Annotated in this window: 216 protein-coding genes and 1 pseudogene (1 of these 217 only partly in view); 105 read left to right on the forward strand and 112 right to left on the reverse strand. The window is 62.5% G+C overall.

Features of this window, described 5'->3' with window-relative positions:
- Positions 1-5 precede the first annotated feature (5 nt).
- From pcaD to DFO46_RS01365, 5 genes are read left to right on the forward strand one after another with little or no spacing between them, the layout of a single operon-like run.
- On the forward strand, positions 6-815 hold the full coding sequence (gene pcaD / locus DFO46_RS01345) for a 3-oxoadipate enol-lactonase (RefSeq protein ID WP_120278097.1): 810 nt from the start codon (positions 6-8) through the stop codon (positions 813-815).
- On the forward strand, positions 808-1,227 hold the full coding sequence (pcaC, locus tag DFO46_RS01350; protein WP_110792533.1) for a 4-carboxymuconolactone decarboxylase: 420 nt from the start codon (positions 808-810) through the stop codon (positions 1,225-1,227). The genes pcaD and pcaC overlap by 8 nt, the downstream gene beginning before the upstream one ends.
- Positions 1,220-1,969 (forward strand): protocatechuate 3,4-dioxygenase subunit beta, encoded by a 750-nt coding sequence (gene pcaH, locus DFO46_RS01355; protein WP_110792534.1) that lies wholly within the window; start codon positions 1,220-1,222, stop codon positions 1,967-1,969. The genes pcaC and pcaH overlap by 8 nt, the downstream gene beginning before the upstream one ends.
- Positions 1,969-2,583, forward strand: coding sequence for a protocatechuate 3,4-dioxygenase subunit alpha (gene pcaG / locus DFO46_RS01360; RefSeq protein ID WP_120276073.1), 615 nt, complete (start codon positions 1,969-1,971; stop codon positions 2,581-2,583). The genes pcaH and pcaG overlap by 1 nt, the downstream gene beginning before the upstream one ends.
- A gap of 19 nt (positions 2,584-2,602) precedes the next feature.
- Positions 2,603-3,652 carry a 3-carboxy-cis,cis-muconate cycloisomerase gene (locus DFO46_RS01365; protein ID WP_120276074.1) on the forward strand — a complete coding sequence of 350 codons (1,050 nt, stop codon included), beginning with the start codon at positions 2,603-2,605 and terminating at the stop codon, positions 3,650-3,652.
- On the opposite strand, the gene DFO46_RS01370 is transcribed toward DFO46_RS01365, so the two are convergent.
- From DFO46_RS01370 to DFO46_RS01390, 5 genes are all read right to left on the reverse strand, one after another.
- The gene (locus DFO46_RS01370) at positions 3,653-3,850 is read right to left on the reverse strand and encodes a zf-HC2 domain-containing protein (RefSeq protein WP_120276075.1); all 198 of its coding nucleotides are present in this window, start codon (positions 3,848-3,850) and stop codon (positions 3,653-3,655) included. It lies immediately after the preceding gene.
- A complete protein-coding gene (locus tag DFO46_RS01375; RefSeq protein WP_120276076.1) occupies positions 3,847-4,473 on the reverse strand; it encodes a sigma-70 family RNA polymerase sigma factor in 627 nt (208 codons plus the stop codon). Before DFO46_RS01375 ends, DFO46_RS01370 begins: the two co-directional genes overlap by 4 nt.
- Positions 4,474-4,562: 89 nt before the next feature.
- Positions 4,563-4,994 (reverse strand): DUF3429 domain-containing protein, encoded by a 432-nt coding sequence (locus DFO46_RS01380; protein WP_120276077.1) that lies wholly within the window; start codon positions 4,992-4,994, stop codon positions 4,563-4,565.
- A 14-nt stretch (positions 4,995-5,008) separates the two neighbouring features.
- Positions 5,009-5,995: an FAD-dependent oxidoreductase gene (locus DFO46_RS01385; RefSeq protein ID WP_147412727.1), complete on the reverse strand. Its 987-nt coding sequence runs from the start codon at positions 5,993-5,995 to the stop codon at positions 5,009-5,011.
- Between the two features lie 38 nt (positions 5,996-6,033).
- Positions 6,034-6,930 (reverse strand): LysR family transcriptional regulator, encoded by an 897-nt coding sequence (locus DFO46_RS01390; RefSeq protein ID WP_120276079.1) that lies wholly within the window; start codon positions 6,928-6,930, stop codon positions 6,034-6,036.
- A gap of 120 nt (positions 6,931-7,050) precedes the next feature.
- Here DFO46_RS01390 and DFO46_RS01395 point away from each other — a divergent pair, with 120 nt between their 5' ends.
- From DFO46_RS01395 to DFO46_RS01405, 3 genes are all read left to right on the forward strand, one after another.
- Positions 7,051-8,655 carry a proton-conducting transporter membrane subunit gene (locus DFO46_RS01395; RefSeq protein ID WP_120276080.1) on the forward strand — a complete coding sequence of 535 codons (1,605 nt, stop codon included), beginning with the start codon at positions 7,051-7,053 and terminating at the stop codon, positions 8,653-8,655.
- A gap of 4 nt (positions 8,656-8,659) precedes the next feature.
- Positions 8,660-11,071 carry a DUF2309 domain-containing protein gene (locus DFO46_RS01400; RefSeq protein WP_120276081.1) on the forward strand — a complete coding sequence of 804 codons (2,412 nt, stop codon included), beginning with the start codon at positions 8,660-8,662 and terminating at the stop codon, positions 11,069-11,071.
- Positions 11,072-11,289: 218 nt separating this feature from the next.
- Complete coding sequence (locus DFO46_RS01405) at positions 11,290-13,830, forward strand: HAMP domain-containing methyl-accepting chemotaxis protein (RefSeq protein WP_120276082.1); 2,541 nt, start codon at positions 11,290-11,292, stop codon at positions 13,828-13,830.
- 67 nt (positions 13,831-13,897) lie between these two features.
- On the opposite strand, the gene DFO46_RS01410 is transcribed toward DFO46_RS01405, so the two are convergent.
- From DFO46_RS01410 to DFO46_RS01420, 3 genes are read right to left on the reverse strand one after another with little or no spacing between them, the layout of a single operon-like run.
- Complete coding sequence (locus tag DFO46_RS01410) at positions 13,898-14,998, reverse strand: ABC transporter substrate-binding protein (RefSeq protein ID WP_120276083.1); 1,101 nt, start codon at positions 14,996-14,998, stop codon at positions 13,898-13,900.
- Positions 14,995-16,386, reverse strand: a complete 1,392-nt coding sequence (locus DFO46_RS01415; RefSeq protein WP_110792546.1) for a sensor histidine kinase — start codon at positions 16,384-16,386, stop codon at positions 14,995-14,997. The genes DFO46_RS01410 and DFO46_RS01415 overlap by 4 nt, the downstream gene beginning before the upstream one ends.
- Complete coding sequence (locus tag DFO46_RS01420; RefSeq protein WP_120276084.1) at positions 16,373-17,050, reverse strand: response regulator transcription factor; 678 nt, start codon at positions 17,048-17,050, stop codon at positions 16,373-16,375. Before DFO46_RS01420 ends, DFO46_RS01415 begins: the two co-directional genes overlap by 14 nt.
- Positions 17,051-17,309: 259 nt before the next feature.
- Here DFO46_RS01420 and DFO46_RS01425 point away from each other — a divergent pair, with 259 nt between their 5' ends.
- From DFO46_RS01425 to DFO46_RS01435, 3 genes are all read left to right on the forward strand, one after another.
- Positions 17,310-18,284 (forward strand): tripartite tricarboxylate transporter substrate-binding protein, encoded by a 975-nt coding sequence (locus DFO46_RS01425; protein WP_245422490.1) that lies wholly within the window; start codon positions 17,310-17,312, stop codon positions 18,282-18,284.
- Positions 18,285-18,452: 168 nt separating this feature from the next.
- Positions 18,453-18,911, forward strand: a complete 459-nt coding sequence (locus DFO46_RS01430; protein WP_205908174.1) for a tripartite tricarboxylate transporter TctB family protein — start codon at positions 18,453-18,455, stop codon at positions 18,909-18,911.
- 29 nt (positions 18,912-18,940) lie between these two features.
- Entirely contained in the window at positions 18,941-20,461 is a 1,521-nt protein-coding gene (locus DFO46_RS01435) for a tripartite tricarboxylate transporter permease (RefSeq protein ID WP_120276085.1), read from the forward strand.
- A 103-nt stretch (positions 20,462-20,564) separates the two neighbouring features.
- Here the strand turns inward: DFO46_RS01435 and DFO46_RS01440 are convergent, their stop codons facing one another.
- Complete coding sequence (locus tag DFO46_RS01440; RefSeq protein ID WP_110792549.1) at positions 20,565-20,783, reverse strand: hypothetical protein; 219 nt, start codon at positions 20,781-20,783, stop codon at positions 20,565-20,567.
- A 311-nt stretch (positions 20,784-21,094) separates the two neighbouring features.
- Here DFO46_RS01440 and treY point away from each other — a divergent pair, with 311 nt between their 5' ends.
- Complete coding sequence (treY, locus tag DFO46_RS01445; protein WP_120276086.1) at positions 21,095-23,752, forward strand: malto-oligosyltrehalose synthase; 2,658 nt, start codon at positions 21,095-21,097, stop codon at positions 23,750-23,752.
- Between the two features lie 21 nt (positions 23,753-23,773).
- Here treY and DFO46_RS01450 read toward each other — a convergent pair whose 3' ends face one another.
- The 3 genes from DFO46_RS01450 to DFO46_RS01460 form a co-directional block, all read right to left on the reverse strand.
- On the reverse strand, positions 23,774-24,076 hold the full coding sequence (locus tag DFO46_RS01450) for a DUF982 domain-containing protein (RefSeq protein WP_110792551.1): 303 nt from the start codon (positions 24,074-24,076) through the stop codon (positions 23,774-23,776).
- Positions 24,077-24,150: 74 nt separating this feature from the next.
- The gene (locus DFO46_RS01455) at positions 24,151-25,008 is read right to left on the reverse strand and encodes a PfkB family carbohydrate kinase (protein ID WP_120276087.1); all 858 of its coding nucleotides are present in this window, start codon (positions 25,006-25,008) and stop codon (positions 24,151-24,153) included.
- On the reverse strand, positions 25,005-26,033 hold the full coding sequence (locus tag DFO46_RS01460) for a substrate-binding domain-containing protein (RefSeq protein ID WP_120276088.1): 1,029 nt from the start codon (positions 26,031-26,033) through the stop codon (positions 25,005-25,007). Before DFO46_RS01460 ends, DFO46_RS01455 begins: the two co-directional genes overlap by 4 nt.
- Positions 26,034-26,379: 346 nt before the next feature.
- Here DFO46_RS01460 and DFO46_RS01465 point away from each other — a divergent pair, with 346 nt between their 5' ends.
- The 6 genes from DFO46_RS01465 (at position 26,380) to DFO46_RS01490 (ending at position 32,460) form a co-directional block, all read left to right on the forward strand.
- Complete coding sequence (locus tag DFO46_RS01465; protein ID WP_110792554.1) at positions 26,380-27,639, forward strand: ABC transporter substrate-binding protein; 1,260 nt, start codon at positions 26,380-26,382, stop codon at positions 27,637-27,639.
- A gap of 71 nt (positions 27,640-27,710) precedes the next feature.
- On the forward strand, positions 27,711-28,697 hold the full coding sequence (locus DFO46_RS01470) for a sugar ABC transporter permease (RefSeq protein WP_110792555.1): 987 nt from the start codon (positions 27,711-27,713) through the stop codon (positions 28,695-28,697).
- The gene (locus DFO46_RS01475) at positions 28,697-29,524 is read left to right on the forward strand and encodes a carbohydrate ABC transporter permease (protein ID WP_183041820.1); all 828 of its coding nucleotides are present in this window, start codon (positions 28,697-28,699) and stop codon (positions 29,522-29,524) included. Before DFO46_RS01470 ends, DFO46_RS01475 begins: the two co-directional genes overlap by 1 nt.
- A gap of 11 nt (positions 29,525-29,535) precedes the next feature.
- Positions 29,536-30,561, forward strand: a complete 1,026-nt coding sequence (locus tag DFO46_RS01480; protein WP_120276089.1) for an ABC transporter ATP-binding protein — start codon at positions 29,536-29,538, stop codon at positions 30,559-30,561.
- A 58-nt stretch (positions 30,562-30,619) separates the two neighbouring features.
- Positions 30,620-31,405: a ThuA domain-containing protein gene (locus DFO46_RS01485; RefSeq protein WP_120276090.1), complete on the forward strand. Its 786-nt coding sequence runs from the start codon at positions 30,620-30,622 to the stop codon at positions 31,403-31,405.
- Positions 31,402-32,460, forward strand: a complete 1,059-nt coding sequence (locus DFO46_RS01490; RefSeq protein ID WP_120276091.1) for a Gfo/Idh/MocA family oxidoreductase — start codon at positions 31,402-31,404, stop codon at positions 32,458-32,460. The genes DFO46_RS01485 and DFO46_RS01490 overlap by 4 nt, the downstream gene beginning before the upstream one ends.
- A gap of 96 nt (positions 32,461-32,556) precedes the next feature.
- Here the strand turns inward: DFO46_RS01490 and iolG are convergent, their stop codons facing one another.
- Positions 32,557-33,552, reverse strand: a complete 996-nt coding sequence (iolG, locus tag DFO46_RS01495; RefSeq protein WP_120278099.1) for an inositol 2-dehydrogenase — start codon at positions 33,550-33,552, stop codon at positions 32,557-32,559.
- Positions 33,553-33,739: 187 nt separating this feature from the next.
- Between iolG and DFO46_RS01500 the strand changes: the two genes are divergently transcribed.
- The 7 genes from DFO46_RS01500 (at position 33,740) to DFO46_RS01530 (ending at position 41,170) form a co-directional block, all read left to right on the forward strand.
- The gene (locus DFO46_RS01500; protein ID WP_120276092.1) at positions 33,740-34,558 is read left to right on the forward strand and encodes a MurR/RpiR family transcriptional regulator; all 819 of its coding nucleotides are present in this window, start codon (positions 33,740-33,742) and stop codon (positions 34,556-34,558) included.
- Positions 34,559-34,678: 120 nt separating this feature from the next.
- The gene (gene iolC / locus DFO46_RS01505; RefSeq protein ID WP_120278100.1) at positions 34,679-36,607 is read left to right on the forward strand and encodes a 5-dehydro-2-deoxygluconokinase; all 1,929 of its coding nucleotides are present in this window, start codon (positions 34,679-34,681) and stop codon (positions 36,605-36,607) included.
- Entirely contained in the window at positions 36,604-38,424 is a 1,821-nt protein-coding gene (iolD, locus tag DFO46_RS01510) for a 3D-(3,5/4)-trihydroxycyclohexane-1,2-dione acylhydrolase (decyclizing) (RefSeq protein WP_120276093.1), read from the forward strand. The genes iolC and iolD overlap by 4 nt, the downstream gene beginning before the upstream one ends.
- A gap of 2 nt (positions 38,425-38,426) precedes the next feature.
- Positions 38,427-39,320 carry a myo-inosose-2 dehydratase gene (gene iolE / locus DFO46_RS01515; protein ID WP_120276094.1) on the forward strand — a complete coding sequence of 298 codons (894 nt, stop codon included), beginning with the start codon at positions 38,427-38,429 and terminating at the stop codon, positions 39,318-39,320.
- Between the two features lie 105 nt (positions 39,321-39,425).
- Positions 39,426-39,692: a hypothetical protein gene (locus tag DFO46_RS01520; RefSeq protein ID WP_120278101.1), complete on the forward strand. Its 267-nt coding sequence runs from the start codon at positions 39,426-39,428 to the stop codon at positions 39,690-39,692.
- A gap of 23 nt (positions 39,693-39,715) precedes the next feature.
- Positions 39,716-40,525 carry a 5-deoxy-glucuronate isomerase gene (gene iolB / locus DFO46_RS01525; protein ID WP_120276095.1) on the forward strand — a complete coding sequence of 270 codons (810 nt, stop codon included), beginning with the start codon at positions 39,716-39,718 and terminating at the stop codon, positions 40,523-40,525.
- 114 nt (positions 40,526-40,639) lie between these two features.
- Positions 40,640-41,170 carry a DUF3833 family protein gene (locus DFO46_RS01530; protein WP_120276096.1) on the forward strand — a complete coding sequence of 177 codons (531 nt, stop codon included), beginning with the start codon at positions 40,640-40,642 and terminating at the stop codon, positions 41,168-41,170.
- A gap of 3 nt (positions 41,171-41,173) precedes the next feature.
- Here DFO46_RS01530 and DFO46_RS01535 read toward each other — a convergent pair whose 3' ends face one another.
- The 4 genes from DFO46_RS01535 to scpA all read right to left on the reverse strand — a co-directional run bounded on the left by DFO46_RS01535 (position 41,174) and on the right by scpA (position 47,456).
- Positions 41,174-42,388 carry a TIGR03862 family flavoprotein gene (locus DFO46_RS01535; RefSeq protein ID WP_120276097.1) on the reverse strand — a complete coding sequence of 405 codons (1,215 nt, stop codon included), beginning with the start codon at positions 42,386-42,388 and terminating at the stop codon, positions 41,174-41,176.
- A 6-nt stretch (positions 42,389-42,394) separates the two neighbouring features.
- Positions 42,395-43,570, reverse strand: coding sequence for an aminotransferase (locus tag DFO46_RS01540; RefSeq protein WP_120276098.1), 1,176 nt, complete (start codon positions 43,568-43,570; stop codon positions 42,395-42,397).
- Positions 43,571-43,698: 128 nt separating this feature from the next.
- Positions 43,699-45,294, reverse strand: coding sequence for a GMC family oxidoreductase N-terminal domain-containing protein (locus DFO46_RS01545; RefSeq protein ID WP_120276099.1), 1,596 nt, complete (start codon positions 45,292-45,294; stop codon positions 43,699-43,701).
- Between the two features lie 26 nt (positions 45,295-45,320).
- Positions 45,321-47,456 carry a methylmalonyl-CoA mutase gene (gene scpA, locus DFO46_RS01550; protein ID WP_120276100.1) on the reverse strand — a complete coding sequence of 712 codons (2,136 nt, stop codon included), beginning with the start codon at positions 47,454-47,456 and terminating at the stop codon, positions 45,321-45,323.
- A gap of 112 nt (positions 47,457-47,568) precedes the next feature.
- On the opposite strand from scpA, the gene DFO46_RS01555 reads away from it, so the two are divergent.
- Together DFO46_RS01555 and DFO46_RS01560 are read left to right on the forward strand one after the other, a co-directional pair.
- Complete coding sequence (locus DFO46_RS01555; protein ID WP_110792570.1) at positions 47,569-47,838, forward strand: type II toxin-antitoxin system ParD family antitoxin; 270 nt, start codon at positions 47,569-47,571, stop codon at positions 47,836-47,838.
- Positions 47,828-48,169 carry a type II toxin-antitoxin system RelE/ParE family toxin gene (locus DFO46_RS01560; RefSeq protein WP_120276101.1) on the forward strand — a complete coding sequence of 114 codons (342 nt, stop codon included), beginning with the start codon at positions 47,828-47,830 and terminating at the stop codon, positions 48,167-48,169. The genes DFO46_RS01555 and DFO46_RS01560 overlap by 11 nt, the downstream gene beginning before the upstream one ends.
- A gap of 215 nt (positions 48,170-48,384) precedes the next feature.
- Here the strand turns inward: DFO46_RS01560 and DFO46_RS01565 are convergent, their stop codons facing one another.
- The 8 genes from DFO46_RS01565 to DFO46_RS01600 form a co-directional block, all read right to left on the reverse strand.
- The gene (locus DFO46_RS01565) at positions 48,385-50,394 is read right to left on the reverse strand and encodes an acetyl/propionyl/methylcrotonyl-CoA carboxylase subunit alpha (protein WP_120276102.1); all 2,010 of its coding nucleotides are present in this window, start codon (positions 50,392-50,394) and stop codon (positions 48,385-48,387) included.
- Positions 50,391-50,969, reverse strand: a complete 579-nt coding sequence (locus tag DFO46_RS01570) for a tetratricopeptide repeat protein (RefSeq protein ID WP_120276103.1) — start codon at positions 50,967-50,969, stop codon at positions 50,391-50,393. Before DFO46_RS01570 ends, DFO46_RS01565 begins: the two co-directional genes overlap by 4 nt.
- 88 nt (positions 50,970-51,057) lie before the next feature.
- Positions 51,058-51,471, reverse strand: coding sequence for a hypothetical protein (locus DFO46_RS01575; protein ID WP_120276104.1), 414 nt, complete (start codon positions 51,469-51,471; stop codon positions 51,058-51,060).
- A 4-nt stretch (positions 51,472-51,475) separates the two neighbouring features.
- Positions 51,476-51,853 (reverse strand): hypothetical protein, encoded by a 378-nt coding sequence (locus tag DFO46_RS01580; protein ID WP_110792576.1) that lies wholly within the window; start codon positions 51,851-51,853, stop codon positions 51,476-51,478.
- Between the two features lie 10 nt (positions 51,854-51,863).
- A complete protein-coding gene (gene yghU / locus DFO46_RS01585) occupies positions 51,864-52,775 on the reverse strand; it encodes a glutathione-dependent disulfide-bond oxidoreductase (protein WP_120276105.1) in 912 nt (303 codons plus the stop codon).
- A 109-nt stretch (positions 52,776-52,884) separates the two neighbouring features.
- On the reverse strand, positions 52,885-53,172 hold the full coding sequence (locus tag DFO46_RS01590) for a DUF2442 domain-containing protein (RefSeq protein ID WP_120276106.1): 288 nt from the start codon (positions 53,170-53,172) through the stop codon (positions 52,885-52,887).
- Complete coding sequence (locus DFO46_RS01595; protein WP_120276107.1) at positions 53,147-53,380, reverse strand: DUF4160 domain-containing protein; 234 nt, start codon at positions 53,378-53,380, stop codon at positions 53,147-53,149. The genes DFO46_RS01590 and DFO46_RS01595 overlap by 26 nt, the downstream gene beginning before the upstream one ends.
- A gap of 58 nt (positions 53,381-53,438) precedes the next feature.
- Positions 53,439-54,971, reverse strand: coding sequence for an acyl-CoA carboxylase subunit beta (locus DFO46_RS01600; RefSeq protein ID WP_120276108.1), 1,533 nt, complete (start codon positions 54,969-54,971; stop codon positions 53,439-53,441).
- Between the two features lie 133 nt (positions 54,972-55,104).
- On the opposite strand from DFO46_RS01600, the gene DFO46_RS01605 reads away from it, so the two are divergent.
- From DFO46_RS01605 to DFO46_RS01620, 4 genes and pseudogenes are all read left to right on the forward strand, one after another.
- Positions 55,105-56,514: a helix-turn-helix transcriptional regulator gene (locus DFO46_RS01605; protein WP_120276109.1), complete on the forward strand. Its 1,410-nt coding sequence runs from the start codon at positions 55,105-55,107 to the stop codon at positions 56,512-56,514.
- Positions 56,515-56,790: 276 nt separating this feature from the next.
- A complete protein-coding gene (locus DFO46_RS01610) occupies positions 56,791-57,690 on the forward strand; it encodes a LysR substrate-binding domain-containing protein (protein ID WP_120276110.1) in 900 nt (299 codons plus the stop codon).
- Positions 57,691-57,695: 5 nt separating this feature from the next.
- Positions 57,696-57,995, forward strand: a pseudogene (locus DFO46_RS01615) (short-chain fatty acyl-CoA regulator family protein); the annotation flags it as partial.
- Between the two features lie 209 nt (positions 57,996-58,204).
- Positions 58,205-59,809, forward strand: a complete 1,605-nt coding sequence (locus DFO46_RS01620) for a hypothetical protein (protein ID WP_147412728.1) — start codon at positions 58,205-58,207, stop codon at positions 59,807-59,809.
- A 350-nt stretch (positions 59,810-60,159) separates the two neighbouring features.
- Here the strand turns inward: DFO46_RS01620 and DFO46_RS01625 are convergent, their stop codons facing one another.
- From DFO46_RS01625 to DFO46_RS01645, 5 genes are all read right to left on the reverse strand, one after another.
- Complete coding sequence (locus tag DFO46_RS01625; RefSeq protein ID WP_120276112.1) at positions 60,160-61,218, reverse strand: enoyl-CoA hydratase/isomerase family protein; 1,059 nt, start codon at positions 61,216-61,218, stop codon at positions 60,160-60,162.
- Between the two features lie 277 nt (positions 61,219-61,495).
- Complete coding sequence (locus DFO46_RS01630) at positions 61,496-62,452, reverse strand: D-2-hydroxyacid dehydrogenase (RefSeq protein ID WP_120276113.1); 957 nt, start codon at positions 62,450-62,452, stop codon at positions 61,496-61,498.
- Positions 62,453-62,511: 59 nt separating this feature from the next.
- A complete protein-coding gene (locus DFO46_RS01635; RefSeq protein WP_120276114.1) occupies positions 62,512-63,138 on the reverse strand; it encodes a glutathione S-transferase family protein in 627 nt (208 codons plus the stop codon).
- A complete protein-coding gene (locus tag DFO46_RS01640) occupies positions 63,138-63,809 on the reverse strand; it encodes a Rieske (2Fe-2S) protein (protein ID WP_120276115.1) in 672 nt (223 codons plus the stop codon). The genes DFO46_RS01635 and DFO46_RS01640 overlap by 1 nt, the downstream gene beginning before the upstream one ends.
- Positions 63,806-64,114: a hypothetical protein gene (locus DFO46_RS01645; protein ID WP_245422491.1), complete on the reverse strand. Its 309-nt coding sequence runs from the start codon at positions 64,112-64,114 to the stop codon at positions 63,806-63,808. The genes DFO46_RS01640 and DFO46_RS01645 overlap by 4 nt, the downstream gene beginning before the upstream one ends.
- Positions 64,115-64,204: 90 nt before the next feature.
- Between DFO46_RS01645 and DFO46_RS01650 the strand changes: the two genes are divergently transcribed.
- Positions 64,205-65,062 (forward strand): aromatic ring-hydroxylating dioxygenase subunit alpha, encoded by an 858-nt coding sequence (locus DFO46_RS01650; protein WP_120276116.1) that lies wholly within the window; start codon positions 64,205-64,207, stop codon positions 65,060-65,062.
- Positions 65,063-65,123: 61 nt separating this feature from the next.
- On the opposite strand, the gene DFO46_RS01655 is transcribed toward DFO46_RS01650, so the two are convergent.
- Positions 65,124-65,321, reverse strand: a complete 198-nt coding sequence (locus tag DFO46_RS01655; RefSeq protein WP_110794054.1) for a CsbD family protein — start codon at positions 65,319-65,321, stop codon at positions 65,124-65,126.
- 180 nt (positions 65,322-65,501) lie between these two features.
- Here DFO46_RS01655 and DFO46_RS01660 point away from each other — a divergent pair, with 180 nt between their 5' ends.
- Positions 65,502-65,855 carry a hypothetical protein gene (locus DFO46_RS01660; protein ID WP_245422492.1) on the forward strand — a complete coding sequence of 118 codons (354 nt, stop codon included), beginning with the start codon at positions 65,502-65,504 and terminating at the stop codon, positions 65,853-65,855.
- A 2-nt stretch (positions 65,856-65,857) separates the two neighbouring features.
- Entirely contained in the window at positions 65,858-66,298 is a 441-nt protein-coding gene (locus tag DFO46_RS01665; RefSeq protein ID WP_120276117.1) for a hypothetical protein, read from the forward strand.
- A gap of 32 nt (positions 66,299-66,330) precedes the next feature.
- On the opposite strand, the gene DFO46_RS24080 is transcribed toward DFO46_RS01665, so the two are convergent.
- A complete protein-coding gene (locus tag DFO46_RS24080; protein WP_245422493.1) occupies positions 66,331-66,684 on the reverse strand; it encodes a NepR family anti-sigma factor in 354 nt (117 codons plus the stop codon).
- Between DFO46_RS24080 and DFO46_RS01675 the strand changes: the two genes are divergently transcribed.
- From DFO46_RS01675 to DFO46_RS01695, 5 genes are all read left to right on the forward strand, one after another.
- A complete protein-coding gene (locus DFO46_RS01675; RefSeq protein ID WP_110794057.1) occupies positions 66,683-67,477 on the forward strand; it encodes a response regulator in 795 nt (264 codons plus the stop codon). The genes DFO46_RS24080 and DFO46_RS01675 overlap by 2 nt on opposite strands.
- A gap of 99 nt (positions 67,478-67,576) precedes the next feature.
- A complete protein-coding gene (locus tag DFO46_RS01680) occupies positions 67,577-68,557 on the forward strand; it encodes a sensor histidine kinase (protein WP_245422494.1) in 981 nt (326 codons plus the stop codon).
- A gap of 49 nt (positions 68,558-68,606) precedes the next feature.
- Positions 68,607-69,692, forward strand: coding sequence for a putative zinc-binding metallopeptidase (locus tag DFO46_RS01685; protein WP_120276119.1), 1,086 nt, complete (start codon positions 68,607-68,609; stop codon positions 69,690-69,692).
- 76 nt (positions 69,693-69,768) lie between these two features.
- Complete coding sequence (locus DFO46_RS01690) at positions 69,769-70,122, forward strand: hypothetical protein (RefSeq protein WP_245409032.1); 354 nt, start codon at positions 69,769-69,771, stop codon at positions 70,120-70,122.
- Complete coding sequence (locus tag DFO46_RS01695; RefSeq protein ID WP_120276120.1) at positions 70,119-70,343, forward strand: hypothetical protein; 225 nt, start codon at positions 70,119-70,121, stop codon at positions 70,341-70,343. Before DFO46_RS01690 ends, DFO46_RS01695 begins: the two co-directional genes overlap by 4 nt.
- A gap of 104 nt (positions 70,344-70,447) precedes the next feature.
- Here the strand turns inward: DFO46_RS01695 and DFO46_RS01700 are convergent, their stop codons facing one another.
- Complete coding sequence (locus tag DFO46_RS01700; protein WP_082511077.1) at positions 70,448-70,612, reverse strand: DUF1328 domain-containing protein; 165 nt, start codon at positions 70,610-70,612, stop codon at positions 70,448-70,450.
- Positions 70,613-70,831: 219 nt separating this feature from the next.
- On the opposite strand from DFO46_RS01700, the gene DFO46_RS01705 reads away from it, so the two are divergent.
- The gene (locus DFO46_RS01705; protein ID WP_245409033.1) at positions 70,832-70,993 is read left to right on the forward strand and encodes a NepR family anti-sigma factor; all 162 of its coding nucleotides are present in this window, start codon (positions 70,832-70,834) and stop codon (positions 70,991-70,993) included.
- Complete coding sequence (locus DFO46_RS01710; RefSeq protein ID WP_062280489.1) at positions 70,990-71,556, forward strand: RNA polymerase sigma factor; 567 nt, start codon at positions 70,990-70,992, stop codon at positions 71,554-71,556. The genes DFO46_RS01705 and DFO46_RS01710 overlap by 4 nt, the downstream gene beginning before the upstream one ends.
- On the opposite strand, the gene DFO46_RS01715 is transcribed toward DFO46_RS01710, so the two are convergent.
- Entirely contained in the window at positions 71,524-72,054 is a 531-nt protein-coding gene (locus DFO46_RS01715; protein WP_183041821.1) for a hypothetical protein, read from the reverse strand. The two genes, DFO46_RS01710 and DFO46_RS01715, sit on opposite strands and share 33 nt — an antisense overlap.
- Between DFO46_RS01715 and DFO46_RS01720 the strand changes: the two genes are divergently transcribed.
- The gene (locus DFO46_RS01720) at positions 72,039-72,794 is read left to right on the forward strand and encodes a Crp/Fnr family transcriptional regulator (RefSeq protein ID WP_110794063.1); all 756 of its coding nucleotides are present in this window, start codon (positions 72,039-72,041) and stop codon (positions 72,792-72,794) included. The genes DFO46_RS01715 and DFO46_RS01720 overlap by 16 nt on opposite strands.
- A gap of 72 nt (positions 72,795-72,866) precedes the next feature.
- Here DFO46_RS01720 and DFO46_RS01725 read toward each other — a convergent pair whose 3' ends face one another.
- Positions 72,867-73,031 carry a DUF1328 domain-containing protein gene (locus DFO46_RS01725; protein WP_099058977.1) on the reverse strand — a complete coding sequence of 55 codons (165 nt, stop codon included), beginning with the start codon at positions 73,029-73,031 and terminating at the stop codon, positions 72,867-72,869.
- Positions 73,032-73,286: 255 nt separating this feature from the next.
- On the opposite strand from DFO46_RS01725, the gene DFO46_RS01730 reads away from it, so the two are divergent.
- Positions 73,287-74,858: a Re/Si-specific NAD(P)(+) transhydrogenase subunit alpha gene (locus DFO46_RS01730; protein ID WP_110794064.1), complete on the forward strand. Its 1,572-nt coding sequence runs from the start codon at positions 73,287-73,289 to the stop codon at positions 74,856-74,858.
- 21 nt (positions 74,859-74,879) lie between these two features.
- Positions 74,880-76,313: an NAD(P)(+) transhydrogenase (Re/Si-specific) subunit beta gene (locus tag DFO46_RS01735; protein WP_120276122.1), complete on the forward strand. Its 1,434-nt coding sequence runs from the start codon at positions 74,880-74,882 to the stop codon at positions 76,311-76,313.
- Positions 76,314-76,403: 90 nt separating this feature from the next.
- On the opposite strand, the gene DFO46_RS01740 is transcribed toward DFO46_RS01735, so the two are convergent.
- The 4 genes from DFO46_RS01740 to DFO46_RS01755 form a co-directional block, all read right to left on the reverse strand.
- Positions 76,404-76,697 (reverse strand): type II toxin-antitoxin system RelE/ParE family toxin, encoded by a 294-nt coding sequence (locus tag DFO46_RS01740; protein WP_120276123.1) that lies wholly within the window; start codon positions 76,695-76,697, stop codon positions 76,404-76,406.
- Positions 76,685-76,957, reverse strand: coding sequence for a CopG family ribbon-helix-helix protein (locus tag DFO46_RS01745; RefSeq protein WP_120276124.1), 273 nt, complete (start codon positions 76,955-76,957; stop codon positions 76,685-76,687). The genes DFO46_RS01740 and DFO46_RS01745 overlap by 13 nt, the downstream gene beginning before the upstream one ends.
- A 161-nt stretch (positions 76,958-77,118) precedes the next feature.
- The gene (locus tag DFO46_RS01750) at positions 77,119-77,961 is read right to left on the reverse strand and encodes a fumarylacetoacetate hydrolase family protein (protein WP_120276125.1); all 843 of its coding nucleotides are present in this window, start codon (positions 77,959-77,961) and stop codon (positions 77,119-77,121) included.
- Between the two features lie 98 nt (positions 77,962-78,059).
- Positions 78,060-78,794 (reverse strand): SDR family oxidoreductase, encoded by a 735-nt coding sequence (locus DFO46_RS01755; protein WP_120276126.1) that lies wholly within the window; start codon positions 78,792-78,794, stop codon positions 78,060-78,062.
- A gap of 186 nt (positions 78,795-78,980) precedes the next feature.
- Here DFO46_RS01755 and DFO46_RS01760 point away from each other — a divergent pair, with 186 nt between their 5' ends.
- On the forward strand, positions 78,981-79,784 hold the full coding sequence (locus DFO46_RS01760; protein ID WP_120276127.1) for an IclR family transcriptional regulator: 804 nt from the start codon (positions 78,981-78,983) through the stop codon (positions 79,782-79,784).
- 28 nt (positions 79,785-79,812) lie between these two features.
- Positions 79,813-80,652 carry an amidohydrolase gene (locus DFO46_RS01765; RefSeq protein WP_120276128.1) on the forward strand — a complete coding sequence of 280 codons (840 nt, stop codon included), beginning with the start codon at positions 79,813-79,815 and terminating at the stop codon, positions 80,650-80,652.
- On the opposite strand, the gene DFO46_RS01770 is transcribed toward DFO46_RS01765, so the two are convergent.
- The 8 genes from DFO46_RS01770 to DFO46_RS01805 all read right to left on the reverse strand — a co-directional run bounded on the left by DFO46_RS01770 (position 80,649) and on the right by DFO46_RS01805 (position 89,859).
- Complete coding sequence (locus DFO46_RS01770) at positions 80,649-81,329, reverse strand: TetR/AcrR family transcriptional regulator (protein WP_120276129.1); 681 nt, start codon at positions 81,327-81,329, stop codon at positions 80,649-80,651. The genes DFO46_RS01765 and DFO46_RS01770 overlap by 4 nt on opposite strands.
- Positions 81,326-83,002 carry an amidohydrolase gene (locus DFO46_RS01775; RefSeq protein ID WP_120276130.1) on the reverse strand — a complete coding sequence of 559 codons (1,677 nt, stop codon included), beginning with the start codon at positions 83,000-83,002 and terminating at the stop codon, positions 81,326-81,328. The genes DFO46_RS01770 and DFO46_RS01775 overlap by 4 nt, the downstream gene beginning before the upstream one ends.
- 12 nt (positions 83,003-83,014) lie before the next feature.
- Positions 83,015-84,685 carry an amidohydrolase gene (locus DFO46_RS01780; RefSeq protein ID WP_120276131.1) on the reverse strand — a complete coding sequence of 557 codons (1,671 nt, stop codon included), beginning with the start codon at positions 84,683-84,685 and terminating at the stop codon, positions 83,015-83,017.
- Between the two features lie 17 nt (positions 84,686-84,702).
- On the reverse strand, positions 84,703-85,884 hold the full coding sequence (locus DFO46_RS01785) for a serine hydrolase (RefSeq protein ID WP_120276132.1): 1,182 nt from the start codon (positions 85,882-85,884) through the stop codon (positions 84,703-84,705).
- Between the two features lie 75 nt (positions 85,885-85,959).
- Entirely contained in the window at positions 85,960-86,994 is a 1,035-nt protein-coding gene (locus DFO46_RS01790; RefSeq protein WP_120276133.1) for an extracellular solute-binding protein, read from the reverse strand.
- Positions 86,995-87,036: 42 nt separating this feature from the next.
- Complete coding sequence (locus DFO46_RS01795) at positions 87,037-87,840, reverse strand: ABC transporter permease (RefSeq protein WP_120276134.1); 804 nt, start codon at positions 87,838-87,840, stop codon at positions 87,037-87,039.
- Positions 87,833-88,756 carry an ABC transporter permease gene (locus tag DFO46_RS01800; protein ID WP_110794077.1) on the reverse strand — a complete coding sequence of 308 codons (924 nt, stop codon included), beginning with the start codon at positions 88,754-88,756 and terminating at the stop codon, positions 87,833-87,835. The genes DFO46_RS01795 and DFO46_RS01800 overlap by 8 nt, the downstream gene beginning before the upstream one ends.
- A gap of 2 nt (positions 88,757-88,758) precedes the next feature.
- On the reverse strand, positions 88,759-89,859 hold the full coding sequence (locus tag DFO46_RS01805) for an ABC transporter ATP-binding protein (protein ID WP_120276135.1): 1,101 nt from the start codon (positions 89,857-89,859) through the stop codon (positions 88,759-88,761).
- 444 nt (positions 89,860-90,303) lie between these two features.
- Between DFO46_RS01805 and DFO46_RS01810 the strand changes: the two genes are divergently transcribed.
- The 7 genes from DFO46_RS01810 to DFO46_RS01840 all read left to right on the forward strand — a co-directional run bounded on the left by DFO46_RS01810 (position 90,304) and on the right by DFO46_RS01840 (position 98,199).
- Positions 90,304-91,743: an amidase gene (locus DFO46_RS01810; protein WP_120276136.1), complete on the forward strand. Its 1,440-nt coding sequence runs from the start codon at positions 90,304-90,306 to the stop codon at positions 91,741-91,743.
- Between the two features lie 141 nt (positions 91,744-91,884).
- Positions 91,885-92,937, forward strand: coding sequence for a dipeptidase (locus DFO46_RS01815; protein WP_110794080.1), 1,053 nt, complete (start codon positions 91,885-91,887; stop codon positions 92,935-92,937).
- A 45-nt stretch (positions 92,938-92,982) separates the two neighbouring features.
- Positions 92,983-94,620 carry an ABC transporter substrate-binding protein gene (locus DFO46_RS01820; protein ID WP_120276137.1) on the forward strand — a complete coding sequence of 546 codons (1,638 nt, stop codon included), beginning with the start codon at positions 92,983-92,985 and terminating at the stop codon, positions 94,618-94,620.
- 6 nt (positions 94,621-94,626) lie between these two features.
- Positions 94,627-95,694 carry an ABC transporter permease gene (locus DFO46_RS01825; protein ID WP_110794082.1) on the forward strand — a complete coding sequence of 356 codons (1,068 nt, stop codon included), beginning with the start codon at positions 94,627-94,629 and terminating at the stop codon, positions 95,692-95,694.
- Positions 95,691-96,623, forward strand: coding sequence for an ABC transporter permease (locus DFO46_RS01830; RefSeq protein WP_120276138.1), 933 nt, complete (start codon positions 95,691-95,693; stop codon positions 96,621-96,623). Before DFO46_RS01825 ends, DFO46_RS01830 begins: the two co-directional genes overlap by 4 nt.
- The gene (locus tag DFO46_RS01835; protein WP_120276139.1) at positions 96,620-97,453 is read left to right on the forward strand and encodes an ABC transporter ATP-binding protein; all 834 of its coding nucleotides are present in this window, start codon (positions 96,620-96,622) and stop codon (positions 97,451-97,453) included. Before DFO46_RS01830 ends, DFO46_RS01835 begins: the two co-directional genes overlap by 4 nt.
- Positions 97,450-98,199, forward strand: a complete 750-nt coding sequence (locus DFO46_RS01840) for an ABC transporter ATP-binding protein (protein ID WP_120276140.1) — start codon at positions 97,450-97,452, stop codon at positions 98,197-98,199. Before DFO46_RS01835 ends, DFO46_RS01840 begins: the two co-directional genes overlap by 4 nt.
- A gap of 21 nt (positions 98,200-98,220) precedes the next feature.
- Here DFO46_RS01840 and DFO46_RS01845 read toward each other — a convergent pair whose 3' ends face one another.
- The 4 genes from DFO46_RS01845 to DFO46_RS01865 form a co-directional block, all read right to left on the reverse strand.
- Positions 98,221-99,414: an alpha-D-ribose 1-methylphosphonate 5-triphosphate diphosphatase gene (locus DFO46_RS01845; protein WP_120276141.1), complete on the reverse strand. Its 1,194-nt coding sequence runs from the start codon at positions 99,412-99,414 to the stop codon at positions 98,221-98,223.
- Between the two features lie 61 nt (positions 99,415-99,475).
- Positions 99,476-100,681, reverse strand: coding sequence for an acetate/propionate family kinase (locus DFO46_RS01850; RefSeq protein ID WP_120276142.1), 1,206 nt, complete (start codon positions 100,679-100,681; stop codon positions 99,476-99,478).
- On the reverse strand, positions 100,678-102,048 hold the full coding sequence (locus DFO46_RS01855) for a bifunctional enoyl-CoA hydratase/phosphate acetyltransferase (protein ID WP_183041918.1): 1,371 nt from the start codon (positions 102,046-102,048) through the stop codon (positions 100,678-100,680). The genes DFO46_RS01850 and DFO46_RS01855 overlap by 4 nt, the downstream gene beginning before the upstream one ends.
- Positions 102,049-102,501: 453 nt before the next feature.
- On the reverse strand, positions 102,502-103,512 hold the full coding sequence (locus DFO46_RS01865; protein ID WP_120276144.1) for a P1 family peptidase: 1,011 nt from the start codon (positions 103,510-103,512) through the stop codon (positions 102,502-102,504).
- Positions 103,513-103,746: 234 nt separating this feature from the next.
- Here DFO46_RS01865 and DFO46_RS01870 point away from each other — a divergent pair, with 234 nt between their 5' ends.
- A complete protein-coding gene (locus DFO46_RS01870; protein WP_120276145.1) occupies positions 103,747-104,439 on the forward strand; it encodes a phosphatase PAP2 family protein in 693 nt (230 codons plus the stop codon).
- Positions 104,440-104,592: 153 nt separating this feature from the next.
- On the forward strand, positions 104,593-105,756 hold the full coding sequence (locus DFO46_RS01875; protein ID WP_120276146.1) for a M20 aminoacylase family protein: 1,164 nt from the start codon (positions 104,593-104,595) through the stop codon (positions 105,754-105,756).
- Positions 105,757-105,825: 69 nt separating this feature from the next.
- Here DFO46_RS01875 and DFO46_RS01880 read toward each other — a convergent pair whose 3' ends face one another.
- Positions 105,826-106,308, reverse strand: a complete 483-nt coding sequence (locus tag DFO46_RS01880; protein WP_120276147.1) for a hypothetical protein — start codon at positions 106,306-106,308, stop codon at positions 105,826-105,828.
- 118 nt (positions 106,309-106,426) lie between these two features.
- Positions 106,427-108,376, reverse strand: a complete 1,950-nt coding sequence (locus DFO46_RS01885; protein ID WP_120276148.1) for an AI-2E family transporter — start codon at positions 108,374-108,376, stop codon at positions 106,427-106,429.
- Between the two features lie 216 nt (positions 108,377-108,592).
- Between DFO46_RS01885 and DFO46_RS01890 the strand changes: the two genes are divergently transcribed.
- A complete protein-coding gene (locus DFO46_RS01890) occupies positions 108,593-109,381 on the forward strand; it encodes a carbon-nitrogen hydrolase family protein (protein WP_120276149.1) in 789 nt (262 codons plus the stop codon).
- Between the two features lie 75 nt (positions 109,382-109,456).
- On the forward strand, positions 109,457-110,170 hold the full coding sequence (locus DFO46_RS01895; RefSeq protein WP_110794096.1) for a sulfate transporter family protein: 714 nt from the start codon (positions 109,457-109,459) through the stop codon (positions 110,168-110,170).
- Positions 110,171-110,173: 3 nt separating this feature from the next.
- Here DFO46_RS01895 and nth read toward each other — a convergent pair whose 3' ends face one another.
- Complete coding sequence (gene nth, locus DFO46_RS01900; RefSeq protein WP_120276150.1) at positions 110,174-110,953, reverse strand: endonuclease III; 780 nt, start codon at positions 110,951-110,953, stop codon at positions 110,174-110,176.
- A gap of 22 nt (positions 110,954-110,975) precedes the next feature.
- On the opposite strand from nth, the gene DFO46_RS01905 reads away from it, so the two are divergent.
- Positions 110,976-111,473, forward strand: a complete 498-nt coding sequence (locus tag DFO46_RS01905; protein WP_165826445.1) for a DUF2244 domain-containing protein — start codon at positions 110,976-110,978, stop codon at positions 111,471-111,473.
- An 81-nt stretch (positions 111,474-111,554) separates the two neighbouring features.
- Positions 111,555-112,439, forward strand: a complete 885-nt coding sequence (locus tag DFO46_RS01910; protein WP_120278103.1) for a bifunctional helix-turn-helix domain-containing protein/methylated-DNA--[protein]-cysteine S-methyltransferase — start codon at positions 111,555-111,557, stop codon at positions 112,437-112,439.
- 17 nt (positions 112,440-112,456) lie between these two features.
- Here DFO46_RS01910 and DFO46_RS01915 read toward each other — a convergent pair whose 3' ends face one another.
- Both DFO46_RS01915 and DFO46_RS01920 read right to left on the reverse strand, forming a co-directional pair.
- Positions 112,457-113,410, reverse strand: a complete 954-nt coding sequence (locus tag DFO46_RS01915) for a class I SAM-dependent methyltransferase (protein WP_183041822.1) — start codon at positions 113,408-113,410, stop codon at positions 112,457-112,459.
- A gap of 67 nt (positions 113,411-113,477) precedes the next feature.
- A complete protein-coding gene (locus tag DFO46_RS01920) occupies positions 113,478-114,455 on the reverse strand; it encodes a sugar-binding transcriptional regulator (protein ID WP_120276152.1) in 978 nt (325 codons plus the stop codon).
- A 175-nt stretch (positions 114,456-114,630) separates the two neighbouring features.
- Here DFO46_RS01920 and tal point away from each other — a divergent pair, with 175 nt between their 5' ends.
- The 3 genes from tal (at position 114,631) to DFO46_RS01935 (ending at position 117,462) form a co-directional block, all read left to right on the forward strand.
- Positions 114,631-115,587 carry a transaldolase gene (tal, locus tag DFO46_RS01925; RefSeq protein WP_110794101.1) on the forward strand — a complete coding sequence of 319 codons (957 nt, stop codon included), beginning with the start codon at positions 114,631-114,633 and terminating at the stop codon, positions 115,585-115,587.
- A 105-nt stretch (positions 115,588-115,692) separates the two neighbouring features.
- A complete protein-coding gene (locus DFO46_RS01930) occupies positions 115,693-116,082 on the forward strand; it encodes a GFA family protein (protein ID WP_120276153.1) in 390 nt (129 codons plus the stop codon).
- Positions 116,083-117,177: 1,095 nt separating this feature from the next.
- The gene (locus DFO46_RS01935) at positions 117,178-117,462 is read left to right on the forward strand and encodes a GIY-YIG nuclease family protein (protein ID WP_120276154.1); all 285 of its coding nucleotides are present in this window, start codon (positions 117,178-117,180) and stop codon (positions 117,460-117,462) included.
- Between the two features lie 116 nt (positions 117,463-117,578).
- On the opposite strand, the gene DFO46_RS01940 is transcribed toward DFO46_RS01935, so the two are convergent.
- Positions 117,579-118,049 (reverse strand): SH3 domain-containing protein, encoded by a 471-nt coding sequence (locus tag DFO46_RS01940; protein WP_110791484.1) that lies wholly within the window; start codon positions 118,047-118,049, stop codon positions 117,579-117,581.
- Between the two features lie 228 nt (positions 118,050-118,277).
- On the opposite strand from DFO46_RS01940, the gene DFO46_RS01945 reads away from it, so the two are divergent.
- A complete protein-coding gene (locus DFO46_RS01945) occupies positions 118,278-118,748 on the forward strand; it encodes a YccF family protein (RefSeq protein ID WP_110791485.1) in 471 nt (156 codons plus the stop codon).
- A 43-nt stretch (positions 118,749-118,791) separates the two neighbouring features.
- On the opposite strand, the gene DFO46_RS01950 is transcribed toward DFO46_RS01945, so the two are convergent.
- The 5 genes from DFO46_RS01950 to DFO46_RS01970 form a co-directional block, all read right to left on the reverse strand.
- Positions 118,792-120,216 (reverse strand): gamma-aminobutyraldehyde dehydrogenase, encoded by a 1,425-nt coding sequence (locus DFO46_RS01950; protein WP_110791486.1) that lies wholly within the window; start codon positions 120,214-120,216, stop codon positions 118,792-118,794.
- A 68-nt stretch (positions 120,217-120,284) separates the two neighbouring features.
- On the reverse strand, positions 120,285-121,100 hold the full coding sequence (locus DFO46_RS01955; RefSeq protein WP_110791487.1) for an ABC transporter permease: 816 nt from the start codon (positions 121,098-121,100) through the stop codon (positions 120,285-120,287).
- Entirely contained in the window at positions 121,090-122,040 is a 951-nt protein-coding gene (locus DFO46_RS01960; RefSeq protein ID WP_110791488.1) for an ABC transporter permease, read from the reverse strand. The genes DFO46_RS01955 and DFO46_RS01960 overlap by 11 nt, the downstream gene beginning before the upstream one ends.
- Entirely contained in the window at positions 122,037-123,026 is a 990-nt protein-coding gene (locus DFO46_RS01965; RefSeq protein WP_110791489.1) for an ABC transporter ATP-binding protein, read from the reverse strand. Before DFO46_RS01965 ends, DFO46_RS01960 begins: the two co-directional genes overlap by 4 nt.
- A 196-nt stretch (positions 123,027-123,222) precedes the next feature.
- Entirely contained in the window at positions 123,223-124,380 is a 1,158-nt protein-coding gene (locus tag DFO46_RS01970; RefSeq protein WP_110791490.1) for an ABC transporter substrate-binding protein, read from the reverse strand.
- Positions 124,381-124,595: 215 nt separating this feature from the next.
- Here DFO46_RS01970 and DFO46_RS01975 point away from each other — a divergent pair, with 215 nt between their 5' ends.
- Both DFO46_RS01975 and DFO46_RS23730 read left to right on the forward strand, forming a co-directional pair.
- A complete protein-coding gene (locus DFO46_RS01975) occupies positions 124,596-125,306 on the forward strand; it encodes an FRG domain-containing protein (protein WP_120276155.1) in 711 nt (236 codons plus the stop codon).
- A 1-nt stretch (position 125,307) separates the two neighbouring features.
- Positions 125,308-125,820, forward strand: coding sequence for a hypothetical protein (locus tag DFO46_RS23730; RefSeq protein ID WP_147412730.1), 513 nt, complete (start codon positions 125,308-125,310; stop codon positions 125,818-125,820).
- A gap of 9 nt (positions 125,821-125,829) precedes the next feature.
- Here DFO46_RS23730 and DFO46_RS01985 read toward each other — a convergent pair whose 3' ends face one another.
- On the reverse strand, positions 125,830-126,738 hold the full coding sequence (locus tag DFO46_RS01985; RefSeq protein WP_110791491.1) for a LysR family transcriptional regulator: 909 nt from the start codon (positions 126,736-126,738) through the stop codon (positions 125,830-125,832).
- 187 nt (positions 126,739-126,925) lie between these two features.
- On the opposite strand from DFO46_RS01985, the gene DFO46_RS01990 reads away from it, so the two are divergent.
- Positions 126,926-127,822: a DMT family transporter gene (locus DFO46_RS01990; protein ID WP_120276157.1), complete on the forward strand. Its 897-nt coding sequence runs from the start codon at positions 126,926-126,928 to the stop codon at positions 127,820-127,822.
- A 14-nt stretch (positions 127,823-127,836) separates the two neighbouring features.
- Here DFO46_RS01990 and arsA read toward each other — a convergent pair whose 3' ends face one another.
- The 5 genes from arsA to DFO46_RS02015 all read right to left on the reverse strand — a co-directional run bounded on the left by arsA (position 127,837) and on the right by DFO46_RS02015 (position 133,201).
- A complete protein-coding gene (gene arsA / locus DFO46_RS01995; protein ID WP_120278104.1) occupies positions 127,837-129,606 on the reverse strand; it encodes an arsenical pump-driving ATPase in 1,770 nt (589 codons plus the stop codon).
- Between the two features lie 80 nt (positions 129,607-129,686).
- Positions 129,687-130,544 (reverse strand): metal ABC transporter permease, encoded by an 858-nt coding sequence (locus tag DFO46_RS02000; RefSeq protein ID WP_120276158.1) that lies wholly within the window; start codon positions 130,542-130,544, stop codon positions 129,687-129,689.
- Positions 130,541-131,449 (reverse strand): metal ABC transporter permease, encoded by a 909-nt coding sequence (locus DFO46_RS02005; protein WP_120276159.1) that lies wholly within the window; start codon positions 131,447-131,449, stop codon positions 130,541-130,543. Before DFO46_RS02005 ends, DFO46_RS02000 begins: the two co-directional genes overlap by 4 nt.
- On the reverse strand, positions 131,430-132,317 hold the full coding sequence (locus DFO46_RS02010) for a manganese/iron ABC transporter ATP-binding protein (protein ID WP_280953045.1): 888 nt from the start codon (positions 132,315-132,317) through the stop codon (positions 131,430-131,432). Before DFO46_RS02010 ends, DFO46_RS02005 begins: the two co-directional genes overlap by 20 nt.
- The gene (locus DFO46_RS02015) at positions 132,314-133,201 is read right to left on the reverse strand and encodes a metal ABC transporter substrate-binding protein (RefSeq protein WP_120278105.1); all 888 of its coding nucleotides are present in this window, start codon (positions 133,199-133,201) and stop codon (positions 132,314-132,316) included. Before DFO46_RS02015 ends, DFO46_RS02010 begins: the two co-directional genes overlap by 4 nt.
- Positions 133,202-133,435: 234 nt before the next feature.
- Here DFO46_RS02015 and DFO46_RS02020 point away from each other — a divergent pair, with 234 nt between their 5' ends.
- Positions 133,436-135,133: a hypothetical protein gene (locus tag DFO46_RS02020; protein ID WP_120276160.1), complete on the forward strand. Its 1,698-nt coding sequence runs from the start codon at positions 133,436-133,438 to the stop codon at positions 135,131-135,133.
- A gap of 40 nt (positions 135,134-135,173) precedes the next feature.
- Here the strand turns inward: DFO46_RS02020 and DFO46_RS02025 are convergent, their stop codons facing one another.
- Complete coding sequence (locus DFO46_RS02025) at positions 135,174-136,085, reverse strand: LysR substrate-binding domain-containing protein (RefSeq protein ID WP_147412731.1); 912 nt, start codon at positions 136,083-136,085, stop codon at positions 135,174-135,176.
- Between the two features lie 86 nt (positions 136,086-136,171).
- Between DFO46_RS02025 and DFO46_RS02030 the strand changes: the two genes are divergently transcribed.
- Positions 136,172-136,579, forward strand: coding sequence for a tautomerase family protein (locus tag DFO46_RS02030; RefSeq protein ID WP_120276162.1), 408 nt, complete (start codon positions 136,172-136,174; stop codon positions 136,577-136,579).
- Between the two features lie 111 nt (positions 136,580-136,690).
- Here DFO46_RS02030 and lysS read toward each other — a convergent pair whose 3' ends face one another.
- The 5 genes from lysS to DFO46_RS02055 form a co-directional block, all read right to left on the reverse strand.
- A complete protein-coding gene (gene lysS, locus DFO46_RS02035) occupies positions 136,691-138,235 on the reverse strand; it encodes a lysine--tRNA ligase (protein WP_245422496.1) in 1,545 nt (514 codons plus the stop codon).
- Positions 138,236-138,424: 189 nt separating this feature from the next.
- Positions 138,425-139,882, reverse strand: coding sequence for a glutamate--tRNA ligase (gltX, locus tag DFO46_RS02040; RefSeq protein WP_120276163.1), 1,458 nt, complete (start codon positions 139,880-139,882; stop codon positions 138,425-138,427).
- Between the two features lie 466 nt (positions 139,883-140,348).
- Positions 140,349-142,115, reverse strand: a complete 1,767-nt coding sequence (locus DFO46_RS02045) for an SLC13 family permease (protein ID WP_120276164.1) — start codon at positions 142,113-142,115, stop codon at positions 140,349-140,351.
- 139 nt (positions 142,116-142,254) lie between these two features.
- Positions 142,255-143,013 (reverse strand): TerC family protein, encoded by a 759-nt coding sequence (locus DFO46_RS02050; protein WP_110791503.1) that lies wholly within the window; start codon positions 143,011-143,013, stop codon positions 142,255-142,257.
- Positions 143,014-143,100: 87 nt separating this feature from the next.
- Positions 143,101-143,769, reverse strand: a complete 669-nt coding sequence (locus DFO46_RS02055; protein ID WP_110792149.1) for a TetR/AcrR family transcriptional regulator — start codon at positions 143,767-143,769, stop codon at positions 143,101-143,103.
- A gap of 171 nt (positions 143,770-143,940) precedes the next feature.
- Here DFO46_RS02055 and DFO46_RS02060 point away from each other — a divergent pair, with 171 nt between their 5' ends.
- The 6 genes from DFO46_RS02060 to xylA all read left to right on the forward strand — a co-directional run bounded on the left by DFO46_RS02060 (position 143,941) and on the right by xylA (position 151,632).
- The gene (locus tag DFO46_RS02060; RefSeq protein ID WP_120276165.1) at positions 143,941-145,164 is read left to right on the forward strand and encodes an HlyD family secretion protein; all 1,224 of its coding nucleotides are present in this window, start codon (positions 143,941-143,943) and stop codon (positions 145,162-145,164) included.
- A gap of 108 nt (positions 145,165-145,272) precedes the next feature.
- A complete protein-coding gene (locus tag DFO46_RS02065; RefSeq protein ID WP_120276166.1) occupies positions 145,273-146,802 on the forward strand; it encodes a DHA2 family efflux MFS transporter permease subunit in 1,530 nt (509 codons plus the stop codon).
- Between the two features lie 92 nt (positions 146,803-146,894).
- Positions 146,895-147,542: a hypothetical protein gene (locus DFO46_RS02070; RefSeq protein ID WP_120276167.1), complete on the forward strand. Its 648-nt coding sequence runs from the start codon at positions 146,895-146,897 to the stop codon at positions 147,540-147,542.
- A gap of 117 nt (positions 147,543-147,659) precedes the next feature.
- Positions 147,660-148,685 carry a LacI family DNA-binding transcriptional regulator gene (locus DFO46_RS02075; RefSeq protein ID WP_120276168.1) on the forward strand — a complete coding sequence of 342 codons (1,026 nt, stop codon included), beginning with the start codon at positions 147,660-147,662 and terminating at the stop codon, positions 148,683-148,685.
- Between the two features lie 23 nt (positions 148,686-148,708).
- The gene (gene xylB, locus DFO46_RS02080) at positions 148,709-150,157 is read left to right on the forward strand and encodes a xylulokinase (protein ID WP_120276169.1); all 1,449 of its coding nucleotides are present in this window, start codon (positions 148,709-148,711) and stop codon (positions 150,155-150,157) included.
- A gap of 164 nt (positions 150,158-150,321) precedes the next feature.
- Positions 150,322-151,632 carry a xylose isomerase gene (xylA, locus tag DFO46_RS02085; RefSeq protein ID WP_110791513.1) on the forward strand — a complete coding sequence of 437 codons (1,311 nt, stop codon included), beginning with the start codon at positions 150,322-150,324 and terminating at the stop codon, positions 151,630-151,632.
- A 240-nt stretch (positions 151,633-151,872) separates the two neighbouring features.
- Here the strand turns inward: xylA and greA are convergent, their stop codons facing one another.
- Both greA and DFO46_RS02095 read right to left on the reverse strand, forming a co-directional pair.
- Positions 151,873-152,355 carry a transcription elongation factor GreA gene (gene greA / locus DFO46_RS02090; protein ID WP_120276170.1) on the reverse strand — a complete coding sequence of 161 codons (483 nt, stop codon included), beginning with the start codon at positions 152,353-152,355 and terminating at the stop codon, positions 151,873-151,875.
- Positions 152,356-152,484: 129 nt separating this feature from the next.
- Positions 152,485-153,513: a LacI family DNA-binding transcriptional regulator gene (locus DFO46_RS02095; RefSeq protein WP_110791517.1), complete on the reverse strand. Its 1,029-nt coding sequence runs from the start codon at positions 153,511-153,513 to the stop codon at positions 152,485-152,487.
- A gap of 165 nt (positions 153,514-153,678) precedes the next feature.
- On the opposite strand from DFO46_RS02095, the gene DFO46_RS02100 reads away from it, so the two are divergent.
- From DFO46_RS02100 to DFO46_RS02115, 4 genes are all read left to right on the forward strand, one after another.
- Positions 153,679-155,205, forward strand: coding sequence for a sugar ABC transporter ATP-binding protein (locus tag DFO46_RS02100; protein WP_110791518.1), 1,527 nt, complete (start codon positions 153,679-153,681; stop codon positions 155,203-155,205).
- A 97-nt stretch (positions 155,206-155,302) separates the two neighbouring features.
- Positions 155,303-156,313, forward strand: a complete 1,011-nt coding sequence (locus DFO46_RS02105) for an ABC transporter permease (protein ID WP_120276171.1) — start codon at positions 155,303-155,305, stop codon at positions 156,311-156,313.
- Positions 156,314-156,381: 68 nt separating this feature from the next.
- The gene (locus DFO46_RS02110; protein ID WP_120276172.1) at positions 156,382-157,335 is read left to right on the forward strand and encodes a substrate-binding domain-containing protein; all 954 of its coding nucleotides are present in this window, start codon (positions 156,382-156,384) and stop codon (positions 157,333-157,335) included.
- 140 nt (positions 157,336-157,475) lie between these two features.
- Positions 157,476-158,528 carry a sugar phosphate isomerase/epimerase gene (locus DFO46_RS02115; protein WP_120276173.1) on the forward strand — a complete coding sequence of 351 codons (1,053 nt, stop codon included), beginning with the start codon at positions 157,476-157,478 and terminating at the stop codon, positions 158,526-158,528.
- Positions 158,529-158,530: 2 nt separating this feature from the next.
- Here DFO46_RS02115 and DFO46_RS02120 read toward each other — a convergent pair whose 3' ends face one another.
- On the reverse strand, positions 158,531-159,166 hold the full coding sequence (locus DFO46_RS02120; RefSeq protein WP_120276174.1) for a CatB-related O-acetyltransferase: 636 nt from the start codon (positions 159,164-159,166) through the stop codon (positions 158,531-158,533).
- A gap of 182 nt (positions 159,167-159,348) precedes the next feature.
- Between DFO46_RS02120 and DFO46_RS02125 the strand changes: the two genes are divergently transcribed.
- Together DFO46_RS02125 and DFO46_RS02130 are read left to right on the forward strand one after the other, a co-directional pair.
- Positions 159,349-160,521, forward strand: coding sequence for a Gfo/Idh/MocA family oxidoreductase (locus DFO46_RS02125; protein WP_120276175.1), 1,173 nt, complete (start codon positions 159,349-159,351; stop codon positions 160,519-160,521).
- Between the two features lie 397 nt (positions 160,522-160,918).
- On the forward strand, positions 160,919-162,292 hold the full coding sequence (locus DFO46_RS02130) for a GH1 family beta-glucosidase (RefSeq protein ID WP_120276176.1): 1,374 nt from the start codon (positions 160,919-160,921) through the stop codon (positions 162,290-162,292).
- Between the two features lie 36 nt (positions 162,293-162,328).
- Here the strand turns inward: DFO46_RS02130 and DFO46_RS02135 are convergent, their stop codons facing one another.
- Positions 162,329-162,724, reverse strand: coding sequence for a helix-turn-helix domain-containing protein (locus DFO46_RS02135; RefSeq protein ID WP_120276177.1), 396 nt, complete (start codon positions 162,722-162,724; stop codon positions 162,329-162,331).
- Positions 162,725-162,884: 160 nt separating this feature from the next.
- Here DFO46_RS02135 and DFO46_RS02140 point away from each other — a divergent pair, with 160 nt between their 5' ends.
- Together DFO46_RS02140 and DFO46_RS02145 are read left to right on the forward strand one after the other, a co-directional pair.
- Complete coding sequence (locus tag DFO46_RS02140; RefSeq protein WP_110791532.1) at positions 162,885-163,523, forward strand: NAD(P)H-dependent oxidoreductase; 639 nt, start codon at positions 162,885-162,887, stop codon at positions 163,521-163,523.
- Positions 163,524-163,785: 262 nt separating this feature from the next.
- Positions 163,786-165,957, forward strand: coding sequence for an EAL domain-containing protein (locus tag DFO46_RS02145; RefSeq protein WP_120278107.1), 2,172 nt, complete (start codon positions 163,786-163,788; stop codon positions 165,955-165,957).
- Positions 165,958-166,055: 98 nt separating this feature from the next.
- Here DFO46_RS02145 and DFO46_RS02150 read toward each other — a convergent pair whose 3' ends face one another.
- The 5 genes from DFO46_RS02150 to DFO46_RS02170 all read right to left on the reverse strand — a co-directional run bounded on the left by DFO46_RS02150 (position 166,056) and on the right by DFO46_RS02170 (position 169,640).
- Positions 166,056-167,000, reverse strand: a complete 945-nt coding sequence (locus DFO46_RS02150) for a rhodanese-related sulfurtransferase (protein ID WP_120278108.1) — start codon at positions 166,998-167,000, stop codon at positions 166,056-166,058.
- A gap of 104 nt (positions 167,001-167,104) precedes the next feature.
- Complete coding sequence (locus tag DFO46_RS02155; protein ID WP_120276178.1) at positions 167,105-167,470, reverse strand: VOC family protein; 366 nt, start codon at positions 167,468-167,470, stop codon at positions 167,105-167,107.
- 63 nt (positions 167,471-167,533) lie between these two features.
- Positions 167,534-168,232 carry a YafY family protein gene (locus tag DFO46_RS02160; protein WP_120276179.1) on the reverse strand — a complete coding sequence of 233 codons (699 nt, stop codon included), beginning with the start codon at positions 168,230-168,232 and terminating at the stop codon, positions 167,534-167,536.
- Positions 168,233-168,238: 6 nt separating this feature from the next.
- Complete coding sequence (locus DFO46_RS02165; RefSeq protein ID WP_120276180.1) at positions 168,239-169,168, reverse strand: CHAD domain-containing protein; 930 nt, start codon at positions 169,166-169,168, stop codon at positions 168,239-168,241.
- Positions 169,152-169,640: a CYTH domain-containing protein gene (locus DFO46_RS02170; protein WP_110791538.1), complete on the reverse strand. Its 489-nt coding sequence runs from the start codon at positions 169,638-169,640 to the stop codon at positions 169,152-169,154. Before DFO46_RS02170 ends, DFO46_RS02165 begins: the two co-directional genes overlap by 17 nt.
- 154 nt (positions 169,641-169,794) lie before the next feature.
- Between DFO46_RS02170 and DFO46_RS02175 the strand changes: the two genes are divergently transcribed.
- From DFO46_RS02175 to DFO46_RS24085, 4 genes are all read left to right on the forward strand, one after another.
- On the forward strand, positions 169,795-170,433 hold the full coding sequence (locus DFO46_RS02175; protein ID WP_110791540.1) for a 2-dehydro-3-deoxy-phosphogluconate aldolase: 639 nt from the start codon (positions 169,795-169,797) through the stop codon (positions 170,431-170,433).
- 86 nt (positions 170,434-170,519) lie between these two features.
- Positions 170,520-171,218 (forward strand): tellurite resistance TerB family protein, encoded by a 699-nt coding sequence (locus DFO46_RS02180; RefSeq protein ID WP_120276181.1) that lies wholly within the window; start codon positions 170,520-170,522, stop codon positions 171,216-171,218.
- Between the two features lie 99 nt (positions 171,219-171,317).
- Positions 171,318-172,022, forward strand: coding sequence for a GNAT family protein (locus DFO46_RS02185; RefSeq protein ID WP_120276182.1), 705 nt, complete (start codon positions 171,318-171,320; stop codon positions 172,020-172,022).
- A 19-nt stretch (positions 172,023-172,041) separates the two neighbouring features.
- Positions 172,042-172,443, forward strand: coding sequence for a hypothetical protein (locus DFO46_RS24085; RefSeq protein WP_245422497.1), 402 nt, complete (start codon positions 172,042-172,044; stop codon positions 172,441-172,443).
- Positions 172,444-172,456: 13 nt separating this feature from the next.
- Here the strand turns inward: DFO46_RS24085 and DFO46_RS02195 are convergent, their stop codons facing one another.
- From DFO46_RS02195 to DFO46_RS02205, 3 genes are all read right to left on the reverse strand, one after another.
- The gene (locus DFO46_RS02195; protein ID WP_120276183.1) at positions 172,457-173,590 is read right to left on the reverse strand and encodes a nickel/cobalt transporter; all 1,134 of its coding nucleotides are present in this window, start codon (positions 173,588-173,590) and stop codon (positions 172,457-172,459) included.
- Positions 173,584-174,228, reverse strand: coding sequence for a DUF1007 family protein (locus DFO46_RS02200; RefSeq protein WP_120276184.1), 645 nt, complete (start codon positions 174,226-174,228; stop codon positions 173,584-173,586). The genes DFO46_RS02195 and DFO46_RS02200 overlap by 7 nt, the downstream gene beginning before the upstream one ends.
- An 87-nt stretch (positions 174,229-174,315) precedes the next feature.
- Positions 174,316-175,212 (reverse strand): LysR family transcriptional regulator, encoded by an 897-nt coding sequence (locus DFO46_RS02205; protein WP_110791548.1) that lies wholly within the window; start codon positions 175,210-175,212, stop codon positions 174,316-174,318.
- Between the two features lie 572 nt (positions 175,213-175,784).
- Between DFO46_RS02205 and odc2 the strand changes: the two genes are divergently transcribed.
- The 5 genes from odc2 to DFO46_RS02230 all read left to right on the forward strand — a co-directional run bounded on the left by odc2 (position 175,785) and on the right by DFO46_RS02230 (position 180,270).
- Positions 175,785-176,918 (forward strand): ornithine/lysine decarboxylase, encoded by a 1,134-nt coding sequence (gene odc2, locus DFO46_RS02210; protein WP_110791550.1) that lies wholly within the window; start codon positions 175,785-175,787, stop codon positions 176,916-176,918.
- Positions 176,919-176,987: 69 nt separating this feature from the next.
- Entirely contained in the window at positions 176,988-177,584 is a 597-nt protein-coding gene (locus DFO46_RS02215; RefSeq protein WP_110791552.1) for an N-acetyltransferase, read from the forward strand.
- Positions 177,585-177,737: 153 nt separating this feature from the next.
- The gene (locus DFO46_RS02220) at positions 177,738-178,373 is read left to right on the forward strand and encodes an outer membrane beta-barrel protein (protein ID WP_120276185.1); all 636 of its coding nucleotides are present in this window, start codon (positions 177,738-177,740) and stop codon (positions 178,371-178,373) included.
- 270 nt (positions 178,374-178,643) lie between these two features.
- Positions 178,644-179,342, forward strand: a complete 699-nt coding sequence (locus tag DFO46_RS02225; protein ID WP_120276186.1) for an OmpW family protein — start codon at positions 178,644-178,646, stop codon at positions 179,340-179,342.
- A 295-nt stretch (positions 179,343-179,637) separates the two neighbouring features.
- The gene (locus DFO46_RS02230; protein ID WP_120276187.1) at positions 179,638-180,270 is read left to right on the forward strand and encodes an outer membrane protein; all 633 of its coding nucleotides are present in this window, start codon (positions 179,638-179,640) and stop codon (positions 180,268-180,270) included.
- Between the two features lie 77 nt (positions 180,271-180,347).
- Here the strand turns inward: DFO46_RS02230 and DFO46_RS02235 are convergent, their stop codons facing one another.
- From DFO46_RS02235 to DFO46_RS02260, 6 genes are all read right to left on the reverse strand, one after another.
- Complete coding sequence (locus tag DFO46_RS02235; RefSeq protein ID WP_120278109.1) at positions 180,348-182,195, reverse strand: methyl-accepting chemotaxis protein; 1,848 nt, start codon at positions 182,193-182,195, stop codon at positions 180,348-180,350.
- A 305-nt stretch (positions 182,196-182,500) separates the two neighbouring features.
- Positions 182,501-183,487, reverse strand: a complete 987-nt coding sequence (locus DFO46_RS02240) for a WD40 repeat domain-containing protein (protein ID WP_110791559.1) — start codon at positions 183,485-183,487, stop codon at positions 182,501-182,503.
- Between the two features lie 68 nt (positions 183,488-183,555).
- Complete coding sequence (locus DFO46_RS02245; protein ID WP_120276188.1) at positions 183,556-184,662, reverse strand: GTP-binding protein; 1,107 nt, start codon at positions 184,660-184,662, stop codon at positions 183,556-183,558.
- Between the two features lie 80 nt (positions 184,663-184,742).
- Positions 184,743-185,156, reverse strand: coding sequence for a type II toxin-antitoxin system VapC family toxin (locus DFO46_RS02250; protein ID WP_120276189.1), 414 nt, complete (start codon positions 185,154-185,156; stop codon positions 184,743-184,745).
- A complete protein-coding gene (locus DFO46_RS02255; protein WP_120276190.1) occupies positions 185,153-185,425 on the reverse strand; it encodes a type II toxin-antitoxin system prevent-host-death family antitoxin in 273 nt (90 codons plus the stop codon). Before DFO46_RS02255 ends, DFO46_RS02250 begins: the two co-directional genes overlap by 4 nt.
- Positions 185,426-185,483: 58 nt before the next feature.
- On the reverse strand, positions 185,484-186,275 hold the full coding sequence (locus DFO46_RS02260) for a creatininase family protein (protein ID WP_120276191.1): 792 nt from the start codon (positions 186,273-186,275) through the stop codon (positions 185,484-185,486).
- 102 nt (positions 186,276-186,377) lie between these two features.
- Between DFO46_RS02260 and DFO46_RS02265 the strand changes: the two genes are divergently transcribed.
- From DFO46_RS02265 to DFO46_RS02280, 4 genes are all read left to right on the forward strand, one after another.
- Positions 186,378-186,935, forward strand: a complete 558-nt coding sequence (locus DFO46_RS02265; RefSeq protein ID WP_110791567.1) for a MarR family winged helix-turn-helix transcriptional regulator — start codon at positions 186,378-186,380, stop codon at positions 186,933-186,935.
- Between the two features lie 77 nt (positions 186,936-187,012).
- On the forward strand, positions 187,013-188,029 hold the full coding sequence (locus tag DFO46_RS02270; RefSeq protein WP_110791569.1) for a LacI family DNA-binding transcriptional regulator: 1,017 nt from the start codon (positions 187,013-187,015) through the stop codon (positions 188,027-188,029).
- 19 nt (positions 188,030-188,048) lie between these two features.
- Complete coding sequence (locus DFO46_RS02275; protein ID WP_120276192.1) at positions 188,049-189,014, forward strand: 2-hydroxyacid dehydrogenase; 966 nt, start codon at positions 188,049-188,051, stop codon at positions 189,012-189,014.
- Positions 189,015-189,102: 88 nt separating this feature from the next.
- Positions 189,103-189,567, forward strand: a complete 465-nt coding sequence (locus DFO46_RS02280) for a hypothetical protein (protein ID WP_120276193.1) — start codon at positions 189,103-189,105, stop codon at positions 189,565-189,567.
- 10 nt (positions 189,568-189,577) lie between these two features.
- Here DFO46_RS02280 and DFO46_RS02285 read toward each other — a convergent pair whose 3' ends face one another.
- The gene (locus DFO46_RS02285) at positions 189,578-190,330 is read right to left on the reverse strand and encodes a gamma-glutamyl-gamma-aminobutyrate hydrolase family protein (RefSeq protein ID WP_120276194.1); all 753 of its coding nucleotides are present in this window, start codon (positions 190,328-190,330) and stop codon (positions 189,578-189,580) included.
- A gap of 261 nt (positions 190,331-190,591) precedes the next feature.
- Between DFO46_RS02285 and DFO46_RS02290 the strand changes: the two genes are divergently transcribed.
- A complete protein-coding gene (locus tag DFO46_RS02290) occupies positions 190,592-191,698 on the forward strand; it encodes a TRAP transporter substrate-binding protein (RefSeq protein ID WP_120276195.1) in 1,107 nt (368 codons plus the stop codon).
- Between the two features lie 112 nt (positions 191,699-191,810).
- Here the strand turns inward: DFO46_RS02290 and DFO46_RS02295 are convergent, their stop codons facing one another.
- Positions 191,811-193,697 (reverse strand): TRAP transporter large permease subunit, encoded by a 1,887-nt coding sequence (locus DFO46_RS02295; protein ID WP_120276196.1) that lies wholly within the window; start codon positions 193,695-193,697, stop codon positions 191,811-191,813.
- 1 nt (position 193,698) lies between these two features.
- Positions 193,699-194,250: a TRAP transporter small permease subunit gene (locus tag DFO46_RS02300; protein WP_120276197.1), complete on the reverse strand. Its 552-nt coding sequence runs from the start codon at positions 194,248-194,250 to the stop codon at positions 193,699-193,701.
- A 362-nt stretch (positions 194,251-194,612) separates the two neighbouring features.
- On the opposite strand from DFO46_RS02300, the gene DFO46_RS02305 reads away from it, so the two are divergent.
- The 3 genes from DFO46_RS02305 to DFO46_RS02315 all read left to right on the forward strand — a co-directional run bounded on the left by DFO46_RS02305 (position 194,613) and on the right by DFO46_RS02315 (position 198,188).
- Complete coding sequence (locus DFO46_RS02305; protein ID WP_120276198.1) at positions 194,613-196,922, forward strand: EAL domain-containing protein; 2,310 nt, start codon at positions 194,613-194,615, stop codon at positions 196,920-196,922.
- A gap of 161 nt (positions 196,923-197,083) precedes the next feature.
- Entirely contained in the window at positions 197,084-197,833 is a 750-nt protein-coding gene (locus DFO46_RS02310) for a hypothetical protein (RefSeq protein WP_120276199.1), read from the forward strand.
- A 130-nt stretch (positions 197,834-197,963) separates the two neighbouring features.
- Entirely contained in the window at positions 197,964-198,188 is a 225-nt protein-coding gene (locus DFO46_RS02315) for an aa3-type cytochrome c oxidase subunit IV (protein ID WP_062280190.1), read from the forward strand.
- Between the two features lie 157 nt (positions 198,189-198,345).
- Here DFO46_RS02315 and DFO46_RS02320 read toward each other — a convergent pair whose 3' ends face one another.
- Complete coding sequence (locus tag DFO46_RS02320) at positions 198,346-199,209, reverse strand: tetratricopeptide repeat protein (RefSeq protein ID WP_120276200.1); 864 nt, start codon at positions 199,207-199,209, stop codon at positions 198,346-198,348.
- Between the two features lie 138 nt (positions 199,210-199,347).
- Positions 199,348-199,572: a 30S ribosomal protein S21 gene (rpsU, locus tag DFO46_RS02325; RefSeq protein ID WP_062280187.1), complete on the reverse strand. Its 225-nt coding sequence runs from the start codon at positions 199,570-199,572 to the stop codon at positions 199,348-199,350.
- Positions 199,573-199,876: 304 nt separating this feature from the next.
- Between rpsU and DFO46_RS02330 the strand changes: the two genes are divergently transcribed.
- From DFO46_RS02330 to DFO46_RS02355, 6 genes are all read left to right on the forward strand, one after another.
- Positions 199,877-201,130 (forward strand): sarcosine oxidase subunit beta family protein, encoded by a 1,254-nt coding sequence (locus DFO46_RS02330; protein ID WP_120276201.1) that lies wholly within the window; start codon positions 199,877-199,879, stop codon positions 201,128-201,130.
- A gap of 17 nt (positions 201,131-201,147) precedes the next feature.
- A complete protein-coding gene (locus tag DFO46_RS02335) occupies positions 201,148-201,468 on the forward strand; it encodes a sarcosine oxidase subunit delta (protein ID WP_054148190.1) in 321 nt (106 codons plus the stop codon).
- Positions 201,465-204,458, forward strand: coding sequence for a sarcosine oxidase subunit alpha (locus DFO46_RS02340; RefSeq protein WP_120276202.1), 2,994 nt, complete (start codon positions 201,465-201,467; stop codon positions 204,456-204,458). The genes DFO46_RS02335 and DFO46_RS02340 overlap by 4 nt, the downstream gene beginning before the upstream one ends.
- Positions 204,451-205,005 (forward strand): sarcosine oxidase subunit gamma, encoded by a 555-nt coding sequence (locus DFO46_RS02345; RefSeq protein ID WP_120276203.1) that lies wholly within the window; start codon positions 204,451-204,453, stop codon positions 205,003-205,005. The genes DFO46_RS02340 and DFO46_RS02345 overlap by 8 nt, the downstream gene beginning before the upstream one ends.
- A gap of 114 nt (positions 205,006-205,119) precedes the next feature.
- Entirely contained in the window at positions 205,120-205,299 is a 180-nt protein-coding gene (locus tag DFO46_RS02350) for a hypothetical protein (RefSeq protein ID WP_120276204.1), read from the forward strand.
- A 4-nt stretch (positions 205,300-205,303) separates the two neighbouring features.
- Entirely contained in the window at positions 205,304-205,729 is a 426-nt protein-coding gene (locus tag DFO46_RS02355; RefSeq protein ID WP_120276205.1) for a type II toxin-antitoxin system VapC family toxin, read from the forward strand.
- 4 nt (positions 205,730-205,733) lie between these two features.
- Here DFO46_RS02355 and DFO46_RS02360 read toward each other — a convergent pair whose 3' ends face one another.
- The 15 genes from DFO46_RS02360 to DFO46_RS02430 form a co-directional block, all read right to left on the reverse strand.
- Complete coding sequence (locus DFO46_RS02360; protein ID WP_120276206.1) at positions 205,734-206,792, reverse strand: DUF2332 family protein; 1,059 nt, start codon at positions 206,790-206,792, stop codon at positions 205,734-205,736.
- 20 nt (positions 206,793-206,812) lie between these two features.
- Positions 206,813-207,301 (reverse strand): MaoC family dehydratase, encoded by a 489-nt coding sequence (locus DFO46_RS02365; RefSeq protein ID WP_120278110.1) that lies wholly within the window; start codon positions 207,299-207,301, stop codon positions 206,813-206,815.
- 88 nt (positions 207,302-207,389) lie between these two features.
- Complete coding sequence (glgX, locus tag DFO46_RS02370; RefSeq protein WP_120276207.1) at positions 207,390-209,348, reverse strand: glycogen debranching protein GlgX; 1,959 nt, start codon at positions 209,346-209,348, stop codon at positions 207,390-207,392.
- 79 nt (positions 209,349-209,427) lie between these two features.
- On the reverse strand, positions 209,428-210,156 hold the full coding sequence (gene arsH, locus DFO46_RS02375; protein ID WP_120276208.1) for an arsenical resistance protein ArsH: 729 nt from the start codon (positions 210,154-210,156) through the stop codon (positions 209,428-209,430).
- Complete coding sequence (gene arsC / locus DFO46_RS02380; RefSeq protein WP_120276209.1) at positions 210,131-210,556, reverse strand: arsenate reductase (glutaredoxin); 426 nt, start codon at positions 210,554-210,556, stop codon at positions 210,131-210,133. Before arsC ends, arsH begins: the two co-directional genes overlap by 26 nt.
- Complete coding sequence (locus DFO46_RS02385) at positions 210,553-211,254, reverse strand: MIP/aquaporin family protein (protein WP_120276210.1); 702 nt, start codon at positions 211,252-211,254, stop codon at positions 210,553-210,555. The genes arsC and DFO46_RS02385 overlap by 4 nt, the downstream gene beginning before the upstream one ends.
- Positions 211,251-211,610, reverse strand: coding sequence for a metalloregulator ArsR/SmtB family transcription factor (locus DFO46_RS02390; RefSeq protein ID WP_120276211.1), 360 nt, complete (start codon positions 211,608-211,610; stop codon positions 211,251-211,253). Before DFO46_RS02390 ends, DFO46_RS02385 begins: the two co-directional genes overlap by 4 nt.
- Positions 211,611-211,728: 118 nt before the next feature.
- Complete coding sequence (locus DFO46_RS02395; RefSeq protein ID WP_120276212.1) at positions 211,729-213,357, reverse strand: alpha-D-glucose phosphate-specific phosphoglucomutase; 1,629 nt, start codon at positions 213,355-213,357, stop codon at positions 211,729-211,731.
- Between the two features lie 3 nt (positions 213,358-213,360).
- Complete coding sequence (gene glgA, locus DFO46_RS02400) at positions 213,361-214,800, reverse strand: glycogen synthase GlgA (RefSeq protein WP_120276213.1); 1,440 nt, start codon at positions 214,798-214,800, stop codon at positions 213,361-213,363.
- A gap of 8 nt (positions 214,801-214,808) precedes the next feature.
- Positions 214,809-216,068 carry a glucose-1-phosphate adenylyltransferase gene (gene glgC, locus DFO46_RS02405; protein ID WP_110791610.1) on the reverse strand — a complete coding sequence of 420 codons (1,260 nt, stop codon included), beginning with the start codon at positions 216,066-216,068 and terminating at the stop codon, positions 214,809-214,811.
- 13 nt (positions 216,069-216,081) lie between these two features.
- Complete coding sequence (gene glgB, locus DFO46_RS02410) at positions 216,082-218,295, reverse strand: 1,4-alpha-glucan branching protein GlgB (protein WP_120276214.1); 2,214 nt, start codon at positions 218,293-218,295, stop codon at positions 216,082-216,084.
- Positions 218,295-220,757, reverse strand: a complete 2,463-nt coding sequence (locus DFO46_RS02415) for a glycogen/starch/alpha-glucan phosphorylase (RefSeq protein ID WP_120276215.1) — start codon at positions 220,755-220,757, stop codon at positions 218,295-218,297. The genes glgB and DFO46_RS02415 overlap by 1 nt, the downstream gene beginning before the upstream one ends.
- Positions 220,758-221,022: 265 nt before the next feature.
- The gene (locus DFO46_RS02420) at positions 221,023-222,252 is read right to left on the reverse strand and encodes a pilus assembly protein (protein ID WP_120278111.1); all 1,230 of its coding nucleotides are present in this window, start codon (positions 222,250-222,252) and stop codon (positions 221,023-221,025) included.
- 112 nt (positions 222,253-222,364) lie between these two features.
- On the reverse strand, positions 222,365-223,246 hold the full coding sequence (locus DFO46_RS02425) for a transglutaminase family protein (protein ID WP_110791614.1): 882 nt from the start codon (positions 223,244-223,246) through the stop codon (positions 222,365-222,367).
- Positions 223,247-223,250: 4 nt separating this feature from the next.
- Positions 223,251-223,385, reverse strand: partial view of a circularly permuted type 2 ATP-grasp protein gene (locus DFO46_RS02430; protein WP_342588657.1) — the 3' portion only. The gene runs 2,220 nt beyond the window's last position; only the last 135 of its 2,355 coding nucleotides appear in the window; the start codon falls outside the window, past its right edge — the gene reads right to left on this strand; the stop codon is at positions 223,251-223,253.

The raw sequence follows: 223,385 nt of genomic DNA on the forward strand, positions 1-223,385 counted from the left end.
AACCCGTGCAGTTCGTTCAGGTCAACGGCGTCAGCCTGCATCACCAGATCATCGGTGGGCCGGGCAACAAGCCGGTCATCGTCTTCATCAATTCGCTCGGCACCGATTTCCGTATCTGGCGCGATGTGATCGTCCGGCTCGCCGGCAGCTATCCGCTGCTGACCTATGACAAGCGTGGTCACGGGCTCTCTGATGTCGGACAGGCGCCCTATTCGATCGAGGACCATGTCGACGATCTGATCGGCGTGCTCGAGCATCTCAAGGTTCGTGATGCCGTGATCTGCGGACTGTCCGTCGGCGGGCTGATCGCGCAAGGTCTCTATGCCCGGCGTCCGGATCTTGTGAAGGCGATGATCCTTTGCGACACGGCCCACAAGATCGGAACGGCTGACATGTGGGCCGCCCGGATTTCGGCGATCGAACAAACGGGACTCTCGGGCATCGTCGATGGTGTCATGGAGCGCTGGTTTACCCCGTCCTTTCGCGAAAACGATCCCGCGTTCCCGGGCTATCGCAACATGATGCTGCGCCAGCCGGTCGAGGGCTATACCGGCACCTGTGCCGCGATCCGCGATGCCGATTTCACCGAGGCTGCCAAGCGCATCGCTGTCCCGACGCTTTGCGTCGTTGGTGATCAGGATGGGGCAACGCCGCCCGAACTCGTGCTGTCGCTCGCCAAGCTCGTGCCCGGCGCGCGCTACGAGGTCATCCAGGGCGCCGGCCACATTCCCTGCGTCGAGCAGCCGGAAATTCTCACCACCCTCATCGAGGCCTTCCTCGCGCCCATCATTTCAGGAGAGCCAGCCCATGGCTGACGCCCGCAGTCCATCAGACCGTTATCGACAGGGCATGGCGACACGCCGCCGGGTGCTGGGCGACGCCCATGTCGATCGCGCCTCGTCGTCCGCGACGCCGTTCGATCAGCCCTTCCAGGAGATGATCACCGAAGGCGCCTGGGGCACTGTCTGGTCGCGTCCCGGCATCAGTTCGCGCGAACGGTCAATGATCACCATCGCGCTGCTGGCCGCGCTCGGGCATGACGAAGAAGTTGCCATGCATGTGCGCGCCACTGCCAATACCGGGGCGAGCCGCGAAGATATCACCGAAGCGCTGATGCATGTCGCCATCTATGCCGGTGTTCCCGCAGCCAACAGGGCTTTCAAGATCGCCAAGCACGTGTTTGATAAGATGGATGCCGGCGAGATCGGGGGAGGGGATCATGACTGATTTGTCCAACAAGAAGCCGGAGACGGGCGCCTTCTTCCCGCGCGACCGAAATTTGCATCCGCCGGCTTTTACCCCGACCTACAAGACCTCGGTCCTGCGCTCGCCGCAAAAGGCACTGCTGTCTCTCGATGGCACCAAGTCCGAGATCACAGGCCCGGTCTTCGGTCATTCAATCCTCGGCGAACTCGACAACGACCTGATCCACAATTTCGCCAAGCCCGGCGAGAGCGCCATCGGTGAGCGGATCATCGTGCATGGCCGCGTGCTCGACGAGCGCGGGCGCCCCGTTCCCGGCGCTCTCGTCGAGTTCTGGCAGGCCAATGCCGGCGGGCGTTACCGCCACAAGAAGGAAAGCTATCTGGCGGCCCTCGATCCGAATTTCGGCGGCTGCGGCCGCACGATCACCGACGAGAACGGCTATTATGCCTTCCGCACCATCAAGCCGGGTCCTTATCCCTGGCCGAACGGCGTCAACGACTGGCGTCCGGCGCATATCCATTTCTCGATCTTCGGCCATGGTTTCTCGCAGCGCCTGATCACCCAGATGTATTTCGAGGGCGATCCGATGATCTGGAAATGTCCGATCGTGCTGACCATCCCGGATCGCAAGGCGATCGAACAGCTTGTCGCCGTCCTCGACTGGTCCGCGACCATTCCGATGGACGCCCGCGCCTACAAGTTCGACATCGTGCTCCGTGGCCGGCGCTCGACCCTGTTTGAAAACCGGATGGAGGGGAATTGATGGTCCAGGATCTCGGTTACCTCAAGGAAAGCGCCTCGCAGACGGCCGGTCCCTATGTCCATATCGGCCTCACGCCGAACTTCGCCGACATCAAGGGTGTCTATCCCGTCGATCTCGGCACGAGCATGGTCAACGACAAGACGCGCGGCGAGCGGATCACGCTCACCGGTCGCGTCATCGACGGCTCCGGCACGCCGCTCAAGGATGCGCTGATCGAAATCTGGCAGGCGGATGCCGACGGGCTGTACAACAGTCCTTCGGAGACGCGCGGCAGTGCGGATCCCCACTTTACCGGCTGGGGACGCTGCCCCTGCGATCTCGTCAGCGGCGAGTATCGGTTCGAAACGATCAAGCCGGGCCGGGTGCCCTTCCGGGACGGACGCCTGATGGCGCCGCATATCTCGTTCTGGATCGTCGCGCGCGGCATCAATCTCGGCCTCAACACGCGCCTCTATTTCGGTGACGAAGAGGCGGCGAATGCCGAAGATCCGATCCTGGCGCGCATCGAGCACCGGGTGCGTGTGCCCACCCTGATTGCGCAGCGGGACGGTTCGACCTATCACTTCGACATTCACCTGCAGGGGGAAAAGGAGACGGTCTTCTTCGACCTTTGAGAAGGACGCCATAAAAAGCATGACCGCATCCGTCTTCGATCATCCCCTCCTCTCCGGTCTTCTCGGCGATACAGAGGTGGCGGCGCAATTCTCCACTGCCACCGAACTCCAGGCGATGCTTTCCTTCGAGGTGGCGCTGGCCAAGGCCGAGGCGGAGGAGGGACTGATCCCGGTCTCCGCCGCAGAGGCGATTGCCGGTCTTGCAGAAGACTTCGTTGCCGATCTCGATGCGTTGAACCAGGCAACCGCGCGCGATGGCGTGGTGATCCCGGATCTGGTGCGCCAATGGCGTGCGGCGCTTGGCGAGCACGCATCGCATCTGCATTTCGGGGCGACCAGTCAGGACGCCATCGACAGCGGTATGATGCTGCGACTGAGCGAGGTGCTCCGGATTTTATCGCAACGGCTTGCTGCCATCATCGCCGCGCTCGACGGCTTGGAAACCCGCTTCGGCCACCAGCCTCTGATGGGCAGGACGCGCATGCAGGCGGCGATCGAGATCACGGTTGCCGACCGCCTCAAGTCTTGGCGCCTGCCACTCGTGGAACTGCGTGATGCGGTGGCGGCGCTCTCCGGTGCGGGGCTACCGGTTCAGTTCGGTGGTGCGGCCGGCACGCTGGAAAAGCTCGGAACATCGGCCGTTCCGGTCCGGGCGCGGCTTGCCTCAGACCTCCGCCTTTCCGACAGGTCGCAGTGGCACAGCCAGCGCAGCATCATCACCGAACTCGGCGGTCTTTTTGCCCGCATCACGGGCAGTCTCGGCAAGACGGGGCAGGATCTGGCGCTGATGGCCGATGCCGGAACGGCGCTCCTCGGCGGCGGCGGTGCATCCTCGGCCATGCCGCACAAGCGCAATCCGGTCAAGGCCGAGGTCCTGGTGACGCTCGCCCGTTTCAACGCCGTCCAGATATCCGGTTTGCACCAGGCGATGGTGCATGAGCAGGAGCGGTCGGGGGCGGCCTGGACGCTCGAATGGATGCTGCTGCCGCAGATGGCCGTCGCAGCGGGCGCATCGACGCGGATCGCGGCAGACCTGCTCGGCTCCGTCGAGCGGTTGGGCGACGCCTGATCAGGTCTCGCCGCGCCCGGCGCCGTCAGTTTTAATGTAACGCCGGCTGATGCTGCGGATGGTCTGCACCTGACGGACGAACTGGCTGCACTTGTCACAGCCGAACAAATGCAGGCGCAGGCCCAGGCCTTCGCGCACCGTGAGGCCGCGATCCAGCCGGTCGGATGCCAATCTCGTCGCCTCGTCGCATTTGATCATGCCATCGTCTCCTTCGGTGCGAACCAGTGTCCCTCGAGGCAGTTGCGCAGCCGCAGGCGCGCCCGGTGCATCAGCACATGAAGATTGGTCACGGTGATATCGAGTTCGGCGCAGATTTCGTGTGTCTCCAGCTCGACGAATTCCCGCATCATGAAGACGCGGCCCTGATCCGGTGGCAGATGATCAAGGCAGGTCTCGAAGATCCGCCAGAAATCCTTGCCGAGCAGGTCGACTTCCGGATTGCCCCAATGGCTCGGCTGATGCTCGACCGACCAGTGGCCGCGTGCATCGAAATAACCTGGCTCATCATCGTCGCCGGTGCCGAGCGGAATGGAAATCAGGTTTGCCGTCCGCTTCTTGTGGCGCAGCTGGTCGGCGATCTTGTTGCGCAGGATGGCGAAGACCCAGGTGCGAAAGGCGGAGCGGCCGGCAAAGGCGCCGGCGTTGCGGAGCGCGCCTGCCAAGGCTTCCTGGACCGCGTCTTCGGCCATCTGAGGATCGGAAAGCTGCAGCATGGCGAATTTCAGCATGCGTTCGCGCAGTTCTCCCACATAGACACCATCCGACAGAAAGGCGGACGCCCGATCATCGGCCCCCGCAATCTCTTCACGCCGTTTCTGCATGCCTTGCCCTCACGCCCCTGCCGGCAAAAAGACCAGCAGAGGTATAGTCGCAGAAGCGGAGGGCTTCTTACAGGCGGGGCTCAGAAAATTTACGCGCCCATGATCGCGAGGCCATAGGCGAGCAAGACGAGGGCCGTCACATTGCGCCTGAGGGCGAAATACCAGGCCGGCTGGTCGCCTTTGCGGAACATCCGATGGTCGGCCAAAAGCAACAGCAGAAAAGTGCCGGCCTGAAGCAGAAGGGCAGGCACGAGCAAAGCGTGATGCAACAGCAGAGCTGCGATCGCAATCAGCGCCGCCGCATTGCTGAAGAGCAGAAGGCCGCTCGATTTCGCCGGACTGATCTGCGCCTGGCTCCAGATCGTGCCAGCCATGAAGCAGGCGATACCGGTCCCGTAGGCGATGAAAGCGCTTTGCGCCATGGCAGCATCAATCCCGGCAAAAGGGGCGATGGCGATGGCCCAGAAGGGGAGGGCGCCGAGGTAAGCGAGGAGGCTGGAGAGTGGCTTTTCTCGATACATGAGGTCACCTCTGATCAACGAAGGAGGCCATGCAGGGCATCGGCAAGCGCCGCTGCACTTTCGAAGGCGGCTTCGACCCGGTTGCCGATGCACCAGTCGCCACAGGCGCCAAGGCCGAGATCGGGATCGAAAAGGAAAGGCTCACTCGCCGGTTGGTCGACAGCCGCATAGCGCCAGCGATGGAGGTCGATCCAGCGGGCGGAGCGGAAATTGCGGCCGGTGCATCGGGCCAATGCGGCCAACAGCTGCTCCTGCACTTGGGTCCGGTCGGTCTCCAGATGGGCTTCGGCCCAGTCGTTGCGGCTGTGAACGACAAGAGCGGGTTTTCCGGCGCGCCCCGGCTTGCTGCTGTCGATGGCAATGAAGCTCAGGATCTCGTCCTCGAGGCGGGCAGCGTCGAACCCCAGGTCTGGCGGCTCATCAAGGCCGATCATCAGGGTGAAGCAGCCGCTCATGCGGGCGCGGGCAAGAGCCTCGTGACCGGTGAATGCAGCCGGCATCAGTGTGGCGGTCTGTGGAGCCGGCGCAGTGGAGATGACGATGTCGAAGAGGCCCAGATCGCTCTGGTCCGCATCGCGCAGGCGCCAGCGCCTGTCTTCCCTGCCGAGTGCGGCAACCGTGGTTTCCTTGCGGATGTCCAGGTTTTTGGCCAGATGGTTGGCAAGGCCGGTCATGCCGGGCGTGCCGACATAACGGGTTTCGCCGACGCGCGGGTCGGGGGCGATGTCGCCGGATGTGCTGAGCGTCGGAACGGCTTGAGGCCAGATCGCAAGGCTATCGGCTGCCAATGCCCCTGCCACCACCGCCTGGAAGCCAGCCGATCGCGCGGTGAAATACTGGGCGCCGTGGTCGAAGGCATAGTCGCCGCGCCGGCGATTGGCCATGCGCCCGCCGAGCCCTCGGCTTTTTTCAAACAGCGTGACGGTCGCAAGCGGCGTCAGTCTCTGGGCGAGCGTCAAGCCGGCGAGGCCCGCCCCGATGATGGCGATGGATGTTGGCACGCTGTTTCCTCTGCAATTTACCAGATCCAATACGCGTTTCAGGTGCGATCGGATCGAGTGTTCTGACTGGCTTCCAGCAGGGGGCGGATCAGCGGATTGGGGAAGCGGCGCCTGGTGGTGACGGCATAGAAATTCTCGATCATGCCGGGCAGGGCGTCGAATTCGATGAGACTGCCGGCCTCCAACTCGCCCTTGACGACGATCGGCGGGAGCACGGCGAGGCCCGCACCTTCGCGCGCCAGAAGGCGCATCATCGCCATGTCGTCCACTTCGGCTGCGACCTGCGGCACGATGCCGAGCCGTTCGACCAGGGCCTCGAATTGCGAGCGCACGCCGCTTTCGAGCGTCGGAAGGATGACGGGGTGGCGGGTCAGCAACCCGGCCAGATCCGTGCCGGCCTCGCCATAATCAGGCTTGCCGATGAGGCTCACCCGTTGCTGGTAGACATGCTGGGCGACGAAGGGCGTCACACTGTCGGCCATCGGTGCCTGGTTGAGCAGGACGACATCCAGATTGAGGCTTTCCAGCGCGCCCAAGAGTTCGCTGGTGCTGCCGGAGCGCAGGATCATGTCGACATCGGAACGGCCGAGGATTGGCCGCAGAAACTCCATCTGGAAGTTGCGCGACAGGGTGGCGAGCGCGCCGATGCGGATGGCCCGGCGGGTGCGGCCGGTTTCCTTCAGCGTTTCGACCAGTTCTTCGCCAGCGGAGAAGATCGTGTCGGCATGGTCGAGCGCGATGCGGCCGGCTTCGGTCAGATAAAGTTGACGGCCACGGCGCTCGAACAAGGCGTGGCCCAGCCGCTCTTCCAGGTTCTTGATCTGGATCGACAAAGCTGATTGCGACAGGTTCAGCCGCTCGGCTGTACGCGTGAGGTTGCCGTCATGGGCAACGGCGCGGAAATAACGCAGATGGTGATAGTTCAGCTCCGACATGGTTCTATTTAATAGAACGAATTTCTCGAAACAATGAATTTTTATTGCACATCACCGGCTGGTAACTGGTCCGTGAAGTTTCCAGCCGGCCGATCAGGGCCGCCAGACCGGAGATGCCCCGTGATCCATGCCTTGCCGCTTCTCGCCCCGCTGCTGCTGCTCATCGCCTCTGCCATCAGCTTTCTCAGTCCGGGTCTTCGACCTCGCTTTGCGCTGAAGGTGGCGCAGGCGGCGGCCCTTGGCAGCATCGCGGTTGCGGTGGGCTCGGGTGTCGTTCTCTGGCAGTTCGGCGCCGGCAGCAGCCCCGCGATTGGCCTGGCGCCGTTCTCCTTCGCCTCACGGCTGGATCTCGTCAGCCTCATCATGCTGGGGCTGGTCTCCTTCATCGGCTGGGTGGTGCTGCGCTATGCCGGCACTTTTCTGGATGGCGAGCCTCGGCAAGGTGCCTTCACCGGCTGGATGACGGCGACGCTGGCGGCCGTTCTCCTGCTTGTCCAGTCCGGCACTCTGGCTCAGCTCGTCACCGGCTGGATCGCGACAAGCCTGCTGCTGCATCAATTGCTGCTCTTCTATCCCGAGCGGATCGCGGCGCAACGGGCGGCGCGCAAGAAGTTCATCGTTTCGCGCACCGGTGATCTCGCGCTCGTCGGGGCTGCTGTGCTGCTCTGGCTTGTCTTTGGCACCGGTGACATAACCTCAATCCTGGCGGAAGCCCGCGAAGGTGCTGTCCAACCCCTCACGATTGCGGCTGCCGCCCTGCTGGCGCTGGCCGCGCTGCTCAAGTCGGCGCAGTTCCCCACCCATGGCTGGCTCACCGAAGTGATGGAGACTCCGACGCCGGTGTCAGCCTTGTTGCATGCCGGCGTGGTCAATGCAGGCGGCTTTCTGCTGATCCGTTTTGCCGATGTCATGCTGCAGGCGCCGGGGGTGCTTGCGGTATTGGTGATGATCGGCGGGTTCACGGCGCTTTTCGGCAGCCTCGTCATGCTGACGCAATCGGCGGTGAAGACTTCGCTTGCCTGGTCGACGGTGGCGCAGATGGGGTTCATGATCCTGCAATGCGGCCTGGCGCTCTTCCCGATCGCGCTGCTGCATATCGTTGCCCATTCGCTCTACAAGGCGCATGCCTTCCTTGCCTCCGGCTCGGCCATCGAAACGGTCGCTGCGGCCCGTCGGCCGGGTCCAGTCACCATTCCCGATGCACGGGCGGTCGGTCGTGCCTTCCTGCTGGCGCTTGCCATCTATGCGGTGATCGGCGTGCTGTTCGGCTTTGCCGACAAGCCGCCCCAGGCCTTGGCGCTGGGCGCGATCCTGATCTTCGGCACGGCCTATCTGATAGCGCAAGGGCTCGCCGATGCGGCGCCGTGGGCGCTGACCTGGCGCACCTCGCTCTATTCCGTCTCGGCAGCGACCGCCTATTTCGCCCTGCAGCGCGGCGCCGACAAGCTCTTGATCGGCACGCTGCCGGCCGCCCCGCAGCCGGGACCGCTCGAATGGACGCTGATGGTGCTTGCCGTTGTCACCTTCGGCGCCGTTGCCGTCGCCCAGGCGCTCTTCCCGCTCTGGGCCTATCATCCGGCCGCTGCCGGTCTCCGGGTGCATCTCTCCAACGGTCTTTATGTGAATGCGCTGTTCGACCGATTGCTTGGCGGCTGGAGACTGCCGCGACCGCGCACAGACGCCCGCTCATTTCCCACCCCTTCCACCGCCCATGTCCAGGAGTGAACCGATGACCGATCTCACCACCGTCGATACCCTGCATGGCGAAGCGCTTGCCTTGGCGGCCGATCAGGCCGTTCGCGCAATTGCGCCAGCCTGGCCGCTCACCGCGACCGTTGCCGTCAATCCCTTCCTCGGCCAGGTCGGCGAGCGCCTCGAAACGACCGCGACCCGACTGGCCCGGATCGGGGGCGTCCGGTTGGCCCTGTCCCGTCCGCATTATCGCCAGAAGATTGTCGCCGGCGAAATCACCGATGAGGATCTGTCGTCGGCGCTGGCTGCCGGCACATCTGGCCTCGATCTCGATGCGCTGAAGGCTGCCGTGGCCGAGGATGTGGCATTGCCGGCGGCTTTGCCGACTGTGGCTGACCTTGCTGCACGGCATTCCGGTCAGGACTGGCCAGCCCTGATTACGGATCGGATCGGCAGTTTTGCCGCCGGTTTCTTCGATGAGGGGCAGGCGCTCTGGGCGGCATCAACCCGCAATGGGCTCTACGCCGCCTGGCGGGCCTTTGCGACGCATGACCTGACGCCGGAAATCCTCGGGCTCACGGGTTTCGGCGCCCATGTCGCGGAAACGCCGGAAACGGCGCAAGGGGCAATCGAGCGCGCAGCTGTCCGGCTCGGTCTCGGGCGGGACCCCGGCACCTATTTCCACCAATTGCTGCTTGGCCTCGGCGGCTGGGCGCAGCATGCGCGCCATCTGCAATGGAAGGCCGAACTGGAGGGGCGGACCGATACGGCCGCGCTCGAACTGCTCGCTGTCCGCCTGGTCTTCGAGGAGGCGCTTTATCTGCGTCATCAGCCTCTCATCGAGGACGGCTGGCGCAGCATTCGGAGGGCGCATGGTGAGCCTCTGGTCGCAGATCAGGAAATATCGACCGACGCGGTCCTGCAACTTGCAGCCGAGCGGGCCGGCCAGCGGCGTCTCGGCCGGATGCTGTCGCGCCCGTCCCCTTTCCAGGCTTTGCCGGAAACACGGCCCTTCCTGCAGGCGGCCTTCTGCATCGACGTGCGTTCCGAGGTCTTTCGCCGGGCGCTCGAAAGCGTCGATCCCGGCATCCGCACCCTCGGTTTTGCCGGGTTCTTCGGTCTTGGCGCCAGCCATCGCGGCTTTGCCTCCGACGTTTCCGAGCACCGGCTGCCCGTGCTGCTCAAGCCGTCGGTCTTCAGTTGCGCGGCGGTTGAGGATGACGACTCCGACAGGCAGGCCCGTTTCAGCGCCCGCGCGATCCGCGCCTGGGGACGGTTCAAGCTCGCGGCCGTCTCGTCCTTCGCCTTCGTCGAGGCCATGGGGCCGGTTTACGCCGGAAAGCTGCTGCGTGACGGCCTGGGTTTCGGCATGGGGCACGGAGCGGAAAGGGCCAAGCCACACTTCTCCCCCGGGCTCGATCTTTCAACGCGCGCGACCATCGCCGAAACCGTCCTGCGCGCCATGTCCTTGACCGATACCTTCGGCCGCTTCGTCCTGCTCTGCGGTCATGGTGCCAATGTCGTCAACAATCCCTATGCCAGCGCTTTGCATTGCGGCGCCTGCGGCGGCCATGCGGGCGATGTGAATGCCCGGCTGCTGGCTTCGCTTTTGAACGACGGTGCCGTGCGGCAACGACTGGCACAGAGGGGCATCGCCGTGCCTGCCGATACCGTGTTCCTCGCCGGTCTCCATGATACAACGACCGATGCCGTGACCCTCTTCGTCGATGACCTGCAGACGGCGGCGGACGCGGACGGCGTGAACACGATCCGGCAGTGGCTGCAGCAGTCCGGTGCCCTTGCACGGGCCGAGCGGGCAACTCGGATGGAGGGCGCGTCCGCGCAATCGATCGCCGGGCGCAGCCGTGACTGGTCGCAGGTTCGGCCTGAACTTGGCCTTGCGGGCTGCAGCGCCTTCATCGCCGCTCCACGGAGCCGGACGCAGGGGCGGGCGCTCGAAGGCCGGGCTTTCCTGCACGACTATCTCTGGCAGAAGGATGATGGGTTCAAGATCCTGGAGCTGATCCTGACTGCGCCGGTGGTCGTGGCAAGCTGGATCAGTTTGCAGTATTTCGGGTCGACCGTTGCCCCCTCCCTGTTCGGCGCCGGCAACAAGCTGCTGCACAATGTCGTTGCGGGCATCGGCGTCGTCGAGGGCAATGGCGGCACTCTCAGAGCCGGTCTGCCCTTTCAATCCGTGCATGACGGTTCGGCCTACCTGCATGAGCCCGTCCGGCTGACGGTCGCGATCGAAGCTCCGAAAGAGGCGATCACGGCTATCCTCTTGCGGCACGAGACCGTGCGCGCGCTGTTCGACAATGGCTGGCTGCATCTGTTTGCGCTGGACGAAGAGGGGCGCTTGGCCTGGCGTTACGAGGGGCAGGGGCGCTGGGTGGCGTCGGAGGATGGAACGGACCGTCCCACGGAGAGCCTGAGCCAGGCGTCCTGAAAACATAAGTACTTGAAAAAAATGTATAAAATTTATGGGCGCGGCGGCTGAAACGGCCGCCGGCCGCCGGGTTTGTCGCCGGCTCGACTTACCGTAAACATGCGAATTCGCAGGCTTCTAATTAAGCCGTTATTAGTTTTCCCCATCCATTCTTAGTGGATTGATTAAGGCGCTTCACCGCATTCTTTGCCGTGCCTGCGTCGGAGGAGAATTCAATCGTGTTCATCGACCGTATCCTGTCCCGTTTTAATATTCAGACCAAGGTGCTGATTTTCATTCTGCCCTTTGTGATCAGTATATCGGCTGTCGGATTTACCGGCCTTTACGCATCCGGATTGCTGCAGGGCCGGATCGAGATCTCCAACAGCGTGTTGCAGTCGCTGAGCGGTTTCCGCGATGTCTCGGCTTCGATGACGGATTTCCTCGAGAATACCACGGCCCAGTCGCGCGACGACGTGACGACGCGCCTGAAGCAGCAGCAGCAGGATCTGCAGACAACCTTGTCGCAGCTGACTGCGGATGCCGATGGTCGCGCCGAACTGGAACAGGCCCGCACGCTTGTCGATACGGTCGTTGCGCGCACCGACGAGCTGTGGAAGCTGCATGAATCGGAAGCGGCCGTTGTCGCGACGCTCCAGCAGGGCACCGCCCAGGTGGTCACCGCGCAGGACAAAATCATGGCGGCCATGACCGACATGGAAAAGGCCGTTCAGGCGGATGATGCCTCGGCGAAGTCGATGCTGCGTGATGCCGAAAGCATTCGCAGCTCCGGCACCTTCCTGATGGAAATGAATTCGGCCTTTACCAAGGCCAAGACCCCGGACGAGAAGTTCGCCGCCATCAGCGCGCGTCATGCCGAGCTGGTGTCGCGCCAGCAACTGCTGGCTTCCGTTCTGCCAAAGGCGAACAAGTCGGCGGCCAACACGCTGGAAAAGATCGCCGGCCAGCTGAAGACCATTCTGGAAACGAACGATCGCTCCGATACCGTGATCACCGACATGCAGGGCATGCTGCGCAACTTCACCCAGCTGAACTCCTATCTCGGGCTGGCAGCCCAGCAGAAGATGAAGGATGCGACAATCAAGTTCGGTGAACTCGACGCGCCGCTCGCCAAGGCGCAGGCCGTCATCAATGATGGTCGCCAGCTGATGTCCGCCGGCTACGGCCTGCAGATCATGATGGCCCGTTTCCTGCTCGAGCCGACGGACGAAAACCGCGCACTGCTCGACAAGCAGTTTTCTGCCCTCAAGACCTCGCTTGAGACCCTTGGCACCAGTGCCGCCGACCAGCCGGTCCTGATGCAGGTCAAGGCCGAGCTTGCCCCGGCAATCGATACTATGGCCGCTGCCAGCGTCGACCTCGTCAAGGTCAGCCAGGCGCGCAAGGCGAGCTACGACCAGGCGGGTGCCGATCTCAATGTCATCTGGAAGCAGCTGACGACCTTTGCCGAAATGCAGAAGGTGTCTGCGGGTGAAGAGCGCCGCGATGCGAACTCCATCTCGATCGGCGCCACCGGCCTCGGCATCCTGATCTCGATCTTCGCCGGCATTGGACTCGTGCTCACCTTCAAGGGCCCGATCGGCCAGATCACCGGCGCCATGCGCCGTCTGGCGGAAGGTGTGCTCGACACCAAGATCAACGGCGAGACCCGCGTCGACGAAATCGGCGAGATGGCGCGCGCGCTCGGCGTCTTCAAGCAGAATGCCTTGTCGAAGATCGAAATCGAAAGCCGCAGCGAGGCAGAGCGGGCGCAAGCGGAAGAAGAGCGCCGCCGCAACGATCTGGAAAAGCAGGAAATCGACCGGCAGATCAATTTTGCCGTCAATGCGCTTGCTTCCGGTCTCGGTCGCCTGGCAAAGGGCGACATCTCCGAGACGATCGACACCCCGTTCCACGGCCGTCTTGAGCAGTTGCGCAACGACTTCAACCAGTCGCTTGAGCATCTGCAGGATACGATGACGCAGATCCGCTCGAACACCTACATGATCCAGCGCAATGCTGCCGAAATGAGCAGTGCTGCCGACCAGCTCGCCAAGCGCACGGAGCAGCAGGCGGCGTCGCTGGAGGAGACGGCGGCTGCCGTCGATGAGATCACGGTCACCGTGAAGCAGTCGGCCGAGCAGGCGGAACAGGCCAACACCATCGTGGCCGATACCAAGGGCCGTGCCGACACCTCGTCGGTCGTTGTCGCGAGCGCCATCGATGCCATGGGCCGGATCGAGGATGCCTCGGGTCAGATTGTGCAGATCATCGACGTCATCGACGAGATCGCCTTCCAGACCAATCTTCTGGCGCTCAATGCCGGCATCGAGGCCGCACGTGCCGGCGAAGCGGGCAAGGGCTTTGCCGTCGTTGCCCAGGAGGTTCGTGAGCTTGCGCAGCGCTCTGCCGGGGCGGCGCAGCAGATCAAGGACCTGATCCACAAGTCGAGCACGGAAGTGTCGGCGGGGTCGAAGCTGGTCCAGCAGACGGGGGCGGTTCTTGCCGAAATCTCGACCAATATCATCACGGTCGCAGAGCGTGTCTCGGTCATCGCCATGGCCAGCCGCGACCAGTCCAATGCGCTCGGCGAGGTCAATTCCTCGGTCAACGAGATGGACCAGATGACCCAGCGCAATGCTGCCATGGTCGAGGAAACCAATGCTGCGACGCGTCAGCTGGCCGACGAGGCCGATGCACTGATGCAGTTGATCAACCAGTTCAAGCTCGCACCCGAAGGACGCGCCCAGGCAAATACCGCCCATCATCGCGCCGCCTGACGAAGGCTGCAGGGACCGGATCAGGCCGCCGGCGGGACACTGCCGGCGGCTTTTGTGTTCGCGACGATCACGGCTTGTTGGGTGAAAACAACGAGGACCAGTTGGCGATGAAGCGGTCACGCGTTGCCTGATCCTGGGCGGCAAGCAGGGCCGGCCCAATGCGGATCGGTCTGCCTATACCGGATTCGATCAGTGACATCGGCCCGTCGACATCGGGCGGCAAAGGCGTGCCTTCGGAGAAGAAGAAGGCCTTCTCCCGCGCCACCTTCTGCCCGCGCTGCGACAGAAGATAATCGAGGAAGCGTTTGGCGAGGTCCGGATTTGGCGCAAGTTCCGGAATCAGTGCGCCGCGCGACAGGATCAGGGCATAATCCCGCGGGATCACCACCCGCAGGTCCGCATTGCGGCGCGATGCGGCATAGGCATAGGAGCCAAGCACGTTGTAGGCGATGCGCAGCCGGCCATTGGCGATCTCGCCCAGCACCTCGCTGTTACAGCAGCGGGTGACGACGTCGGCGCGGCTGAAGCTTTCGAGCAGCCGGCCATAGGTCGTGGGCGCCTGGAGCGCATCGTGAAAGGCCAGCAGATATCCGATCCCGGAGGCCCGCACGTCATACGTGCCGATCCGGTTTCGATAGACATCCGGCTTGGCGCGCAGGAGCTCGGCGATCTCGACATGCGAACGCGGCACGTCTTCCGGCGGCACGCGCTTGCCGTCATAGACGATCACGGCGGGTTCGAAGGTGAAGCCGAACACCTCGTCGCGCCAGTTGGCCCAGTCGGCTACGCGCTCGGTCTCCGGCGAGCGATGGTCCTGCGCACAGCCGTCATTGGCAAGCTTCACGAGCTGGTCAACCGACGACGAGAGCAAAAGGTCGCCATAGGGTGTGCGGCTGAGGCAGGCATTCTCCGCCTCGCGGAAGAGGTCATTGGTGACATAATCGTTGAACTCGACGCTCACTTCCGGCGCGATCTGCTGGAAATCCAGGATCAGCGGCTTCATCGCATCGACATCGGTCGCACCATTGATCACAAGGCGCACCTGCTCCGTGGCAATCGCTGGAAAGACCGTCTGTTCTCCCTCCAGGGCGAAAGCCGGCAATGCCCGAGCGGCAAGCAGGCTTGCGCCGAGCAGCAGCACAGATCTGAGTGCGTAACGGGCGATCATGCCCCCTCCTTCCGCATCAACGGCAGTTCGAGCACGACGGTAAAGCCGCGTTGCGGGGTTTTCTCGCGGAAGGAGAGGGCGCCCTTCAGTGCGCCGGCGACCTCCGAAGCGATGGCGAAACCGAGGCCGGAACTGCCTTCGCCCGATTTCGACGAGACGAAGCGCTGCGTGACATGTGACCAATCGGCCTGCGGGATGCCGGGGCCGTCGTCCTCGACCTCGACCAGGCCGAAGTCGCCGCGTCTGACCACCCGGACTTCCAGCTTCGACAGCGTACCGTGCCGCAACGAATTGTCGATGATGTTGACGATGGCCTCGCGCAGGCTCAAGCCATCGCCGAGAATGGTCAGCGTCTCGTCGGGCGCCTCGAAGGAGACAACCGTATCCGGATCGATGGTGATCGGCACTGCTGCGCGAAACGCCTTGCGGGCGACATCGGTCAGGTCGAGCGGGGATAGCTGGGCGGAATCGAAGCGGTGGATGACCATGGCATGGTTGAGCAGCTGCGTGGTGAACCGCGCGAGCTCGTTGGTGCGGTCGCGCACGCGGCTTAAGTGACGGCGGTTGCTTTCCGACAGGGCGTCCTCGTCAATCAGGCTCACCTGCGCCGAGAGTGCCGTCAAAGGCGTGCGGATCTGGTGAGCGCTGTCGGCGATGAAGCGCTGCAGCAGCTTCAGCCGCTCGTCGAGGCGGCGCATGAAGTGGTTGATGGAATCGACGAAAGGCACGAGTTCGCGGGGTACATCGACGGCAAGCGGCGTGAGATCCTGGGAGTCCCGCCGACGCAAGGTGTCGCCCAGCGCATCGAGCGGCCGCAGAGAGTAACGAACCGCGAGCACCGTCCCGGCAAGCGCCAGCAGGCTCATGATCGTCACGAGGATCAGGGCGCGAGAGGTGAGTTCCGTCGTCAGGGCCTGGCGCGCTTCCGTGGTCTGGGCGATCAGCACATGGACCCAGCCTCCGACACTCGGGTCGGAGATCGCCCGGCTGGTCTGAACGAGGCGGACCGGCTGGTTGCGGTAGCTCCCCGTCTCGAACAACGGGCTGTTGAGCGCATGGTCCTTGTCGGTGCTCGCGGAAAGATCGTCGTAGCCCGTCAGGGTGCTGCCGTCGGGCGCGATCACCCGGTAGAAGATGCGATCGCGCGGGGCAAGGCCCAGCAGTTCGAAGGCGCTGGGGGGCAGGTTGACGGCAATCTTCCCGTCCTCGACCACAAGGCTGTCCAGGATCTGGATCGCCGCCCCTTGCAGCAACCGGTCATAGGCTTCGTCGGCGGCGGCCCTGGCGTAAAACCATGCGGCCGTCATCAGCACCGCCGCTCCACCGGCGAGGACCACCGCAACGCGCAGAACGAGGCGGGAGAAGAGGGACGGCTTAGTCCTCTGCATCGGACACCAACTGATAGCCCAAACCCCGGACGGTCACGATCCGGGCCTTGGCCCCTTCGAGTTTCTTGCGCAGGCGGCCGACATAAAGTTCTATGGCGTTGGGGCCAGCCGCTTCCTCGAAACCGAACAACTGGTCGAGAAGCTGCTCTTTGCTGAAAACGCGTCCCGGCCGGCTTGCAAGGATTTCGAGCAGGGTCATTTCGCGGCGTTTCAATTGCACTTCGCGCTTGCCGACGCGGACCGAGCGCTGCGAGCGGTCTAGCAGCACATCGCCGCAGGCAATGACATTGGTCGCCTCTCCGCCGCTGCTGCGGCGCATCAACACGCGTGCGCGCGCCTCCAGTTCGCGGAAGTCGAAGGGTTTGACGAGGTAATCGTCGGCGCCGAGATCAAGCGCACCGACCCGGTCGTCGATTTCCGAACGCGCAGTTAGAACAAGCACGGGCACCGGGTTCTTGTTCTGCCGAAGTCCCTTCAGGATCGAGAAACCGTCGAGCCCCGGCAGCATGACGTCGAGAATGACGAGATCGTATTCGGTGAAATCGAGGATTTCCGCGGCGGCATGGCCGTCCGTCTGCCAGTCGACCGTGTGACCGATGGTTTCAAAGCGGCGGCTGATTGCCTCGCCGACGTCGAGCGTGTCTTCCACGAGCAGGATGCGCATGGGCGGACGGTCGCATGTCTGCGGGCATCGATCAAGCGGTGGTCGGGGTGATCTTGCCGTTAACGGGTTTGACAGGATCGTGACAGGATTGAGGCCTATCAATGTCCGGCCGGCATAGGGAGAGAGCTTACGCCGGCATTTGGGGAGGATCCCAACGCCATCGCCATCAGCAACACGCGGACGCACGTCCTGCGTGAACGCTATTTTCGTGGCCTGCGCTGGGATTGTCCGGGAACGCTGAGATATTCGGGAGAGAATGATGATCCGCAACACGATGAAATTTCTGGCCGGTGCTGCCCTGATCGGCCTTGCTGCCGCGACCTCCGCCATGGCCGAGCCGAGCAAGCCGGAATGCCTGGCGGGTGCCAAGCCCGGCGGCGGTTTCGACCTGACCTGCCGTCTGGCTGCCAATGCCCTGCTCGAAACCAAGCAGATCAAGCAGCCCATGGCCGTCACCTACATGGAAGGTGGTGTCGGCGCCGTGGCCTATAACCACGTCATCTCCAAGCGTGCCAGCGATCCGAACCTGATCACCGCCGCATCCTCGGGCTCGGCACTGCTGCTCGCTCAGGGCAAGTTCGGCCAGTATGACGAGAGTGCCGTGCGCTGGCTCGGTGCACTCGGTGCAGACTTCGGCGTGATCGTGGTCAATGCCGAATCGCCCTACAAGACGATGGCCGATCTCGTTGCCGCCTACAAAGCCGACCCGACGACCTTTGCGATCGCAGGCGGCGGTGCCGTCGGTTCGCAGGACTGGATGAAGGGCTCGCTGATCGCCAAGGCTGCGGAGCAGGATCCAAAGTCGATGCGTTACGTCGCGCTTGAAGGTGGTGGCGCCGTGTTGACCGCGCTCGAAGGCGGCCATGTGCAGGTCGGCTCCGGTGACGCTGCCGAAATGGGCAAGCATCACCTCGCAGGCAAGGTCCGCATCCTCGCCGTCATGTCGCCTGAGCGCCTGCCGGGCGAACTCAAGGACATTCCGACCGCCAAGGAACAGGGCTTTGACCTCGAATGGCCCGTCTGGCGCGGCTTCTATGTCGGCAAGGACGTGTCCGACGCCGATTACGACTGGTGGGTCAAGGCGTTCGACGCCATGAGCAAGACGCCGGAATTCGCGAAAGAACGCGAGTCGCGTGGCCTTTTCGAATTCACCTTGCTCGGCAAGGACTTCGATGATCGCGTCAAGAGCGACGTCGCCAAGTTCAAGATCCTGGCCAAAGAAGCCGGCTTCTGATCCGGCTGGCGATGCGGCCCCTGATGGTCGCATCGCCTCATCCGCGCGGAGCGTGTCCGCGGAACTGCACCATCAACACACGCCACGGCCGCGGCTGAAGGCGTCATGACCTTGGGTGATCGCGGCGCTTCGATGTGGCCGCCGATCCGAATGCGGGGAAACACTAAAATGTCGGAAAACACGAGAACCCACCAGCTCATCGGCCGCATCAGCGCGCTGGTCCTGCTTTTGCTCGCCATTGCCTATGGCATCGGCGGCAGCATGATCGAATATGCCTTTTCGTCGGATCCGCTCGGGCCACGTTTCGTGCCTGTCATGCTGGCCATTCTGCTCGGCCTGTTCACCTTGTTCTACCTCAAGTTTCCTGGATCGGCGGAAGACTTCCCGACCGGAAACGCGCTGGTTCGGGTGCTGGCCGTGCCGGCCACGCTCATCGTCTGCGTGGCGCTCATGGAGCCGCTCGGCTTCGCCATCTCGATCTTCCTTCTGACGACCGTGACCGGCTGGATCTTCGGCGCTTCACCCAAGCTGTCGCTGATCGGTGGTGTCGTTCATGCCGCCCTCTGGTGGTTCATCTTCTCCTTCTTGCTTGAGGTCTACCTGCCGACCGGCGCCATCTTCGGCTGACCGTCGCCAGGACCTGAAAGGATAGTTTCATGAGCTTCGAATATCTCTGGCACGGCTTCGGCGTTGCGCTCACGGGGCAGAACCTGCTGATCGGCTTCATCGGCTGTTTCATCGGCACGCTGGTCGGCGCCCTTCCTGCCATCGGCCCGATCAACGGCATCGCCCTCCTGATGCCCATCGCCTATTCCATGGGGCTTCCCGCCGAAAGCACGATGATCCTGCTCGCCTCGGTCTATTGCGGGGCGGAATATGGGGGTCGTATCTCCTCCATCCTGCTCAACGTGCCCGGTGATGCCGGTGCCGTCATGACGGCGATGGACGGTTATCCCATGGCCAAGCAGGGTCGCGCCGGCGAAGCACTCGCCTTGTCGGGCATCGCCTCCTTCATCGGGGGGATCATCGGCGTCATCGGTCTTGCCTTCTTCGCGCCGCTGCTCTCGGGCCTTGCCATCGGTTTCGGCCCCGCCGAATACTTCGTGCTGATGGTGTTTGCCTTCGCCACCCTCGGCTCGATGGTCGGTTCGCAGCCCACCAAGACGTTGATCGGCTGCGTGCTCGGCCTGATGCTGGCGACCGTCGGACTGGATGCCACTTCGGGTGCCTATCGCTTCACCTTCAATGAGCCGGAACTCGGCGACGGCATCGAGTTCGTGACGCTGGTCATCGGTCTCTTCTCGATCTCCGAAGCCATGCTGATCCTTGAGCATCAGACCAAGGGCGTCACCGTGATCCGCGAACTTGGTCGCATGACCGCTCGGATGTCGGACGTCGTAAAGAGCATGGGCGCCACCCTGCGCGGCTCGCTCATCGGCTTCATCGTCGGCGTTCTGCCGGGTACCGGTGCCTCGGTCTCCAGTGCCGTCTCCTACACGACTGAAAAGCGGATTTCCGACACCGAAGGCACCTTCGGCCACGGCGACGTGCGTGGTCTGGCAGCACCGGAAGCCGCCAACAATGCGACCGCAGCCGGCGCCTTCGTGCCCATGCTGACGCTCGGCGTGCCCGGTTCCGGCACCACGGCGGTCATGCTCGGTGCGCTGATGCTCTACAACATTCAGCCCGGCCCGATGCTGCTCGTCGAGCGCCCGGAAATCGTCGGCGGTCTCGTCGCCTCGCTGTTCGTCGGCAACTTCATCCTGCTCGCGCTCAACCTGCCGCTGGTCAACATCTTTGCCCGCGTGCTGACCATGCCGAACTGGATCCTCGTGCCCGGCATCCTCGTGCTCTCGGTCATCGGTGTCTATTCCACCCATGCCTCGATCTTCGCCATCTATCTGATGCTGGCGATCGGCATTGCCGGCTGGCTCTTGCGCAAGGCCGGCTTCGACATGGCGCCGATTATTCTCGGCTTCGTTCTGGGCAAGGTGATGGAAGTGAACCTGCGCAATGCACTGGCGATCAGCGGTGGAGACATCTCCATCCTGTTCCAGAGCAAGATCTCGCTCATTCTGTGGGTGCTGGCCATTGCCGTTGCGGTTCTGCCAGTTCTCCTCGGCTGGCGGGCAAAGCGTCGCCGCGCACTGGCTGCTGCCGAAGCGTCGACCCAGTAAACACTCCAGCCGGCAGCGACTGCCGGCCTCCTGCCGATCCTCCCAAGGGAAAACGCCGTGTTCTGCTTTGCAGACGCGGCGTTCATCGTTTCAAGTGGGCTGCTTATTCTCCGGCCTGCATTTGTCCGGCCATCTTTGCCGGAGGGGCCGACATGGCTTCCATCAGCGATTTCACGATCGCCGCCCGCAGGGCATAGGTGTTTGCCGTGGTCTTCTTGTGGTCCAGGCGCTGCGCCGCAACCACCAGATTGGCGCCTTGCTGCATGACGATCTCTTGCGCCCGCACCATGGCCCAGGTCTCGATTTCCATTTGGTCAGTCATGTCCGCACCCCAGCTAAGTCATTTAGCCCCGCTGCCGTCTCGAATCGGCTGCTAAATCAAGCATATTTGAATGAAATGGATTATTGAAGCGAAGCCCAAAAAAGATCAGGCACAACATGTCGGCGAGGGTTGCAAATTCCAGATCTGCTTATGTAGCAATTTCGCCTTTTGGGTGAAGTGTCATTTTCTCTGCACTCTACCTCTGGTCCGGTCAGCGAGACGCGCGGGCGCTTGGATGCGTTCTTTGCGGAACAACCCGGGGATGCTGGCGTTACGCAGCGTCAATCAAAATTTCTCCTGAGGATGCCAGCATGCCCATTCCCGTTTCGACCTACCGCTTGCAGTTTCGAAACGGGATGGATTTCGAACGTGCCGTCGACCTGGTGCCCTATCTGAAGCGTCTCGGCATCAGCCATCTCTATGCCTCACCCATCTTTGCCGCGACCAAGGGCTCTACCCATGGCTACGACGTCACCGATCCCAATGTCATCGATCCCGTCCTTGGCGGGAGGGAAGGGCTGGAGAGCCTGTCGAACGCTCTCAAGTCCGAAGGGCTTGGCCTTATCCTCGACATCGTGCCCAACCACATGGCGGCGAGTCTCGAAAATCCGTGGTGGCGCAGCGTGGTCACCTGGGGAGAGGTGAGCCCTTTCGCGCGCCATTTCGACATCGACTGGAGCCACAAGTTGACGCTGCCCTTTCTCGGATCGAGCTTCGAGCAGGCGGTGATGGAACGCGCCTTCTCGCTGGTGCTGGATCGCAGGCAAGGTGGTCTCGCACTCAAGTATTTCGACAGCCTTTATCCGCTCGATCCCGCGACCTATCCGGCTGTTCTCAGCGAATCCACCGACCCGATGGCGGCTCGTCTGGCAGATCTCGGACGCCAGGCAAAGTCCGGGAATGCTGCGCAATTTCACCGTGCTGTCCTCGACCTCTGTCATGGCGGCGACTGCGAGGGCCTGCTGCGCGACCTTGATGCCCGTGCCCGCGATGCCGACTTTCTCGTTTTCCTGCACAGCCTGCAGCCCTGGCGTCTGATGCATTTTGCCGAAGCAGCGCAGGGCCTGAACTACCGCCGCTTCTTCGAAATTGCCGGGCTTGTCGGCCTGCGCGTAGAAGACCAGTCGGTGTTCGACGACGTGCACGAAACGGTTCTCGACCTGGTCCGCAAGGATCTCGTTCAAGGGCTGCGGATCGATCATGTCGACGGATTGGCCGATCCGGCCGCCTATCTTGCGAAGCTGCGCGGGGCAATCGGCGACGATGTCTATCTGGTTGTCGAGAAGATCCTCGCGCCAGGGGAAAGCCTGCCCGAGGATTGGCCCGTCGATGGAACGACAGGCTACGAGTTCATCGCCGCCCAGGTGCCGGTGCTTCTGGATGAGAACAGCTTCTTTGCCGTTCGCGCGGCCTATGAGCAGGTGAGTGGCGGTCCCTCCGACATTCCCCTCGAAATGCGCGCCGCCAAGCGGCAGATGATCCGCGTCAATTTTGCGGGCGAGGTCCGCGCCCTGTTGCGGGAGGCAGGCCAGCTCACCGGTCTCGACAAGCCGGTTCTGCGAAATGCTCTTGAGGAAATCCTGCTCGCCTTTCCGCGCTACCGGACCTATGGCCGCGACGACGGCGTCGCGGACGGGGATCGCGCTTTGCTCGATGATGTCCTTCGTGATGCCGGTCGCAGTTTAACGGACCAGGAGGCGCAGGCGGCCCACAGGCTCGTGGCGCTTCTGAAGGGCGAGAATGCGGGAGCGGCAGACCACGAGGACGCCGCGATCCTGCGCCGGCGCTTCCAGCAGTTGACGGGACCGTTGATGGCGAAATCGCTGGAGGACACGCTGTTCTTCCGCCACGGCGAATTCCTGGCCCTCAACGAAGTGGGGGGCGAACTGGAATTGCCTGAAGGCGGTCTCGAACATTTCCACCAGGAGATGGCGCGGCGCGCAAAGGAACAGCCGCATGGATTGTCGGCGTCCTCGACACATGACACGAAGCGTGGGGAAGATGCGCGTGCGAGGCTGTTCGCCTTTGCCGAAGATGCCTCTGCCATGGCGGAGCGGATCGCCGGCTGGCGGCAGATCGCCCAACCCCACGTCAAGCGCTTGAGCGACGGACCTGCGCCCGAACCGGAGATCGAGTGGATGATCTTCCAGGCACTGGTCGGGCATTGGCCGATCGACCTGCTGGCCGAGGATCGGGAAGGACTTGCCGAATTCGCCGATCGGGTTGCGGCTTTCGTTGAAAAGTCGCTGCGCGAGGCAAAGCTTCGCAGCGACTGGAATGCCGTGGACGAGGACTACGAGAAGGCCGTGACCGGCTATGTCCGCAGTCTGCTGCTCGATCACCCCGACTTTGTCGCTGATTTCGTCGACCAGATCCAGCAACTGATCCCGGCTGGTCTTGTCAACGGACTGACCCAGACCGTCATCAAGCTGACGGCGCCCGGTATTCCCGACATTTACCAGGGCGGCGAGGGGATCGACCTCAGTTTCGTCGACCCCGACAACCGTCGTCTGCCGGTCTTCGCGACGCTCTCTGCATTTGATCCGGATGATCCGATCGCGTTTGCCGATCCGCAGGCGCTGGCCGCCGGGCGGGTCAAGCAGGCGGTGGTCGGACGGGGGCTTCGTCTGCGCAACCAGCACCCTGAGCTCTTCGCCCGAGGGGACTATGTGCCGCTGGTGGCAGAGGGAGAGAAAAGCCGCCACATCCTGGCGTTTGCGCGAGTGCGGGGCGACGAGGCCACGATCACCATTGCTTGCCGACTACCTCTGTCGATGCTGGTCGAAGCCGACAAGGGGAGCGATGCGGATTTCTGGGGCGAGACGTCGGTCGCGTTGCCGGATACTTCGGCGGTCATGTCCTGGCGGGATGTGCTGGCGGATCGTGCGATCCCTTCCGCGCCGAGGCTTCTGATGCGCGATGTGCTAAAGGGGCAAACCGTTGCGCTGCTCGTGGCCGCCAAGATGTGACGGCCTCGAACAGCTTTCGTCTCAAGCGACCGCCTTGCGACGCTGCGGCAGGAAGCTCACCAGCCGGTCGGGGTCGGTTGCCAGGCGCATGCCGGCTTCTTCGGCTGCCGCGATGAAGGCGGCGCGGGCGAGTTCGGCGGCGTGCAGATCGCGCAGGGCGTTCCGGCACAGGCGGATTGCCTGCTCATAGGCAGGGCCGCGACGGGTCGGCCATTCAGCGTCAAGAAAATCCAGGGCATCATAGGCGTTCTGAAACCGTCGTGTCAGCCCGCAGGGCAGTTCCAGTTCGACGGGTCGGTTCCAGGTGAAATCGTATTCGGTCATGCCTTCCTCCGTATTGCACCCACAAACTCGTCAGGCGTGGGGTGGGTTCCGGAGCGGAGATCAAATAAAATTGGCTAGAGCGTTGATTTTTCAGTTGTCATTTGGGCGGTTTGCTGCTCACGCCCCACCAGCCATCGGGCGGTCAAATCGGCGGCAATCCGCGCCGCTTCGACGATATCGGCCCCGGAAAGCAGGGCGTGAATCAGCCCGCCGCTGAAGCTGTCGCCGGCGCCGATCGTGTCGCGCACGCTGACCCGCTGCGCTATCGCAACCGTGATTTCCCGTGTGCCATCGTAGATCGAGATGGCATCGGGCCCGTCGGTCATCACCAGATGGCGGAGCCGGCTGCCGCTTAGCTCTGCCGCAAGCGACCAGACATCGGCGATGCTCCTGTCGGGCATATCCGCCTTGGAGCCGATCATGATATCCGCCGGGCGCGGGGCCGCGCGGCGCAGCGGCAGTTGCGAGACGACCAGCCGCGCCTGAGCCAGGGAGGCGAGGATCGTGTCGGGCAGGAGTGGTGCGTTGACGTAGAAGACGCCATCCGAAAGGGCCTCGTCCAGAACGAATGCGCGCGACAGGCGGCGTTCGTTCGACAGGATGGTGCGTTCCCCCTCGGGGTCAAGCAGGATGTCGGCGAAATCCGTGCCGCCCGGCACCCGTGTGATGAGCGAGATGTCGAAGCCCAGCCCGGCAAGATCCGCCATCGCCGTATCGCCGTGTTCATCCGTCATCAGGTTCGACAGGATCGCGACCGAATGACCGAGATCCCGCAACCGCCTCGCGGTAAAGTATCCGCCGCCGCCCAGCCGCGTATTGCGGCTGCTCCACAGGATGCGGCCACCGGCCCGCAAGGGTTCGGTCAGCCGCCAGATGCGATCGTGGTTCACGTGGCCGACGACGACGATGCGGTCTGCTGTTGGCGTGCTCATTCCCCGGCATCCTTGTGAACGGGGCGGCTGGATTCCCGCAGGATCAGCTCCACCGGCCACAGTTCGGCGATATCGGTCGCCGGGCGGCCGCTCAGCATCTGCAAGAGGAGGTCGGCGATCCGGCTTCCCGCCGCGCGGATCGAGGAGCGGGTCGTCGACAGCGACGGCACCATGTTGTCGGCCGTCAGATAGGGGAAAACGTCATCATGGGCGATGACCGAAATATCCTGGCCGACGACGAGGTTCATCGAGCGGGCCGCGCGGTAGACGCCGAGCGCACTCATCATCGAGCCGGCGACAAAGGCGGTCGGGCGCTGCCCTTGCTCCAGCACTGCGCGCGCCACGCGAAAACCGATCTCGTCGGTGAAATTGCCATGGGTCACGAGCTTCGCATCATAGGTCACGTCACGTTCCGCCAGCGCTTCCCTATACCCCTTGTCGCGGTGCTGGGTAAATGTCAGTCCCTCGCGACCGTTGATCATGGCGATGCGACGATGGCCGAGATCGAGCAGGTGCTGGGTCGCCCGGCATATGGCGCCTTCGTTGTCGATGTCCAGCCAGGCATACGGCGCGTCGGTGGCGGAGCGTCCATGCACGATGAAGGGCAGCTTCAATTCGTTGAGCAGGGCAATGCGCGGGTCGTTGGGGCGCGGCGCAGTGATGACAACGGCGTCGACACGGCGGCTTTCTGCGAGACGGCGATAGAGTTGCAACTCGTCGCGGCTGTCCTGCTCCGCCATGGGGGTGATCAGGATGTCGATATCCTCGGCGCTCAGGCGTTCGGAAATGCCGCCCATGAATTCGGCAAACTGGTATTCGCCGGCCCGGCTGGTCACGACGCCGATCGCGCCGACACGGCCGGTGGCGAGCCTCACGGCGTTGATGTTGGGGCGATAGCCGAGCTTGGTCGCCTCTTCCATCACGCGTTTCCGCGTTGCTTCACTCACTTCCGGATAGCCGCTCAGGGCACGGCTGACGGTCGTCGGCGAAAGACCGATCTGCTGGGCAAATTCCTTGAGCTTCATCCCGTGCCCTACTTCCTCCTGTCAGGCTGCCCTGCCAGGCTCCCCGTGGTGCTTATCCCATGGCTGCAGCGCCTCTGGCAAGATTCCTCCCTCGTGATTTAAAGCGATTACAAATCTCAGTGTCCTTGGTTTGATGGATGATGGATGGCAGGATCGCGGAATAGGCTTGGATTTTCGTTTATTCAAAAAAGATAATGAAATATCATGTGTTTGTGTTTTTCTTATGCGCGAGCGCTGGAACAAGGTTTGACTCGTTTTCTGTTTTTTGCCAGTCTCCACCAACCAAAGCGTTTTCAAATTTGTTGTGGAGGTTGCAACGGCTTTGGTTTCTCGGGAGGAGATATTGATGAAGACACTGTTGAGCGCCGCCCTGATCGCGGCCACTGCGTTGTGCGGATCCGTCCAGGCGGCCGAGATTGCGGTCGCGGCGAATTCCACCGGCAAGAACCTGGATTTTCTGCGCAAGCTGTTCGTCGAGTTCGAAGAAAAGAGCGGGCACAAGGTGTCACTCGTCACCATGCCGCCCTCCAGTTCCGAGCAGTTCGCTCAGTACCGGCTGTGGCTTGCCGCCGGCAACAAAGACGTCGACGTCTACCAGACGGATGTGATCTGGGCGCCGCAGCTGGCCGACCAGTTCGTCGATCTGAAGGCTGCCGCAGGTGATGGGATCACCGATTTCTTTCCCTCGATCATCGAGTCGCAGACGGTGAACGGCCGTCTCGTGGCGATGCCGCTCTACACCGACGCGCCGGCGCTGTTCTACCGCAAGGACCTGCTGGAGAAATACGGCAAGGAGGTCCCGAAGACCTGGGCCGACATGGCGGCCGTCGCCAAGGACATCCAGGACAAGGAGCGCGAGGCCGGCCAGAAGGATCTCTGGGGTTATGTCTTCCAGGCCAATGCCTATGAGGGGCTGACCTGCAATGCGCTTGAATGGATCAAGTCGTCCGGCGGCGGGCAGATCGTCGAGCCGGATGGCACGATCTCGGTGAACAACGAAAAGGCCGCGGCCGCCCTCGATCAGGCGAAGTCCTGGATCGGTACGATCACACCGCCCGGCGTTCTCGCCTATCAGGAAGAGGAATCGCGCGGCGTCTGGCAGACCGGCAATGCCGTCTTCATGCGCAACTGGCCGTATGCCTATGCGCTTGGCAATGGTGACGACAGTGCGGTCAAGGGCAAGTTCGATGTGGCGACGCTTCCGGTGGCTGCCACCGGCGACAAGCCGTCCTCGACACTGGGCGGCTGGAACCTCGCCGTGTCGAAATATTCCGAAGAACAGGAAGCCTCGATCGACCTCGTCAAGTTCCTGACCTCGGCCGAGGTGCAGAAGCGCCGCGCCATCGAATTGTCGAACCTGCCGACGCGCTCGGCGCTCTATGACGACGCGGATGTCGCGGCGGCCCAGCCCTTCATGCCGCAGTGGAAGCCGATCTTCCAGGATGCCGTGCCGCGTCCGTCTGCCACGACCAAGGTCAAGTATAACGAGGTTTCCTCGCGCTTCTGGAGTGCCGTGCACAACACGCTGTCCGGCTCGGGCACTTCGGCAGAAAATCTCGAACTGCTCGAAATCGAGCTGAACGAACTCATGGGCAATGGCTGGTAATCCAGCCGCCGGGCGACCTCCTCGTCGCCCGGCTCCCGTCAGCCCCCCGTCACCCCAAGGGAGGACCGCCCATGTCAGACATCAGCATGAACCCTGCCGTGCGCCCACCGCCGGCCAAAGCCACAGCCGGCTCGGATCTCAGCGCCCAGCGCACCCGCTCCGCCTGGATCTTTCTCGCGCCGACCCTGATCGTGCTTGCCATGGTCGCCGGATGGCCGCTCATCCGGACCATCTATTTCAGTTTCACCAATGCGACCCTGAACAACCTCGCCGGTGCCGAATTCATCGGTTTCGGCAATTATCTGACCTGGATCACGCTGCAGAGCGGCCGCACGGTCTATCGCGGCTTGCTTGTGGATCCGGCCTGGTGGGGGGCGGTGGCGAATACGTTGCGCTTCACCCTGCTGTCGGTCTCGATCGAGACGGTGCTCGGTCTTGTCGTCGCTCTGGTGCTGAACGCCAGGTTTCCCGGACGCGGCATCGTGCGTGCCGCGATCCTCATCCCCTGGGCCATCCCGACGATCGTCTCGGCCAAGATGTGGGCCTGGATGCTCAACGACCAGTTCGGCATCCTCAACGACATCTTCCTCAATCTCGGCCTGATCAGCCAGAAGATCGCCTGGACGGCCAATCCGGAGACGGCGATGGTGGCCGTGCTGATCGTCGACGTGTGGAAAACCACGCCCTTCATGGCGCTGCTCATTCTCGCCGGCCTGCAGATGGTGCCGCAGGATATCTATGAAGCGGCGAAGATCGATGGGGTTCATCCGGTCAAAGTGTTTTTCAGGCTCACGCTGCCGCTCATCCGCCCGGCACTGATGGTGGCGGTGATCTTCCGCATGCTTGATGCGCTGCGCATCTTCGATCTCATCTATGTGCTGACGCCGAACAATTCGCAGACCAAGACCATGTCGGTCATGGCGCGGGAAAACCTCTTCGAGTTCGACAAGTTCGCCTATGGGGCAGCAGCATCCACCATGCTCTTCCTGATCATCGCCTCGATCACGGTCATTTACATCGTCTTCGGCCGCGTCAATCTTTCCGGAGGAGAGCGCTGATGCCGACCGTGGTCAAACAATCCGCCTTCTATCTGCTCGTTGCGATCATCGTCGTCATTGCGGTCTTCCCGTTCTACTACGCTGTTATCACCAGCCTCAAACCCGGTAGTGCGCTCTTCGACATCAGCTACTGGCCCAACACCGTGACATTCGGGAACTACGAAAGCGTGCTGTCGCGCGGCAGCTTCGTGCGCAGTCTCGGCAATTCGCTGCTGGTGGCAACCGTCGTGGTGGTGTTGTCGCTGTTTCTGGCGGTAACGGCATCCTATGCGCTGGCCCGTATCCGGTTTCGCGGGCGGGGGCTTTTGCTGCTCACCATCCTTGCGGTCTCGATGTTCCCGCAGATCGCCGTGCTTGCCGGCCTGTTCGAACTGATCCGCTGGATGGGGATCTTCAACACGCCGATCGCGCTGATCTTCTCCTACATGATCTTTACGCTGCCGTTCACCGTCTGGGTGCTCACCACCTTCATGCGGGACCTGCCGATCGAGATCGAGGAGGCGGCGATCGTTGACGGAGCCTCGTCCTGGGTGATCATCACGCAGGTTTTCATGCCGCTGATGTGGCCGGCGCTGGTGACGACCGGGCTTCTCGCTTTCATCACCGCCTGGAACGAGTTCCTCTTTGCGCTCACCTTCACCTCGTCGAACACGCAGCGCACCGTGCCGGTCGCCATCGCGCTGCTCTCTGGCGACAGCCAGTTCGAAATCCCCTGGGGCAGCATCATGGCCGCCTCGGTCATCGTCACCATTCCGTTGGTCGTACTCGTTCTGATCTTCCAGCGGCGCATCATTTCCGGCCTCACCGCCGGCGGCGTCAAGGGATAGGAGGATAACCCATGGCCCATATCCAACTCACGGACATCCGCAAATCGTTCGGAGCGCTTGAGGTCATCAAGGGCGTCGACATGGAAATCCGCTCCGGTGAATTCATGGTCTTTGTCGGCCCGTCCGGCTGCGGCAAGTCCACGCTTTTGCGCCTGATCGCTGGCCTCGAAGACATCTCGTCCGGCACACTCGCCTTCGACGGCGAGGTGATGAACCAGCTGCCGCCCGCGAAACGTGGCATCGCGATGGTCTTCCAATCCTATGCGCTTTATCCGCATATGACCGTGTTCAACAACATGGCCTTCGGCATGAAGCTTGCCGGTCACGACAAGGCGGAGCGCGACCGAAGGGTGCGGGAGGCGGCCGAGATGCTGCAGCTCACGCCCTATCTGGAACGGCTGCCCCGGCAGCTTTCGGGCGGTCAGCGCCAGCGTGTGGCGATCGGTCGCGCCATCGTTCGCGATCCTCGCGTGTTCCTCTTCGATGAACCGCTCTCCAACCTCGATGCCGCGCTGCGCGTCGCCACCCGTCTCGAAATCGCCAAGCTTCATCGCAGCATGCACAACACCACGATGATCTATGTGACCCATGACCAGGTGGAAGCCATGACGCTCGCCGACCGGATCTGCGTGCTGCGGGACGGCGTGGTCGAGCAGGTGGGCACGCCGCTCGAACTCTATGAGAGCCCGAATTCGCTCTTCGTCGCCGGCTTCATCGGGTCGCCGAAGATGAATTTCCTCGACGGGCGCTTTTCGGACGAAATGGGCGCCCATACCATCGGCATCCGCGCCGAGCATCTTTCGATTGAACAAGATGGCCGCTGGCGGGGTTCTGTCGTGCATTCCGAAATGCTGGGATCGGACAGCTATGTCTATGTCGACATCGGCACGTCCGAGCCGGTCGTCGTGCGGCAGGAAGGGACGGCGACGCTGAAGCCCGGCGAAACCGTCGCTCTCTCGCCTGTTGAACATGAACTGCACCGTTTCGACCGCGATGGCCGCGCCATCGGCCGCGGCCTGATGAAAGGCGCTGCCTGAGCGCCAAAATGAAATACGGTCCTCCATGGCGGGGGACCGATACCGAAGGAGAATTCAGATGACGATCAGAACAGTTGTCTGGGGCGAAAACGTCCACGAACGGGAAAATGCCATCGTCCGCGGGATCTATCCCGATGGCATGCATTCGACGATTGCGGCTGCCCTCAATACCGACAGCGAGATCGAGGCGACCACCGCAACCCTGCAGGAGCCGGAACACGGCCTGTCGGTCGAGCGGCTGGCAGAGACGGACGTGCTCGTCTGGTGGGGCCACAAGGCGCATGGCGAAGTCTCCGATGAGATCGTCGAGCGGGTTGCACGCCGGGTCTGGGAAGGCATGGGGCTGCTGGTCCTGCATTCCGGCCACTTTTCCAAGCCGTTCAAGCGGCTGATGGGCACGCCCTGTGCGCTGAAATGGCGCGAGGCGGGTGAACGCGAGCGGATATGGACGGTCAATCCGGGCCATCCGATCGCAGCGGGAATCCCGGAAAACTTCGTGCTGGAAAACGAGGAAATGTACGGCGAGTTCTTCTCGGTTCCCGAGCCGCTCGAAACCGTGTTCATCTCCTGGTTTGCCGGCGGGGAGATCTTCCGTTCGGGCCTGACCTGGAAGCGCGGGGCTGGCAATATCTTCTACTTCCGCCCCGGCCACGAGACCTATCCGACCTATCACGACGCAACCGTGCAGCAGGTCATCCGCAATGGCGTGAAATGGGCGTACAATTCGATGCCGCGATACGGCGCCGTGCATGACGCACCGAACGTTCCGGTCGAAAAGGCGCTTGAGCCGATCACCGAGCGCGGCCCCCGTCTCCATCAGGCCGGCGAGGAAGGCTACAAATGAGCACTGCCCCCATACGCCTGTTGATCCTCGGCACGGGTGGCATGGCCAATACCCATGCCATGAATTTTTCCACGATTACCGACGTGCAGCTTGTGGCGGCCGTCGATCTGGACATGGCGACGGTGCGGGCCTTTGCCGCCCGTCACAACATCCCCAACACCTTCACCTCGCTCGACGAGGCGATTGCCTGGGGCGAGTTCGATGCGGTCACCAATGTCACGCCTGACAAGGTCCATTATCCGACCACGCTCAAGCTCCTGGCGGCCGGCAAACATGTGATGTGCGAGAAGCCGCTCGCCGAGAACTATGCCAAGGCCGATGAAATGGCGACGGCGGCGGAAACCTCCGGCCTCGTCAACATGGTCAACCTCACCTATCGCAACGTGGCGCAGGTGCAGAAGGCAAGGCAGATGGTCTTGGCCGGCGAGATCGGCAAGGTGCGCCATATCGAGGCCTCCTACCTGCAGAGCTGGCTCGTCTCCAAGGCCTGGGGTGACTGGTCGACGGAGAGCCAGTGGCTCTGGCGGCTGTCGACGAAACACGGCTCGAACGGCGTGCTCGGCGATGTCGGCATCCATATCCTCGACTTCGTCGGTTATGGCGCGGCGACGGATATCGACCATGTCTTTGCCCGGCTGAAGGCATTCGATAAGGCGCCTGGCAACAAGATCGGCGAATATGATCTTGATGCCAATGACAGCTTCACCATGACGGCGGAGTTCACCAACGGGGCCATGGGCGTCATCCATGCCAGCCGCTGGGCGACGGGGCATCTGAACGAGCTTCGTCTCCGGGTGCATGGCGACAAGGGCGCGCTGGAGGTCATTCACCGGCTCGATGGATCGAGCCTCCGGGCCTGCCTGCAGGAAGACGTCGAAAAGGCGGTCTGGCGCGAGATCGAGGTCGATCCGGTGCAGACGAACTATCAGAAGTTCATTGCGGCCATCCAGTCCGGCTATACCCAGGAGCCGAACTTCCGCCATGCGGCGAACCTGCAGAAGATCCTCGATCTCGCCATGCTGACGGAAGTCGAGCGGCGCGAACTTGCCATCTGAGGGTTTTCTCATTCACACACACGAAAACGCCGCCCGAGGAGGTTCGGGCGGCGTTTCCATTCTGCGCAACTTTATGGCGGCGCGGGAGCTTGTGGCTCAGTAGCTGACGGTCACAGCCGACTTGTCCTTGGCAGACTTGACGGCCGCGTCAGCAAGCGCCAGCGCGATCAGGCCGTCTTCGGCCGAGGGGGCCATCGGCGTGCCGTTGTCGAGCGCGTCGATGAAGGCGGAGATTTCAGCGGCATAGGCTGCCGTGTAGCGGGTCATGAAGAAGTCGTGCAGCGGCGGGCGGGTATAGCCGTCCTTGTTGGCGACTTCGATCGAGACCGGGCGCTGGTTTTCGGCCGAAACCGAGCCGAGCGAACCATGCACTTCGATGCGCTGGTCGTAGCCGTAAGACGCGCGGCGCGAGTTGGAGATGATCGCCTGGCGGCCGCTCTTCGTCGTCAGGATCAGTGAGGCGCTGTCGTAGTCGCCGAGTTCGCCGATCTTGGGGTCAACCAGGACGGAGGCCGAGGCCTGGACCGTTTCGATCTCTTCGCCGAGCAGGAATCGGGCCATGTCGAAGTCATGGATGGTCATGTCGCGGAAGATGCCGCCGGAGACCTTGATGTATTCGGCCGGCGGTGCGCCCGGATCGCGGCTGGTGATCGTGACCATTTCGACTTTGCCGATCGAGCCCTTGTCGATTTCCTTGCGCACGGCCTGGAAATGCGGGTCGAAGCGGCGGTTGAAGCCGAGCATGACCTTGCCGCCGACGGCGCGCACGGTCTCAAGGCATGCCTTGGCGCGGGCAACGTCGAGATCAATCGGCTTTTCGCAGAAGATCGCCTTGCCGGCCTTGGCGAAACGCTCGATCAGGTCGGCATGGGTGTTGGTCGGCGTGCAGATGATGACGGCGTCGATGTCCTTATCGGCCTCGATCTCCTCGATCGTCTTCACCGCGCAGCCGGTCTGGGACGCAATGGCGTTCGCGGCGTCTGCGAATGCGTCCGCAACGGCGACCAGCTTGGCACGCTTGTCTTCGGCAATCGCTTTTGCATGTACCTTGCCGATACGGCCGGCGCCCAGAAGGGCCAGTCTCGTGACCATGATCATTCCTCCCTGTGCCCGGTCTTCTCGCAGACAAGGCGATTGTTGTGTTGTCAGGCGCTCGCGGGGAGCACCTTGTCCCTGTTCCATTTCGCGCTGGCAAATGTGACGATTTGGAATATATGTTCTATTTTGCTAGATCGTGACACTGTTCATGTCAAGCGAAGTTCAGGCAAACGGGGGCAGGATGAACGAGAGTGTCGGGCCGCAGACGATCAAGGCCTTCGAGGACCGGCTGCTGGAGGTGTCGAGCACGCTGCCGAAGCGCCTGAAGCAGTGCGCCGACTATGTCGCGGCCAACAAGGACCGCATCGCGGTGTCGACCGTGGCGGAGATGGCGGAAGGAGCCGGCGTGCAGCCGTCCGCCTTCATGCGCTTCTGCCAGATCATGGGCTTTTCCGGCTTTTCCGAGATGCAGAAGCTGTTTCGCGAGAGCTTTGTCGGCGGCTGGCCGGATTATTCGACGCGGCTTCAGCACCTGCGGGAGATGCAGGAAGGCACGCCGTCTGCGCTTCTCGCCGAATTCGTCGAAGCCGGCCGCATGTCGCTGGAAAATCTCGTCAAAACCGTTGATCCCCAGGCGCTTGAGACGGCGGTTGGGCTGCTTTCAAAAGCGCGGATGATCCATATCATCGGCCTGCGGCGCTCCTTTCCCGTAGCGAGTTACATGGCCTATGCCTTCGAGAAGATGGGCGTGCCGGCCATGCTGCACAGCGTGGTCGGGCGGCTCGACAATCACCATGCCATCCGCGAGGGTGATGCCCTGCTCGCCGTCACCTTCTCCCCCTATTCTTCGGAGACGCTGGATCTCGTCGAAGATGTCGCGGGCAGGGGCATTCCCGTGGTTGCCGTCACTGATACGGTCGTCAGCCCGCTCCGGCGGATGAATGCCACCTTGCTCTCGGTCTCGGAAGTGGATTTCGGCGCCTTCCGGTCGCTTTCCGCGACCCTTTGTCTCGCCATCACTCTATCCGTTGCCGTTGGAACGGCCCGGCAGGAAGATTGAACGTCCGTATTGAAATTCTGAAAAATAGAATTTATGGTCCATTTTGAAGAATGGCCGTTCCATTCGATGGAATGGCCGGTGGAGAGCGGGGCAGGTAGATCCCGCAGCAGGGAGGACAATTTGGCTTCGCTCGATCTGATCACGATCGGCCGCTCGTCCGTGGACCTTTACGGGGCCCAGGTCGGCGGGCGGCTGGAGGATATGGCCTCCTTCAACAAATACATTGGTGGCTCCCCGACCAATATCGCAGCCGGCACCGCACGGCTTGGGCTGAAATCGGCGCTGATCACCCGTGTCGGCGACGAGCATATGGGGCGCTTCATCCGCGAGCAGCTGGTGCGCGAGGGCGTCGATGTGCGTGGCGTGAAGACCGACAAGGAGCGGCTCACCGCACTGGTGCTGCTCGGCATCCGGGACGAACACCAGTTTCCGCTGATCTTCTACCGCGAGAACTGCGCCGACATGGCGTTGTCGGAAGACGATATCGATCCGGATTTCGTTGCCGAGGCACGTTGCGTCTGCGTCACCGGCACGCATCTCTCCAACCCGCGCACGGAACAGGCGGTGCTGAAGGCGCTGGCGATTGCGCGCGAATATGGCGGGCTGACGGCCCTCGACATCGATTACCGCCCGAACCTCTGGGGCCTGGCCGGCCACGGCGATGGCGAGAGCCGCTTCGTCGAATCCGAAAAGGTGACGCGGAAACTGCAGTCGACGCTGCATCTGTTCAACCTGATCGTCGGCACGGAAGAGGAATTCCATATTGCCGGTGGCTCGACCGATACGATCGAGGCTCTGCGTGCCGTGCGCCAGGTCTCGCCGGCGACGCTGGTCTGCAAGCGCGGGCCGATGGGCGCTGTTGTTTTTGAAGATGCCATTCCCGACAGTCTCGACGAGGGGCAGACCGGCGAGGGTTTCCCGATCGAAGTCTTCAACGTTCTCGGCGCCGGCGACGGCTTCATGTCTGGGCTGCTCAAGGGTTGGCTGACCGGGGAAGACTGGCCGACCTCGCTGAAATTTGCCAATGCCTGCGGCGCCTTTGCCGTCTCGCGCCACGGCTGCACGCCGGCCTATCCGAGCTGGGAAGAGCTGCAGTATTTCTTCCGCACCGGCATAAAGAACAAGGCGCTGCGCAAGGATGCAGCGCTTGAGCAGGTGCATTGGTCGACCAACCGCAAGGGCGACTGGTCGACCATGCGGGTCTTTGCCTTCGATCACCGCATGCAGCTCGAAGCCATGGCCAAGGAGGCGGGCGTTTCTGAACATCGGATCGGTGCCTTCAAGAACCTCTGCCTCGATGCCGCCCTCAAGGTTTCCGATGGCAAGCCAGGTTATGGCTTGCTCTGCGACAGCCGACTGGGTCGCGATGCGCTCTACCGCGCCGCCGGCACGGGGTTGTGGATCGGTCGTCCGGTCGAATGGCCGGGGTCGCGGCCGCTGACGCTGGAGCCGGAAATCGGCCCCGATTTCGGCGGTCTGGTCGAATGGCCTGTCGATCATGTGGTGAAGGTGCTCACCTTCTATCATCCTGACGATACGCCGGAGATGAAGGCGGAGCAGGAACAGACGGTGCTCAGGCTCTTCCATGCAGCCCGTCGCAATCGCCTGGAATTCCTGCTGGAGGTCATCCCCTCCAAGGTCGGGGGCTGCGACGACGAGACGGTGGCCAAGATCATCGAGCGCTTCTACGAGATCGGCGTCTATCCCGACTGGTGGAAGCTGGAGCCGATGAAGACGGTGGCGTCCTGGGCCAATGCCTGCAATGCGATCGAGCGCAATGATCCCTATACGCGCGGCATCGTCGTGCTCGGGCTTGATGCGCCGCAGGCGGAACTGGAGGCGAGCTTCCAGCTTGCCGCCGGCTTCGATCTAGTCAAGGGTTTCGCCGTCGGTCGCACCATCTTCGGCGACGCTGCGCGCAAGTGGCTCGCCGGCAACTTAAATGACGCCCAGGCCGTGGAGGATATGGCGGCCCGTTACCAGAGCCTCTGCGCAATCTGGGATGCGGCACGCCAAAAGGCGGTTTCCGCCAAGGGAGGAAAAGCATGAAGACGATCCGGCTGACCGCCGCACAGGCGATGGTGCGTTACCTCGCCAACCAGATGAACGAGGACGGCGTGCCCTACATCGCCGGCATGTGGGCGATCTTCGGTCACGGCAATGTCGCCGGTATCGGCGAAGCGCTTTACGGCATCCGCGACGAGCTGCCGACCTATCGCGGCCAGAACGAACAGTCGATGGCGCATGCGGCAATCGCCTATGCCAAGCAGCTCGGCCGTCGCCGCGCCATGGCCGTGACGTCCTCGATCGGGCCCGGTGCGCTCAATATGGTGACGGCGGCAGCGCTCGCGCATGTCAACCGTCTGCCGGTGCTCTTCATCCCCGGCGACGTCTTCGCCAATCGTGGCCCTGATCCGGTTTTGCAGCAGATCGAGGATTTCGGCGACGGCACGATGTCGGCGAATGATTGCTTCCGACCCGTCAGCCGCTACTTCGACCGCATCATGCGGCCGGAACACCTCCTGACCGCGTTGCCGCGCGCCATGCGGACGCTGACCGATCCCGCCGATTGCGGCCCTGTCACACTCGCTTTCTGCCAGGACGTCCAGGCCGAGGCCTATGATTATCCCGAAAGCTTCTTTGCCAAAAAGACCTGGCGCTTCCGTCGTCCGGAGCCGGATGTCGTGGAGTTCGAGGCGGCAGTTGCGGCGCTGAAGGCAGCGAAACACCCTGTGATCGTCGCCGGTGGCGGCGTGCATTTTTCCGGCGCCACGGAGACGCTGAAGGCTTTTGTCGAGAAGCACCAGATCCCTGTTGTCGAGACGCAGGCCGGCAAGTCGGCGCTTGCCTGGGACCATGGCCTCAATTTCGGTCCTGTCGGCGTGACCGGTGCCGAAAGCGCCAATGTGGTTTCCGAAAAAGCCGACCTCGTCATAGGTGTCGGCACGCGTTTCCAGGATTTCACCACCGGCTCCTGGGCGCTGTTCAAGAACCCTGATCGCAAGATCCTGGCGCTCAACGTGCAGCCTTACGACAGCGCCAAGCATGATGCGATCCCGCTGGTGGCGGATGCCAAGATCGGCCTCGAAAAGCTCTCGGCAGCACTCGGCGATCACACGTATGCCGCACCCGATGCCGGTCTCAAGGCCTCCTGGTTCGCCAAGGCGGATGCCGTGACGGCAGCGCCTGTCGACAGCAATGCGCTGCCGACCGACATGCAGGTGATCGGCGCCGTGCAGCGCGCCTCGCGCGACAATACGGTGGTCATGTGCGCCGCCGGCACCATGCCGGGCGAGCTGCATCAGCTGTGGAAGTCAAAGCTGCCGCTCTCCTATCACATGGAATACGGCTTCTCCTGCATGGGTTACGAGATTGCCGGCGGTCTCGGCATCAAGATGGCCGAGCCCGATCGCGACGTCATCGTCATGGTCGGCGACGGCTCCTACATGATGATGAATTCGGAGCTGGCAACCGCTGTCGGCATGGGCGTGAAGATCACGCTGGTGATCACCGACAACAGGGGATACGGCTGCATCAACCGGTTGCAGATGGGCACCGGCGGCGCGCAGTTCAACAATCTCTACGCCCATACCAATGTCAGCCCGATGGCGATCGATTTCGCGGCACATGCGGCGTCGATGGGGGCACGCTCCCACAAGGTGTCGTCCATTGCGGAGCTGGAAACGGCGCTCGACGCCGCCCGCGAGGCGACCGAGACCACCGCCATCGTCATCGATACCGATCCTTATCCGACCACCGGAGCCGGCGGTTCCTGGTGGGATGTCGCGGTGCCGGAAGTCTCGGCCCGCGCCGAAGTCAATCAAGCCCGCATTGCCTATGAAGCGGCTCTGAAGGAAAGAACCTGATCATGATCCTTTTCGGAACCAACCCGATTGCCTGGTCGAATGACGACGACCGCCGCCTCGGTGCCCATATCAGCCTCGAACAGTGCCTGGACGAAACCGCCAAGATCGGTTTCGACGGCATCGAGAAGGGCCACAAGCTGCCGACCGATCCTGATGGCTTGAAGTCGGTGCTCGAGCCGCGCGGCCTGAAATTCGTCTCCGGCTGGCATTCGCTGAACCTGCTGACAAACTCGATCGAGGACGAAAAGGCTGCCATGCAGCCCTTCCTCGATGTGCTCAAGGCCATGGGCTGCAAGGTCATCATCGTCTGCGAAACCTCCAACGCCATCCATGGCGCCGATGATGTGGCGCTGGCCGATCGTCCCGTCCTGTCGGATGCCGATTGGGCCAAGTTCGGCGCCGGCGTCGAGGCGCTGGCCGAATTCTCGGCTTCCCAGGGCATCTCGCTGGTCTATCACCACCACATGGGCACGGTCGTCGAGACCGAGGCCGAGATCGACAAGCTGATGGAACACACTGGCCCGCATGCCAAGCTGCTGCTCGACACCGGCCATTGCTATTTCGGCGGCGGTAATCCGGAAGCGGTTGCGAAAAAATACATGCACCGCGTCGGCCATATCCACGCGAAGAATGTCCGTCCCGTGATTGCCGATCAGGTTCGCAACGAAAAGCTCTCCTTCCTCGAAGGCGTGCGTCGCGGCGTCTTCACCGTTCCGGGTGACACTGAGGGCGGCGTGAATTTCCCGCCGGTGCTGAAGATTGCCGCCGAGCATGGTTATGAAGGCTGGATCGTCATCGAGGCGGAGCAGGATCCGGATGTACGCAACCCCTTCGAGTACCAGAGCCTCGGCCTGAAATCGCTCAAGGGTTTTGCCAAGGACGCAGGTCTGATCTGATAGCGAAGCCGGGGCGGGGACTTAATCTCTGCCCCGTGTTTTGACAGCAGACGGATTTGGGCTCTATTGCAGGCGACCATTCACAAGACTGCCGGGAGCAAAGCCTTGAAATTCCAGATCCTCGATCCGACCCACCCCTTTTTCAAGCCGCTGTGGATCCGCATTCTCTGCACGGTGCTGCCGCTCGCCTGGGCCGGGGTGGAATATTCGAATGGTGCGACCGGCTGGGCGATGATCTTCACCGCCACCGGTCTCTATGCTGGTTACGAACTGCTGTTCATGTATGAGCACACGATGAAAAAGGCCGAAGCCAAGGCGGAGGCCGAGCGGGCGCGGATCGCGGCAGAGGCCGAACGCTCCGACGCCGACTGAGCATAAAACACGGGAGACGAGACATGGCCGACCTGTTGCGCAAGCCATCTGACACATCCGGCAAGGTACATGACATCACGCCGGCCAGCGCCGGCTGGGGTTATGTCGGCTTCGGGCTCTATCGCCTGAAGGCGGGCGAAAGCGCTGCCGAGCCGACCGGTGAGACAGAGGTCATTCTGGTGCTTGTCGAGGGTAAGGCCACGATATCAGGCGGTGGCAAGGACTTCGGCGAACTCGGTCAGCGCATGTCGGTGTTCGAGAAAACCCCGCCGCATTGCGTCTACGTGCCGGCGGGTGCCGACTGGTCTGCCAAGGCCACGACCGACTGCGTGCTGGCTGTCTGCACGGCTCCCGCCATGCCCGGCCGCGAAGCGCAGCAGATCGGGCCGGAGGGCATTTCGCTTGTCGAGCGCGGCAAAGGCGCCAATACCCGCCACATCTATCCGATCGCCATGGAAGACCGGGACGTGGCCGACAGCCTCTTGGTGACGGAGGTCTTTACCCCCTCGGGCAACTGGTCGTCCTATCCGCCGCATCGGCATGACGAGGACAATTTCCCCGAGATGACCTATCTTGAGGAAACCTATTACCACCGCCTGAACCCCGCCCAGGGTTTCGGCTTCCAGCGAGTGTTCACCGAAGACGGCTCGCTGGACGAGACCATGGCCGTGTCGGATGGCGATGTGGTCCTGGTGCCTAGGGGGCATCACCCCTGTGGCGTGCCGCATGGCTATGAGATGTACTATCTCAATGTCATGGCCGGGCCCTTGCGCAAATGGCGCTTCCAGAACCATCCTGACCATGACTGGATCTACCAGCGCGACAGCAAATAAGGGGCCTGGACGGCGCTTTCGCCTTCACGAAAGCGTTTCCTGGAACAATTCCAAATCCGCTTGCCGATCCTCTCCGTATTGGATGCACAACGCGCCAATGATGGAGACGCACCCATGCCGAAGCTCACTTTTGCCCTTGTCGGGCTTGCCCTGAGCCTGCTGCCGGTCACCGGACAGGCTGCCGACAAATTCACATTCGAAGACTATTTCTCAGGCCGCACCGAGGCGGTGGGTTCGTTCAGCGCCATCAATGGCGTCAAGCGCAGTTTTACCGTCGATCTGACCGGCAAGTGGGACGGCAAGACACTGACGCTGCGCGAAGACTTCGTCTTCGATGACGGCACAAAAGACCGCAAGACCTGGCGCTTCACCAAGACCAGCCCGACGATGTATAGCGGCACGCGCGAGGACGTCATTGGCGAGACCACCGTACGGCTGAATGGTGCCGTCGCGCGGTTCAACTATCTCGTTTATCTGAGCCCGGAAACACAGGGCAACAAGGTGCGTTTCTGGGACAAGATGGTGCTGCGCGAAGACGGGACGGTGCTGAATACGGCGCTCGTCACCAAGTTCGGCATCCCGGTCGCCAAGACCACGGTCGAGTTCCGCAAACCGGGGTCCTCGCACAAGACGGCGAGCCGCTGAGGCTCAGTTGCTTCGTGCCGTAAGCCAGCGGTCGATGCCATTGGCCGCTGCGATGCCGGTCGCGAAACAGGCGGTCAGCAGATAACCGCCCGTCGGCGCCTCCCAGTCGAGCATTTCGCCTGCCACGAAAGTGCCCGGCCGGGCGTTCAGCATGAAGTCACTGTCGATCGCGTCGAGGGTTACGCCGCCTGCGGTCGAGATCGCCTCGGCGATCGGGCGCGGGCGTTTGACAGGGAGCGGCAGAGCCTTGATGAGGCGTGCCAGTGCGCCCGACGTCAGCTGGTTGGCCTCGGGGTTGACCTCACGCAGAAGCGCGATCTTCACGCCGTCGAGATTGGCGGCCTTCTTCAGGCGGGTCGAGAAACTTGTCTTGCGGTCCTGGCGGTCGAGATCGGCTGCCAGTTTCTCCACAGTGCGGCCCGGCGCGAGATCGAGCAGAAGCTCGGCGTGCCCATCACGCTCGAGCGCATCCCTGAGTGCGGCCGAATGGCCGTAGATCAGGCTCCCTTCGATGCCGCCCCGGCTGATGACGAATTCGCCCTGCGTGGTGCCGGCCGTCGACGTCGCCTTGACCGACTTCACCGGCTGGCCGGAGAAGCGGCCGTTGAAGCTTTCTGAGAAGTCGCAGTCAAAACCGCAATTGGCTGGGCGAAGCGGGGCAATGGCGACGCCTTCGTTTGCAAGCAGCGGCACCCAGGCCGCATCCGACCCGAGCTTCGGCCAGCTTGCGCCGCCGAGGGCGAGAAGTGTCGCGTCGGCAATCACTCGCTTCTGATCCTCTGGTGTCTCGAAAAGCAGGGCATCTTTGTCAAATCCGGTCCAGCGGTGGCGGGTGAGGATGGTCACGCCCAGCCCTTCCAGCCGTTTCAACCAGGCGCGCAACAGCGGCGAGGCTTTCATCACTGTCGGGAAGACGCGGCCGGAGGTGCCGACAAAGGTTTCCGTGCCGAGGTTGGCGGCCCAGGCCCGGATCGCTTCCGGCGTCATCAGGTCCAGCACCGGGCGTAGCCTTTCGTTGGCCGCGCCATAGCGGGTGACGAAGCGGGCGTAGTCTTCGGCATGGGTGATGTTCAAGCCCGACTTTCCGGCGAGCAGGAACTTGCGACCCACTGTCGGCATGGCTTCATAGATGGTGACGGCATGGCCCTTGGCGGCCAAATGTTCCGCCGCCATCAGGCCCGCCGGGCCACCGCCGATGATCGCCACGCTTTTCGTCATCCCTGATCAGTCCAGCGTGAAGGTCGAGAGGCGGTCAACCAGACCTTCGATCGTCGCGCTGTCGGCATTGGCGAAGGCGAAGCGCAGGTAATCCTGGCAGTCGTCGCCGAAATAGGCGCCGGGGATGCAGAGCACACCGGCCTGTTTTGCCAGCCGTTCGGCGACATACGTGGAGTCCTGGCCTGCAAAGGGATGGCGGATGAAGGCGAAGTAGGCGCCGAGCGAGTCCATCTTCCAGGCGGGAAGCTTGGCCATTACGCCTTTTAGCGTATCGGCCCGCTTGAGGATTTCGATCCGGTTGTCGTCACGCCAGGCCTTCAGCGCCGGAATGGCCTTGGCGACAGCCGCCTGCGGCGCGCGGGGCGCACAGATCTGCAGGTTGTCCATCACCTTGGCGATTTCGGAGACCGCGCGAGGCCCGGCCGTGATCGCGCCCAGACGATGGCCGGGAATGCAGAAGGATTTTGAGAAGGAGTAGAGCAGGATGAGGTTTTCGTCCCAGCCTTGAATCGACAGGAGATCATGCGGACGATCGCCGCCGGGCAGAAAATCGCGATAGGTCTCATCGAGGATCAGGAAGGCACCGGACTTCCGGCAGGCCTCGAAGGCCTGATGCAAGAGAGCCGCTGGATAGATCGCACCGGTCGGATTGTTGGGCGAGACGAGTGCGACAGCCTTCACGCCCTTCGCCAGGGCCGCCTCGATGCCTTCAATGGTGGGCACGAAACCGGTTTCCGGATCAAGCGGGATGAGCTCGCGCCGGATGCCCATCATCGCCAGCGTTGTTTCCTGGTTGAAGTAGAAGGGATCGGTCAGCGCCACCGCATCGCCGCTTGCGGCAATCGCCGACATCACAGCCATGAAGGCCTGGTTGCAGCCCGCCGTGATGTGGATGTTCTCGGCGCTCACAGGCGCGCCATAGACCGAGGCCACTTCTGCCGCATAGGCCTCGCGCAGCGGGGGCTCGCCCTCGATCGGGCCGTATCCGGCATTGGCGCGGCTCGATGCAGCCTCGGCCAGCCAGGCGAAGAGATCCGGGTGCGGCGGATAGCCGGGCACCGCCTGGCTCAAGTCGATCATCCGGCCGCGAGCGCCATCATAGGCGCGTGCCCAGGCAAAAACGGAGGGGACCGGCGGGGCCGAGAGGTCTGCGACGAGCGGATTGAAAGGGGCGGCGGGCATGGTCTTGTCCTTTGTCGGTGCCGTGCCTCTGCGCGGGTGTCCTCGCGAGTCGGATGAAGCGCTGCGGCAAGAAGGCCAGTGCTACACCAAGCCGAGACCCATTTCCAAGCCAATGGCATGTTTACCGGTCAGCGGTGATCCTCCAGGATCATTGCTGATGCCTTTTCGGCAATCATCAGGGTCGGGGAATTGGTGTTGCCCGACGTGATGGTCGGCATGACGGAGGCATCGGCGATGCGCAGGCCCTTCAAGGCGCGGAGCCGCAGGTGTGGATCGACCACACTGTCCGGATCCGCTCCCATGCGGCAGGTGCCGACGGGGTGAAAGATCGTCGTGCCGATGTCGCCTGCTGCCTGTTCCAAGTCCGCATCGCTTTCGAGATCAGGTCCGGGGCGATATTCCTCAGGCTGATAGCGGGCAAAGGCGGGCTGGGAAGCGATGCGGCGGGTCAGCCGGATCGAGCGGACGGCGACGTCGCGGTCAGCAGCTGTCGAGAGGTAGTTCGGCGCGATCTTCGGCTGGGCCGCGAAGTCCGGCCCAGATATATGCACCGAGCCCCGGCTTTCGGGTCTGAGATTGCAGACGCTCGCCGTCATCGCCGGGAAGGGATGAACAGGATCGCCGAACTTGTCGAGCGAGACCGGCTGGACGTGGTATTCGAGGTCCGCCGTCTCCTTGTCCGGGCCGGAGCGGGTGAAGATGCCGAGCTGGCTCGGCGCCATGGACATCGGGCCCGAGCGGCGGAGCGCATATTCCAGCCCGATCATTGCCTTGCCGTAAAGGCTGGAGGCGCGTTCGTTGAGTGTGGGTACGCCCGTTACCTTGAAGACGAGGCGGAGCTGCAAGTGGTCTTGCAGGTTTTCGCCAACGGCTGGCACCTCACGCACTGCCTCGATCCCCGCACTTTGTAGCACATCGCCGCGTCCAATGCCGGAGAGTTCGAGGATCTGTGGCGAGCCGATGGCACCCGCTGACAGCACCACCTCGCGGCGGGCGGCAAAACGCTTCAATTCGCCATCGTGATACACTTCGGCCCCGGTCACGCGGTCGCCTTCGATGGTCAGCCGTTTCACATGGGCGCGGGTGAGGATCGTCAGGTTCTTCCGGTGACGGATCGGCTTCAGAAAGGCCTTCGCCGTGTTCCAGCGAATGCCGGAGCGCTGATTGACCTCGAAGAAGCCGGAGCCCTCGTTGTCACCCCGATTGAAATCGTCTGTCTCGGGAATGCCGGCCTGTTTGGCCGCCTCGCGAAACGCCTCCAGCAGATCCCAGCGAAGCCTGGCCTTTTCCACGCGCCATTCTCCGCCCGCGCCATGCTTGTCGTCGGCGCCCCGGTGGAAATCTTCCGTCTTCTTGAAGAGCGGCAGGACGTCATCCCAGCCCCAACCCTCGCAGCCCATCTGGCGCCACTGGTCGTAGTCGCGGGCCTGGCCACGCATGTAGATCATGCCGTTGATCGATGAGCAGCCGCCGAGCACCTTGCCACGCGGATAACCGATGGCGCGGCCGTTTAGCCCCGGCTCGGCTTCTGTCTTAAAGCACCAGTCGGTGCGCGGGTTGTTGATGCAGTAGAGATAGCCGACCGGGATATGGATCCAGTGATAGTTGTCGCTGCCGCCGGCTTCCAGCAGCAGCACACGACGCGTGGGATCGGCGGAGAGCCGGTTGGCCAGCAGGCAGCCGGCGGTACCGGCGCCGATGACGATGTAATCGTAGGTCTCCATGCTCCTCCCCGAGCGCTGCCTGCGTCTCAACTGTTTCGCAGGCGACCTTCCAGCAGGTCAAGCACGGAGCGCGCAGCATCCATGACATTGGTTCCGGGGCCGAAAACGGCGGAAACGCCATGTTCCAGCAGGAAGTCGTAGTCTTGGCGCGGAATGACCCCGCCAACGACGACGATCACGTCGTTCGCGCCCTTGGCCTTCAGCGCTTCGACCAGCTGCGGAGCCAGCGTCTTGTGGCCTGCGGCAAGCGAGGACATTCCAACGACCTGGACCTTGTTGGCGACGGCGAGATCCGCCGCTTCCTCCGGTGTCTGGAAGAGCGGACCCGCCACGACATCAAAGCCGATGTCACCAAAGGCCGACGCAATCACCTTGGCGCCGCGGTCATGGCCATCCTGGCCGAGCTTGGCGATCAGGATGCGCGGCTTGGAGGCGGCCTTGCCGTAGTCCTTGAGGCGGGTCGACAGCGTCTCCATTTCCGGATCGCCATCGTAAGCCTTGCCGTAGATGTCATGCACCACTTCGGGGACGGCGACGTGATCGCCAAAGACGGCGCGCATGGCATCAGAGATCTCGCCCACGGTGGCACGGGCGCGGGCCGCGTCGACGGCGGCTTCGAGGATATTCCCTTGACCTGTCTTGGCGACTTCGGTCAGCCTCGCAAGCGTTTCGCTCACCCGCTTTGGGTCGCGCTGGCGACGCGTCTGCTCGATGCGCTTGACCTGCGACAGGCGAACGGCGGTGTTGTCGATCTGCAGGATGTCGATGGGTTCTTCGTTTTCCAGGCGGAACTTGTTGACCCCAACGATCACCTCCTCACCCCGGTCGACTGCGGCCTGGCGGCGGGTGGCGGCTTCCTCGATCAGACGCTTCGGCAGGCCGTCATCGACGGCCTTGGTCATGCCACCCAGGCTTTCGACTTCCTCGATCAGGGCCCAGGCTTTTTCCGCGAGTTCGTTGGTCAGGCTCTCGACATAATAGGAGCCGGCCAGCGGATCGACCACCTTGGTGACACCCGTCTCGTTCTGCAGGATCAACTGGGTGTTGCGGGCGATGCGGGCGGAAAACTCCGTCGGCAGGGCGATCGCCTCGTCGAAGGAATTGGTGTGCAGCGACTGCGTGCCGCCAAGGGCTGCCGACATGGCCTCGAAGGCGGTGCGGATGATGTTGTTGTAGGGGTCCTGTTCGGCAAGCGACACCCCCGAGGTCTGGCAATGGGTGCGCAGCATCAGGGAGGACGCCTTCTTCGGCTCAAATTCTTGCATGATGCGGGTCCAGAGCAGGCGGGCGGCGCGCAGCTTGGCTGCCTCCATGAAGAAGTTCATGCCGATGGCAAAGAAGAACGACAGCCGACCGGCGAATTCATCGACATCCATGCCCTTGGCGATGGCCGCGCGGACATATTCGCGCCCGTCTGCCAGCGTGAAGGCAAGCTCCTGCACCAGCGTCGCGCCCGCCTCCTGCATGTGATAGCCGGAGATCGAGATCGAGTTGAACTTCGGCATCTCCTTCGCCGTGTATTCGATGATGTCGGCGATGATCCGCATCGAGGGTTCCGGCGGGTAGATATAGGTGTTGCGGACCATGAACTCCTTGAGGATGTCGTTCTGGATGGTCCCCGACAGTTTTTCGCGCGATACCCCTTGCTCCTCACCCGTAACAATGAAGTTCGCCAGGATCGGGATGACGGCGCCATTCATGGTCATCGACACCGAGATGTCCTGCAGCGGAATGCCGTCGAAGAGGATCTTCATGTCCTCGACGCTATCGATTGCCACACCCGCCTTGCCGACATCGCCCTCGACGCGGGGATGATCCGAGTCATAGCCGCGATGGGTGGCGAGGTCGAAGGCGACGGAGACGCCCTGCTGGCCGGCGGCCAGTGCCTTTCGGTAGAAGGCATTGCTCTCTTCCGCGGTCGAGAAGCCGGCATATTGCCGGATCGTCCAGGGGCGGCCGGCATACATGGTGGCGCGCGGCCCGCGCACAAAGGGGGCAAAGCCCGGCAGGCTGTCGAGGTGGCCGATGCCGGCGATGTCCTCTGCCGTATAAAGCGGCTTCACCGGAATGCCCTCGGGCGTGTTCCAGACGAGGCTGTCGGCCGGACGCTTCAGTTCCTTCTCGGCAAGCGCCTGCCAGTCGGCGATGGTTTTCTTGGTCATCGATGCGATCCTTATCTGAAGGCTGCGCGGTTCGGCTGTTCGCCGAGGGAGGTCAGTTTGACGGGATTTCGGGTCCGGGGTATTCTTAGAGGCCAAACTGGAGCGCCATGCCATGACCGTAAAAGCCTCTGTCTCGCTCTCGCCCCAGCAGGAAGAATTCGCCCGCAAGCTGGTCGAGGATGGCCATTTCCCGAGCCTCGCAGCGGTCGTCGAGCGAGGGCTGGATCTGGTGCGCGAAGAGACGGAGATGCGGGAGGAAGATGTAGAGGCGTTGCGGGCGCTAATTGAGCGTCGGCGCAAGGGGCCATTCCTCTCTGAGGCTGAAAGCCACGAGCGGATCGAGGCGATGATTGCTGCAAAGAAGGCCGAGTATGGTCTTTGAGATCGAACTTTCGGAAGAAAGCGAGAGCGATCTCAAGCAGATCTTCGATCATCTTGTTCAGTCCTACACCCAGTTGGGTGAACCTCTCGAAGATGCCTTTGATCAAGCATCTGAACGCGTTCGCCGAATCCGCAGCGATATCTTTGGTCTCGGGAAAGCGCCCTATCAGGGGACATTGTCGAAGGAGATTGGCGACGGTCTGCGTCACGTCACCAAGAACCGCGCAGTCATCTATTTCGACGTCTACGAGGCGACGCACACCATTCGAGTTATCGCCGTCTTCTTCGGCGGACAGAATCATCAGCGGCATATGCTGAAGCGGCTGTCCTAGGCGCCTTTGCTTCGTCTGCTGGTCTGCTGCGTTGCTACCCCCCTCTGTCCTGCCGGACATCTCCCCCACAAGGGGGGAGAGTGGAGTGGGGCCGAACTTCCGCAAGACATTTACGGTCGAGTTCGTGAGGTCGGCACAAAGCCGGCGGCCAATCTCCCCCCTTGTGGGGGAGATGTCGGCGTAGCCGACAGAGGGGGGTATTCCCGCGACGGACGTCACCCCTCAAACTCCATGATCAGCTCATCCACCGCCAGGCTCTGGCCCGGCTTGACGACGATCTTCTTCACGGTGCCACGGCGTTCGGCCTTCAGGATGTTCTCCATCTTCATCGCCTCGACGGTGGCGAGCGCCTGACCGGCTTCCACGGTCTCGCCCTCCTTGACCGCAACCCCGGTGATCACACCCGGCATCGGGCAGAGCAGCATCTTGGACGTATCCGGTGGCAGCTTTTCGGGCATGAGTTTGGCAAGCGCCGCGACACGCGGCGAGCGGACGCGGGCGGTCAAATCCATGCCGCGCCAGCTCAGCCGGATGGCGGGGCCCTTGAGGTCGACCTTCACCGCGAGCGTCTCGCCGCCGATGTCGGCATGGGCAAGTGTCTGACCTGGCTGCCAGTCTGTGGCGATCACAAGCTCGTTGCCGGCTTCGAAGGCGACGCGTGTATTGCCGGTACCTTCGGTAACGGCCAATGCATGATCGCCACCCGCCAGATTGACGACCCAGTTCTTGCCGAGTTTGCGCGCATGGTTTCCGATGGTGCCGGAGATCTGGATCGCGCGGGCCTGCAGGCGATGATTGATGATGGCGGCGATGGCCGCGAGCTTTTCGGCCGAGGCGGCATCCGGGGTGACGCCGGTAAAGCCGTCCCTGAACTCCTCGGCGATATAGGCCGTGGTGATCTTGCCGGAGCGGAAGCGCTCCTGGTTCATGACCGCCGACAGGAAGGGCAGGTTGTGGCCGATGCCTTCGACCTCGAAGCTGTCGAGCGCCTCGCTCATCGCGTCAATCGCGGTCAGACGATCGGGGGCCCAGGTGCAGAGCTTGGCGATCATCGGGTCGTAATACATCGAGATCTCGCCGCCTTCGAAGACGCCGGTGTCGTTGCGAACGACAGTGCCGTCGGCGGTCGTGCCCTCTGCCGGCGGACGGTAGCGGGTGAGTCGGCCGATCGAGGGCAGGAAGTTGCGATAGGGGTCTTCGGCGTAGAGACGGCTTTCGATGGCCCAGCCGTTCAGCTTCACGTCGTCCTGGCCAAAGCTAAGCTTTTCGCCGGCTGCCACACGGATCATCTGCTCGACGAGATCAAGACCGGTCACCAGCTCGGTCACGGGATGTTCGACCTGCAGGCGGGTGTTCATCTCCAGGAAGTAGAACTTGTTTTGCTTGCCATCGACGATGAATTCGACCGTCCCGGCGGAGTGATATCCCACGGCCTTGGCGAGTGCGACCGCCTGTTCGCCCATGGCCTTGCGGGTGGCGGCATCGAGGAAAGGTGAGGGGGCCTCTTCGATGACCTTCTGGTTTCGCCGCTGGATCGAACATTCGCGCTCGCCGAGATAGAGCGTGTTGCCATGCTTGTCGCCGAGCACCTGGATTTCGATATGGCGCGGCTCAGTGACGAATTTCTCGATGAAGATGCGGTCATCGCCGAAGGAATTCTTCGCTTCGTTCTTCGACGACTGGAACCCTTCGCGGGCTTCTTTCGCGTTCCAGGCAATGCGCATGCCCTTGCCGCCGCCGCCGGCGGAGGCCTTGATCATCACGGGATAGCCGATCTGATCGGAGATTTTGACCGCCTCGTCGGCATCGGCAATCAGGCCCATGTGGCCGGGCACCGTCGAGACGCCGGCTTCGGCCGCGAGCTTCTTCGAAGTGATCTTGTCACCCATCGCCTGGATGGCGTTCACCGGCGGGCCGATGAAGGTCACGCCCGCCTTTTCCAGCGCTTCGGCAAAACCGGCGTTTTCCGAGAGGAAGCCGTAGCCGGGATGCACAGCGTCCGCGCCCGTCTGCCGGATGGCATCGAGGATCTTGTCGATGACGATATAGGACTGGTTCGACGGCGCCGGGCCGATAAACACAGCCTCATCGGCCATCTCGACATGAAGCGCATTGCGGTCGGCATCGGAATAGACGGCGACCGTCTTAATGCCGAGCTTCTTCGCGGTCTTGATGACCCGGCAGGCAATTTCGCCCCGGTTGGCGATGAGGATTTTCTGGATCATTTGCCTAACAACCTTCGGTGTTCTTCCGCTGTCTTCATGTCGCCAAGGGCCGCCGAGGCGAGCATCATTCCGACATGCGCATCCCGATGATCGGGGTTGATGCTCAGGGATTTTTTGAAATAGACGATTGCTCGCTGGTTCTCGCCCCGCTGCTGTAGAACGCGCCCATGATCGGCAAAGAGCGCGGCATCGTTCTTCTTGACACTCTCCGCCTGAGCGAAATGTCGCTCCACTGTTGACAATGGCGCCCCTTGAAGAGCGGTCGCCACAGCAAAACCCCAGTGAATGTCAGCGTTATCTGGTTCAAACAGCCAAGCCTGGTTGAACCGTTTGATGGCCGTCTCGGGATCCCCCTGCGCAACAAACTGCCAGCCCAGTTGGATCGCGCGATAGGTGGCCTTGACCAAGGTGCCGCCGCCAGCTTTACGCGCTGCTTCTATCAGCTCCGTGTCAGCTTTCTGCTGTTGCTCGCTCTTGGTGAGACCTTCCCACATCGGGATTTCCTTCGCGCCGGCGAAGGAGGCTTGGAGCACCACTGCCATAACTGTCAGGTACTTGAAGATATCTCTGATCATTCCCTTGCCCCCTGGAGTTCGCCGAACTTTCCCGCTGAGATGTAAATGACAAGCACCTAGGATGCCGTGCAATCCCGTTGTTTGCTCGCTATTCCCGCACCTTCTTCTTCAATCCCTTCGCCACGCTCTGCTCGTCCTTCAGGTCCTCGAACGCTTCCGGAAAGTTCTTCCTCGCCAGCGGTTCATTCAGCTTCAGCCTGGCAAAATAGGATTGCGGATCGAAGCCGCGTTCGGCTGCAATCACCTCGCGTCCGAACAGCCGGCAGAGGCGTTCGCCGTCGAGATTGCCGCGTTCGAAGGGTTCCGTGCCGAAGAACTGCCAGAGTGCCTGGACGAAGCCGAGGTCGGCCAGCGCCACCGTCTTGTCCATCGTGCGGTGGCGGGGCCAGTTGGTGAGCGGCGTCACCTTCGGGTTCGGCCGGCGGATCGTGAACTGCCATTGCGTTCCGGGCAGGCCGAGCGGAAAGCCCTGGTGTTTCGGCATGAGTGGGGCCTTGGCCATCCGTTTAGACCTCGAACACGTCGTCGAAGGATTCGGGGAAATTCTTGCGCGCCACCTTCTCGTCGATGACGAGCATGGCTTCGTAAGAGAGCGGGTCGAATTCCTTGGTGGCGGACACGACCTCGCGGCCGAAGAGCAGGCTCAAACGTGCGGCGTCGAGATTGCCACGCTCGAAAGGCTCCGCCCCGAAATGGTGCCAGAGCGCATGCAGGAAGGCCGCGTCGATGCGGTGTTCCTTGGTGCCGGGTCTCGCCTTTCTTGGCAGGGCCTTGATCGGGGTCACGCCGCGCGGATTGGCGCGGCGGATGGTGAATTGCACGCCAGTGCCCGGCATGCCGCCGGGAAATCCGCGATGTTTCGTCATGTCGGGCAGACTGGCCATGATGATCTCCTTACGCCTTCTCGATCTTGTCCTGCGTCTTCGTGTCGAAGTCGGAGGCGTCGTGACGTTCATGCAGCTGTTCGGAGAGCGGGCCGGAGGTCTTGTTGACCATGATGCCGCGCTTGAGGGCCGGGCGGGCAGCCAGCTGTCTGGCCCAGCGCAGGACATGCGCATATTCATGGGTCGACAGGAATGTACCGGCATCGGCATAGGATTCGTCCAGCGCCAAACGGCCATACCAGGGCCAGATCGCCATGTCGGCGATGGTGTAGTCCTTGCCCGCAACAAACTCGTTGTCGGCGAGCTGGCGATTCAGCACGTCGAGCTGGCGCTTGGCCTCCATGGCGTAACGGTCGATCGCATATTCGATCTTCATCGGCGCATAGGAGAAGAAGTGGCCGAAACCGCCGCCGACGAAGGGGGCGGAACCCATCTGCCAGAACAGCCAGTTGAGCGCTTCGGCGCGAGCGCGGGTTTCCGACGGCAGGAAGGCGCCGAATTTTTCCGCCAAATAGGTCATGATCGAAGCTGACTCGAACAGACGAACCGGCTTGCCGCCATCGACAGGTGCATGGTCGGCGAGCGCCGGGATCTTCGAATTCGGGTTGATCTCGACAAAGCCGGAGCCGAACTGGTCGCCCTTGCCGATATTGATCAGCCAGGCATCGTATTCAGCGCCGTCATGGCCTGCTGCCAGAAGCTCTTCCAGAAGAATCGTCACTTTCTGGCCGTTCGGCGTTGCCAGCGAATAGAGCTGCAGCGGATGCTTTCCCACCTGAAGCTCGACCTCTGTCTGCGCGCCAGCCGTCGGACGGTTGATGCTGGCGAACTGGCCGCCATTGCCGGGTTCCCAAGTCCAGACCTTCGGGGGCACGTAGCCGGCTGGCAGATTGTTCTCGGGCGGGAATTTTTCGTCGGTCATGAAATCGGATCCTTGTTTGGTGGGCGCGCGAACAGCGCTACAGGGTTCTATATAGGCGATGATGGCGCTTCGCCTCAGCCCCTATTCTGTCGTTCGTCGTCCGTCCATCTTACTCCGCAGCTTCTGCGGGCGGTTTCGCGCCCGGATATTTTTGGCCTTTCAGCATCCCGTCGATGCTGAGATCTTCATCGAGTTCTGGCCAATGAACGCCCGAGGGCGAAAGCTCGATGCGGTTTCGCGCTTCCGGGTTCGCCGCCAGCAGCGGCGGATACCACCACAAAGGCGTCGAGAGCTTCAGTCCATTCGCAAGCACGACAATCAGCTCGCTGTCGCTGCATGTGGCCTCAACCGGTTCGAACTCTTCCCAGCTCTCATCCGAAATAGCGCTTCCAGGCATCAATGAACTCCTTCCGATGTTCATTCACGACATCAATGATGGCGTTGACCTCGTGATCCGGTACCCGTCGATTATACGCCACACGCACGGGATCGAGCCATAGTTTCAGTTCCTTGCGATCCTTCCGGACATGGATGTGAGGCGGTTCGGCCCGATCCAGGCTGAAAAACAAGAATTTCCAGCCTTTCCATTCGAAGATCGTCGGCATCTCGCCTTCCTCACACAGAGCCTCACAATGGGCCTCACACTGGGCCTCACACTGGGCCTCACAGCGGGATCGTGTCGTGCTTTTTCCAATGCGTGCCGACCTGCTTGTTCCTGAGGCTGGCAAAAGCCTTGGCAATGCGGCGGCGCGACGAATGCGGCATGATCACCTCGTCGATGAAGCCGCGTTCGGCGGCTTTGAATGGGTTGGCGAAGTTGACTTCGTATTCTCTCGTCCGCTCGGCAATCTTCTCGGCATCGCCGAGTTCCGAGCGGTAGAGGATTTCGGTTGCCCCCTTCGCGCCCATCACAGCGATTTCGGCGGTCGGCCAGGCATAGTTGATATCGGCGCCGATATGCTTTGAGGCCATGACGTCATAGGCGCCGCCATAGGCCTTGCGGGTGATGAGGGTCACCATCGGCACGCTCGCCTGGCTGTAGGCAAACAGGAGTTTTGCGCCATGCTTGATGACGCCGCCATATTCCTGGGCGGTGCCGGGCAGGAAGCCGGGCACGTCGACCAACGTCAGGATCGGGATCGAGAAGGCATCGCAGAAGCGGACGAAGCGGGCGGCCTTGCGTGAGCTGTCGATATCAAGGCAGCCGGCCAGCACCATGGGCTGGTTGGCAACGACGCCGACCGTCTGGCCTTCCATCCGGATGAAGCCGGTGATGATGTTCTTCGCAAAGGCTTCCTGGATCTCGAAGAAATCGCCTTCGTCGGCCAGCGCGTAGATCAGCTCCTTCATGTCATAGGGCTTGTTGGAGCTGTCGGGGATCAGCGTGTCGAGCCGCATCTCGATGCGCGCCGGATCGTCATGGAAAGGACGAACCGGCGGCTTCTCACGGTTGTTCAATGGCAGGAAATCGAAGAGCAGGCGGACCTGTTCCAAGGCCTCGATGTCGTTCTCATAGGCGCCATCGGCGACGGAGGACTTTTTCGTGTGCGTCGAGGCGCCGCCCAGCTCTTCCGCCGTGACGATTTCGTTGGTGACGGTCTTTACCACGTCGGGGCCGGTGACGAACATGTAGGAGCTGTCGCGGACCATGAAGATGAAATCGGTCATGGCCGGCGAATAGACGGCACCACCGGCGCAGGGGCCCATGATGACGGAGATCTGCGGGATGACGCCCGAGGCATCGACATTGCGCTTGAAGACATCGGCATAACCGGCGAGCGACGCTACACCTTCCTGGATGCGCGCGCCGCCGGAATCATTCAGGCCGATGACCGGTGCACCCACCTTCATCGCCATATCCATGATCTTGCAGATCTTCTGGGCATGGGTTTCCGACAGCGAGCCGCCGAGCACGGTGAAATCCTGGGAGAAAACATAGACCTGGCGGCCGTTGATCGTGCCCCAGCCGGTGACCACGCCATCGCCCGGCACCTTCTGCTCGGCCATGCCGAAATCAACGCAGCGATGGGTGACATACATGTCGTATTCTTCGAACGAGCCTTCGTCGAGCAGGACCTCGATGCGCTCGCGGGCGGTCAGCTTGCCCTTGCCGTGCTGGGCGGCAATGCGCTTTTCGCCGCCGCCGAGGCGGGCCTCGTCGCGACGGGCTTCGAGCTGGTCCAGGATCGTCGACATGCTTCCTCCCGAATGGTCTTCTGGCTTCAAGGCCTTGTGTGACACCTATTCCACTGTGCCGCAGAAGAAAACGGTTGAACAGGTGCATCTGTGGATTTATGAATTTGCAAAGTGAAAATTGCGAATTTGCGAAATGGCCATCGGAAAACTCTTCATCGGCCGCAAGGTCCGCGACATCCGCCAGGCGAACGGCGCCACCCAGGCGCAGTTTGCCGATATGGTCGGCATTTCCACCAGCTATCTCAACCAGATCGAAAACAACCAGCGCCCGGTCTCGGCTTCGGTGCTGCTGTCGCTGGCGGAAAAGTTCGGCATCGACATTACCGAGCTGTCCTCCGGCCAGAACGACCGGCTGATGTCGGCGCTGACGGAGGCGCTGTCTGATCCCTTGTTCGAGACCTATTCGCCGAGCCTGCAGGAATTAAAGCTCGTCACCCAGAACGCGCCGGGTTTTGCCCATGCGCTGATTGCAGCCCATCAGGCTTACCGGCGCGGCAACGAGCAGCTGGCGAGCCTCGACGACCGGCTGGGGGCAGCACCCAGCCAGGAGGTGACGCCTTATGACGAGGTGCGCGACTTCTTCCATTTCGTCGACAATTACATCCATGATCTCGACCTCGCCGCCGAGCAACTGGCGACAGAGCTGAAGCTCGGGGAGGGGGAGAATTACGCGGCGCTCTCAGGCCATCTCGAAGCGCGTCACGGCGTGCGCGTCGTGCGCGGCGAAGCGGGCGACGAGGCCATCCGCCGCTTCGATCCGGTGGGGCGGATCCTCACCGTCAGCCGCTATGCCTCGGCTCCCACCCGCGATTTCCAGATTGCCATCCAGATCGCCCAGCTGGCGGCGGCCACGAAGATCGACCAGGTGCTGAAACAGGCGAATTTCCGCAGCGAAGAGGCGGTCGAGATCTGTCGCATGGGGCTCTACAACTATTTCGCCGGCGCGCTGATCCTGCCCTATCGCAGCTTCCTCACCGCCGCGCGGGATCTCCGTCACGACATCGAGCTGCTCGCCGCCCGTTTCGAGGCCTCGCTCGAACAGGTCTGCCACCGTCTCTCGACGCTGCAGCGCCCGGGCCTCAAGGGCGTGCCGATCTTCTTTGCCCGCATCGACCGGGCCGGCAATATCACCAAGCGGCATAGTGCTGCCCGCCTGCAATTCGCCCGCTTCGGGGCGGCCTGTCCGCTCTGGAATGCGCATCAGGCCTTCGAGACGCCCGGCCGGATCATCCGCCAGACGGCGGAAACGCCCGACGGGGTTCGCTATCTCTGCATCGCGACGCAAGTGTCAAAAGGCTCCGCCGGCTTCCGCGCTGCCAATCCGCGCTACGCGCTCGCGCTCGGCTGCGAGATCTCCTATGCCGGCGCCTTCGTCTATGCCGACGACCTCGACCTCTCCAACCGCGGCGCCTTCGACCCCATCGGCATTTCCTGCCGCATCTGCGAGCGCATCAAATGCACCAGCCGCGCCGTGCCGCCGCTGAAAAGGAAGCTGGTGGTGGATCATCGGGTGCGGAATTCGATGCCTTATGAGATTGAGTGAGGGGGATTTTGCTGATTGGAGTGATGTGTCTCGGTGGAGCCAGGGATTTTGGTCGCGAATTTCAATCGCACAAGTCCGCCTTTCGTGGCCGGCCTCCTGTCCTTTTCCCCTTCGTGCCTTGATTTCCTGACTGGAACGTCAGGAGACGGATCGTCTCCCAGAGGACTTCGAATATAGCATTTAACATGACGGCAACTCCTTCACCGTCATTCCATGCCACTTGCTTTCAGCGTTCAAACGACCTTATCGTTCTGGTCGCATAACTTGAGGTTATCCATGAAGCGTGGGCGTCTGCCATTAACGGCTCTTCGCAGTTTTGAGGTTGCTGGACGACTGCAGAGCTTTACGCTTGCCGCAGAAGAATTGCATATTTCACAGGCCGCGATCAGCCGGCAGGTCCGCGAACTTGAGAGCCGTTTGGGGCAAATGCTGTTCGAGAGACACCATCGCAGTGTTTCACTTACGCTGGCCGGCAAAACGTTGCTCGCTACCTTAACCAAGGCATTCGACGATATCGCCGCATCGCTCGATGCCATGGACGGCAGCTATCGATCCTCAACCCTTCGGGTGAGCGTAGAGCCCTCATTTGCCTCAGCATGGCTGGTGCGGAATATGGCGTCGTTCCAGAAAGTGCGTCCGGATATCGACATCGTCCTGGATACGGATTGTCGACTTGTCGAGTTCAGGACCGGCCAAGCTGTCATCGCTATACGGCATAGTGCTGCTAAAACTGAATGGCCAAGGGTGGACAGCCGTCAGCTGACGCCGTCCAATATGGTCCCCGTTGTTGCGCCGCATCTGATGGCGACCCCATGCCAAGACCCTTCTGAATTGCTGAAATTTCCTCTTCTCCATGAGGAAAATCGCGATCTATGGCAGAACTGGTTTGCGGCCGCTGGCGTACGGGAAAACATCCAGAAGGGCACCGTTTACACGGATGGGGGCTTGGTTCTGCAGGCAGCACTTCAGGGAGAAGGTATCGCGCTTATGGACGATTTCTTTGTTCGGCATGATCTGGGCGTAGGGCGGCTCATTCAACCGTTCGAGCATTCCATTCCTCACGGCGCCTATTGGCTTGTCGCCCGAAATCTCGATCATTTGCCGGATGCGGCGGCGGCCTTCGTGCAATGGATCGTCAAACGGCTAGAGGGAGTTGAGGCTGCCAATGAATGTTAGGGTTCTCGCTTGGCTGCGAAATCTCCTATGCTAGCGCCGTCGTCTATGCCGACGACCTCGACCTCTCCAACAGCGGCGCCTTCAACCCGATCGGCATTTCCTGCCGCATCTGCGAGCGCGTCAAATGCACCAGCCGCGCCGTGCCGCCGCTGAAAAGGAAGCTGGTGGTGGATCATCGGGTGCGGAACCCGATGCCGTATGAGATTGAAAAGGGGTATGTCTGGGATTGGGGGGATCTTTCTCGGAGGGAAGGAAACATCGTCGTCCGCATTCGGCCTATTGCGGTCGTACCGAACGAATCTTAACGGGCAATTTCGCGCCTTCAGTTTAGTCAACGACCTAAAATTTCAACGGGTTCAAAGCAGCCCTTCTGCCTGAAATGCGTCGGATGTATGTGATCGGGACGAAGCGGATCTTCGGTTTTTGGCAATCTTTCCGAGAAAATGGCAACGTTTGCAATCGACTAACTGGTAGAGTATGCAATTTGTAATCTGAAATTGCATCGACGGTTCTCATGTTTGATTTCTTTAAGAAATTTAAGAAAAATGTCTGGCCTCCTAACAAGCAAAACCCGCCTTGGGGAAGCGCTTCATCCATCTATGCACACATTGCTGCACATGTAGACCCGGCAAGACCGACATGTTTGTCGGACGAAGGCTATGTTCTGCCCGATGAACAGCCCAATGATCCCAACAAAATTTCATTCGTACCGGGCGCCTTGGATGGAATGATGAGCCATCACGGTGCCTCCAAACCAGAAGATCAGATTGTCTCAGAACTATATGCGGCGTTGAAGCGGGCTATCGAAAATGCATCGGAAAGCAACGTTCGAGGCTTGTATCTACTGATCAAGGACGGTTCAGCTCTCGGCGTCATCGATGCGCTTATCGACAGAATTAGGTCGGAAAGGGCTTTAGACGCTGACCGGCTGTACGAGATCGTGCATTGGTTTTCAACGCATGCCGCTCACAGAGAGCCGGTGAAGTTCTCAATGGCATTGCTCGGCCTGCTGCGGGGACACGATGACTCGGAGATTTTCCTGACGCTCGGCCGACATGAAGAGTTCACGCTTTATGCCGCAGTCGCGATCTCCAATAATGTCATTTACGGCGAAAGAGTGCTTTGGAAGTTGGCAAAGACCGTCGAAGGATGGGGACGAATTCACGCTGTCGAGCGGCTTGCAGGGGCAACTGATCCGGAAATAAAGAACTGGCTTCTTCGTGAAGGCTATAGAAATACTGTAATGTATGAATATCTAGCCTGCATTTGCGCCAGAGCAGGTGACCTGCACATTGCGCTTCAGGCGGATCAAATAGATGACGAGTTGCTCAATTCTGCCGTAGAAATCGTGGATACCATGATAGTTGGCGATGGTGGTCCAGCTGAAGGGTTGTCTGACTACGAGCACGGTTGCGCTGTCGTGCGTGCGCTTTTGGAGCATGGTGAAAGCAGCTTTGTTTCTGTTTCGCACTATTCTTTTCTTTCTCGCCTTCGAGATTGGCTCACTGAGCATCAGTCGGATGAAAGGAAACTGCAACACGATTGGCCCGCCGACACCGTTGATCGCATATCCGCAAGTCTCTCCGACAGACTAGCCGAAGACCACTGGAAGCGGGAGATATCGAGCGCTCTGGAGTTAGGGGACAGGCAGCAGTTTTGGAATGCAAGCAGGGTATGCCAGGAATTTGGCATTGATCCATTTCCCTATTTTTTTGCCCGAACGGAAGCGGGCGAGGAATATTGGTGGGATTTGATGTGCAACTCAGATCCGAAACGCATTGATGAAGTGCTCAAGCTTGGCTTGAAACTCATCCCACTCAATGAAATTGCGACGGGCCCGAAAAGCGAGTTGGGCTTCGGCCCTGGATACTCAGCCCATACCGCCTTGGACTTCATTTTACAGGGGCTTGAGAAATTTCCTGGCAAGGGCTGGGCTTTTATTGCTGCGGGACTGCAAAGCCCGGTGGTGAGAAACCGAAATGTGTCAATTCGCGCCCTATCTGGTTGGGATCGAAAAGACTGGCCTGAGGAAGCCCTGGCTGCCTTAAATCTGCTGAAGGAATTTGAACCTAACGATGACGTACGAAATCGCATCGAAGTCTTGTTAGCGAGAACATAAATTCACTAGACTGCCCAAAGTGTCCGCAAAAACAAAGTCTTCGTACCTGAACCAGAACTCGGCAATCTCGACTACTCCTTGGAGGGAAGGTGGGAGCAAGCCGACAAAACTGGGTGGGAAGCAGGCGCTGAAGTTAAGAACACTCAATGCCACATAACGCACCGCAGACTCCAAAACCGGAGGGTTTGCTTCCAGCCGCCTTACAGCCTCGAAACTGAAAGCAGTTCACGTCTCCTATTGTCGCAAAGCGGCAGACTGTTCAGGGCTCCCCGGCAGGAGGCGATGGCTATTGTTGGCTACATCCAGTCGCTCGGAACACTGATACGCTCCGACCCTACCCAAACAACCGCTCATCCCGTGCCACAAAAAAACGCCTCCACACTCTCCGGTGTCACATCCTCCAGCGTCGCCGGGTCCCATTTCGGGTTCCGGTCCTTGTCGATGATCGCGGCGCGGATGCCTTCGTAGAAGTCGGGGACTTTCACCACCTGCAGGGTGCCGGCGAATTCGCGTTCGAGGCAGGTTTCGAGGTCGTTCGAGCGGCGGGCCTCTCGCAGCATCCTGAGCGTCACCTTCAGGCTGGTCGGTGACTTCGCGCTGATGGCGTTGAGCGTTCTGGTGGCGAGGTCGCACTTTTCCATTTCGAGGGCGGCGATGATCTCCTCGACTGTGTCGAAGGCGAAGCAGCGGTCGATCATCTCGCGGCCCTCGGTGAAAATGCCCTTCGGTCCATCGACGGTATAGTCGCGGATCGTCGAGGCAATGGTTGCCCCAAGGGCCGGTGCGGGCAGGGCGGCGATCCGCTCCAGAAGTTCGGCCACCCGGTTCTGCGGCACATACCAGTCGGCAAAACCTGCGGTGATGGCATCCGCACCGTTCACCGCCTCGCCTGATAGCCCCATCCAGGTGCCGAGTTCGCCGGATGCGCGGGACAAGAGCCAGGTGGCGCCGATGTCGGGGAAGAAGCCGATGCCGGTTTCGGGCATGGCAAGTTTCGTCGTTTCGGTGACGATGCGGTGGCTGCCATGGCTGGAGATGCCGACGCCGCCGCCCATGGTGATGCCGTCCATCACGACGACATAGGGCTTCTTGAACCGGGCGATCCGCGCATTCAGGCGGTATTCGGCTTTCAGGAATTCGGAGGCCTTGCCGTCGCCGGCCTTGCCACTTTCATAGAACATCCTGATATCGCCGCCGGCGCAAAGCCCGCGTTCGCCTTCGCCGGTGACGAGGACCGCTGCTACTTGTCGGTCGGCTTCGAAGGCATCAAGCGCCTTGCCGAAATCGAGGACCATGTCGTGGGAGAGGCTGTTCAGCACCCGCGGCCGGTTGAGGGCGATCAGGCCGATGGCGCCCTTTTTCGCCGTCAGGATCTCGTCGCCCTGATAGTCCGCTTCCAGATAACGCATGCCGTCCTCCCGTGTGTTTTGAAAGAGTTAGATATGCGTCGTTCTCAAAGGGCAAGGGCTGGGCTGTTACATAGGGAACGGACCCCCCTCTGCCCTGCCGGGCATCTCCCCCACACGGGGGGAGACTGGCTGAACGGCCGGCCCGTTCGCATTCCGTTGGCGTCGCCAAGGGATCGGCAAACGCGGCGCTCCGCTCTCCCCCCTTGTGGGGGAGATGTCAGCGAAGCTGACAGAGGGGGGTATCCCCATGCGATGGCCTTGAACTGCCAGAGCAGGATCAGCCAACAAGATTGCGCGGCTTACCGCCGAGAAACAACTCGATGTTCTCGATCAGCTGGTCCGCCAGCGCCTGGATCGCCTCGCGGCTGGCCCAGGCGACATGTGGGGTAAGGATGACGTTTTCGCGTGACGCGATCCGCATCATCGGGCTGTCTGGCGCGGGCGGTTCGCCGTCGGTGACGTCGAAGCCGGCGCCGGAGATCTGGCCGGCATCAAGGGCTTTTTCCAGCGCCAGTTCATCGACGAGGCCGCCGCGACCCGTATTGATGAGCAGCGGCTTTCGCTCCATCAGGGCGAATTCTCTGATGCCGATCAGACCGCGCGTTTCCGGCGTCAGCGGGCAGTGGAGCGTGATCACGTCAGCGCGTTTCAGGACCTCGTCGAAGGCCGTCTGGCCGGGTTTCAGCTCGGTAGCGCCGCGACGACCGGCGGCGAGCACCGTCATGCCGAAGGCCTCGGCGATGCGCCCTACGGATTGGCCCAGCGTGCCGTGGCCGATCACGCCGAGCGTCGCGCCGCCGAGATCGGCAATGGGATAGTCGAAATAGCAGAATTGCGCCGCCTGCTGCCAGCGACCCTCGATCGCCGACTGTCGATAGGGCAGGATCGAGCGGCGCAGCGCCAGCATCAGGGCGAAGGTGTGTTCTGGCACCGTGTGCTTGGCGTAATTGCGGATGTTGCTCACGGCGATGCCGCGCGCCTTGGCCTCCGTGAGGTCGACAATGTCGGTGCCGGTGGCGGAGACGGCGATCAGCTTGAGCTTCGCGGCGCCGGCGAGTGCTTCGGCACGGACGGGGGCCTTGTTGGTGATTACCACATCGGCGTCGCGGATGCGTTCGGCCACTTGATGCGGGGCGGTGCGGGCATGGACCACCATTTCATGCGGCACGGCGGGCGGGCGGACCACGGTTTCCGGCGACAGCGTGTCGCGGTCGAGAAAGACGATGCGGATCATGGCGGACCTCCCTGCTGGCCCTTTGACCTAGCCGCGCTGGTTTCGGCCGGCAAGGCAGGTCAGTGGTAATCCGGTACGCCGGGCATGGTGATGAAGCCCGGAAGCGCCCGGAAACGGCGCAGCCAGCGGCGGAGCACCGGATATTCGTCGTGGTCGATGCGGCAGTCGCGCGACAGCGCAAAGCTCGGCAGGAGGGCGAGATCGGCCAGCGTCGGGCTGGCGCCGACGAACCAGTCAAAACCTTCGATTTGCCTCCGCGTCATGTGGTCCTCCATGATGCGGAAGGCGTTTCGCGCGCCCTTCAAATCCGTCTCGCTGGCGCCTTCCGAGGTGAAAAGCGCCGCCTCACGCGCGTCGACGGCATGCTTCAGTTCGCGGCCGGAAAAGCCCAGCCATTGCTGGACGCGTCCGAAGTCTGCGGCATCGGCAGGCAGCCAGGGACTATCGGGCGCATGGGCGCGGACGAGGTAAGCGAGGATCGCGGCGGTGCCGAAGAGCCTGACATCGCCGTCTTCGAGGATCGGCAGCGTGCCGGTCGGGTTGAGCGCCAGCATGTGCGGCTTTTGCTGCTCGCGGCCCGGCGCCTTGTCGACGGCAACTGTCTCGAAAGAGAGGCCGAGCATGGAGAAGAGGAGACGAACGCGAAAACCGTTTTCGTCGAGGTGGTAGTCGTAAAGCCTGATCATCACGCGGCCTCCATCGAGCGGGCTTCGATGCGATTGCGGAGATCCGTGGCCCAGAGCGCGAGGTTGCGGCGGGCGTTGGTGTCGGCGTTGTCGGTGACGGTCATGTGGAGTGCGCTGCGCTCAGCATCGCGGGTCTGAGCGGCGATCAGCACGGTCGTGCCGTTCCCTTGCAAGGTCACTGTTGAGGCTGAGGTTGCGCTCACACTGTAGCTTTCCGGCAGTGCTGTCGTTACCGCCGCAAGAGCCGCTGCCGCTGGCATGTCGAGGAAGAGGCTGCGAACGGGTTCAGCCGTCTCGGGAAGCGTCGAGAGGTCCGTTGCATCTGCCCCGTCCGGCGCCATCCAGACGACGCCGGCGCGTTCGGTTGCGGCAAAAGTCGGGACCTTGATGGTCTGGGGCACGTCGAGATCCGGGTGGGCCGGAATGTAGCGACACTGCCCACCGGTGTCGTAGCGCCAGCCGTGATAGAGGCAGGCGATGTGGTCGCCGCGCACGAAACCGAAGCTCATGCGCATGCCGCGATGCGGACAGCGATCTTCCCAGACATGGATCGCTCCCTTTTCGTCACGCCAGACAACGCGCTCCTCGCCGTTGACCAGCGTGCCGGCGGAGGTGCCGGCTTCGATGTCGGCAGAAAGCGCGACGGGAATCCAAAGCGAGGGAGCGGTCATGATGCGGCCTTTGCGGGCAGGTCTTCGTCGGTTTGAAATCTTGATACGTCGAGCACGATGCTGTCATAGGGGCCGAGGCTGACGGCCATTTCGAAGGCGTCGATCAGGGCTTCCGGACCTGAGAGCGTCAGGCGACAGCGATCCCGGTCGCACGAGGCAATGTTCAGTCCGAGCGACAGGCGGGCGGCCCGATGTTCGGCGAATGCGACAAAACCCTGCGGCTCCAGCCTTCCGGAAAAGGTGAAGCCGACGGTCATCTGGTCGGCCGTCGCCGTCATCGGATGGGGATCAGTGTTGCCTTGCAATTGTGCGCGCTCTAATTTTTGGGCAATCTAGCGGCGGGCGCAATCGGGTTTCAAGCGGTTTCTCCCGTGCTCCAGAGGAAAGACTTGACCATGCAGACCGGTATCGACCAGGCTTCGCTCAATCAGTGGTACGTGCTCGATACCGAGGCGGTGATCCCGGTCGGACGGTCGCAGAACCGGCTGCTCGGAACGGATCTCACCGTCGTCAGGCAAGCGGATGGGGCGATCGAGGTCTTTGCCGAGGGGCGCGCCGAGCCGCTGCCGCTGCGCCATCGTTTCGGCTTTCTCTGGGCGACGCTGGGCACGCCCGAGCGTGAGATTTTCCCGCTGCCGGAGGCCGACGAGGCGGATAGACGCTACGTCCCCTGCGGTGTCGTCACCGTGAAGGCATCAGGCCTTCGCATCGTCGAGAATTTTCTCGACATGGCGCATTTCCCCTTCGTTCACACCGATGTTCTCGGCGCCGAGCCGCATACGGAGGTGCAAAGCTACGATGTCGAGATCCGGCGTGACGAAGACGAGGTCTGGGCAACCAACTGCACCTTCTTCCAGCCGCAGGCGGCGCTGTCGGCGCAGGACGGCATCACCACGCAGTACATGTACCGCGTGATGACGCCATTCACGACGATCCTCTACAAGACCTGCCCGAACGCCACCAATCGCTGGGATGTCATCGGGCTCTTCGTCCAGCCGCTCGATCCTGGCCGCTGCCGGGCGCATCCGATCATGTATCTGATCGACGATGTCTCGACGACGACGGAGCTCATCCATTTCCAGCAGATGATTTTTCTGCAGGATCGCATCATTCTGGAAAATCAGCGGCCGGTGCTCCTGCCGCTGGAGCCGCGCAAGGAAATCCCGACCCGGGCGGATGCCTCGTCGATTGCCTATCGCCGCTGGCTCAAGGAAAAGGGCGTCACCTACGGCGCGACGACTGTGGCTGCATGAGACAACAAGAAACCCGGAAGCGGCTGCTTCCGGGTTTCTGGACACTCAAAACCTTGCGGTCTTAGTGGCGGGACATCCAGTCGTCGATCTCGCGATCGGCTTCTTCCTGGGTCTTGCCGTAGGCTGCCTGGATCTTGCCGGACAGTTCCTTGCGCTTGCCGTTGATGACGTCGAGATCGTCACCGGTCAGCTTGCCCCACTGGGTCTGGGCCTTGCCCTTGAACTGTTCCCAATTGCCTTCGATCTGATTCCAATTCATCGGTGTTCTCCCGTGTCTGGTAAATTTTCGAGGCTCATGTCCTCGGATGGGAAAACGTCGAAACGCGGCCTGAGTTCCACGCGGAAATCCTTCAAACGAATGGAACAATCGTGTGTCGCGCCGGAACACTCTCCACCTTGCGGCGTTGTGGGAGCAACCAGACAAACAAGGAGACGCATCATGGAACACGTACCGGGCGCACCGAATGGCGACGTTGAACGCATGGCTGACGATGTCGCGGACAGCCTCGCTGAAGCAGCATCCACCGATTCCAATGCGACAAGCGGCGATGTCCAGGCCGAACTCGAAAACCTCCGTCGCGATATTGCAGCGCTGACGCAGACGCTGGCATCCTTCGGCAGCGGCAAGATCCGTGAAGCGGGCCAGACGTCTCAGGAATATATCGAATCTGCACGCGATACGCTGGTGACGATTGAAGAGGATGTCGAAGCCTATGTCCGCGCAAAGCCCTTCCAGTCGCTGGCGATGGCCGCCGGCGTCGGCTATGTCCTTGCTCTGCTCAGCCGGCGCTGAACATGCTTCCACTCTTCCAGCAATTGGGAATTCTCGCCTTCGGCAAGGTGAAACCGACAGCCCGCCGCTTGACCCGGCTGCTCATCGGTGGGGCCGTCATCGCCGTGCTCGCGCTGACCACCTATGTGTCGCTGTTGGTGGCGCTTGGCCTGTATCTCTCGCATGAGGTGGGCGGGCCGCTCGCAGCCGTCATCGTCGGTGGTGTCACTGCCATAACCGCGATTGTCATTGCGGGCATCATCGCTCTGGTCAATCGGCGCAGCGAACGGAAATTGGAGGCGCAAAGGCGTGCGGCGCGGGCGCGGCTCCCCGACCCCATGACCTTGCAGCTTCTGGCGGGCGTGCCGGCTTTGCTCAGGGGGCGATCGTTGCTCGGTGCCGTGACGGTCGCCGCACTCGTCTATGGCGTGACCCGGCTGCAGCAGAACTCCGATCGAGACTGATTAACCGGGAATAGCCCAGTATTGGACGCGGGTTATTTCTTGGATTTCATTTCTGCCTCGTGGAGGCGTTCCAGGAGCGACAGCAAGTGGTCGGGGGTGCCTTCGTCAATGATCCCATCATAATAGCTTCTGAGCTTGGAGGCGATGATGGCATTCGCGTTCACTTGCTTGTTTCCTGAGGATTTCGTCGATTTTTCCGGTTTATCCGGAGGGGTGCCGGTCATGATCTTCGCGTTCCATTGTCTCTCGAGACGAGATTGTGCGAGATGGGAATTAGCCTCATAAGCATCATGATGCAAAAAAGTTCCGAACGGTGGAACTCTTTTTTGTTTCATGCGTTTTTCGCCGAGTCCGCACCATATTCCACTTCGATTGGAGAATTGCATGTCCCTTACCGCCCGCGTCGCCGTCCATCTTCCGTACCTCAGGCGATATGCACGCGCCGTCACCGGTTCGCAGACATCCGGCGACGCCTATGTTGCAGCGGTTCTGGAGGCCCTGATCGCCGATATCTCGATCTTCCCGGATACGGGTGACGATCGGGTAGCCCTCTACCGGCTGTTCGTGACGATCTACGATTCCACCAAGGTGGAGCTGCCGCCGATCGTATCGCCTTTCGCCTGGGAAAAGCGCGCTGCGGCCAATCTTGCCACCGTTCCGACGCGGGCGCGCCATGCCTTCCTGCTGATCACCGTCGAAGGGTTCTCCACGGCGGAAGCCGCCAGCGTCCTGCGCGTGTCCGAAGCGGAGTTCAATTCCTTGTTCAACGAGGCCTCGATGGAAATTTCGCGCCAGGTGGCGACCGATATCATGATCATCGAAGACGAGCCGCTGATCGCCCTCGACATCGAACAGATGGTCGAGGATCTGGGTCACCGCGTGACCGGCATCGCCCGCACCCATGCGGAGGCTGTCGATCTCTACAAGCGCACCAACCCGAAGATGGTGCTTGCCGACATCCAGCTCGCAGACGGCAGCTCCGGTATTGATGCCGTCAACGACATCCTGAAGGTCGACACGGTGCCAGTCATCTTCATCACGGCATTCCCGGAGCGGCTTCTGACCGGCGAACGTCCGGAACCCGCGTTCCTGGTGACGAAGCCTTTCAATCCGGACATGGTCAAGGCCCTGATCAGTCAGGCATTGTTTTTCAACGAACGGGTATCGGAACAGGCATAAGGCGCGCGATCTTCATGGAGTTCGGCCTCTCTCCAGCTCCTTGAGCTGCGGAGGGCCGAGGAGCCGACAAACGGCGGAGCATCACACTTGGTACATCGGTTGACATGGTTTGAACCTCAGCGCGGCGAGGATCAGCTGCGTGAGTTCTTCATAACCGCACTGATCGACGTGGGTGCGAGCCTCATTTTGCAGAGCCGCGATGGGACGTATGTCTGCATCACGTCGCTCCCTCCGCGTTGGAAGCTGACGCCTGGGGTCACGCCGTCCGACACCACGGTCTTCGGCAAGGAGATCGGGGAGCGGCTCGTCGAAATGAAGGCCGGCCTCAAGAATCCCGGCGATCGCGCCGAACTCGAGATCGAGGCGGCCGACGACACCTTCTTCGAATTCCGTTGCCGCATGGCGGAGATGGATAACCACGATCTTCACCTGATCACCGTCGTCATCGACAGGACGGAAGACCGTCGTCGCGAACGGCTTTTGAGAGCGTTGCTGCGCGAGGTGAGTCACCGATCGAAAAACCTGCTGGCGATCATCCAGAGCATCGCCTCGCAGACGGCCCGTTATGCCGGCTCGCTCGACACCTTCCTTGGAAAGTTCCGTGGGCGGTTGCATGCCTTGTCCCAGTCGCAGGACCTGATCACCGATTCGAGCTGGCGCGGTGCCTATTTCCGCGACCTGTTGAAGCAGCAGGTCGAGCGCTACATCCAGGAGAATGGTGACCTTGTTCACGTCTCCGGCGATGATGTGCTTCTGACGCCGAACGCCTCCCTGCATATCGGTCTGGCTCTGCATGAGCTGGTGGTCAACGCTGTCAGCCATGGCGATTTCCTGCAAAGACGCCGGCCGATCGAAGTGACCTGCCGACGGCAGGAATTGCCAGAGGGTCCCGTCGTCAAGATCATCTGGGAGGAGCCATTCTCCGGGATCGACGAGAGCAGGGACGCCAAGGCGAGCCGCTTCGGCAGCACCGTGCTGGAGCGGGTCGTGCCGTCATCGGTCAACGGCCAGGCGAAACACGACCTGAAAAACGGACTTGTTCGTTACGAGCTGACATTCCCGCTCGAGACATTCGACTGATCTCGATCCGCCGGTCTGGCGGCACCCCCCTTCAGCTGTGAGAGCCGCCATGCGCCTTTTTACGTGCAGCAACTGTAGCAATGTCGTGCATTTCGAAAACAACGGCTGTGTGACCTGCAGCGCGCGCCTCGCGTTTCGGCCGGCCGCCCTGGAGATGATCTCGCTCGATCCGGAGGGAACGCCGATCCTTGCTGCCGGCCAGTCGGCGATCGGCCCGGTTATGGCGTGCGCCAATGCCGAGCTCGGCGGCTGCAACTGGCTGGTCGATGACGGGCACCCATCCGGTTTCTGTGTTGCCTGCCGTCACAATGTCACCATTCCGGACCTCACGCTCGTCGAGAACCAGACGAACTGGCAGAAGATCGAACTGGCCAAACGCGGCCTCTTCTATTCCCTCCTGCGGTTCCGTCTGCCGCTTCAGACCCGGACCGAAGATCCGGAGAAGGGCCTGGGCTTCGCCTTCCTTGCGGATGATCCGGAAGCAGAGGGCGAGGAAGGCCATGTGCTGACCGGCCATGCCGAGGGCTTGATCACGCTCAACATTGCCGAGGCATCGGATCCCGAACGCGAGGCAAGACGGGTTGCGCTTGGCGAGCCCTTCCGGACGCTCCTCGGTCACTTCCGCCATGAGGTTGCGCATTACTACTGGAATGTGCTGGTGCGCGACCGCGGTGCCTTCGACGACTTCCGTGCCGTGTTCGGAGACGAACGCCTGGATTATGGCGAGGCGCTGCAACGGCATTATACGGAAGGTCCCGGATTGGGCTGGGAGCAGAGCTATATATCGGCCTATGCTGCGAGCCACCCCTGGGAGGATTTCGCCGAGACCTTCGCCCACTACTTCCACATCGTCGATGCTCTTGATACCGCGGACGCCTTCGGGCTGCGGACCAATCCCGACGTGGAGACGGATGCCGTCGGCATCGAGTTGCGGCGTACCTTCGACAGCTATGCGACCGGCACGGTCGAATCCCTCATCCGCGCCTGGGTCCCGCTCACGCTTGCGATCAACAGCATCAACCGCAGCATGGGGCAACCGGATCTCTATCCGTTCGTTCTTTCAGAACCGGTATTCGAAAAACTCAAGTATATCCATGGTCTGATCCGCTCCTCGGCGACTGCCAGACCGTTCTGACCCCTTGCATTTCCGGCTCTTCCGGAACTTCTGACCGTTTCTCCGCGTTAACGATTGAGTAACGTGGAGATTGGTCATGAACAGTATGGCAGCCCTTATGGTTATCGTCGCCTGCCACCCGCAGGACGCGACCTGCCTGGAAGAGCCGGTCGCCGTCATTTCTTACCAGAACGACGAAGCGTGCTATGCATCCCTCAACAAGGAGCTGACCCGTGCGCGCAGCATGGCACAATTGGTCTATGGAGACTGTGTGCCTGTCAGCGCTGATCTCGTTGCGGGCAAGTCCATCCGTCAGGACATCGATCCGGCGAAACTGATGGCTCTCAAGGCAACGCCGGCGAGCGCCGGTAGCGTCGAAGCGCAGGCAATGTTGCCGGCGGTTCCGAACCGCGTTCCGATCCCGCTTGAACGCTTCCAGGATATCCGATGAACGGCTTTACACCCGACACTGGCGCTGCTGCGGCGCGCGAACATGGCGACGACAGGCGAGGCCAGCCGGTCGATGCGCAGACGCGTGACATGGCCCAGGAGGCCGGCCTCGACCGGGATCTGGAATCGCAGGTCCCACCGCTTTACGGCAGCTTCACCCAGCGCGTCGTGATCGCGCTCCTCGTTGTCGCCGTCGCCGCGCTGATCTGGATCCTGGCTTAAGAAGATCTTCGCTTCCGTCCCTCTTCTTTGTTCTTCCCATCTCCAAACGAAAAGAGGAGGCCGCGCCTTGGGCAGCGGCCTCCTCTTTTTACCGGATCGCGCGATCAGGCCTGGCGGAACAGGCGCATGGCGAGCGAAACGAGGAAGAGAATGATGAAGATGGCGAAAAGAATCTTGGCAATACCGGCAGATGCACCGGCGATGCCGCCGAAGCCGAGAACGCCGGCGATGAGGGCGACGACGAGAAAGACGAGAGCGTAATACAGCATAGGGGGTTCCTCCTGTTGCGATGACGGAAAAACGTGCCCCGATGGTCTTTGTTCCCTCTTGATCGCGCGCAATCACAATCGATAAGCTGCCAATGAAAAAGTCGTTTTTTCTGGAACATTGTGGCGGATCGGGCGTTACCTGCCGACAATCGCTCAAACCCGTTGGACCACATGACAGAAAACTCAAAAAAAGTGACAGTGTCGGACGGCCTGCCTGGCATGGCGGCCTTTCATCCCGGCGTGTCGGCTCAGTTGCGCGAATTTTATCAGTCGGTCCAGGAAGAGGGCATCCCGCAGCGTTTCCTGGAGTTGCTGGAGCGCCTTGATGTGGCGGAGCGCCGCGCGGAAGAAAGCATTCAAAACAGGGAAGCTGCTCGATGACTGTTGACGCAAAGTCGACCGACCATTCGTTCAAGCGCGATCTTCTGGCAGCGCTACCCAATCTTCGTGCATTTGCCGTGTCGCTCACCGGCCGTCACCATGTGGCTGACGATCTCGTGCAGGACACGATCATGAAGGCTTGGGCAAAACAGGACCACTTCGAGCCTGGCACCAACATGAAGGCCTGGTTGTTCACCATCCTGCGCAATGAGTTCTACTCGCAGATGCGCAAGCGTGGTCGCGAAGTGTCCGACACCGATGGTATCTTCACCTCCCAGCTTTCCACCCATCCGCAGCAGTATGGTTCACTCGACCTGCAGGATTTCAAGCGCGCGCTTGATCAGCTGCCGAGCGACCAGCGCGAAGCCATCATCCTCGTTGGGGCCTCCGGCTTTGCCTATGAGGAGGCCGCCGAGATCTGCGGCTGCGCCGTCGGCACCATCAAGAGCCGCATCAACCGTGCCCGCAACAAGCTGCAGGAAATCCTGGGTGTCAGCGGAGAAGGTGACTACGGTCCGGATGCCAACAGTTCAGCTGTTATCAAGAAGGCTTTCGCCGTCTGAGGTCCGACGATTGGCTGCCTCCAGAACGGCGGCAGCCAACGGCTCTGGCAGCGGTGGCTTGGCCACCACGGGATGGAGGGAGACGATGCTCTGGTTCCGACCGTGGTCGATATATGACGACAGGAACACCGGCTTTGCACCAGCGGCAGAAATGGCGTTGGCGCGAGACACGTTCAGCTGTTCGGTGCCGGCCGCATCCAGGACCACGACGTCGAAATGGGATGTGGCGAGTTGTTCTTGCAGTCGTGCCAGCGGCGTGATGACGACCATGCAGGCGATCGTTTCCAACAGCATCCGCTCTACCTCCATGGCGATCAGGTACTGGTTATCCGCAATCAGGATGCGGAGCGGCGCTGGAGGCATGTTCAATCCTTCGTTTCGGACCGCTTTATGGTCTTCGAGGGAGGGAGCGTCATTTAAAAAAGACATGTCGGCGCATGGGTTCCATAAGGGAACAGTGTGGCCATTCTGCGAGGTCGTCCATGGTTGCTGAACCACGCCCAAATCCCGTCCGTGTCAGCTGCTATGAATGTCCCTTGCGTCGCATGAAGCAGTTTCGTCCCTTCAGCGAGGAGGAACTGGAATTCGTCGCGCAGTTCAAGCGCGGTGAGCTTCAAGCGGATCCCGGCACGACCGTGCTTGTCGAAGGTGCCCGAAGCGCGCATCTCTACACCGTCCTCTCGGGATGGGGCTTCCGCTACAAGATCCTGGAAGACGGACGGCGGCAGATCCTCAACTATGTGGTGCCGGGAGACATGGTCGGCCTGCAAGGTGCCGTCATGGCGGAGATGCAGCATTCGGTCGAGGCGATGACGGCGATGACACTCTGCGTCTTCGAGCGCAGCCGGCTGTTTTCCCTGTTCGAGCGTCATGCCGGTCTCGGCTTCGACCTGACCTGGCTCGCCGCGCGCGAAGAGGTCATCCTCGACGAACATCTGCTCAGTATCGGTCGACGGTCGGCGCTGGAGCGTGCCTCCTATCTCCTGGCCTTCCTCTATGATCGCGGCGTCTTGGCTGGGCTTTTGGACGAGAACCGGCGGCACATTCCGGTCACGCAGACGCATTTTGCCGACACGCTCGGGCTTTCCATCGTCCACACCAACAAGACCCTGAAGAAGCTCTCGGATCGTGAACTGATCCGCTGGCGTGATCGCGGCTGCGAGATCCTGGATCCGGAAGGCCTGCGTGCCATCGCCGGCTGGGTGCCGGGCGATCTGCGGATCCGTCCCTTCATCTGACGGCATCGCTCCCAAACAGAAAAGGCTCGCACGGTGGTGCGAGCCTTTTCTGTTTCTGGCTGATCGCGATGGTCACGCCACGATGATAACGCCGGTGAAGAGCGCGATGATCAGGATCACGAGCACGACGAAGATGAGGATCTTGGCGATGCCGGCAGACGCGCCGGCGACACCGCGAAAGCCGAGAAGGCTGGCAACGGCGGCGATCAGGAGAAAAATCAGGATCCAGTGCAGCATTGTTTGTTCCTTTGGTTGTTCCATCGGGAAAGCAGGGATCGGCGATATTTGTTCCATCTGGAAAGCCTTGTGCTGCCGTCTGCTGCGGTGCAGCAAAAATCGTTTTAAGTGTTTGGCCCCGGCGAGAAACGGACACTTAAGCCTTCAAGCGGGCTGGACAGCCGCCCCCGCTTCTGCTGCTCTCCGCTGCGGAGAGTCCCACGGGTATCCCCCACGGGGAACAGCGTTTTGGAGTGAGGATCAAGGGAGATGGGATTGAAGATCGGATCGCCTAAAGAGGTTTATGCCGGCGAGGCTCGCGTCGCGATGACGCCTGACAGCGCCACCCAGTTGCAGAAGCTCGGCTATGACTGCGTCATCGAGAGCGGTGCCGGCAAAGCGGCGGGCTTGTCTGACGACGCCTATCGCGCCGCTGGCGTGACGGTGGTCGAGACGGCGGCAGCCCTTTACGAGAGTGCGGACATCATCGCCAAGGTGCGCCCGCCGGAAACGTCCGAAGTGGACCGCCTCGGCCCGGGCAAGACACTGATCTCCTTCTTCTATCCGGCGCAGAATTCAGCCCTGCTGGAGCAGGCCAAATCGAAGGGCGCGACCGTCGTTGCCATGGATATGGTGCCCCGCATCAGCCGAGCCCAGAAGATGGATGCGCTGTCGTCCATGGCCAACATTGCCGGCTACCGCGCCGTCATCGAGGCCGGCAACAATTTCGGCCGCTTCTTCACCGGTCAGGTGACCGCAGCCGGCAAGGTTCCGCCGGCGAAGGTTCTGGTCATCGGCGCCGGCGTTGCCGGTCTTGCCGCGATCGGCACGGCGACCTCGCTTGGCGCCATCACCTATGCCTTCGACGTGCGCCCGGAAGTTGCCGAACAGATCGAAAGCATGGGCGCGCAGTTCGTCTTCCTCGAATTCGAAGCCACCCAGGATGGCGCTGCGACCGGTGGTTATGCGGCACCGTCCTCGCCGGAATTCCGCGAAAAACAGCTCGCGAAGTTCCGCGAACTGGCACCGGAGATCGATATCGTCATCACCACGGCGCTGATCCCCGGCCGTGATGCGCCGAAGCTGTGGCTCGCCGACATGGTCGCTGCGATGAAGCCCGGCTCCGTCGTCGTCGACCTTGCCGCCGAGCGCGGCGGTAACTGCGATCTCACCGTGCCCGACCAGAAGATCGTTTCCGACAATGGCGTGACGATCGTCGGCTATACCGACTTCCCGAGCCGCATGGCCGCCCAGTCCTCCACGCTCTATGCCACGAACATCCGCCACATGATGACGGACCTGACGCCGGCCAAGGACGGCGTCGTCGTGCACAACATGGAAGACGATGTCATCCGGGGGGCGACAGTCACCAAGGACGGCGAGATTACCTATCCGCCACCGCCACCGAAGATCCAGGCGATCGCGGCTGCCAAGCCGAAGGAGAAGGTGAAGGAACTGACGGCGGAAGAAAAGCGGGCCCAGGAAATCGCCGCCTTCAAGACGCAGACCCGTAACCAGGTCGGTCTGCTTGCCGCCGGCGGTGCGCTGATCCTGCTTGCCGGTCTCTATGCACCGGCCAGCTTCATGAGCCATTTCATCGTCTTCGTGCTCGCCTGTTTCGTCGGTTTCCAGGTCATCTGGAATGTCAGCCATTCGCTGCACACGCCGCTGATGGCGATCACCAATGCCATCTCCTCGATCATCATTCTGGGCGCCCTGATGCAGATCGGTTCGGGCAACTTCCTGGTGATCATCCTCGCCGCACTGTCGGTCCTGATGGCCGGCATCAACATCTTCGGCGGCTTCATGGTCACACGGCGCATGCTCGCCATGTTCCAGAAGTCTTGAGTTAGGGGAGGGGACACACACATGGAATACGGATTCACCACAGCGGCCTATGTCGTCGCAGCCGTTCTCTTCATCCTGTCGCTCGGCGGTCTTTCCGGCCAGGAAAGCGCCAAGCGCGCCGTCTGGTACGGCATATCAGGCATGGCGCTCGCCGTTGCCGCAACGATCTATGGTCCAGGAGCCGGCAACTGGTTCGTCTCGCTGGTCATGATCGCGATCGGTGGCGCCATCGGCTGGGTCGTCGCCCAGCGCGTCCAGATGACGGAGATGCCGCAGCTTGTCGCGGCCATGCATTCGCTGGTCGGTCTTGCCGCCGTGTTCATCGGCTTCAACGCCCATATCGAAGCCGTCGATGTTGCCGCACTCGACGAGGCAGCCCGCTCGACGCTGACAGGTTTTGCCGCGATCCTCGCGCACAAGACGCCGGTCGAACTCACCATCCTCCGTGTCGAGGTCTTCCTCGGCGTTTTCATCGGTGCGGTCACCTTCACCGGCTCGGTCATCGCCTTCGGCAAGCTGGCCGGACGGGTGGACGGCAAGGCAAAGAAACTGCCGGGCGGCCATCTGCTCAATGCCGGTGCAGCACTTGCCTCGCTGATCCTGCTCTACCTCTATGTCGGCGGTGCGGGCGCCTGGACGCTGGTGCTGATGACGCTCTTGGCCTTTTTCATCGGCTATCACCTGATCATGGGTATCGGCGGCGCGGACATGCCGGTCGTCGTCTCCATGCTCAACAGCTATTCCGGCTGGGCGGCGGCGGCCATCGGCTTCTCGCTGTCGAACGATCTCCTGATCGTCGTCGGCGCGCTGGTCGGCTCCTCTGGCGCGATCCTGTCCTACATCATGTGCAAGGCGATGAACCGCAGCTTCGTCTCGGTCATCCTCGGCGGCTTCGGCGGCACCACGGGACCGCAGATGGAAGTGACCGGCGAGCAGATCGCAATCGATGGCGAAGGTGTTGCCAATGCGCTCAACGATGCGGACTCGGTCATCATCATCCCGGGTTACGGCATGGCGGTCGCTCAGGCGCAGCAGTCGGTCTCGGAACTGACCCGCAAACTGCGCGCCGCCGGCAAGACCGTGCGTTTCGCGATCCATCCGGTCGCCGGCCGCCTGCCGGGCCACATGAACGTGCTGCTCGCAGAAGCGAAGGTGCCATACGACATCGTTCTCGAAATGGACGAGATCAACGAGGACTTTCCCGAAACGGACGTCGCGATCGTCATCGGCTCGAACGACATCGTCAACCCGGCCGCCCAGGAAGACCCGAACTCGCCGATCGCCGGCATGCCGGTTCTCGAAGTGTGGAAGGCCAAGCAGGTGTTTGTGTCCAAGCGCGGCCAGGGCACCGGCTATTCCGGCATCGAAAATCCGCTGTTCTACAAGGAGAATACGCGGATGTTCTACGGTGACGCGAAGAAGTCGATCGACAGTATTTTGCCGCTGATCAAGTAAGGCGGGTTCGCCGCGTTCAAGGATCAGGAAGCCGGGCGGAGACGCCCGGCTTTTTTGTTGGTGCCGCCATGCTCTGGTGACAGTCCGGTCTCAATAGCCGGCTTCTCTCTGATGTTTGAATGCCAAGATGTGGATGACGTCATCCCGTCTTTTGTGGTGGTAGAGAGCGACATAGCCGCTCGCACCGAAGCCGATCGTCAATTCCCTCAGGTCTGAAGTGTGCGGCACAGGTCGCCCTAGTTCGGGGCTGCCTTCGAGGAGTTTGAACTGTCGCTTAATTTCCTTGGCTGCCTTCTCTGCGGCGCCCGGAGACTTTGTCTGAAGGAACCGACGGCATCGCTCCATGCCGATCGCCGCTCCTTCTGTGATGACTACTCGTGGCACTCTGGCACCGGTTTCTCGTCGGCCGTACCCCAGGCGTCGAGCCAGTCGCTCACTTCTTCCAGTGTCAGGTGGCGACCCGTTTCCTTGTAAGCGGCCCAGGACGCCAGTGCCTCTCGCTGGAAGCTCTCACGGGCCTCCTCGCGCTGCACATACTGCTCAATGGCTTCGAGCATGAGTCCATGCGCCGAGCGCTTGCGGTCGTTGGCCAGCTGCTGCACACGTTCTTTCAACGCGTCATCGATCTTTAGCGAGGTCGCCATGGTCGCTCCAGAATACTGGGTGATACCTTGATGCAAGATAGGGTGAACGCCGGTCTAAGTCCACACGGGCTACGCTCGGTCCCACACAGGGATCTCTTCTTGTCCCTCAAACGCAAGACCCCGCCACGCGGGCGGGGTCTGACTGCTCGGCGCTTGACGTCTCAAACATCCGCCTTGAACGTCTGCTTCTGCGTACCCAGGCCCTCGATGCCGAGCTCCACCACGTCGCCGGCCTTCAAAAACTGCGGCGGCTTCATGCCGAGGCCAACGCCTGGAGGGGTGCCGGTGGAGATGACGTCGCCGGGGTGCAGGCTCATGAACTGGCTGAGATAGGACACGAGGTGGGCAACGCCGTAGACCATGGTCTTCGACGAGCCGTCCTGCATCATCTTGCCGTTCACCGAGAGCCACATCTTGAGGTTCTGCGGATCTGCGATTTCGTCCTTGGTGACGAGCCAGGGGCCGATCGGGCCGAAGGTGTCGCAGGACTTGCCCTTGGTCCACTGTCCCGCACGCTCCGTCTGGAAGGCGCGTTCGGACACGTCGTGGGAGACGCAGTAGCCGGCGACATAGTCCATGGCTTCGGCTTCCGAGACGTATTTCGCGGTCTTGCCGATGACGACGCCGAGTTCGACTTCCCAGTCAGTCTTTTCCGAGGTGCGCGGGATCAGAACATCATCGTTCGGGCCGCAGATGGCCGAGGTCGCCTTCATGAAGATCACCGGTTCCGGCGGCACGGCAGCACCGGTTTCGGCGGCGTGGTCGGAATAGTTGAGACCGATGCAGATGAACTTGCCGGTGCCGGCAACGCAGGCGCCGATGCGGTCGGCGGCGATCTCCGGCAGCGATGCGAGGTCGAGGGCGGCGATCTTTGCGAGGCCCTCGGGAGAGATCGCGGCACCGCCGATATCGGCGACATGGGCCGAGAGGTCACGGACCTTGCCGTCCTTGTCGAGGATCGCAGGCTTTTCCTGGCCAAGCGGGCCGACGCGCATCAGTTTCATGGTCGTATTCCTTTCCAAAGGTCGCGGCAGAGCCGCTCATTGTCTGTTGTCCGCAATGGCGGACGGGAAAACTGCTTCACACGTTTCCTTGGTGTTGCTCAGATCGTCCAGCCGCCGTCAATGGCGAAGGCCTGGCCCGAGGTATAGGTGGCGCCGGCGATGTAGACGGCGAGATCGGCGATTTCTTCCGGGGTCCCGAGCCGCCCCATGGGTTGGCGGGCAATGAAGGCGGCGCGCGCGGCGTCATAGTCCCCTTGCGCGCGCATGCGGTCCTGCAGCGAGGGGCTTTCGACCGTGCCGGGGCAGATGGCATTGCAGCGGATCCCCTGCGTCACGTAGTCGGCCGCGACCGATTTCGTCAGGCCGACCACGGCTGCCTTGGTGACTGTATAGGCGCAACGGTTCGGCACACCCTTCACCGAGCTTGCGACCGAGGCCATGTTGATGATCGAGCCGTCGCCACGCTCCAGCATGGCCGGCAGGACCGCGCGGATGGTGCGGATCATGGCGCGGACATTGAGGTCGAAGGCGAAGTCGAGGTCCTTGTCGGCCATGTCCATCACCGTTCCGCCATGCACGACACCGGCACAATTGAAGAGAACATCGAAAGGACCGGTCTCGGCGACCACCGCCTTGACCGCCGCCTCGCTCAAGACGTCGAGCTGGCGCGTCGTGATGCCGGCCTCGTGCTCAAGGCTCGCCAGCGCTTCGGTGTTGATATCGGTTGCGATGACGCTTGCGCCGGCGCGGGCAAAGGCGAGCGCGCTGGCGCGACCGATGCCCTGGCCTGCTGCCGTCACCAGCACATGTTTGTTCTTCAAAGGCAGGTTCATCCTAGGCTCCTCCAGCCGATCTCAAATCCACCGATTGACCGGTCCTGCCGGCGTCTCGGACGTAAACTCCCATTCCCGGATCACTCGACACTTGCATAATTTGCGCAGCGGTGCGAGCATCATTCATATGCAAAACATTTATTCATGAACGTCAAGGTCAGTCCGGCGAGTCGAGGAGAGAAATGCGTGAATGACCTCGACCAGGATCGATACCGGGCGCCGGCGCTCGACAAGGGTCTCGACATTCTCGAACTGCTCGCGGGCGTGGATGGTGGCCTCAGTCAGGCCGAGATCGCCAAGACGCTTGACCGCAGCCCGAACGAATTCTACCGGATGCTCGACCGGCTGGTGAAGCGAGGCTATGTCGCGCGCCTCGAGGGCGACCGTTATGTGCTGACGCTCAAGCTTTTCGGTCTCGCGCAGCTGCATGCGCCGACACGGCGCCTCGCCTCGCTTGCCATGCCGCTGATGCGGGAACTGGCGGAGATCACGCAACAGGAAAATCACATCGTCGTCTATGACCGGGGACACCCGGTCGTGATCGCACAGCTTGAGGCGCCGAATTACTGGGGGATCTCGATCCGCGTCGGTTCGCGCATGGGATTGTTCGATACCGGGTCCGGGCATGTGTTGCTGGCCTTCCGCAGCCCGGATGTGCGGGCGATGATGGTGGCGGAACATGTCGCAAGTGGCGGCCCGGACGGGCGCATGACCGAGGCCTTTGCCGCCCGGCTCGACGCGATCCGTACGCGTGGCTACGAGATGATGCCGAGCGCCCAGACGGCGGGCGTGACAAACCTGTCCGCCCCGATCGTCAGCGCCGACGGCGAGGCTTTGGCAGCGCTTACCGTGCCTTACATCACGATCATCAACATGCCCGATGCCCCCGATATTGCCCGGACGATCGAGGTCTTGAAGGATACGGCGCGGCGGATCTCTGAGCTTGCAGGCGCAAGCCTGGGTGCCGGTTCCCCGTCGGCCGACAGCTGAGTTTCAAAGGCCTTGGGAGGGGCCATCCATGATCATCGATACCCATCTGCATCTGATCTACCGCGACCGCCTCACTTATCCCTGGCTGCAGGACGAGCCCGGCCTCGACGCCGATTTCACCTGGGAAACCTATGCGCGTGAAGCGCGGCGGCTCGGCATTTCCTCGGTGTTGCATATGGAAGTCGACGTGGTCCCCGCCGACATCGAGGCGGAAACGGCGATGGTGCAGGGCCTGTCCCGATCCCCGGACAGTCTTCTTCGCGGCGTCATCGCGTCCTGCCGCCCTGAAGATCCCGGTTTCGTTGCCTATCTCGAGGCCCAGCGCGCCAATCCCTTCGTCAAGGGATTTCGCCGGGTCCTGCATGTGGTTCCCGACGACGTCTCCGAGGGGGCGTTGTTTAGGGAGAATATCAAGCGGCTGTCCGGCACGGGGCTGACCTTCGATCTCTGTATGTTTCCGCATCAGATCGACAAGGCGAAGGCGCTCGTCGATCTCGCGCCCGATGTCACTTTCATCATCGATCATTGCGGCGTGCCCGATATCAAGGGGCATGGTTATGACACCTGGAAGAGGGGCATCACCGAGATCTCAAAGCGGGGCAATGTGCGGGTGAAGATCTCCGGCATTCCCGCCTATGGGGATCGCGAAAACTGGACGCTCGACGACCTGAAACCCTATTTCGACCACACCATCGGCGCCTTCGGCTTCGACCGGGCCATCTGGGGATCGGACTGGCCGGTCTGCACGCTCGGCGGCGGGCTTTCGACATGGGTCGCGACGACGCAGGCGCTGCTGCATGGCTGCACCATGGACGAAAAGGACAAGCTCTTCGCCGCCAATGCCAAACGCCTCTGGCCGCTCGGTTAACGGGGCCGGTCGCGCTCGGCGAGCAGGCGGCGCAGATAGCCGCGCATGGCGATGATATGCGCCTCGATGTCGTCGTTGGAGGCTGACAGATCCTGCAGGGCGTAGCTCTGCAGGATGATGCCGTCGATGCCGATCAGCATCTGGCGGGCGACGGCGCGACCGATCCGGCGAAGATCCTCATCCGCATCGTCTTCGAAGACCAAGTGTCCGTAGAAATCGATATAGGCATTGTACTGCCGGGCCGCGAGCCATTCGGAGCCCTTGGTGCGCAATGCATAGAGCGTCAGTTCGGTCTGTGCGATCTGCTTGCCACGCGTCCTCTGAATGTAGCGCCAGCTGGCTCGGATCAGGGCCTCGACGCGATCTTCCGGGGCCGAGGGCAGGGACACGTCCTGACGATAGGCTGCATCCATCTCGGCGATCAGGTCTTCGAGCACGGCGATCAGCAGGCTTTCCTTGCTGTCGAAGTAGTAGTGCAGGGTGGCGAGTTTCACACCGGCCGAGGCGGCTATGCGGCGCGTGGTGAGCGCCTCGATGCCGCCCTCCTCCAGCGCCTCGCGCGCGCCCCGGATGATCCGCAGACGGGTTTCAAGACCCTTGCGTGTCGCGCCTGCCGGACGCCCTCGGCCCGTTGAGGCCACTGATGTCCCGTTCGCCGCGTCTGCCGGTTCGCTCATCGGCCTCCTCCGGCATCGAAGGTGACACGGCCGTCGCAGATGGTCAGCACGGGCGAGAGATCGGCGATATCGGCAGGGGCGGTCGTCTCGATATTGCCGGACAGGACCACGACATCCGCGAGATAGCCGGGTTTCAGAACACCCTTCCGATCCTCCATATATTCAACCCAGGCGCCGGTGCGGGTGTATGCGGCCAGCGTTTCGGTGAGGCTCAGACGCTGGTCCGGCATGTCGTCGGCCCAGGGCTGCCGTGTCATCGCATCGCGGATGCAGCTCAGCGGGGGCAGGGGCGAGACCGGCCAGTCGGTGGCGAAGACAATGGTGGCGCCAGCATCGACCAGCGTCTTCCAGGCAAAGGCATGGGGCCAGCGTTCGCGGCCGATATAGGTGAGGTAAGGTTCGAGCGGCAGGCCGGCCGAGCCCGGCGGATGGGTCGGTTGCATCGAGGCGATGGTGCCGGATGTGGCAAAGCGCGGGATGTCGTCGGGATGAACCACTTCGATGTGTTCGATGCGGTTGCGCATGTCGCTTTTGCCATTGGCGGCGATCGAGGCTTCGTAGCCGTCGAGCACCATACGCACCGCGCCGTCGCCGATGGCGTGGACCGCAACCGGCATGCCGAGGCGGTTGGCCTCGGTCGCGACCGCATTGAAGGCCTCGGCGGAAAACAGCGGCTCGCCCTTCCAGCCGGGCTTGTGGGCATAATCATCGACGAAAACAGCGGTTTCGCCTTCGGTCACGCCGTCCATGAACAGTTTGACGAAGTTGCAGCGCAGCTTGTCCGTGTCGAAGCGCTTCTTCCAGGCAGCGGCCTTCTCTTCCAGGTCCGAAAGCGGCATGAAGTTCTTCATGTGGTAGGGCATGCGGACCCGCACCGGAAGACCCTCGGTCTTCTCGATCTCATCCAGCATTTCCAGCTGGTAGAGATTGCCATCCATGTTCTGGAACGAGGTGATGCCGAGGGAGGCGCAATAGGCGAGACCTTTCTTCAGAACAGCAATGTCACCGGCCCGCTCTTCGGCGGTTACATGGGCCGGATCGCCGCCTGTGCCGACACCCAGGCTTTCCCGTCCACCGGTTGCGCCCATGGAGGCGACGGGCCTGATGGCATTGGTCTCACGCAGTTCCCCGTTCGCCAGGCCGTCCTCGCCCATGACGATCTCGTTGCCGACGCCGACATCACCGCCCTTGATGATACCGCCCATCTCCAGGGCCATCGTGTTGGCCCAGGCCGTATGGTGGTCGGGGGCGAACATCAGGAACGGCCGATCGGCAATGATGCGGTCGAGGTGGTGGCGCGTGACACGTTCGGTCTCGGAGAGAATGGTGTAGTCGGCCGTTTGCGCGACGAGCAGCGGCAGATCGGGATGGGCGGCGGCATAGTCCCTCACGGCCTTGCTCAGGGCATCGAAGCCCTTCACGCCGAAGAGCGAAAGTTCGCCCAGCGAAACCGAACCACCGAAGATATGCATATGAGCTTCGTTGAAGCCGGGCAGCACCGTTGCCCCTTTCGCGTCGACGATGCGGGTCTGTGCCCCCGCCAGCGCGAGGATCTCCGCGTTCGAACCGACGGCGGTCACGCGATTGCCGGTCAGGGCGACCGCTTCTGTCCTCGGACGGTCGTCGTCCATGGTCAGGACGGTTGCGTTGTGGATGATGATATCGGCGCTCATGGCAGTTCTTTCTCAGGCCTGGAATGTGATGCGACCGTCGCAAATCGTGACGGCAGGGCGGACCGTGTCCATGATCTGGTCGGCGGCGACGGCTTCGATGTCTTTGGTGAGGACCACGACATCGGCCAGATATCCAGGCTTCAGCACGCCCTTGCGGTCTTCCATGAATTCCACCCAGGCGCCGATCGCAGTATAGGCTTCCAGCGCTTCCTCAAGCGTGAAGCGCTGGTCCTTCAGGCCCTCCTTCCAGGGCTTGCGGGTCAGCGCATCCTGGATGCACTGGAAGGGCGAGACCGGCGAAACCGGCCAGTCCGATGCGAAGACGACAGGGGCGCCGGCTTCCTTCATCGTGCGCCAGGCATAGGCGTAGTCCCAGCGGTCTTCGCCGATCTTTGCCGGGGTCGGCTCGGCCGGGAAGCAGGTGCCGCCGGGATAGTGTACCGGCTGCATGGAGGCGACGATGCCGAATTCTGCAAAGCGCGGGATGTCGTCGGGATGGATGATCTCGATATGCTCGATGCGGTGGCGATTGTCCTGCTTGCCGTTCGCCTTCACGGCGGCCTCGTAGCCATCCAGTGTCTGGCGGATGGCAGCACTGCCGATCGCATGCACTGCGACCTGCAGGCCGAGCGCATCGGCCTTCGTGGCGATCGCGTTGAAGGCGTCGGGCGTGAAAAGCGGCTCGAAGGTGTATCCGGGACGGTCGCCATATCCCTCCAGCATGTAGGCCGTCTGGCTGTCGAGAACGCCGTCCATGAAGACCTTGACGAAATCGCCGCGCAGCATGTCCGTCGAAAATTCCTTCTTCCACTCGGCAGCCTTGTCGAGGTCGGACAGCGGCATGAAGTTTTTCATGTGGTAGGGAATGCGCATGCGGCAGGGAAGCTCGCCCGCCAGCTCCAGGTCCCGCATCAGGCGCAGCTGGTAGTGGTTGCCGTCGAAGTTCTGGATCGAGGTGACGCCCCAGGAGGCGCAGTATTCGAGGCCTGCCTTTAGGATCGATCGGTCCAGCGCATATTGCTCCGGCGTGACGTGTTCCGGGTCCATGCCGGTGCCCATGCCGAGTTCTTCGCGACCGCCGGTCGAGGCGAGTGCGGCAACCGGACCGAAGGCGTTTCCTTCGCGGAGCTCGCCGTTGGCCAGGCCATCCGGCCCCATGACGACCTCATTGCCCACGCCGACATCCTTGCCCTGCAGAAGACCGGCCTGTTCCAGCGCCATGGTGTTGGCCCAGGCGGTGTGGTGATCGGGCGCGAACATCATGAAGGGACGATCCGGCAGGATGGCATCGAGATGATGGCGGGTGCAGGGTTCGGTCAGCGAAATGATCGAATAGTCGGCGGAGAACCCCATCAGCAGCGGTTCGTCCGGGTTCTTTGCGGCATAGTCGAGGATCGCGGATTTCAGCGCCTCGAAGCCCAGCACGCCGTGGAGGTTGAGCTGGCGCAGCGACACCGATCCCGGGAAGATGTGCATATGGGCCTCGTTGAAGCCGGGCATCACGGTCGCGCCCTTGGCGTCGATCCGCTGCGTGTTCGAACCGGCCAGAGCGTTCACCTCCGCTTTGCTGCCGACCGCAAGAATGCGGTTGCCGGCAAGGGCCACGGCTTCGGCGCGCGGAGCTGCCTTGTCCATGGTCAGCACGCGGCCATTGGTGATGATGATGTCTGCAGTCACTGCCATTTCGGTATCCTCTGATTTCATGCGGTCCAGGCGCAGAGCGCGCGGAAGAATGCGAAGTTGTCGTGTTTCAGTTCGTCGTCGAGCGGGTTCGGCTGCGACGAAAGCTTGACGATGACGGTCTCGGTGGAGGGATCGACATAGAGCCACTGACCGTGAATGCCGATCGCGCAGAAGGCGCCGTCGGCTTCACCCGACTGGTACCATTGGCTGCGATAGCGGCCGTTGGGGAAGAAGTTCGATTTGCCGTCGACCCAGGCCTGATGGTCGCCCGCCGTCAGCATATCCTTGAGCCAGGTTTCGGAGATGATGCGGCGACCATCGACCGTGCCGCCGTTCCGCAGCATCTCGCCGACCCTGGCAAGGTCACGGGCGGTCACGGAAATACCGCCGGCTGCACGTGCCGTGCCCTCGGCGTCCACCGTCACGCTCGCATGATGCCGGGCGCCAAGCGGTTTCCAAAGGCGCTCCGACAGCACTTGCGCATAACGCTCGCCGGTTGCGCGCTCGATCAGCACGCCGAGCAGGTCCGAGTTCGGCGACGCGTAGAAATGCGCGCCGCCATGGGCATGGGCGTCCTTTTGCAGTGTCATCAGGAAAGCGAGCAGCGTTTCGTTCGGCCGTGCCGGGTCCGCCGGATTCCAGAGCGTGGCGCGGCGGTAGCGCGCATAGGCGCCGTCGGTGTTCAGATAGGCCTCGTCGAAGGCGAGGCTGACGCGCATGTCGAGCACATCGCGGATGGAGCAATCGCCATAGGCGGATCCACTCGCCTCCGGCAGAAGGCTGGTGACCGGAGCATGCGGGTCGATGAGGCCGTCAGCTTCCAGCGTCGCCATGGCGAGCGCCGTCAAGGACTTGCTGATCGAGAAAACGATGTGGCGCTGGTCGACGCTGGCATGAGGCGCATAGTGCTCGGCAACGATCCGGCCGGCCTTCATCAAAACGAAGGCGTCTGTGTGGGCATAGTCGAGATAGGAGCCGACATCGGCCTGCCCTGCAAGGCCCTGCGGAAGTGCCTGGCGCAGGAGATCGGACGCAACAGGCGACCCCTCCGGTCTCTCTGCGGTTGCCGCGATCGTGGTGCTCGGCACCACTTCTTCGGCGTGGCCGAAGCTGAAGCGGCTGAACGGCTCCGTCCGCCAGTTGGCAAGCGTCAGGGCATTTCTTTCGAAACCATAGGTTTCGGCAAAACGCGTTGTCATCCGTGAATGCTCCCCCTGCGGGAGGGCCGGTAGCCCTCCCGTTTTTTCTTTTCTTGGTTCGGTGTCGGATCGACCTTACTTCTGAATTTCGGTCCAGATCTTGGTGTAAAGCTGCTGCACGTCCGGCTCGCAGGTCAGCAGGAATTCGCCGGCCTTTTCCATGTCAGCGGGAATGACGAGTTCCGGCGCATCCTTCATGGCCGCATCCATGAATTCTTCCGAGCCCTTGATGCCGTTGGCGTATTTGGCGAAGTTCGAAAGCATGGCTGCGTTTTCCGGCGCCATGATGAAGTTCAGGAAGGCCTTGGCGTTGTCAGGGTTCTTCGCGTCCTTCAGGATCGCCGCGCTGTCCATGAACACGGGGAAACCTTCCTTCGGATAACCGAACTTGATGTCCGGGTTCTTCAGGCGCGAACGCATGATGGCGCCGTTCCAGTAGTAGACGCCGGAATAGTCGCCGTTCGGCAGCTTGTCGGTGACGCTGTAATCCATGGCGAGCCACTTGGACTTGGCTTCCACCAGCTTGTCACGCACCTTGCGCAGCACTTCCTTGTCCGTCGTGCACCAGTTGCCACCGAAATATTTGATGGTGGCGAACAGCACATCGTTCATTTCCGGGGTGACGTTGATCTTGCCGACCAGCTCTTCCGGCGGATCGAGGAAGACGGCCGAGGTGTTGATGTCGCCGCCATAGACCTTGGTGTTGACGCCGATGCCGGTCACGCCCCACTGCCACGGAACGGAATAGTGGCGACCCGGATCCCAGGCGACGTCGACCCAGCGCGGATCGACATTCTTGAAATTCTCCATCTGGTCCGGACGGGACTCCAGGAGCAGGCCTTCGTTGATCCAGATCGGCATGTAGTTCGCGGAGGGAACGACGATGTCGAAGCCATGACCGCCGGCGCGCACCTTGGCGAGTGCGGTGTCGTTGGAATCGTAGTCGGTGACCGTCACCTTGACGTCAAACTGCTGCTCGAACTTCTTGATCATCTCGGGGCTCGTGTAGTCCCCCCAGTTGTAGATGTTGAGTTCGCCTGCGGCCGATGCTGCGCCGGCAAGGCTCAACAGCGTGAGCGTGGCCATGGCCGTCGTCGTCATCCATTTCATTGTCATTCTCCGTTCCTCTCTGTTTTTAAGTCGTTGTCAGGCTTACGGCTTGCGCCGGTTGATGAAGAAGAAGGCCACGATCAACACCGTCGACAGCGCCAGGAAGATGCTGGCGATGGCATTGATCTCCGGCGTCGCCTCACGCCGGATCTGGCCGAGCATGTAGGTGGGCAGAGTGTCCTGCCCACCGGACTTGACGAATTCCGTGATGACGACGTCGTCGAGCGAGATCACGAAAGCGAGCATGAAGCCGGCGATGATGGCGGGGCGCAGCAGCGGCAAGGTGACGAAGCGGAAGGCCCGCCAAGGCGTGGCATAGAGGTCGGCTGCAGCCCGCTCCAGGGTCAGGTCCATGCTTTCCAGCCGTGCCCGGATGGGGAGATAGGCGAAGGGGATGCAGAAGGCCGTGTGGGCCATGATCAGGTAGCCGAGGCCGGAATAGCCGGTCCAGACCTTGATGCGCGAGAAGACGATGAGCAGGGCCACGGCGGTGACGATTTCCGGCACCATCAGCGGCTGGTTGATTGCCGCATATTTCAGCGTCAGGCCGCGATAACCTTCCGTCCGGGTCGTTGCGAGTGCGGCCATGGTCGCGACGATGGTCGAGATGGCGGCGGCCCAGAGGGCAATGACCAGCGAGCGGATCGCAGCATCCTGAACCGCAGTGTTGTGCCAGGCGACGATGAACCAACGCATCGAGAACCCGCCCCAGACCGCCAGACTTTCATTGGCGTTGAAGGCGTAGGCCACGAGCGCTGCGATCGGCAGGTAGAGCGCGAAGAAGGTGAAGAGGGCAATCAGGCCGAAGCCCGGTTGACTGCGGATGTCGAAACGGCGCTCAGACATGTCCGGCTCCCGACTTGGATGCGTTGCGGACATAGAAGAGCAGGGCCAGCATCACGATGACCATCAGCGTGATCGACATGGCCGCACCCAGCGGCCAGTTGCGGCCCGCACCGAACTGCATCTCGATCAGATTGCCGAGCATCATGTTCTTGCCGCCACCCAGCACGCGCGGAATGACATAGGCGCCGAGCGAGGGAATGAAGACGAGGATCGATCCGGCGATCAGGCCCGGCTTCACCAGAGGGATGACGATCCGCCAGAGCACCTGCAGCCGGTTGGCATAGAGATCGTAACCGGCCTCCACGAGGCGGAAATCCAGTTTTTCGATCGAGGCGTAGAGCGGCAGGACCATCAGCGGCAGGTAGACATAGGTCATGCCGAGCAGGGTTGCGGTGTCCGTGTAGATGATCTGCAGGGGGCTCTTGATGACACCGAGCCACATCAGCACGTTGTTGACGATGCCCTCGTTGCGGATCACCTGCTGCATGGCGAAGGTGCGGATCAGCAGGTTCGTCCAGAACGGGATGGTGATCAGGAAAACCCACATTTCCCGGCTTTTTGCAGGCCGCGTGGCGATGAAATAGGCGGTGGGAAAGCCGAGGATCAGCGTGAGGATGGTGGTGTAGAAGGAGAGTTTCAGCGACCGCCAGATGATCGAGACATGGGCACTGGCGAGACCAAAGGTATCGTCGAAGATGTCACGTTCGAAGAACACCGAGAACCAGCCATCCAGCGAGAACTGCCAAGGCTTTACATCGCCATAGTCTCCCTTCACCAGGAAGGAATAGACCAGCATGACGAAAAGCGGGCCGATGGCCGCGACCAGGATGATGAGAAGCGCGGGGAGGCTCAGGAGCCAACGGTTTCGGATGTCGCGCGATTTGGCATTTTCGGGGGCCGTTCGGATCGCGCTCATGGTCAATCCTTCAGGATCTGCGCGACATCGTCGCTGACGAGGATGCCGACCGGTTGTCCCTCCGCATGACCGCAGGCACCGCTGCGGCTGTTCTGCTGGCGCACCGTGAACAGCGATCCGCCTTCGAGCCGGACGTTGATGTTGGTGTCCGTGCCCAGATAGACGACGCTCTCGACCGTGCCCTGCAGGGTGGCCTCGGGCGAGGGGGCGACGATCTCGGCATGTTCAGGGCGGATGACGATGGTGACCTTGCCCGAGGGCGTCGTCTTTTCCGGGAAGGTGGCGGGGATTTCCTGGCCCGAGCGCAGTCGGACCTTGGCTCTGTCGCCTTCCACCGATGCGACCTCGACCTCGAGGAAGTTCGTCTCGCCGATGAAGTCGGCCACGAAACGCTCGGCCGGGCGGTCGTAGATATCCCAGGGCGAACCGACCTGGCGCAGGCTCCCCGTCGACATGACCGCGATGCGGTCCGACATGGTGAGCGCCTCTTCCTGGTCGTGGGTCACGAAGATGAAGGTGATGCCGGTCTCGGCCTGCACGCGCTTCAATTCGATCTGCATCTCCTTGCGGAGTTTATAGTCGAGCGCCGAGAGGGGCTCGTCGAGCAGCAGGACCTTCGGCTTTGGCGCCAGGGCGCGGGCAAGCGCCACGCGCTGCTGCTGGCCGCCGGAAATCTGGCTGACCTGCCGATCGCGCATCTTCGTCATGTGCACCAGCTCGAGCATCTCGTCGACGCGCGACTTGATCTCCGCCGCCGGCTTGCCCAGCATCTTCAGGCCAAAGCCGATATTGTCGGCGACCGTCATATGGGGGAAGAGCGCGTAGGACTGGAAGACGGTGTTGACCGGCCGCTTGAACGGCGGGAGCGGGGCGATGTCTTCGCCGTGCAGGAGAATTTCGCCCGTCGTCGGAAAATCGAAGCCGGCGATCAGCCGCAGAAGCGTGGTCTTGCCGCAGCCGGATGGCCCCAGCAAGGTGAAGAACTCATTTTCCCGGATGGTGAGAAAGATCCCGTCGAGTGCGGTGACCTTTTCGTGTCCTGATCCGTAAATGCGGCTGACGCCGCGGATCTCGATGGCTGCCTTGTCAGATGCGGAACTCAAGCGATGCCCCCTGGCGTTCGGGTTATGCGCGATGGACTGCGGTGCGATCCGGCAATGGCAGGAGCTTCTGCCGACCGGGGCGCGTAATTCTGGTCACGCAAGTCGTGTGCCAGCTCGAATGCATGTGGAGCCTCCCTCCCGTTGGAGCCCGCAGACGCCCCGGAATGACAGGGTTTCTGCTGATCTCGCTCTTTGCCGACCGGTGTTCCCTTGTCTTCGGCGTCGCGGTCCGGTCGAGTCCGCGCACCTGATTTTGGGGCATGTTGCCTCTAATTTGGTCGTATGACCATTTTTATTTTTGGCTTCAGCGAAAATTTGTGCGGACCGCATGGCAGGCCTGCGGCAGGCGCTTGGCCGGCCGCTTGACACGGCTTGGCCAAGCATCCCATCGTCGGGCCATGTTGCCGGGCGCTTGCGCCGGTCCCACCTGATCCGGAGACACCCGTGACCGATCCCACCCGTCTTGGCGCCGCTGCGCTGTCCGTTTCCCTCCGGTCCGGCGCGCTTTCGGCCGAAGGGGTCATGCGCGATTATCTGGCACGGATTGAACGGCTGAACCCTCGGATCAACGCGCTCATCAGTCTGCGCTCGAACGAGGAACTGCTTGCCGAAGCGCGTTTGCTGGACCGGGAGCGGGCCGCCGGCACCATCCGCGGACCGCTGCATGGCGTGCCGATTGCGATCAAGGATCTCAGCGAGGCGAAGGGCATCCGTTGCACTTACGGCTCTCCGCTCTACCGGGATTTCGTGCCTGATTTCGACGACATCCAGGTGGAGCGGATCCGGGCGGCAGGCGCCATCGTCATTGGCAAGACCAATACCCCGGAATGGGGCTTCGGTTCGCACAGCTACAATCCCGTCTTCGGCGTCACCCGCAATCCTTATGACCCGGCGCAGTCCGCCGGCGGGTCGAGTGGCGGTGCGGGGGCAGCACTTGCGGCCCGGCTGGTGCCGGTCGCTGACGGCAGCGACATGATGGGGTCGCTGCGAAACCCCGCCGCCTTCAACAATGTCATCGGTTTTCGCCCGAGCTTCGGTCGCATCCCGGCGCTTCCCGGTCGGGATGCCTATCTCAACCAGCTCGCAACGCTCGGACCCATGGGCCGTAGCGTCGAAGACGTGGTGCTGCTTCTGAACATCCAGTCCGGCTTCGATCCGCGTGATCCGTCCTCCTTCGAGAGTGGACCCGTCACCATTGATCCCGACCTTGCGCGCAAGGGCGGCCGGATCGGCTGGCTGGGTGATTTCTCCGGGTATCTGCCCTTCGAGCCGGGTGTCCTCGCGCTCAATGAAAAGGCTCTCGGTATTTTCGAAGCCATGGGTTTTTCCGTCAAGGCGGCGACGCCCGCCTTCGATATGGAACGGCTGTGGTGGGCATGGACGACGCTGCGCAGCGTCTTCACCGCCGGCAGCATGCGTGACACCTATGAAGACCCGGCCCGGCGGGGATCGCTCAAGCCGGAAATCCTCTATGAGGTGCGGAACGGTCTGCGGGCCTCGTCCGCCGATGTCTTCGAAGCCTCCGCCATCCGGACCGCCTGGTATCAGGCGATGCTGAAACTCTTCGAGCGTTTCGACTATCTGATCGCACCGGCCGCGCAGGTCTTCCCTTTCGATGCCGACATTCCCTGGCCGCGTGAAATCGCCGGACGCCACATGGATACCTATCACCGCTGGATGGAGGTGGTGATCGGCCCGAGCATGGCCGGCCTGCCTGTGGCAGCGCTGCCGGCCGGCTTCTCCGAGGGTGGCCTGCCGAATGGTTTCCAGCTGATCGGGCCGCCGCGAGCCGATGCGCGGGTGCTTTCCGTTGCCGCCGGTTACGAGGCGGCGACCGACTGGCTGGACCGCGTACCCTCCCTGGCGCAGGATGCTCTGGAGTAAATCTTTTTCACTCTTGAATGGGAGGGCAATTTGGCCCTACGATTTGATGGGCTTGCCAAGCTACTGTTTATCCAGCCCCGTCGCCTCTCTCTGGGCATGGGATCCTCTCACTGACGCGACCGAACTACGGAATTCATTTTCATGAACCTTGTCTTCGACGGCCATAACGACGTTCTCCTTCGCCTCTGGCGCAGCCGCAAGGACGGCGCCGACCCTGTGAAGGAGTTCGCCCAGGGCACGACGGCCGGCCACATTGACGGGCCGCGTGCCAAACGCGGTGGCCTGGCAGGCGGGCTGTGTGCCGTCTATATCCCTTCGCCGCATGATTTCGTGCTGAAGGAGCCGGATGCCGACGGTCACTATCTGACACCGCTCGATCCGCCGCTGGAGCGGTCGCCCTCGCTCGACATCGCGCTGGAGATGATCGCGATCGCCCGCCAGCTGGATCGCGCCGGCGCCTGGACGCTGTGCCGCAGCACGGCCGAAATCCGCAAGGTGATGGCGGATGGTGGTTTCGCGGCTGTCCTGCACATGGAAGGCTGCGAGGCGATCGACGCCAATCTCGATGCGCTCGAGGTTTTCTACGCTGCCGGGCTCCGCTCGCTCGGGCCTGTGTGGAGCCGCCACAACATCTTCGGGCATGGGGTGCCATTTGCCTTCCCCAGTTCTCCGGATACCGGACCCGGCCTCACCGATCTCGGTCGCGAGCTGGTCCGCCGCTGCAACAAGCTCGGCATCCTGATCGATCTCGCCCACATCACCGAGCAGGGCTTCTGGGACGTGGCGAAACTGAGCGACCAGCCGCTGATCGCCAGCCACTCCAACGTGCATGCGATGACGCCGGTGGCGCGCAACCTGACCGACAAGCAGCTCGACGCGATCCGCGAGAGCCGGGGTCTGGTCGGGCTGAACTATGCCGTGACCATGTTAAGGCCGGACGGGGGCGACAACGCGGATACGCCGATCTCGCTGATGGTCCGGCATATCGACCATCTGGTCGAACGCATGGGGATCGACTGTGTCGCGCTCGGCTCGGACTTCGACGGCGCGACGATACCGGCTGCCATCGCCGATGCCTCCGGCAACCACCGACTCGTGGAAGCGCTTGGTGCCGCCGGTTACAGTGCCGGTGATCTCGACAAGATCTGCCGCGAAAACTGGCTGCGGGTGCTGGCTTCCGCCTGGCACGAATAAGTTCATACTGGCCTACCCATAAAAACCAAGAAGGGAACCGTAACGATGACAATGTTCGACAAGCGCCTCAAACTTCTGACGACCAGCGCGATGCTGGCACTCATGGTCGCGGTTGCGCCGCAGGCCTATGCTGCGACCCCGGCGGATACGCTCGTCCAGGCCTGGGCGATCGACGACATCATCACGCTTGATCCGGGTGAAGCCTTCGAACTCTCGACGGCGGAGATCACCGCCAACACCTATAGCAAGCTCGTGGCGCTCGATCCGGCCGATACGTCGAAGATCGTCAGCGACCTCGCCGAAAGCTGGGATGTGTCCGAGGACGGCCTGACCTATACGTTCAAGCTCAAGCCGAACCTCACTTTCGCGTCGGGTAATCCGATCACTGCTGAAGACGTTGCCTTCTCGTTCGAACGTGTCATCAAGCTCGACAAGTCACCGGCCTTCCTGCTGACCCAGTTCGGTTTGAGCGGCGACAATGTCACGGAAAAGGCCAAGGCGGCCGACGAATCCACCTTCGTGCTGACCGTCGACAAGCCCTATGCCCCGAGCTTCGTGCTCAACGTCCTGACGGCCACCGTCGCCTCCGTCGTCGACAAGAAGGTCGTGATGGAGAATGCCAAGCCTGTTACGCCGACCGAGGAATACAAATACGACACGGACTTCGGCAACGAGTTCCTGAAGACCGGCTATGCCGGTTCCGGACCGTTCAAGATCCGCGAATGGCGCGCCAATGAAGTCGTCGTGCTTGAGCGCAACGACAACTATTACGGCGAAAAGGCCAAGCTCGCCCGCGTCATCTATCGCTACATGAAGGAAAGCTCCGGCCAGCGCCTGGCACTGGAAAACGGTGACATCGACGTTGCCCGCAACCTCGATCCGGGCGATTTCGATGCCGTTGCCAAGAAGGAAGGCATCGCCACCACTTCGGCACCGAAGGGCACGCTCTACTACTTCAGCCTCAACCAGAAGAACCCGAACCTGGCCAAGCCCGAAGTCATCGAGGCCTTCAAGTACCTCGTCGATTACGACGCGCTCGGCGAAACCCTGATCAAGGGCATCGGCACGATCCACCAGACCTTCCTGCCATCCGGCCAGCTCGGCGCGCTCGACGACAATCCGTACAAGCTCGACGTCGCCAAGGCGAAGGAACTGCTGGCCAAGGCTGGTCTCGCCGACGGCTTCACCGTCACCATGGACGTGCGCAACACGCAGCCCGTGACCGGCATTGCCGAAAACGTCCAGCAGACGCTCGCCCAGGCGGGCATCAAGCTGGAAATCATCCCGGGTGACGGCAAGCAGACGCTGACGAAGTATCGTGCGCGTCAGCACGACATCTATATCGGCCAGTGGGGCTCGGACTATTTCGACCCGAACTCGAATGCCGAGACCTTCACCTTCAATCCTGACAATTCCGACGAAGGCACGAACAAGACGCTCGCCTGGCGCAATGCCTGGGATCCGAAGGAATTGTCCACCAAGACGGCGGCTGCCCTGCTCGAGAAGGATACCGCCAAGCGTGCGGCGATCTACGAAGACCTGCAGAAGCAGGTGCTTGCGTCCGGCCCGTTCGTGGTGATCTTCCAGCAGACGGAAATCGCCGGCTATTCGAGCAAGGTGCAGAGCTACAAGCTCGGCCCGAGCTTCGACACCAACTATGTCAACACGGTCACCAAGGAATAGTCGTCCTTGACCTCCGTGGACAGCCAGGTCGACGAGAGGCGCGCTTCCAGGCGCGCCTCTGCGATCGCCATCGCCGTCGGCAAGTTTCTGCTGACGGTGGTGACCACCTATCTCGGCCTTCTGGCCGTCACCTTCTTCATCGGCCGCGTGGTGCCGATCGATCCGGCGCTCGCCATCGTCGGCGATCGGGCGCCGTCGCATGTCGTCGAGCGCGTGCGCGAGGAGCTCGGCCTCAACCTGCCGCTCTGGGAGCAGTTCATCATCTATGTCCGCCAGGCGCTGTCGGGTGATTTCGGCGTGTCGGTGCTCACCACCAATCCGGTGATGAAAGACATCGCCCGCGTCTTTCCGGCCACGATAGAGCTTGCCACCGTCGGCACGATCATCGGCGCCGTGCTCGGCGTTCCGCTCGGCGTGCTCGCCGCCGTCAAGCGCGGCTCGATCGCCGACCAGATGGTGCGGGTCGTCGGCCTCATCGGCTATTCCGTGCCGATCTTCTGGCTCGGGCTTCTGGCGCTGCTGCTCTTTTATGCCAAGCTCAACTGGGTTGCCTATCCCGGCCGTGTCGATATCGTCTACGAGTACAGCTTCACCCCGGTCACCGGCTTCTTCCTGCTCGATGCCGCCATGCAGCGGCAATGGGACGTGTTGTGGGATCTCTTCCGCCACATCATCCTGCCTGGCGGTCTGCTCGGCTATTTCTCCATGGCCTATATCAGCCGCATGACGCGCTCCTTCATGCTCAACGAACTGGCGCAGGAATACATCGTTGCCGCCCGTGCCAAGGGCCTGAGCGAAACCCGGATCATCTGGTTCCATGCTCTGCGCAATGCCGCAGTGCCGCTGGTCACGGTCATTGCACTCTCCTATGCCGGCCTGCTTGAAGGGTCTGTGCTGACGGAAACGATCTTCTCCTGGCCGGGGCTTGGGCTCTACATCACCAATTCGCTGCAGAATGCCGACTTGAACGCCGTGCTCGGCGGGACGATCGTGATCGGATCCGTCTTCATCGGCATCAATCTTCTGTCGGATATTCTCTATCGCATGCTGGATCCGAGGACGCGCAGCCGATGACCACACCCGTCTCCGCTTCCGAACTCACCTGGAAAGGCTGGCTCACGTCGGACCGGCCGCAATCCCGCCTGCAGGCCCGTTGTGGACGCGCCTATATCATCTGGCAGCGCTTCGCCGAAAACCGGCTGGCGCTGGCGGGCCTCGCCATCCTGATCGCGCTTCTCTTCGTCGCCGCCTTTGCCGATGTGCTGGCGCCGCATTCGCCTGTTCAGGGTGACCTGCGCAATGCCCGCCTTCTGCCGCCCGGCAGTGCAGGATATCTGCTCGGCACCGACGATCAGGGCCGCGACATCCTCTCGCGCCTCATCCACGGCTCGCGGCTGACGCTGTTCGTCGTGGCGCTGGTTGCGATCATCGCAGCCCCTGTCGGCCTCATCGTCGGCACCATTGCCGGTTATGCCGGCGGCTGGGTCGACGGCTTGCTGATGCGGATCACCGACATCTTCCTCGCCTTCCCGAAGCTCGTCCTGGCACTGGCGCTGGTCGCAGCGCTCGGCCCCGGTATCGAGAATGCGGTTCTCGCCATCGCGATTACCTCCTGGCCGCCCTATGCCCGTATCGCACGCGCCGAGACGCTGACCTTCCGCAACTCGGATTTCATCGCGGCGGTACAGCTCATGGGCGCCTCGCCGCTCCGGATCGTGCTGTCGCATATCGTGCCGCTCTGCCTGTCGTCGGTCATCGTGCGCGTGACGCTCGACATGGCCGGCATCATCCTGACCGCTGCCGGGCTGGGTTTTCTCGGCCTCGGCGCACAGCCGCCGCTGCCGGAATGGGGCGCGATGATCGCATCCGGTCGGCGCTTCATCCTCGACCAGTGGTGGGTCGCGGCCATGCCGGGTTTTGCCATCCTGATCGTCTCGCTCGGCTTCAACCTCTTGGGCGACGGGTTGCGCGATGCGCTTGATCCGAAGGAGGCCGGCCAATGAGCGCGCTTCTGACCGTCGAAAACCTTCGTGTCAGCTTCCCCACCCGCACCGGCCTCGTCGAGGCGGTGCGCGGCGTGTCCTTCACGCTCGGACGTGAACGGCTCGGCATTGTCGGTGAATCCGGCTCCGGCAAGTCGCAGACGGGACGAGCCATCATGGGGCTGACCTCGCCCCAGGCGAGGATCACGGCCGAGCGGCTGCAGTTCGGCGATACCGATCTTCTGAAAGCGAGCCCCGCCCGTCGCCGCTCGCTGCGCGGCAAGCAGCTCGCGATGATCCTGCAGGATCCGAAATACTCGCTGAACCCGGTCATGACCGTCGGACGCCAGATCATGGAGACGCTCCGTACCCATGAAAAGGTATCGTCCGGCGAGGCGCACAAACGGGCGCTCGCCATGCTGGAAGCGGTGCAGATCCGCAATCCGGAGCGCGTCTTCGATCTCTATCCGCATGAAGTCTCCGGCGGCATGGGCCAGCGCGTGATGATCGCGATGATGTTGATCTGCGGGCCGGAACTGCTGATCGCCGATGAGCCGACCTCGGCCCTCGACGTGACGGTGCAGCTCGAAGTGCTCGCCATTCTCGACGCGCTGGTGCGCGATCGCGGCATGGGCCTGATCTTCATCAGCCACGACCTCAGGCTCGTCTCGTCCTTCTGCGACCGCGTGCTCGTCATGTATGCCGGCCGGGTGGTCGAGGAAATCGAGGCGACGCGGCTCCGGGAGGCCCAACATCCCTACACCCGAGGACTGCTCGAATGCCTGCCGCAGATCGCCGCCGACCGTCATCCGCTGCCGGTGCTCTCCCGTCAGGCGGAGTGGAAGCTATGAGGCCGGTTCTCGCCATCAGGGACATGGTCGTCAGCTTCGACGGCTACCGCGCGCTCGACAGCGTCAGCGTCGACGTCGAGGACGGTGCCTCCTTCGGCATCGTCGGCGAATCCGGCTCCGGCAAATCGACGCTGCTACGCGCGGTCGCCGGGCTGAATTCCTTCAGCAGCGGCATCCTGTCGGTCAACGGCAGGCTCTATGAGGGCCGCAAGCGCGACAAGGAATTCTATCGCCAGGTGCAGATGGTCTTCCAGGACCCCTATGGTTCGCTGCATCCACGCCAGACGGTGGACCGGTTGCTGCGCGAGCCCCTGACGATCCACGGGTTCTCCGATGCCGAAACGCGCATCGCTCGCGCCTTGGACGAGGTGGGCCTGGGCGCCGGCTTCCGCTTCCGTTTTTCGCACCAGCTGTCCGGCGGCCAGCGCCAGCGCATCGCGATTGCCCGCGCCCTGATCCTCGAGCCGAAGGTGCTTTTGCTCGACGAGCCGACCTCGGCGCTCGATGCCTCGATCCAGGCGGAAATCCTCAATCTGCTCGAACAGGTGCGTCGGGATCGCGGCCTGACCTTCGTCATGGTCAGCCACGACCTCGCGGTCATCAGCCATATGTGCGAGCATCTGGCGGTGATGAAATCCGGCAAGATCGTCGAGACGCTGAGCGTCGAGCAGTTGCGCAACGGCGATTTCTCGACCGACTATACCCGCCAGCTGATGATGGCGAGCGAAGGCTTTCGGCGCGTCTGAGCGGTCCCGGTCGAGGCTCTCTCAGGCGACGCGATGGCCCGAGCGCCAGGCGGACTTCACGAAGGGATGGCCGTCCTGCAGATCGACGCGGATCAGGTCGGCTTTGAGGCCGATCTCGATCGCGCCGCGGTCCGCGAGATTGCCGGCGAGCGCCGGGTTGCGCGTCACCAGAGCGACGGCGCTCGGCAGGTCGTAGTCGAGACCGGGATCGGCAGAGATCATGAAGGCCGCATCCAGCATCGAGCGCGGCACGTAATCCGACGCGAGGATGTCGACCAGCTTGTCCGCCAGCAGATCGCGCACGGCGATGTTGCCGGATTGCGAGCCGCCGCGCACAAGGTTCGGCGCACCGGCGACAATGCGCATGCCGGCATCGCGTGCCGCTTGCGCCGCCTCCATCGAGCAGGGGAATTCGGAGATCGACACGCCCTCCGCCAGCCCTTCCTCGATATGGGCCACGTCAGTATCGTCATGGCTCATCAGCGGCATGGAGCGGGCGCGGGCGAGTGCCACGACCTCCGGCCGTGTCATCGCCGCAAAGTGGCTCTTCTCGGCGACGAGCACCTTGATCTTCTCGCGCACCAGTGCCGGGCTTTCGCCGGTCGATTTGCAGGCTCTCGCGACATAGGCCTCGATATCGCGGCTCTGGCGGATGCCGGGCAGGTGCTCCATGATCGAGAGCACGCGAACAATCTCCCGGTCGATGTTCTCCGCCGTCAGCGCCGGGGTTGCCGGGTCCGTCAGTTCGCAGCGCAGGTGAACGAGATGTTCGGCCCTGAGCATGCCAGAGCTTTGAGCCTGCTCCAGCGCCTCGATCATCGGTTTCAGGATTTGCGCCCGCTCCGGATTGTCGGTGGTGGCGCCGACGCAGAGGCTGTCGAAGACGGTGGTGACGCCGCCGCCGATGATCTGGGCGTCGTGGGCCAAGGCGGCGCGCATGAAATCCCAGCGCACATGGGCGCGGGGATACAGGTGCTTTTCGAAGTGGTCGGTGTGGATGTCGACCAAACCGGGCAGCAGATAGTCGCCGGCAAAGTCGATCGATCCCGCATGGCGCGAGGGGCCTTCGTGGACCTCGATGATCCGGCCGTCTTCGATGACCACGGAGCCGTGCAAGACATGGCCTGATGTCACCACGCGGGCATTGGAGAGGATCAGCACCTCACCGCGCGCCGCTTCGAAGGTTTCACCCGTCGCATCCGTCTGTCGCAGCATGACTCGCCTCCATCCGCTCGCAGTCGAAGCGTCTCTAGGCGCGTTTCATGACGCTTTGGTGTCAGAGCACGCGATAAAGGGCTGCGTTGTCCTGCGCGTCCAGCCGCAGGCAGTCGTCGGCGATCACCTGCTCCTCGTCGGTTGCGATGACGCGCACCTTGACCCGGCTTTCCTCGCGCGAAATGACCCCCTCGTTGCGGTCGTTCCTATCCCCATCGAGCAGAAGGCCGAGGAAGCGCAGGCGCTCGACCACCGACCGGCGGATCGTCGGCTGGTTCTCGCCGATGCCGGCCGTGAAGACCAGCGTATCGAGGCCACCGAGGGTGGCGGCCAGACGTGCCACTTCGCCTGCAATGCGGAAGGTGAAGACATCCAGAGCCTCGCACGCCTCCTTCGAAGGGGTTTCCAGCAGGACCCTGCTGTCGGCGCTGATGCCGGACAGGCCGAGCAGGCCGGACTGTTTGTAGATCATCTCCTCCACCTGTTTGACGCTCATTCCATGCGCCTCGACGAGATGAAAGAGCACGCCGGGGTCGATGGCGCCGGAACGGGTGGCCATCGGCACGCCGTCGATGGTGGAAAAGCCCATCGAGGTGTCGCGGCTCACGCCATGTTCCAGCGCGCAAAGGCTGGCGCCGGAGCCGAGATGGGCAACGACTGCGCGGCCGCCGGCCCGTTCCGGGTCCAGCGCTTTCAGCGCCCCGGCGATATAGGCATAGGACAGCCCGTGAAAGCCGTAGCGCTTCACGCCCTTGTCGAACCAGTCGCGCGGGATGGCGAAGCGTCTGACAACATCGGACTGGGTGCGATGGAAGGCGGTGTCGAAAGAGGCTGTCTGCGGCATGCCGGGTTTCAGCTCGGCAATCGCACGGATCAGGCGCAGGTTCTGCGGCTGGTGCAGCGGTGCCAGCGTCACCAGGCTCTCGATGCCGGCGAGGCTCGCGTCGTCAATCCTCACGGCCTCGCCAAAAAGATCGCCGCCATGCACCACCCGATGTCCGACCGCCGAGACGGCGTCGAGATCATAGTGTTCACCGAGCCAGTCGAAGACCTCTTCCAAGACGTCGTGCAGCAGGTCATCGGTCTTTGCCACCAGCGGCACGTCGAAGATTTGGGGACCCTCGATCAGGTGAAAGGTCAGCGGCTCGGCGCGAAAGTCGATGAGACCCTTGCCGATGCGCTTTGCCCCATTGTGTTCGCGGGCGAAAATGCCGATCTTCACTGTGGACGAGCCGGCATTGAAGGTGAGCAGCAGTTTCTGGCTCATGCCATCGGCCCCAGGGCAAGGGCTGCGGCCTTCTTGGCGGCGACGAGTTTGGCGAGGGCTGCCGAGGCGATGCGCACACGCAGGCTGTCGGAGCGGCTGGTAAGGATCACGGGCACGCGGGCGCCGAGCACCAGGCCAGCGGCATCCGCATTGGCGAAATAGAGGAGCTGCTTGGCCAGCATGTTGCCGGCCTCGAGATCCGGCACCAGCAGGATATCGGCGTCACCGGCGACGGGCGAAACGATGCCCTTGGTGCGGGCGGCTTCCATGCTGATCGCATTGTCGAAGGCGAGCGGGCCGTCGACCTTGGCACCCCGGATCTGGCCGCGGGCCGCCATGACGGTGAGGGCCGCTGCCTCCAGCGTCGCCGGCATCTTGTCGTTGACCGTCTCGACGGCCGCCAGCACCGCGACCTTGGGCTCGGCCACGCCCAGCATATGCATGAGATCAACGGCGTTCTGGCAGATGTCGCGCTTGTGCTCGAGCGTCGGCGCGATGTTGATCGCGGCATCGGTGACGATCAGCAGCTTGGAATAGGCCGGCACATCCATGACATAGACATGGCTGACACGGCGTTCGGTCTTCAGCCCCGAGCCGCTGCCGACCACGGCGCCGAGCAGCTCGTCGGAATGCAGGCTGCCCTTCATCACCGAGCCGACCTTGCCGGCGACGGCGAGTTCCACGGCAAGGGCAGCGGCCGCATGGCTGTGTTCGGTGTGAAGGATTTCGAGCCCGGCGATCGAAATACCGGCCTTTTCGGCCGCCGCCCGGATCTTGGCCTCCGGACCGATCAGGATCGGCTCCAGAAGACCTTCGTCGCGGATTTCGACAGCCGCCTCGATCGCTTCCGGCGAGCAGGGGTGGACAAGGGCGGTCTTGACCATCGGCAGGCTGCGGGCTTCGGCGACGATGGCGTCAAAACGGTCGTGCCGCTGCAGCGAGACATCGGGGGGCAGGTTTTCCGACCAGCTGATGCGCTCGACCGGCGCCCGCACGCGGGCCTTGCCCACGAGAACAGGTTCGCCGTTCTGGTTCACACAGCGCGTGTCGAAGACCAGCGTGCGACCGTCGCTTTCCTTCTTCATCAGCGTCACCGTCGCGGTGATCCGGTCGCCTGTCGCGATCTCCTTCCAGAATTCCAGATCCTGGCCGAGATAAACCGTGCCGGGGCCGGGCAGGCGGGTGTCGAGCACGGCCGAGATCATGCCCGCCGGGATCAGCGACTGGCCAAGCGGCACCGGATTGTTGTCACCCGACAATGCCGCAAAGAGTTCGATGTCGTCAGGGCCGATCATGCGGCTGAGGCTCGCGGCATCGCCGAGCTTCAACTCATCGAAGGTGCGGTTGGTGAGCACTGGTCTTTCCATGTCGCTTTCGTCTTCCATTGTCCGACCAGCCTCCCTTCCGGTCTCTTATCATCCTGTGGGTGATCCGCGTCAGCCGCGTGATCAACCTTGGCCTGCAATCTCTTCGGGGAAGGGTGGGATGTCCTTGACTTGGGTCAAGGGGCGATGGGGCGAAAGTCTTGGTGGGTAAGTCTGGAGGGGGAGGCTGGGTTCCGCTTGGGGCTTGCCGCGCGGTGCCCCCCTCTGTCGGCTACGCCGACATCTCCCCCTCAAGGGGGGAGATTGCCAGCCTGCGTTTGCACCTCTGTAACACGGACGGAACTGACCTCACAGGCTCCGCAGTTCTTCGAGCTAGCCCTGGCAGAGGCCGCAATCCGATCTCCCCCCTTGAGGAGGAGATGCCCGGCAGGGCAGAGGGGGGTACCGCAGGCAAAGACGCAAGAGTGTTGAGAAAAGTCCGACCGGAGGCCCCCTTTACTTCGTCCCATCACCCCACCGATCCCGCCAGGAAGGCTGCGCATCCGCATACGGCAGCGCCACAGCCTCATACACCCCGCGCGCAATCGCCCGTGCCATGACCAGCGTCGCCAGATGGCAAAGTTCCATGAAGTCGGCGACCCCATTGCCCTGACGCCTGCCGGTCGAGGCGGCAAAGACAGTGTCGCCGTCGAGCGGCAGGTGGGCGGGCAGCACGGCGCGGGCGAGGCCATCATGGGCCGACAGCGACAGACGGTGCAGTTCGGGTTTCGACAAAACGCAATCGGTCACGACCGCACCGATGGTCGTCGCCGTCAGCCGCAGGCCCTTGATACGCATGGCCCGGTCCTCGGTGCTGACATGAGCGGGCTGGCCGAGCCCGCCGAATTCGTCCGCCTCTTCGAAGGGGGCCGCCCAGAACTGCGGGCCGTCGCCCACGGTCACCGAGCCCATGGCATTGACGGCAACGAGGGCCGCGATCGTATGCCCCGATGACGAGACGGCGCTCGCCGAGCCGAGGCCGCCCTTGCAATTGGCCGTCGTGGCACCCGTCCCCGCGCCGACTGTGCCGAGCGGGAAAGCGCCTTTGGCGGCGTTCTGGTAGGCTTGATAGCCGAGGTCGCGATAGGGCGCATGCAGGCCCCAGCCCTTGTCGCCGCCATTCAGGAGATCCATCAGGATCGCCTGCGGCACGATCGGCACGCGCACCGAGCCCACGGCAAAGCCGCGGCCTGCCGCCCTTAGGCCCGATTGCACGCCGCCCGCCGCATCAAGCCCGAAGGCCGAGCCGCCCGAGAGCACGAAGGCATCGACCTGTTGCACCGTCATCGAGGGATCGAGCAACGTCACATCCCGTCCGCCCGGCGCGCCGCCGAGCACCGTTCCAGACGCGGTTGCCGGTTCGTCGAAGAGGATGACGGTCACGCCCGAGCCGAGCGTCAGATCGGTTGCATGGCCGACGGCGAGGCCGTCGATGTCGGTGAGGAGGTTGAGGGGGCCGTGGGGCATGGGGCGTGTCTCCGGATGGGTGGGCGGAGAGTGGCGGTGGTGTGGGAGAAGATCAAGGTGTTTGGAAGTCTCGATTGCTTGGTCGATGGCTTTTGCCATAGGGCAAATCCCCCACAAAGGCCCGCCGTCTCCCCCAATACCTCAACCCGCCCAGATTTGCCGGACCGCCTCGGGTTGACGCCGCCGCCCTCCGACGCGATGTAAGCCATAATGCCACCGAACAGGAACTCGCCCATGCAGCGTATCAAGCACCATATCACCCGTATCGCCTCGGCGGCCGAAGCCCGGGTCTGGCTGACGGCTCTGGTGGCGGCTCTGGTCGCCTATTTTCTGTTCGAACTGACGGGCGAGGTGCTGGAGGGCGAGACGCGGGCCTTCGATGAGGGCGTGCTTCTGGCGTTGCGCGATCCGACCGATCCGGCCCTGCCGATCGGCCCCACATGGCTCACCAAGATGGTGGTCGACATCACGGCACTCGGCGGCGTGACCGTGCTGACGCTGATCGTCACGCTCGTCGTCGTCTATCTGACGCTGCGCCGCAAATATCGCACGGCGCTCTTCGTCACCGGATCGATCCTCGGTGGCTGGGCTCTCAGCAGCGCGATCAAGATCGGCATCGCGCGGCCGAGGCCTGAGGTGGTGCAGCATCTCGTCGAAGTCACCGACATGAGCTTTCCGAGCGGCCATGCCATGCTCTCGGCGATCACCTATCTGACGCTCGGCGCCATGCTGTCGCGCATCGAGGAGCAGCCTTCGCTGCGTTACTTTTTCCCGCTGGTCGCGGTGGTGCTGACGCTGATCATCGGCCTCAGCCGCATCTATCTCGGCGTGCATTACCCGACCGACGTGCTCGGCGGATGGGCGGCCGGAACCGTCTGGGCCTGCGGCAGCTGGTTCGTGGCGCGGTGGATGCTGGGGCGGCGCTGAGAGGTTTTTCCGGTCTGCGTGGCTGAACCTCGGGCCATGCAGGCGGGCGCTTCATTTCGATGCAAAACGGCATTTGCGCCTTGCCAAAGCGGCTGATCGCGGAAACAGTGTCGGTGAAATTTCATCCGGACGTTTCGTTTCAAGAGGTCTTTCATGCCCGTCATCAACCGTGCCAGCGAGCTTCAGCCCGAAGTCGCCGAATGGCGGCGGCATCTGCACCAGCATCCGGAACTGCTGTTCGACGTGCATGGCACGGCCGCCTTCGTGGCTGACAAGCTGAAGGAATTCGGCTGCGATCTGGTGAAGACGGGGATCGGCCGCACCGGCGTGGTGGGCATCATCAAGGGCAATCGCGGCGATGGTCCGGTGATCGGTTTCCGCGCTGACATGGATGCCCTGCCGATCCACGAGGTATCGGGCAAGGCCTGGTCATCGAAAACGCCCGGCAAGATGCATGCCTGCGGACATGACGGCCATACCGCCATGCTGCTGGGCGCGGCGAAACATCTGGCGGAAACCCGCAATTTCAAGGGCTCGATCGCGGTCATCTTCCAGCCGGCGGAAGAGGGTGGCGGCGGTGCGCGCGAAATGGTGCGCGACGGCCTGATGGAGAATTTCGCCATCTCCGAGGTCTATGGCATGCACAATCATCCGGGCATGGCGGTCGGCACCTTTGCCACCCGCAAGGGCTCGGTGATGGCGGCGGCCGACCAGTTCGACATCCAGATCAACGGCCGCAGCGGCCATGCCGCCCAGCCGCACAAGTCGATCGATCCGGTGCTGGCGGCGGCCCAGGTCGTGGTGGCGCTGCAGTCAATCGCGGCGCGCGAGACCGATCCGCTGAAGTCGGTCGTCGTCACCGTCACCAAGATCCACGGTGGCGACGCCTATAACGTCATTCCCGACGGCGTAAAATTGTCCGGCACCGTGCGCACGCTCCTGCCGGAACTGCGCGACATGGCGGAAACCCGGATCAAGGAGATCGCGACCGGGATCGCCATGGCCATGGGCGCACAGGCGCAGGTCAGCTATCATCGCGGCTATCCCGTCACCTTCAACCACGCCACGGAAACGGCCTTTGCGCTCGACGTGATGCGCAAGGTGGCCGGCGCGCAAGCGGTCAGCGACGAATTCCCGCCGGCCATGGGCGCCGAGGATTTTTCCTACATGCTGGAAGCGCGGCCAGGGGCTTTCGTCTTCATCGGCAATGGGGATACGGCCAACCTGCACAACTCGGCCTATGATTTCAACGACGAGGCGATCCCCTACGGAATCAGCTATTGGGTGACGCTGGCGGAGACGGCGCTCGCGGCCTGAGTTTGCCCTACATTCCGGCGCTGACCCGCGTCGATGCCGAGAGCATCGGCCGAGCGCTTGTCGCGCCGGTCACGATTGCGGGCCCTGGCCGAAATCGAGCAGCGTGATCCGGGCATTCCAGTCATATTTCGTCGCATCGATGATGGCCGGGCGCGGATGTGAAAAGCCGTGGAAGAGCAAGGCGTAGCAACGGGTCACGGTCTGGCCGGGCGCAATCAGTTGGTCATCGCGCAGAAAACCTCGATAGACCACGGCAGTCTTCCCCTGCGGCATGCCGATCAGGTCGAAGGACAGGCGGTTGATGGCGCGGTCTGCACCATTGGTGAAGGTGACGGCGACCGGCAGCGCCGGATCGACGCAGATCCTGGGGTCGCCTACGGCACTGACCGTGACGGCTGCGTTTTCACTGCTCTGGCGGCGCGAGTCGGATTCGGTGAAGAACCAGATCAGCCCGGCGATTGCCGCAATCGCGACGGCAAAGCCGATCGCCCATGCGCGCTTTCGAAGGAGGAAGATGGCGATCAGCGCCAAGGCGGCCGCGACCCAGATCATGCGGTCAAGTCTGTGGCGAAACGAAATGTCATGCCGGCAAGATAAGCTTCCGGGCCGGAAAGGCAACGGATGTGCGGCATTCTGGCCGCCCATTGCGCTGAAAAGGCGGCTCCGCTCCTCAGACCACCGCCTTGACCAGGCGTGCGCGCGGCCGTGCCGCCCGGCGCACGGGTACCTGCAGGCTGACGGGTGGCGCAACCGTGAGGGCATCGATCACCGTCTGCGACATGCTCTGGCAGACGAAGTCGGCACCGATCTCCGCAGCCTCGATCCGGGGATGATCGGTGCCGTTGGCAAGCGGAATCATGATGCCGACCCGCACATCTGCCCTCAGCCGCTTGACCCGACGGACCATCAGGCGGGCATGCGACTTCGAGTTGCCGTTCAAGAAGGCGATGATGACCGTCTCGACGCCCTCAATGCGGGGCTGCACGGCCGGGCGGGCGGTCAGATCCGCATGGGTTCCGGAATAGACCGTTGCCCCCTGGACTTCCAGGACCTGCGCCAGCATGGCGGCGGCGGCATCATCCATGGCACCGCGTCCGCCGAGGCAAAGCACGGTCCGACCCTCGCCATCTGGCAGTTCCTCGGCATGGGCCGGATCCTGCTTCTCCAGCGCATCCGGGGGCTGGATGTCCTCGTTTTCCTCTTCCTCGGCGATGTCGGAGAGGTTTTCGACCAGTGCTCGACAATTGCTGGCAAACTGGTGCAACTGGACGTCGCTCATCACGCCGCGCTGGCGGTCCACTTCGGCGAGCAGCAGGGCGGGCAGGCCGACTTTTTCGTAATAATCTGCGAGATATTCCTCCTCGAGATACTCCTCGGCATTGTCCGTCGCCTCGCTCGGGTCCCCGGCCAACAGGCGCTGATAGAGCTTTTCATGCGGTTCGAGGACGGCTTCGTTGCCGAGCAGGACGTCGAGGAAGGCGAATTGCGGCACGTGGCGGCCCAGGACCACGAGACAGACGGTGAGCGGCGTCGAGAGCATCAGCCCCAGCGGCCCCCAGAGCCATGACCAGAAGATCGCGGAGACGATGATCGCCAGCGGCGACAGGCCGGTATGGGCGCCGTAAAGCCAGGGCTCGATGACGTTGTTGCTGATCAGTTCGACGGTGGCGAAGAGAGCCGCGACCCACAGCACCAGCGACCAGCCGGGGGCAATCGCAAGCGCCAGGAAGAGCGGCAGGACCATGCCGATGACCGGGCCGATATAGGGCACGAAACGCAGGACGAGCGTCAGCAGGCCCCAGAGGAGGGCGTTGGGAATGCCGAGGATCCAGAGCCCGAGCGTGATCGGTACGGCATAAAGCGTGTTCACCACCAGCTGCATCAGCAGATATCGACCGACGCGCCGGCCGGCATCCTGAAGGGCAGACGTGGTGCGGTGCAGATCCCCGAGGCCGACCAGACGGATGAACCGGTCGCGCAGATCCTCGCGTTCCAGCAGCATGAAGATGACGAGGACCACGACGAGGCCGGCCGTCGCAAAGGGACTGATCAGCGGCAGGATCAGATTGCCGAGCGTCTGGATCGGGTTCGACCGCGTGATGATCTCGACGGGCAGGGGGTCGCGGTCCACGGCCGGGGGAACGGCTTCGGCCTCCTGGCTTTCCTCGGCGCGGATCTGCAGTTCCGAACCGACCCGCTCGGCGACACGGCTCAGATGCTCGATCACGCCGTTGCCGGAACCTGCCGCACGCAGCGACTGGACCTTGTCGACGATGTTGCGTTGATAGGTCGGGATGTTTTCGGCGAGGTTCGACACCTGGGTCGCGACCAGGAAGCTGAACAGGGCAATGGCGGAAAAGGCGGAGACAACCGCAAAGATGACGGCCACGATCTTCGGCACCGAACGCTTGCGGAGAAACGAAACGATCGGCGCAAGGGCGAAGGTGAGGAGAAGTGCGAGCGCGAGCGGGACCAGGATCTCCTGACCAACCTTCAGGATGACCGCGACGCCGATCAGGATCAGGATCGTCCGGCCGCTGAATTTCGTTGCAGCCGACGCGTCCGTCGTGCGCTGCGCAATGTCGAGCGATTCGAGGTTGCCCACCCGAAGGTTGTCCATGATGTTTCTCGTTCCCCAGACCACCGCCCGCCGGCCACATGGCCGGCTTTCGTCGATGCCTGCGATACAACGGTTCTGAGCGGTTTTTGATCCACTCGCCGTGTGCCTACGCAAAGCATTCCGACGGGTCGCATTCCGTGCCTTGGAGTTGCCGCTTGTGTCAGCTATCCAAGAGGTTCAAGTCTAGCGAAAACCCCTCAGTCCGACAGGTGCCGCATGTTGATTTCCCTCTACCAGATGCAGCCGATCTCCGGCGATGTGCCCGGCAATATCGGCAAGATCGCCCAGGCGGCGATGGCCGCTGCCGAGATGGGCGCCGAACTGTTGGTGGCGCCGGAACTGGGGACCAGCGGCTATGCACAGGGTGCTGCCTTCGAAGACCTCGCCGAGGGACGGGACGGTTCGATTGTCGGCGCGCTGACGGAGATCGCGGCCGATTGCGGGCTTGCCATCTGTGCGGGCTTTCCCGAGCGCGACGGCAACCGCGTGTTCAATTCCGCCGTGCTCGTGCGGCCGGACGGCTCGGCCGAATTCTACCGCAAGAGCCATCTTTACGGCGACGGTGAAAGGGCGGCCTTTGCACCCGGCGACGAGGCGCCGCATGTGTTCGAGATCGGCGGCATCAAGGCCGGCATGCTGATCTGCTACGATGTGGAGTTCCCGGAAAACGTTCGCACGCTGGCGCTGGCCGGAGCCGAACTTGTGATCGTGCCGACGGCGCTGCCGGACGGCATCATCAGCCGGCGCATTGCCGATACCGTGGTGCCGGCGCGGGCGCTCGAAAATGGCGTCTTCCTCGTTTATGCCGATCTCTGCGGCACCGAGAACGATCTGTCCTATGGCGGACGCTCGGTGATCCTGGCCCCCGATGGCGACGAACTGGCGCGGGCGGGCTTGCGCGAGACCCTGCTGGTGGCGGAGGTGGATACTTCCGCCTATGCCGGTGCCAAATCGCAGAACCCCTATTTTGCCGACCGGCGCCCGGCACTCTACCGCCTCGGCTGATCTCACGCGCGACGGCGCCGATTGCAGCGGGGAACCATCGCACCTACATCATGGCCAAGTTCGAAGGAGGCCCTGATGATATTCGATGCTGCCGCGCTCTCCCTGCGCAACCTCTTTGCGCCGGAAACGCGCTCCGTTTTCTGGAAGACGCTGGGCCTCACGGTCCTCGTCTTGATCGGCTTGTGGTTCGGTCTGCGCGAGAGCTTCATCGCCTTCGTCATGCCCTTCATCGAAGGTTTCGTGCCCGATCTTCCGGCCTGGGCGGGGTGGCTCACCTTCGTCTTCGGCATCCTCGCCAGCATCGGGCTTGCGCTGGGCCTTGCGCTTCTGCTCTCGCCGGTGACCGCGATCATCGCCGGCCTCTTTCTCGACGATGTGGCAGAGGTGGTCGAGAAACGCGATTATCCCAACGACCCGCCGGGCAAGGCCATGCCAATCGGCGAGGCGATCCTTGCCTCGATCAAGTTCTTCGGCGTCGTGATCGTCGGCAACCTGATTGCGCTGATGCTGCTCTTCATTCCGGGCGTCAATATCCTCGCCTTCTTCCTGGTCAACGGCTATCTGCTCGGCCGGGAATTCTTCGAATTCGCCGCCATGCGCTTCCGCTCGGTGGAGGAGGCGAAGCTGTTGCGGTCAAGGCATTCGGGAACGGTGTTCATGGCCGGTCTCGTGATTGCAGCCTTCCTCGCGGTGCCAATCCTCAACTTGCTGACGCCGCTTTTTGCTGCAGGCTTGATGGTGCATCTGCACAAGGCGCTCGCGGCGCGGGATGGGGCGCTCGCGCGCTGAGCATTATTCCACGGCGCTGATCGCCTGCGGCGGCAGTTCGACCAGCGGGGCCGGCACATCCACCGTCTTTTCCTGCGACTTGCAGATGTCGGCAATGACGCAGCGTTCGCATTCGGGACGCCTGGCCTTGCAACAGTAGCGGCCATGCAGGATCAGCCAGTGATGGGCGTGGAAGAGATACTGCTCGGGGATAATCCGCATCAGGATGGCTTCAACCTCGTCAGGCGTCTTGCCGGGCGCGAGCTTGATGCGGTTGCCGATCCGGAGGATATGGGTGTCGACCGCCATGGTCGGGATGCCGAAGGCCATGGACATCACCACATTGGCGGTCTTGCGCCCGACGCCCGGTAGCGTCACCAGTTCTTCGCGTGTGCGTGGCACGACGCTGGCGAAATCGTCCACCAGCTTCCGGGACAGGGCGATGACGTTCTTCGCCTTGTTGCGGAAAAGTCCGATGGTCTTGATGTAGTCGCGGACCTTTTCCTCCCCCAAAGCCAGCATCTTTTCCGGCGTGTCGGCGACCTTGAAAAGGGCGCGTGTCGCTTTGTTGACACCTGCGTCGGTCGCCTGGGCCGAGAGTGCTACGGCAACCACCAGCGTGAACGGATTGACGTGTTCCAGCTCGCCCTTGGGCTCCGGCCTCTGGATCGAGAAGCGGCGAAAAATCTCCTCCAGTTCGGCCCGCGAATAGGCCGTGCGACGGCGTGTCGCCGGCTTGCGACGGGTCTCCGGATTTGACTTTTTCAAGGTTTGGGTGCTGGATTTCGGCTTCGCTTCAGTCATGCAAAACCTATAGTCGGGTGCAATCGTGGAAGGCAATGTCGAGCAGGCTGCAGACCAGCCAATTTTCGCCGCAGAGTTGACTCCTTATCGGTCGCTCGGCCGCAAAGGTTATCGTGTGCTGTTTGCGATCACCGGGATCGTCTGCCTGGTGCATGCCGGTTTTTTCATGGCGACCGGTGCTTGGCCGATCGGCCTGTTTTTCGGGCTCGATTTTGTGTTGCTGTACGGCGCCTTCTGGCTGAACTACCGCGCCGCGCGGGCTCGTGAAGAGGTGACGGTGTCACGCACCAACCTGTCGATCCGGAAATACACGCCGGCCGGCCGGATGACCGAACATCGCTTCAAGACGCTTTGGGCGCGTTTCTTCGTCAAGCGTCACGAGGAGTTCGGCATCACCTCCATGGGGGTGGCCGGCGAGGGGCGGCGGACCGATATCGGCTCCTTCCTCAACCCCGATGATCGCGAAAGTTTCGCCAAGGCCTTCAAGGGCGCCTTGGCGACAGCCAAGCAGCGCATCTGAAGCCTCTACCTTCCGGCGCAAGAAACGGGTGGCATAATGGTGTTGCCCATGGTGAAGTCTGCGCAAGATGAGGATTTTGCCATGACGCTTGCACAACAGATCGACCTTTCCCGCACGATAGATGTCACGCCCGACGGCTCGGACTATGAGACCGTGCGTCAGGTGATCGAGATGCTGACGCTCGACTATCAGAGCCAGCCGTCGCTGGAGCTGATCGCGGATCGGCTGGGCCAGTCGCCGACGCAGTTGCAGAAGACGTTCACGCGCTGGGCCGGGCTTTCGCCAAAGGCTTTCCTGCAGGCGGTCACGCTCGATCATGCCAAGCGGCTGCTCGGCCGCGAGGAACTGCCGCTGCTCGAAACCTCGCTGGAACTCGGTCTCTCCGGGCCGGGCCGTCTGCACGACCTCTTCGTCACGCATGAGGCGATGAGCCCCGGCGAGTGGAAGGCGCGCGGGGCGGGGCTTACCATCCGCCATGGCTACCATCCGTCGCCCTTCGGACTGGCGCTTGTGATGATCACCGACCGCGGCCTGGCCGGTCTTGCCTTTGCCGATCCCGGTGGCGAGGTCGCCTGTTTCGACGACATGGCTCAGCGCTGGCCGAATGCGCATTATGTCGAGGACATTGAGGCCACGGCGCCTTACGCGGCGCGTGTCTTCCATCCCGAGCGGTGGTCGGCGGAGGAACCCTTGCGCGTCGTCCTGATCGGCTCCGATTTCCAGATCCGCGTCTGGGAAAGCCTGCTGGAAATTCCGCTCGGGCGCGCCGTCACCTATTCCGATATCGCCCAGAAGATCGGCCAGCCGACCGCCAGCCGGGCCGTCGGTGCCGCCGTCGGCCGCAATCCGATCTCGTTTGTCGTGCCGTGCCACCGGGCACTGGGAAAAAGCGGCGCGCTGACGGGGTATCACTGGGGGCTGACGCGCAAGCGGGCGATGCTGGGATGGGAAGCCGGGAAAGGGTGAGGCGGTCTTCGGGCCGATCAGCGGCCTTTGCGGGTTGCGTCGATCCGAAGAATGTTTTCCGGTGTATCCTTCTCGCTGCGCTGCCATGGCAATTCCGCTTCGCTTGAGGGGCGCAGGAGTGCTGTGACTGTCTCGTTGCAACTGATCACCTCATAGCCGGCGCGAGCGGCGAGTGCGCGCAGCGTGCCTTCCGAGAAGTCGCAGACATGGGCAAGATGGAAGTACGACTTCAAGTCGTGCTTGTAGTCGCCTTCGGCGACCATGTTGATGCCAGGGACCTCGATGAACAGGTAATCCTCTGCTGCCATCAAGGTCTTGATCTGCTTCATCGATGCGAGCGGATCATGCGTGTGTTCCAGGACATGCGAGAGGATGAAGAGTCGCGGTCCGTCGGGGAGATGTGTCGGGAATTCGGCAACTTCCAGGTCGAGCTCCAGCTGTTCCTTGCCGTAACGTATTGCCTCGATATCGAGATCGCAGCCCTGGACGCTGCGGCACCGGGTTCTGAATTCATCGAGGATGCCCCCCGAAGAACAGCCCATTTCGATGACGGCGAGATCCTTCAGGCTCGCGGCGACGGAGGTCGTCTCAAGATAGGCCAGGAAACGCTCACCCTTCTGCCTCTGTTCGTGCACCAGACGGGCGTGATCGACATCGTTGCGCTTGGTATAAAGGCGGCGGTAGTGGTCGCGGTAAAAGACGTCCAGGAAGTCCTTCTTGACCGCCGGACTGGTTTGCACGAGGCCGCAGTGGTCGCAGATCTGCTTGTCGAGGTCGAAGCCATACCTGTCGCCCTCGCAGATCAGGGTGAATTCGCGTCCGCCACACAAGACGCAAGGGCGGTTTTCCAGGCCATAGTCCCGATAGAGTTTGCGCACGGCGCGGATGATCTTCGACCGGCTGCTGGTGAGGCGTCTGAGGAAGGCGAAGGTCCTGCCGTAGCGGAACTGACGTAAAAGACGCTGAGCCAAAATGGAATTCCCGGGGCAATGAAAGTATTTTCTCGCCACTGGCGAGTTTAACGCCGTTACACTATCCCTAATTCGCCAGCCCCAGCAACTCCCGCGCCGCCGCTTCATCGGTAATCAGCGTGTTGCATCCGATCCTTCTGATCGTCGCCCGGATCGCCTTCGCACGATGCGCACCGCCCGATGACAGCACGATGTGTTTCGCCTTCTTCAGCGTATCGAGATCGACGGACATCACACGCTGGTTGATCGGGTGGGCGACCGAGTTGCCGTCGGCATCGAGGAAGTTGAACATGGTGTCACAGACGCAGCCGGCCTCGACCAGTTCGGTCAGCGTCTGCTGGCTGATGAAGCCTTCAGACAGCGAGGTCGAGTGCGGGCCGATATCGCCGCACGAGACGATGGCGAGGTCGAGATTTTCGGCCAGATCGTAGATCGCCTTCAGGCCGCATTCTTCGATCAGCGCCTGCTTGGTCGTCACGGAATCGACGAGCAGGGGGGCGAGAAACATGTAGCATTCGGCGCCGAGCTGACTTGCCAGCCGCCAGGTGTAGTCGATCGGATTGGTCTGGCGCACCGCAACGATGCCGCCGAGCAGCGAGACGACCTTGCAGTTCTCGCGGTTCGGCGGGCGGAAGCCTGACAGCGAGGCGGTCATGGTTCGGCCCCAGCCGACGCCGATGGTCATGTCGTCGGTGATGACTTCGGTGAGGAACTGGCCGAGGGCCAGGCCTACGGCCTTGGCGATCGATCCGGCGTCCTCCTTGTCCGGGGAGGGCACGACGACCGCTTCATCGAGGCCATAGGCCTTTTCCAGCCGGACGGCGAGTTCGACGCAATCTGCGACGCCATCGCTGATCCAGATCTGCACTTCGGCGCGTTTTCGCGCCTCGTCCAGCATGCGGATCACCGTCGAGCGGCTGATGCCCAGGCGATCGGCGACGTCTTTCTGCGTCAGGCCCTCGTTGTAATAGAGCCAGGCCGCGCGGATGCGCAGGGCGCTTGCGTCCGAATAGGTCGAATGGGTGTCGCGTCTGAGCTTCGCCAAGATCTCTCTCGTATCGGGAACTTCCAGGCGCCACTATCCGTTTTCATGATACTTATGTCAAATTCAAAGGACATATGTCTTGACTTTGCCATCATCGGATGGCGATAGTCCGGGCACAAGACCGGTGGTCCGCCGTCGGTCGCCAACCCATTTCGTTGAGCCGAAGGATGACCCGATGACCTCGAAACTCGAACAGCTTCGTTCCATGACGACCGTGGTCGCCGATACCGGTGACATCGAGGCCGTCGCTCGCCTGAAGCCGGTCGATTGCACCACCAATCCGTCGATCGTCCTGAAGGCGCTCGGCACCGACGCCTTCAAGGATGCCTTCCAGGAAGCGATCACCTGGGGCAAGGCCAAGGGCGGCAAGGATGATGCCGTGATCGGCGCGATTGCCGACCGCATGGCGATCTCCGTCGGTGCAGCGCTTGCCGCTCTCGTGCCGGGCCGTGTCTCGACCGAAGTCGATGCCGACCTGTCGTTCGACACCAAGGCGTCGATCGACAAGGCGCATCAGATCATCGCCGGCTACAAGGAGCGCGGCATCGAGAAGGACCGCATCCTGATCAAGCTCGCGTCCACCTGGGAGGGCATTCGCGCCGCCGAAGTGCTGCAGAAGGAAGGCATCGACTGCAATCTGACGCTGCTCTTCTCCAAGGCCCAGGCGATTGCCTGCGCCGAAGCCAAGGTGTTCCTGATCTCGCCCTTCGTCGGCCGCATCCTCGACTGGTACAAGAAGTCGACCGGCGAGGATTACACCTCCGAGACCGATCCGGGCGTCGTCTCCGTCCGCTCGATCTACAATTATTACAAGGCCAACGGCATCGGCACGATCGTCATGGGTGCCTCCTTCCGCAATGCCGGCGAAATCGAAGCGCTGGCCGGTTGTGATCGCCTGACGATCAGCCCGCAGCTGCTCGACGAGCTGAATGCCGCCGAGGGCACTCTGAAGCGCGCTTTGTCGCCCGACAGCGTCAAGGCGGAGCCGCATGTCTCGCTCGACGAGAAGGCCTTCCGCTGGGCGATGAACGAGGATGCCATGGCGACCGAAAAGCTCGCCGAAGGCATTCGCGGCTTTGCCAAGGATCTCGGCACCCTGCGCGGTCAGATCGCCAAGGCACTGGCTGCCTGATCGGGCAACCGATCCTTCAATCCAGAGTTTGGGGATGGCCGCGGCGACAGCTGCGGCCATCTTTCATTTGTGGCAGGCTGCCGGTTCAGGGAAGGGGAACGGGATATGGCGATTCTTTCGGGCGGCTGCGTCTGCGGCAAGGTGCGGTTCGAGGCCGAGGGTGATCCCGATCGCGTCGGCATCTGCCATTGTCTGGATTGCCGGAAATATCACGGCGCGCTGTTCCATGCGTCGGCGATCTATCCCGAAGGCCAGGTGCGGATCGCGGGCGAACCGCAGATGTATGACGGTCGCTGCTTCTGCTCCATCTGCGGCTCCAGGGTTTTCAACCGCAGCGGCACCGAGATCGAGGTAAACCTCGGGGCCTTTGACGACATCAATGTGTTCCAGCCGAGCTACGAGCTCTGGACGATCCGGCGGGAGAGCTGGCTGCCGGAGTTTCCGATGGAGGAACGGTTTGAGCGGGATCGGCCCGGGGAGGAGCGCGGGGCTTGAGGGGCGGGGCGGGGTGGCCTCGTGCTTTGAGGCCGGGCGTTGCCCGGCACCTCAGCATGAGGGGAAGCGGGGTGGCCTCGCCCTTCGAGGCCCGACTGTGTCGGGCACCTCAGGGTGAGGGGTGATGTTGTATCAATGTCAAAAAACCCAAGCTTCGCCGCCGGTCGGGATCAACTCCCTCCGGGTGGGCTAAACTTGTCTCGGCGAGGCGCCAACCTGTCTAAGTAATGTATGTGGCTCCTTCCGGCGCCTCGTTCGGCGTCTATTCCCGCTGCATGCGTCTCTCTGGCAAGGCGGCGACGGTCCTCGTCATCCTCGTCCTCGGGTTTAACCCGAGGATGACCCGAGGACCGAGGATGACCGGGCGCGGGTCCGGCTGCGGCAGTCTGCTCCTTGCGGAGTGTTCTACCAGAGCCTGGCCGGTGGCCCGGGAGGTTCCCGCCGGATGGTGCACCAATCCGACCGGGACCCTCGCCCGGGGGATGGGGCCTTTGCCATTGCTGGCTCGGCCGTCATCCCCGCCGTTTTCTCCGCCCCGCTGTCTGGATGTTCGCGACAGCGCGGGCGCCTTGTCTGTGTGCCTCTGAGGCACGTCCTTCCGATCAGGGTATCCAGGCTTTGGGGCATCCGACCCCATCACCCTCGTCAAGCCCTTCGTCCGGAGGGAGACCGTTGCAGCGGGCCGGGGATTTGGATCTGCGACAACCCTCCACCCCGGCGCCGGCCCCGCCTCGCCTGACATCGCATCGTCAGGTGTATCCGAGGGCGGGACGGGGCTGAGTCTACGGGAGGAGAAAGGGTGGGGGATGAAAAAATGTGTCGGGGTTTGATTTTGTTGGGAAATGTTCGGAATTCATCCCCCTTTTTTTGGGAAATGGCGCTGTCTGGCGTGACCGTCTGGCCTCAGAAGGCTTGTGTCTGGATCCTCGGGTCAAGCCCGAGGATGACGGAGTGTGGGCGAGCGACTGGTATCCTCCGCTGCTGTCTTCACCGGATACGTCTGCGGATAACGTCTGCGGAGGATACCCCTATCCCCCCGAGAGGTCGTCATCCTCGGGCTTGACCCGAGGATCCAGACACAAGCAAACTACGCGCATGGCGGGCTATGTCTATATCGTCACCAACCACAAGCACGGCACACTCTATATCGGCGTGACGTCCGATCTGGAGCGGCGCATCTACGAGCATCGAGAGGCGCTGACGCCGGGATTTGCCTCGAAGTACGGTTGCCGGCAGCTGGTCTGGTATGAGGAGCACGACAGCATCGGTACGGCGATCCAGCGGGAGAAGTCGCTGAAGCGCTGGTATCGGCAGTGGAAGATCGCGCTGATAGAGGGCTTCAATCCCGACTGGCGGGATTTGTATTACGAGTTGATGTAAAAACACCAGTGGCGCTCTGTGCGCCCGCTGCCGTTGATGGGCATGCGTCTGGTCCCGATGATCCAGTCACCGTCACGACAAGAGCGTCGTTGGGACGCAGCGCGTGCTCCCGACCTTCAAGGGCGTCGCGGCTTGCCGAAGGGGTCGATGAGGATTTCGGGTTCGATGGGCGGGTTTCGCAGGTCGTCCGGCGGGGCGAAGCCGGGTTCTTCCAGCAGGAAGCGGCCATCGACCCAGCCGGAGATGCGGGGGCGGGTGACGGTTGCGATGCGGCACCAGTAGCCGCCGCTGATATCCTTGCAGGAGAGCCGTTCGATCGGCTCACCGTCCTCCAGCGCATGGATCACGCGGAACCTGGGGCCGGCACCGGAATAGACGGCGAGGCGCTTGCCGGGGGGCAGGCCGCGGACATGCCAGAGATAGGTGTCCATCACGGCGCCGCCACCGTCGAGATTGGGGGCGGGGATCACCTGGGGCTGCTGAGCATGTGATGCCGGGGAGCCAAGAGCAGTCACGGACAGGAGCGCCGCCGCTGCGAGCATGGCCTTGTGGCTCTTGTGTCTGACGTCTTTTGGCTCGCCGCGCATTTCGCTCTCCTGATTCCACATCATGATACGGAGGAGAAAGGCGGGGTGCCACCGGTTTGGTCTGTCAGGGTAAACGTGCCGGCTGTTTCCATCGCAATGGGCGGAGGGAGATGGCGCAGCGTCGGGGATGTCAGTGAAATCGCTGCTCCAAAAATGATCCTGTGGCGAACTTGCCAACCTCCCATGCGGGAGTAATCTACTCTCGACAACCAATAGGGGAGTAGGGCGATGCGTTTTGTTGGAAATGCAATATGGTTTGTTTTCGGTGGAGCGGTTCTGGCGCTCGTCTGGCTGCTCGGCGCGGCCCTGTTTGCCATCAGTATCATTGGCTTGCCGGTGTCACGGGCGGCCTTTGAGATTGCAAAAATGTCGGCATTCCCGTTCGGAAAGGATGTGGTTCACATCCGAGAACTGGATGCAAAGGGACTGTCCGCCGTGACTGCCGTGACGGGGACGATCGGTTTCGTGGCAAACATCGTCTGGGCGTTGACGTTTGGTTGGATCCTCTTTCTGGGGCATCTGGCGGCAGGCATCGTCAATTGCCTGACCATCATCGGCATCCCCTTCGGCATCCAATCCTTCAAGTTGGCCGGCATCTCACTATGGCCGGTTGGCCGCCGCGTCGTCAGCATCGAGTTGGCCCAGCTCGCACGGGAAGAGAACGCGAAGCTGGTTCTCCAGAGAATGCGCGCCGCCTAAAGGACATGGGCGGCACGGTCCAGCCATGCCGCCCAAAACTCGCTCAATGCGCGATCATCACATGGCGGACGGTCGTGTAGTCCTCCAGCGAGTAGAGCGAGAGATCCTTGCCATAACCCGACTGCTTCATGCCGCCATGGGGCATTTCGTTGCAGAGCATGAAGTGGGTGTTGATCCAGGTGCAGCCGTAACGCAGCTTGGCGGCGTTCTGCATGGCGCGGGAAATGTCCTTGGTCCAGACGGAGGAGGCAAGGCCGTAGTCGCTGTCATTGGCCCAGGTCACGGCCTGTTCGGGATCGGTGAAGCGGGTGACGGAGACGACGGGGCCGAAGACTTCGCGGCGGACGATTTCGTCGTCCTGGGTTGCGCCGGCAATGACGGTCGGCGTGTAGAAGAAGCCCTTGTCGGAGCCGAGCTTGCCGCCGGCGACCACTTCCATGTGCTTGTGTTCGGCAGCCCGGGTGACGAAGCTTTCGACGCGGTCGCGCTGGCGCTTGGAGATCAGCGGCCCGATTTCGTTGTCGGCATCGTCGTCCTGGTTGAACTTGATCGTCGAGACGGCGGCTGCGAGATCGGCGACGAAGCGGTCGTAGATCTTGTCGGAGGCGTAGATGCGGCAGGCGGCGGTGCAGTCCTGGCCGGCATTGTAGTAACCGAAGGTGCGGATCGCGGCGACGGCGGCGTCGATATCGGCATCGTCATGCACGATCACGGGGGCCTTGCCGCCGAGCTCCAGATGGGTGCGCTTGACGTTCTTGGCGGCGGCGTTGAGCACCTTCTTGCCGGTGGCGATGTCGCCGGTGATCGAGACCATCGCGATCTTCGGATGGTTGATCAGCGCATTGCCGACGCTTTCGCCACGGCCGAGCACGACATTGATGACGCCTTCCGGCAGGATGTCGGCCATGACCTTGGCGAGCTTCAGCGCTGTCAGCGGGGTCTGCTCGGAGGGCTTGAAGACGACCGTGTTGCCGCCGGCAAGCGCCGGTGCCAGCTTCCAGGCCATCATCATCAGCGGATAGTTCCAGGGGGCGATCGAGCCGATGACGCCGACGGCATCGCGGCGGATCATCGAGGTGAAGCCCGGCAGGTATTCGCCTGACACCGGAGCCTGCAGGGTGCGGATCGCGCCGGCGAAGAAGCGGTAGCAATCGACGACCGCCGGAATTTCATCGTTCAGCACGGCATTGATCGGCTTGCCGCAGTTGAGGCTTTCGAGTGCTGCGAAGGCGGCTGCGTCCTTTTCGATCGCGTCGGCGATGGCGAGCAGGTAGCCGGCGCGCTGGCCGGGGGTGGTCTGCGACCAGCTGGTAAAGGCGCCTTCGGCCGCATCGACGGCGGCTTCCACCTGAGCGATCGAAGCTTCCGGGAGATCGACGATGGCGTCGCCGGTCTTGGGGTTCAGGATCTTCTCCTCCGTCTCGGAACCGGCCTCGAACTTGCCGCCGATCAGCATCTGGGTGTCCATGTTTTTTCTCCCTTTCATTACACGTCAATTGTGAGACCGCGCGGCAGGGGCTGCACGGTGGTTGTGGTTCATTTTCCGCTGCCGGCAATCTGGTCGGTATCGCGGGTGAGATAATAGGCGGCCAGGATCGGCAGGAAGGTGACGATCACCACGACCATGGCGACCACGTTGGTCACCGGGCGCTGGCGCGGGCGGATCAGTTCTTCCAGCATCCAGATCGGCAGGGTCGACTGCTGGCCGGCAGTAAAGGTGGTGACGATGACCTCGTCGAAGGACAGCGCGAAGGCGAGCATGCCGCCGGCCAGAAGCGCTGTCGCGATGTTCGGCAGGATCACATGGCGGAAGGTCTGGAAACCATCGGCGCCGAGATCCATGGAGGCCTCGATCAGCGAGCCGGAGGTGCGGCGGAAGCGGGCCACCGCATTGTTGTAGACAACGACGACGCAGAAGGTGGCGTGGCCGAGGATGATTGTCCAGACGGAGAAGGGGATATCGGCAATCGAAAAGGCCGAACGCAGGGCAATGCCGGTGATGATGCCGGGCAGCGCGATCGGCAGGATGACGAGCAAGGAGATCGCTTCCCGGCCGAAGAATTTGGTGCGGGCGACGGCGGCGGCGGCGAGCGTGCCGAGGATCAGCGCGATGACCGTGGCGATGCTAGCGACCTTGACCGAGAGTGTGAGCGCTTCCCAGATGTCCGGGCGGTTCCAGGCAACGGCGAACCATTGCAGCGTGAAGCCCGGTGGCGGCCACTGGAAGCTCTTTTCCTCCGTGGTGAAGGCATAGACGAAGATGAGCAGGATCGGCAGATGCAGGAAGGCAAGGCCGACGCCGGCGGCGATCTTCAGGGACAGGCCCGAGGACTGGGAGCGGTCAGAGCGCATCAAAGGCCCCCATGCGTTTGGCAATCGTGAGATAGATGCCCATGATGACGATCGGCACCACCGAGAAGGCGGCGGCGAGCGGGATGTTGCCGGCGGTGCCCTGCTGGGCATAGACGGCCTGGCCGATGAAGAGCCTGGAGGTGCCGACGATCTGGGGGATGATGTAGTCGCCCATGGTCAGCGAGAAGGTGAAGATCGAGCCCGCGACGATGCCGGGCAGGGCGAGCGGAAAGAGCACATGGCGGAAGGTCTGGCGGGAGTCAGCGCCGAGATCGCCCGAGGCTTCGATCAGGTTGCCGGGCACACGTTCGAGGGCTGCCTGGGTCGGCAGGATCATGAAGGGCAGCCAGACATAGACGAAGACGATGAAGGTGCCGAGATAGCTGATCGACAGCGAATTGCCGCCGATGACGGGAATGGCGAGGATGGCGTCGAGCGCCCAGGTCAGATGCAGCTTGGCGAAGATCCAGTTGAGGATGCCTTCCTTGGCGAGGATCAGCTTCCAGGCATAGACCTTGACGAGATAACTCGACCAGAGCGGCAGCATGATGCCGAGATAGAAGACAGCCTTCCAGCGGCCCTTGGCATAGCGCGCGGCGTAATAGGCGATCGGGAAGGCGATGACCGCGGAGGCGAGGGTGACGGCGGCCGACATCAGGAGCGTGCGCAGGATGATGTCGAAATTGGCCGGCTGCAGCAGCTGGCCATAGGTCGAAAGGGTGAACTCGTAATTGATCAGCCCGGAGAACTCGTCGATCGCGAAGAAGCTCTGCAAGAGAAGCGCCAGCAGCGAGCCGACATAGATGATCCCGAGCCAGAGTAGGGGCGGCACCAGCATCAGAACCAGCAGCAGGTTGGGCCTCTGCCAGAACAGATCCGAGAGCCGCCCCATCGGGCCCTGACGCCCAGCTGTGATGGCGGGTGCGGAGGTCGCCGTCATGCGGCTTCCTCCATGTAATGCAGGTCAGATGGTGACCAGGCGATGTGGATGCTTTCGCCCGCCTGCGGCGCGGTCATGCCGGCCGGCAGCGAGACGGTGAGCGGGGTTGCGGCCGTTTCAACGAAGAGTTTTGTCGAAGCGCCGAGAAAGCTTGCCGAGCGGATGGTGGCGTTGACGCCGCCTTCGGAGACGATGCGGATGGCTTCGGGTCGCAGGCTCGTCCAGCGCGCTTCGCCGCCGAGTGCCTTCATCGCTTCGGGCGGGATGACGTTGGAGGAGCCGACGAAATCGGCGACGAAGCGGGTGCGGGGGCGGTTGTAGATCTCGTGCGGCGTGCCGGCCTGGACGATCCTGCCGTCGTTGAAGACGGCGACACGGTCGGCCATCGAGAGCGCTTCGCCCTGGTCGTGGGTGACGAAGACGAAGGTGATGCCGAGCGAACGCTGCAGGCTCTTGAGTTCTTCCTGCATCTGCTCGCGCAGCTTCAGGTCGAGTGCGCCGAGCGGCTCGTCGAGCAGCAGGACCTTCGGCTTGTTGACCAGCGCCCGGGCAAGCGCCACACGCTGGCGCTGGCCGCCGGAGAGCTGGCCGGGCTTGCGGGCGCCGTAGCCGGGCAGCTTGACCATCTCCAGGGCCTGTTCGGCCTCGCGGTGGCGCTCGGCCTTGGCCACACCCTTGACCATCAGGCCATAGGCGACGTTGTCGAGAATGTTCAAATGCGGGAAGAGGGCATAGTCCTGGAAGACCGTGTTGACGTTGCGGCGATAGGGCGGCACGCCCTCGGCGGTTTCGCCAAAAATCTCGATATGGCCTGACGTCGGCTGTTCGAAGCCGGCGATCAGGCGCAGGCAGGTCGTCTTGCCGGAGCCGGACGGGCCGAGCATGGCGAAGAATTCGCCGGGTGCGACGGTCAGATCGACGCTGTCGACGGCTTTGACGCTGCCGAAATGGCGCGAGACCTTCGAGAAGGAGACGGCTGCGGTCATGGTGGCTCCAGCTTCATCTCTCCCCTTGCGGGAGAGAATGCGATTTCAGCAGCTTAGCGTCAGCTAAGTGCTAGAAATCGCAAGAGAGGGGACGTGGGTTTCAGCCCCTCTCTTGCAAAATCTAACGCTTAGCCTCGCTAGGCTCGGCTAATTCGTTGATTTTGCTTTCTCCCCCGCAAGGGGGGAGATATGGCGGTTACCGGCCGCCGATCACGCCGATGTAGTCGGAGACCCAGCGGTGGTAGGGCACGCATTCGCCGGTGCTGCACTTCGAGGTCGGGGTGCGCCAGAACTTGATCTTGTCGAAGTTCTCATAGCCGTTGGTCTTGCAGCCCTCGTCGCCGTAGAGCGCATTGCCCTTGCAGGCGGCGGGGACGGAGGGCACCGTGCCGAACCAGGCGGAGACGTCACCCTGGACTTTGGGCGAGAGCGAATGCTCCATCCACATATAGGCGCAGTTCGGGTGTTCGCTCTCGGCATGCAGCATGGTGGTGTCGGCCCAGCCGGTCACGCCTTCCTCGGGGAAGGTCGAGGCGATCTTGGCGCCTTCGGCCTTCATCAGATTGACCTGGAAGGGCCAGGAACCGGAGGCGGCGACGCCTTCGTTCTTGAAGTCGTCGATCTGGATCATGGCGTCGTGCCAGTAGCGGCCAACGAGCTGGCGCTGGCCGCGCAGCAGGTCGAGAGCGGCCTTGTACTGGTCTTCATTCAGTTCGTAGGGGTCCTTGATGCCGAGTTCCGGCTTGTGGGCCATCAGATAGAGGGCGGCGTCGGCGACATAGATCGGGCCGTCATAGGCCTGGACGCGGCCCTTGTTCGACTTGCCGTCGGGCAGATTCATTTCTTCGAAGACGACGTTCCAGCTCTTCGGCGCTTCGCCCTTGAACACGTCGGTGTTGTACATCAGCACATTGGCGCCCCAGACGTAAGGCGTGCCGTAATGGACGCCGTCCTTGGTGTGCCAAGGGGCGTTCTGCAGGCGCTCGTCGATGGTGCTCCAGGAGGGGATGAGGGCCGTGTTGATCGGCTGGACGCGCTTGCCGGCGACGAGGCGGAGCGACGCATCGCCCGAGGCGGTGACGAGGTCGAAGCCGCCTTCATTCATCAGGGCGACCATTTCGTCTGATGTGGCGGCGGTCTTTACCGAGACCTTGCAGCCGGTCGACTTTTCGAAATCGGTGACCCAGTCGTAATTCTTGTCGGTCTCGCCGCGCTCGATATAGCCGGCCCAGGCGACGATGGAGAGCGCGCCTTCACCGGGGCCGAGTTCCTTCAGCGGCTCCTGGGCGACGGCGGCGGTGGTCAGGCTGAGTACGGAGGCGAGGACGGTGCAGGATTTCAATAACGACTTCATCGCGAGGTCTCCCGTTTGTGAGGCCGCGTTTTTGCGGCCATTGTTCCCGCCGAGAAAGTTGCCGTGATTTAACCGCATTCGCAAATTCATTCGCCAGAATGGTGGTATCGGTTTTTCCGATGGGTGGTGGTTGAGTGTGTGCGTTGTGTTGATCTAATGCTGGGTTGTATTTTTCGTTTCTTAAGTTAATCTGCGCCTCAGTGCGGGGGCGCGGCATGGTGACGTTTTCAAACGGACTAATTCCTGGGGAGAATTGGTTCAAATTCATCGAGATGATTTCTGCGAAGACCGACGGTCGATGGTTCTTTCGTGGCCAGGGTGATGCAAGCTGGGCGCTTCAACCCTCCGCCGGTCGATATGACAAACTGGGTGGCGCGGCGTATCGCAGAGAGGACGAAAAGGCCCTTTTCTCGGAATTTCAGCGCGAAGCCGTTCGCTTCCATCCGGAAATCACAACGGATCTCGAATTGTTGGCTCTCGCGCAGCATCACGGGTTGCCAACCAGACTGCTTGACTGGACCGACAATCCACTGGTGGCTGCGTGGTTCGCCTGCCGCCATTACGATGACGGCAAACCCGTTGTCATTCACATGATCCACTCGTGCCGCGACCATATAGACGCCAAGCCACAATTCGATCCCTTCGATGAAAACATGGCAGACGTGCTTCTGGTTCGTGTGCCACTGCGTGCTGCTCGCATTACAGCGCAGCAGGGGCTCTTCTCCCTCCATAGCGATCCCAGCGTGGCGTGGGAGCCAACGCGGAGCACGAAGATCATTGATGCTTACGAACGACTTGACGTTCCGCAGGATGAAAAGGCGTTCTTCTTTCGCATGTTGCATATCTTCGGTGTGAATGACGCTCGCATGATGGGCGGACTCGATGGTGTGTGTGACACACTCGCCGTCAGCTACAGGAGCAGGTGATATGGAGACAGAACCATCGGCATATTCGTCGAGCATTCGCGCACCAGACTGGGCGGATGATGCAACCTTCATCGCTCCCACGAGTTCAGCAGAAATTGAAGGACTTGCGGCGCCAGAGACCTCGAACGGCGGTGGCCTTTACCCCAAATTAGGTTTAATCCGGGAGGATAAGCCCGCAACAACGGTTGGTACAACCATGACCAAAGCGCAGATTGTCGAAAATATTGCGGATGCGGTACGCGGACTTGACCGGCAGACGATCGAACAACTTTCGCACTACAGTACGGTCGTGCCGGAAGCGCGCCTTGTCACTGTCGAAGTTGAAAGCTCGTCGTTCGATGTCGAGGACAACGGGCAGTTCAAGGGGCGGGCCAATCTGTTGGTGCGGGTGCCATTTGAGGGCTTCGGCGGCAAGAGGGCCTCGACGCTCGCCTCGCTGGCGATCCCCACCTATGTCAAAGGCTCGGTGTCGGACAGCGACGTTTCGGTTCAGCAGATCCTGATCCGCGACTGACGTCTCTCGTCACCTGACCCGCCCACTGCGGCTCGCCTCGGCAATCCCGACAAAATCGCGTGCCGCCTGCGGCAGGCTCGAGCCCTTGCGCCAGACCATGCCGACCTGCACCACAGGCAGCGCGCCTGACACGTCGCGGCTCTCGATGCGGTCGCCTTCCAGCGACCAGGGGCGGTAGACCAAGTCGGGGAGGAGGGCGACGCCGGCGCCGGTGGCGACCAGGCTGCGGACCGCTTCCACCGAGCGCGTGCGGAAGGCGACATGCGGGCGGGCGCCGAGCGCCGAGAGGAGCTTGCCGGTGTTTTCCTCGATTTCGTCCACTGTCAGCATGATCAGCGGTTCGCGGGCGATGTCCTGCACGGAGATGATATCGGCTGAGACCAGCGGATGGCCGATGGGGAGCCAGAGGCGGTAGGGCGAGGTTTCCAGGATTTCCGCCTGCAGCGCCATGCGGTCGCGCAGGTTTGAGATGACCATGACGGCGACATCCAGTTCGCCGCCGATCAGCAGGTGTTCCAGATAGGAGCCATTGTCTTCCATGGCCGTCACTTCGACACCCGGGCAGGCGCGGCGATAGCGGGCGAGCAGATCGGAGAGCACGTAACCGGCAACCAGCGATGTCACGCCGATATTGAGCGTGCCGCCGGTGCTGTTCTGCGTTTCGGTGAAGACGTTGCGGGCGTCGGAGACATCGGCCAGGATTTTGGTCGCGTGGCGGAGAAACTGGTGGCCGTTATAGGTGATGGTCAGGCCGCGCGGGTGGCGCTCGAAGAGTTCGACACCGAGATCGCCCTCCAGCTCCTTGATCGCTTCGGTCACCGAGGACTGCGAAATCGAGAGGTTCTGGGCGGCGCGCGTAACCGATCCCTGTTCTGCCACGGCGACGAAATACTGCAACTGACGGAAGGTGAAGGCCATGGCCTTTTGAAGCACGGCACCCGGCGAGAGGCAAGGTCATCGCGATCGGTCGCGCCGAGGGGTTGTCAGGTTGCAGGGCAGGTTTGCAATACTGGGCTGGTCAAAGAGCATGCAGGGTGTAGGATCGTCTTGCCCGCGCCGTTGCTTCGTCCACGGATCCCTCCTCGTGCAAAGTCCCCTTGATCCCATGAAATCGACGCCGCTCGGCTATCTCTTCACCTTTCTCGCCTTTTCCGTCTTTGCCATCCAGGACGGGCTTTCCAAACATCTCGGCGAGACCCACTCGCCGGTTCAGGTGGCCATGGTGCGCTACTGGGCCTTCGTCGCCTTTGCGCTCTTCCTGGCGATGCGCTCAAGCGGCGGCCTCAGAACAGCGGTCAACACCAAGCGGCCGTTCCTGCAGATCCTGCGCGGTCTCCTGCTGTTCACGCAGATCCTGGTCTCGATCGTTGCCTTCACCAAAGTGGGTCTCGCCCAGAGCCAGGCGATCTTTGCCGCAGGCCCGATCTTCGTGGCGCTGCTGTCCATGCCGATCCTCGGCGAAAAGGTCGGCTGGCGGCGCTGGACGGCCATTTTGTTCGGCCTTGTCGGCGTGGTGATCATGCTTTCGCCGACCAGAGACGGGTTCAACATCTATATCTGGCTGCCGCTGATGTGTGCGGTGATGGGCGCGATCTACGGGATCGCGACGCGGCTGGTCAGCCGCGACGACCAGCCGTCGACCAGCTTCTTCTATCTGGCGATCGTCGGCTTCATCGGGTCCAACCTGCTCGGACCGTTCTTCTGGACGCCGTTCACGGCCGTCGACTGGGGATTGATGATCGGGCTGTGCTGCACCGGCATCATCGGCCATCTGTCGCTGATCCGGGCCTATGAAAACCTCGATGCGGTCATCGTTCAGCCGATCTCCTACTGGCAGCTGGTGCTGGGCGCGGTCATCGCCATTACCGTGTTTGGAGAGGTGTTGCGCTGGAACACGGTGGTGGGGGCCGTGATTGTCGTCGGGGCAGGCCTTTTCACCGTCTGGCGGGAATGGGTGGTGTCGCGCCGCGCCAAGCGGGCCGAGGAAGAAGCGCGGGTCTGAGCGGCGGCCGCGCTCTATTCCTCCGCAGCGATCCGCTTCAGTTCCTCCAGACCCACCGGCGCGACAGGGCGGAAGTCCAGGCCGTAGACCCGGTTTGCGCAATCGCGCCTCACTCTTTCGATCTGGGATTTCTCGCCCCGAATGCGGGCGCGCAGGAGCGGATCGCGGGTGCCTGTGATCGCCATCGACTTGTTGATCACCCAGCCATAGGGCGCGATGCCGGCGCGGCGCAGGTCATCCTGGAGCGCGGAGGCTTCCGAGACCGGTGTCGTCTCCGGCAGGGTGACGAGCAGGACACGTGTATAGGCGGGGTCTTGCAGGCGCATCAGCGGGGTCACCATGCGGCCGGGTGCGGCGTCGTCGAGATGGCGGGTCATCTGGCGGTGATAGGCGCCTGTCGCATCGAGCAGCAGCAGCGTGTGGCCGGTCGGGGCCGTATCGATGACGACGAAGCTTGATCGGGCTTCGGCGACGACGCGGGAGAAGGCATGGAAGACCGCCACTTCCTCGGTGCAGGGCGATGCGAGGTCTTCGCGCAGCAGGGCTTGACCGGCGTCATCGAGATCGCGGCCCTTGGTCGCCATGATCTTGTCGATATAGCGGGTCGTTTCGGCTTCGGGGTCGATGCGGTCGACGGTCAGTCCGGGCATGGCGGCGGCGCCGACGACGAAGGAGAGGTGGGCCGCCGGGTCTGTGGTGGTGAGGTGGACCGAGTGGCCACGGGCGGTAAGCCCGACGGCGACGGCGGCGGCGACTGTGGTCTTGCCGACGCCACCCTTGCCCATGACCATCACAAGGCCCTTTCCGCTTGCCGCGATTTCGCCGACCAGCTTTGAGAGGCGGGGAAGCTCGGGGCTTTCGACGGTGTCGTCTGCGGTATCGGCAGGAGGCGTGAGGTCCGTTTTGGACAGCAGTCCGCGCAGGGCGGCGAGCCCTACCATGTCGAAGGATTTCAGGGCGACCTCGTCGCAGGGGAGCGATGCCAGTGCCGTTGGCAGGTCCGTCAGTGCCTTGGTCTGTTCTGCGGCGAAGGCTGTGGCCACGGGGTCATTCGGGTCTGATGGCGTGAAGCGGGCGTTGATGGCGAGCATCTGGTTGGAAAGGCCGAGTTCCGAGAGTTCTCCAGCCGTGCGGGCGGCTTCGCGGATGGCGCCTCGGTCGGCCCTTGTGACCAGAACGATGGTGGTGCGGGCGGGATCGCCGAGGCATTCGAGCGCCGTGCGGAAGCGGTCTTCCTGCATTTTCAGCCCGGAATGGGGGCCAAGGCAGGAGGCGCCGCGCTCGTTGGCCTCCAGGAAGCCGGTCCAGGCCTTGGGCAGGCTGAGGAGCCGGAGGGTATGGCCGGTGGGCGCGGTGTCGAAGATGATGTGGTCGAAGCGCGGGTTGTCATCGGCGAGCAGGCCGACGAATTCGTCGAAGGCGGCAATCTCGGTGGTGCAGGCGCCGGACAGCTGTTCGCGGACGGTGGCGCGGTCCTTGTCGGTGGTCTCCGGTGCCATCTGGTCGAGCACGCGTCGGCGGTAGTCTTCGGCCGCCGTTTCCGGATCGATGTTCATGGCGGACAGGCCGGGGACGCCCGGCACCGCTGTCGGATCGCTGCCAAGGGGCAGGCCCAGCATTTCATCAAGATTGGAGGCGGGGTCCGTGCTGACGAGCAGGATCTTCAGGCCCTGATCGGCGAGCGCAATCGCTGTCGCGCAGCTGAGCGAAGTCTTGCCGACGCCACCCTTGCCGGTGAAAAACAGGTGGCGGGTGGGATTTTGAAGCAGGTGCATCGTCGACATGGGCTTCATCCTCGCTTTGATGCGGAAACCCTAGTCCGACCCGGCCCTTGCGGATTTGATCCATGGCAAGTGCTCGATGATCACATGCCTTCTGCGGCGGTGATGCGGTTGACGCTGCGGGCCTGCCAGAGCGTGCGGAAGAAGGCAAGGACGAAGATGCCGCTCATGATCAGCACGATGGTCGGGGCCGGTGCGCTGTCGATGAAGAAGCTCAGATAGAGTCCGGTCACGGACGAGGCTACCGCGACCGCGACGGCTGTTACCAGCATGGTGCCGTAACGTTTGGTCAGCAGGAAGGCGATGGCGCCGGGGGCGACGAGCATGGCGACCGAGAGGATGATGCCGACGGCCTTCAATGCGCCGACGACGACCAGCGAGAGAACGGCGAGCTGGCCATAATGCAGGAGGCGGACCGAGAGGCCGATCGCCTGGGCATGCTGCGGGTCGAAGGCGTGGGCGAGCAGGTCCTTGCGCAGCAGGATCAGGAAGAGCGTGGCGAAGAGGGCGATGAGGCCGGTCTCCAGGAGGTCAGACGGCAGGATGCCCAGCATGTCGCCGAAGAGGATGTGGTCGAGGTGCACAGAGCTTTCGACCTGGACATAGAGCACCAGGCCCAGACCGAACATGCCGGAAAAGACGATGCCGAGCACGGTGTCTTCCTTGATGCGGCTGTTCTCCTTGATGAAGCCTGTGAGCAATGCGCAGAAGAGGCCGGCGATGAAGGCGCCGATGGCAAGCGGGATGCCGGCGATATAGGCGATGACGACGCCGGGCAGCACTGCATGGGAGACGGCGTCGCCCATCAGCGACCAGCCTTTGAGCACCAGCAGGCAGGAGAGGAGCGCCATGGGGATGGCTATCATCAGGGTAACGACGAAGGCCGTCTGCATGAAGGGCAGCTGGAAGGGGAGGATCGCGAGTTCGAAGGTTTCGCTCATGCGGGGCGCTCCTCGGGAAGGCCGTGGGGCTCTGCCGTCGCTGCGGAAGGCATGGGCTCCAACGCTGCGCGGGCGCGGCTGCGGGCGGCGAGCAGTCCGTGTTTCGGCGCAAAGAGGAAGGCCAGGAGGAAGATCACCGTCTGGAGCACGACGATGATGCCGCCGGTCGCACCGTCGAGGAAGTAGCTCGCATAGGCGCCGATGAAGCTGGTGCCGGCGCCGATGCCGAGCGCCATGAGGATCAGGCGCTGGAAGCGGTCGGTGAGCAGATAGGCCGTGGCGCCCGGGGTGACGACCATGGCGATGACGAGGAAGGCGCCGACGGTCTGCATGGCGGCGACCGTGGAGGCGGCGAGCAGGGTGAAGAAGATTACCTTCAGGCGTTCGGGTTTGAGGCCGATCGAGCGGGCGTGGTTTTCGTCGAAGAAGGTGACCATCAGGTCCTTCCACTTCAGCGTCAACACGAGGAGGCTGATGCCGCCGATCAGGATCAGTTGCAGCGTATCGGCGGGTGTGATGGCGAGGATGTTGCCGAGCACGATGGTCTTGATGTCGATCGAGACGGGCGAGATCGAGACCATGAAGAGGCCGAGGCCGAAGAAGGAGGTGAAGATCAGGCCGATGATCGCGTCTTCCTTGAGCTTGGTGCGCTGGTTGAGGAAGAGGATGGCGATGGCCGCGAGACCGCCGGAGAGGAAGGCGCCGAAGGCGAAGGGGAGGCCCAGCATATAAGCGCCGGCGACACCGGGGACGATCGCATGAGAGAGCGCGTCGCCGATCAGCGACCAGCCTTTCAGCATGAGATAGGCGGAGAGGAAGCCGCAGACGGCGCCGACGAGTGCGCTCACCAGAATGGCGTTGCGCATGTAATCATAGGTGAAGGGCTCAACCAGGGTCGCGAGCATCTGATGTTCCCGGTTTCGGCTGGCCGTAGATGACGAAGGGGCGTTCGTCGTCGGTGATGACCTTCACCTCGCGGCCGTCTTCGTCGTCGTGCAGGTCTGTGCCTGATAGCACGAAGTGGCGGAGCGCGCCGCCGAAGGCGGTCTTGAGGTTTTCTTCGGTGAAGGTGTCCTCTGTCTTGCCGGAGGCGATGACCGTGCCTTTGACAAAAATCGTGCGGTCGCAGAAATCAGGCACGCTGCCGAGATTGTGGGTGGAGACCAGCATGACGCGGCCCTCTGCGCGCAGATCCTTCATCAGGCCGATGATCTGTTCCTCGGTGGTGACATCGACGCCGGTGAAGGGTTCGTCGAGCAGGATCACCTGGCCTTCCTGGGCGAGCGCGCGGGCGAGGAAGACGCGCTTGCGCTGGCCGCCGGAAAGTTCGCCGATCTGGCGCTTGCGATAGTCATTCATGCCGACACGGGACAGGGCCTCGTCGACCAGCTGGTGGTCGCGTTTCGATGGGATGCGCAGGAAGCTCATATGGCCGTAGCGGCCCATCATCACGACGTCTTCGACGAGGACGGGAAAATTCCAGTCGACCTCTTCGGCCTGGGGCACATAGGCGACGAGGTTCTGCTTCAGTGCCTGCCTGACGCTCATGCCGAGCACGCGGATCTCGCCGGAGGCGACCGGCACGAAGCCCATGATGGCCTTGAAGAGGGTGGATTTGCCGGCGCCATTGACGCCGACAAGGGCGGTTATGGTTCCGGGCGGGATGGCAAAACTGGCGTGGCGCAGGGCGGTGTGGCCGTTGCGATAGGTGACCGTCACATCCTCTGCGGCGATGCCTTCGCGTTTGCGTCTTGCGCCCGATCCCATGATCATCCGGCAAATCCCTTCACGATGGTCGAGACCGTTACCTTCAAGAGATCCAGATAGGTCGGGACCGGTCCATCCGGGTCGCTGAGCGAGTCCACATAGAGGACGCCGCCATAGCGCGCGCCCGTTTCGGCTGCGACCTGTTTGGCCGGCTTGTCGGAGACGGTGCTTTCCGAGAAGACGACGGGGATCTTGTTGGCCACCACCTGGTCGACGACGGCCCTGACCTGCTGGGGCGTGCCCTGGCTGTCGGCATTGATCGGCCAGAGATAGAGTTCCTTCATGCCGAGGTCGCGGGCGAGGTAGGAGAAGGCGCCTTCGCTGGTGACGAGATAACGGTCGTTTTCCGGGATCTTCGCGATTTCGGCCTTCATCGGTTCGATCTCGGCCTGGATCTTCTGGGAATAGGTGCGGGCATTGGCCTCGTAGATCGCGGCATTGGCGGGATCGAGGTCGGTCAGCGCCTTGCGAATGTTTTCGACGTAGATGAGTGCGTTTTCCGGCGACATCCAGGCATGCGGATTGGGCTTGCCTTCATAGGCGCCGCCGGAAATGTCGATGGGGTCTACGCCGTCGCTGACGGTCACGGTCGGGACATTGCCGAGATTGGCGAGGAATTTTTCGAACCAGGCTTCGAGAAAGAGCCCGTTGCGCAGCACGAGATTGGCGTCGCGGGCCTTGAGGATATCGCGGGGGGTGGGCTGGTAGCCGTGGATCTCGGCGCCGGGCTTGGTGATGCTTTCGACGTCGGCTGCATCGCCGGCGACGTTCTTGGCGATGTCTGCAATGACCGTGAAGGTGGTGACGACCTTCGGCTTGTCGGCGGCATGGGCTGCTCCGGGCAGCATAAGCGCCAGGGCAAAAAGACTGCGGGCAAGCTTTGGCAACATCAGCGGCATCCCGTTCTTGCAAGTCATTCCTATTAAAATCTATCGCGCGCCGACGCATTGTCAATGCATTTGCAAATCATTTGCAAAAAGACCGCCCAGGCGAGGCTTTCAGCTGGCTTGAAAGGCCAGCGCGAATTGGCGCGTGGCGGTTAAAGGTTCTGCAAGGAGCCGCGCCTATGCTCACACGCAGTATTGCGTAATGGTCGAGGGTGGTGTGATGGCGGAGTTGCAAGCGTGAAGGTGCCGAAGCTTCACCTGTCGCGGAAACTCGTGCTGATCGTGGGCGGCGTTCTCGTCCTGTGCGGCGGCACGGGCGGGGCTGCCGTCTATATCGGCGCCGACACGCTGCTCGGGCCGTCCTATGCCGAGCTGAACGGGCTCGAATGCACGGAAGTGCAGACAGTCGAGATCCACAAGAAGGACCGCTTCTGGATCCGCAAATATGTGACCACCAACGAAACCGCCGATGGGCTGATCCGGATCAAGACGGCGCTGCGCGTGGCCAAGGTCGTGCAGGAGACGAAAAAGGCCGATCTCGTACAGGTGGTCGTCCTCGACCTGAACGGACCGAAGGAACGCGGCCAGATGCGCGGACGGGCCGTCGGCGCCGACGTCATCTTCGTTCCCGATCCGCACCGGGTTCCCGAGGCGGCAACGGCCCGCATGCTGACCGCGCGTTATGCGGACGGGCCGGCAGCGGCCAATGGCGAATTTTTCGGCCAGCGGGTCGACATGATGGAAGGCGATATCCAGGCGCTTCTGGCCAAGCTCGATGACAGCGCCGATTGCGTGACGCCGGAAGTCGTTGTGCCGGAGGGCGAAGGCCATGGCGATGCGCATGGCAAGAAGACCGACAGCCACGGCAAGAAGAGTGATGGCCATGGAGATGGCGGTCACGGCGAAGCTGCAGCCGACGGGCATGGCGAAGCGCCAGCCGGCGAGCATGGCGCAGAGACACCGGTTGCCGAACACGGCGGCGGAGAAAGCAAGGGCTGGATGGCCTCGCTGATGGGCATGGTTGGCCTTGGCGGTGACGAGGCGCCGGCCGAAGGCCATGGTGCGGCGGATGCCGGACACGGTGAAGCGCCCGCCGAGGGGCATGGCGATCCGGCTGCGGCCGGCCACGGGGATGGCGGTGGCGAAGGCCATGCCGCGCCGGCTGAGGACAGCGCCGCGTTGCCGGAGGGCGAACATTCCACCGAGGGGGCTGCCCCCGGTGATGCGAATTCTGAGCATGCCCCGGCGCCGGCCGATGCCGCCGCCGTCGGGCATGAGGCGCCTGCGCATGACGCTTCCGCTCCGGCGGAGGCCCCGGCAGGAGATGCCGCGTCCCATGGGGATACCGCGTCCCATGGCGATGCGGCTGCGGTTCCTGCCGAGAGCGGGCATGCCGAGACTGCGGGGCATGGGGCTTCGACCGAGGGCGCACAGGCGTCTGCGCCGGCGGCGCACGAGGCTGAGGTGCCGGTGGAAGAGGTTCCAGTTGAGGAACCGCAGGCGCATGATGGCGCGGCAGCCGATGCGCCCGCGCATGAGGCCGCGAGCGCCGAGGCACCGACCGAGGATGCTGGCTGGTTCTCCTCGCTGAAGAGCATGGTTGGCCTTGGCGGTGACGAGGCCGTCGCTCCGGCGGATCCCGGCGGAGATGCCGCCGCACCGGCTGAAACACCTGCCGCGTCGGGTGCGGCGAGCGCCGATCATGGTGCCGCCTGGCTTGAGAAGATGCGATCCCAGCCGATCGAGCCTGTCGGCGATGCCGCTGCGCCGGGAACGGCACCGGAAGAGCATGGCGCTGCTGCGGATCATGCACCTGCGGCTGGGTCGGCGGATGCCGGGCATGCTGTCAAAGGGCATGCTGCTCCCAACGAGGATGAAACGAAGCTGCCGCCGAAAAAGATCATCCCGGCCGAGGAAGCCAAGGCCGGGCATTGAGGGCGGGTTTGCCGGGCTCTGCTCCTCGTGACCGTGTCCCTCAGTTTGTCGGTTCGGGAAACTCGGCGATTGCAGCCTTCAGCCATTCGATGAAGTGTTGCGTCTTGCGGCGGCCCTTGCGCGCCACCCTCACCCCGTAGCGATATTCACTCATGTGAAAGCCGAAGGGAGCGACCAGCCTGCCGGATGCGACATCGCCTGCCACGAGGTGCCAGGGGGCGATGGCGACACCGAGGCCGCTCAGGGCCGCCTCGATGGTCAGGTGATAATGGTCGAAGGTGCGGGACTGGCGGGGTGGCGTCGTGCGGCTGTCGGCGGCAAGCCGTGACCATTCGTGCCAGACATGCGGGCGCGTGCGCGTTTCCAGGCGGGGAAGCGCGTCGAGCCTCACCGTGTCCGTCTGTCCCTGAGCGGAACCCGGAACTGCCGAGGGGGCGACCACGAGGCCCAACTGTTCCTCGAACAGCAGCGTGCAATCCTCAGGGATCGCGGTGCCGGGTTCCAGGACGACGATCTGGACATCGACCGGAGTGCGCGGCGAGCGGTCGTCGGTCGCAAGGCGCACGTCGTAGCGCGGATATCGGGCGGTGAAATCATGCAGGCGTGGCACCAGCCAGCGGATGGCGAAGGTGCTGAGGCAGGCGACATCGAGAATGCTGTCGTCGCCCCTTGAGATGAGCCGCAGCGCATCGTCGATCTGATCAAAGGCATTTGTCAGCGCAAAGCCGAAGACGCGGCCCTCGGGCGTCAGCCGCGGCCGATTGCGCGCGCCCTCGAAGAGCGGGGTTCCGATGACCGCTTCCAGATGGCTGACATGCCGGCTGATGGCACCATGGGTGACGGCAAGCTCTTCCGCCGCCTGGGTGAGGGTGCCGTGGCGGGCGGCGGCTTCAAAGGCGCGCAGGGCGGCAACAGGGAGGTTCTTGCGGTTCTTCATGTGAGTAAAAGTCACAATGGATGCACCTAGATGTCAATAGGTGCGCTGCCTTCTGCGTGATAGTTCGCCTTCATCTTCATCACGTTACAGAGGTTTTCAGCATGCCCTTCGTCCGGACAGCACTTCCCCACGGCACCGATGCCGCACGCAAACGTCACATCGTGGAGGGGATCCACGACGCTCTGGTCGAGGGGATCGGCATGCCGAGCGACGAGCTGTTCAATCTCGTCAGCGAATATCGGGACGGGGAGTTCTTCTTCGATCGCCGGTTCAATGGCATTGCCCGATCGGATGCGGTGATCGTGGTGGAGATCACCATGCGGCGCGGGCGCAGCGATGCGATGAAACGGGCGCTCTATGCCGCGATCACCCGCAATCTTGAAACACGGGCGGCCGTTTCGCCGAAGGACGTGTTCATCTTCATGCACGAGAATGACTATTCCGACTGGAGCGTCGGAAACGGCGTCTTCGCCATGGCGATCGCCCAGCAGCGCGGCACCGACGCCTGAGGCGTCGCATCGCAGGTCATCCCGGTCAGCACAACGCCCGCAGTTTGTCGCTGCGGGCGTTTTGATTTCTCTCGAATTGTTGCCAAGCCGTAGCCGGGATCCTCTGCCGTCTCAATCCGCCTTGTTGCGGCGGGCCGGGAAGAGGATGATGTCGCGGATCGACGGGGCGTTGGTCAAAAGCATGATCAGTCGGTCGACGCCGATGCCGAGGCCGCCGGCGGGCGGCATGCCCTGGTCGATCGCATCGAGGAACTCGTCGTCGAGCTGCTTGTCCTTTTCGCCGCGCGAATGGGCCTGTTCGAGCTGCTCGACCATGCGCTTGCGCTGCTCTTCCGGGTCATTCAGCTCGGAGAAGGCGTTGCCGACTTCCCAGGCGTTGCAATAGGTCTCGAAACGCTCAACGAGGCGCGGTTCGCCCGGCACTTCCTTGGCGAAAGGCGAGATGTCCTTCGGGAAATGCGTGACGTGGCTCGGCTGGATCAGCGTGCCCTCGACCTTTTCCTCGAAGATGAAGGCGAGGCATTCGCCCCAGGTCCAGTCCTTCTCAACGGCAAAACCGGCAGCCTTGGCGGCGGTGCGGGCTTCTTCGTCGGTCTTCATCGCGAGGAAATCGATGCCGGTCGCTTCCTTGACGGCGTCGGGCATGGGCACGCGCTTGAACGGGCCCTTGAAGGAGATCTGCTTGTCGCCGAAGGTGACCTCGGGCGTGCCGTGGATCGAGACGGCGAGCGTCTCGAACAGGCGTTCCACGAGGCCCATGATGTCCTCGTAGTCGGCATAGGCCCAGTAGCATTCCATCATGGTGAATTCGGGATTGTGGCGGGTCGACACACCTTCGTTGCGGAAGTTGCGGTTGACCTCAAAGACCTTGTCGGCGAGGCCCGAGACCAGCGTGCGCTTGAGGAACAGTTCCGGCGCGATGCGCAGATACATGTCCATCTTCAGCGTGTTGTGGAAGGTCTTGAACGGATCGGCGGTGGCGCCGCCATAGACCGTCTGCAGCATCGGGGTTTCGACTTCGAGGAAGCCTTCGCCTTCCATGAAGCGGCGGAGCCCCGAGATGATCTTCGAGCGCTGCAGGAAGCGGAGCTTGGAATCCTCGTTGGTCAGGATGTCGAGGTGGCGCTTGCGGTAACGCAGTTCTATGTCGGAGAGGCCATGATACTTCTCCGGCATCGGGAGAAGCGTCTTGGTCAGCATGGTGATTTCGTGGGCGTTGATGGTCAGCTCGCCGCGCTTGGTGCGGCGGACCTGGCCCTTGACGCCGATGATGTCGCCGAGGTCGATCATCGGCAGCAGCGCGCGGGCTTCTTCCGGCGTCGTGTCCTTGTGGGAGAAGATCTGGATCTTGCCCGAGGCGTCATGGATGTCCATGAACATGCCGGAATTGCGCGAGGAATAGACGCGACCGGCGACCGTGATTATGTCTTCAGACGTCTCGTCCAGTTCCAGACCTGCGTATTTCTCGGCGAATTCCGCATTGGTCATCGTGCGGTGGAAATGCGCGGGATAGACGTCGCCGACCTGTTCGCGCAGCAGCGCGAGTTTCTGGCGGCGGACTTCTGTCGGGTCGGAGGAGAGAGCGGCGGCGTTCAGCGTGATGTCGCCTATAGAGGTGTTCACAGCCCCGGTGTTGTTGTCTTTGTTTTCGGTCATTCTATCTGCCTCAGCTCGGCTCGGAGTGTGTTTCACCCCCCTCTGTCACTTCGTGACATCTCCCCCACAAGGGGGGAGACTGGTCTCCGCCGGTTCGGGCTTGCCCGCTCTCCCCCCTTGTGGGGGAGATGCCCGGCAGGGCAGAGGGGGGTAGTTTCTGCGCCGCCCTTGAGGCGGCACTCTCTCAAATTAGTTCTGCGCACCCGACATCGCGGTCAGCACCTGGATCGCAACCTTCAACCGCTGGCGCACGACCGAGCGGCCGAGCAGCGCCATCGAGTCAAACAGCGGCAGCGAGCGCTGGCTGCCGGAGACGGCGACGAAGAGCGGCGGGGTGACGACGCGGAGTTTCTTGCCCATGCGGTCTGAAATCGCGCGGAGTTCCTCCTCGATGGTCGCCACGTTCCATTCGAGGATCTTTTCGAGATCCGCCTGAACCGTCGTGACGATTTCGAGCGTCTCGGCCGGGCTGGTCTTCAGGCCGCCGAAGGAGGCGGGTGTCAGGCCGACGTCGTTCGCCAGCAGGAAGCCGGCGAGCGGCGGCAGTTCGCCGAGCTTGGTGACGCGGCTCTGGGCGAGCTTCAGGCCTTCGACGAGACGGTCATTCTCCATCGACCAGTCGAGCACGCGGGCGACGAAGTCTTCCGGCGACAGTTTCTCGCGCAGCCAGCGGCCGTTCAGCCAGTCGAGCTTCTGGATGTCGAAGATCGCGCCGGCCTTGGAGAGGTTGTCGGGATCGAACTTCTCGATCAGCTCGTCCATGGTCAGCAGTTCCTCGCCTTCGGCGATCTGGATGAAGAACAGACCGAGGAAGTTCATCAGCGCTTCCGGCAGATAGCCGAGGGCCGAGTAGTAGGAGATCGAGGTCGGGTTCTTGCGCTTCGACAGCTTCGACTTGTCGTGATTGCGCATCAGCGACAGGTGCATGAAAACCGGCGGCTCGAGACCGAGATGGCGATAGATCAGGATGTGCTTCGGCACGGATGCCAGCCACTCCTCGCCACGGGCGACGTGGGTGATCTTCATCAGGTGGTCGTCGACGACGTTCGCCATGTGATAGGTCGGCATGCCGTCGGCCTTGAGCAGAACCTGCATGTCGACGCTTTCCCACGGGATCGAGACGTCGCCATAGACGCCGTCGTGGAAGTCGCAGGAGCCTTCGGTCGGCACCTTCAGGCGCACGACATGCGGCTCGCCGGCTTCGACGCGGGCGGTCACTTCCTCGGCCTTCAGATGCAGGCAGAGGCCGTCATAACCCGGCGGCTTGCCAGCGGCGCGCTGGGCTTCGCGCATGCTTTCCAGCCGCTCGGGCGTGCAGAAACAGCGGAAGGCACCGCCGTCGCGCAGCATCTGGTCAACGAAGGGGCGGTAGATGTCCTTGCGCTCGGACTGGCGGTAGGGGCCGTAAGCGCCGCCGACATCGGGACCTTCCGACCAGGTGAGGCCGGTCCATTTCAGCGCATCCAGAACCTTCTGCTCGAATTCGGCCGTGGAACGGGTGGCGTCGGTGTCCTCGATGCGCAGGATGAACTCGCCGCCGAATTTCTTGGCGAAGAGGTAGTTGAACAGCGCGATATAGGCGGTGCCGACATGGGGTTCGCCGGTCGGGGAGGGTGCGATGCGGACGCGGACGCCTGATGTGGTCATGGAATTCAGCTCGTGGTGCGTGCGGGGGACCTGGCGCTCAGGCGCCGGATCGGGACAATGTGCGAAATCAGTGTGGTGGCAGGCCGGAAACAGGCAAAGGAACAGCGATGCGCAAGCCGGTTCCACCGCTGGGCCTTAGGCCATATTCAGGCCCTTGCGTCAAGAAAAACCACGGATCCGGGCTGGCGCGCGCGGGCGGCTGAAAAAATCTTCAAATTATTTTGTCCGGCCCGGAACCCGAAGGCGGCCTCGGCGTTCTTGTGACAGAGCGCAGGCCGTGCCAACCGGACGCGACGGACAAGGGGAACACGGGAGTTTTTCCGGTTTCTTCCCGTGGCCAACGAAATGGCAGGCGAGCCCCTTAACCGTCCGGCCTGCGCTCTCCCCCAAGTCCCCGCCCCAAAGGAAAACCTGCGTCCCGCCGACGCAGGTTTTTCTTTGCGCGGTTTTTATTGCCGCTGCCGGTTTACTGCACCGGCCAGACCATCAGCAGCGCGGGGACCGACACCAGCACGATCAGGATCGACAAGGGCAGGCCGAGCCTCGGATAATCCGAGAACTTGTAGCCGCCCGGACCCATGACCAGGGTGTTGCACTGGTGGCCGATGGGGGTGAGGAAATCGCAGCCGGCGCCGATGGCGACCGCCATCAGGAAGGCTTCCGGCTTGTAGCCGAGGCCGGTGGCGAAGCTTGCGGCGATCGGGGCCATCACGAGAACGGTCGCGGCATTGTTGAGGAAGGGCGTGACGGCCATGGCCGTCAGCAGGATCATGGCGACCGCACCCCAGGCCGGCATGCCGCCGGCAGCCGCATTGAGCCAGCCGGCAATGACGTCGCTGCCGCCGGAGGTGCGCAACGTGTCGGCCACCGGGATCAGGGCCGCGAGCATGACGAGGATCGGGCCATCGACGGCGCGGTAGACTTCGCTGACCGGAATGACGCCGAAGGCCACCATGGCGAGCGCCGCCGTGAAGAAGGCCATGGCGACGGGTGCGATGCCGAGCGCCGTCGCGCCCATGGCGACCACGAGGATGGCGAGCGGAATGAGCACGTTGCGGCTGGTGCCGAGCAGGATCTCGCGTTCGGCCAGCGGCAGGCAGCCGAGTTCGGTCAGGATCGACGGCATCTGGGCGCGGAGGCCCTGGAGCAGCACGACGTCGCCGGAGCGCAGGGTGAGCTGGCCAAGACGTTCGCGGATGCGCTTGCCCTGCCGGCTGACAGCGAGCAGGTTGACGCCATGGGTGTGGACGAGGGACAGTTCCTGGGCGGTCTGGCCGATCAGAGGCGAGCCGCGCCCGATCACGGCTTCGATCGAGGACAGGTCGCCACGAATGATATTCGGTTTGGCATGACCGGCGAGGCTCAGATTGCCCTGGGAGACGATCCGGTCGAGCGCCTCGGAGGGGCCTTCGAGCAGGAGAATGTCTTCCGCATGCAGCAGGATGTCCGGGAAAGGCGACAGCCGCGTCTCGCCGCGCAGCACTGCGGAGGCGGTGACCTCACCCTCGGCGATCTTGAGGAGCTGGTGCAGCGGCTTCAGCACGAAGGGCGATTGCGCGAGGATATGGGCTTCGGTTGCGAAGCTTGATCCTTCCAGCGCTTCCTGAAGCGAGGGGTTCTGGTTTTCGCGGCGCGGCACCAGCCAGTAGAAGAAGATCAGGAAGATGATGCCGGCCACGGCAAGCGTGGCGCCGACCGGGGTGAAGTCGAACATGGTGAAGGGCTCGCCGGTCAGTTCCTGGCGCAGCCGCGAGACCGCGATGTTGGGCGAGGTGCCGATCTGCGTCATCAGGCCGCCGAGCAGGGCCGAGAAGGCCATGGGCATCAGGAAGACCGAAGGCGGCACATTGGAGCGCCGGGCAAACTGGAACGCGACCGGCATCATGATCGCCAGCGCGCCGATGTTCTTGATGAAGGCCGAGAGCACCGTCACGGTGATCAGCAGCAGGAGCATCTGGCCGTGCAGGGAGGATAGGGCCGGGAAGAACCGCTTGATGGCGAGATCGACGACGCCCGAGCGGGCAACCCCGGCGCTGACCACAAGCGCGCTGCCGACGATGATCACCAGGTCGTCCGAGAAGCCCGAAAAGGCGTCGCTCGGCGACAGAAGGCCAAGCGAGACCGCAGCGACGAGTGCAACGCAGGCGACCACGTCATAGCGGAACTTTTCCCAGAGGAAGGCCGCCATCATGACGGCGATGAGGCCGAAGGCGAGAATTTGCTCTGATGTCATAAGGTCCCGGCCGGAATGCTGATTTGTGCCATTGTGCGCTACCAATCGCCTGCATGGCAATTGGTTCCTGCAAACGTCCATATCCGCCGAGCGCGCGTGTGTCGCGTGTCTCGTGCGGATATGGCGGTATCAGGCGCTGTCAGTGCAGCGTCGATTTGGCTTTGCGGTCGCTCGTTCGCTTGCGGCGCGCGAACATGTTCAACACTTCGACGAGGGCCGAGAAGGCCATGGCCGCGTAGATGTAGCCCTTGGGCACGTGGAAGCCCATGCCTTCGGCGATCAGCGTCGTGCCGATCATCAGCAGGAAGCCGAGGGCCAGCATGACGACCGTCGGGTTCTTCGCGATGAAGTTGGCGAGCGGTGTCGCTGCCAGCAGCATGACCGTGACGGCGGCGATGACGGCGATGACCATGATCGGCAGATGCGGCGTCATGCCGACAGCGGTGATGATGCTGTCGATCGAGAAGACGAGGTCGAGCAGCAGGATCTGGCCGATGGCGCTGGCGAAGGTGGTCGTGGCGGAGGAGGCGATGAAATCCTCCTCATGGTCGACCGGATCGACGCTGTGATGGATTTCCTTGGTGGCCTTCCAGACGAGAAAGAGACCACCGGCGATCAGGATCAGATCCTTCCAGGAGAAGCCGTGACCGAAGAGTTCGAAGATCGGGGTGGTCAGCTGCACGATCCAGGCGACGGTGCCGAGCAAAGCGAGGCGCATGACGAGCGCCAGACCAATGCCGATGCGGCGGGCGCGTTCGCGCATCTCTTCCGGCAGCTTGTTGGTCAGGATCGAGATGAAGATCAGGTTGTCGATGCCGAGCACGACCTCCATGACCACGAGTGTCACCAGGGCGACCCAGGCGGTGGGGTCCTGAAGAAGCGGAAGATAGTCCTGCATGTTTTTGGGTTCCGTGCGCGAGGGTGAGCGACGGTGGATGTGGGGCAAAACATCGCAGTTGGCAAGGCCACGTGACGTGGCAATGCGTCAGGAAATGTCGGGCTTGCGCCGGTAGGCGGCCATGAAGACGGCGCGACCGCCATCGATCACGCGCTCGATCTCCTCCATCGGCGGCGTTTCGGCGATCTCGTTGAACAGCCGGCCCTTCATGTAGGCGCCGGTTACAAGCTCGATATACTGCATGGCGGCGAGCGACGTATCGGCGATGTCGAAGTAGCCCGACTTTACGTGAACCTCGAGATAGTCCTTCAGGATCGTGCGCGCATTGCTGGGCGACGAGGCGAAGAAACGCTGACAGAGCGTCGGCATGCGGTCGACCAGGCCGAGCAGGATGCGCATGGCCGGAATCATTTCGGATTCAAAGATTTGCCGGATGAAAGCCAGGCCGAACTGGCGCAGGCCCTCTTCAGGATCAGGGTGGTGGGCGAGCAGGTCGCGGATGCTTTCGGCAAACAGACCCTTGGCCCGTTCGATCAGGGCTGCGAAGAGTTCTTCCTTGCTCTGGAAGTAGACATAGATGGTGCCCTTGGAGACGCCGGCTTCCCGCGTGACGTCGTTCATGCTGGCGGCGTCATACCCCATCTTCATGAAAACGCGGTGCGCGCCGTCCAGGATCTGCCCGCGCTTGATGGGGTCTGCGCCTGCCGCAAACCGGCCCATGCCGGCCGTCGGGGCGGCAACGCATTCCGGTATCATCTGCTGGTCAATGCTCAGTTTTGACATGATTTGTCCAAATCTTAACGCTACCCGGCTCGAGAGTTCATCAGCCTCGTTCTTGCCCCTTGATATGAGGTACGGAAGTCTATATGTCAATCGAACCGAACGGTTCAGTTCGAAAGTATTAACCCCATCCCTGGTCCTTTGCACATGTCCGTGACGCACAGATCCACCGCCCTTCGTTCCACCTCCAGTCCCCTCGACCGGAATGAAGATGCGTCCGAGACGCAGCTCGAACCAGGGACCCCTTCGGCCGAAGCGCAGCCGGCTGCCGTGTCCCCGGCGCCAACGGCAGAACACGTGGCGCAGCCCAAGAAACGCCGCAGCCCGGTGCTGCCGGTGGTGCTCGCCGTTCTGCTCGCGGGCGCAGGTTGGTACGGCTATGAATGGTGGACCAATGGCCGCTTCATGGTGTCGACGGAAGACGCCTATATCGAAGGTGACATCGCGATCATCTCGCCGAAGGTTTCCGGTTATGTCGAGAAGGTGAATGTCGACAGCAACCAGATCGTCCGCGCGGGCGATCCGCTGGTGACGCTCGACGGCGGAGACTACCGGATTGCCTATGAGCAGGCCGTTGCCAACAAGCAGAGTGCCGAACTGGCCGTCAAGCGGATCGATGCCCAGATCACGGGTGGCGAGGCCAGCGTGGCGCAGGCCAAGGCCCAGCTCGGCGCGCTGCAGGCGGCCGTGCGCGGCGCCCAGATCACCGAAAAGAGGGCCAGCGATCTCGCCGCCAAGTCTGTCGGCACGACGGCCGATCTCGACAATGCCAAGGTGCTTCTCGACCAGGCGAATGCCAACCTGGTTGCTGGGGAGGCGGCCGTCGCTTCGGCTGATGCCAATCTGAGCCTGTTGAAGGCGCAGCGCGAAGAAGCGCTGTCCAGCGTTCGGCTGCAGGACCTCGCCATCGAGAAGGCGCAGCGCGACCTCGACTTCACCGTGCTGAAGGCACCCTATGACGGCGTCGTCGGCAATCTCGCCGTCCAGGCCGGCGACCTGGTTTCGGCCGGCAAGCGGCTGGCCGCACTGGTGCCGACGAACGAGCTCTATATCGAGGCGAACTTCAAGGAAACGCAGATCGCGCATCTCGTGCCCGGTTCCAAGGTCTCGATCCATGTCGATGCCTATGGCAAAGAGCCGCTGGAAGGCACGGTGACGTCGATCGCGCCGGCTTCGGGCGCCATCTTCTCGATGCTGCCGGCAGAAAATGCGACGGGCAACTTCACCAAGGTCGTGCAGCGCGTACCGGTGCGGATCGCTCTGCCCAAGGATGCGCTGGCCGGTGGCCATCTGCGTGCCGGCCTCAGCGTCATCGTCGACGTCGATACCCGCACGGCGCCGGATGCCCAGGCGGTCGCGGCCAAGCAGTAAACATTCGGTCGGGTTTCGTCTGGGAAAGGGCCTTCCATGGCCACCGTTACATCTCCGGCTAGCGCTGCGGTTTCCGGCTCTGTTGCTCAAACCGGCGCCGAGGAACGAATGGACCCGAGGCGGGTTTTTGCGTTTCTCGCCATGGTCTTCGGCATGTTCATGTCGATCCTCGACATCCAGATCGTCTCGGCCTCGCTTGCCGAAATCCAGGCCGGTCTTGGTGCCGGTTCCGACGAAGTCGCCTGGGTGCAGACGTCCTATCTGATCGCCGAAGTCATCATGATCCCGCTCTCGGGGGTGCTCGCGCGCATCCTGTCGACGCGCGTGCTGTTTACCATCTGTGCTGCCGGCTTCACGCTGTCGAGCGCGCTCTGTGCCACGGCCACGAATATCGAGCAGATGATCGTCTACCGGGCGATCCAGGGCTTTATCGGCGGCGGCATGATCCCCTCCGTCTTCGCGGCCGCCTTCACCATCTTCCCGCCGTCCAAGCGCAACATCGTGTCGCCCATGGTCGGCCTTGTCGCCACGCTTGCGCCCACCATCGGGCCGACGATCGGCGGCTATATCAGCCATGCGCTGTCCTGGCACTGGCTGTTCCTGATCAATGTCATCCCCGGCATGCTGGTGGCGGCTGCGACCTGGAGCCTCGTTGATTTCGACAAGCCGGACCTGAAGCTCTTCAAGATCTTCGACTGGTGGGGACTGGCGTCGATGGCCGTTTTCCTCGGCTCGCTCGAGTTCGTGCTGGAGGAAGGCAACAACAAGGACTGGTTCAACGACCAACACATCGTCATCGGCACGATCACCATGACCGTCGGGGCGGTGATCTTCTTCCGCCGCGTGTTCAGGGCGGAACTGCCGGTGGTCGATCTCAGGGCCTTTTCCAACGCCAATTTCGCCTTCGGCTCGCTGTTCTCCTTCATCATGGGCGTCGGCCTCTACGGGCTCACCTATCTCTACCCGCTCTATCTCGGACGCATCCGCGGCTATGACTCGCTGATGATCGGCGAGACGATGTTCGTGTCGGGTGCCGCGATGTTCCTGACCGCGCCCATCGCCGGCATTCTGTCGAACAAGATGGATCCGCGCGCGATGATGATGATGGGCTTTGCCGGCTTTGCGCTCGGGACCTATCTGATGACCGGCATCACCGCCGACTGGGACTTCTACGAGCTGCTTGTGCCGCAGATCCTGCGTGGCTGCTCGCTGATGATCTGCATGGTGCCGATCAACAATCTGGCGCTCGGCACCCTGCCGCCCGATCGCATCAAGAACGCCTCGGGCCTGTTCAACCTGACGCGCAACTTGGGCGGTGCCGTGGGTCTTGCGATCATCAACACGATGCTCACGCAGCGTTCCGACGACCACTATGCGCGTCTGTCCGAGCAGGTGTCCTGGAGCAACCGGGCAGCTCTCGACTGGCTTGCCAGCGTCGGCGCCAATTACGACAGCTATGGCCTTGATGGTACGGCCGTTGCGATCAAGAAGCTGTCGGGTGTCGTCACGCAACAGGCCTGGCTCCTGTCCTTCATGGATGTGTTCATGGGGCTGACCGTGCTGTTCTCCTGCCTCGTTTTCATGGCGCTTCTGCTGAAGAAGCCAAAGGCGGCCGCGCCGGCCGGGGCTGGGCACTGAGGTTGCATTCTGTTTACTAATATATTTTTGCGTGTAATTCTTGCGCGGCGCACCGACATTTGATCGGGCGGCCAACAGGGGGGAGCATGACAATGAGTGACGAGATTGCAGTGCAAAGGCTCGCGGAATTCGCAATGCGTTATGCCGGAATTCGACTCCAGTCCACGTCGGCCAACGTGGTGTACTACAGTGGCCACCTCTACAATGTCGACGGCAGTACCGATGACCCGAAAATCAACGGCGCCTCCTGGAAAGGTCTGCTGCAGGCCAACGGGATCGACGGCAATTGTTATGTTACGCATCCCTTGCCGAATCCCGGAACCAGTCATCCGCAATTCAGCGTTGGCGGGCACATGACGCAGAACGCGGATGGGTCCGTGGAGAAGGGAAAAACCTGCTACCTGATGCCGCTCTGTTCCTGGCACAACAGCACGTCGAACAATGGTAACGCCTTCCAGCATACCGAAACGAAAATGCTTGAATTGTATGGCTATATGGAAGGCGATCTGGCGGCCACCTTCCTTGCTCGGATGCCGGGTGATCAGGCGCTGCGCATCGTCGGAGCAGACGCAAATACTCTGACGGTGCAGTCGACCGACATGGACAAGCTGGTCGACGCCATGGCTGCCGGTGTTCGAGAGGGCCTGCCAATTTCTGTGCCACCGCATTACCTCGTTTTCCGCCAGGTGTCCGACGCCGGTCGCACAACTTACGTGATCGAGGCTGCCTCGTTGCCGTGAACTGACGACAGGGCGCGCGGCCTGTGATGGGGATGCCGCAAAGAATCTGAGGTACGTACATCGAAATCTGATTTACGTACCTCATCCTCTGGTGTAGGACAGGCGCCGGAGGAGAGAATGAAGCCGACTGTCCATGACATCGCGAGCCGCGCGGGCGTGAGCCTTGCCACCGTCGACCGGGTGCTGAACCGGCGGCCGGGGGTGAGCGCGCGAACTCGGGAGAAGGTCGATCAGGCGGTGGTGGAACTCGGCTTCGTGCGGGATGTGGCGGCCGCCAATCTCGCCAAGGGGCGGACCTATCCGCTGACCTTCCTCATTCCGTCCAACGACAATTCCTTCATGCGGGGCTTGAGGCTTGCGCTCGACGAGGCGCGGGACCGCGCCGGCGTCGAGCGCGTTGCGATCCGTCTCGTCGATGTGCCGGCCTTTGACGGGCCGGCCCTTGCCGAGGCGCTGAGGGACGCTGCGTCGGAACAGCCCGCCGGCATTGCCTTCGTTGCCGTCGATGCACCTGACGTCGCGGCTGCGGCAGCCGATGTGGTTGCTGCCGGCATACCGCTGGTGACGCTGGTCTCGGACCTCTCGGGTTCTCAGCGCGATCACTATGCAGGTATTGACAATGCGGCCGCGGGGCGCACCGCCGCCAGCCTTCTCGGGCGTTTCGCCGGCGGTCGGCAGGGCAAGGTTGTCGTGCTCGCAGGCTCCATGCTGGTCCGCGACCATCGTGAACGCTACGAGGCCTTCGCGTCTGTCATGGCTTCGGATTTCTCCCATCTCCAGCTGATGCCGGTGCTGGAGGGACGCGACGATCCCGATGTCGTCGAGCGGCTCGTTTCTGAGATTTTCGCGATCCAGAACGACATCGTCGCTCTTTACAGCCTTGGGGCGGGCAACCGGGGTCTCATCCGGGCGCTTCAGCGGCGACCGGAAGATCGGCGCCCTGTGGTTGTTGCACACGAGCTGACGGAAACGACGCGCGCGGCGCTGCGGTCGGGCTTGATCGATGCCGTGCTCAACCAGGATGCGGGTCATGAGGTGCGCAGCGCCATTCGCGTGCTGAAAGCCAAAGCCGACGGGCTGCCGGTCGTTGCTGACCAGGAGCGCATTCGGATCGACATATTCTTGAAGGACAATCTGCCCTGAAGGCAGAGGAATGGAGGACACCCATGTATCTCGGATTGGATCTCGGCACATCCAGCGTCAAGGCGATGCTGATTGACGGCGACCAGAACGTCATCGGCGTCGGTCACGCGGCGCTCACCGTGCAGCGGCCGCATCCCGGCTGGTCGGAGCAGGCGCCGGGCGACTGGCTGCGCGCCACGGAAGAGGCTGTTGCGGCGCTGAAGGCCGCGCATCCCAAGGAGCTTGCCGCCGTCAAGGGCATCGGCCTGTCCGGCCATATGCATGGCGCGACACTGATCGACGCCAAGGACCGGGTGCTCAGGCCCTGCATCCTCTGGAACGACACGCGCAGCCATGCGGAAGCAGCCGCGCTCGATGCCGATCCGCGCTTCCGGGCGCTGACCGGCAACATCGTGTTCCCCGGCTTCACGGCGCCGAAGCTCGCCTGGGTGAAGAATAACGAGCCGGAGACCTTTGCCAAGATCGCCAAGGTGCTCTTGCCCAAGGATTTCCTGCGTCTGTGGCTGACGGGTGAATATCTCTCCGACATGTCGGATTCGGCTGGCACCAGCTGGCTCGACACGGGCAAGCGCGCGTGGTCGAGCGAGCTGCTGGAGGCCACGGGACTGACCGTCGAGCAGATGCCGGGTCTCGTCGAAGGCACGGATCGCGCCGGCACCTTGCGGGCCGAACTGGCGGAGACGTGGGGTCTTGGCGCCGATGTGGTCGTCGCCGGTGGGGCAGGGGACAATGCGGCCTCGGCCTGCGGCATGGGCACGGTTGCGGAAGGTCAGGCTTTCGTATCGCTGGGCACTTCGGGCGTGCTCTTCGCCGCCAACGCTTCCTATCTGCCGAAGCCGCAAAGCGCGGTACATGCGTTTTGCCATGCGCTGCCGAAGACCTGGAATCAGATGGGTGTCATTCTCTCGGCGACGGATGCGCTCAACTGGCATTCGGGCGTGACCGGCAAGTCGGCCGGCGAGCTGACCGGCGAACTGGGCGAAACGCTGAAGGCGCCCTCAGGCGTTACCTTCCTTCCCTATCTCTCGGGCGAACGCACGCCGCACAATGACGCCAAGATCCGGGGCGCCTTTATCGGGCTTGGCCATGAGAGCGACCGATCCGTGCTGACGCAGGCCGTATTGGAAGGCGTCACTTTCGCCATCCGCGACAGTCTGGAGGCGCTGAAATCGGCGGGCACGAAGATTTCCCGCGTGACGGCGATCGGCGGCGGCTCGCGGTCGCGCTACTGGCTGTCCTCGATTGCAACCGCGCTCGACATGCCGGTCGATATTCCCGCCGACGGCGATTTCGGCGCTGCCTTCGGGGCGGCGCGTCTGGGGCTGATCGCGGCGACCGGGGCTGATCCGCTGTCGGTCTGCACGGCGCCTCAGACGGCTGAGACGGTGGAGCCGGTCAGGGCGCTCAGCTCTGCTTACGAGGCAGCCTATGGCCGCTACCGGGCGCTGTATCCGGCGATCCGAGGGATTTGAAGAATACCCCCTCTGGCCTGCCGGCCATCTCCCCCACAAGGGGGGAGAAGACCACGAGGCCGGCGTTCCGGCAGTCGGTAGGCGGCAGGTCTAGCCCCTCCCCCTTGTGGGGAGGGGTTGGGGAGGGGGCTTGAGAAATCAATACACACCAAGGAGGACTACCCATGAGCACAGGTTTCTTCGGCAATATCCAGAAGATCAAATATGAAGGCGAAGGCAGCAGCAATCCGCTCGCCTTCCGCCACTACAACCCGGACGAAGTCGTTCTCGGCAAGCGCATGGAAGACCATCTGCGCTTTGCGGTCGCCTATTGGCACACCTTCGTCTGGCCGGGCACCGACCCGTTCGGCGGCAACACCTTCGAGCGTCCCTGGTTCAAGGACACGATGGATGCGGCGAAGCTGAAGGCGGATGTCGCTTTCGAATTCTTCCAGCTGCTGGGGGCGCCCTATTACTGCTTCCACGATGCCGACGTCCGCCCCGAGGGCAACAGCTTTGCGGAAAACACGAAGAACCTGAACGAGATCGTGGATTACTTCGCCAAGAAGCAGGAAGAGACGGGCGTCAAGCTGCTCTGGGGCACGGCGAACATGTTCTCGCATCGCCGCTACATGTCGGGTGCCGCCACCAATCCGGATCCTGACGTTTTCGCCTTTGCCGCTGCGACCGTGAAGACCTGCATGGATGCGACGCTGAAGCTCGGCGGGGAGAACTACGTGTTGTGGGGCGGTCGCGAAGGCTACGAGACCCTGCTGAACACCGACCTGAAGAAGGAACTGGACCAGATGGGCCGCTTCCTCAACCTCGTCGTCGAATACAAGCACAAGATCGGCTTCAAGGGCGCCATCCTGATCGAGCCGAAGCCGCAGGAGCCGTCGAAGCACCAGTACGACTATGACGTTGCGACCGTCTACGGCTTCCTGAAGCGCTACGGCCTCGAGAACGAAGTGAAGGTGAACATCGAGCAGGGCCATGCGATCCTCGCCGGCCACTCCTTCGAGCACGAGTTGGCGCTCGCCAACGCGCTCGGCATCTTCGGCTCGATCGACATGAACCGCAACGACTACCAGTCCGGCTGGGATACCGACCAGTTCCCGAACAATGTTCCGGAAATGGCGCTGGCCTATTACCAGGTTCTGCAGGCTGGCGGCTTCACCACCGGCGGCACCAATTTCGACGCCAAGCTGCGCCGCCAGTCGCTTGACGCCGAAGACCTGTTGATCGGCCATATCGGTGGTATGGACTGCTGCGCCCGTGGCCTGAAGGCGGCGGCGAAGATGGTTGAGGACAAGGCGCTTTCGGCTCCGCTCAATAGCCGTTACGCCGGCTGGGACAAGGCCGAAAACCAGAAGATGCTGCGCGGCGAGGAAAGCCTCGATGCGATTGCTGCTCGCGTCGAGAGCCAGAACGTCAACCCGAAGCCGGTGTCCGGCAAGCAGGAACTCTTGGAAAACGTGGTCAACCGCTACGTTTGATTTCGGGTTTTCTGATGAGACAAGGGCCGGGGCGCGCAAGCGTCCCGGCCTTTCGTTTGCCTCAACCGTCGTCATCCGGCGCAGTCCCGAGGATCTGCCAAGGGTGGTCGCGGTGGGGATGGTTGAGGAATGTGGGGCGGGCGCAGCGGACGCCCGAAGAGTCGAGTTTTCGGCGGGCGGCAGTAGATCCTCGGGACTGCGCCCGAGGATGACGGCGGTAAAGGCGTCGCTCAGCGGCCCTCACCCGATCGCCGTGATCTCCAGTTCCTGGTCGCCGACTGTCACCACGTCGCCGACCGCTTTGCCCATCAGGCGGCTAGCAACCGGCGAGACAAACGAAATCGAGCCGGTCTTCGGGTCGGCTTCGTCCTCACCGACGATGCGGTAGGTCTGGACGCGACCGTCGTCTCGTTCGAAGGTGACCTTGCATCCAAAGGCGACCACCGCATTGCTCTCCGGGGGCGGGATGACCTGGGCGGTTCGCAGCCGTTCGGTCAGGTATTTGAGATCGCGATAGGGTACCGCCGACTGGCGGCGGCGTTCGTTGATGTCCTCTATCGCCTGCGCTGTCCGATAGGCGGCGCGTGCCTCTTCCGCCTGGGCTTCCAATTGCTTCAAGCCGTCTGCCGTCACCAGGTTCGGGTGCTGCGAGACCGGGCGATCCGGCAGATGCAGTTCTGCTGCGGTTTCCGAACTCTCTTCTTTGGTGAAAGCGACACTCACATTGGTCTCCGATGGGGAATGGCGAGGTGGCGCCGCTCGGGCCACCGTCATGTGGGTATATCATAGGATGTTCCCGGTCTAACGGCCAAGTGCCGCTTTGGGTCCGTCCGATGATCGGTGAGATCCGGACTATCGCTTCGCCGGCCCCGTCACCGATCCCCGCACGATCAGATCCGGCATCAGCAGGATTTCCTGGCGCTCCATCGTCCGATCCCCGAGTGACTTGATCAGAAGCGCCATCGCCTGGCGGCCGATGGCCGTGCGGGGCTGGCGGATGGTGGTGAGCGCCGGGTTCACATAGGTCGCCTGGGGCACGTCATCAAAACCGATGACGGAGAAGTCGTGCGGCAGGTCGTAGCCACGGGCCGTCAGGCCGTTCAATACGCCGACGGCGGTTGCGTCGTTGACGCACATGAAGGCGGTGGGAAGCTGGTCGCGCATGAAAAGCTGCTCGACCGCGAGGCGGCCGCTTTCGATCGTGCCTTCGCCTTCCAGCACGAAGCGCTGATTGGGTGGGATGCGCGCGGCATCCAACGCCTTGTCGAAACCCTGGCGGCGGCGCTGGTGGCCGAGCCTTGTCTTGCTGTCACCGATGAAGGCGATGGAGCGGTGGCCGGCGGACAGCAGATGTTCGGCGGCCTTTCTTGCGCCGGCCACGTCATCGACGCCGACATAGGAAATCTTCGAGCCGAAGACGGGTTCGAAGACGGCGACCGAGGGCGGCAGGCGCTGGCCGACGACCTGATGGCCGAAGGGTTCGTGGCCAGTGAAGAGCACGAGGCCGGTCGCCTGGCCGGAGCTCAGGAATTTCAGGTATTCGAGACCGCGTTCCGGATCGTTCTGGGTGTGGCCGATCAACACGCCATAACCATGGGCGCGGGCCTCGTTTTCAAGCCCGATCAGCGTCGAGGAGAAGTTGGGGTCACCGATATCCGGCGCCAGGATCAGGATCATGTTCGACCGGCCCATGCGCAGTGAACGCGCCATGGCATTGGTCGTATAGCCGGTGATGGCGATGGCCTGATTGACGCGCTGGCGGGTGGATTTCGCCACCTTGTCGGGGGTGTGGATGGCGCGGCTGACCGTCGCGATCGACACTTCCGCGATGCGCGCCACGTCCTCGATCGTCGCTGGTGCTTGCTCCGGCACGCGGCCCATCCCCTATCCGTCTGGAATCGTTGGCGACCTTACATTCCCTGCTGCAGGCGCGAAAGCGGAGCGGGAACAAAAACTCTGCGTGATGTGAAGATGTAAACCTTTACATCGGCCATGTAAAGGTTTACACAAGACCTCACAGCGGTGGAGGACCGCCGGGAGGATTGCATGACATCGGTTGGGGGCGAGGCGCGGGCACCCGTGCTCGTGGCGGAGCGTATTTCCAAATCATTCAACGACGTCCAGGTGCTGTTCAGCGTCGATTTCGACGTGATGCCGGGCGAAGTTCACGCGCTGATGGGCGAGAATGGCGCGGGCAAGTCGACGCTGGTCAAGATCCTCTCGGGTTTCGAGCAGGCGACTGCCGGACGCATCCTTCTCGACGGCGAACCGGTGACGCTGCCGGCGAACGGTGCCGCTGAGGCGATGGGCATCGTTCTCATCCACCAGGAATTCAACCTCGCCGACCATCTGACCGTCACCGAAAGCCTGTTTCTCGGCCGCGAGGTCACCCGTTTCGGCATGCTGGATCGCAAGGTGATGCGGGCCGAGACGCGGCGCGTGCTCGATCAGCTGGGGTCACGGATCGACGAGAATGCGCTGATCAGTTCGCTGGCGGTCGCCGACAAGCAGATGGTCGAGATCGCCAAGGCGATCAGCCGCAAGGCGCGCATCGTCTTCATGGACGAACCGACGGCTGTTCTGTCGCGCGACGAGACCGAGGTGCTGTTCGACCAGGTGCGCAAGCTGCGCGCCCGGGGCACGAGTTTCGTCTTCGTCTCCCACAAGCTGGACGAGGTGATGGAGCTGACCGACCGTGTCACCGTGTTGCGCGACGGACAGTGGGTGAAGACCGCGCCGACCTCTGCGCTCGACGGCGAGGCGATCGCGCAGCTGATGGTGGGCCGCGAATTGTCGAGCCTCTATCCGACCAAACACGAGCCTGACGTCGACGAGGAGATCGTGCTGTCGGTCAAGGATCTGACCACGGGCTTTGTGAAGAACGCGAGTTTCGACTTGAAGCGCGGCGAGGTGCTCGGCTTTTCCGGTCTGATCGGATCGGGGCGTACGGAATTGATGGAAGCGGTGGCGGGGCTTCGTCCGCGTCTCTCCGGAGAGGTGCGGCTCAAGGGCACGGTGCTTGAGGCCGGTGATTTCCGCGAGGCGAACCGGCGCGGACTCGCCTATATGACCAAAGATCGCAAGGGCAAGGGCCTGCTGCTCGGCGAGGGCATGACGGCCAACCTGACGCTGCAGTCTATGGATAATCACGTGCGGCACGGCTATCTCGACCCCGGCAGCGAGGCCAAGGCCATGGCGCGGGCCAAGCGGCGCTTCGACATCCGCGTGCGCGACGACCGTGTCAGGGTGGGGCGCATGTCCGGTGGCAATCAGCAGAAGCTGCTGCTCGCCAAGATCATGGAAGTCGAACCCCAGATCATCATCATCGACGAGCCGACGCGCGGCATTGATGTCGGCACCAAGCAGCAGATCTATCATTTCATCGCCGCGCTCGCCCGCGAAGGGCGCTCGATCATCGTGATTTCCTCTGAGATGCCCGAGGTGATCGGGCTCTGCACGCGGGTCGCCGTGATGCGGGAGGGCCGCATGGTCGGCCTGCTCGAGGGCGAGGACATCAACGAACAGACGATCATGCGTTACGCCGCCGGCCTGAAACGGCAGATGGCGAGCTGATCCAAGGCCAAGGCCCGGCGCACAAGACCGGGTTTGAGACGAAGACTTCAGGGTGCGCGACCTCCGGTAAGGAGGCGCGGGAGGAGACGGGAAAACCATGACTGCCGAGACTGAAACGACCACCCCTGGGCCTGGCCGCCGCACCTGGCGCGACGTCGATCTGCGGGCCGTGGCGCCCTTTGCGGCGCTGCTGATCCTGCTGATCATCGGCGCCCTGGTGAACCCGAACTTCATCGGTCTCACCAACCTTGCCAATGTCGCGACGCGTTCTGCCTTCATTGCGATCATCGCCGTCGGTGCGACCTTCGTCATATCCTCGGGCGACCTCGATCTCTCGGTCGGCTCGATGGTGGCCTTCGTGGCGAGCCTGATGATCCTGTTCATGAATTCCGGGGTCATTGCCGATCCGGGCCTGATGATTGCCGCCGCCATGGCGCTTGCCATCATCATCGGCTCGCTCTGCGGGCTGTTGAACGGACTGATCACCACCGTCGGCAAGATCGAGCCTTTCATCGCGACGCTCGGCACCATGGGCATCTATCGCGGCCTGACGACATGGCTGTCTCAAGGTGGCGCCATCACGCTGCGCGATCCGGTGCAGCAGGAAATCTACCGGCCGGTCTATTTCGGCTCGATCCTCGGGCTGCCGGTGCCGATCGTCATCATTCTCGTGGTGACCGCGATTGCCGCCGTCGTTCTCTATCGCACGCGTTATGGCCGCCATGTGGTTGCCGTCGGTTCAAGCCGCGATGTCGCGCGCTATTCGGGCATTGCCGTGGACCGGGTGCGCACCATCGCCTTCGTCATCCAGGGGCTCTGCGTGGCCATCGCGGTGCTGCTCTATGTGCCGCGTCTCGGCTCGACATCGGCCACGACCGGTATCCTGTGGGAGTTGCAGGCGATCACGGCCGTCGTCGTCGGCGGCACGGCGCTGAAGGGTGGGGCTGGCCGCGTCTGGGGCACGATCTGCGGCGCCTTCATTCTCGAACTCGTCGGCAACATCATGCTCTTGTCGAACTTCATCTCCGAATATCTGATCGGCGCCATCCAGGGCACGATCATCATCATCGCGATGCTCGTCCAGCGGTCGCTGGCGCGCAAGGCGTGACGCGTGACCGGGCAGGAGGGTCGCCCGGTCCGTTCCAACTCGACCCTAGTCACTTTGGGAGGAAACCAATGCACAAGAAACTGTTGGGTCTCGCCGTCGCGATGACGGCCCTGACCGCGATCTTTACCGCAGCGCAGGCGCAGGACACCAAGACGATCGGCGTCTCCATTCCGGCCGCCGACCATGGATGGACCGCAGGCGTCGTCTACCACGCCAATCGCGTTGCCGAACTCCTGATGAAGGAGCATCCGGGCCTCAACGTCGTCGTCAAGACCTCGGCCGATCCTGCCACCCAGGCGAATGCCGTGCAGGACCTGGAAGTCCAGGGCATCGATGCGCTGGTCATCCTGCCGACCGATCCGGATCCGCTGGTCAACGCGATGAAGGAAGTGAAGGGCAAGGGTCACTTCGTCACCATCGTCGACCGTGCGCCTTCGACCAACGACAACAGCGTGCGTGACCTCTATGTCGCCGGCAACAACCCGGCGCTCGGCAAGGTCGCCGGCGAATACATCGCGAAGAACTCGCCCGACGCCGAAGTCGTCATCATCCGCGGTCTGCCGATCCCGATCGACCAGCAGCGCCAGGACGGTTTCGATGAAGGCATCAAGGGCTCCAACGTCAAGGTCCTCGACCGTCAGTTCGGCAACTGGAACCGCGACGATGCCTTCAAGGTGATGCAGGACTACCTGACCAAGTATCCGAAGATCGATGTGGTCTGGTGCCAGGACGACGACATGGCCGTCGGCGTGCTGCAGGCGATCGAACAGGCCGGCCGCACCGACATCCAGTACATCATCGGCGGTGCCGGTTCGAAGGACATGATCAAGAAGGTCATGGATGGCGACAAGATGGTGCCGGTCAACGTCCTCTACCCGCCGTCGATGGTGGGGACCGCCATGGAGCTGACGGCCGCCGCCCTTTACGACAGCGTTCCGGTTCACGGCACCTATACGCTGGACGCGACGCTGATCACCGCCGACAACGCGAAGAACTACTACTTCCCGGACTCGCCGTTCTGATCTGAAACCACCCAAGACCAATGTCTGCCCGGGTTTTTCCCGGGCAGATTTCTGCGACAAACATCATTGCGGTTGTGTCGAAATTCCATCTCCTGTAATCGTTCACGGAAACGTTGCAGGGATCTCAGGGAGGAGAATTCATGAAGACGATCAAGGGACCGGCGATCTTTCTCGGCCAGTTTGCGGGTGATGCCGCACCGTTCAACACCTGGGATGGAATCACCAAATGGGCGGCCGACAAAGGCTATGTCGGCGTGCAGGTTCCGACCTGGGCCGGCCAGCTGATGGACCTGAGACAAGCCGCCGAATCCAAGGATTATTGCGACGAGCTGGCTGGCGTGGCGCGGGCAAACGGCGTCGAGATTACCGAACTTTCCACCCATTTGCAGGGGCAGCTTGTGGCTGTGCATCCGGCCTATGACGAAGCCTTCGACGGCTTTGCGGCGCCCGAAGTGCGCGGCAATCCGAAAGCGCGCCAGGAATGGGCCGTGCAGCAGGTCAAGTATGCGCTGAAGGCTTCGCGCAATCTCGGCATCAAGGCGCATGCGACCTTTTCCGGCGCGCTCGCCTGGCCGTTCATCTATCCCTGGCCGCAGCGCCCGGCGGGTCTGGTCGAGACCGCTTTCGACGAACTCGCGCGCCGCTGGCTGCCGATCCTCGATTTTGCCGAGGAGCAGGGCGTCGACGTTTGTTACGAGATCCATCCGGGCGAAGACCTGCATGACGGCGTGACCTTCGAGATGTTCCTCGAGCGGGTAAAGAACCACAGCAGAGCCAACATGCTCTACGACCCGTCGCACTATGTGCTGCAATGCCTCGACTATCTCGACAACATCGACATCTACAAGGACCGGATCAAGATGTTCCACGTCAAGGACGCGGAGTTCAATCCGACCGGGCGTCAGGGTGTCTATGGAGGTTATCAGGGCTGGGTTCAGCGGGCCGGGCGCTTCCGGTCGCTCGGCGACGGCCAGGTCGATTTCGGCGCGATTTTCTCGAAAATGGCGGCGAACGATTTCGACGGCTGGGCCGTTGTCGAATGGGAATGCGCGCTGAAACACCCGGAAGACGGCGCCCGTGAGGGGGCAGACTTCGTCCGGGCGCATATCATCCGGGTGACGGAGAAAGCGTTCGACGACTTCGCATCCGGCGGGACCGACGATGCGGCCAATCGCCGGATGCTGGGCCTCTGAGACTAGACGGACTTGAGGGCGGCCATGTCGCCGCTCTCGAGGTGGGGCAGGGCGCGTTCGATCTTATCGAGCGGCCAGTCCCACCAAGCGAGCGCCAAGAGGTCGGCGATCTCCTTGTCCGTGAAGCGCTGTCGGATCATGGTCGCGGGATTGCCGCCGACGATGGTGTAGGGGCCCACATCCCGCGTCACCACAGCGCGGGCGGCGATGATGGCGCCGGATCCGATCGTGACCCCCGGCATGATCGTCGCGCCGTGGCCGATCCAGACGTCGTGGCCGATGACGGTGTCGCGGAACGGCAGGTCCTGGTAGCCGGTGATGGTTTCAGGGCTGAACACGCGGAAGGGGTAGGTCGAAATCCCGGACATCGCGTGATTGGCCGAACTGGTGATGATGATCGCCTCGCGGGCAATCTGCACGAAGCGGCCGATCACCAGTCGTTCCCGGCTGAAGGGATAGAGATAAGGCGCGAGGATCGCTGCCGTCTCTTTCGCCGTGCCGGAATGGGTGAAGTAGCTGAAGTCGCCGATCTCCATTCGGGGATGATCGACGACGGCAGCGAGCTGAACGGTCTCGCGATAGGGCGTGCCGTCGGCCAGCGTGATGGGATAGGGTTGTCTCGGGTCGAGAAAAGGCATGGTTGAGATCCTTGCAAAAGCTTGCATCTGGCGTCGCGGTGATCGCTGACGCGGGCTTGTTCGCTTTGCCTCACAAGAGGCGGATCTCAGATGTTCACTGTCAGGGCATCCTTCTTCTTGGATGCCAGTCTAACGGATCTGGAGCGTGAACTCCAGACGCAGCTCATGAAGGAGGACGCATCATGGCGATCGAAGCGAGCAAATCGGAACACCGCGCGGCGAAAATTCGCCTCGGCATGGTCGGTGGCGGGCAGGGCGCGTTCATCGGCGCAGTGCATCGCATGGCCGCCCGGCTGGACGACCATTATGACCTCGTTGCCGGTGCGCTGTCGTCGACGGCGGAGAAGTCGCTCGCGTCCGGCCGTGACCTCGGGCTCGATCCGGAGCGTTGCTACAGCTCCTTCCAGGAGATGGCGGACAAGGAATCGGCGCGGCCCGACGGTATCGAGGCCGTCTCGATCGTCACGCCGAACCACGTGCATTTCGCCGCCGCCAAGGCATTCCTCGAAAAGGGCATCCATGTCATCTGCGACAAGCCGCTGACCTCCAACCTCGACGACGCCAAGGCTCTCAAGGCCGTTGCCGACAAGGCCAAGGCGCTGTTCATCCTGACGCATAACTACACCGGTTATCCGATGGTGCGCCATGCGCGCGAACTGGTGCGCGCCGGTGAACTCGGCGATATCCGACTGGTGCAGATGGAATATCCGCAGGATTGGCTCGCCGAGCCCGTCGAGCAGACCGGATCGAAACAGGCGGCCTGGCGCACCGACCCGGCACAATCGGGCGTCGGCGGCTCGACCGGCGATATCGGCACGCATGCCTATAATCTCGGCTCGTTCATTTCCGGCCTCGAACTGGATGAACTGGCGGCCGACGTGCACACCTTCGTCGAAGGGCGTCGGCTCGACGACAACGCCCATGTGATGCTGCGCTTCAAGGGCGGCGCCAAGGGTTTGCTCTGGTGCAGCCAGGTGGCGACCGGCAACGAGAACGGGCTGAAGGTGCGGATCTATGGCACCAAGGCCGGCATCGAATGGACGCAGGCCGATCCGAACTATCTCTGGTTCACGCGTCTTGGCGAGCCGAAGCAGCTGATCACGCGCGGCGGGGCCGGGGCGAATTCGGCTGCGGCGCGGGTTACCCGCATCCCCTCCGGCCATCCGGAAGGCTATCTCGAAGCCTTTGCGACGATCTATTCGGAGGCGGCTGCCGCCATCCAGGCAGCGCGGACCGGGGCGGCCGTTGATCCGGCGGTGGTTTATCCGACAGTTGATGATGGCGTGAAGGGTGTGGCGTTTGTCACGGCCTGTATCGAGTCGGGCAAGAAGAATGGTGGTTGGGTGAAGGTTTGATATCACCTCCCCCTTGAGGGGGGGAGGTCGCCGCGAAGCGGCGGGTGGGGTGATCTATGAACTTGCCCCTCACCCTACCCTCTCCCCGCAAGCGGGGAGAGGGGGAATGCTTGGCCAGCGGCGAGGCCTTCTCCCCGCTCGCGGGGAGAAGGTGCCCGAAGGGCGGATGAGGGGCATGGTTACAGGGGGGGCGGCGCAGATGAAACTCGACCGACCCTCTCGATGACCCCACCGGAGCTTCGCTCTACCGCTCACCATCAACGAGAAGGTGGATTTCCTGCAACGTTGCAGTTTTTTGTCCCCGATGTCTTCACCGCGTCGTTCGATTGCTCTAAACCGCTCATCGACTGACCAGCGGCGGCCCCTTCCGCCTCCACCCTGACGAAGGAGACGTCCCATGATCGATCCCAAGGCGCTTGCCTCGCGTTTTCCCGGTGATTTCCTGTTTGGCGTGGCCACCGCCTCCTTCCAGATCGAAGGGGCGTCGAAGGCGGATGGGCGGAAAGCTTCGATCTGGGATGCGTTTTCCAACATGCCGGGCCGGGTCTTCGGGCGCCACAATGGCGACGTCGCCTGCGATCACTACAATCGCTGGGAAAGCGATCTCGATCTGATCCAGGACATGGGGGTCTCTGCCTATCGTTTTTCGATCGCCTGGCCGCGCATCGTTCCGGAGGGGACGGGGCCGATTAACGAGAAGGGTCTCGATTTCTACGACAGACTGGTCGACGGCTTGAAGGCGCGCGGCATCATGGCCTATGCGACGCTTTACCATTGGGATCTGCCGCTTTCGCTCATGGGCGAGGGCGGCTGGACGGCGCGGTCGACGGCACAGGCCTTCCAGCGTTACACCAAGGTGGTGATGGAGCGTCTCGGCGATCGGCTGGATGCCGTCGCGACTTTCAACGAGCCCTGGTGCTCGGTCTGGCTCAGCCATCTCTACGGCATTCACGCGCCGGGCGAGCGCAACATGGATGCGGCGCTGCATGCGCTGCATTACACCAATCTGGCGCATGGACTTTCCGTGCAGGCGATCCGGGACGTCTCGCCCAAAGTGCCGGTGGGGCTGGTGCTCAACGCGCATGAGACGCTGCCGGGTTCGGACAGTGCTGCCGATCTGGCGGCTGCCGAGCGGGCGCATCAGTTCCACAATGGCGTGTTCTTCGATCCGGTGTTCAAGGGTGAATATCCGGCGGAGTTCCTGTCGGCGCTTGGCCATCGCATGCCTGTCATCGAGGAAGGCGATCTCGCGATCATCAACCAGCCGCTCGACTGGTGGGGGCTGAATTACTATACGCCGATGCGTGTGGCCGACGATCCGACGCCGGGTGCCGAATTCCCGGCAACGGTGGGGGCACCGCCGGTTTCGAAGGTCACGACCGACATCGGCTGGGAGGTTTATGCGCCGGCCTTGAAGTCGCTCGTCGAACGGCTCTATGCCCGCTACGACCTGCCGCCCTGCTACATCACCGAGAACGGCGCCTGCTACAATATGGAGGTCGAAGGTGGCGAGGTCGATGACCAGCCGCGGCTCGACTACTACGCCGAGCATCTCGACAAGGTGGCCGATCTGATCACCGAGGGTTATCCGATGCAGGGCTATTTCGCCTGGTCGCTGATGGACAATTTCGAATGGGCCGAGGGCTACAAGATGCGCTTCGGCCTCGTGCATGTCGATTACGACACCCAGGTCCGCACGATCAAGAAAAGCGGCAAGTGGTATCGCGATCTGGCGCTCGAATTCCCCAAGGGCAATTTCAAGGCCGACTGATAGGGTGGGGCATCGTGCCTCCGCGCCTTGCGCTGGTCAGCCGAGTTTGATCAGCTTGTTGCCGGTATCGACCTCGTTGCGCCGGTCGAATTCGGCGCGGGCCAACTGGATGCGGTCGTGATGGGTGAAGACCCAGCCGCCCAGTGCCCGGATCGGTTCGCCGAAGGAGCAGCCGAGATCGGTCAGCGCATATTCGACCTTCGGCGGCACGGTCGGATGCACCGTGCGCGCGACGATGCCGTCTCTTTCCAGTGAACGCAGTGTCAATGTCAGCATGCGCTGGGATATTCCGACGACCGATCGCTTGAGATCGGAGAAGCGCTGAGGGCCGTCGGCGAGCATCATGATGACCAAAACCGTCCATTTGTCGCCCAATCGGGCCAGCATTTCGCTGACGGTCTGGCACTTTGTCATGTCGTAGTTGTCGCACATAACGGTCTCTTTGTTGTATCGTTGTAACCTGGTATCAAAAATGTGCCTTCTTGCACAAATCTCATGGTTCCATATCTAGGCCTGGTTACGAATTGATACCAGACTACGTCGATGCTGCCAACTCCCATGGCGCCTGGCGGGTCCAACCAGGAGCGAGATCATGTCCGCACTCATTGAAAAGCTGAACTGGCGCTACGCCACCAAGAAAATGGACCCGTCGAAGGTCGTTCCGGAAGACAAGGTCGAACGGATCGTCGAAGCGGCCCGCCTCGCACCGACCTCGAGCGGCTTGCAGCCTTTCGAAGTGATCGTTGTGACCAATCCGGACGTTCGCGCGCGGATCCAGGAAATCGCCTGGAACCAGGCCCAGGTCACCGAAGGCTCGCATCTGCTCGTCTTCGCCGCCTGGGACAACTACACCGCCGATCGCATCAACGACATGTTCGACCTGGTGAACGAAGAACGCGGCTTTACCAATGAGGGCTGGGAAAACTATCGCCAGATGCTGCTCAACAGCTATCCCGCCCGCGACGAACAGGTGAACTTCGAACATGCCGCCCGCCAGGCCTATATCGGCTTCGGCATGTCGGTGGCAGCCGCTGCCTTCGAAGGCGTCGATGCCACGCCGATGGAAGGTTTCGACCCGGCCAAGCTCGACGAAATCCTGGGCCTGCGCGAAAAGGGCCTGCGTTCCGTCACCATCCTGCCGCTCGGCTATCGTGCCGATGACGGCGACTGGCTGGTCAACCTGAAGAAGGTGCGCCGCCCGAAGGACCAGTTCGTCTCGCTCGTCGCCTGACGATCGCACATTTCAGCGCCGGCACCTCCAGGCCGGCCTGCGAAGGGCTTCGGGAAACCGGAGCCCTTTTGCCGTTCAGAATGCCGCACTCCATTAGAATTCCCGCACTATCCGATATTTGTCAAACCTGTCAGTATGTTAAGTCAAATTGAACACATTTTCTGTCAGGGTGCCCGGAAAGCCAGGACAGTATCGCATGCGGCTTCGCGGAACATATAATCGACTGAAGTCGCACGTAAATCGCCGTATGGCGGTGACCGGCATGCTGCTGGTCTTTGCCATGCTCGCGGTCATGGTGACGAGCATCGTGCTGACCGCGCTCGATCGTGTGGCCAGCAATGCCAACCATCTCGACGAAGAGCGGTCGCGCGAGACGCTGGTCGGTGCGATCCAGACCTTCAAGTTCCAGCTGGGTGCAACCCTGAATGACTACGCCGCCTGGGACGATGCCGCCGAGAACGTCTATACGGCGCCCGATCCGGACTGGGTGATCAGCAATTTCGGCGATATGACCTTCGAGAGCGACCTGTTCGACGTCGCCATCGTGCTCGACCAGAACGGTCGCCCCGGCATGGCCTATTCCGATGGAAAGCCGCTCGAACGCGGGGGCAACGGATATCTGCCTGACGATCTGATGATGCTCTTCGATCAGGTGCGTTCCGCAGGCAGCGGCGATGTTCCGCAGGCGCTCGGCTTCGTTCGCACGGTCAAGGGTGTCGGTGCCGCCGGCGTTGCGCTGATCCGGAAGAAATCCGGTGAGATCGAGGTCGATCCGGCCAAACGTTCCTATCTCGTCTTCATCCGGCATATCTCGCGCGACAAGGTCGAACGGATCTCCAGTGCCTATGTCTTGCCGGGCCTGGTTCTGGCGGCCCCTTCCTACCGCTCGACGCATGCGGTGACGATCGAATCCACATCCGGCATCTCGCTTGCCTCCTTGGCCTGGACACCCCGGGCACCCGGTGACATCAGCCGGGAGCAGGTGGAACCGCTGGTCAAGGCCGCGCTGGTGATGGTGGCCGTCTACTGCCTTCTGCTCTTCATCATCGGCAACAGCGTCGTGCGTCGTTTGCGAACGGATGAGGCGGCGGCCCTGAAGCTTGCACGAACCGACCGGCTGAGCGGACTTGCCAATCGCGACGGCCTGCATGTGCTGCTCGACCAGGCGCTTGCGGAAGCCCGTCTCGATGGCAGCGACGTCGTGCTGCTGTATCTCGACCTCGATGGCTTCAAGGAGGTCAACGATTCCTATGGCCATGCGGTGGGCGACAGCCTGATCCGGGCCGTCTCGGCCGGGCTTGCTGTGCTGGTCGGCGGGAATGCCGCCTTGTCGCGCATCGGCGGGGATGAATTCGGCATCGTGTTCTTTGGCGCAGATGCAGAGGAGCGGGCAATCTCCGTCGCCGAGGCGATCCTCGGCTTCTTCGGCGAGCCCCTGCCGCTCGGCGAGCGGGTCGTTTCCGTCGGCTGCAGCCTGGGGCTGGCACTGTCCCCCGAGGGCACCATCGACGGCGGCGAGCTGACGCGGCAGGCGGACATGGCCATGTATGCCTCGAAAGAAAGCGGTCGCGGACGCTGGACGGCCTATCATCCGCAGATGGACGAGGAGCGCGAGACCCGCAACCAGATGGCGCTCGACCTTCGTGCCGCCATCGACAACGAGGACATTCAGGTCGTCTACCAGCCGGTGGTGGATTCCTCGACCTTCGAACTTGTCAGCGTCGAGGCGCTTGCGCGGTGGAACCGGCCGGGTCACGGGCCGGTGTCGCCGGACGTCTTCATTCCGATCGCCGAGGCGAGCGGCCTCATCGACCGCCTCGGTCTCGATGTTCTGCGGCAGTCGCTGATGCAGCTTGCCGAATGGCCGGGGCTGAAGCTCTCGGTCAACGTCTCACCGGGCCAGTTCCGCGACCCTGCCTTTGCCGGCCATGTGGCGGACCTGTTCTACGTCACCGGCATCGATCCGCACCGGGTCGTGCTGGAGATGACGGAAACCTATTTCATCCAGAATCCCGAGCGGGCCCGGACCGTTCTGGAGCGGTTGCGCAAGATCGGCGTGCAGATTGCCCTCGACGATTTCGGCTCCGGTTTCTCCAGCGTCGGTTACCTGCGCCAGTTCGGCTTCGACCGGATGAAGATCGACAAATCCCTGGTGCAGTCGCTCGGCGACGGACACAGGGCGGTGGAGATGCTGCAGGCCACCGTGGCGCTGGCGCGTTCGCTTGATGTGCCGGTGACCGCCGAAGGCGTGGAGACGGATCAGCAGGCCGTCAATCTGCGTCTGGCCGGCTGCGACCAGTTGCAGGGTTATCTGTTCGGCCGTCCGTGCAGCCCTGCCGATATCGATGCGCTCCGGCTCCGGCCGATGGACCTGAGGGCCAAGGCGGCGGCGATCGCCTTTGCGCATCCGCGCGACGTTTCCTCCGCGCGCTGAGCATTCGACACGGTTTCCGGAGCCATTGGCGCCTTCTCGCATCGTCCTTGCAGAAGGGCGTTGCGATCTCCGGCTCAGCCGGCATCACCGGATGCCGTTCAGCTGCCGATATGTCTTTCGCCGCGCTTCTTTGCGAGTGCGATCTGCAGCTGGCGCTGGCGATAGCGGTCGCGGTCGGCTTCCGTGCGGCTTTCATAGCAGTGGCTGCAGGAAACGCCTTCCTCATAATGCGGATGGGTCAGTTCTTCCGCCGTGATCGGGTTGCGGCAGGCGTGGCAGAGCTTGTGATTGCCTTCCTTCAGGCCATGGGTGACGGAAACGCGCTCGTCGAAGACGAAGCAGGCGCCGTCCCAGAGGCTCTGGTCTTCCGGCACTTCCTCCAGATATTTCAGGATGCCGCCCTTGAGGTGATAGACCTCGTCAAAACCCTGCTGCTTCATGAAGGCGGTCGCCTTCTCGCAACGGATGCCGCCGGTGCAATACATGGCGATCTTCGGCTTGTTGTGCAGGCCGGGATTGTTCTTCACCCAATCGGGGAATTCGCGAAAGGTCTTGGTGTTCGGATCGACCGCACCGCGGAAGATGCCGATCGCGGTCTCGTAATCATTGCGGGTGTCGATGACGATCGTCTCCGGGTCGGAGATCAGCTCGTTCCAGTCCTTCGGGTCGACATAGGTGCCGACGATCTCGTTGGGGTCGATGTCCTCGACGCCCATGGTGACGATCTCCTTCTTCAGACGCACCTTCATGCGCAGGAAGGGCATTTTGGATGCGCGGCTTTCCTTATGCACCAAAGCGGTGAATTCCGGCTGGCTGCGGATGTAGGCGAGAACGTTTGTTATGCCCGTATCGGTGCCGGCAATCGTGCCGTTGATGCCCTCATGGGCGATCAGCAGGGTGCCCTTCACGCCTTCGGCCTTGCACAGGCTCTCGAGCGGTTCGCGAAAACTCTCGAAGCGCGCAAACTTGGCGAAGTGATAGAGGGCGGCAACCAGGAAGGCGCCGCCTTCTTCATGGCGGGGGGCTTGATCGATCTGTGTCATGGCCTGCGAAATACCGCCTCGGCCCTTGCCGTGCAACGGATTTCCGCACAGCGCGCGAAGTTTGAAATCTGTCAAATTTCGCGCGCCCTGCGGCTGATCCAGGATCAGGCTGGCGGGTTGAAGACGCGGATGCGGTGGCCGTCCGGGTCCGCGACCGCAAAGGTCCGGCCGAAATCGGCCTCGACGGGGGCCTGCAGGACCGGGATGCCAAGCGCCTTCCAGCGTTCGTGGGTGGCGTCGACATCGGCAGCGCTCGGCGCGCGGATGGCGAGTTCGCAGCCGCCGCCGGTGAACTGCGCCTGCGGTTCGACGCCCGCGCGGCTCCAGAGACCGAGGACGAGGCCTGTCGGCAGGCGGAAGAGGGAGAAGGTGTCGGCGCGTTCGGTGGGCGCTATGCCGAAGAGCTTTGCGTAGAAATCGGCGCTTGCTGCAGCGTTTTCGACATAGAGAATGGTCATTGCGGGTGTCATCGTCATCTCCTGTGGGGTTGATGACGCGACCTTAGCTCCTGATGCTGCCAAAAACTGTCAGCATCATTTCAAGGTGCCGTCGGGGATGGCGTTCTGTTGCCGCCAGGCCTTGAGGAGGGCGGTGCGACGCTTCGGGTAGCGCGTCTCGCCGGCCACGGCGCTTTCGATGCGATCGGTGCGGAAATGCCGGAAATCGTCGCGCAAAGTGCACCAGGCGACCAAGACCCTGACGCCGTCGAAGAAGGTGAGGGCGCAGGGCCAGACGGTGCGGCTGGAGAGGTCGCCGCGCTGGTCACGATAGGCGATCAGAAGCGGCTTTTCGTGGCGCAGGGCCTGGCGAAGCCTATCGAGGTCCACCCGTTCGGTCGCAAGCGGGGCGCCCGGGCCGACGAGCAGGGGAACGTCCGCCATGTCGCGACGCAGGTCTTCGGGCAGCACGGCGTCGATCTTGGCGAGTGCGTTGCGGGCGGCCGAGGCGATGGCGGTGTCCGTGCGCTTTTCGACGAAGCGGAAGCCGAGCATCAGCGCCTCGATCTCCTCGCGGGTGAACATCAGGGGCGGCAACATATAGCCGGGGCGCAGCACATACCCGATGCCGGCCTCGCCCTCGATATCCGCGCCTTCGGCCTGGAGGGTCGCGATGTCGCGGTAGAGCGTGCGCAGCGAAACGCCGGTTTCGGCCGCCAGTGTCGCGCCGCTCACCGGCAAGCGGTGCTGGCGCAGGACCTGCAACAAAGAGAGAAGGCGTTGCGAGCGGCTCATGCGCTGTCAGCTGCGCCCGGACGTCTCGCCGATGGCGGCGGCGGTCCACAGGATTTCGATCACATCCGCTTCCCGTCGCGGCCGATCGGCAAAGATGCTGCCGGCCAGCGCCAGGGCTTCGCGGCGCAGGTCCTGTTGCCGACGGATGATGATGGCCAGCAGGAAGGCCTGGCCTTCGCCATCGCCGAACAGGTCGGGTTCGCTGTCGAACAGTTCGGTGAGAACCGTCAGGTCATGCTCGCGGCCGAGCAGGTCGACCAGATGTTTGGCCTCCCGGCGCTTGGCGGCAAAGGCGCTCGGCCAGAGTTCGCGCAGCAGGGAAAGGTTCATCCAATAGGTCTGGGCTGCCTTGCGCAGGTCATGGAAGGCTTCGCCGTGGCCTTCACCCTTGCAGGTGTGCAGCGCCTCATGGCCCCGCTTCAGGGCCTTGCGCCAGCCTTTGGCGAGCAGACGGGCCGCAGGCCCCGCCTTGGACGGCAGGTCGAGTTCATCAAGGGCCGTGATGGCGGATCGGCATTCGTCGATGACGCGGGCCACCTTGTCTTCGAGATCCGTCTCGCTTGCGGCGATATCGTCGCGACGCAGTTGCAGAACCGTGCGCGTCGCCGCCAGCGTTTCACTTTCGTCGTCGTTGAGCGCAAAGCCGGTGAGATGCGTCACGGTCTCCATCAGCGCGGTGGCATCTCGGATGCGCGACAGGCTGCGGGCAATGTCACGCAGGCGTTCGTTTTCGCGGGTCTGGAAGGATTTGTCGGCATCGGCGACGAGGCGCAAAAGGCCGCGGACGCGCTTGAACTTCTTGCGCGCTTCGTGAATGGCCTCGTGCAGGCCGTCCGGGCGGTCGCTCAGAACGGCTATGGCGATGCTCAGCTGGTGGCGGGCGACGGACCGGACCTCGGCGGACAGATCCCTGTCCGGCCTAATGCGATATGGCATGCACCAGCTCCGGCCGCAGTCTCTGGGTGGCCAGGGCCTGGTTGGAATAGCGCTTGTCGCCGGTCACCTCCTGGCCGAGCCAAGCGGGAAGCAAGGGCTCGTCCTCTTCGGAGGCCATCTCGACCTCGGCGATCACCAGGCCGCGATAGGCGCCCTCGAAGACGTCGATCTCCCAGGTGAAACCCTTGAAATCGACGGTGTAGCGCGTCTTCTCGATGACATTGCCGGTGGCAAATTCGATCATCTCCAGTGCGTCTTCATGGGGGATATCGTATTCGAATTCGTCGCGTGTCAGCAGGCCCGTGCCGAACTTGATCGTCAGCTGCGCTGTCTCGTCATTGCGGGTGCGGATGCGCACCGAACGGTCGGGCTCGGCTGTGACATAGGCTTGTCTGATCCGAGTCCGGGATGTCACGCCGGCTTTCCAACCGTCATTGCGGACCAGAAACTTGCGTTCGATTTCCTTCGCCATACCCACTCGCTCCGAAAAATTACGCAGTGCAACCATAGACGACGAGGTGCTGTTAGGAAACCGGAAAGATTCCGTGTTAGGGGTCAGTCTCGACAAGTGCCGCCATGCGCGGTACTGAGATCTCCAATCTAATCGTTTTAAAGAGGCCTCCGTCATGGGCGAAAAAACCGCGAAGCTGCTCTCCACCCTGAAGCTCCAGCCGGTCGTTCCGGTGTTGATCATCGAGGATGCCAAGTCGGCCGTGCCGCTGGCGCGCGCCCTGGTGGCTGGCGGTTTGAAGGCGATCGAGATCACGCTGCGCACGGCTGCAGCACTTGAGGCCGTTCGCCTGGTGGCCGAGGAAGTGGAGGGTGCCGTGGTCGGCGCCGGCACCATTCTCAATGCGAGCCATTATGCCGCAGCCGTCGATGCCGGTTCGCAGTTCATCGTCAGCCCCGGTACGACGCAGGAACTGCTCGACGTGGCGCGCCAGTCGGACATTCCGCTGCTGCCGGGTGCGGCGACCGCCTCGGAAGTCATGGCTCTGCGCGAAGAGGGCTACGAGGTGCTGAAGTTCTTCCCCGCCGAACAGGCCGGTGGTGCTGCCTATCTCAAGGCACTGTCGTCGCCGCTCGCCGGCACGCTGTTCTGCCCAACCGGTGGCATCTCGCTGAAGAACGCCATGGATTATCTCTCGCTGCCGAACGTCGTCTGCGTCGGCGGCTCCTGGGTTGCGCCGAAGGAACTGGTCTCGGCCGGTGACTGGGCCGGCATCACCAAGCTCGCCAGCGAGGCGGCCGCCCTCAAGGGCTGAGACTTCGGCGGGAACCTCCGGTCTCCAATTGTATTCAGCGTCCTGGTTCCTATCTAGGGAACGAGACGCTGAACCAGGAGACCACAATGTTCGACGCCAAGAAACTGCTGGACCAATTCCTCGGATCGCAGATGCCGGGAAGCACCGGTTCGATCGGCCAGAAGGGCACTGATCTCATCGGCATGGCCAAGTCCAATCCCTGGAAGACCGGTGCGCTGGCTGCCGTCCTGCTTGGCACCAAGACCGGCCGCTCGCTGGGCGGTGGTGCCTTGAAGCTTGGCGGCCTCGCCGTGATCGCCGGCCTCGGTTACCAGGCCTACAAGAATTACCAGTCCGGCCAGGCACCCGAGCCGAAGCAGGCACTGCCGGAACTGCTTCCGCCGCCATCGGATTCGGCCTTCAGCACGGAACCTGCCGCCGTCAGCAATGATTTCGCGATCGGTCTCCTGCGCGCGATGATCGCGGCTGCCAAGGCGGACGGGCACATCGATGCCGAAGAGCGCAGCCGGATCATGGACAAGATCCACCTGTCCGGTCTCGGCTCCGAGGCGGAAGCCTTTATCGAAGGCGAACTTGCCAAGCCGACGGATATGGACGCGCTGATCGCTTCTGCCGTTACCGAAGAGCAGAAGGTCGAGCTCTACACCGCCTCGCGGCTTGCCATCGAGCCGGACACACGCACCGAACGCGGTTATCTCGACATGCTGGCCGGCCGGCTTGGTCTTGCCGATGCTCTCGTCGAGCATATCGAGGCGACAGTGTCGTCTGCCAAGGTCAGTCTCTAAGCGCTGCGGCATCGGGGCAGGGGGCCGCCTTGCCCCGACGGTTGCCTTTGGCCGGCCGGTGGCCTAAGCCTCAGGCAATCAGTTAGCCGGAGGCCCGCCATGCGCGATCTGTCCACCTTCAAGGGATGTGCCGCTCCCCAGCCCGTTCGGCTGGAGGGGCGTTTTGTCGTTGTCGAACCCTATGACCGCGCAGCGCATCTGGAGGCGCTGTGGGACGGGCTCGGCGGCATGGAGATCAATCCGCTGCTCACCTATTTCACCCAGCCCGATTTCGGCGGTCTTGCCGATTTCGACGCCTGGCTGAGTGCTGTCCAGAAGGGCGGCTGGGTGACGGAAGTGTTTCGCGACAAGGCAACGGGCCAGGTGGTCGGCATGGCCAACTACATGCGGCCGGACCCGGCGAATGGCGTGGTCGAGATCGGTGGCGTGGCGCATGGGCCCGCCATGAGCCGCACGCCGCTTGCGACCGAGGCGCATTACCTGCTGGCGAAACACGTGTTCGAAGATCTTGGCTACCGTCGCTACGAGTGGAAGTGTCACAACGAGAATGCGCCGAGCAAGGCCTCTGCGCTCCGTTACGGCTTCCAGTTCGAAGGCGTCTTCCGCCAGCACATGCTGTCCAAGGGCAAGAACCGCGACACGGCCTGGTTCTCGATGATCGACAGCGAATGGCCTGTGATCGGGGCTGCTTTCGAGGCGTGGCTGGCACCGGAGAACTTTGACGCCGAGGGCAAGCAGAAGCAGAAGCTGGAAGACCTGCGGGCTGGCATCGCCGCGTCCGATCCGGCCGCCAAACAGGCATAAGACAAGGAAAGACGGTTTCGTGGAAAAGAACATCTTCAGCATCATCCTGAATGTCGGCACGGTGCTGGTCGTCGCGGCGCTTGCCTATGGCAGCTATCTCAACACGACGGTCGCCTATTCGGTCGGGATCTGCGTGTTGATCGGTCTCGTTGTCTACGCCTTCCGCTTCCTGCCGGCACCGAAGCGCAGGCCCCGGACGGACGGCAGTGCTGCGGCTGGCGCGCCCAAGTCGCCGGCGGTCTCCGCCGCCGTCATCGTCGTGGTCGTTGTGGGTCTGATGCTGCTCCTGCCGACCATCGTGCTCGGCATTGGCGCCTATTCGCCGGAACTCGGTGCCTTCGTCGGTGCGATCGGGCTGATGGCGATGTTCCTCATCCTGTGGCTCCGCTCGCGCTACCAGCGCAGCCACGAGAACGACTGACCCCAGGGATAACTCAGCCCTGCAGACTTGCCGCAAGCAGCAGGGCGCCGAGCAGGATGACCAGCACGGCGGCGCCGATCTCGATGCCGCTTGCCACCATCCCGGCACGGCGGGAGCCGGGGCCGGACAGCCTGAGCGCCAGCCCCTTGGCGCCGACGGCAAGGGCTGCGAGCGCCGAGACCGTAATCGCCGTTCCGAGCGCCATGGCAAAGACCGAAAGCACGCCGCCGAGCACCAGGCCGTTGAGCAGCGCGAAGGTCATGACCAGAAGCGCGCCAGAGCACGGGCGCAATCCCACCGCAATGACCGCAGACCAGGCATCCCGCAGGCCGAAGGCGCTCATGCGCAGCATGGCAGGGTCGGGCGCGTGGGGGATGCCGCATTCATGGCAGATCGATCCGGGCGCCAGGGCATCATGATCGTGGCTGACGGCATCGGCACGGAAGCGGGAGGCCGCCGCCGGTCGATTCTTCGGCGCGGTGGCCGGCTCGTTGGTGTCGGCAAACAGTGACGCCGTGACACCGGACGGGCTCATTGCCGGCGCTGGACCGTCGAAGAGGGGGGACGCCGCAGTGTTGCGGCGCAGGGCGGGCGCAAACGAGACCCTCAGCTTGCGGACCAGAAGCCAGACGCCGAAGGCGACGATCATGGCGTAACTTGCCGTTTCCAGCGCCTGGGTCGCAACCGTCATGGTGATCGCGGTGCCGCGCAGGACGAAATAGGCAGCGCCGACGACGGCAATCGCGACCACGGCCTGCAGCAGGGCCGAGACGAAGGCGACGAGAATGCCGCGCTTCAGCTCGATCTCATTGGCGAGCATATAGGAGGAGATCACCGCCTTGCCGTGGCCGGGGCCGGCAGCGTGGAAGACCCCATAGGCGAAGGAGAGGCCGACCAGCGTCGCGAGCGCGGAAGGGTCTTCGCGCATGGCCTTCAGCGCCGTGGTGAGCGCCCGGTAGAAGGCCTGCTGGTGGGTGTTGATCCAGACGAGCAGATGGGCGAAGGGGCCGCTTGCCGGCTGGTAGGAGGGTTCGGCGGCGCCGACGCCAAGCGGCGATGCCGCATGTGCGAGGCTCGATGCCAGCAGGAGGACGCCGAGCGTCAGCAGCAGGGGCAGGGCCTTGTTGGCGCGGACCCCGTTCAGCATGTCAGCTCCAGGCGGGTGGCAAAGAGCTTGCCCATGTCGGTGCCGGCCGGATCGTTGAAGAAGGCTTCGGTCAGGTTCGACTGGTTCTGGGCGATCACCTGGTCCGGGTCCGGGCGCACCACCTGATGCTTGCAGGCGGCGAAAGCCTTGCCCTCGACAACGATGTCGGTGTCCTTGGCGAAGTCGATGGCCGTGTAGAGGGTCGGGTCATAGACGCCGAAATTCATCCGGCCGCCGATCTTCAGCGGGGTCTTCGGCTTGGCGATGAAGAAGACGAGGAGCTGATTGTCCTTGTAGTCGACGTTGAAGACATCGGGCTTGGCGACCTCGGACGAGGCGCCGTCCTTGGATATAAAGGTGAAATAGCTGTAGTCGCCGAGCGATTCCCGGATCGTGTGGGCGATCTCCTGGAGTTCCGCGTGGTCGAGCTTCAGGTCGCTGTTCTTGTCGAAGTCCATGAGGACGCTCGAGGAGAAGACGTCGTCGAAGCGCCAGACATTGCGCAGTTCCTTGACCGTGCCGTCATCGGCCGCGACGATCTCCAGCCTTGCTTCAGCAAAGATATGGGGATGCGACCATGCGGGTGTGGCGAGCAACAGGGCAAGGGCCGCCGCTGCATATCCAAGGCATCCGCGCATGTAATTCGACCTTCCCGCGTTCCGTTCAGGGTGCCTTCCGTGCCTCACGATTGGGACGAAAATGGGACCCGTTGTTCCGTCAGGCGGTCAGGCATAGCGCTTGAACCATGCGTGGAGATAGTCGACGAAAGCGCGCACCTTCGCCGGCAGATAGCGCCGATGCGGATAGACGGCATAGATGCCGCGATCCTTCGGGATGAAGTCGTCGAAGAGGGAGATCAGTTCGCCTGAGGCAATATAGGGGCGGGCGATGAAATCCGGGATCATCGCGACCCCGAGACCGGCACGGGCGGCGCGCAGCGTCGCCTGCGGGCTGTTGACCTCGATCGGGCCGCTGACGCTGACCGAGATCGTTGCGCCGTCCTCCGGTTCGACGAAGCGGACGCTGTTGTGCGAGCGCGAGTTGGTGTCGATGAGGAAGGGTAGGCGGGACAGTTCGCTCGGGTGGCTGAGCGGGCCATGGGCGGCGACGAAGGCGGGTGTGGCGCAGGCGTAGATGCGGAAATCGGAAAGCTTGCGGGCGATCATGCCCGAATCGTCGAGCTTGGTGATTCGGATGCCCAGGTCAAAACCTTCCTCGATCAGATCGACGAAACGGTCTTCGGCGACGATTTCGAGCGCCAGTTCCGGATTTTCGCTGGCGAAATCGATCAGCGACTGGCCGATTTCCGCGTCGATGAAGGTGCGCGGCAGGGTGACCTTGAGCTTGCCCTTGAGGTCGGCATTGTTCTCCCGCACGAGGTCGGCGAGGTTGTCGATCTCCTTCAGAATGTCGGCAGCCGTGCGATAATAGGTGTGGCCGGCCTCGGTCATGGAGAATTGCCGGGTGGTGCGGTTGAGCAGCAGCGCGCCCAATTCGTCTTCCAATTCACGGACATACTTCGACAGCAGCGCCTTGGACCGGCCCGTCTTGCGAGCCGCTGCGGAAAAGCCTTCGGCTTCCACCACATCGATGAAGGCACGAATTCGGGTCAGCGTGTCCATGAGGTCATCGGTCTCCTGTTTCTCCGGATTGTGAACATTCGCGCGAGTTCGTTCAACAGATATCGATAAATGCGGGAAAAAACTTCCCCGGCAGGCGAAAAAACCGCTTGATTATGACGATCGCATTTCTTATCTCCTGCTTGCCCAAAGTCGCACGTGCCTGTGGGTGTCCGCCGACCCTCGAACTGGGATTTATCCCTAAGGTGAGGTCATCGGTAAGGTACCTGGAACTAACCCCTCCAGTCGCTATTCCGGCCAACCGGGAAATGCGAGGACATCTTGAAGCAACGACGGTGCGGGCCTTTCTGGTTCTCTGCCGGCTTTCCATCAGCCGGGGTACTGAAGAGGCACACCATCATTGCCGGACGTGCGGTAGGGTCTCCCTCCAATCCATGGCAGACAAAGCGGATTTATGCGCTCAGGCAAGAGTGCGTTCATCCATCGTTTCGCGCGTCGAGCGTTCGTACGGTACCGGTGTCTCCACCGACTGGTTTCGAGCGATGTCTCGCCGTCCTTTGTCCATCCGAAGCTTGGCCGCTTCGGGTATCGCTGGAATTTGGAAGGTTACATCGATGACCACTGCACGCATCCTCGACTTCATCAACACCCGACGTCCCGAAGGTCCCTGCCTCGTGGTCGATCTCGACGTCGTGCGCGGCAACTACCAGGCCTTCCGTCACGCCCTGCCGGACAGCGCGATCTACTACGCCGTCAAGGCAAATCCGGCTCCGGAAATCCTGTCGCTGCTCGCTTCCATGGGCTCGAACTTCGACTGCGCTTCGGTCGCGGAAATCCAGATGGCGCTCGATGCCGGTGCTGACGCTTCGCGCGTCTCGTTCGGCAACACCATCAAGAAGGAGCGCGACATTGCCCGCGCCTTCGCGCTCGGTGTGAACCTCTATGCCGTCGACAGCCACGAGGAAGTCGAAAAGATCGCGCGTGCCGCTCCCGGTTCCCGCGTGTTCTGCCGCGTGCTGACCGATGGCGAAGGTGCTGAATGGCCGCTGTCGCGCAAGTTCGGCTGCGTGCCGCAGATGGCCGTCGACGTTCTCGTCTACGCTCACCAGCTCGGCCTCGATTCGTTCGGCGTGTCGTTCCATGTCGGTTCGCAGATGACCAAGGTCGATGCCTGGGATTCGGCTCTTGCCGATGCCAAGCGCGTGTTCTCGTCGCTGGCCAAGCAGGGTATCCACCTGCAGATGGTCAACATGGGCGGCGGTTTCCCGACCAAGTACCTGCGCGACATCCCGTCGGCGGAAGCCTATGGCCGTGCGATCAACGGTGCGCTGAAGAAGCACTTCGGCAACCACATCCCGCAGACCATCATCGAGCCGGGCCGCGGCATGGTCGGCAATGCCGGTGTGATCAAGGCGGAAGTCGTGTTGATCTCGAAGAAGTCTGACAATGACGAGCACCGCTGGGTGTTCCTCGACATCGGCAAGTTCGGCGGTCTCGCCGAAACCATGGACGAAGCGATCCGTTACCCGATCCGCACCGCCCGTGACGCCGACGCGATGGAGCCCTGCGTGCTGGCCGGTCCGACCTGCGATTCGGCCGACGTCCTGTACGAGAAGAACATGTACCCGCTGCCGATCTCGCTTTCGATCGGCGACGAGGTTCTGATCGAGGGGACCGGCGCCTACACCACCACCTATTCGGCGGTGGCGTTCAACGGCTTCGAACCGCTGAAGTCCTACGTCATCTGACGTCTCCCGCGCCGGCCAACCGGCGCGGACCTTCACAATCATCATCATCGCTTGGGATGGGAGGCCAGAATGGCCGCTGTTCTGACCAGCATGCGCGCGCTTTTCGCGCCGGCGCCTGCATTTGTCATCGATACTGAAACGCCGGCCGACGTCGTTGCGCGCGAAGCGCTGCTCGACCGCGCCATGGGTGCGGATCGCCGCAAGAAGTCGTCCGAGAAGATCCGCCGCAACCGGATCCCGGCCGAAGGGCTTGCACTTGTCGCGCGCGACCGCGACGGCCACGTCATCGGTACGGTTCGGCTCTGGAACATCGAAGCCGGCGTCAGCCGCGAGGGCAAGGCCATCGACGCTTTGCTGCTCGGGCCGCTTGCCGTCGATTCCGCCCATGAGGGCAAGGGTGTCGGGGCAGCCCTGATGCGGGCTGCCTTGATGGAAGCGAAGAAGCGTGGCCATGGCGCCGTGCTGCTGGTCGGCGACGCGCCCTATTACGAGCGCTTCGGCTTCTTTGCCGAAAAGACGCAGCATCTCGTGATGCCTGGTCCCTTTGCCCGCGACCGCTTCCTGGCGCTCGAACTCGTGCCCGGCTGGCTGGAAGGGGCGGCCGGCATGGTGGTCGCCTCCGGCCGCAAGCTGTCGCAACCGTCGGCATTCCGCCGGGCTGCCTGAGCGCCGAGACATTTCCCGAACCTCCAGTGAGGGGCCGCGCGCCACCACGCGGTCCCTCAAATGCGTGCAGAGATTGGACTTTTGCCTCTCCCATACCCTTTTTAAAATCGCCTCGACCGAACAAGCGGGTTCTGGTGATGAGGGAGAGTGGGAATGTTGAAAGTCTTGTCGAGCGGAGTGGCCCTGGCGCTTCTGCTCACCGTTGCAGCACGGGCCGCCGACGCGGTTCAAGCCTCGCCGGCGCCGCCGCCGGAGGCGGCAGGCGTGCCATCCTTTTCCTGGGCTGGGGGGTATGTCGGGCTCCATGCCGGTTACGGCTGGGGCGAGGGCGATGCGGCGGCCGGCGGCGCAACCGGCACCATCGATTTCGACGGTGGCCGGTTCGGCGGTTTTGCCGGCTATAACTTCGACCTCGGCTCCTCGCTGATTGCCGGTATCGAAGGGGACCTCGGCTATGACTGGAACGAGCGCGAGGATGGAACCGAGACCTTCGGAACCACGATCCAGGGGGCTATTCGCGGCCGCATCGGTTATGCCGTCGATCGCGCCCTCATCTATGCGGCCGGCGGATGGGCCGCCGCACAGTTCAGTTTCGAGGATACCGGCGTGTCCATCGAGGAGACGATGAACGGCTGGACCGTCGGCGCCGGCATCGACTACGCGGTGACGGATCGCCTCTTTGCACGGGCGGAATATCGTTACAACGATTACGGCAGTGCCGATATCGGGCCGGTCAATATCGATTTCACCCAACATGTCGTGCAGGCCGGGATCGGCCTGAAATTCTGATCGATCCACCGCAGCGAGTCGGGCCCGGCCTCCGTCCATGACGGGGCCGGGCTTCTGTTTGCTGTGCGGGCGCGCACTCCGTCGCCTGAAGTCCGTGCGCCGTTTTCCCAATCGTCAATCCTGGCCGTGGTTTTTCAGTCACACTCTGCCCGCGCGGACATTTCTCCGTTCGATATTGCTAACCTATTGATCTGGCTCAATCCGAATGGGGTGGTCCAGCCTTTACCTGCGGGTGGCTTTGCCAAAACAGATGTTCAAGGAGAGAGACCCATGACTGCCGCCCGGACCCTGCGCGATCGCGCGCTTGCCACCACCACCCTGTTGATGCTCGTCGCTCCGGCGGCCATGGCTGCGGATCTCGCGCCCGCGCAGGACCCGGTGCCCCAGGCGACGGCCGATGCGATCCAGGCGTTGAGCCCCTGGCAGGTTCGCGTGCGCGGCCTCGGCGTCATCACCAATGATTCCGGTTCGGTCGACCAGATCGGCGGTTCGGATCTGTCCTACAGCAACACCGTCATTCCCGAACTCGATATCAGCTACTACCTGACCGACAATATCGCCGCCGAGCTGATCCTCGGAACGACCTATGCGAATGTCTATGGCGAGGGCACCATCGGCGGGCTCGGCAAGATCGGCAAGACCTGGGTGCTGCCGCCAACCCTGACGCTGCAGTATCACTTCACCGATTTTGGTGCCTTCAAGCCCTATGTCGGTGCCGGCGTGAACTACACGATGTTCTACAAGCAGTCCGGCGACACGGCGAGCGCGCTCGACGTGAAGGACAGCTTCGGTGCCGCGCTGCAGATTGGTGCGGACTACATGATCAACGACCACTGGGGCGTGAACTTCGACGTCAAGAAGCTGTTCCTGCGCCCCGACTTCGAGACCACCATCGGCGGCACGACCTATACCGGCAAGGCCAAGCTCGATCCGTGGCTGGTCGGTGCCGGCGTGACCTACCGGTTCTGACATTGCATTTCTTGCGCAGTTGCGAGGGGCGATCACAGCGGTGATCGCCCTTTTTTCTTGCGCGAAATCGTGGCCATTTCGCCACGCCTCACAGTCTTGTGTGCGTCACGAACATTTTTCGGTCCAAGTTGGGAACCATCTAACGCTTGGGGACTTTTGCGGCTGGGTCCGGCGAGTCCATCGCGCGGGCGGGAACTCACGCACCAGCAGGGTTTGTTTTGTTGTGTTGTATAATTAATACACAAACAATCTCCGGATGGTGATATAAGCGACCTTGTAAACAGGAGTGACTCATATGTTCAAAACCTTCCTTCTCGGATCTGCCGCAGCTGTGGCAATTTCGACCTCGGCCTTCGCAGCGGATGCAATCTACGAAGCTCCCGCAGAGCCGCCGGTTGCTGTTGAAGCTGCACCGCAGTTTTCGTGGGCTGGTGGCTATGCCGGTATTCTGACCGGCTACGGCTGGGGCGACGGCGAACTCAGCGGTGTCGCTGGCACCGAAAGCTTTGACGGCGCACGCTTCGGCGGCTTCGCCGGCTACAACTGGGACCTCGGCAACCAGCTCGTTGTTGGTGTTGAAGGCGACCTGAACTACGACTGGAACGAAGAAACCGTCTTCGCAACTGACGTCAAGAGCGGCCTGAACTGGTCGGCTCGTGCTCGCGTCGGTTACGCAATGGACCGCGCCCTGCTGTTCGCAGCTGGTGGTTACACCGGCACGAACATCAAGTCTGACGGCCCTGGCGGTAGCTTCGACGACACGCTGCATGGCTGGACCATCGGCGGTGGCGTTGACTACGCTCTCACCGACCGCGTGTTCACCCGCCTCGAATATCGTTACAACGACTTCGGCAGCGGCAACCTCGGCGGCACGGATGTCAAGTTCGACCAGCACGTCGTGAACGTCGGCCTCGCCGTCAAGTTCTGATCGACCTGATCATGTGAAACGCCCGGCCTTCCTTGCGGATGGCCGGGCGTTTTGCGTTTTTCCTGTCTTCCGAGCGATCAGGCGGCGGAGGATGCGTCGTGGAGACGCGCCTGTGACGTCATGCCTTCGCGGGAGACGCTGCGGCGGTTGAGCTGGAACCGGTTGACCAGCGATGTGAGTTGCACCGCCCCTTCCGCCAGCGTGTGGCTGATTGCCGTCGTCTCTTCGACCATGGCGGCGTTCTGCTGCGTCATCTGGTCGAGGCTGTTGATCGCGGTGCTGATTTCCTGCAGTCCGACTGCCTGTTCGCGCGCGGCGATGGCGATTGCGTCGACATTCGTGTCGATACGGCTGACATAGTCGCCGATCTGCGTCAGGGCCGTGCCGGTCTCGCCGACCAGCTGCACGCCGGACGATACCTCGACACTCGATTTCTGGATCAATCCCTTGATGTCGCGCGCGGCATTGGCCGAGCGCTGCGCCAGCTCCCGGACTTCCTGTGCCACGACGGCAAAACCCTTGCCGGCATCGCCGGCACGCGCTGCCTCGACGCCCGCGTTGAGCGCGAGCAGGTTGGTCTGGAAGGCGATCTCGTCGATGACGCCGATAATCTGGCCGATCTCGGAGGAGGCGGTCTCGATGCGCTGCATGGCCGACACGGCCGAACTGACCACCGCACCGGAGGCTTCGGCACAGTTCTTCGCCTCGCGGACCAGTTCGCGGGTGTCATGCGTGCGTTCGGCCGAGGAGCGGACGGTCTTCGTCACCTGTTCGAGCGCTGCCGAGGTCTGCTCGAGGGCTGCGGCCTGCTGTTCGGTGCGGGTGGCGAGATTGCCGGATGCGTCACGCATTTCCTGGCTGTTTTCGAGCAGCCGGCGTGTTTCCTCCAGGACCTTCTCGAGGGTGGTCTGGAAGGTGGCGATCGAATGGTTGAAGTCCTGGCGCAGCGGTTCGAACCTTGCGTCGAAGGCTTCGTCCAGAGTGATGCGGATGTTGCATTCGGCCAGACGATGGAGGCCGGCACCCAGTGCCTCGATGACGAACCTGAGCGCTTCCGCCTCGATCATGCGATCCTGATCGCGCGCCGCGCGCTGGCGATCGACCTCGGAACGGGCGGATTCGGTCTCGGCCTGCAGGTGCTGATTTTCCAGGCCCGCCTGGCGGAAGACTTCGACGGCGGTCGCGATATGGCCGATCTCGTCCTTGCGTCGCGCATGCGGCACGGCCGTCTGGAGGTCGCCACCCGCCATACGCGTCATGTAGTCGGTGATTTCACCAAGCGGCTTCAGAGCACGGCGATGGATGAAAAAGACCGTGCCGAGGGCCGTGCTGATCAGGAGAATGCCGAGCATCAACTGCAGCGATTCCCGGCTCGCCGATTCCTCCGCGGCGAATTTTTCGCGACCGACCAGATATTCCGTTGCCATGGCCACGAGTTCGTTCACCGAGACTTCGTGATCGTGGAACTCGGTTTTCAACTTGAGCAGGGCCGGCCTGATAGCGCTTTCATCGCCGGCCTGCAAAGCGGGCAGGTAGTCGTTGCGCAGCGTGCTCCAGTAGACATCGCCCTTGGTCAGCACCTTGTTGTAGAGCTGATCGCGCAGATTGTCGGGCAGCGTCGAGCTCTTCCAGTATTCCCGGCGCTCGTCATAGGCTTTCTGCAGGGCGTCGAAGCGCGGAACGTTGACGCCGGCGGTGTCCGGATGCAGCACGGTTTCGTTGGCGAGGGCGTAGGATTCGATCAGATAAAGCGGCGGCGGCAGGATGTCTGCGATCAGATCCTTGCCATCGACGATCTGTTTGTAGATCGGGCCGTTGACCTTCAGCGTCTGCAAGGTCTGGGCTCCAATCCCCGCGACCGCGACGATGCCGGCCGCGAGGGCAAGGCCCGCTGCCGTGACGACGATTTTGAGATTGAGATTCATGGGCGGTCCATTGGCGAGGCCGACAAGGCCAGCCGGCACGCACGCGTCTGCGCGCCGAAGGCGAGGCCTGCCGTCGTTGATCTGGTTCAAACGCAAAGTAAAAGGAATAATTCCCACTGCTGGCGAAACACGGCTTTATGTCTCTTGTTCGCCTCCCTGAAATTAGGGATGCAATTACTACCGCACAGTTAAGGTAAGTGATCGATAAACGCCAATATGCGAATTTTAGCCAATTTTGCTACCCTTGGCTAAAAAGCACCGAAAATACACGCAATTTCAAGCCGTGGCAGGGGTTTGCGGCGCAATCAGCCGGCGATGTCGATGACGCCGCAGTCGCCCGCTTCCGAACCGAAAGCCAGCAGTTTTCCGCTCGAACTCCAGGCCATGGCCGTGACGGCACCCTTGCCGGGACGGCGGAGCAGGGCTTCCTTGCCATCGGCGATGCGGACCGCGAGGATCATGCCATCGATGAAGCCGATTGCGAGAACCTCTTCGGCGGGATGGAAGGAGACGCAGGTGACCATGATGTTGGCGCGTGTGCCGAGTTCCAGCGGTGCCTTGCCCATCGGGCCGTCCTTGCCGGCAAAGGGCCAGACAATGGCGGCGGGCGCGCCTGACGAGGCGAGCCACTTGCCCTTGGGCGACCAGGAGAGGGATTTCACCTTGGCCGGATAGCCGGTCATGCGCATGTGGCGGGTGTCCGAGCCCTTGCCGTCCAGCTTCCAGCCGTGCAGCGCCGATTCCTGCATCATGGTGACGACGAAACGGCCATCGGGCGAGAAGGTGACGCCGGTATGGGCGCCTTTCCATTCGAGATCGACGGGGGCACCTGCGGTGCCCACCCAATGCAGGGTGACGCCGTTGTAGCGGGCGACTGCGATGCGCAGGCCCTTGGGTGCAAAATCGATGGCTTCGACGGTGCGCTCTTCCGTGAATTCCCTGGTCGTGCCATCGGCGAGACGCACAAAGGCCGACTTGCCGACAGCATAGGCGACCGCGCCCTGCGGGCCGGGGGCCACGACCGAAATCCATTTGCGTGGAACATGGGCCAGTTCCGTGACTGTCCCGTCATGCGCGATGCGCAGCACGCGGCCGTCTTCGCCGCCCGTCAGCAGAGTCTGGCTTGCTGCATCCTTGACGCAGGTCAGCAGGCCGGCATTGGCCTCGGTCACCTTCTCGCCGCCGTCCAACCGGTGAATGGCACCGCTCGCGGCGGCGAAGACCGGGATGTCACCGAGAAAGTGGGTCGAGACAACGTGGCCTTCGATATCGAGCGGTGCGACAGTGGGCATACGGACAGGCTTTCTTTCAGGCAGAGTTCAAGCGGTGAGGGGCGCAGAGCACGCCCCGCTCAGACGGTTCAGGCTGTGGCTTCACAGGCCTTGAAGCTCGCTTCAAGCTTTTCGCGGTCGAGTTCGCGGCCGATGAAGACCAGGCGGCTTTCGCGCTTCTCGCCATCCTTCCACGGGCGCTGGTGATCGCCCTCGACGATCATGTGCACGCCCTGCACGACATACCGTTCCTCGTCGCCCTTGAAGGCGATGATGCCCTTGAGGCGCAGGATGTTCGGCCCTTGGGTCTGGGTCACCTTCTGGATCCAGGGGAAGAAGCGGTCCGGGTTCATCTCGCCGCCGCGCAGCGAGACCGAGGTCACCGTCACATCGTGGATCGCCGAAGGGGCGTGGTCATGGTGATGGTGGCCATGATCGTGATGATGGTCGTGCCCGTGATCATGGTCATGATGGTGGTCATGGCCGTGGTGGTGGTGATCATGGTCGCAATCCGGGCCGCAGACATGGTCCGGGTCGTCATGGTCGAGGAAGTGCGGATCATTTTCCAGCGCGCGCTCGAGATTGAACGCGCCCTGGTTCAGCACCTTGGCGAGGTCGACGCCCGAGCGGGTGGTCGAATAGATGCGGGCCGACGGGTTGATGGCGCGGACGATGTGCTCGATCTGATGCAGTTCGTCATGGCTGACGAGGTCCGTCTTGTTGATCACGACGACATCGGCGAAGGCGATCTGGTCTTCGGCTTCGCGGCTGTCCTTCAGGCGGAGCGGCAGGTGCTTGGCGTCGACCAAAGCGACGACGGCGTCGAGCTCGGTCTTGGCGCGGACATCGTCGTCCATGAAGAAGGTCTGGGCGACGGGAACCGGATCGGCAAGGCCCGTGGTCTCGACGATGATGCCGTCGAAGCGGCCGGGACGGCGCATCAGGCCTTCGACGACCCGGATCAGGTCGCCGCGCACCGTGCAGCAGACGCAGCCATTGTTCATTTCGTAGATTTCTTCATCCGACTCGACGATGAGGTCGTTGTCGATGCCGATCTCACCGAATTCGTTGACGATGACGGCGTATTTCTTGCCGTGGCTCTCGGAGAGAATGCGATTGAGCAGCGTCGTCTTGCCGGCGCCGAGATAGCCTGTGAGCACGGTGACGGGTGTCGGTTTCGCGGATGCTTCGGTCATGAAAGCCTCTGATGTCAGGGGGCGCCGGGCGATGCGGCTGTAATGATGTTACCCCCATATAGGCGTTCCATTGCAGCAGTTCAAAGGCTTTCGTTCTGACGGGGGACGTCGAGTGCCGAGCGCACATCCGCGCGGGCGAAGTCGTCACCGACATAAAGGAGCGGGCAGTCGAACTCTTGCGCCGTGGCATAGGAGAAGCAGTCGCCGAAGTTGAGCGCGGCAGGGTGAAAGCCTTTGCCGAAGCGCTGGTTGGCTGCGGCGGCGTGTTCTGCGCGTGCCTGCGTGAGATCGACAATCTCGAAATTGAGGGAAGCAATCAATTGCGACAATTGGTCAGAGCACTTCTTCTGAAGGGCGACGATTTTGAGTTCTAGCAGCGTGCCGGCTGACAACAGCAGGCGCCTATTCGGGATTGCCAGAACTGTCGCACAGGCACGGCCAGTCGGTTCATTTTTGATGATGGCAATCAGGGCAGACGTGTCGAGCGCGATCACACCGGAAGACCGTTTTCGTCATACAGAAAGTCGTGGCTTCTGTCGGCTAGCGGCTCACCTGGAACCGGTGGAGGGGCCTTGGCCATGATTTCTTTGATGATTGCCCGTCGTTCCTCAAGGGTGAGTTCGGGACGGTGGTCGGTCGCTTCGACCGCCCGCAACACGGCCGCATCCTGCCCATTGCGGGTGATGATGACGGGCTCTCCGCGTTCGGCTCGCTCCAAGAGCTCCTCGAACTGGTCGCCTGCTTGTTCCATGGAAACACGCATGCTTCTTCCTCGCGATCTCTCATCACCAATATGCGCCCAACATCGCGGGCTCGCAAGCTCACGTCAGTGTTGCGGTGTCAAACCGGTGCACGTCTTCCAGCAACTCCAAGATCCCCGCTACCGCGTGTGCCACCAGCCGTTCCCCCCGTTCCGCCGTTGCCGCCGATGCGTCACCGGCGACACCTTCCGGGTTGAGGTCGGACATCTTCCAGCCGAAGGCGTGGGGGCCATAGGCGCGCAGGTGTTTGTAGCGGGCGGCAAACTCGGATTGCCGCGAGGAAAAGGGGCGGGCCTTGGTCATGTCGACATATTCTGGGGCAAGCGCCAGCATCGCCGAGGTCTCGATATCGCCGCCATGGATGTCGATCGCCTTGTCTTGCGGCCTGATCCAGCCGTCCGGCTGGCCGAAGCGGGTCCAGCTGGTGGCGACGACCAGCATGTTGAACCGGACACGGGCTTCGGTGGCGACGATCGTCAGCAAAGGGGAATTGCCGCCATGGGCGTTGAGAAGGACGAGCTTGCGGATGCCGGCGCGGTTCAGGTCCTCGGCGATGGAGAGCCAGCGATGTACGGCTTCGTCGAAGCCGAGGGTGCGGGTGCCTTCGACGTCCAGGTGCTCGATGGAATAGCCGATCGGTTCCACCGGCAGGATGGTGGCGGGCAACGTGTCCGGCAAGGCGGCGGCCAGTCGCTCGGCGATGCCCTTTGCAATCAGGGTGTCTGTCTCGAAGGGCAAATGCGGGCCGTGCTGTTCATGCGCGCCCAATGGCAGGATCGCGATCCAGCCGGTGCGATCTGCCAGGGTGAGGGAGGGATCGTTATCCTTGTACCAAGGTGCCGGTCTCGCCATCTGGCATCCCCTCCTGAAGTTCGTTAAGACTGCCCACCACGTTTTGATGGGTTCTCGGCCGTTGCGCCGACAGTGCCTGATCTGTGTGAGGCGGGGAGAGTAATGGCGAAAAAGGACAAGGTCGACAAGGAGCGGGGCGACAAGGACCGGTCCGACAAGGCCGAACGGAAGAAGGGCGCCAAGAAGAAGGAGCCTGCCGCTCCGGGCACGCTTGCCAATTCCGTGACCCAGGTGGCACGCGCCATGCGCACGCGCCTGTCGCACGGCCTTGCCGAAAGCGGACTTTATCCGGGCCAGGATGGGGTTATCCAGCTGCTGTCGGCCGATGACGGGCTGACCCCCGGTGCGCTTGCGCAGCGCCTCGGCGTGAAGGCGCCGACCATGACCCGAACCATCGGACGCATGGAAGCGCAAGGCTTCGTGTTCCGCCGGGCCGATGACCGGGATGCGCGGCTGACCAAGGTGTTCCTGACCGAAGAGGGGCGCAACAGCGTCGATCGCATCGTCGGGGCGACAGCCGACTGCGAGCGTGAAGCCACGCTCGGGCTGTCGAACAAGGAGTTGCGGACGCTGGTCAAGCTGCTGGCGGCCGTCGAGGGAAATCTGTCCGGGAAAGGCTCGGCCTCCCGTGGTGCGGACGACCTCGATGAAGACGATTGAAAAGCCTCATTAAATTGTTTAATTAAAACATTTAAGGGGCGCCGGGACGCCTGCCGATCTGCTGCGAGGGAGGAAACGTGGCGCAAAAGGTGAAGCTTTCGACCATTGCCGAGTCGCTTGGTCTGTCGACGGCCACGATCTCGCTGGCCCTCCGAGATAGTCCGCTCGTCGCCGTCGATACGCGCGAGAAGATCAAGGAACAGGCCCGGCTGCTTGGCTATATCTACAATCGCCGCGCTGCGAGCCTTCGTACATCCCGGTCCGGCATCATCGGTGTCGTCGTGCACGACATCATGAACCCGTTCTACGGCGAAATCCTCAAAGCCATCGAGACCGAGCTCGATCGCAGCCGCCACACCTTCATCCTGTCCAACCATTACGACAGCGTCGACAAGCAGCGCATGTTCGTCGAGACGCTGCTGCAGCTCGGCGGTGACGGGGTCATCATGTCGCCGGCCATCGGCACGCCGGCGGAAGACGTGGCGCTGGCGGAAAACAACGGCATGCCGGCGATCTTCGTGGCGCGCTCGATGGAAGGTGTCGATGTGCCGATCTATCGCGGCGACGACAGCTACGGCATTTCGCTCGCGACCAACCACCTGATCGGTCTCGGCCATCGCTCGATTGCGATGATCGGCGGCACGGATCAGACCTCCACGGGCCGGGACCGCTACCAGGGTTATGTGAATGCGCTGCGCAAGGCCGGCATCGAAGTCGATCCCGGTCTTCGCATTCCCGGACCCCGCACCAAGCAGGGCGGGTTCGAGGCTGCTGTCAACTTCCTGTCGCTGCCGCAGAAGCCAACGGCTGCCGTCTGCTGGAACGATCTGGTCGCCATCGGCCTGATGAACGGGATCGCCCGTGCCGGGTTGATCCCCGGCCAGGATATCTCCGTCACCGGCTATGATGACCTGGAAGAGGCCTCGATCGCGACGCCGTCGCTGACCACCGTTTGGAATGGCCAGGCCGAGGTGGGGCGCCTTGCGGCTCGCGCGCTTCTCGACAAGCTTGCGGGAAGCCACGAGCCTGACGGCATCCACCTGATCAAGCCGGAGATGCGGATCCGCCAGTCGACTGGTCCGATCCGCCGCTAGAGCCCAAGGAGAGTATCCCATGTCATCGGAACGCATCGCCGTCCTTATTCCGGGGCGTATTCATGCGCGTGTGCGGGCCCGTCTCGCTGAGGATTTCGCTCTGGTCGAGATCGACAGTGCCGAGGCGGTCGAGCGCTTGACCGAGGAGGAACGCAGAAGCGTGCGTGGAGCTGCGGTTTCTGGCCGTTTTCCGGCTTCGCTGATTGCGGCCTTGCCCAATCTTGAGATGATCGGCAGCTTCGGCGTCGGTTATGACGGCGTCGATGTGAAGGCCGCAACCTCCCGTGGTGTCGTCGTCAGCAACACGCCAGACGTGCTCAATGACGAAGTGGCGGATACGACCATCGCGCTGCTTCTCAACACGCTGCGGCAGTTTCCGGCAGCCGAGACCTATCTGCGGGCCGGGCGCTGGGCCGCCGAAGGGCCTTTCCCGCTGTCGCCGATGTCGCTGAAGGGGCGTCGCGTGGGGATCCACGGACTGGGGCGCATCGGGCTTGAGATTGCCGAGCGGCTGGTGCCGTTCAAGGTGGAGATCAGCTATCACACGCGTCGTCCGCGGTCGGATGTGCCGTTCACCTATCACGACAGCCTTCTTGGTCTTGCCCGCGCCGTCGATACGCTGATCTCGATCGTGCCGGCGACGCCAGAGACGAAGGGGGCGATCAATGCGGAGGTGCTGCAGGCGCTCGGCCCGCAGGGTGTGCTGATCAATGTCGGCCGTGGTTCCACCGTCGATCAGCCGGCCCTCATCCGGGCTCTTGAAAACGGTACGATCGCCGCGGCCGGGCTCGACGTCTATGCCGACGAGCCTCAGGTGCCGAACGAACTGATCGCACTCGAAAACGTCTCGCTTCTGCCGCATGTCGCCTCGGCTTCGGTTCCGACACGCAACGCCATGGCGGATCTGGTTGTCGACAATCTGAAATCCTGGTTCGACACGGGCAAGGCGATCACGCCGGTGCCGGAGACGCCGCAGGCGTCTTGAGGCGGCAGTGCCGGTTTCGCCAGCCTTCCGCAAGCTTCGGGGCGCATCCTCCTTGTCATAGCCTTTCAAGGCAAGAGGATGTGCTTCGATGAAGGCCTATCACCAGGTCCTGGGAATCTCCGCCGGTTCGGCGGCCGTGTGTGCCGTACTTCTCTCCTTCTGGACGGCACAGGCGCCCATTGCTCTCAACGAAATGCCTGATCCAATCATCTCCGGAACCACCGCTCCGGTGGCAAGATTGGGGGTCGTCACGGCAAGTGCCTCACCGCCGGCCGTCTTTTCGGTTTCCAACTTTTCGCGCAAGACCGTCTGCCTTGTCGAGCGCGGGGCGACACTGACCAGCCGCAGCCGCGATTTCTTCGCGCCGCCGGAATGCGAGAGTGTCTGGCCCGGTCTCGCGCGGGCCACCAACTGGACGCAGAACGAAGATGGCAGCGTGACGCTTTCCACCGTGCATGGGGCGCCCGTGCTCACGCTGATCCGGGGAAAGAGCTTTTCCTATGAAGTGGCCGACCCGGCCGAGGCGGATCTCGCGCTGCTGATGGTGCCCTGAAACCGCCGGCTCAGCGTTGCCGGCTGTCCGCATAGGTGCGGGCTGCGGTTCCGAAAGCTTCAAACAGGGCTCGCGAAGGGCCGTCCTTTTCTGCCCAATATTCCGGATGCCACTGCACGCCGATGGCGAAGCCCTTGGCGTCGATGACCGAGACGGCCTCCACCGTGCCATCGTCGGCGAGCGCCTCCACCTGCAAGCGGGGAGCGGTCTTCGAGATGGCCTGTCGATGCAGCGAATTGACCGGGACGCGGCCGGCACCCAGATAACGCGCGATGCAGGACCCTTCCGCAATCACCACATCCTGGCGAATGGCATAGTTGACGTCGCGGTCCGCTTGCAGCGGGTTGCGGTGGTCCCAGATGCCGGGCTGGTCCTGGATCTCGGTCGCCAGCGTGCCGCCGAGCGCGACATTGAGTTCCTGAATGCCCCGGCAGATGGCGAGGAGCGGAATGCCGCGGTCGAGGGCGCGGCGGATCAGCGGCAGGGAGGTGGCGTCGCGGGCGGGATCGAAGGGGCCGTCGCTTTCGCGGACTTCACCACCATAAAGCGACGGGTGGACATTCGTCGCCGAGCCGGACACCAGGAGGCCATCGACCCGGTCGAGAATGGCATCGGGATCGTTGCCCTCCTCGAGTGCCGGAACCAGCAACGACATGACATCTGCCGCCTTCAGCGCTGCGCGGACATATTGGGTCTGCACGGCATGCCAGGTGGTGCCGTCGAACTGGCGGATATCGGCGGGGATGGCGATGATCGGCTTCATCTTCAAGGCTCCGAAAAGGTGTTTTATCCGATGGCCCGGCGGCAACCGCGTTGTCAACGCGCGACCGTCGCCGGCATGCGGAGCGCTGGCTCTGACGGCACGCGCAGGCCCGATCCTGTCTCGAATGCTCGACCAAAGTCTAGTCCGAAAGACCAAGGCACTTTGGCTTGAAAGCGATGGTCCAACATGATTAGCTCACATGTCAGTGCCGGGAGGGGCATAGACCACCACCGGCCGGGGAATTTCACAGGGAGGAACTACATGGATCGCAGATCATTCATCAAGAAGGCCGGCGCGACCGGGGCAGGTGTTGCCGCATCTGCCGTGCTTGCCGCACCGGCGATTGCCCAGGAAAATCCGAAGGTCACGTGGCGTCTGACGTCGTCGTTCCCGAAGTCGCTCGACACCATCTACGGCGGCGCCGTGGATGTTGCCGATCATGTCCGCGCCGCGACCGACGGCAATTTCGACATCCAGGTCTTCGCCGCCGGTGAAATCGTGCCCGGCCTGCAGGCCGTCGATGCCGTCTCGGCCGGCACCGTGGAGGCCGCCCACACCACCTCCTATTATTTCTGGGGCAAGGAGCCGACCTTCGCGATCGGGACGGCGCTTCCTTTCGGCCTCAATGCCCGCATGTCGAATGCCTGGTTCAACCAGGGCAACGGCAATACGCTGATGAACGAATTCTATGCGACCCAGGGCCTCTACGGTCTGCCGGCCGGCAATACCGGCGTGCAGATGGGTGGCTGGTTCCGCAAGGAGATCAATACGGTCGATGACCTCAAGGGTCTGAAGATGCGCATTGCCGGTCTCGCCGGCAAGGTTCTGGAAAAGGTCGGCGTCGTGCCGCAGCAGCTTGCCGGTGGCGACATCTATCCGGCGCTGGAAAAGGGCACGATCGATGCGGCTGAATTCGTCGGCCCCTATGACGATTCCAAGCTCGGCTTCCACAAGGTGGCGAAGTACTACTACTATCCCGGTTTCTGGGAAGGCGGCCCGGTCGTGCATGCCTTCTTCAACCTGGAAAAGTACAACAGCCTGCCGAAGCACTATCAGGCCGTACTGACCGATGCCTGCGCCTTCGCCAATACCAACATGATGGCGAAATACGATACCAAGAACCCGCCGGCACTCAAGCAGCTGGTCTCCGAAGGGACAGTGCTGCGTCCGTTCAGCCAGGAGATCATGGAAGCCTGCTACACGGCAGCGACCGAGATCTATGCCGAACTTTCGGCGCAGAGCCCGTTCTTCAAGAAGACCTATGAAGACCAGCTGGCCTTCAAGAAGGACGCCTATCTCTGGGCGCAGGTCGGCGAATACACCTTCGACACCTTCATGATGATCCAGCAGCGCGCCGGCAAGCTTTGAGCTGACGCCCGCTTTGAATGAGAAAAGCCCTGGTCGAGGATCTCGACCAGGGCTTTTTGTTGTCTGCCCATCTGTGAGCCCTGCCCGATTGAGCAGGGCTCTGGACTGCCTGTCAGTTGATGACCGGAGGCTTGCTGAGGTCGATCGCGGGCGCAGGGGCCGGTGCGGGAGTGGCCGGCTGGGCGGCCGGTGGCGTGCCCAGCTCAAGCGGCGGCAGGCCGAGCGCGGGTGGCGGGGCCGGCGTGGTGGCCGGTGCCGCACCGCCGCCGAAATCCAGCGGCGGCAGGCCGAGGGTCGGCGCTTGCCCTGCGGCCGGTGTCTGTCCTTCGCTGCCGATCGGCGGCAGACCGAAATTCGGGCCGGCTGCACCACCGGGGTTGGACTGTTCCGGGATCTTGATCTCGATCGTGTTCGGATCGGTGACGACCGCTTCTCCCTTGTAGTGCATCACCAGCCCGGGGAATGCGATGACGGCCATGATCGCCAGGAACTGGATGATGATGAAGGGGACGACGCCCTTGTAGATATCGAGCGTCCTGATGCCGTCTCTCAGTTCCCCTGTCACCTTGTCCTTCCATTGCCCTTCCGGCGCGACCGAGCGCAGGTAGAAGAGCGAGAAGCCGAAGGGCGGGGTCAGGAACGAGGTCTGCAGATTGATGCCGAGGATGATGCCGAACCAGACGAGGTCGATGCCGTGGCTCTGGGCGACGGGGGCCAGCAGCGGCACCATGATGAAGGCGATCTCGAAGAAATCGAGGAAGCAGCCGAGGATGAAGACGATGATGGTGACGACGATCAGGAAACCGTATTCGCCACCGGGAAGCGCCAGCATCAGGTCCTCAATCCAGACATTGCCATTGATGCCGTAGAAGGTGAGGCCAAAGACGCGGGCGCCGATCAGGATCATCATGACGAAGGCGGAAAGCCTTGTCGTGGCGTCGAGGGCATTCTTCAGGATGCCAATCGACATGCGGCCCTTGGCAGCCGCGATGATCATGGCGCCGGCGGCCCCCATGGCGCCGCCTTCGGTCGGCGTGGCGATGCCGAGGAAGATGGTGCCGAGCACGAGGAAGATCAGGGCGAGCGGCGGCACCATGACGATGATCACCTGCTGGGCAAGACGCGAGATGACATTGAGGTTCATGCCGCGATTGATCAGGGCGCAGATGTAGACGGTGAGCACGCCGAAGGCGAGGGCTGCCACCATCTGCCATTCCGGGCTCTCGATGCCGGTGAACAGAAGCTCATGGCCGAGGAAGTAGAGCGCCACGCCGATTGCGATCATGATGAAGAGCGAGGTGACGCCATCGCCAAGCGTGCGCGCTTCACGCGGAAGGGCGGGCGCCCATTCCGGCTTGATCATGGTGATCACGAAAATATAGAGGCAGTAGGCGGCGATGATCATCAGCGCCGGATACAGCGCGCCGACATACATGTCGCCGACCGACCGGCCGAGCTGATCGGCCATGACGATCAGAACGAGCGACGGCGGCACGATCTGGGCCAGTGTGCCGGAAGCGGCGATCGTGCCCGACACCAGTGGGCCGTTGTACTTGTAGCGCAGCATGATCGGCAGCGAGATCAGGCCCATGGCCATGACGGAGGCTGCGACGACACCCGTGGTGGCGCCAAGCAGGGCGCCAACCAGGATGACGGCATAGGCGAGGCCACCGCGCACGGGGCCGAACAATTGCCCGATCGTGTCGAGCAGGTCTTCAGCCATGCGCGATCGTTCGAGAATGATGCCCATCAGTGTGAAGAAGGGGATCGACAGCAGTGTGTCGTTGTACATGATCCCGAAGATGCGTTCGGGATGCGATTGCAGAAGTGGCCAGAACAGGCGGATCTCGGAGGAGATATGCGAGAGTTCGACACCGAGCACGAAGTAGATCAGGCCGCCAGCGGCGAGCGTGAAGGCGACCGGATAACCAAGCAGAAGCATGGCCATCACGGTGGTGAACATGATCGGGGCGAGGTTGTGGGCGATCAGGTCAATCATCTCAAACCTCCGCGCTTTCCGATGGGGCAGGGGCTGCCAGTGGATCGTCGATGAGGCCCATCAGAACGGCTGCGCGCTTGATGATCTCCGAGAAGGCCTGGGCGGTCAGCAGCAGAAAGCCGAGCAGGATTGCGGCCTTGGCAGGCCAGATGATCAGGCCGCCGGCGCTCGATGAAATCTCGCCGCTGAAGAAGGAGCGCCAGAACCACGGCCAGGCCAGATAGGCCATCAGCCCGGAGAAAGGTACGAGGAAGATGATGTGCAGGATGAGATCGATCCAGCTGCGGGTGCGTGCACTCCAGTTGCTGGACAGGATGTCGATGCGGATGTGCTCGTTCCGCTGCAACGCATAGGCGGCGGCCAGCATGAATACTGTGCCAAACAGATACCATTGCAATTCCAGCCAGGCGTTGGATGATATGTCGAATGCCTTGCGGATGACGGCATTGCCGGCGCTGATCAGAACTGCAGCCAAGAGCAGCCAGGATACCGAACGTCCGATGACGCCGTTGATCGCATCGATCAGCCGCGAAACAGCCAATAAAACGGTCATTGTTTTTCTCCCCGTGTCCTTTCGTCCTTAGAGCATGGGTCTGTTAGGTGCAACTGGAGTACCCTTTTGCGAAGGGCATAGCCGACGAAAGTCCTATGGCTTTCGGTGTAGGCCACACCTCAGGGTCGCTGCGGAATTCAGGAGAATTTTACGGGTTGTGCTTGCCCGACTTTAACAGGTTCTCGTGTACGGGTTTGCGTCCCGCTTCGAAGCAGTGCACATTTAATGACAGGTAAGCATGGGCAAGACTGTGGCGATTTGGAACACGGCTTTCGCGATCACTTTGGGACGGAGCGAAACGGGGCCTTGAAACTTCGATTGGCGACTGGCGTTTTGCGTCCAACCTTGCCGGGAGGCAGATCATGAGAGCCGAGAAAGGGCGCGAGCTCAATGTGCCGACGGACGTCTATCTGTCCTTCGTCAGTTCGCTGTTCGGCAACCGGTCGACCCTGTTCACCGGCATGGTTGTCCATATCCTCACCTATCTCGTCGTCTATCTGCAGACGAATGCCGCCTTCTATCTCTTTCTCTGCGGCTGCTTCGCGGCGGTCTTCGCCTATCGCATCTATTCCTTCAAGCAGTTCGACCAGGTCGACAAGTCGAGCCTGACGCGCGCGGCGATTGCCGGATGGGAGATGCGTTACGTGATCGGCGGCGCCTCGACTGCGGCGATCCTGGGCATCGGCAGCGGCTATGCCATGCTTGCCTTCAACGATACGTTCGCGGAACTGGCCTGCATTGCCGTGACCATGGGCTCGATGGTTTCGGTGGTCGGGCGCAACTACGGCTCTCGTCTGGCCGTCGACCTGCAGACGCTGGCATGCTGCACGCCGATGGTCATTGGCAGCCTCCTGGCGCAGGACCTTTTCAAGGGCCTTCTGTCCCTGATGCTCATCCCCTTCTTCCTCACCACGCGGGCGATGGCGAACGGAGTGCGCGAGTTCCTGTACGAAAACGTCATCGCCTCGCGCGAGATGGCGAAGATCGCCGACCGGTTCGATACGGCGCTCAGCAACATGACGCATGGGCTGTTGATGCTCGATCCGGACAACCGGATCGAGGTCATCAATCGCAAGGCCTGCGAATTGCTGCATCTGGGCGATCGCCAGCGTCTGGTCGGATGTGATCTCGACGTCGTGCTGCGCTACGGGGTGCGCCACACCTTTGTCGACGGTTCGATGCCGAGCCTCCTGCAAAAGCAGCTTGCACAGATGACGCAGGGACTTTCGAGCCGTGCCCAGATGCATTTCTCCGAAGGCCTGGTGCTGGAATTCTCGGCCAATCGACGGGCCGAGGGCGGTGTCGTGCTGATCTTCGAAGATGTGACGGCACGGGTGAGGGCCGACCGGAAGATCCTGCACATGGCCCGTTACGACGCCCTGACGGGGTTGCCTCAGCGCGGCTATTTCGGCGAACTCGTGCGCGAGCGGATGGACCAGACGGACAGCTTCGGTGCGTCCGTCGGCTTCATGATCCTCGATGTCGCCGACTTCAAACACGTCAACGATCTCAGGGGGCACCTGACCGGCGATCGACTGCTGACGGCGCTTGCCAACAGGCTGACGGCGCTGGTTGCCGGCAAGGCCATTGTCGGGCATCTCGTCGGTGACCAGTTCGTGCTGTTCTTTCCGAATGTCGACAACCGGGCGGACCTCGAGGCCGAGATGCGGGCCGTTCATGAGGCGGCCAGCGGCCCTTGTGATGTCGAGGGCCTGCGACTTCCGGTGTCCTTCTCGGCCGGTGCCGCGATCTTCGACAGCGAAGCGCTGTCGATGGACGACTGGCCGGTCAAGGTGGATATCGCGCTGTTCGAATCCAAGGCGCGGTCGAAGGGGCAATTCACGCTTTTCGTCGAGGAGATGGATGCCCGTTATCTCGAGCGCCAGCGCCTGAAGGAGGATCTTCGGGCTGCGGTGGAGAATGGCGATATCACGGTGGTCTATCAGCCGATGTTCACGCCCGACGGCCGTGAACTGAGATGCTGCGAAGCGCTTGCGCGCTGGTACCATCCGGAGAAGGGCGCGATTGCGCCGAACATCTTCATCCAGATCGCCGAGGAGATGGGCATTGTCTCGTCCATTACCAGCCATGTGCTGCGGCAGGCCTGCATCGACTGTCGAATCTGGCCCACCGGCATCGGGGTCTCCGTCAATCTCTCTGTGCATGATTTGCGCTCAGTCGGCCTCGTGGACAGCGTCAAGGCGATCCTTGCCGAGACTGGTTTTTCTGCAAGTCGCCTGCATCTGGAAGTGACCGAAAGCAGTCTGATCGAGGAACTGTCGTCGGCGCGTGCGATCCTGGAAGAGCTGCGGTCGCTCGGGATCACCATTGCCATCGACGATTTCGGGACCGGATTCTCCAGCCTCAGCTATCTCGACACGCTCCCGATCGACGTGGTGAAGATCGACCGCTCCTTCGTGCGCGACATCGGGGAGAACCAGCGACGATTCAAGCTGCTGCGCGGCATCGTCAGCCTCAGCCGCGGCCTGGACCTCAGCATCGTCGTCGAAGGTGTGGAAAACCGCGAGCAGCTGGCACTTCTGTCCAAGCATCACTGCGCGGACCTGATCCAGGGCTATGTCTTCTCCATGCCGATCAGTCCGGCCGCCGTCATCGAGCTGGCGCGCGAGGTGGAGAGCCGCAAAGGCACGGGCGGCGCCTCCGTCGCGTAATTCCGAATGTAATAAAGGAGCGACCAGATCTGCGCGGCGCGCAGTCTTTTGACGTTAACCTTAAAAATAACAAGCTTAATAATCTGTTAATTTTGGGGGGAGATATTGATTAACGTTGCGTGATAGCCCTTGAATCCGGTGAAGCGTAATGAGTTGAGGCCATGGAACTCGAAGGGTTTTCAGAACGACTGATGCGATATCTCGACCATGTCGAATATCGGCGGGTCGAAACAAGTGAAGATCTGGAGGCGATCGAACAGCTCCGCTACAAGGCTTACAAGGCAGCCAATGTGCTGCCCGTCGCGGTTCCCAGCATGATCGACGATGCCGACTTCGATCCGCATGCCTTCGTCTTCGGCATCTATTACTTTGAAGAACTGGTCAGCACGATTCGGCTTCACCATGTGACACCGCAGCATACTCTGTCGCAGTCGGCCGGGGTCTTCCCGGATGTCATGGAGGCCTATCTCGACGCGGGGCTGACCTTGATCGATCCTGCGCGCTTTGCGGTCGACCCTGACGTGGCGGGCGAAATGCCGGTCTTGCCCTATATCACGCTTCGACCCAGCATCGTGGCGGCCGCCTATTTCAAGGCCGACCGCGTGCTGCAACATGTGCGGCCGCACCACGCCGCTTTCTACAAACGCGTCTTCTATGCCGAGACCGTCGTCGATCGGCGCATGACCGAGATTTACGGCCTGGAACTGACGCTGATGGCAACCAATACCCATACGACAGGCGACAAGCTGCTGCGGCGCTATCCGTTCTTCGATTCCGGCGTTCACGAGCGGCGCTTGATGTTCGGACGGCAGGATATGCGCAGCGCGTTCGATCCGCTGACAATCCTGCCATCGGCGCGGCTTGTGGCCAATGGCAAGATCAGCGGCGCAATTGCGGGACTGGATTATTGACGCAGGTCGCGAGTTGCGATTGCGCTCGGTCTGACCTTTGTGTATGCGGAAAAAGACGAAAATTCACCGTTTGCGGTGTGGGATCAGATTCTCCACCGGTGCGGCCCGCGATTGAACTGGGAGATCGAATATGAGCGAAGAGCATTCTGGTCCTGTCGAAATCGGTGCTTCGATGGACTACCGGGAACACGACAAGACCTATGATCTTTTCATCGCCGGCGCAAAATACGGCACCGCCATCATCGTTGCGCTGATGCTGGCCATGGCTGCCGGCTTCTTTGGCGGCGCAGGCTTCCTCGGCGGCACCTTCATCTGGATCGTGCTGAGCGTCGCAGGCGTCTTCCTGCTGCGTTGAGTGTCTGCCGGGCGTCTTCGACGCTGATCTGAGCAAGGGCGACCCCAGGCGGGTCGCCCTTTTTTCTTGTCTGCGGGCCGTTTCCGCTGTCGCGGGGCGCATAAAAAACGGCGGGTCTCCCCGCCGTTCGTTGATGGATACTGGCTTTCTGCTGCGATCAGGTCGTGCCGCGTGTACGGGCAAGACCCTGCTTGGCAGGCTCATACTTCGGGTCGAGCTGCAGGGCGTGCGAATAAGACTTGGCCGCGCGGGCCTTGTCGCCACGACGCTCATAGACCAGCGCCTGGTTGGCCCAGCCCTCGGCAAGCTTGTCGTTCAGCTCGATGGCATGGTTGAAGTCGGCAAAGGCGTTTTCGTCGTCGTTCAGCGCGATATAGGAGACGCCACGGCCGTTATAGGGTTCCGGCGCGCTCGGCGACAGCGAGATCGCCTTGGAGAAGTCGTCGATCGCCTTGGCGTGGTCGCCACGCAGCTGGTAGATCAGCCCGCGATTGTGATAGGCGCGGCCATCGGTGGTGTTGAGCTGGATGGCGCGGTTGAAGTCGCCGAAGGCCTCGTCAACACGGCCGGCCTGGCGGTAGATATTGCCACGGCCGATATAGGCGACGTCGTAATTCGGATTGATCTTGAGGGCCGAATTGTAGTCGGCAGCCGCTTCGACGGGCTTGCCCATGTTGCGGTAGACCAGCGCGCGGTTCGCATAGGCCTGGTAGAATTGCGGATTGATCTGCAGGGCGGTGTTGAAATCGTCCAGCGCCTGGCGGAACTGGCCGGCGCGGCCGTAAGCCGAGCCACGAACATTGTAACCTTCCGGATCGCGCGGATTGGACTGGATGACGGCCGACAGGGAGGCGATGTTTTCTTCCGAACCCTGGGCACGGTCGATGCGGATCACATCCGTCGTTTCCGTCGTCGTCGCGCAACCGCTCAGAGCCAGAACGCCGGCAAGGGCGGTCGCTGTGATCAGGCGTTTGCTGCTGATGGCGTTGAAGGCGGTCGGGAGCACAAGGCTGTTCATCATGGAGCGCATCATCCGGCCGCTGCCAGCGCCATTGAAGGCCCGGTGACAGCGTTAGTTCGTGTTGGATATCAAAAGAGCGGCGGCGATTCGTTTCGCCCCCGCCCTTATTTCACAGAAAAACGTCTAAAACGGGGCCGATCAACGGCCGCGTGCAGCCGGCAGGAGGCCTTCGCGCTGCATCTTCTTGCGCGCCAGCTTGCGGACGCGACGAACAGCCTCGGCCTTTTCGCGGGCACGCTTCTCAGATGGCTTTTCGAAGAAATCGTGCATCTTCATTTCGCGGAAGACGCCTTCGCGCTGAAGCTTCTTCTTGAGAGCGCGGAGCGCCTGGTCAACGTTGTTGTCGCGGACTAGTACCTGCACGTTTATCCCGTTCCTTTGGTTCTTAGGGTTGGTCCTTCCGTCGATGGAGGTTGCATCTACGGAAACAGCAAATTGCTTCGCGCGGCCAATTGAGTCCGGCGATTGGGGTGCGAAATAGCAGATCCGCCCTCAAAAGTCCATATCGCGCAAGCCCTGCAGCCGATTAATTTCTCGCTGGAGCAGGCGAACGGGGATGTGTCGAAAGCCGGGTGGCATTGCGTCGCAAAACGGACGTCATGGCGGATATTGATTTGCGAGGAGTATCGTCCTACCCCAGTGCCTGAACCACAGGAGTTTAAGGCGAATGCGCAAATATTCGGTCTTTGCCGTTGTCCGTGAGGCCATGCGTGCCCACAAGGGATGGGAGGCTCAGTGGGTCTCTCCCGAGCCGCGGCAGTCCTATGACGTCATCATCATCGGCGCCGGCGGCCACGGTCTTGGTGCTGCCTACTATCTCGCCAAGGAACACGGCATCACCAATGTCGCCGTGATCGAGAAGGGCTGGCTCGGCGGTGGCAATACCGGCCGCAACACGACGATCATCCGGTCCAACTATCTCTATGAAGAGAGCATGGACATTTACGAGCATTCGCTGAAGCTCTGGGAGGGCTTGAGCCAGGATCTCAACTACAATGTCATGTATTCGCCGCGCGGCGTGATGATGCTGTCGCACAATGTGCATGACCAGCAGTCTTTCAAACGCCATGTGAATGCCAACAATCTCTACGGCATCGACAATGAGTGGCTGACGCCGGAGCAGGCCAAGGCGTTTTGCCCGCCGCTCGATATCTCGAAGACCGCGCGCTACCCGATCAATGGTGCAGCGCTGCAGCGTCGCGGTGGCACGGCGCGCCACGATGCTGTCGCCTGGGGTTATGCGCGCGCGGCGTCGGATCGCGGCGTGCATATCATCCAGAACTGCGAAGTGACCGGCATCCGCCGTGGCCCGAATGGTGAAGTGACCGGCGTCGACACGACGAAGGGCTTCATCGGCGCAAAGAAGATCGGCGTCTCCGCTGCCGGCCATTCCTCCGTCGTCATGGGCATGGCGGGCGTTCGTCTCCCGGTTCACTCGACGCCGCTGCAGGCTCTTGTCTCCGAGCCGCTGAAGCCGATCTTCCCCTGTGTGGTCATGTCGAACACCGTGCATGCCTATATCTCGCAGTCGGACAAGGGCGAGCTGGTCATCGGTGCCGGTACCGACCAGTACAATTCCTACAGCCAGACCGGCGGCATGCAGATCATCACGCATACGCTCGATGCGATCTGCGAGCTCTTCCCGATGTTCCGGCGGGTGAAGATGATGCGCCAATGGGGCGGGATCACCGACAACACGGCCGATCGTTCGCCGATCCAGAGTGTCACGCCGGTTCAAAACCTCTTCGTCAATGCCGGCTGGGGTACGGGCGGTTTCAAGGCGACGCCGGGGTCTGCCAACCTGTTCGCTCATCTCATCGCCAAGGGCGAGCCGCACCGGCTGGCTCAGGGCCTGACGCTCGACCGGTTCCGCACCGGCCGCCTCATCGACGAGGCAGCCGCCGCTGCCGTGGCGCACTGAATTAGGGATCGTCCATCATGCTGGTCATCAAATGCCCCTATTGCGAAGAAGAGCGTGCAGAGCTCGAGTTTCGCGCCGCCGGTGAAGCGCATATCGCGCGGCCGGAAAACATCGCTTCGATCACGGACGAGGAATTCGCGGACTACTTCTTCCTGCGCGACAACCCGAAGGGCCTGATCTTCGAGCGCTGGCGCCACATCCATGGCTGCGGGCGCTTCTTCAATGCCGCCCGCGACACGATCTCCGACAAGATCCTGCTGACCTACAAGGCCGGTGAACCCATGCCCGATCCCGCAACATTGGTTGCCCCGTCTGCATCGAAGGGAGAAAAGGCATGAGCGCTGCCAACCGTATTCCCGGCAAGGGCCGCCTGACGCCGGCACTGACGGCCCGTTTCACCATCGATGGCCGCACGCTGACGGCCTATGAGGGCGACACCGTTGCGTCTGCCATGATCGCCAACGGCATGCATCTCGCCGGCCGCTCGTTCAAGTATCACCGTCCGCGCGGCATCCTGACCGCGGGTCCGGAAGAGCCGAACGCGCTGCTCGATGTTTCGCGTGATGCTGCCCGCCGCCAGCCGAATGTGCGGGCGACCGTGCAGGAAGTCTTCGACGGCATGAAGATCGAGACGCAGAACCGCTGGCCGTCGCTGTCGCTCGACATCGGCGAGGTCAACAATCTGCTGTCGCCGTTCTTTGCCGCCGGCTTCTACTACAAGACCTTCATGTGGCCGAAGGCTGCCTGGCACCAGATCTATGAACCCTTCATCCGCCGCGCCGCCGGTCTCGGTCATGCGCCGAAGGAAGCCGATCCGGATCATTACGCCAACCGCTATGCCCATTGCGACGTGCTGGTGATCGGTGGCGGTGCCGCTGGTCTGGCCTCTGCACTGGCGGCTGCCCAGACGGGCGTGCGGGTGATGATCGTGGACGAGCAGCCGGAAATGGGCGGTGCCTTCCACTTCGACACGGGCGCCACCATCGACGGCCAGAGCGGCTGGGACTGGGCGCAAGCGACCGTTGCCAAGCTCAAGGCCATGGCGAACGTCACCGTGCTCTCGCGCACGACGGCCTTTGGCTATCACAACCACAATTACGTGGCGCTGGTCGAACGCGTCACCGACCATGTCGCCAAGCCGTCGAAGAACCAGCCGCGCGAGCGGTTGTGGCAGGTGCGTGCCAAGCGCGTTGTTATCGCCAGTGGCGCCATCGAACGCCACATGGTGTTCGCCAACAACGACCGTCCGGGCATCATGCTCGCCTCTGCCGGCCGCACCTATCTCAACCATTTCGGCGTGGCCGTCGGTGCCAAGGTTGGTGTCTACACCGCGCATGACTCGGCCTATGAGGCGGCGATCGATCTGAAGAAGGCGGGTGTATCCGTTCCCGTCATCGTCGATGCGCGTGAGAAGCCGGGCGAGGGCGTTCTCGCCCAGGCGCGTGCGCTCGGCATCGAAGTACTGACGGGCCATGGTGTCGTCGATACCGCTGGTCGTCTGCGCGTCCGCTCGATCACAGTGCGCCGCAATGGCGGCGGTTCCACCCGCAAGATCGAGGTCGATGCGCTCCTGATGTCGGCCGGCTGGACACCGTCCGTGCACATGTTCTCGCAGTCGCGCGGCAAGCTGAAATATGATGCCGCAAACGACCGCTTCCTGCCTGATATCTATGTTCAGGATTGCGTCTCTGTCGGTGGCTGCAACGGCACTGACGACCTCCAGGCGCTGCTCGCCGAGGCGACTGCTGCCGGTCTCTCCTCGGCCAAGGCTGCGGGTGCCACTGAGACGCCAGCGGTCTCGCTTTCGGGAGCCAATGCGCATGCTTGGACCGGCGGCATGATCGGCGCTGCCGAAGGGGCCGGACGTGAGGACAACGTCAAGGCTTTCGTCGACTTCCAGCACGATGTCTGCGCCAAGGATATTCGTCTGGCCGTGCGCGAGGGAATGCATTCGATCGAGCATATCAAGCGCTTCACGACGAACGGCATGGCGTCCGATCAGGGTAAGCTGTCCAACATGCATGGTCTGGCGATTGCCGCCGAAGTGCTCGGCAAGGAGATCCCGCAGGTCGGTCTTACCACCTTCCGCGCGCCCTATACGCCTGTGACCTTCGGCACGCTGATCAACCATTCGCGCGATGCGCTGTTTGACCCCGTACGCAAGACGCCGATGCATGCCAATGAAGTCTCTGAGGGCGCCGTCTATGAAGACGTCGGCAACTGGAAGCGCGCCTGGTATTATCCGAAGGCGGGCGAAGACATGCATGCCGCCGTCAACCGCGAATGCAAGACGGTGCGTGAGGCTGCCGGCGTGTTCAACGCTTCGACGCTCGGCAAGATCGAAGTGGTCGGCCCAGATGCGGCTGAGTTCCTGAACCTGATGTATACGAATGCCTGGGACACGCTGAAGCCCGGCAAGGCGCGTTACGGCATCATGACCCGCGAAGACGGCTTCATCTATGACGATGGCGTCGTCGGTCGTCTGGCCGAGGACCGCTTCCACGTGACGACCACGACGGGCGGTGCGCCACGTGTGATGCACCATATGGAAGACTATCTGCAGACGGAATTCCCGCATCTGAAGGTCTGGCTCACTTCGACCACGGAACAATGGGCCGTCATCGCTGTCCAGGGTCCGAAGGCGCGCGACATCATTGCGCCCTTCGTCGAGGGCATCGACATCTCCAACGAAGCCTTCCCGCATATGAGCGTGGCCGAAGGCACGTTCTGCGGCGTGCCGACGCGTCTCTTCCGCGTGTCGTTCACTGGTGAACTCGGTTTCGAAGTCAACGTACCTGCCGATTTCGGCGCTGACGTTTTCCGCCAGATCTGGGAACGCGCGCAATCACTTGGTGCTTGCCTCTATGGCACCGAGACCATGCACGTGCTGCGCGCCGAAAAGGGCTATATCATCGTCGGTCAGGACACTGACGGAACGCTGACGGCTGATGATGCCGGCCTTTCCTGGGCGGTGTCGAAGAAGAAGACCGACTTTGTCGGCATTCGCGGCATGAAGCGTCCTGACCTCGTCAAGGAAGGCCGCAAGCAGCTCGTCGGCATCTTCACCAAGGATCCGAACGAAGTGCTGGAAGAGGGCGCCCAGATCGTCGCCAATCCGAACCAGCCGAAGCCGATGACCATGCTGGGCCATGTCACCTCGTCCTACTGGTCGGAAAACCTCGGTCGCTCGATCGCGATTGCCATGGTGGCCGGTGGGCGTGCCCGCATGGGCGAGACGCTTTATGTGCCGATGAAGGACAAGACCATCGCGGTGGAAGTGACCGACATGGTGTTTGTTGACAAGGAAGGAGGCCGCATCCATGGCTGATATGTCTGTTGCAGACCGCAAGACCGTTCTCGCCGGCTTCCACGGCGGCAGCGCCAAGGTGCGCCTAACCCCGGCGCTTCCTGCTACCCGCGTCTCGCTGCGCGCTGGCGCCGATGCCGTTGCCAGCCTTTCGAAGTCGCTCGGTCTGAAGCTGCCGACAAAGCCGAAGACGTCCGTCTCGGGCAAGGGCCGCACGGCCTTCTGGATCGGTCCGGACGAATGGTTCCTGATCGACGAGAAGGGTGACACCCTGATGGCCGACTGCGCCGCCTCCGGCGTGGTTCATTCGGCGACCGACATCTCCCACCGCAACACCGCTATCATCGTCTCGGGACCCGCCGCTGCCGACACGCTCAACGCGGCCTGCCCGCTCGACCTGTCGCTCGCCGCCTTCCCGGTGGGTGCCGTCACGCGCACCGTCTTCGGCAAGATCGAGATCATCCTCTACCGCGTCGAGGAAGAGACGTTCCGGGTCGAATGCTGGCGGTCCTTTGCGGAGTATGCTTTCGGCATGCTCGCCGAGGGCGCGGAGGATGCCTCGCTCTGAGGGAGGGGTGTTCGGGCAGGTGTTTGAGGAGGCCGGGGTGACCCGGCCTTTTTTACGAGGTTGTGTCCGGGTAGATATCTCGTCTTTGGGCCGATCCCGTGCTACGACTATCACATGGACAAGATGCGCAAAGTTCCAGAGATGGCCGTTCGTGACCCCAAGACCGGTGAGACCGTTGTGGTCTACGGTGCTGGTGCCATGAAGGATAAGCCGCTCAATTTGCGAAAGGGCATCGACTTGACCAAGCCGATTGCTGAACAAGTCTCAAAGATCAAACGCAAGAGCAGATCCTGAGGATATGGCGGGTGCGCTTCTCGACACCCACGCCTTGTATTGGCTTGCGCACGAGCCCTCACGGCTGTCAGGTGATGCGGTTTTGTTGATCGGGCGAAGCCAGGCGGGTGGTAGCCTCTTTGTATCGCCTATCTCTGCTTGGGAACTGGCTCTTGCCGCACGCAAAAAGAACAATGCGCCTCTTGTGGGTGTTACGTCTCTCCCTAAGTGGTTCGACGAGACGTGTTCATCTCTTGGCGCACGCGTGGCTGTCATCGATCTCTCGATCGCATTGGCAGCCGCCGAGGTCGTTGAGAAGACGGGCCACAAGGATCCGGGCGACTGCTATCTGATGGCAACTGCACGAGTACTGAATGTGCCATTGATTACGCGGGATGCGGCAATCCTCGCCATCGCGAGCAGAGGGTATTTGAAAGCGCATCCCTGCTAACTTGTTACTTCTCCCACCCAACCCATTTCACCCACCGTCCATGAAAATCCGCCCGGCCGATCTCGCGAGTCTCGCCCGTCGGCCAAAGTGTTAGCATGATGGCCGCACCCTCCGGCTTGCCATCGGCCTCCAGCTGCAGGCGGGCCAGCGGCGCGGCTTCCGTCGCGCGGGCGCCTGCTTCGGCGATCAGGGCTTCGCCCTGGGCCTTCAGTGCCGGCGGCAGATATTGCCAGGCGATGGTGTGATAGATCACATGCGCCACGCCCGGACGCGGCGTTGTCAGACGCTTGCGCAGCCAGTCGATGGCATCGGCCTTTTCCACCTTCAGGCCGCTTTCGGTTGCCATTTCCAGCGCCGCTGCCGTGCGGTCGAGGCGGTCCTGCTGGTCGGCCCAGATGTAGGAGAAGAGCCGCAGGCGGTCGTCTTCGGAGGCGGGGTCGAGCGGGTTCAGGTCGCAGCCGGCGCGCTCAGCGATCTCGATTGCGGCTTTCGGTGGCGGCGGGCCTTCCCAGCGTGGGGCGAGTTCGACGGCGGAGGCCTTGCCCCAGCGGAAGTTTCCCAGTTGGTAGCTGTAGCGGTCCCATTGCAGGTTCAGCCCGGCGCTGGCGCCGACTTCCGAGAGGATCAGCGGCTTGCCGGTCAGTGCCGCGATCGTCAGGAAACCGGGGAGCAAAGCGGAGGAACGGCGCACCTCGTTGGTCTGCGGGGCGGATTTCAGGCGCTCCAGCATGAAGGCTTCGTCCCGACGCATCGCAGCCTCGACGGCTGCCCAGAGTGTGTTGTCGTCGACGGCATTTGGCGGATAGACGGCTGACAAGGTCGAGTCCTGGCCGGATCGAACCAGGGCATGCAGCGTGCCGGCGAGCCGGAGGGCCAGCGCATCGCCGGTGCCGTCAGGATTGCCGGGCCAGCCGAGGACCGTGGCGCCGACGGGGGTCGTATCGGTCAGCCGTTCGGCCGCCAGTGTGCACAGCCGTGCGGTGAAAGGGGAGCCGAGATCGGCACAGGCTTTCGCCTGGCGCAGGAAACTCTGGCGGATCAGTTCGCTGCGGTCGTTGCTCATGGTCTGAGGCGCCTTTCGTGTCAGACGCCTTCCGGCCGGTCCTTCGGGTCGAACTGGGAAATCGTGATCCAATCGGCGGTCAGCGCCGGCTTGCGCTCGTCCTCGATCTCGACCGTCACCTCATAGGTGTTCATCAGCATGCCGGCGCCGCGAAAGCGGGCTTCGGCGAGCTTGAAGGAGCCGCGAATGCGTTTGCCAGTCTTCACCGGCGACATGAAGCGCAGCTTGTCGAAGCCGTAGTTGATGCCGAGCGTCTGTTCACGGATCTTGGGCAGGCAGTTGTAGTTCATCGCCGACAGAAGCGAGACCGTCAGGAAACCGTGAGCGATGGTGCCGCCGAAGGGCGTCTCTGCTGCGGCGCGCACGGGATCGGTGTGGATGAACTGGTGGTCCATGGTGGCGCCGGCGAAGGCGTCGATCATCGGCTGGTCCACCGTGATCCAGTCGGACACGCCGACCACGGTGCCGACGAGGCCCGGTACGTCCTTGAGCGAAATCTCTTGCGGCATGAAAAGAACCTGATCCTTCAATAATTCCCGCAGGCTACAGCCGGTTCATGTCAGGCGGAAGAGGCTAACGTCACTGGTCGTCAAAAACTCAGGCTTCGACCCAGAAATCCACGCTGCGGGCCTTCACGCTGATCTTCGCGGCGCTTCGACCCGTCTCGAGGCGGCGCCACTTGCGCTTCTCGTGCGCGGGGAGCGTGAAGTCCCTCGGCTCAGGTGATCGATTGAACAGGGCGGCCACACGGCAATCCTTGCCGGTCTCTCGATCGATGGACGCGAGCAGCATCGCGAAGGTGCCGAGATCGGGCGTTTCCCAGTCGGCGACGGTCATGGGCAGCCCCTCTGTGTTCAGCCAGGCAACATCGCCGTTTCCGATCAGTGTCGAGGTGTCCATGAAGCAGGAGAAACGCTGGCGCATGGCGGCAAGCCGTGCGGTGGTTTCGATCAGTTCCTCGTCCGCCCCAGACCAGTCGAGCCAGGTCAGCGCATTGTCCTGGCAATAGGCATTGTTGTTGCCACGCTGGCTGCGGCCGAACTCGTCGCCCGCCGTCAGCATCACGGCACCCCGGCTGGCAAACAGCGTCGAGAGCAGCGCTTCGACATCCTGACGGCGCTTCTTCAGGATCGCCTTGTCAGAGGTCTCGCCCTCGACGCCGTTGTTCCAGGAATGGTTCTCGTTGTGGCCGTCGCGGTTCTCCTCGCCATTCGCCTCGTTGTGTTTGTGCTCGAAGGACACGAGGTCGTAGAGCGAAAAGCCGTCATGGGCGGCGATGAAGTTGACGCTGCGGGTCTGGCCCTGGCCGTCATGGGCGAAGAGATCGGCGGAGCCGGCCAGTGCCGTCGCGAGATCGCCTGTCGTTCCAGCGTCACCCCGCCAGTGGCGGCGAAAGGTGTCGCTGGCGCGGTCGTTCCATTCGAGGAAGGCGGGCGGGAAGCGGCCGAGCTGATAACCGCCCAGCCCGATGTCCCAGGGTTCGGCGATCAGGATGCGGTCTTCCAGCACCTCGTCCTCAAGGATGGCTTTCAAGGTCGGCGCGTCCGGATGAAAACCGTCCCAGTGGCGGCCCATGATCGGGGCGAGGTCGAAGCGGAAGCCGTCCACTCCTGCCGTAAGGACGAAGTGGCGGAGCGTATCGACGATGAGTTGCCGCACGAAAGGATGGTCGCAGGCCAGCGTGTTGCCGCAGCCGGTGTCGTTGACCAGCGTGCCGGGATCATCCGCCACATGGCGGAAGAGCGAGCGGTTGTCGATGCCGCGCAGGGAGAGCGTGGTGCCATACACATCGCTTTCGCCGGTGTGGTTGAAGACGAGGTCGAGGATGACGCCGATGCCCTCGGCATGCAGGGCAGCGACTGTCTCGCGCAGTTCCTTGACCCCGCCTGGCACGAGGCGCGGGTCGAGCGCCATCATGGCGACGGGGTTGTAGCCCCAGCTGTTGGTGAGGCCGAGCGGGGGCAGGTGGCGTTCGTCGATCCAGGCGGTGATCGGCATCAGTTCGACCATGTCGACGCCGATGCGCCTGAGATGGGCGAGGATGGCGGGGTGAGCGAGGGCGGATAGCGTGCCGCGTTGAGCCTCGGGCACGTCAGGATGCAGCATGGTCAGCGCCTTGACGTTGACCTCGTAGATGAAGCCTGTGCGCTCGCCGAGCGGCATCATGGGTTTCAGCTGTTTGTGGGCCTTGAGGATCGTCTTCGGTATCAGGTCGGCGGTATCGACGCCGAACTGGCCGAGGCCTGGGTCATAGACGAAGGGGCGGTCGAGTTCGGTGGCATAGGGGTCGACCAGCAGCTTGGATGGATCGTACCAATGCCCTTGCGCAGGATCATAGGGGCCGTGGATGCGGAAGCCGTAGCGGGCGCCTTCCTTGATGCCCGCTGCGAAAACATGGTGCACATCACCTTCCCCCCGGCTCATCGGCAGGCGGGAGCGTTCCGTCTGGCCGTCGTCGTCGAAGAGACAGAGCTCCACGAGACTGGCATGGTGCGACCAGAGGCGGAAATCGGCCCCGGCCTTGCTGAGGATGGCTCCGAGCATCGTTTCCGTCATGGGTCGCCTCGCGGTCCGGTTGATTCGCTCGCCTCAGGGAACAATAGCAGGCGGCGCGCCATCGGCCAGAGCGGTTGGCTTACATGGCCTTGAGGTTCACCGCTTTCACCGCCGCTTCCTTGCGTTCGCTGTAGCGATCGGTGAGGTAGCCGGAGATATCGCGCGTCAAAAGCGTGAACTTGACCAGCTCCTCGCAGACGTCGACGACACGCTCGTAATAGGACGAGGGTTTCATCCGGCCGTTGCCGTCGAATTCCTGCCAGGCCTTGGCGACGGAAGACTGGTTGGGGATGGTTATCATGCGCATCCAGCGGCCGAGCAGGCGCATGGCATTGACCGCATTGAAGGACTGCGAGCCGCCGGAGACCTGCATGACAGCGAGCGTCTTGCCCTGGGTCGGGCGGATGGCGCCGATCGACAAGGGGATCCAGTCGATCTGCGCCTTCATGATACCGGTCAGCGTGCCGTGACGCTCGGGGCTCACCCAGACCTGGCCTTCGGACCACTCAGAAAGGTCGCGCAATTCCTGCACCTTGGGATGGCTCACCGGCGCATCGTCGGGCAGGGGGAGGCCGGACGGGTCAAAGACCTTCACCTCGGCGCCGAAATGTTCGAGCAGGCGCTTGGCTTCCATGGCGAGCAGGCGGCTGAAAGAGACTTGCCGCAGGGAACCATAGAGGATCAGGATGCGCGGCTTGTGCGTCGAGAAGGGGCGGCGCAGCGCCTCCAGATCCGGCAGGCGCAGGTGATCCAGATCGGCAGCGGGGAGGTCTATCTTCGCGTCAGACAATGCGCTTGCCCTCCGCATCGAGCACGGCTTCGCCGTCTTCCTTGACGAAGGCGCTGGTGAAGGCGTCCGGGGCCAAGATGTCGAGCACCACTTCGGACGGGCGGCAGAGGCGGGTGCCCATGTCGGTGACGACGAGCGGACGGTTGATCAGGATCGGCGTCGCGATCATGGCGTCGAGCAGCTGATCGTCCGAGAGCGCAGGATCGGCGAGGCCGAGTTCTTCGTAGGGTGTGCCCTTTTCGCGGATCGCCTGACGCACGGAGAGGCCGGCGTCGGCGATCATCTTGGCCAGTGCTTCCTTGCTCGGCGGGGTCTTCAGGTATTCGATGACCGTGGGTTCGATGCCGGCATGGCGGATAAGCTCCAGCGTGTTGCGCGAGGTGCCGCAGGTCGGGTTGTGATAGATGGTGACGGTCATGGACGTTCCGTTGCTTCGGGTATGATCGGGGGGATTTGATTGCGGCTCTCGGCGAAGAGCCATGAGGCGAGAGCGGCAGCGATCAGCGCGCCGGCCACCTGGGCGAGGATGAAGCCGGTCAGATCGATCGGGCGGATACCGGCAAAGGTGTTGGTCAGGCTGCGGGCGATGGCCACCGCCGGATTGGCGAAGGACGTCGAGGCGGTGAACCAGTAGGCGGCCGTAATGTAGAGGCCGACCAGCAAGGGGATGGCGTCTGCCTTGAACCGCAACCCGCCGAGGATGGTGAGGAGCAGGCCTAAGGTTGCCACCGCCTCCGCCGTCCATTGCGCCGATCCCGTGCGAACTGTCTCCGAGACCTGGAAGATCGGTAGCTCGAACATCGCATGGGCGACAAGCGTGCCGGCAATGCCGCCAAGGATCTGGGCGAGCATGTAAGGCAGAACGGCTGCCCTCTCCAGCTCCTTGCGCAGGGCGAAGACCATAGTCACGACCGGGTTGAAATGAGCGCCGGAGATCGGCCCTAGGATTGTGACCAGCACGAAGAGGATCGCGCCGGTCGGGATGGTGTTGCCGAGCAGGGAGACGGCAACATCGTCCGAAAGGTGATCCGCCATGATGCCAGAACCGACGACGGTTGCGACAAGGATTGCGGTGCCGAGCGCCTCGGCAGTCAGGCGGCGGGGGAGGTCGGTCATTGAGATAGTCCCGGTTGTGTCTTCGGGCTGCAGCAGGCGAGATCGTCGATCAGCGGCTGGCAGAGGCTGGCATTGCCGCCGCAGCAATCCTTGAGCAGGTAAAGGGCGACGGCGCGGAAGCGATCGAGATCGGCGCGGTAGAGGATCGAGCGGCTCTGGCGCTCGCCGGTGACCAGCCCGGCTTGCGACAGCGTCGAAAGATGCGCCGACATGGTGTTCTGCGGCACACCGATCAGGCGGGCGAGCTCGCCGGCAGGCACGCCCTCGGGTTCATGCGCCACCAGCAGCCGAAAGGTCTGCAGGCGGGTTGGTTGGGCCAAAGCGGCGAGCGCCGCGATCGTCGATTTTTCATCCATATATCCAGATTAGTGGATATTATGAGGCAGTCAATCGCCGCTGCTGCCGGTTACAAAGAAAAACCCCGGAGCCGAGGACGCCGGGGGGTGAGATTGTTCTCAGAGGGCTGTGGGTAGATCACGTAATAACCGTCGGCACATCCATCCCGGTATAGCGCTTGATCTCCGCCACCTCTTCCGCTGCCGCGATGAGGTCGGCGAGCGCTTCCTGCGTCTCGATCCCATGGCGGCTGGCGTCGGGCTCATAACGCTCGACATAAAGACGCAGCGTCGCGCCGGAGGTGCCGGTGCCGGAGAGGCGGAAGACGATGCGGCTGCCGCCTTCGAAAAGGATGCGGATGCCCTGGTTCTTTGAGACGGAGTGGTCGATCGGGTCGTGATAGGCGAAGTCGTCGGCAGCGGTCACGGTGAGGCCGTTGATCTTGCTGCCGGGCAGGCTGTCGAGCTTGGCCCGGAGGGCTGTGACGAGGGCGTTGGCATTGTCCGTGTCGACGGCTTCGTAGTCGTGGCGGGAATAGTAGTTGCGGCCGTACTCGGCCCAGTGGCTTTCCACGATCTCTTTCACGCTCTGCTTGCGGGCAGCGACGATGTTGAGCCAGAAAAGCACCGCCCAGAGGCCGTCCTTTTCTCGCACATGGTCCGAGCCGGTGCCGAAACTTTCTTCGCCGCAGACGGTGACCTTACCGGCGTCCATCAGGTTGCCGAAGAATTTCCAGCCGGTCGGTGTCTCAAACATGCCGATGCCGAGCTTTTCGGCAACGCGATCGGCGGCGGCACTTGTCGGCATCGACCGGGCGATGCCGGCGATGCCGTTTTTGTAGCCGGGGGCGCAGGTGGCGTTGGCGGCAATCATGGCGAGGCTGTCGGAGGGGGTAACGAACATGCCCTTGCCGACGACCATGTTGCGGTCGCCGTCGCCGTCGGATGCCGCACCGAAGTCCGGACCATCAGCGCTCATGACGTCGTCATAGAGTTCTTTGGCATGGACGAGGTTCGGGTCCGGGTGGTGGTGGCCGAAGTCGGGCAGGGGGATTTCGTTGCGGACGGAACCGGCGGGCGCGCCGAGGCGCTTTTCGAGGATCTCGACGGCATAGGGGCCGGTGACGGCGCTCATACTATCGATCACGACGCGGAAGCCGCCTGCGATCAGCGCACGGATGGCGGGGAAATCGAAGAGGGTTTCCATCAGGTCGGCATAGTCGGTGACGGGGTCAATGACCTCGACGGTCATACCGGCGAGATCGAAACTGCCTGTTGTATCAAGGTCGATGTCGGCGACGTCGGCAATCTTGTAACTGTCGATGTTACGGGTGCGGTCGAAGATCGCATCGGTGATCTTTTCCGGGGCCGGTCCGCCATTGCCGATATTGTATTTGATGCCGAAATCTTCGGTCGGACCGCCGGGATTGTGGCTGGCCGAGAGCACGATGCCGCCGAAGGCCTTGTATTTGCGGATGACATGCGAGGCGGCCGGCGTCGAGAGAATGCCGCCCTTGCCGACCATCACCTTGCCGAAGCCATTGGCGGCGGCCATTTTCAGCGCCTTCTGGATGACTTCGCGATTGTAAAAGCGGCCGTCGCCGCCGATCACCAGCGTCTGGCCTTCGAAGCCTTCGAGGCTGTCGAAGATCGCCTGGATGAAGTTTTCGGCGTAGTTCTCCTGCTGGAAGACCGGAACCTTCTTGCGCAGTCCCGAGGTGCCGGGCTTCTGGTCGGCATAGGGCTTGGTGGAGACGGTCGAGATCATCGATTACTGGCCTTTCGAGACGAGGCGTTGATAGAGTTCGGCATAGGTCGCGGCGCTCCTGATCCAGGAGACGTCGGACTTCATGCCCTGCTTCTGCATCTGCGACCAGAGACCCTGGTCACTGTAGAGGCGCAAAGTGCGGTGGATCGCGCGGCGCAGCGCGTCGGTGGTCACAGGTGCGAACTGAACACCCGTTGCGACACCGGCGGCGAGAGCCGCTTCATTGGCGTCGATGATGGTGTCGGCGAGGCCGCCGGTGCGGGCGACGAGCGGAATGCAGCCATACCGCAGCGCGTAGAGCTGGGTAAGGCCGCAGGGCTCGAAGCGCGAGGGCACGAGAATGACGTCGGAGCCGGCCTGCATGAGATGCGAGAGTTTTTCGTCATAGCCCAGCACCATGCCGACGCGGCCGCGATTGTGGGCGGCGGCATGCTGGAGGGCGGCTTCGATCTCGCTGTCGCCCGAGCCGAGGATGGCGAGCTTGCCGCCATGCGCCACGATGTCGTCGATCACGGCGGGCAGCAGGTCGAGGCCCTTTTGCCAGGTGAGGCGGGAGACGACGCAGAAGATCGGCCCGTCATCGCTGTCGAGGCCAAAGCGCTCCAAGAGCGCCGCGCGGTTTCCGCCGCGTTTCTTCAGGTTTGCCGCAGAATAGCCCGCCGGCAGCAGCGCATCGGCGGCCGGGTTCCAGACATCGGCGTCGATGCCGTTGACGATGCCGTAGAGATCGTCGGCGCGGCTTGCGATCAGTCCCTCCAGGCCCATGCCGAATTCCGGCGTCAGGATCTCTTCCGCATAGGACGGGCTGACGGTGGAGACGGCGTGGGCCGTGATGATGCCGCTCTTCAGGTAGCTCAGCGTGCCGTAATATTCGAGCGCTTCGTAGAAGGCATGGCCGGGCAGTTCGAGATAGGGAAAGAGCGAGCCGGCGAACTGGCCCTGGAAGGCGATGTTGTGAATGGTGATGAGGCTCGGGACCTCGGGCGTTTCGGCATAACGCATGTAGACCGGAACGAGCGCACTCTGCCAGTCATGCACATGGACGAGGTCAGGCCTGAAATCCGGCAGAATGCCGGCGGCAATCTCCGCGCCGGCCTTGGACAGCACGGCAAACCGTTTCCAGTTGTCGGGATAGTCGCGACCATGGGTGTCGAGATAGGGGCCGCCCGAGCGCTCGTAGAGCTGCGGGCAGTCGAGGATGAGTAGATCCAGCCCCTCATGACGGACCGAAAGCAGGGTCGCGTGTTCATCAAGCAGGTTCTCGAATTCGTGGACCTTCTTCGGTGCCTTGACTGCCTTCATGACCGCCGGGTAGCCGGGGATGAGGGTTTTCGTTTCCACCCCATGGGCGGAAAGCGCCAAGGGCAGGGCGCCGGCCACGTCGGCCAAGCCCCCTGTCTTGATCAGCGGGTAGAGTTCGGAGGCAACCGAAAGGACCTTCATTTCCGTGTCTAACCCAGTTTGTCGAGCATCGCCTGGGTGATCAGGCAAATGCCATTCTCACTGCGGCGGAAACGCTTGGCGTCCATTTCCGGATCTTCCCCGACGATGAGGCCTTCGGGGATCACCACGCCGTGGTCGATGACGACATTGGTCAGGCGTGCATGCCGCCCGATCTGCACCTTTGGCAGGACAACGGCGCCCTCAAGGCGGGAATAGGAATTGGCCCGCACGCCGGTGAACAGCAGGCTCTTGTAAAGCGACGAGCCGGAGATGATGCAGTCGCCGGAGACGAGCGAGGAGATCGCCGAGCCGCGACGGCCTTCGTCGTCGTGAACGAACTTGGCGGGCGGGGTGATCTCGGAATAGGTCCAGATCGGCCAGCTCTTGTCGTAGAGATCAAGCTCCGGGACGATGTCGGTCAGGTCGATATTGGCCTGCCAATAGGCATCGATCGTGCCGACGTCGCGCCAGTAGGGTTCGCGCTCGAAGTCCGAGCGGACGCAGGACTGGGCGAAGCGGTGGGCGACGGCCTTGCCGCTCTTGACCACGTAAGGGATGATGTCCTTGCCGAAGTCGCGGCTGGAATCGGGATCGGCGGCGTCGCGGCGCAGCAGTTCCATCAGGAACTTGGTGTGGAAGACGTAGATGCCCATCGAGGCCAGCGCCAGATCCGGGTTGCCCGGAATGCCCGGCGGATCGGCGGGCTTTTCGACGAAATCGATGATCCGGTCGGTTCCATCGACATGCATGACGCCGAAGCCGGTCGCTTCCATGCGCGGCACTTCCAGGCAGCCGATGGTCACATCGGCGCCGGAGGTGACGTGCTGCTGGAGCATCTGCTCGTAGTCCATCTTGTAGATGTGGTCGCCGGCGAGGATGACCATGTATTCCGGCGCATAGGATTCGATGATGTCGGCGTTCTGGTAGACGGCGTCGGCCGTGCCTTCATACCACTGGGTTTCGGAGACGCGCTGGGAGGCGGGCAGGATGTCGAAGCTCTCGTTACGCTCGGGACGGAAGAAGTTCCAGCCGAGCTGCAGGTGACGGATCAGCGAGTGGGCCTTGTACTGGGTGGCGACGCCGATGCGGCGGATGCCGGAGTTGAGCGCATTCGACAGGGCGAAATCGATGATGCGGGCCTTGCCGCCGAAATAGACGGCCGGTTTGGCGCGGCGGTCCGTCAGTTCCTTGAGGCGGCTTCCGCGACCACCGGCCAGCACATAGGCCATGGCATCGCGCGACAGGCTTTTTGTTCGCTTTTCCGTCATTGTTATCCTCCCCTTAGTGTTCCAGTTCCAGCATGATCACGGCCAGAGGCGGCAGGGTAAGCCCCGCCTTTGCCCAATCGCTTCCCGTGGCATGCGCCTCCACGCGACCACCATTGCCCTTGCCACTGCCGCCATAGATCTCGGCATCGGTGTTCAGTATCTCACGCCAACGGCCAGCGACTGGCAAGCTCAATTCGTAGCGCTCGTGATAGGTCGGGGTGAGGTTGCAGATGACCGCGATCGGCTTTTCTCCGGGCGCCTTGCGCAGCCAGGCAAAGACCGAATTGTCCTGGTCGTCGCCGACGATCCATTCAAAGCCTTCACCCTCGCAATCGCGGGCATGCAGTGCCGGCTTCGAGCGATAGGTGGAGTTGAGATCGCGGATCAGGCGGCGCATGCCTTCGTGCGGGGCATAGGCGAGGAGGTTCCAGTCCAAGGACCGCTCCTCGGACCATTCGCCCCACTGCGCAAATTCCTGGCCCATGAAGAGCAGCTTCTTGCCGGGATGGCCCCACATCAGGCCGTAATAGGCGCGAAGATTGGCGAATTTCTGCCAGTCGTCGCCGGGCATCTTGGCCAGCATCGAGCCCTTGCCGTGCACGACCTCGTCATGGGAGATCGGCAGGACGAAGTTTTCCGAGAAGGCATAGAGCAGACCGAAGGTCAGTTCGCTGTGGTGATGCTTGCGGTAAATCGGGTCGCGGGCGAAATAGCTCAGCGTGTCGTGCATGAAGCCCATGTTCCACTTGAAGCCGAAGCCGAGGCCACCTTCATGCACGGGCTGGGAGACCTTGGGCCAGGAGGTGCTCTCCTCGGCAATGGTCATGATGCCGGGATGGCTGCCATAGACATGGTGGTTCATCTGCTGGAGGAAACGCACGGCCTCCAGGTTCTCGCGGCCGCCATACTCGTTCGGGATCCACTCGCCTTCCTTGCGGGAATAATCGAGGTAGAGCATGGAGGCGACAGCGTCGACGCGCAGGCCGTCGAGGTGGAATTTCTCGGCCCAGTAAAGCGCGTTGTTGATCAGGTAGGACAGGACTTCGAGGCGGCCGAAATTGTAGATCGCCGTGTTCCAGTCCGGGTGAAAACCCTGGCGCGGGTCGGCATGTTCGTAAAGTGCTGTGCCATCGAAATGACGAAGGCCGTGCGCGTCGGTCGGGAAATGGGCCGGGACCCAGTCGAGGATGACACCCAGACCCACCTTGTGGCAACCGTTGACGAAGCGGGCAAAACCCTCCGGCTCGCCGAAACGGGCAGTCGGGGCATAGAGGCCGGTCGTCTGGTAACCCCAGGACGGATCATAGGGGTGTTCGGCGATCGGCATGAACTCGATATGGGTGAAACCCATGTCGACGCAGTAGGGGATCAGCCGTTCGGCCATCTCGTCCCAGGACAGCATCGAGCCATCATCGCGGCGCTGCCAGGAACCGGCATGCACCTCGTAGATCGAGACTGGCTGGCGACGCTGGTCGATGCTCGCCCAGTGCTTCCGGTGTGCCTCGTCTTCCCAGACCTGTTCCAGTTCGCCCGTGGTGACCGAGGCATTCTTCGGCCGCAGTTCGGCACGGCGCGCGTAAGGGTCGGCCTTCAGCGGCAGAAGCTCGCCATGCGGGCCGACGATCTCGAACTTGTAGGTCGCGCCTGATCGCACATCGGGCGCGAAGATTTCCCAGATGCCGGTGTCGCGGCGCAGACGCATCACGTGGCGCCGCCCGTCCCAGTCGTTAAAGTCGCCGACGACGGAGACCCGACGGGCGTTGGGTGCCCAGACGGCGAAATGGAAGCCGTCGACGCCCTGATGCCTGACCGGATGGGCGCCCATCTTGTCGAAGAGCCGCAGATGCGAGCCTTCGCGGATGAAGTAGTCATCCATGGGGCCGAGGATCGGCCAGAAGCTGTAGGGATCCGTCACCATCCACTCATCGTCGCCACGGGTGGCGCGGTAGCGGATGGGCTGAAGGCTCGTCGCCTTGACGAGGCCGGAAAAGAAGCCCGCATCATGCCGGCGGGTCAGTTCGCCGATCGCCTCACCCGAAAGGGTGTGGGCCGTGACCGTCTCGGCGCCGGGTATAAAGCAGCGTGCGACGAAGCCGCCGTCATGCTGCTGCAAACCGAGAAAGGCGAAGGGGTCGCCATGCGTGCCATTGATGATGGCCTCAATTTCGGCCGCCGACGGTGTATCCGGCTTGGGGTCGACACCGTTCTTCTTCGGCGATTTTGCCATCAGGCTCTCCAGATGTCCGCATTGTACTGGCGAATGGTGCGGTCCGAGGAGAACCAGCCCATGCGTGCGGTGTTGCGGATTGTCTTGGAATACCAACCCGACTTGCCGTTCCAGATCTCGTCGACCTGACGCTGCGCCTGGGCATAGGCGTCGAAATCGGCGGCAACCATGAACCAGTCGTGCTGATAAATGCCCTGCATGAGGCCGGCATACCGTTCGCGGTCATCAGGCGAGAAGACGCCGGAGGAGATGGAGGACAGGGCCTGCTGCAACTCGCGCGAGGCGTCGATGGCGGTGCGGGGATTGTGTCCTTCCGCGCGCACCCGTCCGACCTCGTCCGCGGTCATTCCGAATATCACGATGTTTTCCTCCTCGACATGGTCGCGCATTTCGACATTGGCGCCATCGAGTGTTCCGATGGTCAATGCACCGTTCAACGCGAACTTCATGTTCCCGGTTCCGGATGCTTCCATGCCGGCGGTGGAAATCTGCTCGGAGAGGTCGGCAGCGGGTACCATGACTTCGGCAAGCGAGACGTTGTAGTTCGGCACGAAGACGACCTTCAGAAGGCCGCGCACCGAGGGGTCGTTGTTGATGACGCGGGCGACGTCGTTCGCCAGTTTGATGATCAGCTTGGCGTTGTGATAGCTCGGCGCTGCCTTGCCGGCGAAGAGTTTGACGCGTGGCACCCAGTCGCGCTCGGGATGCGAGCGGATTTGGTCGAACAGGGCTACGGTCTCGATGATGTTCAAGAGCTGGCGCTTGTATTCGTGGATGCGCTTGATCTGGATGTCGAACATGGCGTCCGGATCGAGCCGGATGCCCATGCGGCCGGCAACCAGGCTTGCGAGCCGTACCTTGTTGGCGCGCTTGACGGCGGCAAACTTCTGCTGGAACGAGGCGTCATCGGCAAAGGCGTCGAGCGCCTTCAGCTTGTCGGCATCGTCGAGGAACTCGGCGCCGATCGCTTCCTTGATCAGGTTCGTCAGATCCGGGTTGCACTGCATCAGCCAGCGGCGGGGCGTAATGCCGTTCGTCTTATTGTTGATGCGGGTCGGATAGAGCTTGTGGAGATCGGCAAAGACCGTCTCCTTCATCAGTTCGGTGTGCAGGGCCGAGACGCCGTTGATCGAGTGGGAGCCGATGAAGGCGAGGTTGCCCATGCGCACGCGCCGATCGCCGCTTTCGTCGATCAACGAGATGTGGCGGATTTCCTGGTCGTTGAAGCCGCGGTTCTTGCGGGCGTCGAGCAGGATCTTGGCGTTGATCGCATAGACCAGCTGCATGTGGCGCGGCAACAGGCGTTCGAAGAGCGGCACCGGCCAGCTTTCCAGCGCTTCGGGCAGGAGCGTGTGGTTGGTGTAGGAGAAGGTCTTGGAGGAAATCTCCCAGGCCTCGTCGAAGTTCACGCCGTGCACGTCAACAAGGAGGCGCATCAGTTCGGCGACCGAGACGGCCGGATGGGTGTCGTTGAGCTGGATCGCGACCTTTTCCGGCAGCTGCGCCAGCGTGTTGCCCTGCTGCAGGTGGCGGCGGACGATGTCCTGCAGGGAGGCCGAACAGAAGAAGAATTCCTGGCGCAGGCGCAGCTCCTGGCCGGCCGGTGTGGCGTCGGCCGGATAGAGGACGCGGGTCAGGGACTCGGCCTTGTTGCTTTCGCGCAGCGCACCAATGTGGTCGCCGGCATTGAAGGCGTCGAGCAGGATCGGGTCGATCGGCTGGGCCGACCAGAGGCGCAGCGTGTTGACGCGCTCGCCACGCCAGCCGACGGCCGGCGTATCATAGGCGGTGGCAATCACCCGTTCGCCCTGCTTCCAGACGTAACGCAGTTCGCCATCCGGGGCGTCGATCGTCTCGACCGTGCCGCCGAAGCCGATTTCGTAGGAGCTTTCGCGGCGTTCAAATTCCCAGGGGTTGCCGTGGGCTAGCCAGCTTTCCGGCAGCTCGACCTGCCAGCCCTCCGCCATCTGCTGGCGGAAGAGGCCGTGCACATAGCGGATGCCGTAACCGTAAGCCGGGATGTTGACGGTCGCCATCGATTCCATGAAGCAGGCAGCGAGCCGGCCAAGGCCGCCATTGCCGAGGGCTGCATCCGGTTCAAGACCGGCGATCACGTCGAACTCGACCGAGAGTGACTGCAGAGCGTCTCGAATATCGTCCATCAGGCCGAGGTTCGACATGGCGTCGCGCAGGAGGCGGCCGATCAGGAATTCCAGCGACAGGTAATACACCCGCTTGCCGTTGTTCATGTAGGTGCCGCGGGTCGATTCCATCCAGGTGTCAATGATCCGGTCACGGACCACGAGGATGGTGGCGGTCAGCCAGTCATGCGGGGTTGCAACCTTGGCATCCTTGCCGATGCTGTAGGTCAGCTTGTCCATGATTTCGGCGGCAAGGGCGGCCGGGTCAGATGCACCGCGCTTGGGAAGGGGAAGGTCGGCTTTGTGGGGGGTCTTGATCATCGGTCCGCCTGGCGTTGCTCGGTTCGCAGGGCACCGCCAAGTCCGCTCTCGGCGGTCACCCCCTTCGCCGCCAGTTTACGCATCGATATGATACACATGCAACAGGCCCGTGAGTGGCCGCGCGAAATTGTTCGCGAATATCAGGTTTGTTGCAAATACCTGATTTTTCAGAGGGTTGTTTGTCTGGTCATCGACATGGAAAGGCCGCGACCCGGTGGGGCGCGGCCAATGCCAGCGAATTCTCCGAAAACGCTTTGGGACCGTGTCAGTTGGTCAGGCGGGTCGACGCCTGGACGGCCTTGTCACCGATCTCCTTGAAGGCTGCAACGAGCTCCGCGGCGTTCTGTGCGTCATAATAATTGGACGTGCTGGAGGCGCAGTATTTCAAGAGGGACTGGCCCTTGCTCGGGGCCATGAAGGCCACGGTGAAAATCTGGACGCCGGCCTTCTTGGCGGTGTCGCAGGTGGCCTTGGTCTTGGTGTCGGCGCTGGAGTAGTTATTGTCACCGTCGGTCATGAAGATGATGAACTTGCTTGGAACCTGGCCGTTCTTGTTCTTGTGAGCAGTGTCCTCCGACGAAGCCGAGACGTCACTATAGGCTCGCGCCATGGCGCCGGACGAATCGGTGCCACCGGTCGCAGTCAGTGCCTGGACATAGGTCAGCGCGGTGGCGCTACCCCACTGCAGAGTCGTCGGGTTCTGCATAGAAGCGTTATAGGATACGGCTGCGGTTCGGACGTATTTGCTCAACGGATCTGCCTTGGTCAGCTGTGTGGTCAGGCTGCCGACGGCGAGCTTCAAGGAGTCGATCTTCGAATAGTAGTTCGTAGCCTGCCGGGTGCAGGTCTTCGAGATCCAATGGTCATCGTGATAGTAGCCACAGTCATAATTGACAGTCTTGAGCGGCTTGGCACCATTGACGGTGCTCGTGTCCTCCGCCATCGAGCCGGAGCGATCGAGCACCAGGAACATCGACAGAGCATTCTTGCTTTCCGTGGTGCTCTGCGCGCTTGCGGTCACCTTGAGGGTCACGGATTTCCAGCCCAGGAGGGCGGTCATGCCGTTGGTCTCCATTGTATATGAGCCAGCAAGTTCGACATCGAATGTCTTGCCGCTGGTTGACGTCTGGCGCTCAACACTGGCAGTAGCGGCCTTGTCGATATCGACCGGGGCGGCGGCACCGTCTTCGGTCGAGCTGTCGTTGCGCGGGACGATGTTGTAGAACTGCGCGGCCATGAACTGCTTGGCGAGTGCGATGGCTTCTTCGTCGGAGACGTTTTTGACGGCCAGCGCGTTTGCTGCGGCCAGGGCCGCGGAATCGGCGGAGTCCTGCAGCAGTGTCTTGATCTGGACCATGCGATTGTAATCGATGGCAACACCTGCTCCGGCGGCGACGACAGGCATGAGAATAGCTGTCATCATTCCGAAGTTGCCGGAACGGCAGGCGGCGAGCCGCGCGAAGATCGAAGATTTCTGTGTCTTGGTCCTAGTCATCATGTCCATCCAAACGCAGGTCCACCCAAACGCAGGCTATGGACGATTTATAGGGGCGGACCCGTTCCATTCGATTTAAAGAAGACGGTAAAATTCGAGCAAATGTGCTGAATTACGGCTTCACGGGGACGACATCGACGGATTGATCGGTCTTGTGGCTGCCATAACTCTTTAAAACCCCGATCACGGGAGCAACGTCGGAATAGTCGCGACCGTAGCCGACGACGATATGGTCGGTGCCGGCCGAGATGTTGTTGGTCGGATCGAGTTCGATCCAGCCGGTCAGCTTGCCGCACCAGACACGGACCCAGGCATGCATGGCGTCTGCCCCCTCCAGCCGCTCCTTGCCTGGCGGCGGGATGGTGCGCAGAAAGCCGCTGACGTAACCGGCGGGGATGCCGAGGCTGCGGAGTGCCACGATCATCACATGGGAGAAATCCTGGCAAACGCCACGCTTCTTGGTGAAGGCTTCGCCGGGCGTCGAATCCACCGTCGTCGCCTCAGGGTCGTATTTGAAATCCTTGAAGATGGAGGCGCAGAGCTGCTCGGCAATCTGGCGCACCGTCATGCTCGGCTTCAGGTCCTTGCGGGCATAGGCCGCAATCTCGCGGTCTCGGGGCAGCCGTGGGCTGACGCCGAGGAAATGGTGCGGCGAGGCGGCATCCAGCGTCCAGGTTTCGGCGAGTTCCTGCGGCATCCGGTCAAGGATCGGCGAGAAGTCGGCCGGGACCGGCACCGGCTGGACCATGACACGGGCCTGCATGCGGATGTCGAGCGTCTCGTGAGGCGCGCGCAGGATCGCATGGCGGGTCGGATGGTGGAAGAAATCTTCAAAGGTGGCGATCTCGTCCGGCTCCGGCGTGACCGTTACGGCGCCGGCGACCAGCCGCTGGCGATCGGGCAGGGACAAGGGCAACAGGCGCAGCATGTGATGGGCGCCTGAGGCGGGGACCTCGTATTTGTAACCGATGTGGAGCGAGAGATCGTACAGCATCGGCTCAATTCAGATAGGTGCGGGCGAGGATGTCGGAGAACTTCTCCAGCTCGCGCTCGAGATTGGTATAGACCTCGGCGCTCATCGCTTCCGGCGTCATCACCGCGAGCCCCGAATGCAGGCGCATGGCTTCGCGGAA

Source organism: Rhizobium sp. AG855 (assembly GCF_003610655.1).
Classification (GTDB): domain Bacteria; phylum Pseudomonadota; class Alphaproteobacteria; order Rhizobiales; family Rhizobiaceae; genus Allorhizobium; species Allorhizobium wuzhouense.

What these genes read in the sequence shown, in the direction of transcription:
- DFO46_RS01940 (WP_110791484.1), bottom strand. Translation starts at nt 118,049, where the DNA reads ATGCGCGGCGAGCCAAAAGACGTCAGACACAAGAGCCACAAGGCCATG.
- arsH (WP_120276208.1), bottom strand. Translation starts at nt 210,156, where the DNA reads ATGCGGAGGGCAAGCGCATTGTCTGACGCGAAGATAGACCTCCCCGCT.
- DFO46_RS02265 (WP_110791567.1), top strand. Translation starts at nt 186,378, where the DNA reads ATGGCGAAAAAGGACAAGGTCGACAAGGAGCGGGGCGACAAGGACCGG.
- DFO46_RS01890 (WP_120276149.1), top strand. Translation starts at nt 108,593, where the DNA reads ATGTTGATTTCCCTCTACCAGATGCAGCCGATCTCCGGCGATGTGCCC.
- DFO46_RS01610 (WP_120276110.1), top strand. Translation starts at nt 56,791, where the DNA reads ATGAAGCGTGGGCGTCTGCCATTAACGGCTCTTCGCAGTTTTGAGGTT.
- pcaC (WP_110792533.1), top strand. Translation starts at nt 808, where the DNA reads ATGGCTGACGCCCGCAGTCCATCAGACCGTTATCGACAGGGCATGGCG.
- DFO46_RS02005 (WP_120276159.1), bottom strand. Translation starts at nt 131,449, where the DNA reads ATGCTCGCGACCCTGGTTGAGCCCTTCACCTATGATTACATGCGCAAC.
- DFO46_RS01885 (WP_120276148.1), bottom strand. Translation starts at nt 108,376, where the DNA reads ATGGACAACCTTCGGGTGGGCAACCTCGAATCGCTCGACATTGCGCAG.
- DFO46_RS01375 (WP_120276076.1), bottom strand. Translation starts at nt 4,473, where the DNA reads ATGCAGAAACGGCGTGAAGAGATTGCGGGGGCCGATGATCGGGCGTCC.
- pcaG (WP_120276073.1), top strand. Translation starts at nt 1,969, where the DNA reads ATGGTCCAGGATCTCGGTTACCTCAAGGAAAGCGCCTCGCAGACGGCC.
- DFO46_RS01380 (WP_120276077.1), bottom strand. Translation starts at nt 4,994, where the DNA reads ATGTATCGAGAAAAGCCACTCTCCAGCCTCCTCGCTTACCTCGGCGCC.
- DFO46_RS01985 (WP_110791491.1), bottom strand. Translation starts at nt 126,738, where the DNA reads ATGGCCTTCACCTTCCGTCAGTTGCAGTATTTCGTCGCCGTGGCAGAA.
- DFO46_RS02205 (WP_110791548.1), bottom strand. Translation starts at nt 175,212, where the DNA reads ATGGACACGCTGACCCGAATTCGTGCCTTCATCGATGTGGTGGAAGCC.
- glgC (WP_110791610.1), bottom strand. Translation starts at nt 216,068, where the DNA reads ATGACGGAAAAGCGAACAAAAAGCCTGTCGCGCGATGCCATGGCCTAT.
- DFO46_RS01965 (WP_110791489.1), bottom strand. Translation starts at nt 123,026, where the DNA reads ATGACCGCAGCCGTCTCCTTCTCGAAGGTCTCGCGCCATTTCGGCAGC.
- DFO46_RS02330 (WP_120276201.1), top strand. Translation starts at nt 199,877, where the DNA reads ATGCGCAAATATTCGGTCTTTGCCGTTGTCCGTGAGGCCATGCGTGCC.
- DFO46_RS24080 (WP_245422493.1), bottom strand. Translation starts at nt 66,684, where the DNA reads ATGCAATTCTCCAATCGAAGTGGAATATGGTGCGGACTCGGCGAAAAA.
- DFO46_RS01500 (WP_120276092.1), top strand. Translation starts at nt 33,740, where the DNA reads ATGAACGAGAGTGTCGGGCCGCAGACGATCAAGGCCTTCGAGGACCGG.
- DFO46_RS01880 (WP_120276147.1), bottom strand. Translation starts at nt 106,308, where the DNA reads ATGATCTGGGTCGCGGCCGCCTTGGCGCTGATCGCCATCTTCCTCCTT.
- DFO46_RS01420 (WP_120276084.1), bottom strand. Translation starts at nt 17,050, where the DNA reads ATGCGCATCCTGCTCGTGGAAGACACGCTCGACGTCGGCGAGGCAATC.
- DFO46_RS02305 (WP_120276198.1), top strand. Translation starts at nt 194,613, where the DNA reads ATGAGAGCCGAGAAAGGGCGCGAGCTCAATGTGCCGACGGACGTCTAT.
- DFO46_RS01895 (WP_110794096.1), top strand. Translation starts at nt 109,457, where the DNA reads ATGATATTCGATGCTGCCGCGCTCTCCCTGCGCAACCTCTTTGCGCCG.
- DFO46_RS02290 (WP_120276195.1), top strand. Translation starts at nt 190,592, where the DNA reads ATGGATCGCAGATCATTCATCAAGAAGGCCGGCGCGACCGGGGCAGGT.
- DFO46_RS01595 (WP_120276107.1), bottom strand. Translation starts at nt 53,380, where the DNA reads ATGCCGACGATCTTCGAATGGAAAGGCTGGAAATTCTTGTTTTTCAGC.
- scpA (WP_120276100.1), bottom strand. Translation starts at nt 47,456, where the DNA reads ATGACCAAGAAAACCATCGCCGACTGGCAGGCGCTTGCCGAGAAGGAA.
- DFO46_RS02120 (WP_120276174.1), bottom strand. Translation starts at nt 159,166, where the DNA reads ATGCCTTTTCTCGACCCGAGACAACCCTATCCCATCACGCTGGCCGAC.
- DFO46_RS01785 (WP_120276132.1), bottom strand. Translation starts at nt 85,884, where the DNA reads ATGACAACGCGTTTTGCCGAAACCTATGGTTTCGAAAGAAATGCCCTG.
- DFO46_RS01365 (WP_120276074.1), top strand. Translation starts at nt 2,603, where the DNA reads ATGACCGCATCCGTCTTCGATCATCCCCTCCTCTCCGGTCTTCTCGGC.
- yghU (WP_120276105.1), bottom strand. Translation starts at nt 52,775, where the DNA reads ATGACCGACGAAAAATTCCCGCCCGAGAACAATCTGCCAGCCGGCTAC.
- DFO46_RS02355 (WP_120276205.1), top strand. Translation starts at nt 205,304, where the DNA reads ATGGCGGGTGCGCTTCTCGACACCCACGCCTTGTATTGGCTTGCGCAC.
- DFO46_RS01655 (WP_110794054.1), bottom strand. Translation starts at nt 65,321, where the DNA reads ATGAATTGGAATCAGATCGAAGGCAATTGGGAACAGTTCAAGGGCAAG.
- treY (WP_120276086.1), top strand. Translation starts at nt 21,095, where the DNA reads ATGCCCATTCCCGTTTCGACCTACCGCTTGCAGTTTCGAAACGGGATG.
- nth (WP_120276150.1), bottom strand. Translation starts at nt 110,953, where the DNA reads ATGACTGAAGCGAAGCCGAAATCCAGCACCCAAACCTTGAAAAAGTCA.
- DFO46_RS02070 (WP_120276167.1), top strand. Translation starts at nt 146,895, where the DNA reads ATGAGTGACGAGATTGCAGTGCAAAGGCTCGCGGAATTCGCAATGCGT.
- DFO46_RS01600 (WP_120276108.1), bottom strand. Translation starts at nt 54,971, where the DNA reads ATGTCGACGATCCTGGACCAGCTCGAAGCCCGTCGCGACGAGGCCCGC.
- DFO46_RS02280 (WP_120276193.1), top strand. Translation starts at nt 189,103, where the DNA reads ATGAAGGCCTATCACCAGGTCCTGGGAATCTCCGCCGGTTCGGCGGCC.
- glgA (WP_120276213.1), bottom strand. Translation starts at nt 214,800, where the DNA reads ATGAAGGTCCTTTCGGTTGCCTCCGAACTCTACCCGCTGATCAAGACA.
- DFO46_RS01580 (WP_110792576.1), bottom strand. Translation starts at nt 51,853, where the DNA reads ATGGCCAGTCTGCCCGACATGACGAAACATCGCGGATTTCCCGGCGGC.
- iolD (WP_120276093.1), top strand. Translation starts at nt 36,604, where the DNA reads ATGAAGACGATCCGGCTGACCGCCGCACAGGCGATGGTGCGTTACCTC.
- pcaH (WP_110792534.1), top strand. Translation starts at nt 1,220, where the DNA reads ATGACTGATTTGTCCAACAAGAAGCCGGAGACGGGCGCCTTCTTCCCG.
- DFO46_RS01370 (WP_120276075.1), bottom strand. Translation starts at nt 3,850, where the DNA reads ATGATCAAATGCGACGAGGCGACGAGATTGGCATCCGACCGGCTGGAT.
- DFO46_RS01605 (WP_120276109.1), top strand. Translation starts at nt 55,105, where the DNA reads ATGGCCATCGGAAAACTCTTCATCGGCCGCAAGGTCCGCGACATCCGC.
- DFO46_RS02115 (WP_120276173.1), top strand. Translation starts at nt 157,476, where the DNA reads ATGAAGACGATCAAGGGACCGGCGATCTTTCTCGGCCAGTTTGCGGGT.
- DFO46_RS02075 (WP_120276168.1), top strand. Translation starts at nt 147,660, where the DNA reads ATGAAGCCGACTGTCCATGACATCGCGAGCCGCGCGGGCGTGAGCCTT.
- DFO46_RS01755 (WP_120276126.1), bottom strand. Translation starts at nt 78,794, where the DNA reads ATGAACCTGCCTTTGAAGAACAAACATGTGCTGGTGACGGCAGCAGGC.
- arsA (WP_120278104.1), bottom strand. Translation starts at nt 129,606, where the DNA reads ATGTCGACGATGCACCTGCTTCAAAATCCCACCCGCCACCTGTTTTTC.
- xylA (WP_110791513.1), top strand. Translation starts at nt 150,322, where the DNA reads ATGAGCACAGGTTTCTTCGGCAATATCCAGAAGATCAAATATGAAGGC.
- DFO46_RS01630 (WP_120276113.1), bottom strand. Translation starts at nt 62,452, where the DNA reads ATGATCCGCATCGTCTTTCTCGACCGCGACACGCTGTCGCCGGAAACC.
- arsC (WP_120276209.1), bottom strand. Translation starts at nt 210,556, where the DNA reads ATGACCGTCACCATCTATCACAACCCGACCTGCGGCACCTCGCGCAAC.
- DFO46_RS01735 (WP_120276122.1), top strand. Translation starts at nt 74,880, where the DNA reads ATGGAATACGGATTCACCACAGCGGCCTATGTCGTCGCAGCCGTTCTC.
- DFO46_RS02385 (WP_120276210.1), bottom strand. Translation starts at nt 211,254, where the DNA reads ATGACCGACCTCCCCCGCCGCCTGACTGCCGAGGCGCTCGGCACCGCA.
- DFO46_RS01795 (WP_120276134.1), bottom strand. Translation starts at nt 87,840, where the DNA reads ATGTCTGAGCGCCGTTTCGACATCCGCAGTCAACCGGGCTTCGGCCTG.
- DFO46_RS01560 (WP_120276101.1), top strand. Translation starts at nt 47,828, where the DNA reads ATGGTCTTTGAGATCGAACTTTCGGAAGAAAGCGAGAGCGATCTCAAG.
- DFO46_RS02125 (WP_120276175.1), top strand. Translation starts at nt 159,349, where the DNA reads ATGGCGATCGAAGCGAGCAAATCGGAACACCGCGCGGCGAAAATTCGC.
- DFO46_RS01485 (WP_120276090.1), top strand. Translation starts at nt 30,620, where the DNA reads ATGACGATCAGAACAGTTGTCTGGGGCGAAAACGTCCACGAACGGGAA.
- DFO46_RS01845 (WP_120276141.1), bottom strand. Translation starts at nt 99,414, where the DNA reads ATGCTGCGACAGACGGATGCGACGGGTGAAACCTTCGAAGCGGCGCGC.
- DFO46_RS01665 (WP_120276117.1), top strand. Translation starts at nt 65,858, where the DNA reads ATGCTTCCACTCTTCCAGCAATTGGGAATTCTCGCCTTCGGCAAGGTG.
- odc2 (WP_110791550.1), top strand. Translation starts at nt 175,785, where the DNA reads ATGACCACTGCACGCATCCTCGACTTCATCAACACCCGACGTCCCGAA.
- DFO46_RS01575 (WP_120276104.1), bottom strand. Translation starts at nt 51,471, where the DNA reads ATGGCCAAGGCCCCACTCATGCCGAAACACCAGGGCTTTCCGCTCGGC.
- DFO46_RS01820 (WP_120276137.1), top strand. Translation starts at nt 92,983, where the DNA reads ATGACAATGTTCGACAAGCGCCTCAAACTTCTGACGACCAGCGCGATG.
- DFO46_RS01635 (WP_120276114.1), bottom strand. Translation starts at nt 63,138, where the DNA reads ATGATCAGGCTTTACGACTACCACCTCGACGAAAACGGTTTTCGCGTT.
- DFO46_RS02175 (WP_110791540.1), top strand. Translation starts at nt 169,795, where the DNA reads ATGGGCGAAAAAACCGCGAAGCTGCTCTCCACCCTGAAGCTCCAGCCG.
- DFO46_RS01460 (WP_120276088.1), bottom strand. Translation starts at nt 26,033, where the DNA reads ATGAAGCTCAAGGAATTTGCCCAGCAGATCGGTCTTTCGCCGACGACC.
- DFO46_RS02200 (WP_120276184.1), bottom strand. Translation starts at nt 174,228, where the DNA reads ATGCGCGGATGCCTTGGATATGCAGCGGCGGCCCTTGCCCTGTTGCTC.
- DFO46_RS01430 (WP_205908174.1), top strand. Translation starts at nt 18,453, where the DNA reads ATGTCGGAAAACACGAGAACCCACCAGCTCATCGGCCGCATCAGCGCG.
- DFO46_RS01685 (WP_120276119.1), top strand. Translation starts at nt 68,607, where the DNA reads ATGCGCCTTTTTACGTGCAGCAACTGTAGCAATGTCGTGCATTTCGAA.
- DFO46_RS01690 (WP_245409032.1), top strand. Translation starts at nt 69,769, where the DNA reads ATGAACAGTATGGCAGCCCTTATGGTTATCGTCGCCTGCCACCCGCAG.
- DFO46_RS01970 (WP_110791490.1), bottom strand. Translation starts at nt 124,380, where the DNA reads ATGAAGTCGTTATTGAAATCCTGCACCGTCCTCGCCTCCGTACTCAGC.
- DFO46_RS01675 (WP_110794057.1), top strand. Translation starts at nt 66,683, where the DNA reads ATGTCCCTTACCGCCCGCGTCGCCGTCCATCTTCCGTACCTCAGGCGA.
- DFO46_RS01440 (WP_110792549.1), bottom strand. Translation starts at nt 20,783, where the DNA reads ATGACTGACCAAATGGAAATCGAGACCTGGGCCATGGTGCGGGCGCAA.
- DFO46_RS01705 (WP_245409033.1), top strand. Translation starts at nt 70,832, where the DNA reads ATGGCGGCCTTTCATCCCGGCGTGTCGGCTCAGTTGCGCGAATTTTAT.
- DFO46_RS02260 (WP_120276191.1), bottom strand. Translation starts at nt 186,275, where the DNA reads ATGGCGAGACCGGCACCTTGGTACAAGGATAACGATCCCTCCCTCACC.
- DFO46_RS02300 (WP_120276197.1), bottom strand. Translation starts at nt 194,250, where the DNA reads ATGACCGTTTTATTGGCTGTTTCGCGGCTGATCGATGCGATCAACGGC.
- DFO46_RS01830 (WP_120276138.1), top strand. Translation starts at nt 95,691, where the DNA reads ATGACCACACCCGTCTCCGCTTCCGAACTCACCTGGAAAGGCTGGCTC.
- DFO46_RS01455 (WP_120276087.1), bottom strand. Translation starts at nt 25,008, where the DNA reads ATGAGCACGCCAACAGCAGACCGCATCGTCGTCGTCGGCCACGTGAAC.
- DFO46_RS02390 (WP_120276211.1), bottom strand. Translation starts at nt 211,610, where the DNA reads ATGGATGAAAAATCGACGATCGCGGCGCTCGCCGCTTTGGCCCAACCA.
- DFO46_RS01765 (WP_120276128.1), top strand. Translation starts at nt 79,813, where the DNA reads ATGATCATCGATACCCATCTGCATCTGATCTACCGCGACCGCCTCACT.
- DFO46_RS02065 (WP_120276166.1), top strand. Translation starts at nt 145,273, where the DNA reads ATGGACCCGAGGCGGGTTTTTGCGTTTCTCGCCATGGTCTTCGGCATG.
- DFO46_RS02345 (WP_120276203.1), top strand. Translation starts at nt 204,451, where the DNA reads ATGGCTGATATGTCTGTTGCAGACCGCAAGACCGTTCTCGCCGGCTTC.
- DFO46_RS01955 (WP_110791487.1), bottom strand. Translation starts at nt 121,100, where the DNA reads ATGCGCTCTGACCGCTCCCAGTCCTCGGGCCTGTCCCTGAAGATCGCC.
- DFO46_RS02255 (WP_120276190.1), bottom strand. Translation starts at nt 185,425, where the DNA reads ATGCGTGTTTCCATGGAACAAGCAGGCGACCAGTTCGAGGAGCTCTTG.
- DFO46_RS02240 (WP_110791559.1), bottom strand. Translation starts at nt 183,487, where the DNA reads ATGCCCACTGTCGCACCGCTCGATATCGAAGGCCACGTTGTCTCGACC.
- DFO46_RS02135 (WP_120276177.1), bottom strand. Translation starts at nt 162,724, where the DNA reads ATGTGCGACAACTACGACATGACAAAGTGCCAGACCGTCAGCGAAATG.
- DFO46_RS01535 (WP_120276097.1), bottom strand. Translation starts at nt 42,388, where the DNA reads ATGACGAAAAGCGTGGCGATCATCGGCGGTGGCCCGGCGGGCCTGATG.
- DFO46_RS01490 (WP_120276091.1), top strand. Translation starts at nt 31,402, where the DNA reads ATGAGCACTGCCCCCATACGCCTGTTGATCCTCGGCACGGGTGGCATG.
- DFO46_RS01650 (WP_120276116.1), top strand. Translation starts at nt 64,205, where the DNA reads ATGCAGACCGGTATCGACCAGGCTTCGCTCAATCAGTGGTACGTGCTC.
- DFO46_RS02155 (WP_120276178.1), bottom strand. Translation starts at nt 167,470, where the DNA reads ATGACACCCGCAATGACCATTCTCTATGTCGAAAACGCTGCAGCAAGC.
- DFO46_RS01850 (WP_120276142.1), bottom strand. Translation starts at nt 100,681, where the DNA reads ATGAGCCAGAAACTGCTGCTCACCTTCAATGCCGGCTCGTCCACAGTG.
- DFO46_RS01960 (WP_110791488.1), bottom strand. Translation starts at nt 122,040, where the DNA reads ATGACGGCGACCTCCGCACCCGCCATCACAGCTGGGCGTCAGGGCCCG.
- lysS (WP_245422496.1), bottom strand. Translation starts at nt 138,235, where the DNA reads ATGACCGAAAACAAAGACAACAACACCGGGGCTGTGAACACCTCTATA.
- DFO46_RS01660 (WP_245422492.1), top strand. Translation starts at nt 65,502, where the DNA reads ATGGAACACGTACCGGGCGCACCGAATGGCGACGTTGAACGCATGGCT.
- DFO46_RS01570 (WP_120276103.1), bottom strand. Translation starts at nt 50,969, where the DNA reads ATGATCAGAGATATCTTCAAGTACCTGACAGTTATGGCAGTGGTGCTC.
- DFO46_RS01425 (WP_245422490.1), top strand. Translation starts at nt 17,310, where the DNA reads ATGATCCGCAACACGATGAAATTTCTGGCCGGTGCTGCCCTGATCGGC.
- DFO46_RS02150 (WP_120278108.1), bottom strand. Translation starts at nt 167,000, where the DNA reads ATGACACAGATCGATCAAGCCCCCCGCCATGAAGAAGGCGGCGCCTTC.
- glgB (WP_120276214.1), bottom strand. Translation starts at nt 218,295, where the DNA reads ATGGCAAAATCGCCGAAGAAGAACGGTGTCGACCCCAAGCCGGATACA.
- DFO46_RS01475 (WP_183041820.1), top strand. Translation starts at nt 28,697, where the DNA reads ATGCCGACCGTGGTCAAACAATCCGCCTTCTATCTGCTCGTTGCGATC.
- DFO46_RS01415 (WP_110792546.1), bottom strand. Translation starts at nt 16,386, where the DNA reads ATGCAGAGGACTAAGCCGTCCCTCTTCTCCCGCCTCGTTCTGCGCGTT.
- DFO46_RS01545 (WP_120276099.1), bottom strand. Translation starts at nt 45,294, where the DNA reads ATGGAGACCTACGATTACATCGTCATCGGCGCCGGTACCGCCGGCTGC.
- DFO46_RS02130 (WP_120276176.1), top strand. Translation starts at nt 160,919, where the DNA reads ATGATCGATCCCAAGGCGCTTGCCTCGCGTTTTCCCGGTGATTTCCTG.
- DFO46_RS02060 (WP_120276165.1), top strand. Translation starts at nt 143,941, where the DNA reads ATGTCCGTGACGCACAGATCCACCGCCCTTCGTTCCACCTCCAGTCCC.
- DFO46_RS01780 (WP_120276131.1), bottom strand. Translation starts at nt 84,685, where the DNA reads ATGGCAGTGACTGCAGACATCATCATCACCAATGGCCGCGTGCTGACC.
- DFO46_RS02140 (WP_110791532.1), top strand. Translation starts at nt 162,885, where the DNA reads ATGTCCGCACTCATTGAAAAGCTGAACTGGCGCTACGCCACCAAGAAA.
- DFO46_RS02315 (WP_062280190.1), top strand. Translation starts at nt 197,964, where the DNA reads ATGAGCGAAGAGCATTCTGGTCCTGTCGAAATCGGTGCTTCGATGGAC.
- DFO46_RS02395 (WP_120276212.1), bottom strand. Translation starts at nt 213,357, where the DNA reads ATGATCTCGACCGTCTCCACCAAGCCCTATGCCGACCAGAAGCCCGGC.
- DFO46_RS02275 (WP_120276192.1), top strand. Translation starts at nt 188,049, where the DNA reads ATGTCATCGGAACGCATCGCCGTCCTTATTCCGGGGCGTATTCATGCG.
- DFO46_RS02185 (WP_120276182.1), top strand. Translation starts at nt 171,318, where the DNA reads ATGCGCGATCTGTCCACCTTCAAGGGATGTGCCGCTCCCCAGCCCGTT.
- DFO46_RS02100 (WP_110791518.1), top strand. Translation starts at nt 153,679, where the DNA reads ATGACATCGGTTGGGGGCGAGGCGCGGGCACCCGTGCTCGTGGCGGAG.
- DFO46_RS01700 (WP_082511077.1), bottom strand. Translation starts at nt 70,612, where the DNA reads ATGCTGTATTACGCTCTCGTCTTTCTCGTCGTCGCCCTCATCGCCGGC.
- DFO46_RS02095 (WP_110791517.1), bottom strand. Translation starts at nt 153,513, where the DNA reads ATGGGCCGCGTGCCGGAGCAAGCACCAGCGACGATCGAGGACGTGGCG.
- DFO46_RS01695 (WP_120276120.1), top strand. Translation starts at nt 70,119, where the DNA reads ATGAACGGCTTTACACCCGACACTGGCGCTGCTGCGGCGCGCGAACAT.
- DFO46_RS01790 (WP_120276133.1), bottom strand. Translation starts at nt 86,994, where the DNA reads ATGAAATGGATGACGACGACGGCCATGGCCACGCTCACGCTGTTGAGC.
- DFO46_RS02235 (WP_120278109.1), bottom strand. Translation starts at nt 182,195, where the DNA reads ATGAATCTCAATCTCAAAATCGTCGTCACGGCAGCGGGCCTTGCCCTC.
- iolB (WP_120276095.1), top strand. Translation starts at nt 39,716, where the DNA reads ATGGCCGACCTGTTGCGCAAGCCATCTGACACATCCGGCAAGGTACAT.
- DFO46_RS02320 (WP_120276200.1), bottom strand. Translation starts at nt 199,209, where the DNA reads ATGATGAACAGCCTTGTGCTCCCGACCGCCTTCAACGCCATCAGCAGC.
- DFO46_RS01450 (WP_110792551.1), bottom strand. Translation starts at nt 24,076, where the DNA reads ATGACCGAATACGATTTCACCTGGAACCGACCCGTCGAACTGGAACTG.
- xylB (WP_120276169.1), top strand. Translation starts at nt 148,709, where the DNA reads ATGTATCTCGGATTGGATCTCGGCACATCCAGCGTCAAGGCGATGCTG.
- tal (WP_110794101.1), top strand. Translation starts at nt 114,631, where the DNA reads ATGACCTCGAAACTCGAACAGCTTCGTTCCATGACGACCGTGGTCGCC.
- DFO46_RS01935 (WP_120276154.1), top strand. Translation starts at nt 117,178, where the DNA reads ATGGCGGGCTATGTCTATATCGTCACCAACCACAAGCACGGCACACTC.
- DFO46_RS01930 (WP_120276153.1), top strand. Translation starts at nt 115,693, where the DNA reads ATGGCGATTCTTTCGGGCGGCTGCGTCTGCGGCAAGGTGCGGTTCGAG.
- DFO46_RS02360 (WP_120276206.1), bottom strand. Translation starts at nt 206,792, where the DNA reads ATGAGCAACGACCGCAGCGAACTGATCCGCCAGAGTTTCCTGCGCCAG.
- DFO46_RS01565 (WP_120276102.1), bottom strand. Translation starts at nt 50,394, where the DNA reads ATGATCCAGAAAATCCTCATCGCCAACCGGGGCGAAATTGCCTGCCGG.
- DFO46_RS01875 (WP_120276146.1), top strand. Translation starts at nt 104,593, where the DNA reads ATGCCCGTCATCAACCGTGCCAGCGAGCTTCAGCCCGAAGTCGCCGAA.
- DFO46_RS02220 (WP_120276185.1), top strand. Translation starts at nt 177,738, where the DNA reads ATGTTGAAAGTCTTGTCGAGCGGAGTGGCCCTGGCGCTTCTGCTCACC.
- DFO46_RS02295 (WP_120276196.1), bottom strand. Translation starts at nt 193,697, where the DNA reads ATGATTGACCTGATCGCCCACAACCTCGCCCCGATCATGTTCACCACC.
- DFO46_RS01770 (WP_120276129.1), bottom strand. Translation starts at nt 81,329, where the DNA reads ATGAGCGAACCGGCAGACGCGGCGAACGGGACATCAGTGGCCTCAACG.
- DFO46_RS01530 (WP_120276096.1), top strand. Translation starts at nt 40,640, where the DNA reads ATGCCGAAGCTCACTTTTGCCCTTGTCGGGCTTGCCCTGAGCCTGCTG.
- glgX (WP_120276207.1), bottom strand. Translation starts at nt 209,348, where the DNA reads ATGACGGAAACGATGCTCGGAGCCATCCTCAGCAAGGCCGGGGCCGAT.
- DFO46_RS02425 (WP_110791614.1), bottom strand. Translation starts at nt 223,246, where the DNA reads ATGCTGTACGATCTCTCGCTCCACATCGGTTACAAATACGAGGTCCCC.
- iolG (WP_120278099.1), bottom strand. Translation starts at nt 33,552, where the DNA reads ATGGTCACGAGACTGGCCCTTCTGGGCGCCGGCCGTATCGGCAAGGTA.
- DFO46_RS01870 (WP_120276145.1), top strand. Translation starts at nt 103,747, where the DNA reads ATGCAGCGTATCAAGCACCATATCACCCGTATCGCCTCGGCGGCCGAA.
- DFO46_RS01390 (WP_120276079.1), bottom strand. Translation starts at nt 6,930, where the DNA reads ATGTCGGAGCTGAACTATCACCATCTGCGTTATTTCCGCGCCGTTGCC.
- DFO46_RS01640 (WP_120276115.1), bottom strand. Translation starts at nt 63,809, where the DNA reads ATGACCGCTCCCTCGCTTTGGATTCCCGTCGCGCTTTCTGCCGACATC.
- DFO46_RS02225 (WP_120276186.1), top strand. Translation starts at nt 178,644, where the DNA reads ATGACTGCCGCCCGGACCCTGCGCGATCGCGCGCTTGCCACCACCACC.
- DFO46_RS01710 (WP_062280489.1), top strand. Translation starts at nt 70,990, where the DNA reads ATGACTGTTGACGCAAAGTCGACCGACCATTCGTTCAAGCGCGATCTT.
- DFO46_RS02365 (WP_120278110.1), bottom strand. Translation starts at nt 207,301, where the DNA reads ATGCCGCAAGAGATTTCGCTCAAGGACGTACCGGGCCTCGTCGGCACC.
- DFO46_RS02045 (WP_120276164.1), bottom strand. Translation starts at nt 142,115, where the DNA reads ATGACATCAGAGCAAATTCTCGCCTTCGGCCTCATCGCCGTCATGATG.
- DFO46_RS01815 (WP_110794080.1), top strand. Translation starts at nt 91,885, where the DNA reads ATGAACCTTGTCTTCGACGGCCATAACGACGTTCTCCTTCGCCTCTGG.
- DFO46_RS02000 (WP_120276158.1), bottom strand. Translation starts at nt 130,544, where the DNA reads ATGAGCGAAACCTTCGAACTCGCGATCCTCCCCTTCCAGCTGCCCTTC.
- DFO46_RS01720 (WP_110794063.1), top strand. Translation starts at nt 72,039, where the DNA reads ATGGTTGCTGAACCACGCCCAAATCCCGTCCGTGTCAGCTGCTATGAA.
- DFO46_RS01745 (WP_120276124.1), bottom strand. Translation starts at nt 76,957, where the DNA reads ATGGCGACCTCGCTAAAGATCGATGACGCGTTGAAAGAACGTGTGCAG.
- DFO46_RS01800 (WP_110794077.1), bottom strand. Translation starts at nt 88,756, where the DNA reads ATGAGCGCGATCCGAACGGCCCCCGAAAATGCCAAATCGCGCGACATC.
- DFO46_RS02245 (WP_120276188.1), bottom strand. Translation starts at nt 184,662, where the DNA reads ATGACCGAAGCATCCGCGAAACCGACACCCGTCACCGTGCTCACAGGC.
- DFO46_RS01775 (WP_120276130.1), bottom strand. Translation starts at nt 83,002, where the DNA reads ATGAGCGCCGATATCATCATCCACAACGCAACCGTCCTGACCATGGAC.
- DFO46_RS01865 (WP_120276144.1), bottom strand. Translation starts at nt 103,512, where the DNA reads ATGCCCCACGGCCCCCTCAACCTCCTCACCGACATCGACGGCCTCGCC.
- DFO46_RS01555 (WP_110792570.1), top strand. Translation starts at nt 47,569, where the DNA reads ATGACCGTAAAAGCCTCTGTCTCGCTCTCGCCCCAGCAGGAAGAATTC.
- DFO46_RS02335 (WP_054148190.1), top strand. Translation starts at nt 201,148, where the DNA reads ATGCTGGTCATCAAATGCCCCTATTGCGAAGAAGAGCGTGCAGAGCTC.
- DFO46_RS01480 (WP_120276089.1), top strand. Translation starts at nt 29,536, where the DNA reads ATGGCCCATATCCAACTCACGGACATCCGCAAATCGTTCGGAGCGCTT.
- DFO46_RS01400 (WP_120276081.1), top strand. Translation starts at nt 8,660, where the DNA reads ATGACCGATCTCACCACCGTCGATACCCTGCATGGCGAAGCGCTTGCC.
- DFO46_RS02215 (WP_110791552.1), top strand. Translation starts at nt 176,988, where the DNA reads ATGGCCGCTGTTCTGACCAGCATGCGCGCGCTTTTCGCGCCGGCGCCT.
- DFO46_RS02055 (WP_110792149.1), bottom strand. Translation starts at nt 143,769, where the DNA reads ATGATACCGGAATGCGTTGCCGCCCCGACGGCCGGCATGGGCCGGTTT.
- DFO46_RS02195 (WP_120276183.1), bottom strand. Translation starts at nt 173,590, where the DNA reads ATGCTGAACGGGGTCCGCGCCAACAAGGCCCTGCCCCTGCTGCTGACG.
- DFO46_RS01840 (WP_120276140.1), top strand. Translation starts at nt 97,450, where the DNA reads ATGAGGCCGGTTCTCGCCATCAGGGACATGGTCGTCAGCTTCGACGGC.
- DFO46_RS02180 (WP_120276181.1), top strand. Translation starts at nt 170,520, where the DNA reads ATGTTCGACGCCAAGAAACTGCTGGACCAATTCCTCGGATCGCAGATG.
- DFO46_RS02420 (WP_120278111.1), bottom strand. Translation starts at nt 222,252, where the DNA reads ATGACTAGGACCAAGACACAGAAATCTTCGATCTTCGCGCGGCTCGCC.
- DFO46_RS01435 (WP_120276085.1), top strand. Translation starts at nt 18,941, where the DNA reads ATGAGCTTCGAATATCTCTGGCACGGCTTCGGCGTTGCGCTCACGGGG.
- DFO46_RS01990 (WP_120276157.1), top strand. Translation starts at nt 126,926, where the DNA reads ATGAAATCGACGCCGCTCGGCTATCTCTTCACCTTTCTCGCCTTTTCC.
- DFO46_RS01910 (WP_120278103.1), top strand. Translation starts at nt 111,555, where the DNA reads ATGACGCTTGCACAACAGATCGACCTTTCCCGCACGATAGATGTCACG.
- gltX (WP_120276163.1), bottom strand. Translation starts at nt 139,882, where the DNA reads ATGACCACATCAGGCGTCCGCGTCCGCATCGCACCCTCCCCGACCGGC.
- DFO46_RS02160 (WP_120276179.1), bottom strand. Translation starts at nt 168,232, where the DNA reads ATGAGCCGCTCGCAACGCCTTCTCTCTTTGTTGCAGGTCCTGCGCCAG.
- DFO46_RS01465 (WP_110792554.1), top strand. Translation starts at nt 26,380, where the DNA reads ATGAAGACACTGTTGAGCGCCGCCCTGATCGCGGCCACTGCGTTGTGC.
- DFO46_RS01835 (WP_120276139.1), top strand. Translation starts at nt 96,620, where the DNA reads ATGAGCGCGCTTCTGACCGTCGAAAACCTTCGTGTCAGCTTCCCCACC.
- DFO46_RS02050 (WP_110791503.1), bottom strand. Translation starts at nt 143,013, where the DNA reads ATGCAGGACTATCTTCCGCTTCTTCAGGACCCCACCGCCTGGGTCGCC.
- DFO46_RS02170 (WP_110791538.1), bottom strand. Translation starts at nt 169,640, where the DNA reads ATGGCGAAGGAAATCGAACGCAAGTTTCTGGTCCGCAATGACGGTTGG.
- DFO46_RS01750 (WP_120276125.1), bottom strand. Translation starts at nt 77,961, where the DNA reads ATGAAACTGATGCGCGTCGGCCCGCTTGGCCAGGAAAAGCCTGCGATC.
- DFO46_RS01470 (WP_110792555.1), top strand. Translation starts at nt 27,711, where the DNA reads ATGTCAGACATCAGCATGAACCCTGCCGTGCGCCCACCGCCGGCCAAA.
- DFO46_RS02105 (WP_120276171.1), top strand. Translation starts at nt 155,303, where the DNA reads ATGACTGCCGAGACTGAAACGACCACCCCTGGGCCTGGCCGCCGCACC.
- DFO46_RS01540 (WP_120276098.1), bottom strand. Translation starts at nt 43,570, where the DNA reads ATGCCCGCCGCCCCTTTCAATCCGCTCGTCGCAGACCTCTCGGCCCCG.
- DFO46_RS02310 (WP_120276199.1), top strand. Translation starts at nt 197,084, where the DNA reads ATGGAACTCGAAGGGTTTTCAGAACGACTGATGCGATATCTCGACCAT.
- DFO46_RS01410 (WP_120276083.1), bottom strand. Translation starts at nt 14,998, where the DNA reads ATGATCGCCCGTTACGCACTCAGATCTGTGCTGCTGCTCGGCGCAAGC.
- DFO46_RS02015 (WP_120278105.1), bottom strand. Translation starts at nt 133,201, where the DNA reads ATGTTGCCAAAGCTTGCCCGCAGTCTTTTTGCCCTGGCGCTTATGCTG.
- DFO46_RS01855 (WP_183041918.1), bottom strand. Translation starts at nt 102,048, where the DNA reads ATGGAAAGACCAGTGCTCACCAACCGCACCTTCGATGAGTTGAAGCTC.
- DFO46_RS02010 (WP_280953045.1), bottom strand. Translation starts at nt 132,317, where the DNA reads ATGATCATGGGATCGGGCGCAAGACGCAAACGCGAAGGCATCGCCGCA.
- DFO46_RS02285 (WP_120276194.1), bottom strand. Translation starts at nt 190,330, where the DNA reads ATGAAGCCGATCATCGCCATCCCCGCCGATATCCGCCAGTTCGACGGC.
- DFO46_RS01950 (WP_110791486.1), bottom strand. Translation starts at nt 120,216, where the DNA reads ATGGACACCCAGATGCTGATCGGCGGCAAGTTCGAGGCCGGTTCCGAG.
- DFO46_RS02350 (WP_120276204.1), top strand. Translation starts at nt 205,120, where the DNA reads ATGGACAAGATGCGCAAAGTTCCAGAGATGGCCGTTCGTGACCCCAAG.
- DFO46_RS01725 (WP_099058977.1), bottom strand. Translation starts at nt 73,031, where the DNA reads ATGCTGCACTGGATCCTGATTTTTCTCCTGATCGCCGCCGTTGCCAGC.
- DFO46_RS01975 (WP_120276155.1), top strand. Translation starts at nt 124,596, where the DNA reads ATGGTGACGTTTTCAAACGGACTAATTCCTGGGGAGAATTGGTTCAAA.
- DFO46_RS02030 (WP_120276162.1), top strand. Translation starts at nt 136,172, where the DNA reads ATGCCCTTCGTCCGGACAGCACTTCCCCACGGCACCGATGCCGCACGC.
- DFO46_RS23730 (WP_147412730.1), top strand. Translation starts at nt 125,308, where the DNA reads ATGGAGACAGAACCATCGGCATATTCGTCGAGCATTCGCGCACCAGAC.
- iolE (WP_120276094.1), top strand. Translation starts at nt 38,427, where the DNA reads ATGATCCTTTTCGGAACCAACCCGATTGCCTGGTCGAATGACGACGAC.
- DFO46_RS01590 (WP_120276106.1), bottom strand. Translation starts at nt 53,172, where the DNA reads ATGCCTGGAAGCGCTATTTCGGATGAGAGCTGGGAAGAGTTCGAACCG.
- DFO46_RS02165 (WP_120276180.1), bottom strand. Translation starts at nt 169,168, where the DNA reads ATGCCATATCGCATTAGGCCGGACAGGGATCTGTCCGCCGAGGTCCGG.
- DFO46_RS02340 (WP_120276202.1), top strand. Translation starts at nt 201,465, where the DNA reads ATGAGCGCTGCCAACCGTATTCCCGGCAAGGGCCGCCTGACGCCGGCA.
- DFO46_RS02230 (WP_120276187.1), top strand. Translation starts at nt 179,638, where the DNA reads ATGTTCAAAACCTTCCTTCTCGGATCTGCCGCAGCTGTGGCAATTTCG.
- DFO46_RS02145 (WP_120278107.1), top strand. Translation starts at nt 163,786, where the DNA reads ATGCTGCTGGTCTTTGCCATGCTCGCGGTCATGGTGACGAGCATCGTG.
- DFO46_RS02415 (WP_120276215.1), bottom strand. Translation starts at nt 220,757, where the DNA reads ATGATCAAGACCCCCCACAAAGCCGACCTTCCCCTTCCCAAGCGCGGT.
- DFO46_RS01625 (WP_120276112.1), bottom strand. Translation starts at nt 61,218, where the DNA reads ATGCGTTATCTGGAAGCGGACTATCAGGGCGACGAGATCCTGACGGCG.
- DFO46_RS01945 (WP_110791485.1), top strand. Translation starts at nt 118,278, where the DNA reads ATGCGTTTTGTTGGAAATGCAATATGGTTTGTTTTCGGTGGAGCGGTT.
- DFO46_RS01620 (WP_147412728.1), top strand. Translation starts at nt 58,205, where the DNA reads ATGTTTGATTTCTTTAAGAAATTTAAGAAAAATGTCTGGCCTCCTAAC.
- DFO46_RS02110 (WP_120276172.1), top strand. Translation starts at nt 156,382, where the DNA reads ATGCACAAGAAACTGTTGGGTCTCGCCGTCGCGATGACGGCCCTGACC.